This window comes from Shewanella japonica, from assembly GCF_002075795.1.
Lineage (GTDB): Bacteria > Pseudomonadota > Gammaproteobacteria > Enterobacterales > Shewanellaceae > Shewanella > Shewanella japonica.
On record NZ_CP020472.1, the window covers coordinates 4,077,843 to 4,308,528 of the forward strand.

Annotated in this window: 201 protein-coding genes, 4 tRNA genes and 3 pseudogenes (2 of these 208 only partly in view); 81 read left to right on the top strand and 127 right to left on the bottom strand. The window is 41.1% G+C overall.

The window, feature by feature from the left end:
- Together SJ2017_RS17470 and SJ2017_RS17475 are read right to left on the bottom strand one after the other, a co-directional pair.
- On the bottom strand, window positions 1–147 hold the 5' end (the start) of the coding sequence (locus SJ2017_RS17470) for a helix-turn-helix transcriptional regulator (protein ID WP_080916651.1). 861 nt of this gene lie to the left of the window's left edge; 147 of the gene's 1,008 nt are visible here — the first part of the coding sequence; it begins with the start codon at window positions 145–147; the stop codon falls past the left edge of the window.
- 143 nt (window positions 148–290) lie between these two features.
- Window positions 291–1,421, bottom strand: a complete 1,131-nt coding sequence (locus tag SJ2017_RS17475; RefSeq protein WP_156003338.1) for an endonuclease/exonuclease/phosphatase family protein — start codon at window positions 1,419–1,421, stop codon at window positions 291–293.
- Between the two features lie 278 nt (window positions 1,422–1,699).
- Between SJ2017_RS17475 and SJ2017_RS17480 the strand changes: the two genes are divergently transcribed.
- The 5 genes from SJ2017_RS17480 (at window position 1,700) to SJ2017_RS17495 (ending at window position 5,742) form a co-directional block, all read left to right on the top strand.
- Window positions 1,700–3,079 (top strand): DUF4397 domain-containing protein, encoded by a 1,380-nt coding sequence (locus tag SJ2017_RS17480; RefSeq protein WP_080916652.1) that lies wholly within the window; start codon window positions 1,700–1,702, stop codon window positions 3,077–3,079.
- 151 nt (window positions 3,080–3,230) lie between these two features.
- Window positions 3,231–3,881, top strand: coding sequence for a CIA30 family protein (locus SJ2017_RS17485; protein WP_080916654.1), 651 nt, complete (start codon window positions 3,231–3,233; stop codon window positions 3,879–3,881).
- A 99-nt stretch (window positions 3,882–3,980) separates the two neighbouring features.
- The gene (locus SJ2017_RS17490; RefSeq protein WP_080916655.1) at window positions 3,981–4,589 is read left to right on the top strand and encodes an HAD family hydrolase; all 609 of its coding nucleotides are present in this window, start codon (window positions 3,981–3,983) and stop codon (window positions 4,587–4,589) included.
- A gap of 408 nt (window positions 4,590–4,997) precedes the next feature.
- Entirely contained in the window at window positions 4,998–5,138 is a 141-nt protein-coding gene (locus SJ2017_RS21520; protein WP_156003341.1) for a hypothetical protein, read from the top strand.
- Window positions 5,139–5,526: 388 nt separating this feature from the next.
- On the top strand, window positions 5,527–5,742 hold the full coding sequence (locus SJ2017_RS17495) for a TIGR02450 family Trp-rich protein (protein WP_055025103.1): 216 nt from the start codon (window positions 5,527–5,529) through the stop codon (window positions 5,740–5,742).
- Window positions 5,743–5,790: 48 nt separating this feature from the next.
- Here the strand turns inward: SJ2017_RS17495 and SJ2017_RS17500 are convergent, their stop codons facing one another.
- The 5 genes from SJ2017_RS17500 to SJ2017_RS17520 all read right to left on the bottom strand — a co-directional run bounded on the left by SJ2017_RS17500 (window position 5,791) and on the right by SJ2017_RS17520 (window position 9,132).
- Window positions 5,791–6,696 (bottom strand): J domain-containing protein, encoded by a 906-nt coding sequence (locus SJ2017_RS17500; RefSeq protein WP_080916656.1) that lies wholly within the window; start codon window positions 6,694–6,696, stop codon window positions 5,791–5,793.
- A 624-nt stretch (window positions 6,697–7,320) separates the two neighbouring features.
- Window positions 7,321–7,626 (bottom strand): DUF1330 domain-containing protein, encoded by a 306-nt coding sequence (locus SJ2017_RS17505; protein WP_080916657.1) that lies wholly within the window; start codon window positions 7,624–7,626, stop codon window positions 7,321–7,323.
- A gap of 78 nt (window positions 7,627–7,704) precedes the next feature.
- Window positions 7,705–8,379: a nitroreductase family protein gene (locus tag SJ2017_RS17510; protein WP_055025100.1), complete on the bottom strand. Its 675-nt coding sequence runs from the start codon at window positions 8,377–8,379 to the stop codon at window positions 7,705–7,707.
- Between the two features lie 88 nt (window positions 8,380–8,467).
- Window positions 8,468–8,632 (bottom strand): YbaM family protein, encoded by a 165-nt coding sequence (locus tag SJ2017_RS17515; RefSeq protein ID WP_080916659.1) that lies wholly within the window; start codon window positions 8,630–8,632, stop codon window positions 8,468–8,470.
- 125 nt (window positions 8,633–8,757) lie between these two features.
- The gene (locus SJ2017_RS17520) at window positions 8,758–9,132 is read right to left on the bottom strand and encodes a PH domain-containing protein (protein WP_080916660.1); all 375 of its coding nucleotides are present in this window, start codon (window positions 9,130–9,132) and stop codon (window positions 8,758–8,760) included.
- A 201-nt stretch (window positions 9,133–9,333) separates the two neighbouring features.
- On the opposite strand from SJ2017_RS17520, the gene SJ2017_RS17525 reads away from it, so the two are divergent.
- The gene (locus SJ2017_RS17525) at window positions 9,334–10,044 is read left to right on the top strand and encodes an NAD-dependent epimerase/dehydratase family protein (protein ID WP_080916662.1); all 711 of its coding nucleotides are present in this window, start codon (window positions 9,334–9,336) and stop codon (window positions 10,042–10,044) included.
- Between the two features lie 664 nt (window positions 10,045–10,708).
- On the opposite strand, the gene cydC is transcribed toward SJ2017_RS17525, so the two are convergent.
- A complete protein-coding gene (cydC, locus tag SJ2017_RS17530) occupies window positions 10,709–12,487 on the bottom strand; it encodes a heme ABC transporter ATP-binding protein/permease CydC (RefSeq protein ID WP_080916664.1) in 1,779 nt (592 codons plus the stop codon).
- On the bottom strand, window positions 12,487–14,322 hold the full coding sequence (gene cydD, locus SJ2017_RS17535) for a heme ABC transporter permease/ATP-binding protein CydD (RefSeq protein WP_080916666.1): 1,836 nt from the start codon (window positions 14,320–14,322) through the stop codon (window positions 12,487–12,489). Before cydD ends, cydC begins: the two co-directional genes overlap by 1 nt.
- 336 nt (window positions 14,323–14,658) lie before the next feature.
- Here cydD and SJ2017_RS17540 point away from each other — a divergent pair, with 336 nt between their 5' ends.
- Window positions 14,659–15,540: a GGDEF domain-containing protein gene (locus SJ2017_RS17540; protein ID WP_080916668.1), complete on the top strand. Its 882-nt coding sequence runs from the start codon at window positions 14,659–14,661 to the stop codon at window positions 15,538–15,540.
- Between the two features lie 56 nt (window positions 15,541–15,596).
- Here SJ2017_RS17540 and SJ2017_RS17545 read toward each other — a convergent pair whose 3' ends face one another.
- Window positions 15,597–16,664, bottom strand: coding sequence for a DUF3626 domain-containing protein (locus tag SJ2017_RS17545; RefSeq protein ID WP_080916670.1), 1,068 nt, complete (start codon window positions 16,662–16,664; stop codon window positions 15,597–15,599).
- 295 nt (window positions 16,665–16,959) lie between these two features.
- Here SJ2017_RS17545 and SJ2017_RS17550 point away from each other — a divergent pair, with 295 nt between their 5' ends.
- The 3 genes from SJ2017_RS17550 (at window position 16,960) to SJ2017_RS17560 (ending at window position 20,478) form a co-directional block, all read left to right on the top strand.
- Window positions 16,960–18,396 (top strand): DEAD/DEAH box helicase, encoded by a 1,437-nt coding sequence (locus SJ2017_RS17550; protein WP_080916672.1) that lies wholly within the window; start codon window positions 16,960–16,962, stop codon window positions 18,394–18,396.
- 207 nt (window positions 18,397–18,603) lie between these two features.
- The gene (locus tag SJ2017_RS17555; protein ID WP_080916673.1) at window positions 18,604–19,383 is read left to right on the top strand and encodes a hypothetical protein; all 780 of its coding nucleotides are present in this window, start codon (window positions 18,604–18,606) and stop codon (window positions 19,381–19,383) included.
- A gap of 393 nt (window positions 19,384–19,776) precedes the next feature.
- Entirely contained in the window at window positions 19,777–20,478 is a 702-nt protein-coding gene (locus SJ2017_RS17560; RefSeq protein WP_080916675.1) for a DUF6445 family protein, read from the top strand.
- 153 nt (window positions 20,479–20,631) lie between these two features.
- On the opposite strand, the gene SJ2017_RS21525 is transcribed toward SJ2017_RS17560, so the two are convergent.
- The 9 genes and pseudogenes from SJ2017_RS21525 to mpl all read right to left on the bottom strand — a co-directional run bounded on the left by SJ2017_RS21525 (window position 20,632) and on the right by mpl (window position 29,163).
- Window positions 20,632–20,895: a hypothetical protein gene (locus tag SJ2017_RS21525; protein WP_144430186.1), complete on the bottom strand. Its 264-nt coding sequence runs from the start codon at window positions 20,893–20,895 to the stop codon at window positions 20,632–20,634.
- Window positions 20,896–21,202: 307 nt separating this feature from the next.
- Window positions 21,203–22,606, bottom strand: coding sequence for an ATP-dependent RNA helicase DbpA (gene dbpA / locus SJ2017_RS17570; protein WP_080916677.1), 1,404 nt, complete (start codon window positions 22,604–22,606; stop codon window positions 21,203–21,205).
- 149 nt (window positions 22,607–22,755) lie between these two features.
- Window positions 22,756–23,631 (bottom strand): annotated as a pseudogene (locus SJ2017_RS17575) (pirin family protein).
- A 200-nt stretch (window positions 23,632–23,831) separates the two neighbouring features.
- A complete protein-coding gene (locus SJ2017_RS17580) occupies window positions 23,832–24,431 on the bottom strand; it encodes a class I SAM-dependent methyltransferase (RefSeq protein WP_055024874.1) in 600 nt (199 codons plus the stop codon).
- A 165-nt stretch (window positions 24,432–24,596) separates the two neighbouring features.
- Window positions 24,597–25,367, bottom strand: coding sequence for an ABC transporter permease (locus tag SJ2017_RS17585; RefSeq protein ID WP_080916679.1), 771 nt, complete (start codon window positions 25,365–25,367; stop codon window positions 24,597–24,599).
- Window positions 25,367–26,302, bottom strand: coding sequence for an ABC transporter ATP-binding protein (locus tag SJ2017_RS17590; RefSeq protein ID WP_080916681.1), 936 nt, complete (start codon window positions 26,300–26,302; stop codon window positions 25,367–25,369). Before SJ2017_RS17590 ends, SJ2017_RS17585 begins: the two co-directional genes overlap by 1 nt.
- Window positions 26,303–26,452: 150 nt before the next feature.
- The gene (hpt, locus tag SJ2017_RS17595) at window positions 26,453–26,983 is read right to left on the bottom strand and encodes a hypoxanthine phosphoribosyltransferase (RefSeq protein WP_080916683.1); all 531 of its coding nucleotides are present in this window, start codon (window positions 26,981–26,983) and stop codon (window positions 26,453–26,455) included.
- 29 nt (window positions 26,984–27,012) lie between these two features.
- Window positions 27,013–27,684: a flavin prenyltransferase UbiX gene (locus SJ2017_RS17600; protein ID WP_080916684.1), complete on the bottom strand. Its 672-nt coding sequence runs from the start codon at window positions 27,682–27,684 to the stop codon at window positions 27,013–27,015.
- 78 nt (window positions 27,685–27,762) lie between these two features.
- The gene (gene mpl / locus SJ2017_RS17605) at window positions 27,763–29,163 is read right to left on the bottom strand and encodes a UDP-N-acetylmuramate:L-alanyl-gamma-D-glutamyl-meso-diaminopimelate ligase (RefSeq protein ID WP_080916686.1); all 1,401 of its coding nucleotides are present in this window, start codon (window positions 29,161–29,163) and stop codon (window positions 27,763–27,765) included.
- A gap of 216 nt (window positions 29,164–29,379) precedes the next feature.
- Between mpl and SJ2017_RS17610 the strand changes: the two genes are divergently transcribed.
- Entirely contained in the window at window positions 29,380–31,158 is a 1,779-nt protein-coding gene (locus SJ2017_RS17610) for a glycoside hydrolase family 9 protein (RefSeq protein ID WP_080916688.1), read from the top strand.
- 84 nt (window positions 31,159–31,242) lie between these two features.
- On the opposite strand, the gene SJ2017_RS17615 is transcribed toward SJ2017_RS17610, so the two are convergent.
- Window positions 31,243–31,701 carry a TetR/AcrR family transcriptional regulator gene (locus SJ2017_RS17615; RefSeq protein ID WP_156003344.1) on the bottom strand — a complete coding sequence of 153 codons (459 nt, stop codon included), beginning with the start codon at window positions 31,699–31,701 and terminating at the stop codon, window positions 31,243–31,245.
- Window positions 31,702–31,850: 149 nt separating this feature from the next.
- Between SJ2017_RS17615 and SJ2017_RS17620 the strand changes: the two genes are divergently transcribed.
- A complete protein-coding gene (locus SJ2017_RS17620) occupies window positions 31,851–33,152 on the top strand; it encodes a hypothetical protein (protein ID WP_080916691.1) in 1,302 nt (433 codons plus the stop codon).
- Window positions 33,153–33,224: 72 nt separating this feature from the next.
- Here the strand turns inward: SJ2017_RS17620 and SJ2017_RS17625 are convergent, their stop codons facing one another.
- From SJ2017_RS17625 to SJ2017_RS17660, 8 genes are all read right to left on the bottom strand, one after another.
- A complete protein-coding gene (locus tag SJ2017_RS17625; protein ID WP_080916693.1) occupies window positions 33,225–34,079 on the bottom strand; it encodes an ion transporter in 855 nt (284 codons plus the stop codon).
- Window positions 34,080–34,362: 283 nt separating this feature from the next.
- Window positions 34,363–35,043 (bottom strand): Fe2+-dependent dioxygenase, encoded by a 681-nt coding sequence (locus SJ2017_RS17630; RefSeq protein WP_080916695.1) that lies wholly within the window; start codon window positions 35,041–35,043, stop codon window positions 34,363–34,365.
- 20 nt (window positions 35,044–35,063) lie between these two features.
- Window positions 35,064–37,391: a TonB-dependent receptor gene (locus SJ2017_RS17635; RefSeq protein WP_055024885.1), complete on the bottom strand. Its 2,328-nt coding sequence runs from the start codon at window positions 37,389–37,391 to the stop codon at window positions 35,064–35,066.
- Window positions 37,392–37,748: 357 nt separating this feature from the next.
- A complete protein-coding gene (gene gloA2, locus SJ2017_RS17640; protein WP_055024886.1) occupies window positions 37,749–38,144 on the bottom strand; it encodes an SMU1112c/YaeR family gloxylase I-like metalloprotein in 396 nt (131 codons plus the stop codon).
- Window positions 38,145–38,271: 127 nt separating this feature from the next.
- The gene (locus tag SJ2017_RS17645) at window positions 38,272–40,338 is read right to left on the bottom strand and encodes a PhoX family protein (protein ID WP_080916697.1); all 2,067 of its coding nucleotides are present in this window, start codon (window positions 40,336–40,338) and stop codon (window positions 38,272–38,274) included.
- A gap of 228 nt (window positions 40,339–40,566) precedes the next feature.
- Complete coding sequence (locus SJ2017_RS17650) at window positions 40,567–41,835, bottom strand: DEAD/DEAH box helicase (RefSeq protein ID WP_080916699.1); 1,269 nt, start codon at window positions 41,833–41,835, stop codon at window positions 40,567–40,569.
- A 148-nt stretch (window positions 41,836–41,983) separates the two neighbouring features.
- Entirely contained in the window at window positions 41,984–42,418 is a 435-nt protein-coding gene (locus SJ2017_RS17655) for a hypothetical protein (protein WP_080916701.1), read from the bottom strand.
- Between the two features lie 168 nt (window positions 42,419–42,586).
- Window positions 42,587–43,042 (bottom strand): GNAT family N-acetyltransferase, encoded by a 456-nt coding sequence (locus SJ2017_RS17660; protein WP_080916702.1) that lies wholly within the window; start codon window positions 43,040–43,042, stop codon window positions 42,587–42,589.
- Between the two features lie 162 nt (window positions 43,043–43,204).
- On the opposite strand from SJ2017_RS17660, the gene rluF reads away from it, so the two are divergent.
- Window positions 43,205–44,155 carry a 23S rRNA pseudouridine(2604) synthase RluF gene (gene rluF, locus SJ2017_RS17665; RefSeq protein ID WP_055024891.1) on the top strand — a complete coding sequence of 317 codons (951 nt, stop codon included), beginning with the start codon at window positions 43,205–43,207 and terminating at the stop codon, window positions 44,153–44,155.
- 128 nt (window positions 44,156–44,283) lie between these two features.
- Here rluF and SJ2017_RS17670 read toward each other — a convergent pair whose 3' ends face one another.
- The 6 genes from SJ2017_RS17670 to SJ2017_RS17695 all read right to left on the bottom strand — a co-directional run bounded on the left by SJ2017_RS17670 (window position 44,284) and on the right by SJ2017_RS17695 (window position 50,207).
- Window positions 44,284–45,456: a lipase family protein gene (locus SJ2017_RS17670; RefSeq protein ID WP_080916704.1), complete on the bottom strand. Its 1,173-nt coding sequence runs from the start codon at window positions 45,454–45,456 to the stop codon at window positions 44,284–44,286.
- A 42-nt stretch (window positions 45,457–45,498) separates the two neighbouring features.
- The gene (locus tag SJ2017_RS17675) at window positions 45,499–46,089 is read right to left on the bottom strand and encodes a DUF6795 domain-containing protein (RefSeq protein ID WP_080916706.1); all 591 of its coding nucleotides are present in this window, start codon (window positions 46,087–46,089) and stop codon (window positions 45,499–45,501) included.
- A gap of 330 nt (window positions 46,090–46,419) precedes the next feature.
- Entirely contained in the window at window positions 46,420–47,445 is a 1,026-nt protein-coding gene (locus SJ2017_RS17680) for an alpha/beta hydrolase (RefSeq protein WP_080916708.1), read from the bottom strand.
- 528 nt (window positions 47,446–47,973) lie between these two features.
- Window positions 47,974–49,005: a hypothetical protein gene (locus tag SJ2017_RS17685; RefSeq protein ID WP_080916710.1), complete on the bottom strand. Its 1,032-nt coding sequence runs from the start codon at window positions 49,003–49,005 to the stop codon at window positions 47,974–47,976.
- Window positions 49,006–49,111: 106 nt separating this feature from the next.
- Window positions 49,112–49,651, bottom strand: a complete 540-nt coding sequence (locus SJ2017_RS17690; RefSeq protein WP_156003347.1) for a hypothetical protein — start codon at window positions 49,649–49,651, stop codon at window positions 49,112–49,114.
- Complete coding sequence (locus SJ2017_RS17695; protein ID WP_080916714.1) at window positions 49,617–50,207, bottom strand: hypothetical protein; 591 nt, start codon at window positions 50,205–50,207, stop codon at window positions 49,617–49,619. The genes SJ2017_RS17690 and SJ2017_RS17695 overlap by 35 nt, the downstream gene beginning before the upstream one ends.
- 390 nt (window positions 50,208–50,597) lie before the next feature.
- Here SJ2017_RS17695 and SJ2017_RS17700 point away from each other — a divergent pair, with 390 nt between their 5' ends.
- Both SJ2017_RS17700 and SJ2017_RS17705 read left to right on the top strand, forming a co-directional pair.
- Entirely contained in the window at window positions 50,598–52,460 is a 1,863-nt protein-coding gene (locus SJ2017_RS17700; protein WP_080916716.1) for a hypothetical protein, read from the top strand.
- Window positions 52,461–52,515: 55 nt separating this feature from the next.
- A complete protein-coding gene (locus SJ2017_RS17705; protein WP_080916717.1) occupies window positions 52,516–53,973 on the top strand; it encodes an OmpA family protein in 1,458 nt (485 codons plus the stop codon).
- A gap of 106 nt (window positions 53,974–54,079) precedes the next feature.
- On the opposite strand, the gene SJ2017_RS17710 is transcribed toward SJ2017_RS17705, so the two are convergent.
- Window positions 54,080–54,535, bottom strand: a complete 456-nt coding sequence (locus tag SJ2017_RS17710; RefSeq protein WP_080916719.1) for a hypothetical protein — start codon at window positions 54,533–54,535, stop codon at window positions 54,080–54,082.
- Window positions 54,536–55,293: 758 nt separating this feature from the next.
- Window positions 55,294–56,331, bottom strand: coding sequence for a dihydroorotase (gene pyrC / locus SJ2017_RS17715; RefSeq protein ID WP_080916721.1), 1,038 nt, complete (start codon window positions 56,329–56,331; stop codon window positions 55,294–55,296).
- Window positions 56,332–56,680: 349 nt separating this feature from the next.
- On the opposite strand from pyrC, the gene SJ2017_RS17720 reads away from it, so the two are divergent.
- Window positions 56,681–57,736: a PQQ-dependent sugar dehydrogenase gene (locus SJ2017_RS17720; protein WP_244899814.1), complete on the top strand. Its 1,056-nt coding sequence runs from the start codon at window positions 56,681–56,683 to the stop codon at window positions 57,734–57,736.
- A gap of 64 nt (window positions 57,737–57,800) precedes the next feature.
- Window positions 57,801–58,979 (top strand): BamA/TamA family outer membrane protein, encoded by a 1,179-nt coding sequence (locus tag SJ2017_RS17725; protein WP_080916725.1) that lies wholly within the window; start codon window positions 57,801–57,803, stop codon window positions 58,977–58,979.
- Window positions 58,980–59,014: 35 nt separating this feature from the next.
- Here SJ2017_RS17725 and SJ2017_RS17730 read toward each other — a convergent pair whose 3' ends face one another.
- Complete coding sequence (locus tag SJ2017_RS17730) at window positions 59,015–61,051, bottom strand: hypothetical protein (RefSeq protein ID WP_080916726.1); 2,037 nt, start codon at window positions 61,049–61,051, stop codon at window positions 59,015–59,017.
- Between the two features lie 189 nt (window positions 61,052–61,240).
- Between SJ2017_RS17730 and SJ2017_RS17735 the strand changes: the two genes are divergently transcribed.
- The 7 genes from SJ2017_RS17735 to SJ2017_RS17765 all read left to right on the top strand — a co-directional run bounded on the left by SJ2017_RS17735 (window position 61,241) and on the right by SJ2017_RS17765 (window position 66,839).
- The gene (locus SJ2017_RS17735) at window positions 61,241–62,359 is read left to right on the top strand and encodes an acyltransferase family protein (RefSeq protein ID WP_244899721.1); all 1,119 of its coding nucleotides are present in this window, start codon (window positions 61,241–61,243) and stop codon (window positions 62,357–62,359) included.
- Window positions 62,360–62,483: 124 nt separating this feature from the next.
- Window positions 62,484–63,434 carry a DMT family transporter gene (locus SJ2017_RS17740; protein ID WP_055024900.1) on the top strand — a complete coding sequence of 317 codons (951 nt, stop codon included), beginning with the start codon at window positions 62,484–62,486 and terminating at the stop codon, window positions 63,432–63,434.
- Window positions 63,435–63,770 carry a 5-carboxymethyl-2-hydroxymuconate Delta-isomerase gene (locus tag SJ2017_RS17745; protein WP_055024901.1) on the top strand — a complete coding sequence of 112 codons (336 nt, stop codon included), beginning with the start codon at window positions 63,435–63,437 and terminating at the stop codon, window positions 63,768–63,770.
- Window positions 63,771–63,805: 35 nt separating this feature from the next.
- Window positions 63,806–64,153, top strand: a complete 348-nt coding sequence (locus SJ2017_RS17750; RefSeq protein WP_080916731.1) for a tautomerase family protein — start codon at window positions 63,806–63,808, stop codon at window positions 64,151–64,153.
- 355 nt (window positions 64,154–64,508) lie between these two features.
- Complete coding sequence (locus tag SJ2017_RS17755; protein WP_080916733.1) at window positions 64,509–65,585, top strand: hypothetical protein; 1,077 nt, start codon at window positions 64,509–64,511, stop codon at window positions 65,583–65,585.
- 108 nt (window positions 65,586–65,693) lie between these two features.
- On the top strand, window positions 65,694–66,272 hold the full coding sequence (locus SJ2017_RS17760; RefSeq protein ID WP_080916736.1) for a hypothetical protein: 579 nt from the start codon (window positions 65,694–65,696) through the stop codon (window positions 66,270–66,272).
- 225 nt (window positions 66,273–66,497) lie between these two features.
- Window positions 66,498–66,839 (top strand): tautomerase family protein, encoded by a 342-nt coding sequence (locus SJ2017_RS17765; protein ID WP_080916738.1) that lies wholly within the window; start codon window positions 66,498–66,500, stop codon window positions 66,837–66,839.
- A 727-nt stretch (window positions 66,840–67,566) separates the two neighbouring features.
- Here the strand turns inward: SJ2017_RS17765 and SJ2017_RS17770 are convergent.
- The gene (locus SJ2017_RS17770) at window positions 67,567–68,097 is read right to left on the bottom strand and encodes a hypothetical protein (RefSeq protein ID WP_080916740.1); all 531 of its coding nucleotides are present in this window, start codon (window positions 68,095–68,097) and stop codon (window positions 67,567–67,569) included.
- A 10-nt stretch (window positions 68,098–68,107) separates the two neighbouring features.
- Window positions 68,108–69,328 carry a S1 family peptidase gene (locus SJ2017_RS17775; protein ID WP_080916742.1) on the bottom strand — a complete coding sequence of 407 codons (1,221 nt, stop codon included), beginning with the start codon at window positions 69,326–69,328 and terminating at the stop codon, window positions 68,108–68,110.
- Window positions 69,329–71,370: 2,042 nt separating this feature from the next.
- Here SJ2017_RS17775 and SJ2017_RS17780 point away from each other — a divergent pair.
- Complete coding sequence (locus SJ2017_RS17780; protein ID WP_080916744.1) at window positions 71,371–72,252, top strand: hypothetical protein; 882 nt, start codon at window positions 71,371–71,373, stop codon at window positions 72,250–72,252.
- Window positions 72,253–72,410: 158 nt separating this feature from the next.
- Here SJ2017_RS17780 and lysS read toward each other — a convergent pair whose 3' ends face one another.
- The 3 genes from lysS to SJ2017_RS17795 form a co-directional block, all read right to left on the bottom strand.
- The gene (gene lysS, locus SJ2017_RS17785; protein WP_080916746.1) at window positions 72,411–73,913 is read right to left on the bottom strand and encodes a lysine--tRNA ligase; all 1,503 of its coding nucleotides are present in this window, start codon (window positions 73,911–73,913) and stop codon (window positions 72,411–72,413) included.
- 12 nt (window positions 73,914–73,925) lie between these two features.
- Window positions 73,926–75,024 (bottom strand): peptide chain release factor 2 gene (prfB, locus tag SJ2017_RS17790; protein WP_162491212.1). Its coding sequence is split into 2 segments (ribosomal slippage): window positions 73,926–74,948 and window positions 74,950–75,024, totalling 1,098 coding nucleotides; the frame shifts between segments, so codons are not numbered across the junction.
- Between the two features lie 279 nt (window positions 75,025–75,303).
- Complete coding sequence (locus SJ2017_RS17795; RefSeq protein WP_080917518.1) at window positions 75,304–76,968, bottom strand: methyl-accepting chemotaxis protein; 1,665 nt, start codon at window positions 76,966–76,968, stop codon at window positions 75,304–75,306.
- Window positions 76,969–77,414: 446 nt separating this feature from the next.
- Here SJ2017_RS17795 and fdhF point away from each other — a divergent pair, with 446 nt between their 5' ends.
- Window positions 77,415–81,695, top strand: coding sequence for a formate dehydrogenase subunit alpha (fdhF, locus tag SJ2017_RS17800; RefSeq protein ID WP_080916748.1), 4,281 nt, complete (start codon window positions 77,415–77,417; stop codon window positions 81,693–81,695).
- A gap of 65 nt (window positions 81,696–81,760) precedes the next feature.
- Here the strand turns inward: fdhF and chrA are convergent, their stop codons facing one another.
- On the bottom strand, window positions 81,761–82,915 hold the full coding sequence (gene chrA / locus SJ2017_RS17805) for a chromate efflux transporter (RefSeq protein WP_080916750.1): 1,155 nt from the start codon (window positions 82,913–82,915) through the stop codon (window positions 81,761–81,763).
- Between the two features lie 200 nt (window positions 82,916–83,115).
- Window positions 83,116–83,568, bottom strand: coding sequence for a transcriptional regulator OhrR (gene ohrR, locus SJ2017_RS17810; protein WP_080916752.1), 453 nt, complete (start codon window positions 83,566–83,568; stop codon window positions 83,116–83,118).
- Window positions 83,569–83,803: 235 nt separating this feature from the next.
- Between ohrR and SJ2017_RS17815 the strand changes: the two genes are divergently transcribed.
- Complete coding sequence (locus SJ2017_RS17815) at window positions 83,804–84,004, top strand: hypothetical protein (RefSeq protein ID WP_055024913.1); 201 nt, start codon at window positions 83,804–83,806, stop codon at window positions 84,002–84,004.
- 107 nt (window positions 84,005–84,111) lie between these two features.
- The gene (locus SJ2017_RS17820; protein WP_167692941.1) at window positions 84,112–84,744 is read left to right on the top strand and encodes an MliC family protein; all 633 of its coding nucleotides are present in this window, start codon (window positions 84,112–84,114) and stop codon (window positions 84,742–84,744) included.
- A 598-nt stretch (window positions 84,745–85,342) separates the two neighbouring features.
- Here the strand turns inward: SJ2017_RS17820 and SJ2017_RS17825 are convergent.
- From SJ2017_RS17825 to SJ2017_RS17865, 9 genes are all read right to left on the bottom strand, one after another.
- Window positions 85,343–85,729, bottom strand: a complete 387-nt coding sequence (locus SJ2017_RS17825) for a glycine zipper family protein (RefSeq protein ID WP_055024915.1) — start codon at window positions 85,727–85,729, stop codon at window positions 85,343–85,345.
- A gap of 242 nt (window positions 85,730–85,971) precedes the next feature.
- Window positions 85,972–86,670: a DUF3581 domain-containing protein gene (locus SJ2017_RS17830; protein ID WP_055024916.1), complete on the bottom strand. Its 699-nt coding sequence runs from the start codon at window positions 86,668–86,670 to the stop codon at window positions 85,972–85,974.
- A gap of 139 nt (window positions 86,671–86,809) precedes the next feature.
- Window positions 86,810–87,790 (bottom strand): sterol desaturase family protein, encoded by a 981-nt coding sequence (locus tag SJ2017_RS17835; protein ID WP_080916756.1) that lies wholly within the window; start codon window positions 87,788–87,790, stop codon window positions 86,810–86,812.
- A gap of 97 nt (window positions 87,791–87,887) precedes the next feature.
- Window positions 87,888–90,113 (bottom strand): TonB-dependent receptor family protein, encoded by a 2,226-nt coding sequence (locus SJ2017_RS17840; protein WP_244899722.1) that lies wholly within the window; start codon window positions 90,111–90,113, stop codon window positions 87,888–87,890.
- Window positions 90,113–91,351 (bottom strand): imelysin family protein, encoded by a 1,239-nt coding sequence (locus SJ2017_RS17845; RefSeq protein ID WP_055024918.1) that lies wholly within the window; start codon window positions 91,349–91,351, stop codon window positions 90,113–90,115. The genes SJ2017_RS17840 and SJ2017_RS17845 overlap by 1 nt, the downstream gene beginning before the upstream one ends.
- An 87-nt stretch (window positions 91,352–91,438) precedes the next feature.
- Window positions 91,439–93,190 (bottom strand): DUF4856 domain-containing protein, encoded by a 1,752-nt coding sequence (locus SJ2017_RS17850; RefSeq protein ID WP_174567612.1) that lies wholly within the window; start codon window positions 93,188–93,190, stop codon window positions 91,439–91,441.
- 307 nt (window positions 93,191–93,497) lie between these two features.
- Window positions 93,498–95,879, bottom strand: coding sequence for a penicillin-binding protein 1B (mrcB, locus tag SJ2017_RS17855; protein ID WP_080916758.1), 2,382 nt, complete (start codon window positions 95,877–95,879; stop codon window positions 93,498–93,500).
- A gap of 31 nt (window positions 95,880–95,910) precedes the next feature.
- Window positions 95,911–98,499 carry an ATP-dependent helicase HrpB gene (hrpB, locus tag SJ2017_RS17860; protein WP_080916760.1) on the bottom strand — a complete coding sequence of 863 codons (2,589 nt, stop codon included), beginning with the start codon at window positions 98,497–98,499 and terminating at the stop codon, window positions 95,911–95,913.
- A 147-nt stretch (window positions 98,500–98,646) separates the two neighbouring features.
- A complete protein-coding gene (locus tag SJ2017_RS17865) occupies window positions 98,647–100,890 on the bottom strand; it encodes a putative bifunctional diguanylate cyclase/phosphodiesterase (protein WP_080916762.1) in 2,244 nt (747 codons plus the stop codon).
- A 220-nt stretch (window positions 100,891–101,110) separates the two neighbouring features.
- On the opposite strand from SJ2017_RS17865, the gene thpR reads away from it, so the two are divergent.
- Window positions 101,111–101,662, top strand: coding sequence for an RNA 2',3'-cyclic phosphodiesterase (gene thpR, locus SJ2017_RS17870; RefSeq protein WP_080916764.1), 552 nt, complete (start codon window positions 101,111–101,113; stop codon window positions 101,660–101,662).
- Between the two features lie 104 nt (window positions 101,663–101,766).
- On the opposite strand, the gene pepB is transcribed toward thpR, so the two are convergent.
- Window positions 101,767–103,041 carry an aminopeptidase PepB gene (gene pepB / locus SJ2017_RS17875; RefSeq protein ID WP_080916766.1) on the bottom strand — a complete coding sequence of 425 codons (1,275 nt, stop codon included), beginning with the start codon at window positions 103,039–103,041 and terminating at the stop codon, window positions 101,767–101,769.
- 381 nt (window positions 103,042–103,422) lie between these two features.
- On the opposite strand from pepB, the gene sfsA reads away from it, so the two are divergent.
- The 8 genes from sfsA to SJ2017_RS17915 all read left to right on the top strand — a co-directional run bounded on the left by sfsA (window position 103,423) and on the right by SJ2017_RS17915 (window position 110,379).
- Window positions 103,423–104,127 (top strand): DNA/RNA nuclease SfsA, encoded by a 705-nt coding sequence (sfsA, locus tag SJ2017_RS17880; protein ID WP_055024923.1) that lies wholly within the window; start codon window positions 103,423–103,425, stop codon window positions 104,125–104,127.
- Between the two features lie 118 nt (window positions 104,128–104,245).
- On the top strand, window positions 104,246–104,689 hold the full coding sequence (gene dksA / locus SJ2017_RS17885) for an RNA polymerase-binding protein DksA (protein WP_055024924.1): 444 nt from the start codon (window positions 104,246–104,248) through the stop codon (window positions 104,687–104,689).
- A gap of 239 nt (window positions 104,690–104,928) precedes the next feature.
- A complete protein-coding gene (gene gluQRS, locus SJ2017_RS17890) occupies window positions 104,929–105,801 on the top strand; it encodes a tRNA glutamyl-Q(34) synthetase GluQRS (protein ID WP_080916768.1) in 873 nt (290 codons plus the stop codon).
- 186 nt (window positions 105,802–105,987) lie between these two features.
- Window positions 105,988–107,331 (top strand): polynucleotide adenylyltransferase PcnB, encoded by a 1,344-nt coding sequence (gene pcnB / locus SJ2017_RS17895; protein ID WP_225442104.1) that lies wholly within the window; start codon window positions 105,988–105,990, stop codon window positions 107,329–107,331.
- Between the two features lie 2 nt (window positions 107,332–107,333).
- Entirely contained in the window at window positions 107,334–107,813 is a 480-nt protein-coding gene (folK, locus tag SJ2017_RS17900) for a 2-amino-4-hydroxy-6-hydroxymethyldihydropteridine diphosphokinase (protein WP_055024925.1), read from the top strand.
- 65 nt (window positions 107,814–107,878) lie between these two features.
- On the top strand, window positions 107,879–108,673 hold the full coding sequence (gene panB / locus SJ2017_RS17905; protein ID WP_055024926.1) for a 3-methyl-2-oxobutanoate hydroxymethyltransferase: 795 nt from the start codon (window positions 107,879–107,881) through the stop codon (window positions 108,671–108,673).
- Window positions 108,674–108,708: 35 nt separating this feature from the next.
- A complete protein-coding gene (gene panC / locus SJ2017_RS17910; protein ID WP_080916773.1) occupies window positions 108,709–109,554 on the top strand; it encodes a pantoate--beta-alanine ligase in 846 nt (281 codons plus the stop codon).
- Window positions 109,555–109,842: 288 nt separating this feature from the next.
- Complete coding sequence (locus tag SJ2017_RS17915) at window positions 109,843–110,379, top strand: hypothetical protein (protein WP_055024928.1); 537 nt, start codon at window positions 109,843–109,845, stop codon at window positions 110,377–110,379.
- Between the two features lie 60 nt (window positions 110,380–110,439).
- Here SJ2017_RS17915 and SJ2017_RS17920 read toward each other — a convergent pair whose 3' ends face one another.
- Entirely contained in the window at window positions 110,440–110,637 is a 198-nt protein-coding gene (locus SJ2017_RS17920) for a YheV family putative zinc ribbon protein (RefSeq protein WP_055024929.1), read from the bottom strand.
- A 151-nt stretch (window positions 110,638–110,788) separates the two neighbouring features.
- Between SJ2017_RS17920 and SJ2017_RS17925 the strand changes: the two genes are divergently transcribed.
- Complete coding sequence (locus tag SJ2017_RS17925; RefSeq protein ID WP_080916775.1) at window positions 110,789–112,696, top strand: ABC transporter ATP-binding protein; 1,908 nt, start codon at window positions 110,789–110,791, stop codon at window positions 112,694–112,696.
- Between the two features lie 154 nt (window positions 112,697–112,850).
- Window positions 112,851–113,309, top strand: coding sequence for a DUF2390 domain-containing protein (locus tag SJ2017_RS17930; protein ID WP_055024931.1), 459 nt, complete (start codon window positions 112,851–112,853; stop codon window positions 113,307–113,309).
- Window positions 113,310–113,399: 90 nt separating this feature from the next.
- Here the strand turns inward: SJ2017_RS17930 and arsJ are convergent, their stop codons facing one another.
- From arsJ to SJ2017_RS17955, 5 genes are all read right to left on the bottom strand, one after another.
- Complete coding sequence (arsJ, locus tag SJ2017_RS17935) at window positions 113,400–114,629, bottom strand: organoarsenical effux MFS transporter ArsJ (RefSeq protein ID WP_420876308.1); 1,230 nt, start codon at window positions 114,627–114,629, stop codon at window positions 113,400–113,402.
- A gap of 47 nt (window positions 114,630–114,676) precedes the next feature.
- Window positions 114,677–115,693 carry an ArsJ-associated glyceraldehyde-3-phosphate dehydrogenase gene (locus SJ2017_RS17940; RefSeq protein ID WP_080916779.1) on the bottom strand — a complete coding sequence of 339 codons (1,017 nt, stop codon included), beginning with the start codon at window positions 115,691–115,693 and terminating at the stop codon, window positions 114,677–114,679.
- A gap of 92 nt (window positions 115,694–115,785) precedes the next feature.
- Window positions 115,786–116,124 (bottom strand): metalloregulator ArsR/SmtB family transcription factor, encoded by a 339-nt coding sequence (locus tag SJ2017_RS17945; RefSeq protein WP_080916781.1) that lies wholly within the window; start codon window positions 116,122–116,124, stop codon window positions 115,786–115,788.
- 242 nt (window positions 116,125–116,366) lie between these two features.
- A complete protein-coding gene (locus SJ2017_RS17950) occupies window positions 116,367–117,956 on the bottom strand; it encodes a GMC family oxidoreductase (RefSeq protein WP_080916783.1) in 1,590 nt (529 codons plus the stop codon).
- 45 nt (window positions 117,957–118,001) lie between these two features.
- Window positions 118,002–118,502, bottom strand: a complete 501-nt coding sequence (locus tag SJ2017_RS17955; protein WP_055024936.1) for a hypothetical protein — start codon at window positions 118,500–118,502, stop codon at window positions 118,002–118,004.
- A gap of 180 nt (window positions 118,503–118,682) precedes the next feature.
- Between SJ2017_RS17955 and SJ2017_RS17960 the strand changes: the two genes are divergently transcribed.
- From SJ2017_RS17960 to SJ2017_RS17970, 3 genes are all read left to right on the top strand, one after another.
- Window positions 118,683–119,645 (top strand): hydrolase, encoded by a 963-nt coding sequence (locus SJ2017_RS17960; protein ID WP_080916786.1) that lies wholly within the window; start codon window positions 118,683–118,685, stop codon window positions 119,643–119,645.
- Window positions 119,646–119,649: 4 nt separating this feature from the next.
- Entirely contained in the window at window positions 119,650–119,904 is a 255-nt protein-coding gene (locus SJ2017_RS17965; RefSeq protein WP_080916788.1) for a YheU family protein, read from the top strand.
- A gap of 256 nt (window positions 119,905–120,160) precedes the next feature.
- The gene (locus SJ2017_RS17970; RefSeq protein ID WP_080916790.1) at window positions 120,161–121,033 is read left to right on the top strand and encodes a phosphoribulokinase; all 873 of its coding nucleotides are present in this window, start codon (window positions 120,161–120,163) and stop codon (window positions 121,031–121,033) included.
- Between the two features lie 231 nt (window positions 121,034–121,264).
- Here SJ2017_RS17970 and SJ2017_RS17975 read toward each other — a convergent pair whose 3' ends face one another.
- Together SJ2017_RS17975 and SJ2017_RS17980 are read right to left on the bottom strand one after the other, a co-directional pair.
- Entirely contained in the window at window positions 121,265–121,684 is a 420-nt protein-coding gene (locus SJ2017_RS17975) for a hypothetical protein (protein ID WP_055024940.1), read from the bottom strand.
- 255 nt (window positions 121,685–121,939) lie between these two features.
- Window positions 121,940–122,731 (bottom strand): tetratricopeptide repeat protein, encoded by a 792-nt coding sequence (locus tag SJ2017_RS17980; protein ID WP_080916792.1) that lies wholly within the window; start codon window positions 122,729–122,731, stop codon window positions 121,940–121,942.
- 378 nt (window positions 122,732–123,109) lie between these two features.
- On the opposite strand from SJ2017_RS17980, the gene crp reads away from it, so the two are divergent.
- The 4 genes from crp to SJ2017_RS18000 all read left to right on the top strand — a co-directional run bounded on the left by crp (window position 123,110) and on the right by SJ2017_RS18000 (window position 126,183).
- Complete coding sequence (gene crp / locus SJ2017_RS17985; protein WP_055024942.1) at window positions 123,110–123,745, top strand: cAMP-activated global transcriptional regulator CRP; 636 nt, start codon at window positions 123,110–123,112, stop codon at window positions 123,743–123,745.
- 86 nt (window positions 123,746–123,831) lie between these two features.
- A complete protein-coding gene (locus SJ2017_RS17990) occupies window positions 123,832–124,179 on the top strand; it encodes a PepSY domain-containing protein (protein WP_055024943.1) in 348 nt (115 codons plus the stop codon).
- Entirely contained in the window at window positions 124,160–124,834 is a 675-nt protein-coding gene (locus SJ2017_RS17995) for a response regulator (protein WP_055024944.1), read from the top strand. The genes SJ2017_RS17990 and SJ2017_RS17995 overlap by 20 nt, the downstream gene beginning before the upstream one ends.
- Window positions 124,831–126,183 carry an ATP-binding protein gene (locus tag SJ2017_RS18000; RefSeq protein WP_055024945.1) on the top strand — a complete coding sequence of 451 codons (1,353 nt, stop codon included), beginning with the start codon at window positions 124,831–124,833 and terminating at the stop codon, window positions 126,181–126,183. Before SJ2017_RS17995 ends, SJ2017_RS18000 begins: the two co-directional genes overlap by 4 nt.
- Before the next feature lie 118 nt (window positions 126,184–126,301).
- Here SJ2017_RS18000 and SJ2017_RS18005 read toward each other — a convergent pair whose 3' ends face one another.
- From SJ2017_RS18005 to SJ2017_RS18035, 7 genes are all read right to left on the bottom strand, one after another.
- Window positions 126,302–127,102 carry a DUF1338 domain-containing protein gene (locus SJ2017_RS18005; RefSeq protein ID WP_080916794.1) on the bottom strand — a complete coding sequence of 267 codons (801 nt, stop codon included), beginning with the start codon at window positions 127,100–127,102 and terminating at the stop codon, window positions 126,302–126,304.
- A 65-nt stretch (window positions 127,103–127,167) separates the two neighbouring features.
- Window positions 127,168–128,628, bottom strand: coding sequence for a succinylglutamate-semialdehyde dehydrogenase (astD, locus tag SJ2017_RS18010; protein ID WP_080916796.1), 1,461 nt, complete (start codon window positions 128,626–128,628; stop codon window positions 127,168–127,170).
- 11 nt (window positions 128,629–128,639) lie between these two features.
- A complete protein-coding gene (gene astA / locus SJ2017_RS18015) occupies window positions 128,640–129,659 on the bottom strand; it encodes an arginine N-succinyltransferase (RefSeq protein WP_080916798.1) in 1,020 nt (339 codons plus the stop codon).
- A gap of 109 nt (window positions 129,660–129,768) precedes the next feature.
- Entirely contained in the window at window positions 129,769–130,986 is a 1,218-nt protein-coding gene (locus SJ2017_RS18020) for an aspartate aminotransferase family protein (RefSeq protein WP_055024949.1), read from the bottom strand.
- Between the two features lie 337 nt (window positions 130,987–131,323).
- The gene (locus SJ2017_RS18025) at window positions 131,324–132,466 is read right to left on the bottom strand and encodes an HDOD domain-containing protein (protein WP_055024950.1); all 1,143 of its coding nucleotides are present in this window, start codon (window positions 132,464–132,466) and stop codon (window positions 131,324–131,326) included.
- A 143-nt stretch (window positions 132,467–132,609) separates the two neighbouring features.
- Entirely contained in the window at window positions 132,610–135,093 is a 2,484-nt protein-coding gene (locus SJ2017_RS18030; protein ID WP_080916799.1) for a S9 family peptidase, read from the bottom strand.
- A gap of 142 nt (window positions 135,094–135,235) precedes the next feature.
- Window positions 135,236–135,808, bottom strand: coding sequence for an anthranilate synthase component II (locus tag SJ2017_RS18035; RefSeq protein ID WP_080916800.1), 573 nt, complete (start codon window positions 135,806–135,808; stop codon window positions 135,236–135,238).
- A gap of 181 nt (window positions 135,809–135,989) precedes the next feature.
- On the opposite strand from SJ2017_RS18035, the gene SJ2017_RS18040 reads away from it, so the two are divergent.
- Window positions 135,990–137,252, top strand: coding sequence for a metallophosphoesterase family protein (locus SJ2017_RS18040; RefSeq protein ID WP_080916802.1), 1,263 nt, complete (start codon window positions 135,990–135,992; stop codon window positions 137,250–137,252).
- A gap of 136 nt (window positions 137,253–137,388) precedes the next feature.
- On the opposite strand, the gene SJ2017_RS18045 is transcribed toward SJ2017_RS18040, so the two are convergent.
- The 19 genes from SJ2017_RS18045 to orn form a co-directional block, all read right to left on the bottom strand.
- Complete coding sequence (locus SJ2017_RS18045; RefSeq protein ID WP_055024954.1) at window positions 137,389–137,862, bottom strand: ClpXP protease specificity-enhancing factor; 474 nt, start codon at window positions 137,860–137,862, stop codon at window positions 137,389–137,391.
- Window positions 137,862–138,491 (bottom strand): stringent starvation protein SspA, encoded by a 630-nt coding sequence (sspA, locus tag SJ2017_RS18050; RefSeq protein ID WP_055024955.1) that lies wholly within the window; start codon window positions 138,489–138,491, stop codon window positions 137,862–137,864. The genes SJ2017_RS18045 and sspA overlap by 1 nt, the downstream gene beginning before the upstream one ends.
- Window positions 138,492–138,586: 95 nt before the next feature.
- Entirely contained in the window at window positions 138,587–139,330 is a 744-nt protein-coding gene (locus SJ2017_RS18055; protein ID WP_080916803.1) for a cytochrome c1, read from the bottom strand.
- Window positions 139,330–140,544: a cytochrome b gene (locus tag SJ2017_RS18060; RefSeq protein ID WP_080916804.1), complete on the bottom strand. Its 1,215-nt coding sequence runs from the start codon at window positions 140,542–140,544 to the stop codon at window positions 139,330–139,332. Before SJ2017_RS18060 ends, SJ2017_RS18055 begins: the two co-directional genes overlap by 1 nt.
- Window positions 140,544–141,134, bottom strand: coding sequence for a ubiquinol-cytochrome c reductase iron-sulfur subunit (petA, locus tag SJ2017_RS18065; protein WP_055024958.1), 591 nt, complete (start codon window positions 141,132–141,134; stop codon window positions 140,544–140,546). The genes SJ2017_RS18060 and petA overlap by 1 nt, the downstream gene beginning before the upstream one ends.
- 396 nt (window positions 141,135–141,530) lie before the next feature.
- Entirely contained in the window at window positions 141,531–142,421 is an 891-nt protein-coding gene (hflC, locus tag SJ2017_RS18070; RefSeq protein ID WP_055024959.1) for a protease modulator HflC, read from the bottom strand.
- 3 nt (window positions 142,422–142,424) lie between these two features.
- Window positions 142,425–143,582: an FtsH protease activity modulator HflK gene (gene hflK, locus SJ2017_RS18075; protein ID WP_055024960.1), complete on the bottom strand. Its 1,158-nt coding sequence runs from the start codon at window positions 143,580–143,582 to the stop codon at window positions 142,425–142,427.
- A gap of 33 nt (window positions 143,583–143,615) precedes the next feature.
- Window positions 143,616–144,935, bottom strand: a complete 1,320-nt coding sequence (hflX, locus tag SJ2017_RS18080) for a ribosome rescue GTPase HflX (protein ID WP_080916805.1) — start codon at window positions 144,933–144,935, stop codon at window positions 143,616–143,618.
- 19 nt (window positions 144,936–144,954) lie between these two features.
- The gene (hfq, locus tag SJ2017_RS18085) at window positions 144,955–145,224 is read right to left on the bottom strand and encodes an RNA chaperone Hfq (protein WP_055024962.1); all 270 of its coding nucleotides are present in this window, start codon (window positions 145,222–145,224) and stop codon (window positions 144,955–144,957) included.
- Between the two features lie 88 nt (window positions 145,225–145,312).
- Window positions 145,313–146,239: a tRNA (adenosine(37)-N6)-dimethylallyltransferase MiaA gene (gene miaA, locus SJ2017_RS18090; protein WP_080916807.1), complete on the bottom strand. Its 927-nt coding sequence runs from the start codon at window positions 146,237–146,239 to the stop codon at window positions 145,313–145,315.
- On the bottom strand, window positions 146,226–148,169 hold the full coding sequence (gene mutL / locus SJ2017_RS18095) for a DNA mismatch repair endonuclease MutL (RefSeq protein ID WP_080916808.1): 1,944 nt from the start codon (window positions 148,167–148,169) through the stop codon (window positions 146,226–146,228). Before mutL ends, miaA begins: the two co-directional genes overlap by 14 nt.
- A 1-nt stretch (window position 148,170) precedes the next feature.
- Window positions 148,171–149,478: an N-acetylmuramoyl-L-alanine amidase gene (locus SJ2017_RS18100; protein WP_055024964.1), complete on the bottom strand. Its 1,308-nt coding sequence runs from the start codon at window positions 149,476–149,478 to the stop codon at window positions 148,171–148,173.
- Window positions 149,479–149,494: 16 nt separating this feature from the next.
- Window positions 149,495–149,953 (bottom strand): tRNA (adenosine(37)-N6)-threonylcarbamoyltransferase complex ATPase subunit type 1 TsaE, encoded by a 459-nt coding sequence (gene tsaE, locus SJ2017_RS18105; protein ID WP_080916810.1) that lies wholly within the window; start codon window positions 149,951–149,953, stop codon window positions 149,495–149,497.
- A 171-nt stretch (window positions 149,954–150,124) separates the two neighbouring features.
- A complete protein-coding gene (locus SJ2017_RS18110) occupies window positions 150,125–150,580 on the bottom strand; it encodes a ferritin family protein (protein ID WP_055024974.1) in 456 nt (151 codons plus the stop codon).
- A gap of 1,214 nt (window positions 150,581–151,794) precedes the next feature.
- Window positions 151,795–151,870 (bottom strand) — tRNA-Gly (locus SJ2017_RS18115).
- A gap of 23 nt (window positions 151,871–151,893) precedes the next feature.
- Window positions 151,894–151,969, bottom strand: a tRNA-Gly gene (locus SJ2017_RS18120).
- A gap of 92 nt (window positions 151,970–152,061) precedes the next feature.
- Window positions 152,062–152,137, bottom strand: a tRNA-Gly gene (locus tag SJ2017_RS18125).
- Window positions 152,138–152,228: 91 nt separating this feature from the next.
- Window positions 152,229–152,304, bottom strand: a tRNA-Gly gene (locus SJ2017_RS18130).
- 127 nt (window positions 152,305–152,431) lie between these two features.
- Window positions 152,432–152,977, bottom strand: a complete 546-nt coding sequence (gene orn, locus SJ2017_RS18135) for an oligoribonuclease (RefSeq protein ID WP_055023421.1) — start codon at window positions 152,975–152,977, stop codon at window positions 152,432–152,434.
- Window positions 152,978–153,090: 113 nt separating this feature from the next.
- Between orn and rsgA the strand changes: the two genes are divergently transcribed.
- The 5 genes from rsgA (at window position 153,091) to SJ2017_RS18160 (ending at window position 159,979) form a co-directional block, all read left to right on the top strand.
- On the top strand, window positions 153,091–154,146 hold the full coding sequence (gene rsgA, locus SJ2017_RS18140) for a small ribosomal subunit biogenesis GTPase RsgA (protein ID WP_080916812.1): 1,056 nt from the start codon (window positions 153,091–153,093) through the stop codon (window positions 154,144–154,146).
- Window positions 154,147–154,208: 62 nt separating this feature from the next.
- Entirely contained in the window at window positions 154,209–155,069 is an 861-nt protein-coding gene (asd, locus tag SJ2017_RS18145; protein WP_080916814.1) for an archaetidylserine decarboxylase, read from the top strand.
- Window positions 155,070–155,105: 36 nt separating this feature from the next.
- On the top strand, window positions 155,106–155,993 hold the full coding sequence (locus SJ2017_RS18150; RefSeq protein ID WP_240433753.1) for a DMT family transporter: 888 nt from the start codon (window positions 155,106–155,108) through the stop codon (window positions 155,991–155,993).
- Between the two features lie 52 nt (window positions 155,994–156,045).
- A complete protein-coding gene (locus SJ2017_RS18155; RefSeq protein ID WP_055023424.1) occupies window positions 156,046–159,249 on the top strand; it encodes a mechanosensitive ion channel domain-containing protein in 3,204 nt (1,067 codons plus the stop codon).
- Between the two features lie 4 nt (window positions 159,250–159,253).
- Window positions 159,254–159,979, top strand: coding sequence for a glycerophosphodiester phosphodiesterase (locus SJ2017_RS18160; protein WP_080916815.1), 726 nt, complete (start codon window positions 159,254–159,256; stop codon window positions 159,977–159,979).
- Between the two features lie 68 nt (window positions 159,980–160,047).
- On the opposite strand, the gene SJ2017_RS18165 is transcribed toward SJ2017_RS18160, so the two are convergent.
- Window positions 160,048–160,380, bottom strand: coding sequence for a DUF3392 domain-containing protein (locus SJ2017_RS18165; protein ID WP_080916817.1), 333 nt, complete (start codon window positions 160,378–160,380; stop codon window positions 160,048–160,050).
- A 45-nt stretch (window positions 160,381–160,425) separates the two neighbouring features.
- On the opposite strand from SJ2017_RS18165, the gene SJ2017_RS18170 reads away from it, so the two are divergent.
- Complete coding sequence (locus SJ2017_RS18170; RefSeq protein ID WP_080916819.1) at window positions 160,426–161,352, top strand: D-2-hydroxyacid dehydrogenase; 927 nt, start codon at window positions 160,426–160,428, stop codon at window positions 161,350–161,352.
- A gap of 352 nt (window positions 161,353–161,704) precedes the next feature.
- Entirely contained in the window at window positions 161,705–161,899 is a 195-nt protein-coding gene (locus SJ2017_RS18175) for a bacterioferritin-associated ferredoxin (protein WP_055023428.1), read from the top strand.
- A 127-nt stretch (window positions 161,900–162,026) separates the two neighbouring features.
- Here the strand turns inward: SJ2017_RS18175 and parC are convergent, their stop codons facing one another.
- The 7 genes from parC to nudF form a co-directional block, all read right to left on the bottom strand.
- A complete protein-coding gene (gene parC, locus SJ2017_RS18180) occupies window positions 162,027–164,318 on the bottom strand; it encodes a DNA topoisomerase IV subunit A (RefSeq protein WP_080916821.1) in 2,292 nt (763 codons plus the stop codon).
- Window positions 164,318–165,418 (bottom strand): PQQ-dependent sugar dehydrogenase, encoded by a 1,101-nt coding sequence (locus SJ2017_RS18185; RefSeq protein ID WP_055023611.1) that lies wholly within the window; start codon window positions 165,416–165,418, stop codon window positions 164,318–164,320. Before SJ2017_RS18185 ends, parC begins: the two co-directional genes overlap by 1 nt.
- A gap of 116 nt (window positions 165,419–165,534) precedes the next feature.
- Window positions 165,535–167,421: a DNA topoisomerase IV subunit B gene (parE, locus tag SJ2017_RS18190; protein WP_080916824.1), complete on the bottom strand. Its 1,887-nt coding sequence runs from the start codon at window positions 167,419–167,421 to the stop codon at window positions 165,535–165,537.
- Between the two features lie 56 nt (window positions 167,422–167,477).
- The gene (locus SJ2017_RS18195) at window positions 167,478–168,053 is read right to left on the bottom strand and encodes a YqiA/YcfP family alpha/beta fold hydrolase (protein WP_055023431.1); all 576 of its coding nucleotides are present in this window, start codon (window positions 168,051–168,053) and stop codon (window positions 167,478–167,480) included.
- A 78-nt stretch (window positions 168,054–168,131) separates the two neighbouring features.
- Entirely contained in the window at window positions 168,132–168,971 is an 840-nt protein-coding gene (gene cpdA / locus SJ2017_RS18200) for a 3',5'-cyclic-AMP phosphodiesterase (RefSeq protein WP_080916826.1), read from the bottom strand.
- 32 nt (window positions 168,972–169,003) lie between these two features.
- Entirely contained in the window at window positions 169,004–169,444 is a 441-nt protein-coding gene (locus tag SJ2017_RS18205) for a DUF1249 domain-containing protein (RefSeq protein WP_055023433.1), read from the bottom strand.
- A 74-nt stretch (window positions 169,445–169,518) separates the two neighbouring features.
- Window positions 169,519–170,133 carry an ADP-ribose diphosphatase gene (gene nudF / locus SJ2017_RS18210; RefSeq protein ID WP_080916828.1) on the bottom strand — a complete coding sequence of 205 codons (615 nt, stop codon included), beginning with the start codon at window positions 170,131–170,133 and terminating at the stop codon, window positions 169,519–169,521.
- A 396-nt stretch (window positions 170,134–170,529) separates the two neighbouring features.
- Between nudF and tolC the strand changes: the two genes are divergently transcribed.
- Window positions 170,530–171,837, top strand: coding sequence for an outer membrane channel protein TolC (gene tolC, locus SJ2017_RS18215; protein WP_055023435.1), 1,308 nt, complete (start codon window positions 170,530–170,532; stop codon window positions 171,835–171,837).
- A gap of 87 nt (window positions 171,838–171,924) precedes the next feature.
- Here the strand turns inward: tolC and SJ2017_RS18220 are convergent, their stop codons facing one another.
- The 3 genes from SJ2017_RS18220 to SJ2017_RS18230 are packed head-to-tail and all read right to left on the bottom strand — an operon-like array spanning window position 171,925 to window position 174,134.
- A complete protein-coding gene (locus SJ2017_RS18220; RefSeq protein WP_080916829.1) occupies window positions 171,925–172,662 on the bottom strand; it encodes a TIGR04219 family outer membrane beta-barrel protein in 738 nt (245 codons plus the stop codon).
- A gap of 2 nt (window positions 172,663–172,664) precedes the next feature.
- Window positions 172,665–173,636 carry a DUF2333 family protein gene (locus SJ2017_RS18225; RefSeq protein ID WP_055023437.1) on the bottom strand — a complete coding sequence of 324 codons (972 nt, stop codon included), beginning with the start codon at window positions 173,634–173,636 and terminating at the stop codon, window positions 172,665–172,667.
- Window positions 173,637–173,648: 12 nt separating this feature from the next.
- Window positions 173,649–174,134, bottom strand: a complete 486-nt coding sequence (locus tag SJ2017_RS18230; RefSeq protein WP_055023438.1) for a copper chaperone PCu(A)C — start codon at window positions 174,132–174,134, stop codon at window positions 173,649–173,651.
- A 35-nt stretch (window positions 174,135–174,169) separates the two neighbouring features.
- On the opposite strand from SJ2017_RS18230, the gene SJ2017_RS18235 reads away from it, so the two are divergent.
- A complete protein-coding gene (locus tag SJ2017_RS18235; RefSeq protein WP_055023439.1) occupies window positions 174,170–174,907 on the top strand; it encodes an enoyl-CoA hydratase in 738 nt (245 codons plus the stop codon).
- Between the two features lie 104 nt (window positions 174,908–175,011).
- On the opposite strand, the gene SJ2017_RS18240 is transcribed toward SJ2017_RS18235, so the two are convergent.
- The 4 genes from SJ2017_RS18240 to dusA form a co-directional block, all read right to left on the bottom strand.
- A complete protein-coding gene (locus SJ2017_RS18240) occupies window positions 175,012–175,218 on the bottom strand; it encodes a PspC domain-containing protein (protein ID WP_080916831.1) in 207 nt (68 codons plus the stop codon).
- Complete coding sequence (locus SJ2017_RS18245) at window positions 175,215–175,394, bottom strand: hypothetical protein (RefSeq protein ID WP_055023441.1); 180 nt, start codon at window positions 175,392–175,394, stop codon at window positions 175,215–175,217. The genes SJ2017_RS18240 and SJ2017_RS18245 overlap by 4 nt, the downstream gene beginning before the upstream one ends.
- A 3-nt stretch (window positions 175,395–175,397) precedes the next feature.
- Window positions 175,398–175,745 (bottom strand): hypothetical protein, encoded by a 348-nt coding sequence (locus SJ2017_RS18250; RefSeq protein WP_080916833.1) that lies wholly within the window; start codon window positions 175,743–175,745, stop codon window positions 175,398–175,400.
- A gap of 323 nt (window positions 175,746–176,068) precedes the next feature.
- Entirely contained in the window at window positions 176,069–177,088 is a 1,020-nt protein-coding gene (gene dusA / locus SJ2017_RS18255; RefSeq protein WP_156003350.1) for a tRNA dihydrouridine(20/20a) synthase DusA, read from the bottom strand.
- Between the two features lie 687 nt (window positions 177,089–177,775).
- Here dusA and SJ2017_RS18260 point away from each other — a divergent pair.
- The 5 genes from SJ2017_RS18260 (at window position 177,776) to SJ2017_RS18280 (ending at window position 187,560) form a co-directional block, all read left to right on the top strand.
- Window positions 177,776–180,592 carry a cadherin-like domain-containing protein gene (locus SJ2017_RS18260; RefSeq protein WP_080916835.1) on the top strand — a complete coding sequence of 939 codons (2,817 nt, stop codon included), beginning with the start codon at window positions 177,776–177,778 and terminating at the stop codon, window positions 180,590–180,592.
- 11 nt (window positions 180,593–180,603) lie between these two features.
- A complete protein-coding gene (locus SJ2017_RS18265) occupies window positions 180,604–183,366 on the top strand; it encodes a TonB-dependent receptor plug domain-containing protein (RefSeq protein ID WP_080916836.1) in 2,763 nt (920 codons plus the stop codon).
- Window positions 183,367–183,611: 245 nt separating this feature from the next.
- A complete protein-coding gene (locus tag SJ2017_RS18270; protein ID WP_080916838.1) occupies window positions 183,612–186,440 on the top strand; it encodes a M16 family metallopeptidase in 2,829 nt (942 codons plus the stop codon).
- Window positions 186,441–186,521: 81 nt separating this feature from the next.
- The gene (locus SJ2017_RS18275; RefSeq protein ID WP_055023447.1) at window positions 186,522–186,989 is read left to right on the top strand and encodes a DUF4920 domain-containing protein; all 468 of its coding nucleotides are present in this window, start codon (window positions 186,522–186,524) and stop codon (window positions 186,987–186,989) included.
- On the top strand, window positions 186,982–187,560 hold the full coding sequence (locus SJ2017_RS18280) for a PepSY-associated TM helix domain-containing protein (protein ID WP_225442106.1): 579 nt from the start codon (window positions 186,982–186,984) through the stop codon (window positions 187,558–187,560). The genes SJ2017_RS18275 and SJ2017_RS18280 overlap by 8 nt, the downstream gene beginning before the upstream one ends.
- A gap of 188 nt (window positions 187,561–187,748) precedes the next feature.
- Here SJ2017_RS18280 and SJ2017_RS18285 read toward each other — a convergent pair whose 3' ends face one another.
- From SJ2017_RS18285 to dnaB, 3 genes are all read right to left on the bottom strand, one after another.
- The gene (locus SJ2017_RS18285; protein ID WP_080916840.1) at window positions 187,749–189,128 is read right to left on the bottom strand and encodes a BamA/TamA family outer membrane protein; all 1,380 of its coding nucleotides are present in this window, start codon (window positions 189,126–189,128) and stop codon (window positions 187,749–187,751) included.
- An 83-nt stretch (window positions 189,129–189,211) separates the two neighbouring features.
- The gene (gene alr, locus SJ2017_RS18290) at window positions 189,212–190,291 is read right to left on the bottom strand and encodes an alanine racemase (RefSeq protein WP_055023449.1); all 1,080 of its coding nucleotides are present in this window, start codon (window positions 190,289–190,291) and stop codon (window positions 189,212–189,214) included.
- Between the two features lie 135 nt (window positions 190,292–190,426).
- Window positions 190,427–191,836 (bottom strand): replicative DNA helicase, encoded by a 1,410-nt coding sequence (gene dnaB, locus SJ2017_RS18295; RefSeq protein ID WP_080916841.1) that lies wholly within the window; start codon window positions 191,834–191,836, stop codon window positions 190,427–190,429.
- 131 nt (window positions 191,837–191,967) lie between these two features.
- On the opposite strand from dnaB, the gene SJ2017_RS18300 reads away from it, so the two are divergent.
- Together SJ2017_RS18300 and SJ2017_RS18305 are read left to right on the top strand one after the other, a co-directional pair.
- Window positions 191,968–194,166, top strand: a complete 2,199-nt coding sequence (locus SJ2017_RS18300) for a S46 family peptidase (protein ID WP_055023451.1) — start codon at window positions 191,968–191,970, stop codon at window positions 194,164–194,166.
- Window positions 194,167–194,421: 255 nt separating this feature from the next.
- Window positions 194,422–197,385, top strand: coding sequence for a TonB-dependent receptor (locus tag SJ2017_RS18305; RefSeq protein WP_167692942.1), 2,964 nt, complete (start codon window positions 194,422–194,424; stop codon window positions 197,383–197,385).
- Window positions 197,386–197,506: 121 nt separating this feature from the next.
- Here SJ2017_RS18305 and rplI read toward each other — a convergent pair whose 3' ends face one another.
- The 4 genes from rplI to rpsF are packed head-to-tail and all read right to left on the bottom strand — an operon-like array spanning window position 197,507 to window position 198,943.
- Window positions 197,507–197,959, bottom strand: coding sequence for a 50S ribosomal protein L9 (gene rplI / locus SJ2017_RS18310; protein WP_055023453.1), 453 nt, complete (start codon window positions 197,957–197,959; stop codon window positions 197,507–197,509).
- 29 nt (window positions 197,960–197,988) lie between these two features.
- Window positions 197,989–198,216 carry a 30S ribosomal protein S18 gene (gene rpsR, locus SJ2017_RS18315; protein ID WP_055023454.1) on the bottom strand — a complete coding sequence of 76 codons (228 nt, stop codon included), beginning with the start codon at window positions 198,214–198,216 and terminating at the stop codon, window positions 197,989–197,991.
- Window positions 198,217–198,228: 12 nt separating this feature from the next.
- Window positions 198,229–198,531: a primosomal replication protein N gene (gene priB, locus SJ2017_RS18320; protein WP_055023455.1), complete on the bottom strand. Its 303-nt coding sequence runs from the start codon at window positions 198,529–198,531 to the stop codon at window positions 198,229–198,231.
- Between the two features lie 7 nt (window positions 198,532–198,538).
- Window positions 198,539–198,943 (bottom strand): 30S ribosomal protein S6, encoded by a 405-nt coding sequence (gene rpsF / locus SJ2017_RS18325; RefSeq protein WP_055023456.1) that lies wholly within the window; start codon window positions 198,941–198,943, stop codon window positions 198,539–198,541.
- A gap of 394 nt (window positions 198,944–199,337) precedes the next feature.
- Here rpsF and SJ2017_RS18330 point away from each other — a divergent pair, with 394 nt between their 5' ends.
- Window positions 199,338–200,081, top strand: coding sequence for a DUF481 domain-containing protein (locus SJ2017_RS18330; RefSeq protein WP_080916845.1), 744 nt, complete (start codon window positions 199,338–199,340; stop codon window positions 200,079–200,081).
- Between the two features lie 76 nt (window positions 200,082–200,157).
- On the opposite strand, the gene rlmB is transcribed toward SJ2017_RS18330, so the two are convergent.
- From rlmB to zapE, 8 genes are all read right to left on the bottom strand, one after another.
- Window positions 200,158–200,898, bottom strand: a complete 741-nt coding sequence (rlmB, locus tag SJ2017_RS18335; RefSeq protein ID WP_055023458.1) for a 23S rRNA (guanosine(2251)-2'-O)-methyltransferase RlmB — start codon at window positions 200,896–200,898, stop codon at window positions 200,158–200,160.
- A 4-nt stretch (window positions 200,899–200,902) separates the two neighbouring features.
- Window positions 200,903–203,347, bottom strand: coding sequence for a ribonuclease R (rnr, locus tag SJ2017_RS18340; protein WP_080916847.1), 2,445 nt, complete (start codon window positions 203,345–203,347; stop codon window positions 200,903–200,905).
- A 42-nt stretch (window positions 203,348–203,389) separates the two neighbouring features.
- Complete coding sequence (locus tag SJ2017_RS18345; protein WP_174567613.1) at window positions 203,390–204,037, bottom strand: tetratricopeptide repeat protein; 648 nt, start codon at window positions 204,035–204,037, stop codon at window positions 203,390–203,392.
- A 204-nt stretch (window positions 204,038–204,241) separates the two neighbouring features.
- Window positions 204,242–205,537 (bottom strand): adenylosuccinate synthase, encoded by a 1,296-nt coding sequence (locus SJ2017_RS18350; protein WP_055023461.1) that lies wholly within the window; start codon window positions 205,535–205,537, stop codon window positions 204,242–204,244.
- A gap of 67 nt (window positions 205,538–205,604) precedes the next feature.
- Complete coding sequence (locus SJ2017_RS18355) at window positions 205,605–205,793, bottom strand: DUF2065 domain-containing protein (RefSeq protein ID WP_055023462.1); 189 nt, start codon at window positions 205,791–205,793, stop codon at window positions 205,605–205,607.
- A 157-nt stretch (window positions 205,794–205,950) separates the two neighbouring features.
- Window positions 205,951–206,343, bottom strand: a complete 393-nt coding sequence (rpsI, locus tag SJ2017_RS18360; protein WP_055023463.1) for a 30S ribosomal protein S9 — start codon at window positions 206,341–206,343, stop codon at window positions 205,951–205,953.
- Between the two features lie 15 nt (window positions 206,344–206,358).
- Window positions 206,359–206,790, bottom strand: coding sequence for a 50S ribosomal protein L13 (gene rplM / locus SJ2017_RS18365; protein WP_055023464.1), 432 nt, complete (start codon window positions 206,788–206,790; stop codon window positions 206,359–206,361).
- A gap of 300 nt (window positions 206,791–207,090) precedes the next feature.
- Entirely contained in the window at window positions 207,091–208,203 is a 1,113-nt protein-coding gene (gene zapE / locus SJ2017_RS18370; protein ID WP_080916851.1) for a cell division protein ZapE, read from the bottom strand.
- A gap of 236 nt (window positions 208,204–208,439) precedes the next feature.
- Here zapE and SJ2017_RS18375 point away from each other — a divergent pair, with 236 nt between their 5' ends.
- Both SJ2017_RS18375 and degS read left to right on the top strand, forming a co-directional pair.
- Window positions 208,440–209,792, top strand: coding sequence for a DegQ family serine endoprotease (locus SJ2017_RS18375; protein WP_080916853.1), 1,353 nt, complete (start codon window positions 208,440–208,442; stop codon window positions 209,790–209,792).
- 235 nt (window positions 209,793–210,027) lie between these two features.
- Window positions 210,028–211,104: pseudogene (gene degS, locus SJ2017_RS18380) on the top strand (outer membrane-stress sensor serine endopeptidase DegS).
- Between the two features lie 96 nt (window positions 211,105–211,200).
- Here degS and murA read toward each other — a convergent pair.
- The 7 genes from murA to SJ2017_RS18415 are packed head-to-tail and all read right to left on the bottom strand — an operon-like array spanning window position 211,201 to window position 215,798.
- Window positions 211,201–212,463: a UDP-N-acetylglucosamine 1-carboxyvinyltransferase gene (gene murA, locus SJ2017_RS18385; protein WP_055023468.1), complete on the bottom strand. Its 1,263-nt coding sequence runs from the start codon at window positions 212,461–212,463 to the stop codon at window positions 211,201–211,203.
- A 13-nt stretch (window positions 212,464–212,476) separates the two neighbouring features.
- Complete coding sequence (locus SJ2017_RS18390) at window positions 212,477–212,728, bottom strand: BolA family protein (RefSeq protein WP_055023469.1); 252 nt, start codon at window positions 212,726–212,728, stop codon at window positions 212,477–212,479.
- Between the two features lie 25 nt (window positions 212,729–212,753).
- Entirely contained in the window at window positions 212,754–213,050 is a 297-nt protein-coding gene (locus SJ2017_RS18395; RefSeq protein ID WP_080916855.1) for an STAS domain-containing protein, read from the bottom strand.
- Window positions 213,047–213,706, bottom strand: a complete 660-nt coding sequence (locus tag SJ2017_RS18400) for an MlaC/ttg2D family ABC transporter substrate-binding protein (RefSeq protein WP_080916857.1) — start codon at window positions 213,704–213,706, stop codon at window positions 213,047–213,049. Before SJ2017_RS18400 ends, SJ2017_RS18395 begins: the two co-directional genes overlap by 4 nt.
- Window positions 213,707–213,718: 12 nt before the next feature.
- On the bottom strand, window positions 213,719–214,189 hold the full coding sequence (mlaD, locus tag SJ2017_RS18405) for an outer membrane lipid asymmetry maintenance protein MlaD (RefSeq protein WP_065109384.1): 471 nt from the start codon (window positions 214,187–214,189) through the stop codon (window positions 213,719–213,721).
- A 39-nt stretch (window positions 214,190–214,228) separates the two neighbouring features.
- Window positions 214,229–215,014: a lipid asymmetry maintenance ABC transporter permease subunit MlaE gene (mlaE, locus tag SJ2017_RS18410; RefSeq protein ID WP_055023472.1), complete on the bottom strand. Its 786-nt coding sequence runs from the start codon at window positions 215,012–215,014 to the stop codon at window positions 214,229–214,231.
- Window positions 215,001–215,798, bottom strand: coding sequence for an ATP-binding cassette domain-containing protein (locus SJ2017_RS18415; protein ID WP_080916859.1), 798 nt, complete (start codon window positions 215,796–215,798; stop codon window positions 215,001–215,003). The genes mlaE and SJ2017_RS18415 overlap by 14 nt, the downstream gene beginning before the upstream one ends.
- A gap of 207 nt (window positions 215,799–216,005) precedes the next feature.
- On the opposite strand from SJ2017_RS18415, the gene SJ2017_RS18420 reads away from it, so the two are divergent.
- From SJ2017_RS18420 to SJ2017_RS18480, 13 genes and pseudogenes are all read left to right on the top strand, one after another.
- Complete coding sequence (locus SJ2017_RS18420; protein WP_080916861.1) at window positions 216,006–216,968, top strand: calcium/sodium antiporter; 963 nt, start codon at window positions 216,006–216,008, stop codon at window positions 216,966–216,968.
- Window positions 216,969–217,036: 68 nt separating this feature from the next.
- Window positions 217,037–218,014, top strand: coding sequence for a KpsF/GutQ family sugar-phosphate isomerase (locus SJ2017_RS18425; protein WP_080916863.1), 978 nt, complete (start codon window positions 217,037–217,039; stop codon window positions 218,012–218,014).
- A 1-nt stretch (window position 218,015) separates the two neighbouring features.
- Window positions 218,016–218,579, top strand: coding sequence for a 3-deoxy-manno-octulosonate-8-phosphatase KdsC (kdsC, locus tag SJ2017_RS18430; protein ID WP_055023476.1), 564 nt, complete (start codon window positions 218,016–218,018; stop codon window positions 218,577–218,579).
- On the top strand, window positions 218,576–219,136 hold the full coding sequence (gene lptC / locus SJ2017_RS18435) for an LPS export ABC transporter periplasmic protein LptC (RefSeq protein WP_055023477.1): 561 nt from the start codon (window positions 218,576–218,578) through the stop codon (window positions 219,134–219,136). Before kdsC ends, lptC begins: the two co-directional genes overlap by 4 nt.
- Before the next feature lie 64 nt (window positions 219,137–219,200).
- Window positions 219,201–219,746, top strand: a pseudogene (lptA, locus tag SJ2017_RS21760) (lipopolysaccharide transport periplasmic protein LptA); the annotation flags it as partial.
- 194 nt (window positions 219,747–219,940) lie between these two features.
- On the top strand, window positions 219,941–220,672 hold the full coding sequence (gene lptB, locus SJ2017_RS18445; protein ID WP_055023478.1) for an LPS export ABC transporter ATP-binding protein: 732 nt from the start codon (window positions 219,941–219,943) through the stop codon (window positions 220,670–220,672).
- Window positions 220,673–220,876: 204 nt separating this feature from the next.
- Window positions 220,877–222,361, top strand: coding sequence for an RNA polymerase factor sigma-54 (locus tag SJ2017_RS18450; RefSeq protein WP_065109381.1), 1,485 nt, complete (start codon window positions 220,877–220,879; stop codon window positions 222,359–222,361).
- A gap of 24 nt (window positions 222,362–222,385) precedes the next feature.
- Complete coding sequence (gene hpf, locus SJ2017_RS18455) at window positions 222,386–222,673, top strand: ribosome hibernation promoting factor (protein WP_055023480.1); 288 nt, start codon at window positions 222,386–222,388, stop codon at window positions 222,671–222,673.
- Between the two features lie 2 nt (window positions 222,674–222,675).
- Window positions 222,676–223,119: a PTS IIA-like nitrogen regulatory protein PtsN gene (gene ptsN, locus SJ2017_RS18460; RefSeq protein WP_055023481.1), complete on the top strand. Its 444-nt coding sequence runs from the start codon at window positions 222,676–222,678 to the stop codon at window positions 223,117–223,119.
- On the top strand, window positions 223,116–223,961 hold the full coding sequence (gene rapZ, locus SJ2017_RS18465; protein WP_055023482.1) for an RNase adapter RapZ: 846 nt from the start codon (window positions 223,116–223,118) through the stop codon (window positions 223,959–223,961). Before ptsN ends, rapZ begins: the two co-directional genes overlap by 4 nt.
- A 2-nt stretch (window positions 223,962–223,963) precedes the next feature.
- On the top strand, window positions 223,964–224,236 hold the full coding sequence (locus tag SJ2017_RS18470) for an HPr family phosphocarrier protein (protein ID WP_055023483.1): 273 nt from the start codon (window positions 223,964–223,966) through the stop codon (window positions 224,234–224,236).
- 344 nt (window positions 224,237–224,580) lie between these two features.
- Window positions 224,581–225,942: a magnesium transporter gene (gene mgtE / locus SJ2017_RS18475; protein WP_055023484.1), complete on the top strand. Its 1,362-nt coding sequence runs from the start codon at window positions 224,581–224,583 to the stop codon at window positions 225,940–225,942.
- Between the two features lie 558 nt (window positions 225,943–226,500).
- Entirely contained in the window at window positions 226,501–226,773 is a 273-nt protein-coding gene (locus SJ2017_RS18480) for a transposase (RefSeq protein ID WP_065109380.1), read from the top strand.
- 504 nt (window positions 226,774–227,277) lie between these two features.
- On the opposite strand, the gene SJ2017_RS18485 is transcribed toward SJ2017_RS18480, so the two are convergent.
- A complete protein-coding gene (locus tag SJ2017_RS18485; RefSeq protein WP_156003353.1) occupies window positions 227,278–227,868 on the bottom strand; it encodes a hypothetical protein in 591 nt (196 codons plus the stop codon).
- A 148-nt stretch (window positions 227,869–228,016) separates the two neighbouring features.
- Here SJ2017_RS18485 and ubiD point away from each other — a divergent pair, with 148 nt between their 5' ends.
- Together ubiD and fre are read left to right on the top strand one after the other, a co-directional pair.
- On the top strand, window positions 228,017–229,498 hold the full coding sequence (gene ubiD, locus SJ2017_RS18490) for a 4-hydroxy-3-polyprenylbenzoate decarboxylase (RefSeq protein WP_080916865.1): 1,482 nt from the start codon (window positions 228,017–228,019) through the stop codon (window positions 229,496–229,498).
- Window positions 229,499–229,585: 87 nt separating this feature from the next.
- A complete protein-coding gene (fre, locus tag SJ2017_RS18495; RefSeq protein ID WP_055023488.1) occupies window positions 229,586–230,284 on the top strand; it encodes an NAD(P)H-flavin reductase in 699 nt (232 codons plus the stop codon).
- A 126-nt stretch (window positions 230,285–230,410) separates the two neighbouring features.
- Here the strand turns inward: fre and SJ2017_RS18500 are convergent, their stop codons facing one another.
- On the bottom strand, window positions 230,411–230,686 hold the 3' end of the coding sequence (locus tag SJ2017_RS18500) for a winged helix-turn-helix domain-containing protein (protein WP_080916867.1). 1,002 nt of this gene lie beyond the right edge of the window; the window shows 276 of its 1,278 coding nt (coding positions 1,003–1,278); the start codon falls outside the window, past its right edge; the stop codon is at window positions 230,411–230,413.

A 230,686-nucleotide genomic window follows, 5' to 3' on the forward strand; every position in this document is an offset into this window, starting at 1 on the left:
TGCTTTCAGTTCGCGCTGCACAGTTCTTAAACCGACATCAAAATCTCGGCTATTGAGCCTGTCTGTCAACTCATTCGCCGTTATACGCCTAGGGTGATTAGGTATTTGTTCGAGCATGGCAAGTTGCCGCTGAATATTGGTCTGCATAAAGCATCATCTCCATTTCTAGAGTATTTAGCTTAATACTAACCTGCGACAAAATCTGTCGCAGCAAAATATTTTTATTTAAAAATAAATAAGTTACTTATAGAAATAGATGAGAATAAACAGGTTGTATTGGACAAGCTGAGTTAGCTTCGCAATGTGAAAGTCATCATAATAGGCGCATGATCTGTGCTGTCACTGTCCCGCTCGTATTCAGGTCTCACAAGGTGACGATCATGGGTTTGATAATCACTGACTTCGGCAAGGTTTTTAGGATGGCTAGCATCGAATTCACATGAAGCCAAAATATAATCTAATACTGAACCAGTATTCCCAAAATAGTGAGTTGCTTGGCGTGCATATTTAAGAGGGTCTACAGGTGGTAAAACATCTTCTGCAATATCGGAATCTTCATCATGCAAACCTGACTCATACTCATCCTGCGCTAAAGTAGCATTCAATTTTTTTCTGGTCTGAAACAGCTCATATGTATCGAACAAACTAAACTCAGCAAAAGCGTCAGCTAACATTTTATCGTTCAATAATCTCAAGCTAGGATCGATAATATCATTACGAAATACCCGCTTACCGTTCGCTCTAAAAGCCTCTAATGCTGTGCTTTGCAACGTGTCATTAAAGTCACCCATTAATATTACTGGCAGCTGAGTTTCAGTGCGCTGCTTGGTGATTTCATTAAACAATAAAGCCGCTTCACTCCCACGTTGCATATTAGACGCCCAACTACCAAGTGCTTGGCGAGCCATTAAATCGGCGCCACCTTGCATACCTGACTCGGCCAGAGTATCGACTCCCATGCCACTGCGTTTAGATTTTAAATGCACCACATAACACTCGCACTCACCAAACTCAGCTAATGCAATTTTTGCCCGTAAAGGTTTACGACTAAAGCTAAAGTCATTAGCAATCCCCATAAGCGGAAACAAGGTTGCATCAGGTGTCACTAATGCGGATTCAATAATGGGATATTTGGATGCAATCGCCACCACAGGGCTTTGATAAACATAATCACTGATTAAACTAGGCTCATCTAAAGCGGTAAAATATTGATACCCTAATGGTGCCAATAACGCTTTTAATGCATCCGGACTAAACACTTCCTGAAAACCAATAATGTCGGGTTGATGCGCAGCTAAATAATCGCAAATCCAACCGCATTTTTTCTGCCATTGTTGATGAGAATAGATATTTTCAAAGTCATAATACGCTGATGGCGGTTCAATAAAATTAAATAAATTAAACGAAACCACTTTAAACATTGGTGATTTTTTTGCTCATTGTTACTGCTTTTTTGAGTCACGAAAAATGCCTTAAGAACCCTATTCTACTTACAGATTAAAACTAAAAAGATCGAGTGTCGATGATAATTATGCTTCCATGCAGCATGGTCTTACTTATCTCAACTGAACAATTTCAGCAGAAAAAAATGATCCTAAATTAGCAATTGCCGTATTACCCCTCGAAATCAGCGCCTGAATTCAGCAATCAAACAGAAATTAAATAGCTCGTTTAAGAAACACATTTTGAGGAAAGAACGATGAAAAGGATCTACTCTCTTGCACTATGCTTTTCACTGATTGGTTTAACTGCTTGTTCAGATGATGACGATGATACGATCACAGCAGCTGATTCCGAAGCTCCAGTTGTTACCTATGCAGACATTCGTGTAATCCACGCTGGCAGTGATGCGCCAATGGTCAATGTCACCGCAGACGGCGCGACGTTACTCAGTGACGTAGACTATGCAATGTCTAGCGGCTTGTTAGAAGTCGCCACCAACACCTATGCAATCGCAGTTGACGCACAACTTGCTGACGGCACAACGCTTACAGTACTTGAAGCAGAACTTGCAGTGGCTGAAGATATGGAATATACCGCCGTTGCTCTGGGTAAGGTAAGTGACGAAACCTTAATGCTCAAACTCATTGCAAATGAAGAGTCTGACATCACTGCTGATAACGCTCGGGTACAAGTGTTACATGCAACACCAAGCGTAGGACTTGTTGATATATATGTGACAGAACCAATGGCCGATATCACCATGATGGATCCTACCCTGTCAGCCAACTACATGGACAACAGCGATCAATTAGAAGTCCCCACAAGCGACTACCAAATTAGAATTACTCCAGCAGGAGACAAAACGGTTGTTTTCGACTCAGGAACGGTCAATTTAGCTGCTGGAATGGATTACTTTATCTCTGCTATTCCAAATGAATGGTCAGGAGACTCACCAGTCGCCCTACTTGTTGCACTACCAGAAGGGCAAGTCCTTCTGAATGACGTTAATAGTGGTAGCGATATTCGTGTCGTACATGCAGTAGCTGATGCCCCCGCTGTAGATGTTTTCTTAGACGGCAGCACAACACCAGCTATTGATATGCTGTCATTTGGTAATTTCGCAGGCTACGTCAATATTCCAGAAGGCATGCACACTGTGACGGTAGCAGCAGATGCTGACAATTCGGTCGAAGTGATTAAAGATGCAGCTGTCGATCTGATGCAAGGCGCCAGCTATTCAGTCCTCGCTGTTGGCTCTCTTGCTGACAATGATATTAGCCCATGGGCTTTTGCAGAGCACACTCGACGTATTGCCACTGAAGCAAGACTAAATGTTATTCACGCATCTTATTCTGCTGGTAATGTTGATGTCTACCTAACACCAACAGCCGATATCAGTGATGCTGATCCAGCGCTAACAGATGTGCCATTTAAAGCAGCATCAGGCAGTTTAAGTGTTGCACCAGGTGATTACACCGTAAGTGTAACAGTAACAGGAACCAAAACCGTCGCCATAGGCCCACTTGCCGTATCATTAGCAGGAAATGGGTTATACAGCGTAGCTGCCGTTGATGCAGAAAATGACACTTCAATGTTCTCTGTCATTTTAATGGACGACTTTGTTACCGAAGAATAGGCACCCAACACTGAAATGACTTTTCATTACTAATCTCCGTCCGACCCTTTTGCGGCTTATCTTTCACCCGAGATAAGTCGCTCTTTTATCCTGTTTTTACGTGTTGCTTTACACTCATCAATGTTGTCCGATTAAGCAAAAGGAGCCAGATATGATAGGCTTGTCCATAAAATCAAACCAACATTTTACCTCGTCAGGTGGCTTATTTGCACTTGTTGTTAAATGCTTGTTTGCTATAGCCGTTTACGGTTTTTTACTCTCCAGCTTTGGGAGCCGTGCCATGGAAATACAGTTTGCCTCTTCAGATAAATTAACCCCCGCAAGGATAAGCAATGACTCTGTCATGGGCGGCATATCCTCTAGCCAAATTGAAATTAACCATAGTGCCACGACAAAAGCCGATATTAACTCCTCAGGCCATGTGCACTTTAGCGGTCAAGTGTCTTTAGAAAACAATGGCGGCTTTGCCTCAATGGAGTATCAAATCACTTCATCCATTCCCGCAACAAAACAAGTCAAATTAACGGTACTGGGCGACGGGAAGCAGTATCAGCTAAGATTTAAAACCTCGGAGCTTTCATTTGGCGAAGCCTATGTAGCCAACTTTGAAACCACAAAGGGCCAAGTCACCGAGCATTTATTTAGCCAGACCGATTTTGCTGCCCAATTTCGTGGAAGAAGTATAAACGCACCAACAATCGAATTTAATAACGTTAATCGAGTGGGATTTTTGATTGCGAATAAACAAGCTGGTGCATTCTCATTACAGCTAGACAGTATTGAATTTGAAGAGCATGATTAATAGGTGCTTCTATGCTGTGCGAGTTAGCACCAATATGTGCTAAAAAATCAGCTGAGGTCACTTTATAAAGTGAATGTAAAGTAGGAATAAGGACCACTAATGAGCCCATTAACAGGTATTCAGGGTGTTATATTTGATTTAGATGGCACATTAGTAGAGTCGGAGCTTAACTTTACCCATATAAAACAAGAGTTAGCATGCCCGCTTAATATCGATATCTTAGATTTTATTGATGCATTACCAACTCATATTGAAAGACAACGAGCACACGATATCATCATTCAACATGAAACCAATGATGCTCTAAATGCTAAAGCCTTACCCAATATGCACCCATTACTCAACACCCTTAAAGCCTTGTCATTGCCTTGTGCCATAGTCACTCGAAACAGCAAAGCAGCCACAGCCACTAAACTTACCCAAAATAATATTGATATTGATTTAGTCTTAACCCGAGAATGTTATCCTGCAAAACCCGCTCCCGATGCGCTACTGGCGATAGCTAAACAATGGCAATTACCCGCTAAGACGATCATTTATGTAGGTGATTATCTCTATGATATTCAAGCGGCTAAAAATGCTGGCATGACATCTGTTTTTATCAATCATCATAAGCAACCCGATTATCAAACACAGGCTGATGTCATCGTCAATAATCTCGCCCAATTACAACAGGCAATACAAGCTTCGAACCCTTCATCAACCTAAAAAAGCGAATGAGACCATTATTTTCGATAAATGCATTTCAACGAAAGGAATATTTTAACGAAGAGGCCTTGCCTAACTTAGTGTACATACCCATTTAAACTAACCACTCAAATGACAATTCAAATCAAAAACAACCAAAAATAAAGCCCACCATACGCAGTAACATTGCCAACCAATGCGTTAAAAAACACCAGACTCTTAACAAAACTGATTCGAGATTGTTAAGTTTTACCTCGTAAACGCCAAAATTAGAGTAATAACTTTAAGTTTTGATGGTTTATTAATCTGTTCTTGCTAATATTCGCGCCCCTTAATCAGCTAGCCACTGAAAATTAATTTTTCGTTAGTTGATATCAAGTGACCTATAGATGTCACTTAATCCCATTGTAATGACTAAGAGGTAAACAAATGAGCGAAGTAGAAGTGTTTCTTGACATGTTGTGGAGCGAGAGTGGAGCGATGGTGTTAGGAATGATTGGTTTTTATGCACTTTGCTTATCAATCGTTTGCCTAGTATGCGATAACATGAAACAGCCTACTGCTGAATAAACCAACGCTTTATTTAACAAGCGAAATTAAACACGTAGCTAGCCTTTTGCTAAGCTACGTGTTGTTATTTTCCCCATGAATCATGACTTAACTGCAGTCAAAGTAGGTAAGATCCTAAAGCCCTCAACACTCACCATCTGGCTTGGTTGCTAGTGACGCATTTATCCATTTCAACAAAATGCCCAATATCATTTCCCTTTGCACTGAGTTCAGCATTCACGAATAAGAAATATTGAACCTCATAAGTGGTTTTCAGCATTCTTAACTAAAGCGTTAACTAAAGAGTTAATCGCAGCCATTGGGCAATGAACTTTATTAGAAATGTCTACGTATGAAGTTAATATGCCTAGCAAATTACTGTCCTTAGCATTAACTATTAAGGAAAATGATGAACCCTTTACACCCTAAAAAGCTATTACACAGCAAGTGGACTAAAGTAAATGTCACCCAAAAACTTAAACACTTTTCGGTGATTAAGGTGAGTAAGGATGAAGATCAGAATGTCACAGAGTGCATTATTCGCGCTGAAATGAATGCACAAGAGTTTTCTATTAATTGGCGAGATTTAAAGGACAATCGTCAATGGCTCCAAGGTTGGAAGTAAGCGCTGAAAATAAGCCCTGTAAATAAGCCTAACCAGTGTTTATGCACCTTAAAAAGCAACAATGGAAACACTCACAAGCAAGCATAGACTCACCACGATGACGGCAACGCCTTTACATACTCTTCTTTTTGTTACGCTCAAAAGGGGCTCATTTAGCTTTGTTGCACTTTTTGCCCTTGGTGTTACCTGAGACAAGCGATGTTCGCCTTCAATCTGTGTAGATATGTCTTCTGTTGACGCTTGGGAAGAGATCGGCGAAGTCCCCCCCTCTTTTTGAGTCGTTTTTCTGCGTCGATGATGACTCGAATCGAAGTCATTTTGATTATGCTTAAAAATAGATTCAGTTAAATCAATGACTTCATTTTCAATGTTGACCTCTATCCCTTGTAGCTTAAATAACTCATCGACAGTCACTTTTTCTGACACACTCGTTGCACTAAGTAAGCCTTCAGCCAACGGTTTGATATTTTGCTCCTCATCAAAGAAGCGTCGTATATATTGGGCACACATGATGTATGCCAAGCGTTCCGCCTCTTCAAAACGCTGACTTTCAATTAAGTAAGCCTTAAAAGAAATTGCTAATACCATAGACAAACCAGAGAGATTATCAAAAAGCTCTTGTAATTGAGGGTATTGCTCAACCCGTTCAGTCCATTGAGCCATGTGGTCGCCATCAACTTCAAACTCATAGTCCATATCAGGCACATCGACTAACAGATCAGAAGATTTATTCTGCTGATAGTGTTGCCATAATTCATCGTAGGCACGGCGTTTGGTAACGGACTTTAGGATGTCATAGGACACTGCAATGTTGGCAAGTTTGACATCGGTATCAGCATATTCACTTTGATAATCGTCAGAATGATAAAATAAATATAAGCTTTCGTAGGCTGCTGATATTTCCTCAGCATCTGCATCTTGGCTTATTCCCAACGTCAAATATAAGTTTTCCATGAGCCCTAGGCAATGTGATATTCTTCTGCGCCATACTAATCAGCACAGTAAAGTCATTTACAGTTAATCGATATAGGGTTTACTCGCTAATTTATCGTGAACGACATTAAGAAGCTGCGCTAAAAACCCATCACCCAAAACTATAGCGACCACCACTATAAATAACCGTTGCCCAGCTCTAAAAAACCATCAAAAATCAAATAAATAATTGTAAAAACAATTCATTAACTCATATACCACTTTATTTATCGCCATCAAATTATTGAATAGAATGACGTATAAAAAATGGGTTTTGTTAACCAAAAACGTTAGAAGTCGCGGCTTATAGAAATTATTGAATACAAGCTATTCCAAAGATAACAAAAACAAAGGAAGGACAAATACACAGTCATAAGACTTGGTATTAACGCATAGATATCAGCACATTGAAGTGAGCGCCTGAAGTGAGTCGAAAGTGATTAGTGACTGATGCTAGATAACTTATGTAAGAATTAAAATGTGTAAGATGTAAAAGGTGCAAGGTTTAAAATGGTAAGTCGACATCATTAGCAAGAAATAAAACACGTCATTATCACCTGCATAATGCCATAGCAGATCATTTATCCTATCAATACGTAATCTTCATCATAGCGTCGTTTCGTGTAAACCAATCACAGTAGCATGAGACACTGAATACATAAAGTGACGCTGTTTTACAACTAAGTACTCAGGATCATTAAAAAATGTGTCCATTACCGTCTGCGAGGGAAACTCGATGGTAAATACCCTATTAATATGATGTTCCGTTTTACTTTTTAGCACTTTTGAGACTTCAAAATCGTAACCGAAACTGCCACCATAACGCGTCAAAATCGGCATCATAGCTTCTCGATAACGCTGATACTCAGCGGTATCACTCACATGCAACCCCATTATTCGCTGAAACCCCATGTTTGCTCTCCTGTAAACGTTAATATTTGATGCTTATGATCGCCTTTAATGGGCCTGTGAACAGGCCCATTAAGTGAATTAATCAATAAAATCACTTATCTCAGGCAAACTTTTCTTATCAAGAGCATGTTGTGGCACCGTGGCATTTTCATCAGGATAGCCAGCAACAATCAACATATATGGTCGTTCATTATCGTTATCTCGACCGCACACTTTACTTAAAAATGACATAGGTTTAGGAGTATGCGTTAAAGTACCAAGGCCTGCATTGTGCAACGCTTGCAGTAAAAAACCAGTCGCAATACCAACCGATTCATGCACATAGTAATTTTGCTTCTGCTCGCCATTATCCTCGCTACGTTTTTTAGTAAAAACGGCAATCAACCAAGGAGCTGTTTCAAGGTAAGGCTTGCTGGCATTGGTACCTAATGGCTTTAAATTATCTAGCCATTCCTCGCCACCTCGCCCTGCATAAAATGCTTGTTCGATGGCTTCTGCTTGCTCACGAATTTGTGCTTTCACTTCAGGGTTACTGATAGCGACAAAATGCCAAGGTTGATGATTCGCACCATTTGGCGCTGTCCCTGCAGCTAAAATACATTGTTCGATAATCGCTTGTGGCACAGGTCTATCAGAAAATTTTCGAATAGAATGACGACGTTTCACATTTTGATAATTGGACTTAGCCCGCTCAAGCATTTCATCTTGAGGGTATTCGATAAAGTCTGTTAATGGCAGGTGCGCTTCAGTCATAAATGTTCCTTATTATTTTAGTTCGATCTTGCTTAATCACACTTGGCTTATTGCTACTCACATACTCCTAAGCCATACGACACACAAACTATTGCTTCTCTAACTTCTTTTTAAAATCATCTAACGTAATTTGTAATGCTTCAATTGCGGTCACTGTATCTATATTGTTTTCTTCAAGTAATTGAATCAAATCGACTGCAAGTTGAATCGATTTAGGTGCGTCATTTAATGATGCGTGCTGTTTGTCGGTCATTATTTACAAAGCCATCCGATATTAATGCAGTGTCATGTCACTGCGTTTCCTAGCAAGCAATTGTTGAAACGCCCAAACTAGGTAAGCGACATAACTGTCATTTTACTAAAAGTAGTGAACAGGCATTACAATGAAAAGTTGGCAATTGCCTTTTGAATTCCCACAACATCCGTTCCTTTTTTAAGCTCTTTTACTATCGGGTGTTCAGTACCAGAGATATAAATTTTTAACTCAGCATCCATGTCGAATGTACCAGCAGTTTCAACAATAAAATGAGTCATATATTTATATGGAACAGAGTGATAACTGACTTTTTTGCCAGTCATGCCTTGCTTATCAATTAAAATCAAACGCTTGTCGGTAAATACAAACATGTCACGGATTAATTTGTAGCCCATATGAACAGATTCATTATCAGCTAAAATCGGTGACAGCTCTTGCTGAAGTGTTGTTAAATCCATTTCAGATGAATTACCTAAAATCGCATCAAAAAGTCCCATTATGTTCTCCTTGGGGGTAGCTGAAACCAGCAACTAAAATAGTGCGGTATCTGAGATTAATACACAAGTTAAACGCGCCTTTTGACTAATTCAAGTTAGATATCACCAATATTCAAACAACATCTAGTTTATCAATGGAAGCTATTAAAAATTAAAACCTGTTAAAATAAGTCTTACGCGATTACATGATCTGGGAATAAAATGAACGCTGTCATCATTGGCGCAACAGGATTAATTGGTCAGCAGCTATTACAAGAGCTACTGGCTAATGATGCTTATAAGCAAGTGGTTGTGATTGGCCGTCGTCGGCCCACTATCAACACCACTCAACAAGGCGCTGCTAAGTTGTGCTTTATGCAAGCCCAGTTAGATCAAATACCTACACTTAGTTTACCCGTAAAAATTGACCATGCTTTTTGCTGTTTAGGTACCACGATGAAGCAAGCTGGTAGTCAGGCTAACTTCATAAAAGTTGATTACCAAGCTGTACTCGATTTTGGCAGATTGGTTGTGGCCCATCAAAGTGATAATGGCACAGCGTTATTCGTTGTTACCGCACTGAATGCTAATCCCAATTCAAAGGTATTTTATAATCGTATTAAAGGTGAAATACAGCGTGATTTAGCGCTACTACCTATAACCAGCATTCACTATTTTCAGCCAAGTTTGTTAATAGGGAGTCGTGCAGACAAGCGTACTTTAGAAGATATTGGCCAGAAGTTTTTTGCTATTGCATCAGGGGTATTTATTGGCCCCTTAGCCAAGTACAAACCCATTACAGGGAAACTTGTGGCAGACAACATGTTGGCTGTTGCTGTTAAATCAAATACTGAGTTAGTAAGTGAGCCATCGTTAGAGACTAAAGCTGTAAGGATTATTGATAATAAGCAGATGCATCAAATGGTGAACTGAATCCGTCATTCTCAATAAACTGGCTTCCACCAAGGTTTATTTTACTATTTTTAAAATAAAATCTACGTCGTGGCGCTTCGCCCACACCCGAGCAAGAAGGGTGAAACTGCTCACCCCTCTTGCATCTCCCCCGCAGCCCCGGCGAAATTTTCTGGAAAGCGAAAGATTTCCAACGGGGGATTATTCAGCTTTGAACTTCGTTTTTAGCCTTCTTCGGCAAGCTAAAAAATAACTTCCTAAGGATTAGAAGAAACCAATTAACCTGCAGGCTCAATATTCCCCATTGAAATTGCTGAAATGCGTTGAAGACTCTTTATTTAAAGTAATAGCGAAAGCCTGACAGGACGTCAGGCTAGCTTTAGTTGGCCATGGATGGCCTATCTAAAGTGTTAGCTATTTTCGAATAAGCATGAGGCTTGCTCGCTTTTAAGAGCAATTTCGTAGGGGCGGCAAGGGATGTCGAGAAGGGAAATGCTGTTGTTTCCCTTTCGTCGGGTGTGGGCGAAGCGCCACGACGTTGAACTTTATCCAACCTAACTTGAGCTGAAGCTAAAAAACGCTAACCGCTTGGTTGTTACCCAAATCGATTAGCGTTTTTTATTGCCATTAACCTTTCAAAAAGTGCTTTCCAACAGCTTCTTAAACGATAACAAGAACAGTCCTATTACGCTTCTTTGCCTAAATGCTGATACAAGCGCTGATAATCAGTATTATCTGACATTAACTGTTGATGACTGCCACTGGCTTTGATTTTGCCGTTTTCCATCATATGAATACAATCCATTTCAGCCATGGCAGTTAAACGGTGACTGATCATCAACATGGTTTTACCTTTAGCTAAGGCAAATAACAGTCGTAATATTTCGCGTTCGGTGCGCTTATCAAGTCCTTCTGTTGGCTCATCAAGTAGCAAGATTGGCGCGTCACGTAATAAGGCTCTAGCGACCCCAATACGGCGCTGCTCTCCGCCTGATAACTGTCTGCCGCCTTCACCAATCCAGCTATCTAGGCCAATCTCTTCACCTCGATCGGTAACCGTTTTAGAGGTTAATAAGGTTTCAAGTCCAACCTGCTTCAGTACCTCAGTTAAACGTTCATCATTCGCACGCCTTTTTTGACCTGGGACATGGGGTAAGGCAATCGAGAGGTTATCTCTCACTGTGCCCGCAAATAAATGAATGCGTTGACTGACGACAGTCATAGATGCTCGCAGTGTGGCCTCATCATATTCAGCAATATCTAGACCGCCTAAGGAAATTTGCCCTTGCTGCGGCTGCCACTCACGTGTGATCAAGCTTAATAAACTCGACTTGCCACAGCCTGTTGCGCCCAATAACGCGACTTTACTCCCTTGAGGTATGTGCAGGTTGAGTGCCGACAATACTGGGCTGTTTGCTTGATAACCAAACTGAATATCGTTAAGAATAAGCTCACTTTGTGGTAACTGGCCAACATCTCCGAACCTAATATCTGCAGTTTGCTCAGTCACTTCAGAGATCCGTTTTGCCGCTAATACACAACCAGATAAGTGTTGAAATGCGCCAGCAATCGGCATCATCATTTCAATGGTCGCCATGGTGGCAAACACCATCATAGCCATTAATGGGCCTGGCGGTACGCTTTCACCCACACCTTGACCAGCAAGATACATCATCATCACCACAGCTGCGCCATTGACCATAATCAATAAGGCTTGGCTCAAACCAGTAATATGCGCCATTGCAGCTTGGCTATTGAAGAGCGCTAGCTCTGCTTGATGTAGCTTTTCACGGTAGCGAGCATTGGCCGAAAACAGCGTCAACTCTGCCTGACCTTGAATCACATCAAGCACCAGCACCCGAAAACGGCGCTTATTATCAACAACCGCTTCACCGGGTTTTCTACCCAAACGATAGAACACTAACGGTAAAATTAACCATGCAGCCAATAACCAAACCGTTAAACTGATAGCGAGTGTGGCATCAAACCAAGCGATAAAGGCATATAGTGCACCGACCGTCAACAATGATGCAGACATTGGTACTAATAATCGCAAGTATAAATGATCCAAAGTATCGATATCGGCCACTAACCGATTAAGCATATCCCCTTGCCTCAAACCTTGTAGGTTGCTAGCACTTAATGGGAATAGCTTTTTCCAAGACCATACACGTAACTCGGTGAGTAATTTAAAGGTCGCTTCATGTGTTGCTAATCGTTCACCATATCGGCTTGCTGTGCGGGCGATAGATAAAAAACGTACACCACCAGCGGGGGTAAAAAAGTTAAACGCTAACGCCGTGGCCGCCGTTAAGCCCGCTATCGCAGTCGCCGATAAAAACCAGCCCGATAATGACAAGAGGCCGATGCCTGCAATAATCGTAGTGCAAGTGAGAAAAAGGCCAATCAGCATCATGAACCACTGACGCTTAAACAGCTTAATGAAAGGCAATAATGACTTCATTACGCGCCCTCCTTTTCATTATCAGCAGGCTCTGAAAGACTGAGCAAAACATCATTATCATCTTGCTGTTGCATACTGCTGAATAACCCACTGTGTTGGCTAAGTTCTGCATAATGCCCCTGCTGAACCAGCGAGCCATTATCAATCACTAAAATATTGTCCATATGTTGTAATTGCTCTAAGCGGTGCGTCACCATAATACAAGTTTGCGATGTCATCGCATCGCTCAGGGCACTTGATACTAACTGCTCGCTATGGCTATCTAAGCTTGCTGTTGGCTCATCAAGCAAGAATAAGCTTGCGGGTTGAGCTAAGGCTCTAGCCAGTGCAATACGTTGCGCTTGCCCAACTGAAACCCCTGATGCTTGATCGCTAATGATGGTATCGAGCCCTTGTTGCTGACTGGAGACAAACTCTGCAATATTGGCTTTTTCCAACAACCCCATCACTTGATTGTCGTTCAACTCTGGATTTGCTAGGCACACATTGTCACGGATTGAACCATGAAATAGCTGAGGATCTTGCCCAAGCCAAGCAAGATGCGTTCGCCATTGCTGCTTATCTATCACACTCAATTCAACGCCATTAACATTGAGTGAGCCTTTGTAAGGTAAAAAACCGAGCAACGCATTCAATAAACTGGTTTTTCCAGCTCCGCTTGGGCCAACAACAGCAACTTTTTGACCCGATTGGATCTCAAATGAAATTGGGCCGAGTAGCCGCTCTCCCGACAAGGTAAGCACCTCAAAGTCTGTGGCTGTGATAGCGGTTTTTGATAACGACACTTGATGGTGCTGTGCGGTTTGCTCACTAAACTTACCATCAACTTGCTTCAACGGGTTGGGGTGTTCAAGCAATTCAACTAACGCCTCTGCCGCCCCAATAGCCTGAGCTTTGGCATGATAATGAGTCCCTAAATCACGTAATGGTTGAAAAAACTCTGGGGCTAATATCAAAATAAACAAGCCGGTGAACAGGCTAATTCCTGCGCCGTAATGACCGAAGTTAAGATGATCTAAATAACTAAAGCCAAAATACACAGCTAATACTGCAATAGATAATGCCGCAAAAAACTCCAACACCGCCGAACTTAAAAAAGCCATTCGCAGTACAGACATGGTTCGTTGTCTAAAGTCCTCTGACGCGGCTTCAATTTTATTCACTTCCGTATCGCCACGGTGGAACAATTTAAGGGTACTTAACCCTTTTAACCGATCCATAAAATGGCCACTTAAACGAGATAGCGCGCTGAAATTTTTACGGTTAGCATCAGCAGCGCCCATTCCCACCAAAATCATAAACATAGGAATTAATGGCGCTGTTGCAAATAAAATAACCCCAGCAGCCCAGTTCATCGGAAATACTGACACCAAGATAATCAGTGGAATAAAACCTGCGAGCATCATTTGCGGTAAGTAGCGGGCGTAAAAGTCATGTAAGTCTTCTACCTGCTCTAGCACAATACTGGCCCAAGCCCCAGCAGGTTTCCCTTTGATAAATGCTGGGCCTAAATCTGTGAGCTTGTTTAAAACCGCCTCACGAATATCTCGACGTAATCGCTTACCAGCCTCAAAACTCAATCGCTCACGAGCATATGCAAGTCCAGCTCGCACTAAAATGAGTACAACCAGTGCGATAAATTGATTAGTGAATTGACTCATTGGCGCTTCAAGCATGATCACACCGTGTAAAACATGAGCCAACAAATAGGCTTGTATTACTATTGCGACACCGTTTAGTGCCCCAGTAAAAATGCTGAGTTTCAAGAATATGCCACAAGATGACTTTTGCTTTTTAAGCCATTGGCCGAGAGATTTTTCTAGATTTTTATCCATTTTATTCCTGAAAATGACAGCACTAATGAGGAAAATTGCCGCAGTATCGCAAGCTAACGGCCGAGATAACAGCCGTTTACAGAGAAGTGTTAACTGATTCACACATTGCTAATAAACACTGTGTTAATGATGAACTATAATTCTAAGCCATAGTCGTTATTAGCACAGTAAAAATAAGCTAAATATTTGTTCATCTTTGCCGTTAATATTAGTGCGATTTGAACCCTAATTGGAGAGGAAAAGTATATCCCCCTTCAATTATTGCCATGATGAAAACGATATAACCTATGTTGCCAGTCCACTTTCTTCTAATAGGGATAAAGAAGGTACATTAATATGGATGTTGATCTTTTAGTACGCAGAGCGCACGCCTTTAATCACTTATTTGACGCCGTCATAATTACAGATGCCGCTGGATTCATTATCGATTGGAATGATGGCGCACAGGATTTGTATGGTTACGCTAAAAAAGACATTATTGAGAAACCCATTGCCCAACTGCTTCTGCAAGAAGATAGCACCACGATGACAGAGTTGGTCAATAATGCGTTAGAGCAACATGGCAAATGGTCCGGTGAATTGCGGTTTTTACATCAAGACGGCTCAATTGGCTGGCAAGCGTCAACTTGTGTGCCTTTATTTGATGACAACCAGATGTTTATTGGCGCATTGATCGTCAATCGTGACATCACTCAACGCGTCAATCAGTCGCAGCAGCAACTGAACCAAGCCTGCTATGATCAACTCACTTCGCTACCTAACCGCTATTTATTAATGGATCGAGTGCAGCAATCTATCGAGCGTTGCAAACGCACACGAACTCGATTCAGCCTGTTATACATTGACTTAGATGAATTTAAAAAAGTGAATGATGCTGTTGGCCACCTGCAAGCTGACAAAGTGTTAGTAGAGATCACTTCAAGGTTACAACTGGTCATTAGAGAATCAGATACGTTAGCCAGAATTGGGGCTGATGAATTCTTATTATTACTTGAAGATGTTACTGACAATAACGATATTTCTCAGATGGCAGAGGTATTAATTGCAACGCTTGACACCCCATTTATCCTGAATGACCAATCATTATTTCTCAACTGCAGTGTCGGCATCGCCACCTATCCAGATTCAGGTGAAGATTTTGATAAACTTATCAAAGCAGCTGATTTCGCTATGTATAAATCTAAACGTCAAGGAGGAGCAACATACCGCTTTGGCTAACACTCTGACTCTGATAATAGCCGAAACTCAATCATAGAAATGGGCTTAATTACCCATTATATTTTAGGTGGTTTAGCACCAAATTTAACCAATACATGCCACATCAATTTTAGCTGTTGTAGCCGCTGTGCCTGCTTACCACGTTCACTCCATGCAACTGGGGTTTCGGTTAATACTTGCGCAGCACGGCCAATCACTTCTGCATTAATCTTATTATCACGGGCTATTACCTTAGCCAATTCAGGCATAGTCGCTCCACGAAAATCAATGGGTACTTGCGCCACCTCAAGTTGGTAACCTGGGTGCCAAAGCAGCTCAATATCATATTCATCGCAAAGCAATTGCATTACATCGCCAGTATCTGTTGCTTTAAAGCTTGGATCCGCCACCAAATAAGCAATATCGTCATCTAAAGAAACATCACCATGAATCTGCGCTTCGATGTAATGATCCAAATTAGCCGATGCGGGTCTTAAAAAGCGCCTCTGAATCCCGAGTGGTAATTGCTGCTTAACATGATCCACAATATCTGCAGGCTTAATGTTATTAACACCTAACGCATATTGACGCTCAAAACATTCACTCAATAACGCAGCCAACACCACTTCAAAATTCGCTAATGTGCCTTTTTCCTTAGGTAAGCGATATGAATCCATATAACTAAAAGTGCAGCGAGACAGTAATTGCGCATGTGTAAGAAAATAGCAACTACCAAATCGAGGCGCTGGTCCCATAGGGCACAAACCAATATCTAACGCACCATATTTGGGTCGCTGTTTCACGCCTGAGTAACACTGGCCAAAAAGCTGATTCTCCCAATGATCACGCGGTCCACCTAGTTCAGGCGATAACTGACCATTGGATATATGCGTTTCAAATTGGCTTTTATACACCCCACCTTTAAGCAGTCCTGCAGCGACGGATATACCTCGGCTATCAAGACGATCTGGGTGAAAGTGAAGTGCTACTCGGCCATGCTGATGTAACGAGTGCATAGCCTGTTGCACATCGAATGTAGGAATATTCGACATTAACAACACATTTTTAATCACTGAGCTCGAATGCTCACGAAGGCTGGCAATGGTGCTTTCGATATGGGATTGTGCTGCTGATTTTCGATTCATACCTGCACCTCCCTTGCATTTGATGTCGTTGACAATGATGAGAAACAACCTGCTAAGTTATTGTATTTCATTGTATGTAAAATAATCTGCTTTAGCACTTAAGATTAAAACTAATTCATTAAAAAATAGGCTGAAAACCCCATAATCGAATATTTACCTATAAGCGACAATAAAAGAAGAATATTTAATCGATTTAATGGCGCTCTAGCAGTGTTTCAGGTAAGCTTCACGGCCGCCATTTAGTGGCACCCCATTTAGTCAAAGCAACATCAGTGTTGCCCAAAGAGATCATTCTATGAGTTTTGCCTCACTAGGCTTAAGTACAGCAATTTTAAAAGCTGTTGAAAAACAAGGTTACGACACTCCATCTGCAATTCAAGAGCAAGCTATTCCAGCCGTATTAGAAGGCAAAGATGTCATGGCTGCTGCGCAAACGGGGACAGGTAAAACCGCTGGATTTACCTTACCTTTGTTAGAATTACTCTCTAAAGGCCAACGAGCAAAGCGCGGCCAAGTTCGTGCTTTAGTGCTTACTCCAACACGCGAACTGGCAGCCCAAGTTGCTGAAAGCGTCTCAACATATGGCACTAACTTACCGCTAAAATCGGCCGTGGTGTTTGGTGGCGTATCCATTAACCCTCAAATCTCAACACTAAGAAACGGTGTTGATATTTTAGTAGCCACCCCAGGTCGTTTATTGGATTTATGCCAACAAAAAGCGTTGAGCTTTAGCCAACTTGAAGTACTGATTTTAGATGAAGCTGACCGCATGCTAGACATGGGCTTTATCCGAGACATTAAAAAAGTATTGGCCATGTTGCCAAAGCAACGTCAAAACTTAATGTTCTCAGCAACCTTTTCTGATGAAATTCGTGAACTTGCTAAAGGCTTAGTTAACAACCCAGTTGAAATCTCAGTGACCCCACGCAACGCCACAGCCAACACGGTTGAACAATGTGTTTACGCAGTCGATAAAAGCCGTAAAGCTCGTATTCTAACTAAGCTAATTAAAGAAAATGATTGGCATCAAGTGTTAGTGTTTTCACGTACGAAACACGGCGCTAACCGTTTAGCTAAAAACCTCGATGCCGAAGGTATTAATGCCGTTGCTATTCACGGTAACAAAAGCCAAGGCGCGAGAACAAAAGCCCTAGCCGATTTTAAAGCAGGCAAAGCACAAGTCATGGTTGCAACTGATATTGCAGCACGTGGTATCGATATCGATCAATTGCCATTTGTGGTGAACTTTGATTTGCCGAATGTACCAGAGGATTACGTTCATCGTATCGGTCGTACAGGTCGTGCGGGTGCAACAGGCTTAGCTGTATCACTTGTGAGTGACGAAGAGGTGAAGTTACTCCATGACATTGAAAGGCTCATCAAGCGTACTGTTGAACGTAAGCTCATTGAAGGTTACGAAGCTTGTCACGATTTACCTGAAGCAAGTTTAAAAGGCGGACATCGCACAGCGAATCATAAGAAGCCAAACCCAAATCGCCGTAAGCATGCCAACCAAGCTGACAAACCAAAGCAAGGGCAAAAACAAGGACAACGTCCTGCGCCAAAAGGCAATACAGATAAGCCAAGTCAGCGCCAACGCGCCCGTGCTCGAGCTGAAGCTGAAACAGCTCAAGCTGAAGGCACTAAAAAGCCACAAAGAAGACGCCAAGGTCGTAATGACCAAACGGCAACTCAAGGCAAAGTCGACCCTTACGCGAATGCTAGGCGCTAGATGTTAGTGCATTAGACGTTAAACATTTAACTTAATCAGTCACTAACACCTTGTCTTAAAGGCATGAAAATAACCCTTTCATGCCTTTTTTATTTGCCTGTTCCAGCGTTTGATTCATAAGCTTCCCCCTCAATAAAGTTGCCAGATTAACGCTCTTCGTCCATCATAATTAATGATAAATTAAACAATTTCATTCATGGAAGATTTATGAAACATACAGGTTTATTCATTGTGGTATTGCTTTTAGCAATAGGCAGCCTATTTGTTGGCTTACAAATGGGTAAAAGTCAGCTGAATCAAGTTCAAACAAAGCCACCTACCGCGCATAATAGCGATGAAGACGCTGAGCAAAATAATTCAGCTTCGGTAGCAAAAGTGATTGATTCTAGCTCAATTGATTTGGTTACGGAGCTAAAACAAGAAATCGAGCACCTGAAACAACAACTCGATGAAAAAAATACGCTTATTGATTCAATGAATGCCTCACTTGGCTTATTAGAGCAGCAAGTTGAACTTGCCTATAATGAGATCGATGAAGCAGGACAAGCGACATCTCCTTTTCACCAAGAACCTGACGCCATCACTGCCGAGCAAGCCAGTGTATGGGTACCTGCAGCCTATGCCGATATCGTCTCCTCGCAACAAGGGGAAATGGTTTCCTTATTTAAACGCCATCATCAAGCAGAAATCGATCCCAATTGGGCGAGTGAAAGAGAGCAAGCCTTGTTAGATTCTTTTGCTTTAAGTGAATATGCCGATATGGTGAACATCAGTGCAGTAAATTGTAAAACCACCACTTGCGAAATAAGAGGTATTGAACTGAAACCCAATGGTTGGATGCTCGCAAGTCAACAACTGCAAGGAAGTGAACTCGGCAATAATGTGAGTTCTTGGTCTTACCTTGCCAGTGCTAATGACGGTGAAACTCTGATTTATATGCTCTCAGAAGCTAAAGAAGCAGGCAGCGAAGGCGAGCAATCACAATAAAATATACCCACGTTGAATTAAACAAGCCTAGTCTCTTGAACAATAAGGGCTTAGCTCGTTGAAATCAGACTAAAGCCCAATATAAAAAACCAATTAAAACCAATAACCTCCACTCAACTTGATTTGAAACCTTATGGTCAAAACCACTCTCATGGCGCTGATGACTAACTCACTCAACGTTGCTTCAATCATGATCCAATAAAACGTCATTGACGTACAAACAAGTGAATTGAGCAATGCTCAACAGATGACAGCAAAGCTGTGAGTGATTTTGATGCCGTTTTACTACTAAGTTAAATACCCAATTCAAGTAAAATTAACCATACCGCCATCTTAGTACGTCAATATTCATGCGTTAGCGGGACGTCAACAATGTGAAGGAACACACTGACCATGCATCAGATCAATACAGACTTACAAATACAAGTAAACCCGATTCCACATTCAAACCATCTTGTATGGGTTATCGATAACTTTATCGCTGATTTTGATGCCCTAGTCCGTTACAGCAAAGAAAAAGCCTATTTTAATCCAGTAGGTGCTGACGGTACTTTGTTTCCAGGGGTGCGTGATGAAATGCCCAAACCCTATTATCAAAGCTTATCATTGCTCATAGACAAGCTCTCACAGCAACCTAATGGCGAACAATTTAAGCAACATAAAATAGCCAAATGCTGGCTTTCAAAAGTCACTCTTAGTCCTTTGCAGCTAAATGCTACTCAAACAATGCCGCACTTTGATTCATTATCAGCACATGACATGGCCGCAGTTCACTACCTAAACGATCAGCAATTAGGTGGCACTAACTTTTACCGCTACAAAGGTGCTGACACACTGCATTTATCTCAAGATGACAAAGATATAATTTTAAAAATGGTCGATGAAGTGAAGCAAGCAGCTGTGACACGTAATGGATATATTAATGACTCAGATGAGCTATTTGAGAAGGTATTCAGCATTGAAGCCAAACCCAATAGATTAGTGATTTATTCGGGTAATATTTTACACAGCGCCAATATCACCAACAAAGTTGAATTTGATAAAAAGGCGCCAAATAATCGCACCTCAATCAACTCATTTTTTAGTGTTGCCTAAGCAGTGACTACCTATGATCAAGCTCTAATGACCTTATGTGTTCGTAATTCGTCTTTACTAGGACAATCTCATATCGATGATGAAATTAAACTTACTTCATAATAGCTAGTTCGATGACTAACATCCTAATAAGATTATATAAATGATTAGAAATTAATTGGTTGAAAGGATGTCACCAAGATGAACATTACTCGCTTCGATACACAGTCGCATCAGCTTAATGCTAGCGTTATTAATGTGAGTTACGATCGATGGACAGGTCGTTTTACTCTCACAACTGATCTTATTCAAACCAATGCCAATCATCATGATGAGATCTGCAACTCGCCTACTTCCACAAAAAACCGCCCACTCGCTCCAGTCAACATTAAACGGGTACTGAGTACCAAGAATATCTTTTTTAATCCGTTTTCCCACATGGCGTTTCGACTTAATGGGATAGATTATCTCGTTAGTGTGAGCTGGTTTATGATTTGGCGATCAAGCCTTTTTCAAACAAATTCACTCGTTGATGCTAATCAATCAACCGTGAGCATTTCAGAGCTACTCCCACGTCGACATAGGCGCAGCATTATCCTATGCAGCTATGTGGCTGTCATCACCAGTATTAAGCTCGGGTTGATGCTATTTTTGGCATGAAACTGATAAGCTGATACATAAAAAAAGCGAGGATGATATTACTCATTCTCGCTTGTTGTTAGTCACAATTAATCGTGACCATTAATTATAAAAACCAAGCACGGTAAGTCTTACCTTTTAATCGTCCTTTGGTTATTTTATTCAACGCTTTTTTCGATGCATCACGCTTCACAGCAACAAATGAGCGGATATCAGTCACTTTAATCTTGCCAATATCAGCACCATTAATACCGTTCTCACCCGTTAAGCCACCCACAATATCGCCAGGGCGAATTTTATGCTTTTTACCTGCATCGATTTGAATGGTGATCATTTCCGCTTCAAGCGGGTGCTTGTTAAGCACGTTCATTGAAGGCAGTGTTTCACCATCAATTTCTTTGCCGATAAGCTCTTCAATTTCAACCATTCTATGGCCATCAGAATGACTAAAGAAAGTGTATGCTGCGCCTTTACTACCAGCACGGCCTGTACGGCCAATACGGTGAATGTGCACTTCAGTGTCGTAAGCAATGTGATAATTAAACACCGCTTCTAAATCTTCGATATCTAACCCACGCGATGCCACATCAGTCGCCACTAAAATACGCGCACTACGGTTAGCAAAACGCAGTAGCATTTGATCGCGATCGCGCTGTTCTAAATCGCCATGCAAGGCTAAAACACTGAAACCTTGCTCAGCTAATGTGTCGGCCACTTTTTGCGTTTCACGTTTGGTATTACAAAAAACCACTGCACTTTCAGGCTGTTTCTCTAATAACAATAAACGTAACGCTTCTAAACGGGCTTGGTTGTCTTCTGTGTGATAGAAATGCTGTTCAATCGTATGATTATCATGAGTAGCCTCGACTTTAACCATCAGTGGCTTATACATGATTTGCTCAACAATTTGCTGAATTTGCTCAGGGAAGGTTGCACTGAAAAGCAGTGTTTGTCTTTCATGCGGCGTTTCAGCAATAATTTGATCAATATGATCTTGAAAGCCCATTTCTAACATGCGATCGGCTTCGTCTAATACCAACATATTCACATTGCTAAGATCTAAACGATTGCGATCTAAATGATCAACAATACGCCCTGGCGTACCAACAATAATATGTGCGCCATGTTCAAGCGAGCCGATTTGAGGTCCCATAGGCACGCCACCGCATAACGTCAGTACTTTCACGTTATGTATGCCACGAGCTAGCGTACGAATATCCTTGGCAACTTGATCTGCCAACTCACGAGTTGGGCATAACACCATAGTTTGGATACGAAAACGTTTCACATTCAACTTATTGAGTAAGCCCAAACCAAACGCAGCAGTTTTACCTGAGCCGGTCTTTCCTTGGCCAATTACGTCATCACCAGCAATAATCGCGGGTAAGCTTTCTGCTTGAATTTGAGTCATAGACTCATAGCCCATGGTTTTTAGGTTATCAAGCAAATCTGGTTTCAGATTAAGTGATGCGAAAGCCGTATTAGCGGCCTGTTCAGTAGACTGACTCAAGGTGAATATCCTCTGATATCAAAGCAAAATTGGGATAATAGAAACAACTCGGCCAAGGAAAAATACCTTGGCCAAATGTTAGAATAGCTATTGTAGCAATTTTATCCGCTAATCGCTGACATTTATTTGAATATTACTTCATGAACCACTCAAAAAGATGACGCTATCTCACCAAATCGCCCTTGCTGATAATCATCAATGGCTTGATTGATTTCTGCTTGAGTGTTCATCACAAATGGTCCCATGTGCACAATTTCTTCATTGATTGGACAACCAGCCAATAATAATAAGCCACTATCTAGGTTTCCCGCCTGTAAATGAGTATTTCTCTCCGGCTCAATGACCACTAACTGACCTTGTTTAGCCAGTGCTTGTTCGCCCTTGGTATCAATATAGGTAAGTTCACCTTGATAGATATAAGCACTGACACTGTGGTGTGCGGACAAATCAATATTGGCTTGGCCATTTCTCGATAACGTCACATCAGCAATAGCACCTTGACCCGCTAAACCTTGAATACTGGCCTCTATTGTTTCCTTCGAGTCTGTAAATTGCCAGTTTCCAGCGAGCGCTTTGAGTGAAGCGCCATGTCTGTTGCTCACCGTAGGATTAGGGTTACCTGTCGTGTCTTGATATATTGCTGGGCGCATCTTGTCTTTAGCTGGCATATTGAGCCAAATTTAAAAACCATGCAGCCCTTCATTGGCATCAGCGAGTGGCATTTCAGAATGAATAACGCCGCTGCCGGTACTCATCCACTGCACGTCACCACTGCGAATCGCTTTAACATTCCCTAGCTGATCACGATGCTCAAAGCCGCCTTTTATTAAGTAGGTAAACGTTTCAATACCACGATGAGGGTGAGGTGGAAATCCACCAATAAAATCCTGCTTGTCGTTTGACTTAATCTCATCGATCATTAAATATGGATCAAAGCGAGTATTCATAAAGTCAGCCACTCGCTTAATGTTCACGCCATCACCATCCATTGCTGGTCTTGCAGTAAATTTGCTTTTTACTTTCATCTTAAGTGTCTCTATTAAAAACGTTAAAGCCACTTTAGCAACTAAAATTTAGAATAAAAATTGCAATAAAACACACCTATTAGTCGATTAAATCGAACTATATCTCTCTATGTAGAAATAAAAGTCACTCTAGACACTAAAAAATGCCATGAATCGTCGCAGTTAAGATGAATATAGCGTAATAAGCCTTACTGAGTGATTTAAGGCTTTTCAATTATAAGATAGGTATGAATTTCAGGATATTGATCGAATTCAAGATGCCTGACTACACAACCTAAAGACTGAAATAATGATAAAAAACCATTGGTACCTAATGATGAATAATACACCTCAGGCCCCATCACCGAATTGGTATGCGAGCCAGCTTCTGTTGTCCCACCAAACGAGAATATCAACACACCGCCAGAACATAATCCATTGACAATGTTGGTCAATACTTGTGTTTGCTCAGTCAACGGAATATGCCAAATACTGTCCCAAGCAGTGATGAACATGTATTGTTCATCCAATGGATACTGGCAAATATCAGCATGAATAAAACGAACATCAGGCTGACGGGCTTTCGCAATATTAATCATTTCAGCCGACACATCTAAACCTTCAGGAGCAAACCCCTCTGCTTTTAATAGTTCGATAAAACGCCCTGTGCAGCCACAACCAATATCAAGTGCTTTACCCTTGTGCTTAACAAAGTTCAGCGCTTTTTTATGCTGCGCTATGCCATTTTCAAGATTAAATGTATCGCTTGTCCAGCGATGCGTTATTTGATCATAAGCCTTACCAATATCTATTGGTTTCATCCGTGTGTTATATCCTTTTGTCTTTACCATGACATCAAAACCTTGGCATCACATTAAAATCATCGCCATGGAAATGGTTAACTATCAAACCACTGTAATGCATTCGTCATAAAAAAAGGACTCATAATGAGCCCTTTTAGCATAATATTTGATGGTTAACTTAGCTTAACTACGCAAGCCAATACCACGAGATATTAAGTAGTAAGCCACAAACCAAAGCGATGCACAAAAGCCTACCATGATGCCAATTGATAATGGCACACTAATATCTGCAAAGCCTAAAAAGCCGTAACGGAATACGTTAATCATATACACAACCGGATTTAATGCCGACACGCCTTGCCAAAAATCGGGTAATAAAGAGAGTGAGTAAAACACCCCGCCCAAATAGGTCAGCGGCGTTAAGATAAACGTGGGAATAATGCTGATATCATCAAAACTTTTTGCAAATACTGCATTAATTAACCCGCCTAATGCAAATAGCACAGAAGTTAAAAATACCGTCATTATCACAAGACCAACATGATGCAGGCTCAGGTTAACAAAGAACATAGCCACTAATGTCACAATCAAACCAACACTTAAACCACGAGCAACTCCGCCTCCCACGTAGCCAGCAATCATCACGTAATGAGGCACAGGAGCAACCATTAGCTCTTCGATACTGCCATGCATTTTGGCACTAAAAAATGAAGACGCAACATTAGAGTATGAGTTGGTTATCACCGACATCATAATGAGGCCTGGCGCGATGAATTCCATATAAGATGCGCCGCCCATTTCACCAATGCGGTTACCAATTAAGTTGCCAAAAATCAGAAAATATAATGTCATGGTAATCGCTGGCGGCACTAATGTTTGTACCCAAATACGAGTAAAACGATTAATTTCTTTCGTTAATATACTTTTAAAGGCAATCCAATATAGGTGCTTCATTATTTTGCCTCCTTGGCTTTTTCAACAAGCTCTACGAATAACTCTTCAAGACGGTTGGCCTTATTTCGCATCGATGAGACCTCGATGTTTGCCTCTGAGAGTTTGGCAAATAAATCATTAAGGTTGTGTGCCTTTGCCACATCCACTTCTAACGTGTGCCCGTCAACAAAGCGGCAGTTCATATTGGGGATTTGCGGCGCGGCTTCAATATCATTACGTAAATCTAAAATGAAGGTTTCAACATCCAATTTACTTAGCAAGCTTTTCATACTGGTGTTTTCCACCAGCAAACCTTTGTCAATAATACCAATATTGCGGCATAACATTTCAGCTTCTTCAAGATAGTGCGTGGTTAAAATAATCGTCACACCTTGGTTGTTAATATCTTTTAAAAACTGCCACATAGAGCGGCGTAGCTCGATATCAACTCCAGCTGTAGGTTCATCTAAAATCAGTAACTTCGGCTCATGCATTAATGCTCTGGCAATCATTAAGCGGCGCTTCATGCCACCAGATAAGGCTCTAGCTTGACTGTCACGCTTTTCCCACAAATCCAGTTGTGAAAGGTATTTCTCGGCGCGCTGTAACGCGACGGCACGGGTAACGCCATAGTAACCCGCTTGATTCACCACAATTTGCAGCACTGTTTCGAACTGATTAAAATTAAACTCTTGCGGTACAAGGCCAATACACATTTTGGCTTGTTCAAGTGTTTTATCGATATCAAACCCAAACACCTTGACGCTGCCAGCGGTTTTTTGCACTAACGAGCTAATCACCCCGATGGTGGTCGACTTACCGGCACCATTGGGCCCTAACAAAGCAAAAAAATCACCTTGTTCAACGGTTAAACTAATTCCTTTAACGGCTTGGACACCGCTTTTATAAGTTTTTTGCAGGTTTTCGATCACCAAAGCATTGGTGCTGTTACTCATTACTATACCTCTAAGCTGTTTGTTAAGACGAGTGATTACACTGGCATTGTATTATCTATGACGTAATGTAACTGAAAAAGGTGCAAATATTTTCTAACGCCCAAAATAAAACTCCCGCCTAAAGCGGGAGTTTGCACACAAAGGGTTACATTAATCTAATGGAACCACTTTTGCGATATAAGGCAGGTTACGATACTGCTCAGCATAATCGATACCATAGCCAACAATAAACTCATCAGGAATGGAAAAACCGATAAAGTCGACAGGAACATCCACTTCACGACGTTCAGGTTTATCCAATAATGTACATAGTGCTAGGCTTTTAGGCTCACGCAATAATAACATGTCACGTACTTTATTTAGGGTGTTACCTGAATCAATCAAATCTTCAACAATCAATACATCGCGATCAGCAATCTCAGAAGAAACATCTTTTAAGATTTTAACGTCACGTGAGCTTGTCATTGCGTTGCCATAACTTGAAACTGACATAAAGTCGATTTCAACATGGCCTTTAATACGGCGACATAAGTCAGCCATAAAAACCACAGACCCTTTCAATAAGCCGACCATTAACAAACGCTCGCTGTCTGCGTAATGGGCATTAATCCTTTCAGCTAATATATCCAGTTTTTCGTTGATTTCTTCTGCAGAAATCATCACTTCGGTTGTGTGTTTCATATTACTCTCAATTGTCGTGACTTTCGGACTTAATCATTGGCTTCGTCGCGAGACTTTTGTGTGGCATAACCCCAACGATTTGTCAGCCCATGTTCAATACCCAAATGATCTAGAATTCGGGAAACCATGAAGTTTACCAGATCTTCTATCGATTGGGGATGGTGATAAAAACCTGGCGCAGCAGGCATGATAGTCGCGCCATGACGTGTAAGGCTTAACATATGCTCTAAGTGTATGGCACTAAAAGGAGTTTCCCGTGGCACAAGGATTAATTGACCACGCTCTTTCATGACCACATCAGCTGCTCTTTCTAATAAATTATTGCTCATTCCGGTAGCGACAGCTGCTAGGGTGCCAGTAGAACAAGGACAAATCACCATTTGTTTAGGTGCCGCGCTGCCCGATGCAGGTGGTGAAAACCACTCATCTTTACCTAACACCACCAGCTCACCAATCACAGAATCTGTCATTTTAAAATGCGCTAATAACTGCTCACGTGCTTTTTCAGGGTTGGCACTTAATTGCAGCGCTTCTTCAGTAGCAAGTACCACTCGTGCTGCGCTTGAAATCATCAAAAATACTTGATAATCGGCCTCAAGCAAGCATTGCAATAGCTTTAAACCATATGGCGCACCTGAGGCTCCAGTCCATGCAAGGCTAATGGCTTTGGGTCTTTTGTTGTACTGCGTTGTATTACTCATAAACTCTCTAAATATAGCTAAGTGTATCTCGCTATTTATACGTTCAGTGTACGCTTATGGATGCCTTAAAATGGTTATTTAAGCTAAAGCGCTAATTAATTTCTGATGAATACCATTAAAGCCGCCATTACTCATAATAACAATGGTGTCACCCGATTGAGCCAGTGACGAGACTGCGTTAATAATATCTGTAATCTCAGTCATCACAGTGACAGGAATACTGGCATGATTCATATTGGCACTCATGTCCCAACCAATATTGTGAGCTTGGTACAAAAACGCACAATCTGCCAGTGCCATTGAAGCGGCTAAGGTGTCTTTATGTACCCCGCTTTTCATGGTATTTGAGCGAGGTTCTAAAACCACAATCAATTTACCACTGGCGTTATCCGCTTCACCCACTTTAGCTCGCAACCCTTGCAACGTGGTAGCAATGGCTGTGGGATGATGAGCAAAGTCATCATAAACAGCAATACCACTCACCGTATCCAGTAGCTCCAGACGGCGTTTAGGCGGCGCAAATTGAGCTAACGCTTCAATAGCTTGTGCTGGTAACACACCAACATGACGCGCTGCAGCAATTGCCATCACGGCATTTTCAATATTATGCTGTCCCAGTAAGTCCCAATTCAAAATACCTTGAGATTCACCATCAAACATCACTTCAAACTCGTGACCATCTGCTGCAATGGTATTTGCATACCAACCTTTACCTGCTTGTTTACCCGTTGTACTAGTCACATAAAATAGCTCTTGCTCACTCCAGCAGCCTAACTCAATGACGTCTTTTACAGCCTCAACTTCAGCTGGCCAAATGACTTTGCCTTCACCAGGTACTGTGCGAATAACGTGATTAAACTGGCGCTGAATCGCCCCTAAGTCGGCAAAAATATCTGCATGGTCAAATTCAAGGTTATTAATCACCAATGTGCGAGGTCGGTAGTGGACAAACTTAGAGCGTTTATCAAAAAAAGCACTGTCATATTCATCTGCTTCAACCACGAAAAAAGGGGAATGACCTAGCCTTGCTGACACACCAAAGTTTTGCGGTACGCCACCAATTAAAAAGCCCGGTTCGTAACCACAATATTCAAGCACCCATGCAAGCATACTTGAGGTTGATGTTTTACCGTGCGTGCCAGATACCGCCAGCACCCAGCGGTCAGGTAAAATATATTCAGATAAGAATTGCGGCCCAGAAGTATAGTTAATACCTCGATTCAATACCGCTTCGACACACGGGTTACCGCGGCTCATAGCATTACCAATCACAACAACATCGGGCTGGTTTTCACCCTCTTTGCCCAATTGCACTGGATCAAAACCTTGGATAAGTTCAATTCCTTGCTCTTCAAGTTGGGTACTCATTGGCGGATAAACATTGGCATCACTGCCTGTCACTTTGTGCCCCATAGCACGGGCTAATAACGCAAGGCCGCCCATAAAAGTGCCACAGATCCCAAGAATATGTACGTGCATGTTGTTGCTCTTGTGAAAAAATTAATGGCTTATTCTAAAGCATTGTGACTGTAATTGTCAGGTGACAATAACAAGCTTTAATCTTGCATCCCATTCAACTGGGCAGAACGGTCCATTGTTGATATTTTTGCATAGTCATTTCGACTCATTCGGGTTTCTTTCTTGCTAAAAAAGCCGTAATAATGAACAGGCTAATTACGTTAACAAGGATTGATAATGATTAAGCTTGTCGCCCAAATATGCCCCCTGATTGTTACTGCTATATTACTCAACATTAGCATTAGCCATGCAGCCCCCAATAAAAATTACGCCATTCAGTTTAATCAATTAGGTTTTGGCGTTAATGGTACAAAAACAGCTGTGGTACCAGAAACTGATGCGGATAATTTTAGCGTGATTGAGCGGCAAACTGGTAAAACGGTTTTTCAAGGAAAGTTATCTGAAGCCAAAACATGGGAAGCATCTGGTGACAAGGTAATGCTTGCGCATTTTGACGAAGTGACTCAACAAGGTGAATACTTCATAAAAGTTGACTCAATACCGCAATCACTGCCATTTACTATTTCAGATGAGCGTTATAACAAACCATTAGCTTCGGCCATTAAAGCCTATTTTTATAATCGCAGCGGCGCTGTGATTCAAAAAGAATTTGCAGGCCAATATGCGAGACCTGCTGCTCATCCAGACACTATTGTATATGTGCACGAATCAGCGGCATCTAAAGCGCGCCCTGTTGGCACCGTCATTTCATCTCCTAAAGGTTGGTACGATGCTGGCGATTACAATAAGTACATAGTGAACTCAAATATCACAGTGTATACCTTACTTGCAGTGGTATCAGAACAGTCCAATGCCATCATTAACCTTAACTTGAATATTCCTGAATCAGGTAATGCATTACCAGACATCATTGACGAAGTAATGTGGAATATTGACTGGATGCTGACCATGCAAGATCCCAATGATGGTGGCTTGTACCATAAGCTCACGACTAAGCGGTTTACTGGCGACACAGAAATGCCCCATAAGATGGACCAACCTCGTTACCTTGTTGCCAAATCCACAGCAGCCAGCTTAGGGTTCGCTGCAACAATGGCAAAAGCCAGCCAGATCCTTGCCCTGTATGATCAACACTTATCAATTAACCCTGCAAATGGTCATAGCTATAGCCAGCAACTATTAATGGCAGCAAAGCAAGCATGGCAATGGTCATTGAAAAATCCAGCCATCCATTATCAACAGCCGAGTGATATCCACACTGGGACATATGCCACAGCTGGGGATGACTTAAAAGATGAGTGGTTATGGGCAGCTGCCGAGCTTTTTGCTGCAACAGGCGATAGTGAATACCTCAGTAAAGTTGAAATACCGAAAAAGCCGCGTAACCCTGAGTGGGATAAAGTCGAAACGTTAGCCTTAATCACACTAGCATCACACTCTGATACGCCTAACACCATCGCAAAAGAAGCTAAAAAGCAACTCACGGCATTAACAGAGCGTTGGATTGAAGTGGGGCAAAATTCAGCTTACGGCCTTGCGATTAGTCCAAATGATTTTGTATGGGGCAGTAACTCAAACATGCTCAATAAAGCGGTGACGTTATTGCGTGTAAACCAAATCATAAACAATAAAGATAAGCCGAACAGTTTGTATGAGGAGCACGCTATAGCTATCGTCGATTACATTTTTGGTCGTAATCCAATGGGTATCTCTTATGTCACAGGGATCGGCCAACAGACTCCGATGCATATTCACCACCGTGCTTCTATGGCTGATGGTATTAAAGCGCCTATTCCTGGTTTTTTAGCTGGCGGGCCACAACCAGGGCAACAGGACGCCAAAGATTGTAAAAAACAAGGCGGCATTTACCCATCAAAACAAGCTGCAAAGTCTTACCTCGATCATGATTGCAGTTATGCCAGCAACGAAATCGCCATTAACTGGAATGCCCCTTTGGTGTATATGTTAGCGGCGCTGGTTAATCAGGAAAATTAACCCAAACATATTTATTTAGAAATACCAGCCGCTTTCATTTTCTCACCATTGAGTTATTAAGCTGAATGACGATCAATTATCCGGTTACACATCCAGTAACGTCAAAATCGTTTTACCGAGTAAACCTTCAACCACTTCCCTACCTTCGCCAGGAAAATGCCCATCAACCATTTTGATCAGGTTAGACATACCATTAACGGTCATGTCAGAGGGCTCAGGTAAAGTTGAATTAGCAATAAGCATATTCAAAATATAACGGAAGCGCTTAACCGATAGCGCTTTATGCCAGCTCTCAGTTAATGCCTCTTTCGAACTAAAATCTAATTGCTCAGCAAAAATCGGAAATACTTTGCCTCTTAATGCATGAGCAAACTCTTTATTCGATTCGTAATAGCCTTGTAAGGTACTCTTTCGCACCCCAGCAACTTTGGCAATGTTGTCATAAGTCACACAATGCCAGCCGCTTTCAAAAAAGATATCCAAAATAATTTGGTTATACTTCTGAAAGTTAGCTTCTTTCTCTTCTTTAGAAATCTTCGCCATTACTTTTAACTCTTTAATTAAGTGCCCTTTCAACTGCTGATCATTGTGCACGAATCTCACATAAAATCAATATTAGGTATTAAATACGAATAACCTACAACCAATTCGTACCAAGTACCGTTATAGTTTTGTCATTGAGAGAGAGAAACATGAAAAAATCAGTATTAGCATTATCAGTCATTTCTGCATTATTTCTTGCAGGTTGTAGTTCAGATGATGATAGTAGTTCGCCAGAGCCTGTTGAGTCAGCTCGTAATGTAACCGTAGATGTTAGGTCAATCTACGGCGAGCTAAGCACTACGCCAATGAGCATAAACTCTGAAGAAGATATTGGCCCAATTGCAGCTTGTAACCTAGCTATTTCAAAAACAAGCCCTTCAGACGAAAGTGGCGCAGTTCCATTCGACTTACAGTACTGTAATGATGGCTATACTTTAACTATCGTGCATGAAGGCGGAACCATAATAAAAGAGGACGTAACTCTGGACCAAACCCATGTTGTTGGTAACGTTACTGGAGAGGTGACATTTACTGTAACTCACCCGGAACTGGATGGAGTAACAGATGCTCATTATTACACTCTATCGGGTACGGCAACGATTGATGCCTCTGAAATTAAGGTTGATTTAATTACGAAAAACGAAGATTGGTCTTTAGTAACAGTCTCTGATAACTCAGATATTTCAGCTACTCGACTGAATAATTTAAATATGATTTCACACGACTCTATTCTAATCAACAAAGTTACTCGCAGTGACTACGTTATGTACACTAAAGAATTAGAATCATTTCTAGAAGTTGAATCAAACAAACACTCGAATTTTGGTTCAACTTATATAGAAACCTTAACTGATACACATTCCCATCTTACTCTAACCATCAACGAGGAAGGATCTGTTATAGTAGATCCTGGATTTGAAGCAGATCCAATCAATGTTATCCCTTCTGAACCAGTTATAAACCTCGATAGAGTACACAAAGCCGAAGTAAAACAAGTTGACATGATCAGTGGTGCTGTAACTTTAAAGCCTATGGATTCTGAAGGTAATAAAAACAACGAAGCCAAAGTTAACAATGGCGGACACAATGGTGTAGCTTTAGAGAATATGAATATGGAATTTTCATGGTCTGCTGAAATCGAAGATGCATATCATAATCCTTATGTATCTGTATATGTGTCAGGAAAATACCCTGATAATGATGAAGGTAAAGCAGTCAAAAACATCAGTATTTACGGCAATAATAAAGAAACTGTAACCATCCACTTCGAGGATGAGACGCAACTTTCTAATGTAAACATTTCAGAATTAGGTCACTTAGTTACATCAACTTTTGCTGACTGGGCTCATATAGGTAACTACTACATCAGACTTAACGATGATAACTATAATAATGGAGTAGCGATTACTGTCACTGAGTACAACTTTTCAGAAATCGTTCCTGCTTTATAACGTTTAATGATAGATTGAACTATATGAACAAAGGATTCCATCAGGAAGCCTTTGTTCATTTGTAATTTTTTATTAACTCTTTCTCGCCAACAACTCTGTCAGTCGATCAACTTTAGCATTAAGGGCTTTAATATCCTCTGCGGTTGCAACCTGACTATGCGCAATTTCATGTTGCTCCTCGTTAACATCCGCTTTATGTTCACTACCTTCCCCCTGCTCTTCTCGCATGATTTTAGTTTCTTCACCCATGACATCAAGCACGGCGCCTACCATCATATTGAGGAAAACAAAGGTGGTTAAGAAGATAAAGCTTAAATAATACAGCCAGCTTAATGGGTATACTTCCATGGTTTCATACATGATCGATGTCCATGATTCGAACGTCGAAATTCGGAACAAGGTCAGCATCGCAATCGATACATCGCCCCATAAAAAGTCATTCACATTGGCAAAAAACATGCTGCCAATAGCGCCATAGATATAGAAAATCACGAACATTAGCAGTGCGATATAACCCATTCTTGGGATCGCTTTTAATAGTGCATTAATCAGCATTCTTAACTCTGGCACCATAGATACTAATCTCAGTACCCTAAATATGCGTAGCAATCTTGCCAATAAAATAGTCGAGCCACCGAGTGGTACTAAGCTGCCAATAACGATAATGGTATCGAAAATATTCCAGCCTTTGGAAAAGAAAGACTTAATACCATCACTCGCCATAAATCGGATGATCAACTCAAATAAGAAAAAGCCAGTGATCGCAATATCCAATACCCATAAGCTTTGCTCAAGCCAAGGCGGTAAATGGTAAGTGTGGGCACCAATAGATAATGCAGAAACAATAATCACAAAGATAACAAAACCTTGGAAGGTTTTACTTTGATCAACTTTTTTAAGGGTATTAAGGATACCAGTAGCTTGCATGGTGGGTTGTTCTCTCCAAAAATAAACCCCTCGGTTTTGAGGACACGAGAGCCTACTTAACCAAGATTAAAATAGAATTAAATGCAACGATCAACACAGTAAAGTGCATATCGCTATCCGTTAAAGGCCGCTAATATACAAGCTGATGGTTTCTTTCACTAATTAACTTATGTTAAAAAACAAAAAACCTAAGAAAACGTTCGCTTTCTTAGGTTTGTTTATTGCTCAGATTTGTCAGTATTAACTGCTCATACTGAGCATCGTTAACTGTGATTCATGCTAATTATAAATGAGCAAATTGGCGTATCAAATTGTGGTAAACATTATGCAGTCTATCCAATTCTGCTCGCGGCGTATTGCCCGCTGCAATAAGCGATTGAATTGACTGATCAAGTTGATATAAATTTTCTCTTAAAACCGATTCTGACACCATACTTTGCATCCAAGTGATTGCTGCAACTCGCTCACCACGTGTCACCGCTGTCACTTTATGCAAACTACTGGACGGGTAAACAACCGCATAACCCGCAGGCAGTTTAATGGATTGCTCGCCAAATTCAGTGGCGATAATCAACTCACCGCCATCATACTCATCGGGTTCAGAGAGAAATACTGTCATCGATACATCACTACGCAGCACAACCTGAGTATTGGGTACCCGCATCACTGCTGCATCAACATGAAAGCCATATTCTTCAGACTCTGCATAACGGTTAAAACACGGCGGAAATATCTGATGCGGTAATGCAGCAGAAACCACTTTGGGTGTTTCACCAATTTTATTCAACAACTGGTTTGCCAACTTTTGAACCTTGGCGTCACTGGCTAGTGCTTGGCTGTTTTGCTTGACTGCCGCAGCCATTCCCATTGCCGTATTTTTACCGTCATCCCAAGGGACTGACTGCAAAGTTTGTCGATATGCTTTTACGTCTTCTTTAGACAGTATTTGCTCAATTACAATCATTAGTTAACTCAACTCAATCCTTAGAATTCATAGGTCGCTGACAATTTAGCATTTCTAGCATCGCCAAGGTACATAAATGCGCCCGAGCGATAAGCGGCTGTAAAATACTCTTCATCTAACACGTTACCCACATTCAAGCGGAAAGTTAATGACTCAGTAGCGTTGTAGTTAGCAAATAAATCAACCACTTGATAGTCTGGAACCACAATGCTGTATCGGCCGTTTTCATCATCATAGCCCGCAGCAGTATCAGGTTGCCCGCCGTACATTTCGCTTTGATAGGTATAACCTGCGCCAACTACAAACGCTTCATTAATTTGATAACGTAATTGTAGATATGCACTTTCATCAGCAAAGTTACTCAACGCAAGGCCTACGCTTTCTTCATTGAATGATTCAAGCACCTCTGAATCCATAATCGCTGCTGAAAATTGCACGCTTAATGCTTCAGTGATATTACCCACCATACCAAACTCGACACCTTGGACTCGGTTTTTACCTGTATTTAATGTGCCAAGTGTTGAGTAGCTGTCGCCCACACTTTCCATTACGTCACTCTTGGTGATTTGGAAAACTGACGCCGAAAACATCACACTGTCATCAAATAGCATCCATTTAGTACCAAGTTCAATGTTTTCAACTAATTCAGGATCGGCTGCACGCGCTTGTTCAGCAGTACCACATACCCCACCATAACCACAGCTTGCGCCTAAGTCTGACTCACCACCATTGATATTGGTTGCAGTACTGTAATTAGCATATATATTCCCTTCATCAGTGATGCTATACACTAACCCAAGGTGTCCGTTAAACATGCTGTCATCATATTCGTACAACACATCTCCATTTCGACTGCTCGATGTATCATTCTGATAATCAAAGCTATCTTGTCTAACACCAAAGAACAGCTCTAGATCGTCTGTAAGCGCTACCGTATCCATAAAGTAAGCTGAAATGGTCTCTATTTGATACTCAGCATCATTGATGCCTTTAGTGTAAGTTCGGCCCATAAGTTTATCGATATTGTCGACAGGGTTACCGTCACCATCTAACATACAGTAAGCACCAGAGTCACCACGTCTCCCTGCTGTTATACAGTTAGTTTCGTTGGCAAATTCAATATCATAAACACCGTTATCAACTTGCTGATCGGTATACTCTAGGCCAAAAACAAACTTGTTCTCCATGCCTAAAATTTGTGTATTCCAAAACAAATTAAATTGGGTGCTGATGTAATCAACTTCTTGGTTACCTTGATGAGTACTTAAAGTCAGAGTATCAACACCTGGTGCGACAGGATCTGATTCGCTGCGTGTCGTTCCACGAGCACCTGTGGTGATATAACCGTTTTCGGTTTTACCAATACGAGTCGCATTATAAAAGGTCAGATTATCGTTAATGTCATATTGAGTGCGCAGGGTAAAAGTCAGCACTTCTGAATTTAGAAAATCTGATTCTTGTGCATATACAGGGATATCAGAAATGGGCTCACGGGTAGATTGATCAAAGTAGCTACCTAAATCAGCCACATCTTTTGCATCTAAATAATACCCATCAGCAATGAAAGACAAATCGTTTGTTGGCTCAAATACTGCTGAAAGTTGCACACCATTGCGCTCACGGCTAATGCCTTCCCTGCCAGGCTTATCTTCATCAGCAAGTAAACCATTGACACGTAAACCGACAGTATCTGACACGGCATAGTTATAATCTAAAGTTAAGCGGCGATGATCGTCAGTACCTAATGCCAAATCAACACGGCCCAAGTTGTACGATGTTGACGCTTTTTTAGTCACACTGTTAATCGCACCACCTGAAGAGCCACGACCTGCAAATGTCGAACTCGGACCTTTAGTGATTTCAACAACTTCTGTGGCAAAACTTTCACGGGTTGTCATACCTGGATCGCGCAGACCATCAACAAAAACATCACTACGCGCTTCATGACCACGAATAATGTAGCGATCGCCAAAGGCGTTACCGTTTTCACCAGTACCTAAAGTAATACCTGCTTGTGCTGACAAGATATCCTTTAAATCTGTTTTACCTGATTCTTGTATTTGATCTTGGGTTAATACAGTGATGACTTGTGGTGTATCAACAAGATCTGCAACACGGCGCAAATCGCCAGAGGCTTCAGATAAGTAAACGGCGTTCTTTACACCGTGAACTTTAATACGCTCAATGGCTTCAGCAGTTTGGTTTTTATCGCACTCAATTCCGCTAACTTCCGGGTTACAGGTCTCTTTAACTTCTTGATCTGCAGAGACTATAGGAGAAGAGAAAACGAGAGCGGCTGCTACGGCTTGTGCGCCTAGTGATAAATGTTTTTGGTTAGCTTGTTTCATGTTACACACTGTCCTTTGTTAATAGATTCCTAATATTCGCGCGGATGGTAACAAATCAACAACAGCAATGTAAATCGTTATCATTTAGATTTACATTAAAATAATTCAGTATAGAAAACGAATAAAAAACGTCCTGCAATCGCTAAAGGTATTTAAAGAGGAATAGAATAAACGAGAAAAGTGTTTATAAACCTAGCTTGAAGCTTGTAGTGAGTAGGGAATCGCGAGTAGTCACATAAGACCTACATGCTGCATCTGAGCCAATGAACTCAATCAAAACAGGATTTATCTAGCCATTAAATCAAAGAATGAATTGTTTACATACAGCAGTCAAAAGGCCCATCTACTAAAAATTGATTAATCTTGTTCGCCAATGGCATAGATCTCTAACGGTAGATCGTCAGGATCGCTAAAAAAGGTAAATGACTTGCCTGTATATTCGTCGACTCTAATCGGTTCAACATCAATATTGTGTTGCTGTAAATGTGCAACAACCTGATGGATATCATCCACTTTAAAAGCTAAATGACGTAAGCCTTGCGCCTCAGGATAACTAAGTCTTTTCGGCGAATGAGGAAGAGAAAAAAGCTCAATTTGCGTGCCGTCCTTCAGCTGTAAATCCAGCTTATACGAGTCACGTTCTTGACGATAATTTTCAGCAAGTACTGTAAAGCCTAATACTTGAGTGTAGAAATACTTCGAGCGTACATAGTCACTTGCGATAATCGCTACATGATGAATACCATTAAACATAACGCCCCTTTCAATCTATGATAAAAATAAAACCCTGATAGAGAGTCTATCAGGGTTTTAATCATGACACTGAATGATAATTAATCAGAATCATTAATCAGGAGCATTAATCAATTATCGTAAGCCTTTAAACGCCGACTTCACCGCCATCATTTTTACGAATAACCACAGTTGCATCACGAGGGCGTAATGTCATACCTGCAGGAGTTTCCTCTGCTGCATTGCTTGAATAAGGCCAATTGCTTGGATGCTGAATATTGGCAAATACCGTGCTGTAATCAGATGTAATCGCAAAACCAGTCACCTCACAACCATTTGGCCCAACAAAGAAGCGTTTTAGCTCACTTTGATTGTCCGCAGAAACCACTTGCTGATTGTCGTCGTCATCAACCAAAGTTGATGGCACAATCGCTAGCATTTGATCATTGGTGTACTCTTCGACTTCATCTGCACCATTATCAGTTTGAACCCACATAATGCCGCGCTGATCGAAAGCCAAGCCATCAGGACTTGCAAACTGATTTAAGTCATTCAGGCCAGAGATGTTAGTCTCTTCGTCTGCATCAGTAGGTGCACCAAAGACAAAAATATCCCAGTTAAACTCCGTTGCTTGTTCACCTTCATCCCAACGGATAATATGACCAAAGCTATTATTCAAACGTGGATTAGCTGGATTGGTATCATCTGTGCGTTTTGTGTTGTTGGTCAAAGTCAGATATACACTGCCAGTAAATGGGTCAACCGCAGCCCACTCAGGACGATCCATTGGTGTTGCCCCTACTAAGTCAGCAGCACCTGCCGTATTTAAGATAATCGCAGCCACCGAATCGAAGCTATCGGCTAATGTGTTGCCATCAATTGTCGTGCTATCAAGTGTTAATGGTAACCAAGCACCCACGCCATCTTCACTGAATTTAGCCACATATAACGTACCTGAATTCATGTACTTATCGCCCATTACTAAACGATTAGTCGCATTGGCATCCGCTTCATCCCAAACGGCATCTGAAACAAATTTATATAAGTACTCAAAACGTGAATCATGGCCAGAATAAAATGTAATTGGCTTACCAGCCTCTAGCTTACCAAAAGTACAGCCTTCGTGACGAAAACGCCCTAAAGCAGTACGTTTAACAGCACGAGAGTTAGGGTTATATGGATCGATTTCTACAATATAACCGTGGCCATTAGCTTCATTGCGGTAATCATTAGCAGCACTTGAACCTGTCGGTGTAATATCAAAACGAGCAAATTCATCTAAACGCTCTTCATCATTCCCTGCTAAGTGGTTCCAGCCGTAGCGAGTATCTGAAGTTGAAATACCAATACGGCTTTGATCTTCAGTTAAGGTGCCATGATTGACGAAATAACCAGGCCAGTTTTCTTCACAAGTCAGGTATGTTCCCCAAGGCGTGTAGCCATTACCGCAGTTATTCAATGTACCACGAGCTTGGCTGCCATCTGGCGAATAACGAGTTTCTAAATAAGATGTATAAGCTAATGGGCCGGCAACATCCATGACTGTTGCACCAGTAAAACGGCGATTATGTGAGTCGTTTTCAACCACTTGCCACATGTTGTCTTTTAACTGAATACGCACAACAGAAATACCATGGGCATTAATCTCTTTACGCACTTCATCAATGACAGTTCGCTTACCATTAGCATCAAGCGTCGGCCCCATTGGGTGTAAGGCATTTTGATTAATATATTCATGGTTAATACAAAGCAAACCATCATCTGCTGCGTCATTTAACGGAAAGAAATGCATCCCATCATGATGCATTCCTACAGCGTTTTCTTGATCTACAGCAGTATTTGAGCCGTCTTCTTTCCACGCATTTGCTTTACTGTTGAGAGGCGTACCCCATGGAGCAAGTACATAAGCAGAATATCCTGCAGGTACTGCAACTGCATCAAGTTTTGAGCCAGCAATAGAGTCAAAACCTAGTACCGCAGAGCTTTTAGTCGGCGGAGTTTCTGCTGGTGGTGGCGTGGTGGTTGGCGGCGGTGTGCTTGAATCGTTATCAGAACTACATGCTGCTAATCCTGTTCCAGCAAACGCTGTCATAGCACTTAACCCTAAGCCACGTTTTACAAAGTCACGACGTGATAAATGGTTTTCCATCACGGTGGCAAATGGCACATTATTGCTTTTGTTATATTTGGTTGGGTCGAATGTCGCCTTGCTCATAATCTATCCTTAAGTTTGCTCACATCATTAATTGGGGGCTAAATTAGTGAACATAAGATAAGCAGGCTTTGTGACAAATTCACGCCATCTTGATGACAGCAAGATGACGCTTTTATAGCAAAATAATGAACAGAGAATAAAGTGTGATGGTGACCACAATAGATGTAGTAACATTAAAAATAGTTAAAGAAAAACACGTAACACTTTGAAAAGGTTAATACATATTTGCTACTTTCGTTTCGATTTTGCAAGCGCTTTTTGTCGAGCTTGTTGCTTTAGCGAGCCTTTCTTCGTTTTACGCGTCACAGGAGCAACCTGGGTTAAATCAGGCTCAAACCCTGGTAACCATTGCTGTGGTAGTCGCCTATCTAAAAAAGCTTCTAGCTTGATCAGTTGTGGCTCGTCATCAACACTTAATAATGTAATTGCTTGGCCTGTGTTACCTGCACGGCCTGTTCGGCCAATACGATGAATATAGTCTTCATTCTGGAAAGGAAGCTCAATATTAACCACATAATTTAGTTCGTTAATATCTAATCCTCTGGCGGCAACATCTGTCGCAACTAACGCGTTAATTTCACCTGATTTAAATTGAGTTAACACACTCTCACGCACTGCTTGTGAAAGATCCGCATGAAAGGCTGCAGCATTAACGCCAGCTTGCTGTAATTGCGCAGCGACTTTATCTGCGCCCTGTTTAGTGCGGCTAAAAATTAACGCTTGTTGCCAATCTTCTTTTTTAATGAGATGACTTAATAGTGACAATTTTCTCTTGCTATCAACGTTATATACTCGCTCAACAATACTCGCTGCAGTGCTGTTTCGTTGATGAGTTTCAATCACTTGAGGTGAATCTAATAAGCGTTTACTGAATTTAAAAATGCGTTCATCCAAGGTGGCTGAAAACAGGAGTGTTTGACGTTCTTTTGGTACACGTTTCAACACTTCGATGATTTCATCTCTAAAGCCCATATCCAGCATGCGATCGGCTTCATCAAATACTAAATGTTTAAGCTTGGATAATGACATCACTCGATTACGTAAATGATCGAGTAAGCGCCCTGGTGTGGCAACAATAATATCAGCGCCTGCTTGGATCGCATTAGCTTGAGCTTTGATACTGACTCCGCCATAAACAATGACAGAGCGAATATCGGTGCCAGATGCATATTTTTCAACATGTTGATGCACTTGCTGAGCAAGCTCTCGGGTAGGCACCAAAATTAACGTTTGGGTGTAATTCGCTAACGCACCTTGCTTGTCATCAACACTGTCATTGACTTGAGGTGCCATTGCTTTTGATTGCAACAACATTTGAATGATTGGTAATGTAAAAGCGGCTGTTTTTCCTGTGCCCGTTTGCGCGCCAGCTAATACATCTTTACCAGACAATACCACTGGTATCGCCTGCTGTTGAATAGGCGTAGGCTGCTCGTAGCCTAACCGAGTTAACTGCTTAACTAACAAAGGCAATAACTGCAACGACGAAAAAGACATAACCACTCCCAATTATTAAGCCGCAAAGTTTATCACGCCTAACAATGAAAGCCAGCCACACAGCAGTTATCGGCAACTATTTAATCACCTTTGTAGACAGCTAAATATTACCCAATTCATTATTTTTTAGCACCTTAGCTGATATTTATTATTTGCCAGCAGTCATCGCGCCATACCCACCCCATTTAGTGGCGGCTAAACCAATAATAAAGCCTGCGAATAGGCCATCAGCCACAAACCAAAATGGTGATTGAAACACCCCATTAAAGCCAAATATAGCCACCATCATCGCTTGTATTTGATCGTATGCTAACAATGTTAAGACCAGATTTAACCAGCCGCCCATCACAATAGCGGTAAGCCACCAAGGTAAAGAAATCTTTAAAATGGGATGATAATCAAACACACCAACAAGTCCGATAATCGCACCAAAGGTGATATACCATAACAGTATGCCCCACAAAAATTGTGTGCTTGTATCGGGCGAAAACAAAGGAATTATCCAAAAGCACAGTAGACCAATCACTAAACCAATCAGCTTGCCTATGGCTGTACGAGTAATAAGAGAAGGGTTATTGAACATAGCACCTCCAAGTCAAAACGTTATGTATTAAGCGCAACATTAAATAATGGCCAAGGCGATAGTGAGTACTAACAACCTTATCGATTAAGTAATTTAATATTAGCCCTCACAGGGGTTTATTGTTGTGATCATCAATCAATTTACCGAACCTAAAAAGCGCTTTCTACCCTAGTTTTTTAGTACAAAAGCCAGCAATGGTTTATCGCAGTCAGCTTCTTCTACAACACCAATTGGCGTAAAACCATTTTTATTCAAGACAGCTATTGAACCTACATTATGTTGAGCCACTTCAGCAAAAATAGGCCGAGTTGAGTGCGCTGATAAAAATAGCCGTAATGCATTAGTCGCATAGCCTTTTCCCCAATACTCACGACCAACCCAATAACCCAAAAGCCATTGGTTCTCACTTTGCCACAGCACAATGCTACCAATTACGACATCGTCAACAATGATCGCTTGTGCAGCGATTGCAGGATTACTCAAAATATTCTGATACCAATGTTCAAAAAATGCATTACGATCTCGAGCAGGAAAATCAGCCATATCATTGGCCTCGGGCTCACATTGAAATTGAAATAAGTGCTCTAAATCTTCAGATTTAACACCTCTAAGTTGTAAGTGCATTAAACATCCTTTAATTGATTTCTATCCATAATCTTGGCTTTACTGGTTGCCAATCCCAATTAGTCAGTCAGTAAGCTTAGGCAAAATTGCCAAAAATTGATAAACTCTGCCTGTTAAACTTAACCTTTTTACAGCGTAATCTCTATTCACAGGAAAACCACAGTGACAGACTCAGCCATCCGCCTAAATAAATACATCAGTGAAAGTGGCATATGCTCAAGACGCGATGCCGATCGATTTATTGAGCAAGGTAATGTTTTTATCAATGGCAAACGAGCACAAGTGGGTGATCAAGTTTCATTTGGCGATAAGGTCAAAGTGAATGGCCAAGATATTGAGCCACGAGATGCTGAAGACTTAGTCTTTATCGCCCTTAATAAACCCGTTGGTATCGTCAGCACAACCGAAGGCACTGAACGCGATAACATCGTCGATTTTGTTAACCATTCAACCCGAATTTTCCCTATTGGACGTTTAGATAAAGACTCCCAAGGGTTAATTTTCCTGACTAACAACGGTGATTTAGTCAATAAAATTCTTCGTGCGGGTAATAATCACGATAAAGAATATGTCGTGACCGTGAATAAACCGATTACTGATGACTTTATTAAAGGAATGGGTGCAGGAGTGCCTATTCTTGGCGTTGTGACTAAAAAGTGTAAGGTCGAACAAGTCTCAACTTATGCCTTTAAGATAGTCCTAGTTCAAGGGTTAAACCGCCAGATCCGCCGTATGTGTGAATACTTTGGCTTTGAAGTAACTAAACTTGAGCGTCAACAAATTATGAACGTTAGCCTTAAAGGTTTACCGATTGGCGAATGGCGTGACTTAGATAAACAAGAATTAGATGTGCTATTTGATATGATCAAAGACTCATCATCAGAAGATAAAAAATCAGCCCCAAAAAAGAAGCCTAAGCCTAAACCCAAAACGCAATCACTGCGTGATAAAATCGAAGGCCCTGAACACTTTATGCAGCACAACCGCAGCAGCAAACATAAAGGCCAAGCAAAGGGCGGTGGTAAAGGACAAACTAAGGGACAAGCCAAAGGGAAAGGTAATGCTAAAGGTGGTAAAGGCAAACCAGGTGCAAGTCGTAAGCCTAAACGCTAAGTAGTTTGCCATCATAAGAAACAAAAAAGCTTAGCACTTAATAGCATTTTTCTACTAAAAATCAAAAAACACCGTTTAACATAAACATTAAACGGTGTTTTATTTCTTATTTCTTAGTTAATAGAAAGTTACTTATATACCAACTTAATGGCCTGCCTCACACCTTCATACAAACGCTTAAGCATCTTATCGAAAATCATTCGAATAGTTGCATAAGTTAGATCGGTAACCACGGTAACCACAGAACCGGCAAAGGCGAGCATATGCCCTAACAGACCCCTGACTTCCTCAGCTGCAGCACTAGCTGCTGATGCAATTTTTTCTAAGGTTTTTGCCACCAAATCATAGAAAGTTAGCCCTGCAGAAATTGTCGCTTGAGCTGCAACTGCAGCGTAATAACCCGTTTCTTTTAAAATAGTAATTAACGCAGCACTTAACCTATCACTCCAGTAGTCACTGTAACTTGCTTGGTTACGGTTTTCATATTTCAGCTTTACAGGCTGTAAGTATTCATTAGCTTTAGTGCTCAAATGAGCCCAGCTTTCAGTATCTGCAGAGACAAGATACCCAGGCACTGCACCTTCATCCGGATCCATACCATGCGCACTAATTTTCAGGCCTTGGCTGTTATCAAGTCGATATTCAAAACCTTTGTAAGGTGCATGAATAAATGGCCAAAGCGGTACCTTAGGAACCAAGTCTGCACCATGGGTACAACGGTGGATTTTATTTAATCGATTAGTGTTTTTGTTGGCAAAGCTTTGCTGACCCACTCTCGGCGCACCAAAAGTGTATAAGTTAACGTTCGATGAATAGTTGCTTAAAGCTGCCCAATCCGCCGTTAACGATGCTAAGGCACCACCTAAACTGTGCCCGACACAATGAACAGCTTTTCCAGGATTTGCCGTACGCCATTGGTCTAAAAAGGTTTTGAATTGAGGACGTAAAGAGTTAAATGCATTATTAAATCCTGCATGGACAATTTGCCCACCTTCACTCGATGTTAAGCCTATTTGAGCATTGGTAGACCAATCAGCAATAGAGTTAAACTGAGTACCTCGTATTGCAATAACAGCATCTCCTTGATACTGACCTTTACCCACTCCCATAGCAGCAAAACCGGAATGGCGATTCATTACAAATCCTCCCGTTTTACCAATACCTTTAGCTTGAAAGTCATAATGATTATTAATGTAGGCATTTCCGAATTTAGTTCTACCGCCAAATTCAGATTGCATATCAATGAGTGAGTACGTCGCTTGCGATAATTCTGCCGCAAGTTTTGGAGATAAAATAGGCATTTAACAATCCTTGTAAATGTTTAATTTAACTAATTTAAGGGTTTAATACTTACCATGAATTTTACGTTTTTCTACTTCAATTTTTTCTAGTTCAGGCCAGCGACAAATGCTGTCAATTTCATATCTAACGACGCCTTGCTCGTAGCTGTCGTTAATAACATGATGAACCATTTCTTCCTCTGTAAGCTCACAATTCAGCGAAGCCAGACGTTCTTGAAAATAGGGACTGTGTTTTATCCCTCTGGATTTTGTAGCCCATATATAAGGATCTTGATATTCCTCATAGCGATCGTCTTCAACACGAATAATTTGAGAGATAATATTGGTAGAAAATAAACCATTTGGATGCGTTGACTGAATGACAATCTCAGGAAAGCTAAACTCACCATTGCTGCCAGTCGTAGTGTAATCATAAACACCATCTTCCATGACATTGATATAGAGGTAGCCTCGACGTAATTTAAGACCTTCTACAGGCTTACCGTTAAGTGTTATTTTTCCTGATACCGCTGGGAAAACTTCAACATCGACTGCTTTTTTGAATATACCCAACACAGTTCCCTCCGAGTGACTGCTGACAACCAGCATCAGTAAACAGCTGACTAATGCCGCAAATACAGTGAATTTTTTCATGTATTTAATGTCCCTTGCAATGGCGTCATATTCTGATTCAAGGCGCTAATTATAAAGAATTTAAAATGTGGATTGTATTATCACAATTAACTATATAGGTATGAATTTACATATTAAAGGCAAGAGGCTTACCCTAATGAGTATTACAAATAGATGAATAAATAGGCTAGTTATATAAGGCAGGTTAACAGCTTAAAATAAATAATATCCCCCCATGACCATTTTCCAAAAAGCCAAGGTGAAACGGTACTTAAAACAGTAAAGCGAAAGCATCAATGATAAAACTTGTATTTGCACTCTCGCCAACAGCGGCTCAACTTACAAACTGACTCATTTATTCAATAAAAACGTCATTGGAATTGCTAGTCGCTCAGCCCAGTCATCCTCAGTATGAGCCTTACCTTTAAAAAAGTGGCTTTGCCATAGCTCTTTATCATACTCAGCAGCCTCAAACAGTTTATCCACATCAGCTTGAAGTGGCGGATACATAGCATCAAGGGTTTGATCGCCATAATCAAAATACAATTTCACTTGAGGTTTAGTGGCAATTTGCTTAGCTAAATACTGATTAAACACCTGTGGTATCGGGTTATTTTCTGTAGCAAAAGAGCCTGGCCAATGAGTCGATAAACAAGCGGCACCGCCAAATATATTCGGGTACTCTAACGCCGTATACCAAGAGATTAACCCTCCCATACTTGAGCCCATAATAAAGGTATTTTGCTTATCTGTTGCGACCTTGAAGTGAGTATCGATATAGGGTTTTAGCTCAGTAACGATAAACTCAGCATACTTATCAGAATACACCGCCTGCGCTAATAGCTTTTCAGTTTCATTGCGCTGGGTTTGATACAAACTTGTTTGGGTATCTTCACTTAACGACTCAAACGGCTTTTGCGGAAAATATTCGCTATGGCGAGACTGCTCTGCATTATGAATACCCACCACGATAAAAGGCTTAATATCTTTATTTTTATTAAGGTTTGCAGCGGTTTCATCCACTTCCCACGCTGTACCATTCCACGACTGAGTGGCATCAAATAGCACCTTGCCGTCATGCATATACACCACGGCATAAGGAGCCTTAGCAGGGTAATCTTCAGGTAACCACACATCAATAGGGCGTGGTTTTATAAGGGTAAATTCAATGTGTTTTTCATCAAAACGTTGTAATGTCCCTTGGCTGACAGCAGGTAATGACTTTTGTGAAAATTCAGGAGCTGCACCAGTCTTAGATTCAATATTGACTGCCGCTGCGCTGTATGACAAAAAAGATAACACTACAGTCACTAACAGAGGCGTCGTCACCTTAATAAAAGACGTAGAACCATTATTCTTGTTTAGCTTAAAAGCCATATTGTTTTCCCTTACAACACGATTGATTACCTATAACAAACATAGAAATACATTAATTCAATTAAAAAAATAACACTAGCTAAATTAGCCATGCTTTAAGCTAGTTAGTAATGTCGTCCTAGTTTGAAGTGTCGTGTTACGGCCACAGCCTAAGCCGAACATAGCAGCGATGATACATCTCACTCCATAAAGCCATAATGCGGTCGTATAATTACCTAATAACGAAAATGCATCCCCCACCAACGTAGGGTCAATGACCAAAACAATATGCAGTGAGTAAACCTACATTAGCGGGTTTGGTAAAAAAGGAAGTGGGGATTAGCGATAGAATGTGGTGCAAAAATTTACTTATAAATTGTCGCACTGAAGGCATTTCCTCAACACCAAATCAGTGCAACATATATCAGAAAAGCTCGGTTACGAATCAGTGAGTGCTTTTATCACCATGTTCAAAAAGCACTGTCAAAATCATCCAAGCGATATATGAAAGAGCTAGCACAATAATGATATTGCCGACTTTTCAGTTTGCTACTTGTTTAAAAATGACAATAACCAACTATGAATCGCATAACTGTATTTAGTCGGTATTTTATAAGCGAGTCTCTCTGAGCCTTTGCGTGTTATCAAATAAGTTATTTTAGCCACATTAACCACGCCAATCACTTCAGATAATGGGTATTTCCTCGCACCAAATAGGCTTGTTTTGACAATCAAATTACCATGGTCAATTTTTAAGTGATTTGGTACATAATTTTTAATGATAAGAAAGCTAATACCGAATGAAAAGTTGAAAGCTAATAAGTACTGCAATGCAACTGGGATATATGTAAAGCCTTCTAACGCAGATAAATATAATAAAAAACCGCTAGTCATAATGGCCCACATACTAAGGCTAACAGGCACAGCCCACTGCCTAATTATTCCACCTCGTGTAGAGGCAACTCTTATTTCTTGAAAGCCAACTTCTTTAACGGTTGAGTCATTAGGTAATGGCGTTATTTGATGATTTTTCAATAGCCCTTTGGCAGTAAACTTATGCCTTTTATGCTGCACGACCATCGCCAAATCAGTATCAAAATATCGCCCAATAAATAGCGCAACGTCCAGCATGGATGAAAAGCTTCTCATCGAAAGATTCCATTCTGGGTAGCTGTAGAATTTAAGACTGTAATGATACTGAGCCCGCTCATTACTATCAAAAAACGCCTCTACCTCACCGCTGGTGAAACCTGACATTTCCAGTAAAGATAAACTGCGGTTAGTTATAACTTCTTTATTGGTGGTTATACCAAACCACGACTTAGTTTTTACGACCTCTTTATTCACAGCATCAATGACTAACCGATTAACTTTAAATACGGGGAAGAAAAAACAACAACCGACAAGGGCGATAATAAGTGGCATGAGTAGCTCGCCAGTATCTTGATAGCCAAACCAACCTAAATAAATAAGCCCTGAACCCAACGCCGCCAATACATTACCAAAAATGAAATCGATAAAGCCACCAGTATCTTGTAGCACAATACGGTCGTCAGTCTGCTTACAAATTTTATAACTCATAAATTCCTTTAATTCCTTTAATTCCTTTAATTCCTTTAATTCCTTTAATTCCTTTTGGAAATTTAAAATAAAGCCCTATTAATGAATAGGGCTTTGTTTTACTTAATTAAGGTTTTTGAGCAAGGTACCAGCGATTATCTTCAAACAGCTCAAAACCACACGAACTTCTTCTTACCTTTTCCATTTTCCCAGCTTTATATCTTATTTTTATGCGCTTTATATTATTACCTTTGTACATTTTTTCTGTAATTTTTTCATCCATCTCAAATACGTCGTATTCATATAATGGCTCGCTACCAAACCGTTTTAAATGCCCTTCATACCACTTTTTCTCTAACTTTTCTTCTCTACTACTTAATGACTTAGGCAGCAGGTGAAAAAATAATTCTGGGTCATTCTTTAAAAAACTATTCACCATATAATCTTGGCAAACTGCTTTTAAATTTTCGTCAGAGCCATCTTCAATTCCTGCAAAGCGCTCTAGGGCACTTGCTGAAAAACTCAAGCCTAGGCTTAACATCAAGCTCAAAAGCACACATCTTATTTTCATTACTATTCCTTTAGTTTTATCTTTAAAAATCCAATTATTTATATCGAGAAACTGAGGTTTATTAGTTGTTTTTCTGCGCCCTTCTGCGCTCCACATCTGCTTTAGTCATCCCCATAGCATCTGTCATGTAGCACATTTTAACCATCTGAAACATTTGCACTAACGAGCTGATTCGCCCCGCATGCATTTGCACGTTTAACATCGCCATAGTCGCGCCCATTTCATCATTATCGCCAACGGATGCAGCAACAGTACTCAAGGCTGAATTTGCCTCGGTAATCTCCGCTATCATGCGTTGATATTCGGTGACATTTTCAGGTACATAACAGGTGGATGTTTCGGGTAATTGACTTAAAAAAATCTGATATTCATCAACAAACTTATTGGCCTCAACCAAAGTTTGCTCACCGAGTTGTTGTAACTCTTGCACTTTACCGCTTTTAAACATATCAATGGCACTGGTCTGCGCCTCTGTCATTCGATTAAACTCTTCCATAAGCGCCAGCTGTTTATCGGTTATAACTTGGCTACGTTCCGTTATCGGTAATGTTTTAGCATCAAATGAGGCTATGGCGGCTTGGTTCCCTGCTAGGGATGCAAAACTTGTTGCTGTTAATGCAGCCAACAATAAAGTGCGTTTTATATATTTCATTCTAAAATCCATTTTAGTTTTCGGTTTTTGATAGATTAATCTTATGTTTGCAACACTATAAACAACCGATAAAGGCCATAGCACAACATGATTGATAACCCTAAAGCCAAGTAGTGCGGCATTACATTAATGGCTTACGCTCTTAGATTCCAATGCACACCTTCTAAACGAGCAAATAGCATACAAAGGCAACGCCCATAAGTATTACCTCCAACTGAAAAACATCCTTTGTAATAATTGCTATCATTATTGATTTAGCCCAGAATCCTGTCTTTACATATTAAGGTTATATAGCAACCTGTTGGTTTAAATTAATAAATTAACTGTCGAATAGATAGTAAATAAATTGCCGCTAGCAAGGTGGCAAACATACGGATATGGAGTTTTAAAATGGATTTTAGTCAACAATGGCGGCCGTCATTAATTGCTGCTGCGCTTTCTATCGTGCTAATGGGTTGTGGCAGTTCAGATTCAGATAATCCAGAAGTAGAAATACCTGAAATTACCCCGCCTGATACATCAACCCCAACCACACCTGACACTGGAACTCCTGCAACAGACTTTGATCACCAAATTGCTGGTGTTGCGGCCTATCAAGGTGCATTAGTTGGCGCAACCATTTGTGCTGACCTAAACATGAACCAAGCTTGTGAAACTGATGAGCCTTCAGCAATGACTGATAGCGAAGGCGCATATCAAATTGATTGGCAGAGTGAAGTTGAAACGCCTGAATATTACCTTTTAGCCAATTGGGCAGCAGCATCATCAACGAGTAATAAAAAACCTCAAGTAATGCAGCTTCGATTTAAAGGCGCAACTCAACCAAAACAATTAAATACTATAATCAATGCAGCAGGATTTGGTTCTTTAGTCGCCTCAAGCGAGTATGGTGGTGCGATTAACCTACTGACCAATATCAAGTTTAACCGAAAAGTTGAAATTCAAAAAAGTGAATTAGAAGAATCGCAGAAAACCGCACTACTCACTGAAGTTGATACACTACTAGCACGTTTATTTGCACTGCAACCTTCAAATTTATATCAGGTGACTCCAGCTAATTCAGTGTCAGATGATTTCATCATTACTGAAGCATTATATAATTATGTTGAACAAGTTCTCGCTGGACAAATACCTGCACTATTGGCATTAGAAAACGTACTTGATGTTAGTTTTGACGATTTAAAAGCTTTACTCGAAGACAGTGAATTTAGCCTAGAAGAGTTTATTGACTCAGATCCATTGGCTGCAAGAATTTTAATCAGTAATGCCGCTATTTCACTTGGTTACACTGAATCTCACATAGATCATCGTATTATGGGAGAGCACGATTGGGATATATTATTAGGTAATATCATTAGTGAAACAGGCTTTAAAAACACCTTCACTCTAAGCTCAAATGTTGGCATGTCTTCGTTCAGTTTGCATAACAGTGCTGACACCAAACAGCTTTTTGGCTTTTTAGTTGATGATGTCGTCACTGCTTTTGAAATGAACATAACCAGCAACGATTATGAGTGGCCAACTCAATGCTGGAACACAACGTCAGAAAGTTGGATGACAGAAGACCAAACATCGCCTGATTTCACTAAGCCGACGCCGTACTTTGATGGTAATACTTATGTTACTTATTACGACAACACTCCGGTAGAAATTCATTTTATTAGTCATAAATTATTAAAAACTGATGAAGAGTGGGATGCCATTATCAACTCTACACCTCAAGCACTAGCTTTAAATGACATCAGTTGGCCTGAAGTTAGCTATCGCATGGAAATGCAATTAACTGAAAATGTCATGTGTCGAGAAGTGGATAATTATGACATCATCAATTTACCTGAATACTCACAATTAGAGCAGATAAACACCGCTGATATTGTAGACTTATTCTTCGATTTTGATGACTCGCAATTAGTGATCACCAATGACGTTAATAACACTATTTCTGTTGAGGATGGTTTAGGTACCCCTTTAGAAGTTTATCATTGGGAGTTGTTAGATAGCCCAAATGGAATGCCGATGATTGAAATTACTACAGTGCCACTAGAACAGGCTAATGCAGGATTGATAGACCATCGCAACTACCTCATTGAAGATTTCCTAGATGGTAAAATTGCCACTCAATTCGATTTGTACAAAGCTACCATCGATGAATCAACCCAGCTGCCACTCATGCTCACCTACGATGAAGATACCTATGAATTTACAGATGTCTTATATCAACATTTATTGGGGTTAATAAGCACACAACCTTAAGCCTTTAAACCAAATGCCCGCTTCTTGCGGGCATTATTATCAATGGACGAACAACATGTATTTACCCTCATTAATAAAAATTTGTATTATCAGTTTCTACACGGTCATGTTTTCGTTCTCATCCCACATATTGGCCAACACAAAAGCACCTTTATTTACCCCACCAGCAGAGATAAAAAAGACCTCTACATTGGTGCGAAACTACAGCCCATATTCGTTGATTAATCAAACTGAAAAATCAATAAAATCGATACCTATTGAAGGTCGATTGACTCGAATTAATTATCGCTTAGATCCCAAGTTCACATCACACAATTTAATCAATAATTATCTTAATCAAATAAACTCATTAGGCGGAGAAATCATTTTCAACTGCCGTGATAATGAGTGTGGCAAAAGCTCAAATCTAAAAAATTTCTTAAAGCCTATTGATAACAACGGAAACGACAACCCAGTCCTTGTTACTGCAAAAATCACTCTTGATAACCGTGAATTATTCACCTCGATTTATATTTCCAGCTGGAAAAAAGCGACCAATATTCAACTCGATACGATTGAAGTGATTGAGGAACCACTAGATATTATTGCTATTGATAAAGACTATCTACAAGCTGAAGTCAGTGAGATTACCGTAAAAGATAATAGTAACAAGGATAAAAGAGGCGCTAGTGACCATCCTATGTTAACGCGCATTCCTGGCGCTTATATTCAAGACTATAAGACCTTTCAATTTGGCCAATCCACTGTTGTATCAAGCAAAACGGGTAAAAAATTCACCACAGAAGTCATTGAAGGAAAAATTACCGATATTGCTTATAAGTTACCCCGCAGCTATTCAGAATACGAAGTCGACGCAAACTACCAAGCTGCATTAAAAAAACTAGGGTTTATCGAGACTTTTAGCTGTATAGCAAAAGCATGCGGAACCCACACCAAATTCCAGAGAAACTTTAATGCTCTGGCCACAAATGGCACCACAGAAAGCCAGTTTTATCGTGTCTATTCACTCGAAAAGCCGACAGGCAATGTGTATGCAATGACATACGTGCTTGGTTATATTAATGGCCTTTCGAGCGAATTAAGGATCATTGAAGAAAACACCTTAAACACTGACCGCTTAACTATTGATTTAGATGGATTGACTGACAAAATTGCCCAAACTGGCCATGTCGCGCTTGACGGTTTATTGTTTGAATTCGACAGCGATAAACTGATGCCTGAGGCAATGGATGTAGTAAAAGTAGTTGCTGAGTATCTTAAAAGCCATCCAAAACAACAATTCTATGTTGTAGGGCATACAGACGATCAAGGTGGGCAAAGTTATAATAAGGTGCTGTCAGAAAAACGCGCCAAAGCGGTTAGAAGTGCATTAATAAATGACTTTAATATTAAGCCAACTCAAGTTGAATCAACTGGTCTTGGAGAATATGCGCCAGTTGCTAGCAACATGAATGATGCTGGTAAAACACAAAATCGTCGCGTCGAGCTGGTATTGCGGTCGGACAGTAAATAATCGTTAATTCATAACATTGAAATACAGCCACAAAAAAGCCAGCATTAAGCTGGCTTTTCAAATTCAATGACTAAGCTCTGACAATCGCTACTTAGCCCACACTAAGTTAAAGATCTGCAAAATGTTGTGAGTCTTGAGCAATACACCAATCCCAAGCGGCTTGAGTAACAACAGAATCATCACTGCTTTTGTCACCGTCTGCTACATCAGCCATTTCAAAAGCCAAATCCATTATTTTCTGATTAATCACATCAGAAAAACTATCATTATCAACAGGATAAAAATCAATGATACTATCACGCATAAAATCAGGATCATCAGGATTATCTTGCACTCCTAAAGCCATTCGATCTGTAGCTAGCGCCATAGTCGAACATTTATCCCACTGTATATCCTTATTCAGCAGCATGTCATCGTCACTGTTTTCTAATAGTTCACGATAAATATTGCTGTCAAAATGCCATGGCTTTGACGATATTTCATTGGCAACATTGTGGGTACATAAAAACATTGACGTAAATGCTATCGTTGATTTGAGTATGAATAACAGCTTATTTGACATAAAAGGCTCTTAACAGAAATTAGATACAAATGAGTGCGGAATAATCCGCACTCTAATTAGCAATATGATTACTTCTTAATTGATGAACCAGCAGTTTAATTACGAACTACATCACCAAACATTGTAAATGCACCAATAGCAGCAATCGCGATCAATGCAACAAAATAATATATTCCGTCATACCCTGACCTTTTTGTTTTACTTTAAACATTTAAAACCTCCATTTAATAAATAGTTAAAAATTAACTGCGACGATTATTTCATACATTAAATACTATACCATAATCATTTAGAATGTATTTTCTTAAATATACATACCTTATAACTAGTCGATTAAATAAAAACATTGTTCAACAGAGGATATTTACATATTCTTTATGGTTTAAATTTTTATATCAAAATATTTATTTTAAAATTAATTAAGTATTCTTCTCCTGACAATTTGTATCAGCACCTTTTAGGATTGATGACCACACAACCTTAATCTTCTAAGAACCAAATGCCCGCTTCACGCGGGCATTATTATCAATGGACGATAAACATGTATTCAACTTCATTTTTAATCAACTGGTCTTGGAGAATATGCGCCAGTTGCTAGCAACATGAATGATGCTGGTAAAACACAAAATCGTCGCGTCGAGCTGGTATTGCGGTCGGACAGTAAATAATCGTTAATTCATGACATTGAAATACAGCCACAAAAAAACCAGCATCTCTGCTGGCTTTTTTCTTACTTAAATAAAAACAACCGAGACTTATTAAGCCGTTTTCACTTTCCAGTTAACCGTTTCGCCCGCAAAGAATGGCACGATTGGGTTATCGTTCGGCAAGATGATTTGCTCTGGCACAGTCCAACTTTCTTTCACTAGTGTCACTGTACCAGTGTTACGTGGTAGGCCGTAAAAGTCGGCACCATGGAAGCTGGCAAAACCTTCTAATTTATCCAGCGCGCCTAAGTCATCAAATACTTGTGCATATAGCTCTAGTGCACTCCATGCGCTGTAACAACCTGCACAACCACACGCTGATTCTTTGCGGTGCTTTTCATGTGGCGCAGAATCTGTACCTAGGAAAAACTTGCTTGAGCCTGTTGCCACTGCAGCTTGCAATGCTTGCTGGTGAATATTGCGCTTAAGCACTGGTAAGCAGAAGTTATGTGGGCGCACGCCGCCTACCAATAGGTCGTTACGGTTTAACAATAAATGCTGTGGTGTAATCGTCGCAGCAATGTTGCTTGGTGCATCAGCCACAAACTCAGCCGCATCTTTAGTGGTGATGTGCTCGAATACCACTTTAAGGTTTGGCATCGCCGCAACAATGCGCGCCATGTAGCGATCGATAAATACCTTTTCGCGATCGAAAATATCAATGTGCGACTCAGTCACTTCACCATGAACCAGCAATAACATGCCTTGTTCAGCCATAACTTCAAAAATTGGAAATAACGCATCTAATGCTTTCACTGCTGCATCAGAGTTAGTCGTAGCACCAGCAGGATAAAGCTTTGCTGCAACCACACCTGCCGCTTTAGCATCGATGATGTCTTGAGCTGTGGTGTTATTGGTTAAAAATAACGTCATGAGAGGTTCAAATGAACTACCTTGTGGACGCGCCGCTAAAATGCGCTCACGGTAAGCAGAAACCATTGTCGCATCGGTTACTGGTGGCACTAGATTTGGCATCACAATCGCACGTTTAAATAAGCGAGCAGTCGCCGGAACCGTTTCTTCTAACATGTCTCCATCACGGAAATGTAAGTGCCAATCGTCAGGCGTAGTAATAGTGATTTGCGTCATTTAGGGTTCCTAAAAAGTCGATTGCGGATAATTGGGCGCTATTGTGCCTGAAAAGCGGTTTTCTTAATAGATGCAATCCTTAAACGCTGAGTTTTACAGAGACAAAAAAGCCCCCCTTATTTCACTTCCTTATCTAACGAGATCCGCTAATATGGAGTTTGTTTTTCAATCATTTTATAACAATAGTCTTGATAATAACGCCACTATGATTGAATTGAATAGTTTGGCTTAAATAGCTTGGATTGGATTGAATAGATTGAGTTGGCTTTTCAGTACAGGGATGAATAACATGAACAATATATCCGTTTTGGTTAAATCACTAATATGCGGCTTAGGGCTTAACCTGGGCATGTCAGTTACAGCCTACGCCCTACCGTTAGAAAAAATTCAATTGCCTGATGGCTTTAGCATTGAACTCTATGCCGATAATGTTAAAAACGCCCGCCAAATGGCTTTAGGCGACAATGGCACCTTATTTGTCGGCAGTCGCCGCGCTGGTAATGTTTATGCGCTAATTGATAGCAATAAAGATAACCAAGCTGATCAGCAAATTATCCTTGCTAAAGACTTATTCTTACCATCAGGACTAACCTTCCATGATGGTGACTTATATGTCGCCGAAGTCGATAAAATTTGGCGCTATAACGATATCGAAAACAGTTTACCCACTATCCCAAAGCCAGAACTTGTTTACGATAAATTGCCAAATAAAGCCCATCACGGCTGGAAGAACATCAAATTCGGCCCCGACGGTAAGCTTTATATCCCTATCGGCGCACCTTGTAATGTGTGTGATGATCCCCTGCCATACTCATCAATTTTAGCCCTCGATATAGAAACCAAACAAACCACTACAATTGCCCAAGGCGTGCGTAACAGTGTCGGGTTTGATTTTCACCCCAAGACGGGGGAGCTATGGTTTACTGATAATGGCCGCGACATGATGGGTGATGACTTACCTGACGACGAGTTAAACCGAGTTAGCCAAGAAGGTCAGCATTTTGGTTTCCCTTACGTTCATAACGCTGACATTAAAGACCCTGAATTTTATGATGCAGAAAAAGCCAAACTCAATACACCGCCTGAACTCAACCTTGGCGCTCATGTGGCCGCATTAGGGATGGAGTTTTATCTTGGAAAGCAGTTCCCTGCTGAGTATCAAGGCAGTATTTTTATTGCCCAGCACGGCTCTTGGAACCGCAGCAGTAAAGTAGGTTACCGTGTAATGCAGGTGGTGCTTGATGGTAACAAAATTAAAGATTACCTGCCGTTTGCCACCGGCTGGCTGCAAGGCGAACAAAGTTGGGGGCGACCTGTTGCCGTGCTTACAATGCCTGATGGTGCATTATTAGTATCAGATGATGCGGCCGATGCCATTTATCGTATCAGCTATCAACCAGACTAATTATCCAAATACTTGAACCATAACACTGTTATGACTATCGTTGCGCTATAGGGAAATCACTACGATGAAATCGACGTATCGCCTTGCTATTGCAAGCTCGCTGTTACTTGGACATACCGCATTGGCCAGCACCAGTTTTATTGACCCCATTGACGGCTATTTTGATGCTGGCGAATACCTTGCTGAAAATGCTTATGGTTTTCTTCCTGTACCTAGCATCATTACTGAACCCTCAGTTGGCACAGGGCTCTTACTTATGGGCATTTTCCTGCATGAAAGTCCTGAGCAAACTGCCAAACGTCAGCAAGTAGCCAAAGACTCGGTTGACGGCGGCGCCCAATTGCTAACCCCTGGTATTTCAGCAGCAGGCATTGGCGCGACTGATAATGGCTCAAAGTTCGGCTTTTTAGGCCATAGAGAAACATGGCAACAAGATCATATTCGCTACCTTATCGGTGGCGGCTACGGTGATGTGAATATGAACTTTTACAGCCAATCAGACTTTGCTCAAGACATAGCCTTAGACTTGAATATGCAAGGCTATGGTCTCATGCAAAAACTGCAGTTTAGATTATTCGACAGCCCATTATTTTTAGGTGTCACCCAAAAATACGCCAAGGTGGATTTAGCAAGCAACAAAGAGCTATCACTACTGCCGCCTGAGTTAGTTGACAGGCTCACCGACATACTTGACCCATCGCCCGCAGTTTCATCCCTTGGCGCCGTGTTGCAATACGACAGTCTTAATAACTTTTTTATGCCCACCAAAGGCTATGACTACACCATCGAATACGACTGGTTTAATACCGCAATAGGCAGCGACTATGATTACCAAACGATTAAAGCCACCGGCATTAATTACTGGCCAATGACACAATCCGTCACCCTTGGGGTCAAACTTAATTATCAAACCATCAGCAGCGATACTCGCCTGCCCGTCTTTACCTATCCCTACATTGAAATGCGAGGCATCCCGCGAAACCGCTATCAAGGTGAAGCTGTCTCAACAGGTGAAGTTGAGCTAATGTGGCGAATAACTCCACGCTGGATGGTACTGTCGTTTGTGGGTAGCGGCCTTGCTGGCGACAGTAATAGTGATATGTGGGACAGCGACGAGCAAACCGCCTATGGCGCTGGTTTTCGTTACACCATCGCCCGTCGATATGGGCTGCATATGGGAATTGATGTAGCAAAAGGCCCTGAAGATACCGCATGGTATATCAATGTCGGTACGGGGTTTTAAAAAGTCGCCTTTTGCACATCGAAACCTAATGATGATTAACGGTATTTATTCATTTCAGTACCCTCTGCTGGAATCAAACGTTTATCGATTTCAATCAGCGTTTGATACTCCTGGGGATAAAACCGTTTAAGTCTTTCAATTCTCGCAAAGTGACTAGGCTCAATGACTTCAACCATTTGGGCAACTTCGTTAATGTAACTGAACAACTTCCCTTCTTTGTAACTTTTATCCAGCACCCTATCAAACAAGTCTCGGCCTAACCGAGTAAAATCTTCAGTAACCTCTAGACCTATTAACATTTTAAATACTTCTTCAGATTTTAACGATACAGCCAATAAGCTGCTTCCTTCATGGTCTTTTAAATTAAAATCGAAACCTCTGTCATAAAGGCCTTTCGCCTGCTCTATCGTCACCGAGTTAAAATAATAAAAATTATTCGGAGGAGTTGAATCCGTTCTAGCATTCCATATATCAATATAAACGTCTGTTTCTTGTAGAGCGTGTAAAAACAGATAGTTAGTTTCATCTTGAGATAAACTATTGGCACTCACGTAATCTGATGCCTCGGAATATTGTTTATTTCTTAATAGATTGATTAATTCGATTTTCTTTCCATTTTCTCGTACACGATTTTGATGATTCCACTTTTGATAAAGCAAAGGATCTATTTGATGTAATTCTTCAGCAATGTGCTTTGAGTTGTTTTTAATTTCAGAAATTAAGTCATGCATTTTTTTAGCAGGTTCGAACCCTTCTTTATTTTTTTCTTTCCTCGTTATGTCTGCACATTGTTCAGACTGCTGGCTAATGACTTGCTTCAATTCACCGTATTCAGCAAACGCCTTACTCAGTTCAATAGGTACATTCATTTCATCTTCAATCGAATCAACTTCTTGAAAATTTAATTTCGACATTAGTGTTTTATCTAGATCAGTAAAATCAATATAAAATCGATTAACCCCTGAAGAATAAAACGCCTTACCGTCATCGGAATAATGCCCTTTCAACTTTTGTCCTGATTGGTGTAGATACTCAATCATTTCACTCTGCTTTGGCGTTATTTGCGAATTAGGATCGTCAGGCAAACGACTAAAAGCAAGATTTAAACCTGATGTATTTGCACTATCGTTTGGCGTTACACCTCTAGCAGCAAGTAACTTCAATACTTCAGTATTAAACTGAGCGACTGCAATGTCGGCTATATTTTCATAATGAGCAAAATCACTTTGCTCAAAGGCTGGATAACCACCAATGTTGTCCGACTGTTCGATGATGAGCTTGATATATTCAATTGGAAGTTGACCATTGATAGCCACTGCAAGTTCATGAGCGGTGAAACGATGTTCAGCGATTAAGCCTTGATATTCTTCAGTGGTAAATAACTGAGCATGAGTAACGGAGAGAATTGAAGGTGAAACAACGGAACGGTCATCAAACCTAAGCGGCGACGCTACATAGGTATTAAAGCTCTTATCATTTTCATGTAAACTGATTAAAGCCTCGCGGCTAACACCCTTAATATCTTTGGTATTGATGGGCATATATATACTAGTTGTGTCACCAACTGGCTCTAATGAATTGGCTAATACTGTAAGCTCAGTTTTATTCATTCCCAAATAGCTATCAAACCCTTTCCACTCTGCTACATGCCCGACTTTATTGGTATATTCTATGCTCTCTTTGGCGATTTTTACCTTCGCAAGATGTATCAAGTCCTCATAAGATTTATAAGATGTGGTATACATATACGAATATTGCATTAAATCATCACTGGTTGCTCCGCCTCGTAATTCAATAGCTAAAGCATCAATGAGTATGCGATGAGAATCTCTGATATGTGCACTGAAGTTCCCATAAAACTGTTTACATTGCCTAGGAGTAAGCTCTTTTTCTGTCTCGGTTAGCTTTATATTTACCGCAACATCAACAACTTCAGAACTTGGCGAACTAGCAGGATTTTCGGAGCTTTGATTTAGCAATGGCTCAGGAGTAACTCCGTTTTCATGAGAGCGATAAAAATAGTAAGAAGAAACACTTAGAATTATAAATAATACGAGGAACCACTTTTTCATTTAACTTCATCCTTGAAAATAAGCCACTGCAAAGTATCAATAAAAACTGTTTAGTGACAGTTTTAAATAGAAAAATGACTAAATACTTTATGAATCAACTTCCTTTATTCTTAATCTTTGCCATTTAGTACAAGCTAATATAGGTTACTTATAAACCTACTAATTAGCTCAATTTAAGGACAAATTGATTTGAATTACGACAGTAGATATTCTGAACTAGATTGGCTTAGAGTCATTTTGATTTTTGCAGTTTTTTTACACCATGTTTTGATGCCATTTAACGGTGATGACTGGCATATTATGAATACCGAATCGAGTAAGTTACTCGATGATATTATGGTGTATTTTGAACAATTCAGATTGCCCACTTTATTTTTCATCTCCGGTGCAGGCTGCGTTATTCTATTATCCAAAATTTCCGTTAAACAATTTTTCAAAGATAAATTCACTCGGTTATTCATCCCGTTGTTAGCGGGTTCGGTTTTAATCATTCCTCCCCAAACCTATATTGAAAATATCAACGAACTTGCTTCTTTCTGGCAGGCATATCCTGCATTAGCTTTGAAATTGGAACTCAATCACCTATGGTTTATTGAATACCTTATTGTCTTTTCAGTCATCTCAATTCCAATCAACGCCATGTTTCAAAGTCGATTAGGGCAAGGCGTTGTATCGATAGTAGCTAAAATCAGTCAACTTAAAATCGGGCTACTTTGTTTGGTTGTTATACTTATTTTTATCAAGATATTTTTCTCAATTTACTTCCCAAGTGATGGCCACAAAATCGAAAATTTATCTTCTTCCAGCTATTACTTTTTCTTCTTTGTTACTGGCATGCTATTTATTCGCAGCACCACTATTTGGCAAGCAATACGCGATCAAAGAAGGATTAACTTATTCGCTTTAGTCGTGTTTAGTGCCTTATTTTATGCTTACTATTATTCTCCTGATTTAAGTGAGTATTTGTCATTAAATGTGCGTTGGGGGATATGGTGGCTAGTGTGCTGTTTAGTCGCATGGTCTGCTCTATTGTCCATGCTCGGTTATGCACAACATTATTTAACCGTTACTCCTAATTGGCTCAAAGAGAGTAATCAATTAATCTATCCGTTTTACATTCTCCACCAAACTGTCATTGTCGTGATTGGATATTTTGTTATTTCACTTGAAGCCTCTATCTCAATTAAAATAATCCTACTGTTTACAGCCTCATTCACCTTGACCAGTGCCATCTGTGCTTGGCTGATAAGACCCTTTAATGTCTTCAGAGCCATGTTCGGGTTAAAGTTAATAAAATCGGCAACTTAACACTTATGCTTCAGCAGTAAGTTAACTTAGGCAAAGCTAATTTACTGCTGATAAAGCTAGCCTTATGTAGCTTAACAATGACATAGTTAACTTTCGTAAATTACACCTTGTTGAGTCTACGCCTATGAATGCGACGATTAATACCTCAATGTCAGCTAAAGGCTGGGCAATGCTATTGTTACTATCAATCCTTTGGGGCGGTTCATTCTTCTTAATCGGGGTTGTTGTGAGCGATTTACCTCCTCTAACAATTGTGACTCTTCGAGTTGCAATAGCGGCAATCACGCTGTGGATTTTTGCCTTAGCCATTGGCTTAAAGCCGCCTAAAGATCTCAAGGTTTGGTTAGTGTTTTTAGGAATGGGACTGCTCAATAACGTTATCCCTTTTGCCCTTATCGTGTGGGGACAAACTCAAATAGCCTCGGGGCTTGCATCAATCTTAAATGCTGCCACTCCCATATTTGCTGTAATCGTTGCAGGAGCATTACTGCCAGATGAACGGATCACATCGCTCAAACTTACAGGTGTCACAGTGGGCTTTATTGGTGTGGTAATAATGATAGGCCTACCTGCTTTTAGTGGCGAAGTCAGTTTATTTGCTCAATTAGCCATTATCGCTGCGGCACTGTCTTATGCATTTGCAGGCGTTTATGGCCGCCGTTTTAACGCGTTAAAAATCAACCCTATTATTACCGCTGCAGGTCAAGTGACTGCATCAACATTAGTGTTAATTCCTATCACTTTATTCGTTGAAGGTCCTTTGGATATCAATACTGTCGCCTTTAGTACGTGGGCTGCAATGAGTGCCTTAGCAATACTGTGTACCGCTATCGCTTACATCTTGTATTTTAAAATTTTAGCCACAGCAGGCGCCACTAATGTGTTATTGGTAACCTTATTAGTGCCAGTATCAGCTATTTTACTCGGGTCAGTGTTTTTAAACGAAACCTTAGCCCCAGTTCACTTTATTGGAATGACATTAATTGCAGTAGGGCTATCGGCCATTGACGGTCGACTCTGGCGTAAGCTGCTGACTAACGAAGACAGTAAAACCAACTCAACACAGGAGGGATAAATGCCCCATTGTATCGTCGAATATTCAGCTAATCTTAACGGCCAAGCTTTGGTCGATTTGGTACATCAAGGTGCACTGGCATCTGAGTTATTTCAAGCACAAGGCAGTGACATAAAAGTCAGAGCAATACCCTACTCAGAGTTTAAAACCGGTAGTGTTGATATCAGTTTTATCCATGTAACGATGAGGATTTTATCGGGCAGAAATGATGAGCAAAAAACCATGTTAACTCAGCGAGTGTTAATGCAATTACAAACCTTGATTAAAGTGGATTGCTCTTTGTCAGTAGAAGTGGTCGATATTGACCGAGAAACGTATTCAAAAGTGGTTGTTTAACTCCATTTTTGTCAGTGTCTCTAAGGAGTTGGTAAATGCCTCATGTAGAAATTAAGTATTCAGATAACCTCACTTTCAACACACAAGATATCTTTGATGATATAGAAGGTATCATTAATCAAAAAGACGCCAGTGCTGGCGTTTGTAAATCAAGAGCTTACCCTTGTTCTGAATATAAGCATCCCCATATTCTAGTTACCGTATCCTTGCTTACTAAACCGCACCGAGATGAACAATTTACCTTCGAATTGAGTGCTGAGATTGAGTCAGCGATTAAAAGTCATCTGCAACAGAGCCTGTATTTTTCTTTAAATATTGAATACAGCAATGCGTATTACACGACGAATGTTCATCAAGTTGATGGTATTGCCTTAGATTGCTAAGTAAACTTAATGACCAAACTTGGTTTTGAGTAACGTCATGACTTATTCCAGAGTCCTACTTACTTTAGGCTCTAGCCCTTTTTTAAGAATACAACTGTATTCACAGTTACTAACACCATTGACTAACGCAACTAATAAATATTTTAGCTAATAAAATCAAACATTAATTAATTCGCATTTATGTTTTTTACTACCTATAAATTCATTGTTCACATATTGTATTACTTCCTTTTAAAACGAAAAACGCAGAAAGACATTTCGAATATCATCGCTTAGCTGTTAACATAATGGCATCAATCAAGAAAAGGGAATTATCTAAGGCTTCGCTCAGTGAGGTCTTTTAAATGGATTTAAAATGAAAAAACTACTCACTTTATTGTTAGTGTTATTGCCGTTTGCTATTCAAGCTGACTTTGATACTAAAGACACCATCTACGTTGACTTACTCACCAGCAAAAACCTACAAGAAGTAAAATTAGGTGCAAAAGCTTTGCACCACAGCTTGCCTGAAAATGTTCAGCTATGGGATTTAGCAGCCTTTACACTTTGGTCAATGAACCAAAATGGCGATAAAGAAGATGATGAGTTTGACGACACAATATCATGGTTAGCAAAAGCTATTGGTGAAAGCCAAAACGCAAGGTATCGGACATTGTTAACCGAACAAAATAGCAATGAAGCGTCACGAAAGGTGAAAAAGTATTTCAAAAGTGCAATTAGAAACCTAACCAAAGAAGACCTTCCGCAGTTTAGAGCTCAAGAATTTAATCTTGAAGCAATTAACGTTATTAACGCCACCACGACCCCAACCTTAAAAAAGTTTGATCAAATTGCACAAGGAGACAGCTTAGATTCTGTAATAGAGAAACTAGGTAAACCGGATGGTGTAGGGCAGTATATTCGCAGCTACAGAAGGCCCTTCATTGGTCGCCAAACCTTTCAAAACTTACGTTTATCATACATCAACCTTGGCTCTATGGAGTTAAAGTACGAAAAAACCCATTGGATCGTTGATTTAAAGTCTAAACAAACTAGCGTTGATATTTCAGACATTGCGCCAGAATACCGAGACTTGTTATCTCGCCTTGTAAGCAACGATGTCACCCAAATTCGCACCGCTGCACGAGAGGCAATTAAGCTTCCATTAACGGATACAGCAACGTTGGATCATGTTGCCCAATACATATGGGATAACCAGCAAACAGAGGATTCAGATTTTGCTGACTCACTCGCTTGGCTTTGTAAAGTATTAAGCAAGAGTCAAAATGGTCGCTACAAAGAAATGCTTAGTACACTGGCTCAAAAACCTTTGCACAGTAAAATTACTCGCTACGCTGCAAACACTGCGAAAGTATTAAATGGTACGCAACCTTTTTTTACGCCAAAGGTAACGATAAAAGAGTCTAAAAGCAGCTCGACAACTAACCTATAGGTAGTCGCTTACTCTTCACTTTAAACAGAAATGGGTGAGCCATGCTGTCAGCTAGCAATGCTGGCTTTACCCGGTTTGAATATGCAGTTTTAATCAGAAATCATATAAATGGTCAATAAAAATCAACAGGACACACTTGCTTTTACCTCTATTGCTGAAGCCACTCGTTACTTTACAAATCAGCAAAATGCCTTGAAACTGGAAGAGATAATTAACTCTAACAATCTAAACTTAAGTGATTTTCGCCTTGATGCTCAAAAGAGATTAGACAAGCTGGAACAGCTATTAGCGCAATACAAACACTATTACGCTCAAGTTATCACAGGTTCTAGCAAAGAAATGTTAAGCATCATTTCTGAGCTAGATAAAGTCAGTTTTCAAACAGCGTTAGACTCAAGCGCTACCACTCTGAATCAAAAAATATTTGAACAAGGGTTATTCTTTAAAGCCAGAGAGTCTTGGATTTACAATACAAGAACAATGCTGAATATCCTTAAAAATAATCAGCAACACTTCACCTATGACGGTGACACTTTCGAATGCGATAACGATGAGTTACTAACCCAATTTAATACCTGTGTCGCAGCAATGGATAAAGCGGCCGATTTTGAAGCTGAATTTTTAAAAAATAAAAGAAACAGTGTATTAAATGGTCTTAAAAAAGTCTGGGCACTGATTAAGGCTTAAAAAGCCTCACTCTATCCTGCCTCGCAAAGACATAGTTAGAATTCGTTTAAAATATGCAGGTTAATGTCCGTAACAGCAAAAACTTTACTTCAGTGTTTAAATCGAATTCGAAACCATAGCCTCAATGTATTTTATTGGTATGGCATAAATGACATTAGGGCCTCGAGTATTGACTACAAAGTAGGTATAAACGACTGACTAGCAAACTCAACACAGGAGGGATAAATGCCCCACGTAGAAATTAAGTATTCAGATAACCTCACTATCAACACACAAGATATTTTTGATGATATAGAAGGCATCATTAATCAAAAAGATGCCAGTGCTGGCGTATGTAAATCAAGAGCTTACCCTTGTTCTGAATATAAACATACACACATTCTTGTGACGGTATCGCTTTTAACTAAGCCCCATCGAGATGAACAATTTACCTTTGAATTAAGCGCAGAGCTTGAACATGCAATTAAGCGCCATCTAAAACAAAGTTTGTATTTTTCGTTAAATATCGAATATAGCGGAGCGTATTACACCACGAATGTTCATCAAGTTGATGGTTTAGTTTGTTAACACTTATAAGGTGCGCTCAAACGGCTAGCTAAAACCAGCTTTCAGCCGGCTTTAGTTTAAAGCACTAATTCATTAGCTTTTTTATAAGATCTAATCTAGATTTAGGTTGGATTTTATTTTCCCGCTAGATAATAAGTAGTAGTACATATATTCAAATATTAATGGGAATATTAATAGGATAAACGGCACTAAAGCGATGATAACAATGCTAACAACATCCACCGACGCTCCTAACATCGTCAGTAATACTGGTAGTGCGATCAGACATAAAAAAAAGACTAAGTAGACACAAATAATCCCAGCAAGCGTGCCGTAACTCGATCTAATTCTTTCGGAGCAGTTACTGCATTTTACGTTCGCAGGGTTAAAGCTTTTCAACATATCTAAAAACCTAAACTTGGTTTTACAGCTTTTACAACTAGACATTTTTTCTCGATATTATCGGTAAGGCTACAGATAGAAAAATTATGAAGTACGAATTTATAAGGCCTCAGAATACTTCCAAGTCAATTTAACGAGTACACTTTCCATAAAATTCCCTAAACGAAACAAGACAAGTTAATGAGTAATCACCAATATTCCATGCTGCTATTTACTTACCAGAACAGTTTTATTCCACTAAAAATGGAACAAGATACTAAACACATTGAGACTTCCACTCGAACTCTCTTGATGAAATAAAGGGCGTGAATAAACGCACCCTTTATTTAACAGCTGAATTTAAAGGTTATTCAGCAAAGTAATAATCATACTCTTCAACCAAAGCTCTAAGCTCAGCATTGTTTTCCATATCACTGAGAAAGGTATCAGTGGTTGAAATGGCCCAAGTTAATGCTTCACCATCTAAACCATAAAAACCTTTATCGGAATGAATATTAATAGCCTCTGTAAAATTTTCGCGATACTCGGCAGATGCAATCACTTCATTTTGTACTTTGATTTCATAATTCAATACAAAGTCGTTATTGGTCACAACAGGTAAAATACCTAAAGAACCACCAGCTAAAATAGCCGATGTAAATCCTGCAGCAGAACCACCGGCAGCGTTTTCCATTCGGTAAGTGACAAGTAAGCGGATAGGAGTACCAATATTATCTTTATCTAATTCAGCCAGTAATGAGCTGTTTTTTAACTTGTCATAAAATTCTTCAGAATCAACCAAACTTACATACTGCAAAGCGGGTAACTTGATTTCTTCAGCTTGAAGTTGCGATATAGATCCAAGCAAAGTAAAAACAACAACAATAACCTTCTTCATGATGAATCCCCTATTGATAACAGCTAAGTTGCACAACTGAGCTCAATGCGGCCTCATTTGCAATGGAAATATGTCCATTTTCATTTGGCTCAACTAAAACATGCGGCACATTGTGTTTATCTAAAAATCTAGCCGCATATTTGGCTTCTAAAGCAAAATTCACATTCTGAGGTAATACTCCAGATTCTATCAATTTAGCTGAATTAAGTGTGCTCACTGTTATTCCTAATAACTCGCCACCATCAGATACTACAGGGCCGCCACCTGAACCTGGCTGGATAGGCGCCGAAAACTGAAACAGTCCAACCGACCCTTTTAATGCACTTCGAGAGCTAATGTTGCCACGCGTTAAATTTGGCGACGCAGCAAGTAAACCTTGAAGGGGATAGCCCACGTTGGTAACCGACTCACCTAAATACATATTTTTATCCTGTCTAAAAGGTAAAAACTTATCGATTGGTTTATCAGTATTTATCACCGCCAAATCTAATAACGTCGATTTAGCTTCTGGCGTTACATCAATGAATTCATCTCCCACTTTAGCTTGAACCACTAAACAATTATTAAGAACATGAGCAGCAGTTAATAGCTGACCATTTCCATTTATGTAAAAGCCTGTGCCACTACTGAAAGGCTTCTCAAGATTTACCAATTGTTTGACATTGGCATCTTGCATTTTCAATGTTGAAGCGTATTTTTCTTGTGTTGGTTTTAGCTTGTTCAGTACATCAACCAGCATCAGCTGAGTGGCACGTAAACTAGCATTGTAAAAACCTGTACCATCTGACACATTTCCTAGGTAAGCCTTGTATTCTTTTTCACCCTTACGGATTTCCTTTTGCTCGCCATCAAACACACGATAGTTAATTGTCATTAAGGCTTTTCCATTGCTGAAAGTCCATTTAGGATCAATATCAATTAACAACCCAATTTGCTGATCACTGGTTAAATCTAGCGGTTCAGCACTAGGGAAATAAGCTTGAATAGCATTTTGAACACCATCTTTTACTCCTTGGCCAGGATCTACCCAAACATTCCACTGCTCAAGATAAAAACGATGTTCAGTCGCTGATTTAGGTAGGTAAAAAGCCACCTGTGTTTGATTTGGAATCTCGACAGATTTGTTAACCGCGACGCCTTTAGGTAATTTGTTAGCTTTGATCTTGGTGCTCTGACAGCCCGCAGCTACGACACAAACCGTCAGTAGCATTAGGAGAGAAGATAACTTCATGTTGTTCCCTTAACATTAATAATAAGAGTCTGCGCTCTTTTAAAGCGTTCACCGTAAATTTAGCTGTTACTGAACCAGTTAAAGCTAAAAAACACTTTCTAACGCTTGCTTTATAAGGCTCATTCATTTGTTAATAAAATAAAATCACCCAAATCATTAACTTAAATTTATCATCAGACACAAAAAATTTACAGATAAATTTACTCTATCCAGCTATACAAGACATTAAGAAGATAAAAAATAGCCTATCCATGCTATTAATCAGCTTAATGCCGTGTTTCTGATAAATCCCATTGGTCTCATTAAAAAGCATTTGCAAAATTTACCGTTAATTCCAAACTTCGTTTGAATTAACACCGTGGTTTTTCCTTTTCCAAGCTTCGCTTGGATTAACGTCGTGGCGCTTCGCCCACACCAGACTAAAAAGGAGTGAACTGCGATTCGCTCGTTTCATTTCTTTAAGTGGTTTACCGTTTATTTCCAAACTTCGTTTGAATTAACACTGTGGGTTTTCCTTTTCCAAAGTCCGCTTGGATTAACGTCGTGGCTCTTCGCCCACACCAGACTAAAAGGGAGTGAACTTCGACTCCCTCTTACTTTTTGCTAAGAGCTATACCCCGCAGCTCCGGCGAAATTTAAACAGCAAAATTTCCAATGGAGAATTATCCAGCTTTAGCCTACATTTTGAGCCTACTTCGGTAAGCTGCAACTTTGGTTAAATGAAGCTCTAACACTTACGATGGGGCGTCCCTTCCCCTCGAAAGCTAGCCAGAATCTTAAGTACAGGGTGTTCTAAATGCCTTAGTGCAAGAAAGGCCTTGGCCAGACTCACGCAATTTTCTTGCTTTCCTCAATTCAATTGCAGCTTTCATAGAAAATAAAAATCAGTTTAAAGCTATAAAAAATGGGTTATGTAACAACAAAAGAATTTGCGGGCACAATAGACTCCGTTGGAAGTGTCCGAATGCGTTGAGCTAATTTGCGTGATGAGGCAGGTTATTCTCGTGCATCCATGCACTACATGACATTCAGGCTTCCTGCCTATCGATGCCGACATAGCCTCAGTTGAACATGGTCACTCCTTGACATCCCTGCCATCGTGACATCAGTAAATCCATTTACAAGCGATGGCGAATCTGAGGCGATAGCTAATTCGCTCTGTAGCATGAGGAACAACACTTCGTCGGAGCGGCAAGGGATGTCGAGAAGGGAAATGCTGTTGTTTCCCTTTCGTCGGGCGTGGGCGAAGCGTCACGACTTTATTTCTTATTTCCATACTTACAAATTTCCAAACTTTGTTTGGATTAACATCGTGGGTTTTCCACCCACACCCGACCAAAAGGGAGTGAACGGCAACTCCCTCTTGGAACACCCACCCGCTCCAACGAAATAATTTGAAAAGCGATTATTTCCAATGGAGTATTCTATAGCTTTAACCTTCATTTGTAGCCAGCTTCGGTAATCTACAAAAATCACTAACGCATTCGATGGGGCGTCCCTTCCCCTCGAAAGCTAGCTGGCCATCCATGGCCAGACTCACGCAATTTTCTTGCTCACCTCAATTCAAATTGAACATTCAAATCTATACAAGATTTTAAGTTTACCTAGCTAAGAGTAATAAACCTGCGGGCACAAAGAACCCCATTGAAATTGCTGAAATGCGTTGAAGAAAATAGCGTAAGCCTGACAGGACGTCAGGCTAGCTTTAGTAGGCCATGGATGGCCTGTCTAAAGCGTTAGCTATTTTCGAATAAGCATGAGGCTTACTCGCTTTGAAAGAGTAATTTCGTTGGGGCGGCAAGGGATATCGAAAAGGGAAATGCTGTTGTTTCCCTTTCGTCTGGTGTGGGCGAAGCACCACGACTTTGGCAACCGTAGGTTGTATCAATTTGAAGAGTCCACAATTTAAAAGCTCTAAGTAGCACACTAAACAAAAAGGCTGTAAGTTAATAAATAAATCTTACCTTGATCTCTATAATGTCCGGTAAACATTACTGAGTATTCCGTGTATCGAGCTGCTTTCTCTATAAGGATATTTTCATATGCACGGCACTTGTAAGTTATGTAAAAAAGATACGAAATTAGAATTGAGCCATTTCATTCCGAAATTCATAGGGAAGTGGCTCAAAAAAACATCCATAACTGGCTACTTCAGAGAAGGGAATCAAATAAATAAGCGACAACAAGATATTGCAAAAGACTATTGGTTATGTGGGGAGTGTGAAGACTTATTTTCTAACTGGGAACGGGAGTTTTCAATTAAGATTTTCCATCCATATATGAATGATTCAAATTTAGTTACTACATATGGCGCGTGGTTATCTAAATTTACAGCTTCTTTGTCATGGCGAACACTTACGTATATTCGTGGAAAAAATATTAATGAACCTAAGCCAAAAGACTACTTAGATACTATTTCAAAAGCTGAGCATGGACTAGCAAAGTTTTTGCTTGGTGAGTCGTCCAATTTATATGAGTATGAGCAGCATCTATATCCACTTGATGTAATTGGATCTACTTCAATTCAAGACCTTCCGACCAACATTAATAGGTATTTTCTTCGAACCATAGCAATGGATATCGTTGGCAACTCAAATGGTATTTATATTTATACTAAATTGCCTTCGTTCATTATTATTGGTGTAATCAAATCAAAGCAATCGAAAGAAATGCGAGCAAGTCGAATTAGTATTAGTGGTGGAAAAATATCACCAAGGACGTTCACTTTTCCTGAAGGTTTTGATGGTTATATAATTGATTCAGCAAATAAAGTATCTGACACCTATAATCAAATCCCGAAAGAACAACTAGCTAAAATTGATAAGTATGTAATCGATAATTCAGAGAAAGTAACTGAATCCAAGCTTTTCGAAGCTATCGTACACGACTACCAAAGATTTGGGCAAAAATCATTCAGAAAATAAACAATTTAAGAATAGTTCCTTCAATCATATCCCTGTTCTTAACCAAGGTTTTCTATATAGTCTGAACCTAAAAACTCCACTCATAAAAAAAACCAGCCACTTTTCCAAGTAGGCTGGTTTTTTTATGGTGATTATTAAGCCAACGGCTTAATCAACAATTACCCTTGTGGGCGCATTGCTGGGAACAAAATCACGTCACGGATAGTGTGAGTGTTAGTAAACAACATCACTAAACGATCGATACCAATGCCTTGACCAGCAGTTGGTGGTAAACCGTGCTCTAGTGCTGTGATGTAATCAGCATCGTAGAACATTGCTTCGTCATCACCTGCATCTTTAGCATCAACTTGCGCTTTAAAGCGGTTGTCTTGATCTTCTGCATCGTTAAGCTCAGAGAAACCATTCGCGACTTCACGGCCGCCGATGAAGAACTCGAAACGGTCGGTAATGAAGTGGTTTTCGTCATTGCGACGTGCAAGTGGTGAGATGTCAGCTGGGTAACCCGTAATGAACGTAGGTTGCATTAACTGTGGCTCTGCCGTTTCACCGAAGATTTCTTCAAGTAGTTGACCACAAGTCCAGAATTTCTCGATGCTCATACCAATGCTTTTCGCAAGGTTACGCATAAACTCAACGTCTTTAACTTCTTCATAAGTCATAGACTGAATCGTTTCGTTGTCTGGGTTGTACTTCTTAATCGCATCTAACATGCTCATACGTGCGTATGGACCGCCAAAATCAACGGTGTGCTCGCCGTATGGCAGTTGTGGTGAACCACAAAGCTCAGTTGCGATTGAACTTAGCATTTCTTCTGTTAAGTCCATTAGGTCATTGAAATCAGCGTATGCCATATAGAATTCCATCATAGTGAATTCTGGGTTATGACGTGGCGATAAACCTTCATTACGGAAGTTACGGTTAACTTCAAACACACGCTCAAAACCACCAACAACAAGACGTTTTAGGTAAAGCTCTGGCGCAATACGTAAGTACATTTCGATGTCTAACGCATTGTGATGTGTAATAAATGGACGAGCTGAAGCGCCACCTGGGATGCTGTGCATCATTGGGGTTTCAACTTCCATGAACTCTTTTTTCACCATGAAGTTACGAATAGCAGTAACGACTTTAGAGCGCATGATGAAGGCTTCACGTGAGTCTTCGTTAACGATTAAATCAACGTAGCGCTGACGGTAGCGCGTTTCTTGATCTGATAGACCGTGGAATTTTTCTGGTAGTGGACGCAATGCTTTTGTTAGCAATTGGTACTCTTCCATGTTCACGTATAAATCGCCTTTACCTGAAAGGTGAAGTTGACCGGTTACGCCGACGATGTCACCAATGTCTAAACCTTGGTAAGTCGCTTTTAAATCTTTTTGAACATCTTTACCTGCATAAGCTTGAATGCGGCCAGACACATCTTGAATAACCAAGAATGGACCACGTTTAGCCATAACACGACCCGCAATAGAACGTTGAACGCCCATTTCTTCTAGCTCAGGCTTAGTGTAGTGGCCGTATTCTTTTTGAATATCAGCAGCCTTATGTTTTCGATCGAAGTTGTTCGGGTGACCATTAGCAGGGCAGTTTTCGCGGATGTGATCTAGTTTCGCGCGACGTTCTGCAATTAACTTGTTTTCGTCTTGGGTTTGTTCAGTCATCTTCTTCTCTCGTTAAAGGCCAGATTTCAGGCTAGCTTCAATAAACTTGTCCAAGTCGCCATCTAAGACGCTTTGGGTATTTCGGTTTTCAACACCTGTACGTAAATCTTTAATACGGGCATCATCAAGCACGTACGAACGGATTTGACTGCCCCAACCAATATCTGATTTGGCGTCTTCCGCGGCTTGCTTATCAGCATTTTGTTTGAGCATTTCTAACTCATACAGTTTTGCTTTTAACTGTTTCATTGCAGCGTCGCGGTTCTTATGTTGCGAACGGTCATTTTGACACTGCACGACCGTGTTGGTCGGTAAATGGGTAATACGAATTGCAGATTCTGTTTTGTTAACGTGCTGCCCACCCGCACCAGATGCGCGGTAGGTATCGACACGTAAATCTGCTGGATTGATATCAATCTCAATCGAGTCATCAATTTCTGGGTAAACGAATACCGAACAGAAAGAAGTATGACGCTTACCAGACGAATCAAACGGTGACTTACGCACTAAACGGTGAACACCGGTTTCTGTACGTAGTGAACCAAAAGCATACTCGCCAGTAAACTTGATGGTTGCGCCTTTAATACCTGCAACATCACCGTCGGTGACTTCCATTAATTCTGGTTTGTAATCGTGGGCTTCACCCCAACGCAAGTACATACGCAACACCATGTTTGCCCAATCTTGCGCTTCGGTACCGCCTGAACCTGATTGAATATCTAAATAGCAATCTGATGCATCATGTGGGCCTGAGAACATACGACGGAACTCAAGTTCCTCTAAACGTTTCTCAAGATCTTCTAGCTCAGAACTCGCATCGTTAAAGGTTTCTTCGTCGTCTTCTTCAACGGCAAGCTCAACCAGTCCTTCAATATCTTCAAGGCCACTGTCCATATCATCAATGGTTTTGACCACTGCCTCTAAAGATGAACGCTCTTTACCCAGTGCTTGGGCATTATCAGGATCGTTCCATACTTCGGCACTTTCTAACTCTCGGGTAACTTCTTCTAAACGCTCTTGCTTAGCAGCGTAGTCAAAGATACCCCCGAAGAAGTTCGGTGCGGTCAGCGAGTTCCTTGATCTTGAATTTAACTGGATTTACTTCAAACATGATGATTTCTACTTTATGGAAATTTAGATTGCTGCAAACCGAGTATTCTAACCTATCGCTAGCGCTAAACCTAGGTCGTTTTAATGACTTTTTGTCACTTTAGTTGGCCATGATTACAATCAAGTAAGTTGAATAAGTTTGATGAACACATTAACTAACCATTTATGAGTTAATTAGACATAAAAAAAGAGCCAAGCAACAAACGTTGCAATGGCTCTTTTATCTCAGTAAATACAATGAAATTAACTCACTGTTGGGCTTTATAATTCAATAATGGATTTACACCTTAAATTGACTCACCAATGTCGATAAGTAATCGCCAGAGCTTGCAACAGAAGTACTGACCTCAGCCGCTTGCTGGCTAGATGACAGCAGCTCATTAACGATTTCTTGCACCGAGGTAATATTGCGATTAATTTCCTCTGTTACTGAGCTTTGCTCTGTCGCAGCTGTCGCAATCTGGGTACTCATGTCATTAATGCTAGTCATAGACGATGTCACCGCACCTAAACTTTCTGAAATCGCTTTGGATGAATCCACTGAGCGCACACCACTTTTTTGGCTTTGCTCCATTGCATCAACGGCTTGCCCCACTAACTTATGTAGTTCAGATAGCATTTCATTAATCTCGACAGTGCTGGCCTGAGTACGACTTGCCAAGCTACGTACCTCATCAGCAACCACTGCAAAACCACGACCTTGCTCTCCTGCCCTTGCTGCTTCAATAGCCGCGTTCAATGCCAATAAGTTTGTTTGCTCCGCAATACCGCCAATCACAGATAATACTGAATTAATCTTTTTAGACTGCTCACTAAGTGAAGAAATATTATCAGCGGCGCTGTCGATTTGATTCATTAATTGCGACACTTCATTTAATGAAATATCCACACACTCTTGTGCCTTTAACACATAGTCTGAAGCATCATCGGTTGCTTCGGCCACACTATTGGTATTTTGCGCAACATCATTAGCAGTCGCCGACATTTCGGTAATCGCGGTAACGATTTGATCGACTTCGCTGTTGTGGCTATATAGCTGATTTGAAATGGTTACCGTTTGATCGTTTATGGTTTTTGCTGCGCCTTTAACCTCATCAGTTGCGCCTGAAACCTCGGTAATGATCGCCTGCAATTTTTCAACAAACAGGTTAAAAGCAAGGCCAAGTTGTGCAATCTCATCTTTACCGCTCACCGTTAACCGTTTAGTTAAGTCACCTTCACCTTTTGCAATGTCGTTTAAAGACTCTGCCATGTTCTGGATTGGTGATACCATTTTGTGTGAGGCGAATACGACAATCATGCCTGTGACTAATGCTAATATGATGGCAAGAAGTAGAAACATCCCTACTTGTTCGTTCATCTTCTCTTGTGTGTACTGACGATATTCAGTGATGGATGCTTCAATATCATCAATGTATGCACCAGTACCCAGCATCCAGTTGGAGTTAGGGAGCATCACAGCATAACCGAGCTTTTCAACTAACTCGTTGCTTCCTGGTTTGCGATAAAAGTAAGTAAAACTGCCCTTACCTGATTTAGCCGCATCTAATAACCCCACAACAATTTTGGTGCCATTAGGGTCTGCCATATCAATTTTATTTTGCCCTTCCAACGAATCGTTAACGCCATGAAAAATACTCAAACCGCTATCGTCATAAATGTAGAAGTAGCCAGCACTGCCAAATCTCAGTGTACGAAGTGCTGCTTTAAAGTTTCCGTTATCACCTAGGCTACGCTGATATTCATAAACTGCTGTGGCAATTTCTAACTGCTCTTTCATTTGATTATTGCGTTCTGCTATCAATTCAGAGCGAAAATGTTGAATGTCTTCTTCTAGTGCGCTCTTCTCAGTAAAATAATAAATGCTCAGCATCACTGCTAAAATGAAAGTAAGGGGAATTAATGCTAAACCTAATAATTTATTACGCAGGGACAAGTTTGACATCATGTTGTAACTCTCTCTCGATTCTTGTTATGGCATAATTATAGTTACAAAAAAGCATTCATTCTGATACATATGTAACTTTTTAGTAAACAACTCGTGAGCTAGATCAAATAAAGCTTAATTAGCACCATACACATGCACATTCATCTGAATAGTAACTACTTTCCATTAAAAGGCTGATTAATTGGTTAGTTAGCGTCAGGCACCATTAAGCCGCCTTGCTCCCATCTGAGATCAAGATCAAACAACCCCTTTTTTTGCGAAGCACAAGCAAGCCTTTCAGTTTAAATATTAGCAAGCGCACATAAATACAGCGTGATGTGAGCAACACAACAAAACCTAGCCCCATATTCCTCAGTTAATGTAGATCTAATAAAAATCGGTATATTTTGTAGAACTAATAAAAGGCATGTAAAGCCAACAAAGAATCAAACAAGGCCTACAAGATGATTACACTCAACATAGACGGCAAATCATTGTCGGTTAATAGTGGAAGGAATCTTCTCCAAGCTGCACAGGAAGCAGGCATCCTTATTCCGAGTTTGTGTGACTCAACCTCGCCACAGTCAGCGCACAAACAAGACTGCAATTTGTGTGTAGTCGATATCAATAATAATGACGGTAGTTGCCGCAAAGCTAAGGCTTGTAAGACCCAAGTTACCGACAATATGCACGTCACCACCCAGAGCGCAGAATTAAGTGAACTTCGCCGTGATGCATTAACCCATATTTTGTCTGATCATTTTGCTGACTGTGAAGCGCCCTGCCAGAAAGCTTGCCCAGCAGGTGTGGATATTCAAAGTTACTTATTTCATATCGCCCAAGGTAATCACACTGAAGCGGTAAAAATAATTAAACAAACCTTACCACTGCCGTTATCTATTGGCCGAGTTTGCCCAGCATTTTGTGAGGCTGAGTGCCGCCGTGGTTTAGTTGATGAGCCTGTAGCAATTCGCCAATTAAAGCGCCACGCGGCAGATTTAGATTTAGCTGATGAGCACAGTTACCAAATTGAACGTCAACCAGATACCGGTAAGAAAGTCGCCATCATTGGCAGTGGCCCTGCTGGATTAAGCGCAGGCTATTTTTTAGCAAATCAAGGTCATGAAGTCCGCATTATTGAATCAATGCCGCAAGCTGGCGGTTGGCTGCGTTACGGTATTCCTGAATACCGCTTACCTAAAGCAATCCTTGATAAAGAAATCGCCTTATTAACCGCTAATGGGTTAACGATTTCAACCAATACCCGACTGGGTGAAGATGTTCATTTAAAGCAATTAACTGATGATTATGATGCAGTTTGTTTAGCCATCGGGGCACAAAAAGCCGTGCCAATGAATTATCCCGGTAGCGACTTAACAGGCTGTTACTTAGGCGTTGATTACCTACGTGATTACTGCACAGATAAAAGCTATAACATCGGTAAAAAAGTCGCTGTCATTGGTGGTGGTAATACGGCCATTGACTGTGCTCGCACCGCAGTACGCGCTGGCCATGATGTCACTATTATCTATCGCCGTACTCGTGATGCCATGCCAGCTGAGCCTTATGAAATCCACGAGGCGGAAGTTGAAGGAGTTAAGTTTCACTTTCTGACTAATCCAGTTGAAAACATTAGCGATGAAAATGGTCAAGTCACAGCAATTAATTTAGCTAAAATGGCATTAGGTGAACCAGACTCATCAGGCAGGCGTTCACCTAAAGCAACTGGCGAAACCTTTATCGAAGCCTTTGATACTGTGATTGCCGCCGTATCACAAACCCCAGATATGAGCTTTTTAGAACACCCTGACAGTTACTTAACCAGTGGTGAAATTGCCTTGAGTCGCTGGAATACCTTTATAGGCTGCGAGCACACCATGTCTGCAGGGGTTGATAAATTGTTTGTGATTGGTGATTCTCGCACAGGTCCTGCCACCGCTGTTGCTGCGATTGGTGATGGCCGCAAGGCAGCTGTTGCAATCGATAAACTACTCAATCAAGGTTTGAGCTGTGAGCTAACGCCACAACAGTTTAATGCCACTAAAGCCCCAAAAACAGCGTCACTAAGTACAGGACTTGGTGCAGACCTTTACCCGAGTACCAAGCCTGAGGCTCGTTATAAAATGGCTGAACTCACAGCCATTGAACGCCAACTTAACTTTAATGAAGTGGAACAAGGTTTTGAACATAGTGAGGCGATGAAAGAAGCGGCTCGCTGTTTAGAGTGTGCTTGTCAGGCTAACACTGATTGTAAACTGCGAGACTACGCCACTGAATATCATGTGGATGCTAAAGCGTTCGATACCACACAAATGCAGCAGTTTGCCGTCGATAAGACCAGCCCGTTTATTCAGTTTGATGCCAACCGCTGCATCAGTTGTGGCAAGTGTGTCGATATTTGTGGTCAGCAAAGTGGCCATAATGCGATTAGCTTTGAAAAAGACAGCTTTCAAGCGCTGCCCACTGATGTCATCGCTGAAACAGAGCGCACTCGTCAAGCCCCTCGAGTGGGCTTTAAAGCAACGATGGCAGACAGTGATTGCGTTCAATGTGGTAACTGCGTGCAAGTTTGCCCAACGGGTGCATTGGTTGATGCACGTGATAAGCGTCAAGGCAGTAATGAACAACTTAACACCACATCAACCATATGTACTTACTGCGGTGTGGGCTGTCGAATTAACGTCAGCGTATCACCATCGACTGGTAGAATATGCCATGTAGAAGGCAGCAATGATTCCGACGTAAACGAAGGTATGTTGTGCGTTAAAGGTCGTTTTGGTTATGACTTTATTCAAAGTGAGCAACGTCTTACCACGCCGCTTATTCGTAAAAATGGCGAACTAATTCCTTGCGGCTGGGATGAAGCCATAGACACAATCGCACAAAAGCTTTCCGCAATTAAAGCCCAAAAAGGCGGTGATGCGATTGCCACCTTAGCTTCTGCTAAAGCCACCAACGAAGATAACTATTTGCTGCAAAAGTTCGTTCGTAGTGTGCTCGGTACCAACAATATTGATCACTGCGCCCGCCTATGTCATGCCAGTACCGTATCAGCGCTGCAGCAAAGTTTAGGTAGCGGCGCGATGACAGGCGATATTCCGGGAATTAAAGATTCGGATTTGATCTTTATTTTAGGCTCAGATACTTGCAATGCTCACCCAATCATTGCATCTAAGATCAAACAAGCAATCCGTCATAACGGTGCACGCTTGATGGTCGCCGATCCTAAACACATATCTATTGCAGACGAAGCCGAACTCTATGTGGCGCAAAAGCCTGGAACCGATGTTGCCTTAATCAATGCCATTATGGCCGAAATCATCCGCAATGATTGGCATGATAAAGATTATATTGCCGAGCATACCGATGGCTTTGACGCAGTTATCGATACGGTAATGCAACCTAAATACTCGTTAGAAAATGCCGCTAAAGTCTGTGGTATTAATGCAGAAAAAATTGCCCAGATGGCAAGGTTGATCGGCACTGCTAAAAAGACTGCGATTTACTATGCAATGGGCATTACGCAACATACTTCTGGCCATGACAATGTCACTGCCATTTCCAATCTGCAAATGCTATGCGGTAACTTAGGTCAATCTGGCGCGGGGATTAACCCACTTCGTGGCCAAAGTAATGTGCAAGGTGCTTGCGATATGGGCGCACTCCCTCAGTACTACACTGGCTATCAAAAGGTCGATAATCCAGACGCTCAAGCGAAATTTGAGCAGTATTGGGATACTTCTTTATCGCCAAATGTAGGACTCACAGCGACAGAGGTGATGCATGCAATCACTGAAAATAAAGTCGATGCGCTTTACGTGATGGGTGAAAACCCTGTACTTAGCGATCCCGATCAAGCTCATGTGTTAGCTGCACTAGAGAAAATACCGCTTCTTGTTGTGCAAGATATCTTTTTGACAGAAACAGCTAAAATGGCCGATATCGTGTTACCAGCTGCATCGTTTGCTGAAAAGCTCGGCCACTTCACCAATACTGAGCGCCGTGTGCAGCGGTTGCAACCCGTGCTCCCACCACCCGGTCTTGCTAAGCAAGACTGGAAAATAGTTCACGCTATTGCCAACAAAATGGGGGCTAATTGGGATTATGCTAATGAGCAAGCCATTACAAATGAGATAAACCTAGTGACGCCGCAATATCAAGGCATCACTTGGGACAGGCTCAACAATGATGCACAAGGCAAACCTAGCAAAGGTATTCAATGGCCATGTGTCAATGAGCAAGACTCGGGCACCGCGGTATTACATCAACATGGACCAATAAAAGGCAAAGGCTTATTTACTGCGGTTGAACACCGAAGTCCTGCTGAGCCAGTTGATGATGAATACCCATTAGTGTTATCTACAGGTCGCTTGTTGGAACAATTCCATACGGGCACTTTGAGCCGTAAAACCCAAGGCTTGGATAAGCTGGGCTCACCAAGAGTCATGATATCGGTGTTTGATGCAGAACAATTGGGCGTTAAAAATGGTGATACCTTGAAACTATCAACTCGCCGAGGTGAAATTGAAATCAACGCCTTTGTAACCAAACGAGCTCAAGCTGGCGTGTTATTTTTGCCGTTCCATTTTGCTGAATCTGCGGCAAATAAACTCACCATCAACGCCATTGACCCTGTGGCAAAAATCCCTGAGTTCAAGGTGTGCGCGGTAAAAGCCGAGCGTGTTTCCAAACCTGTTCTCAGCCAGAAAGTGAGCAGCAATCATGCTGAACCCGCATTAGCTTAACCCTCGATATCACTTCAGATAAACAAAAAGGCAGCGTAATCGCTGCCTTTTGTATGCTTAACGGTTTAATTTACCAGACTGATTAAAGCACCTGTCGCGGCAAAGCCCATTACCAATAATACGATGTTAGGCTTGGCAATTTTAAGCACCGCAAAACCGATTAACACAAGTGCCATATCAATCGGCTCAATAACCGCTGAAGTAAACACGGGACTATACAATGCAGCGAGTAACAGTCCGACTACCGCAGCGTTAACGCCAGCAATCGCACCTGATATAGCAGGGCGTTCACTGATAGCATGCCAGCTTTTTAATCCCACCAGCATTAATAAAAAGCCCGGAATAAAAATCGCAAGCGTTGCGACAATCGCCCCTAAAATCGGTTGCTCCAGCCACAAATCAGCCCCTAAAAATGTGGCAAGGGTAAACATTGGACCAGGTACAGCTTGCGCTAACGCATAACCCGTTAAGAATCGATCTGAATCTACCAACTCACCAACATTAGCTTCAAGCAGTGGCAGTACCACATGACCGCCACCAAAAACTAAACTACCCACTTGATAGAACTGAGCAAAAACTTGACCTAAGGTGCCGGTTTGATTAATCAAATAAAAACTACTGAGCAAACCTAGGATAAATACCGCAAGCCAGCCATAATTCAAGGTTATTGGCGTATTTTCTGGGGTAATATTTTCCCCTTTTGTCAGTACGACAAAGCCAACAATTGCAGCAAGTAACAAAACAACTATTTGGGTCAGTAAAGATGGAAACAACATTATACTTGCTGCGGTTGCAACCATTAATACCCGTGCGGTTTTACGTTGACAAAATTGGCCAAACATCGCCAATGTAGCATCAGCAACGACGACAACAGCGAGCAGCTTTAATCCATGTATAGCGCCCGATACCGCTGTGGTTTCAAGCCAGTGAGCACTGGTCACTGCTAATAAGAACAGCAAGAAAAATGAAGGTAAGGTAAAACCAACAAACGCAGCAATTGCGCCCATTAAACCGCCACGATGATACCCAATGGCAAAGCCAACTTGACTAGAGCCTGGGCCAGGCATGAATTGGCTTAATGCAACCAAACTGCCATAACGTTTATCATCAAGCCAGTTTAGTTCGTTCACAAAGGTTTGTCTGAAATAACCAATGTGCGCTGCAGGCCCACCAAAACTAATAAAGCCTAATGCCAAAAAGCGAGTAAAAATTTGCCACATAATCAAACGACTTCCAATTCCATTTATATAAGGATTGTACTTAAATCGATTTTACTCAAACCGATTGCACTCAAATCGATTGACTCAACCAATAGTGCTCACATCAATAGTGCTCAACCCAATGTTGAAATTGATGGGGATGTTAACTTTTGAGTATATGACAGTTTAATTTAACTTTTATGACAAGCTGTGAAATTAGTTTATCCCTGTAAATGCGTTAAAGCCTTTTCACTCAAGCGCTTTAATTCACGTAACTCTTCACTATCACCGCCGACCTTACAACGCATTAATTCTGGTATTTTTTTGGCCTTTTGCTGCAAAGCTTTGCCGTCCCCAGTAAGGTGCAACACTCTAACTCGCTCATCATCTTTATTACGATCACGGATAACCAACCCCTTGGTTTCAAGTCGTTTTAATAACGGGGTTAATGTGCCTGAATCTAAATGTAGCTTTTCGCCTAGAATTTTTACGCTAATGCCAGACTCTTTCCAAAGCACCATCATCACAAGGTATTGCGGGTAGGTCAGTGAAAGTTCATCAAGTAGCGGTCTATAAGCACGAATTAACGCATTGGTGGCACTATACATTGCAAAACAGACTTGGTTTTCTAGTGCTAATGGGTCTAGGGTTTCGGTTGCAGGTAATTTACTCATGGCAAATGCTCCATGTTTTTTGGCAATATAACACTATGATTAACTATAATTTGGCCCATCTTACCACACTTTAATTGCGCACAAGTTAATCGCTTCATAGGCCGTTTAGTTTGAAGAACTTTTATATCAAATAATTAAAGTTTGCTAATGAGAAGCCGATAATGACATATCACCGATACCGAGCAAGGGTATCAACGTCGTATTTTAAGCCGTAACGTCAATAAAGTGAGAAACTATGTCTTTATCTATTAATTCACCATCAGCAATGCCTACTAATATTGATTCTGGTACCAGTTTAAAAGTCGCCGTAATGGCAAAAGATCAGCAAAAAGTTGAAGGCCAAATGGCTTTACAGCTAATTGAAGCTGCATTACCACAGCAATCAGCACCACAGCCAGTAGGTAATAGCGGTCATATTATTAGCACAAAAGCTTAATTCGATAGTTCAGCCAACGTTGAACAACGGCTAAAAACGCTTCATATTTAAACTGAATACGCTATGATTTGATTTATACGACCTTATAAAACAGGATGTTTATCATTATGCGTATTCAGATTTCAGCTTCTATCATTTGCCTCTTATTATTACTCCCATATCAGTCAGCTCTAGCTGAAGAGCCTGTCATGCCATCATTTGATTGCCAACAAGCTCAAGGCCAAGTTGAAGAACTCATCTGCCAAGATAGTCTCTTAGCCAGTTTAGATGTTGAAATTAACGAGATGTTTACCAAACTTAAATCTCAAACCAGTAATGATGAATTATCTCAGTTAAAAGCCTTTCAGCGAGGTTGGATTAAAGGCCGTAACGATTGTTGGAAAGCAGAGAATATAAAGTCATGCGTGCAAGATTCTTATGAGTCTCGACTCACAGAGCTACAAATTGCTGCTGGCGAGTTTGAAATACCTGAGCCAATTCAATATCTATGTGGCGAAACAGCCAATGGCAACCTTACCAAAATTACCGCTTATTTTTATAATGACACCACAATACCAGCAGCGATGCTGACGGTTTCCCCCAAGAGCCAATACCTTAAAACGACCAATTTTGCTTTGTTAACTCGCACCGCATCAGGTGCCAAATACCAAGGACAAAATTTTAGTTTTTGGACTCACCAAGGGGAAGCCATTTTCAGTCAGTTTGAGCAAGCTGATCTCAACTGTATCACTCACGAGTAGTGTCGTTACCAGTCTCTGACATCTCATATTTTCAATGACATTAGCACATAAAAAATGTCATTAGACATGGTTTCAATTCAGGTTAACTGAGCGCTATAAAACCTGTATCGCTCACGACTCATCTCATCATCAACCTCTGACGTCGCATGTTTTCAATGACATTAGCACATAAAAAATGTCATTAGACATGGTTTCAATTCAGATTAACTGAGCTTTATTAAGCCAGTATCACTCACGACTCATCTCATCATCAGCCTCTGACGTCGCATGTTTTCAATGACATTAGCACATAAAAAATGTCATTAGACATGGTTTCAATTCAGATTAACTGAGCTTTATTAAGCCAGTATCACTCACGGCTCATCTCATCATCAGCCTCTGACGTCGCATGTTTTCAATGACATTAGCATATAAAAAACCATGTCATTAGACATGGTTTCAATTCAGATTAACTGAGCGCTATTAAACCAGTATCACTCACGGCTCATCTCATCATCAGCCTATGACGTCGCATGTTTTCAATGACATTCGCACATAAAAAAACCATGTCATTAGACATGGTTTCAATTCAGGTTAACTGAGCGCTATTGAACCTGTATTAGTTCAGTATTGTATATCCACGATTAGCCATACAGTTACGAACGACTGTTTCTTTTTCAGCTTCGTAGTTTGCTTCGTTTGCACGTCTATCACGTGAGCCGCCGAGTAAACCTGATGCGACACCGATACCTGCACCAATTTTAGCGCCGTCAGAACCACTACCACCAGCGATAGCAGTACCTGCAGCGCCCACAGCAGCACCTTTAGCAGCACTACTTATTACGCCTCTTGAGCTATCATTTTTCTGTACTTGCTGAGACATTTCAATGCATTGATGTTCGTCATAAATAAAATCTTTATCATCTACGCCAGTTTTATCATAGATAATGTTTGCACTTGCTGAAAAAGCAAAAAAACTGAGTGAAAGTAATAATAGTTTTCTCATTGGGATGCCTCAAAAATTGAAAGGGTCAATCTGCATTGCAATAACAACAAGGCTGCGCAATACAAGTAATAATAACTATCCTAGCTAAATATTAGTGTAAAAACGGAATATCGTGTTTCACGAATGGAATAATACTGTTTAATCGACTTATTGGTTTTATTGATATTGGCGTTAATTATTATGGATCTCACACAAAAAAAGCAGCGATGATCGCTGCTTTTTATTTTCTGAATCATGCTGACTTAATTCAGTTTACTGCTTTCATAGGTATGGCACATTTGCTTAGCTTGCTCTTCGTCATATTCGCGCAGGCCGCTCAAAACAAGGGTTTTAATACCCGAACCAATAACCTTGCCTTCGCTCTTTAGTGCAAACTGCAACGTCACATCTCCACGTTTGCCGGTGATTTCCATATGCTGCTCTACCAGCTCTAAGCTCATTTCACTAAATTCAAAGGTGTCTAATTGAAAAGACATGCTTTCATAAATCACTAATGGTCTATTTGGATTTATCATCATGCCATATTCTTTCATCATAGGCACTAATACATGGATGAAGTTGAGACCAGAAAAAGCCACATAGCTTTTAATAAACGCAGCAGTTTGCGTATCACACTGACAAACGTCACCCTGACGTTCAATGTGAAGGTATTCTTTACCTTTAGTATCGCAAATACTAAATTGCTCCCCAGCTTGCTTATCTAGTGTGAGTTCAACACCATCACCGACCATACCTGCAAATTTAAATTGCATATTTTGACTTAAGCCAAATTCAGTTAATACCAAGGCAAACAACAAATCGCCTGGCACACAAAAGCGTTTTGCACCGACGTTGTGGATAGGATTAAAATCTTCAGCTACCAGCTTCGCGAAGTCACTGGCTTGTTGCGCTGAAATAAAAACACTTTGGTCTTGCTTGGCATAATAAGGTGACAAAAACATATACATCCATTCATTATTATTATGTGAAAGAAATCCCTCTCTCGGTGAGTTGGGCTTTTTGTGGCATAGAGTGTACTAGAAAAACACCAAAACACTCAGCCGATGACTATAACAAGCATAAGCTGCTGAAAAAATTAATTTATTTTAACTTGGGCGAGTTTTTAAAGGAAAAATACTTACTAAAGTGTCGAAATGAATACTTAAATGGGTTCAGATATATTCCCATTAACGTGTCGTGCCCAGGATTTCCTGTTACGCCAATTTTTAGCTCACTAACGCTTGATGCCTTAATCAAACTACCATAAGCCCGATCCCATATTGCTAATGCTGAACCTAAATTAGTGTCTCTATGCTCTTTGGCAATACTGTGATGCACTTGATGTTGTGCAGGGCTGATAAACCAATTCTCAAGCTTATCTCCCCATGATAGCCAAATATGGCTATGACGAAGGTTTGAGCCAAATACATTGAATAAAAATACAAACACATTAGCACCTAACACATCAAACATTTTCAAATTTGGACCAAACAGATAATAACCGATCCCAACCGCGATCCCTTGCGTGAGTGCCATACGACAAGCATACAAGTAGCTTTCCACTGGGTGACTTCGATAAATAGTGAATGGTGTCATGACAGATGCTGAGTGATGAACTTTATGAAACTCCCATAAAAACGGTACTTTATGTAACACCAGATGCAAAATAAACCGAGTAAGATCATCAAGAATAAATAACAATACAGTAAATACTGCAATCACGATGGTGAGGTTTTCGGTAAGAGGTTGGATTGAGCCAAATAGCTTCTCTAAGATATCACTGAGTCCAAGCGCTACAGGCACCATAGTAAATAACAATGGCGCAAACAACACCGCTTTTAACAGCTTGTTGCATACTAACAAGAGGTAGTCGTGTTTTGCGGAGCGGGATAAGTAAATTTCAGCGGGTAGTAAAAATTTGCCAAAGCTTTTTAACGATTTATCAGTATGCAAGCGCCAATATACTGGTAGCGCGAGTAGTATCGCTCCCACTATATAAAGCCCAAAGATACGTTTATTTGCATCTAAAGGATATGACAACAATTCACCAATATTACTCGAAAAAAACTCTACTACAGGCATGCTAACCTCTATTTGCCAGCCTTTATTGCTCACTGCAATGAGGGTTATAAAGCCTCATCCACATCATCACAGTGAGCAATGCGTTATCGCATCTTAATTAAAAACGATACTGGTAACCAATTTGAAATTGTTGTGGCTTGCTCGGTCTTGCGCCATAAGGTCTGCGACTGACAATTTCTTGTGTATCAAAAACATTATCAGCTTTAACGTAGACTAAGCCATACTCATTAAAATTATAACTCGCTGACATATCTACCACAGTTAATGCTTCCGTTTTACTGCCTGATAGCACCACACCGTCACCCGATGCTTCAAGCATTTCACCAATGTAACGTACTATCATATTTACGTCCCATTGGTTACTTACTAAACCTAAGTTAACTGATATTTGGTTTTCAGGTAAATAAGGAAGCTCATCACCCGCTTCAATGTCGCCCCACATATCAAAACCCGATTCAAAACTCGTTTTAAACTCTGACTCTGTATAGGTGTATGACACTGATACAGGAAAATCTAAGTTATCAGTTAACGTAAAGTCATAACCCGAGGTTAGCTCAAGACCTATCACATCAACTTCGCCACCATTGAACTCAGTATCATCATCGCTGCCACAGCTTGAGAACTGACAACCTTCTTTAAGGTTACTAATGTCGTTGAAAAAGCCAATAAGCTCTAGGTTAAAGTTTCCATCATTATAGCGACCGCCTAGCTCATAGTTGACGCTACTTTCCGTTTCAATAGAAGGGTCTTGCTTAGGGCTTGTTGGTAAGAAACCTTCATGCACTCCAAACAATAAACCGGCTTCATCAGATAAAGCGTAGAATAAACTTAAACTTGGCAGCCAGATGCTGGTTTCTTTTTTCAAATAATCTTGCTCGGCACCAGGTGCACGATTTTGATATTCAGCATCAATAAACTCTCCGCGAACACCGGCAGTAATATCGAGTGCATTGATACTGATGGTGTCTTGTAGATATATCGAAATAGCATCTGTGCTTTCGCGATCGGTTGTAGACGCTTTAGTCGCCACACCATCTGAAACCAACTGCGCATTTTGCATAAAATAATCATCAGTGGTGTGATCGCGCTCAATTTGATCTTGATGGAAACGTGCACCAACTTCAAAATGATTGTTATAACCGAGTAAATCCATATTCCAATTTAAATCAGACTGGATACCTTGGGTAAAGTAGGTTCTATCATTGTTACCCAAGGTCATTTTCTCATATTCAGCGACACTGTCTTGTTGCCCTGTTAATATTTGATAAAAGCGTTGGTTCGTCTCATCTTTATCTGGGTCGGCTAAGATCTCTTGCAAGCTTCGATTAACTAGGCCACCTTTAAATCCATTGACCTTATACCATGCACGCTCAAAATCATTTCGATACACACGAGTGGTTAATTCAAAGTGATCATTCGTAACATAGTGGTTGAATTGAAATTGGGTGTGAGTCCAATCCATATTATCGAGTTGGCTAGCCACATAACGACGATTAGGGTTAGCCGCAAAATCGTCATCACTTAAGCCTAAGTAGGTTTCATCTGAGGTTTCATTTGCATAGGCAAGTTTTAATTCAAAGACTTGATTTACTGTTTCACCATCAAGGTCATAGCGCAGCTTTGCCATCAGGTCATTTTTTTCAAAGCCGGTATCGCCGCCACCATCAAGCTCTTTAAAACCATCAGCCTGCATGTGCACGCCTTCAATTAAAAAACCAAAATTATCAATGGTGTCACCATAGTAAGCATGAGCTTTTGCTAAGCCATCACTCCCCACAGAGACATCAACTAAGCCTTCAGAGCTTTGCGGTACAGCACGGGTTACCATGTTTAACGAACCCGCTACGGTATTAGGGCCATATTTAATGGCTGCGGGGCCTTTAAACACTTCAATAGAAGTCATCTTAGAGGTCATTGGGAAGTAATATGCCGATGCAGCAGAATACGGCGCTGGGCCAATAAGTACCCCATCTTCCATGATATTAATCTTTTTACTACGTTCAGGTGTTGCACCACGAAAACCGATGTTTGGTCGTAAACCATAACCGTCTTCTTCACGAATATTCACACCGGGTACGCTGTATAACACGCGGTTAATATCATCAAACTTAAATTGTTCAAGTGCCAGCTCATCAATCAATGTCGCAGAGCCCGTCGCTTTATTTAAACTCTGATCACGACCGATGATTTGCATCTGCTCCATGTAGCTATCATTGCTTTTTGCTGTTTCATCATCTTCGGCAGCTATGGCACTGTAACTTAGCAAAGAAGATTGAATGGCTAACACTAACGCTAATTTTTTAGTCATCAATAAACGATTCATTAGTCATTGTCTCCTGCTGATGTTTGCGGTAATTCTAAAGCTAAGGTGTTAATAAAATCAGATTTCAACGTATCTGTAACTGCTTTGACATCTGCATGAGTTTCAACGACTTGTTGTTCATTATCCGTTAACGTTGCCGCTAAGCTTTGCTCATAGGCTTGCGCACTGGCAATGGCCGCATCAATACTTTGGGTAATCAATGCTGCTGTTGCTGCATCATTTTCATCAACGAGGTAATCATCGAAGCCAATACCTTGATCGCCTTCATACAAGGCTTTTAAAGCAATTAAGTTACTGGCGATATTATCAATTGAGTGAGCAGCTAGAGGAGATTCAACATCTTCAGGACAAACACTGGTACCACAGGTATTAGCAAAATACCCTAGCGGAGTGGCAAGCTTGCCATCTTTAGTGACACTGTCGATATAAAACAATGCATCACTGAGTTTGTTAACCGCTTCATGTACGGTAGCAAAACTACTTCCAGCCTCTCCCGCTGATTTTAATGTTGCAGCATAACCATTTTCACCAGACCACTCGGTAACAAGTTGATTGGCATTGTTGTTAATATCTTTTGCAACTTCGGCGGCAAACTCACAACGAGCAAGACGACGTGACTCATCGGTACGATTATCCCATCCTTCTGGAGTCACACTACCTGTGCAGCTATGCTCAAGGCTTGGATTAAATAATAAATACTCTAATGCCACCATGCCCTTACGTGCTGGAGTACGTGTTGTGATGTCGTATGGCGTACCGTTGATATCGTTGTTCTCAAACGAAACAACATCTAAATCAACCCCACAGCGACTCATTACAGGCCAAGAATAGATCTTGTTTCTTAATGCGCCATCATCATTTAATAATGGGCCAATTTGCATCATTTCAACACGCTGCCATTGATTCATGGTCGTGCGCCAGCTTTGTGCAGCTGTTTCTGTTGCTGAAGTGAGTGCAGCATTGTCAACGCTACCTTGCTGTAAACCAGCTTCTGCTTGACATAATGCAGCGATATCATTGGCTTGAGTTAAACTTTTAGCTGCAAACTGCTGGAAGGTCGGCGTAATAACACCATCGACAATATTGCTAATTAATGCGGCTTGGTCAAAATCTGAAGAGGTATCTCCGTTATTACCGTAATCAGCGCCAGCTTCACTGCTGGTACTCTCGTTACAACCCACTAAAAAAGTGGCACTCATTGCGAGAAATAACATGGATAATGAATGCGGTTGTTTCATAAAATTCCCTTACTCTAAAAACGACAAAAGCTCGGTGTTTTTCAACACCAAGCTTTTTACTAATGTGAGGTCATATCACAATAGGATTTACCAGTTAGCAACGTTATCTGCATCAAGCTCATAGCTAGCTTGTAAAATATCACGCGCTTCGGTTAAGTCTTCGATATATCCATCAACATCACCCGTTAATTCTGGCTGTGTTGCGAATAATTCATGAACAGTTTCGAAGTCTTCATCACTGATGACAGCGTATTCACTGAACTGTAAACCTAATGCAAAACCTTTCATTTCTGAGTAATGCTTCGCTAGGTTTTCGTAGTTGAAATCAGCACTGTCACCGCCAGTTGCTAGTGGTGCCAAATCAGCAGACACATCATTGATGTAATGAATAACTGTCGCAACGATTGCATTTTCCCATGCTTTCACACCCGCCATTGCATAGGTTTCAAGCTCAGTCATTTGAGCCTCAGTTAAAGCACTGCCCACGTTATCATTGATGATTTTACGACCAGCAATAAATGCTTCCATTGCTTGCATGGTGTAATCCGTTGGCATTGCATTATCGGCAGTACCTAAATCACGCTTTGCTGCATTAACAGATTGGCCAAAGTTGTACTCTGAACGTAAATCAATTTTGCCGTCACCGTCGGTATCATGTGAGCCATTCCAGTCCGCACGACCTTCATCTTCTGTTACCCTACCGGCAATTTCTACATCGCTGTATTCAAGGTAGTTACGCGCTGCACCAAAGTAGCCAAAACCTTCATCGAATTGATGCTCAAGGTTAGTGTAAGCAGCACCATCTTTAGCTGGGTTAATGTTGTCAGTCGTTAAGCCCTTACCTTCAGTATCAACACCAAAGTAATCATCTGCTGATTGAGAGTAAGTAATAGACATTAATAAGAATTTTTGAATTAATTGTGCTAAATCAACACCGTTTTCATCAATATATACTTTCGAGATGTCATTACCACGAACATCTTGACGTACTTCGCCGTTAATTTTAGCAACAGCATTATCAGCTAAACGATCAAATAACATATCGATAAGTGCTGAAGGTGTTGTAGAACCTTTCGCACCCCAACCAGCAAATGCACCGTTATTCCAGTCTTCATGTTGACCAGTAGCATCATTACCAGCCACTTTATCAGTAAGGTTTTTGTATCCTGTTAACTCAGAGATAAGCCCATCTTTTGAGTTATCAATAAAGGTAATCGCAATATCAGGGTACTGAGTATCTTCATCAGGGTTGTAGAAGTAATTCAGCTTAGCCAGTACTTCATCTTTCGTTGTTAATTCGTTGCTGTCGATTTCAGCTTCTAATGTCGAAGAGATGTATTGATTTAATTCAGCAATTAAAATGTGACGAGCATTTTGGCCAGTATAGGTCACACTTGACTCGCCATCATTTAACTTACTGTCAAATACGTAGCGATCCATGATGTCATTAACCGTTACAGTCACATCTTTGGTAAACGTTGCACCATCGCCATCCGTTGCAGTGATGGCTAAAGTAAATTCTGTTGATTCTGCAGCATCGGCATCTAACACAACACCGTCAGCTAATTTTAGTGTTGTGCCATCAATAACAAACTGGTCACTGGTCAATGAGAAAGTATGAGAATCACCAGCATCACTATCAGTTGCAGACAAAGTACCTACTGTCGCGCCAGCAGTGTTTTCATCAACAGTTGAATCAGAAAGAGAGATATCAGTTGGTGCAGAATTAGTGGGTTCTGTAGTCGCTGGACTATCAGAAGAGTCTGAACCACCACAAGCTGTAAGTAAGCCTAATGAAAGTGCGATAGTCGTCGCTAATACTGTTCTATTAAGTTGCATAAATTTCCCTTGATACAAAAACTGTAATTGTGAAACCAAAATGTTAATAACTTATCAACTGAATGATACATAAATGCAAATGATAATTCATCTTATTCGCAATATTTTTTTAATCATTGCTAATTTACGCTTGTCTAAACTTTATCCACACACCACAAAACCCAAACTAAACCATTGAAAATAAATTATAAAAAAACCACCCTATAAATTAAAACCAAACAAAAAGGGCTACTCAAAGTGAGTAGCCCTTTTTGTTAAATCGATGTAGCACTATCTATATAGGCTATTTAATGTACTGAAATTGTTATTAATTAATAATCTTTTGCCACCAAGAACGTTCATCACCGCAATTATCTACTGGGTTATAACTATCAACTCTCGCTGGTAGTGCTACCACATTATCGCAGTCAGCTTGCTTAGCGACACCTGTACTTCTATCAAAGTAACCTTGTGTAACGCCATTAACGGGCGTCATACGTAAGCCTAAAGGTGGGCGCTGCTTTAAGAATGCTTGATAGACGGCCATGGCACCACTTGAGCCATATAAACCCGTTTTTGAATTATCATCTTGCCCCACCCAAATGGCAGCGACATTTCGTTCATCAAAGCCTGCAAACCAAGAATCTCGACTATCGTTACTGGTACCCGTTTTGCCCGCTAAATCCACATTAGGAAACGCTTGGCCTAATCGTTTTGCGGTACCATTTTTTACCACCTGATTCATGGCATATTGGACTAAAAAGTCAGTCGCGGGTTCTAGTCCTTGTGTTGCGCTTTCACGGCTCACTTTTAACGGCTGGTTATTCGTATCTAACACAGCAGTAATCGAGCTTAATGGACGATAACGACCGTTATTGGCAATGGTTTGATAAACTTGGGCAACCATATATGGAGAGCCATTAATAGCCCCTAGTAGCATTGAAGGATAACGAGGGATCGTCTCACTCCAGCCTGCACTAGTCATGGTTTTAGCTACGTTATCCACGCCAATTTCAATCCCGACGTTCACCGTCGGGACATTCATCGAGTTTTTAAAGGCTGTTAGTAATGGCACTTCGTCTCTGAACACTTTGTCGACATTTTGTGGTGACCACGTCTTACCCTGACCGTTTTGTAAGGTAATCGGTTTATCTGCCACTGGAGATGCCAAGTTATATTTGTGACCTTGTTGTAATGCTGTGGCATACACAAAGGGTTTAACTAACGAGCCAATGGGCCTGCGGATTTCAACAGCACGATTAAAGCCATCAAAGCTAGGTACTCTGTCACCTACCATAGCGGCAATCCCATTCGTGTACTTATCTGTTACGACCATGCCCACTTGCACATTTTTCGCTCTTTCATCCAGCGTTTTCATGGTAGAAACCACGGCTTTTTCAGCTGCATCTTGTGCCATAGGATCTAACGTGGTGTAGACCTTCACACCTGACTGTTGTAATAAACTATCGCCATATCGACTGCGTAGTTCATTTTTAACCACGGCAAAAAAGGCTGGTAACTTTTGATGTACCGATTTATTAAAGTCACGCAAGCCTAGAGGTGATTCAACTGCGGCTTTGTATTGTTCAACATTTAACTTGTCGTCTTCCATCAGTAGACGAAGTACCAAGTCACGTCGATTTTGCGCACGCTCTGGTGAGCGCCATGGGTTGTAATATGAAGGACCTTTAATTGCTGCGATCAAAAATGCTTGCTGTGAAACAGTGAGCTCTGCAATCGGGCGACCAAAATAAAACTGCGAAGCTAAACCCATACCATGCACGCCACGAGATTTATCCTGCCCCATATAAACTTCATTTAAATAAGCTTCGAGGATTTCATCTTTGCTGTATCGAAAATCAATAATGATCGCCATTAACGCTTCACGGATCTTACGTACAATCGAGCGCTCACTGGTTAAGAAGAAGTTTTTCGCCAATTGCTGGGTTAGCGTTGAGCCACCTTGAACGGTGCGCCCCGCGGTAATATTAACGATAGCAGCACGAGCTATGGCAAATGGGTTAACACCATGATGTTCATAAAAACTGCGATCTTCTACTAGGATCAGTGCATCTACAATGGCTTGCGGCATCTCTTCTGTTGGCACAAATAATCTATCTTCACCACCTGAAGCTAAAATTCTATCTAACAATACAGGCTCTAAATGAAATACGGCCATTTGGCGTTTGTCTGACATACGCTGCACCGATGACACACCTTGGCTATCAAATGAAATCATCACTCGCTGAGCAACTTGATCGCCTTCGGGATGTAAAAACGGTCGACGCCATAATTCTATTTTGCTGCTTGATGCAGAAAACTCACCGACTTGCCTTGGGTTAGCGACTTTACGATATCCCAGTAATTTAAGCTCTGACAATAATTGCGGATGGCTAATGGCAGCGCCTGGATAAATCGCCATTGAGCGGCTAAATACTTGGGCTGGTAAATGCCATTTCTGACCTTCAAACTTTCGGGCAATGATTTGATCGAGATAAATACCGTAAGAGCTAACGATAACTAAACCGATTAAACCCAGTTTCCACGTAAATGACCAAAGCGTTTTCCATTTCGAGCGACTATTTTTTTTGGGATTAACTCGTTTTACACCAGGTTTCTTGGGCGATGATTTTTTAGCAGGTGCCTTTTTAGCTGGAGCCTTTTTAGACGAGTCTTTTCTTGCCGTTGGCTTTTTTATTCTGTCAGTCATAATTTGCGTAATTCTATTTCGTCCTTGGCTATTACTTTAAGCCTGGCGTTTTCTTTTTAGTAAATTTGGTTGCTGTCGTGTTGGCTGGGTCATCTGGCCATAAATGACGAGGGTATCGGCCTCGCATTTCTTTCTTTACTTCAACATAAGGCCCTTGCCAAAAACTGGCTAAATCTGCAGTCAACGCTATTGGACGCTGCGCAGGTGATAATAACTCCATGGTAACCACCAGCTTACCATGAAGCAGTAATGGACTTTGTGATAAACCTAATGCCTCTTGCAACCTTACCCGTAATAAAGCACGGCCACGAACCGAATGACTTGCTAATACTTCATCTGACGCTTGATCGATATCTTCGCAGCCTTTATCACTCGCTTCGTCAATTTGATAATGAATAGGCGCTGATGTCCCAGTCGCCATTTTCCAATGAGTCGGCAGTAATTCATTTAAGGTTTGCTGCTGAGACCAAGTTAATAAGTTTTTAACTTGGCTCAATATATCCAGTTTTTGTAATTTAGCAATCGAATTAACATCGACTAAATACGGTGCTAACCATTCAGATAATGTCGCTAATAAATCAGCACTTTCTAACGATGGCCAGTCATACTCTGGTGCATATAACTGCGCAAGTTTTACTCGGCATTGTAACTGATAAAACCTCTCATCAAGGTTAAGAATACTTAACCCTTTAGATTGAATGTGGTTGATTAGCGCTTGGACAATTAAATCTGAATCAACGTTAGACTCAAGCGAGCGACTCACAATAAGTTCACCAATTTTCTGCTGCTTTTCAGCAAAAAACCGTCCTTTTGCTTCGTCCCATTCACAAACTTTATGTTCGGATATAAGCAAACCTAAGTCATGTTTAAGGTGCTCGGGGTTTATCGCAGCAGCTAAATATACCCGCCCAGCATTGCGCCCTTGAGATTCTTGAAAGTCGGCCACAACAAGCCATTCATGGGTCGACATATTATCTTCAATATCAATCGTTACCCCAGTACCGTTACTAAGCCTAAATCCTTGCTTACCACGAGCTTGAGCAATTCTATCTGGGTATGCCAAAGCTAGTAATGTGCTGATATCACGACTTGCAGCATCACGAGCAAGTTGTTTAATGTCTGAGGAAACTGATAATGACGCTTGCCATTTGTTAACTTGTGCCGCCATCAAACCTTGCGTAGCTAGTGATAGATACTGGCTAATATCGACGCCTTTTTTCGGTAGCCCGCGAGCTTCTAACACCGCAGCTAATAAACACGCCAGCGACACTAATTCCGGTTGCTTTTGCGTCTTAGCCAATACAGTCGATTGCAATAGCATATGTGCTAACCGAGGATGGCAGCCTAACTCATAAGCCGCTTTGCCATGTGGCGAAATTTTATGATTAGCATCCACAAGCTCAAGTTGCGTTAATAACTGCCACGCTTTTTGTTGATGAATTGCGGGCGGCGCAGTAAGCAGTGGTAAGTTTTCAATATTGCTTTCCCCCCAATAAGCACATTCTAATGCCATGGTGGTTAATTCACTGACACTGATTTCAGGCGCTTCTGCTTTAGATAAACGGCTTTGTTCTTCTTGTGCCCATAAACGCACACAACAACCTGGAGCAAGTCGTCCAGCACGACCTGCACGTTGGATAGCAGAAGCTTGGCTAATACGTTTAAGAGATAATCGGCTCACACCAGTACGAGGATTAAAGCTTGCTTCTCGCTTATAGCCACTATCGACAACAATGGTTATTCCATCAATAGTTAAACTGGATTCGGCCACGTTGGTTGCCAGCACAATTTTACGTTTGCCTTTCGGCGCACCAGCAATTGCGTTATCTTGCTCAGCTGGTGTCAGATCACCGTAAAGAGGGCATAGAAGAAATACCTGTGTATCAACCTTTTGACTTAATAAACGCTGCAGTTTATTGATCTCCCCCTTACCGGGTAAAAAGGCGAGGATAGAGCCCATTTGATATTGCTGCGGCACATGTGGTGAGTCGGTTTTTACAGATTCTGCAATCACATTGGCCATGTGTTCTAGCCATGGTTGTTGCCGAGTCACTGGTCGATAAACCTGTTCAACATCAAAGCTGCGCCCTTCACTGACCAATAATGTCGCCTCAGGCATAAGCTGCTGAAGCGGCAAGCCAGCTAACGTCGCCGACATTGCGATAAGGGTTAAGTCATCCCTTAAGGAATCTTGCACTTCTAGGGTAAGTGCTAAACCAAGGTCAGTAGGTAAGTGGCGTTCGTGAATTTCGTCGAATATGATCACATCAATTCCATTGAGCTCTGGATCTTGCTGGATCATACGAGTGAGTATACCTTCGGTGACTATTTCTAAGCGCGTATGACGACTAACCTTAGTGTCACCTCGAACACGATAACCAACGCTATCACCTACTTTCTCGCCTAATGATTGAGCAATAAAATGTGCCACACTCCGAGCGGCGACTCGCCTTGGTTCAAGCATCAATATTTTGCCGTTAATACTTGGCCAACTGAGCATAGCCAAGGGCAATGCCGTTGACTTACCCGCTCCAGTAGGGGCTTCAAGAATAATTTGACGATGTGTTGAGAGCGCTTGTTGCAGTGGCTCGAACAAGGCTTGAATAGGTAATTGGCTCAAAAAAATAACTTACACAAGAAAATACTGAAGTCAGTTTACTCACAATCGCTTGTTGATGCTATCTCAACAAGGATTGTGTTATGTCTGCGCCATGTGACAAAGAAAGGGTTGATATGATAAGTTTTCGCAGCTTCGCTTGGCCTATATTCAGTCGATCAGCCAAGGTTGTCTTAGCCCAGAATCTAGTTCCATTAATCGTGTCGGCTTACCAATCGCGTAACCTTGAGCATAATCTACACCTAATTCACGCAATAAAAGCCCGATGTTTTTATTTTCAACAAACTCGCCAATCACTTCAAAATCCATGTCTTTACCTAGCTGGCAAATAGCAGACACAATGGCTTTGTCACTGCGATCATCACATACATTCACAACAAACTGACCATCAATTTTGACGTAATCTACATCAAGGCACTTCAAATAAGCAAAGCTTGAGAAACCTGAACCAAAATCATCCAACGCAAGTTTACAACCAAGCGGTTTTAACAAATCAATCAAGGCTGTGGCTTGTTCAAGTTGGCTAACTGCGGCGGTTTCAGTGATTTCAAAACATAACTTATCAACTAATTCAGGTTCAACCATTAAGCGCATTTCAAGCCAGCTCATGAATTTACTATCTGATAAAGACACTGCAGATAAATTCAGTGAAACCATCTTAAGGTCGTCCCAGATCTCCATATGCCTTGAGCCCCACTTCAACAAATTGTCGATAACCCAACGATCGATACGAGATGCGAGGTTATAGCGCTCAGCTGCAGGTAAAAATACTCCAGGAGAAACATAGCGGCCATCTTCTTGAACCATCCTCAGTAAAATTTCCATATGAATGCCAGTATCTTTAGAAGACAGCGGCTCTATCAATTGGAAAAATAACTCAAACTGGTTAAGCGCTAATGCCGAGATAATATCCACAGACGCTAGCATTTGATTATAAAGCTGGTGCATTTGCGGATCATTTTTACTGTAAAAGTGCCAGCGATTTCGGCCATCTTCTTTTGCAATCCGACAAGCGGCATCAGCTTGACTCATGACGCTATAAATGTCTTCTGAGCGGGAGTTAAGCTCGGACATGCCCATACTCATACTGACGTTATGAGTGATTTCCCCCCATGTGAATTCATGCTCTGAGAGTTGCTGACAAATCCGGCTAGCCACTTGCTCTGCTGAGGCTTTATCGGCGTGATACATTAAAATACCAAACTCATCGCCGCCTAAACGGGCCACAATATCCCCAGTACGAAGCAGAAGACTCAAGCGCTTGGATACCTGACAAAGCAATTCATCACCCGCTTGATGTCCACTGACATCGTTAATGACTTGGAATTGGTCCAGATCTAAAAACGCAACACAGGCAGGTAACCTATCTTTCTCATTTATGGTTTCTTCGAGCATCGCCTCAAACTGCACCCGATTAGGTAAGCCTGTTAGGGGGTCATAATTTGATTGAAATGACAGTTCATCTGCTAAACGATATCGCTCAGAAATATCTTCAACCATCATGAGTAGTCGATGCTCAATATCAAGAGCACGACAAAAACTCATTTTATACCAGTGCTTAACACCTGAAACGATCAAGGGCAGTTCACACCAAGATTGGTGTAGTGCGCCTTCTCTAACGATGTGTAAACAATCCTCAAGCAATAAATGATCATCTGAATTAATCACAGAAAATAGACTTTTGCCTATGGTAAAAGGCAGGCTTTGACTGGCGACATGATTTTGATTACTAACATTATTGTCAGTACCAATCAGCGCACACGCTACAGGTAATTGTTGGAATAACTCAAGGTATTGTATTTCTTTGTTTTGCAGTAATTCTGATACTCGAGTAAGCTCTGCATGTGAGCAAAGCTTTAGCGCAAATTCATTAGTGAGATAAAACTGGCAATCATCCCCACCAGTAGCATGTACCGACCAATTAGCTTGGTGTTGATAAGGGATGAGACACAGCCGAGTATGACCGATTTGCGCCACATGATTAATCAATAGTCTTATCGGCTTAGCTAAAGAGTGACAAAATTGATTTAGTCCATCCACTAACGGCGCTGAAAAATGTAAATCATCATGTTCAGCTTGGTCACAATGAGGAAATAACCCACTATGGTTATTCAATAAGAGTTGCTCACATAAGTCAGGATAAGAAGCGAGTGATAAACCGAGTAACTCTGCTGTTTGCGCATCAGAGTCATACACTTTTAAAGCATTGGCTTGCACAACACAGTCACTGGTGATGTGTTCTGATATTTGAGACAGTACGATCACTACGCCGTCACAGTCTAGTTTCTGCGTTAATAGCTCAACTTCTGCTGTGACTTTCTCTGATGATAAAAAGCGACTTAATTCAGATGACTGTTCACTGACCCATACCGATTTAAATTCGCTATCAACCATTATGCGACTCATTAATATTTGGCAATGTAGCTCTCATTATTGCTAAGATTTATCCAACCTCATGTTCGATAAATTCAATGGATTTTGTGCTGCTTGCATTAATCTTAGATTAAAAACGACAACTTTTTACATTAAATTAATTGTATTTAGTAACTAAATTACCCCATTAGTGACCCGCAAGCGATACAATTTGATTCAAGATATTTATAAGGATGGACTAATGTCTAAAAGTGTTAACAAACGCACTTTTGTCGGTTTTTCGGTTGGTGATTCAATCGCCAATGAGTTAAAGGCACAGCAAACCTTCATAAAGCCGTTAGTCGCTAAGAAAGCTAAAACCGTAGCAAAAGAGAACTTTCATATCACTGCCGCTTTTTTAGGAAATACAAGCTTGGCTGATAGGGTTGCACTTGGCCGCTTAATTGAAGTAGAAACCTTTCATGCTTTTACCGTATCAATGCCCCATATTGCTCATTGGCCACAAGCTAAGCTGATTTGTGCAGAGGGGATGGCTGTTGATAAGCTATCTTACATAGCTAACCAATTACAGAATATGGCAAAAGAATTAGGCCTTATGCAAAGTCAACACGACTACCGACCCCATGTAAGCTTATTTAGACATTGCACCTTACCAAGTGAGCAAACAAGTTTTCCATTCTTATTAAAGGCACCGATTACCGTCACAGCAACACAACTGACGTTATTTGAATCCCTCAATTTGCCTGGTGGGGTTAAGTATCTACCTATTCAGCACTGGCCTCTTACGCCATAAGTTCAATTACTGTTCCAGTGGTTCACTTTTGATGAAAGCCCAATAAAAAAGCCGCAATATTGCGGCTTTTTTATCTTATTAGCGTCAATACGACACTATCGAATTTACTCTTCTAGTAAAGCGGCAATAGTAAGTACACCATGCCCTGTCGCGCCAGCGCTCCATAACGCTGAATCAGAAGATGAGTAAGCCGCGGCTAAATCCATGTGTAACCAATTCATTCCCGGCGTGACAAAACGCCACAAGAAACCTGCGGCATTAGATGCACCACCTGCTCCACCACCTTTCATAGCACGACTATTAGCTGTGTCAGCAAAAGGAGAAGGACACATATCTTTGTGCCATTCATTTAACGGTAATGGCCAAACATTTTCAGAAACGTCAGCAGCTTTTTGTTGCACACGTTGTAAGGTTTCAGTTTGTGGCGAGAATATCGCATTATAATTATCACCCACTGCCATCACCGCGGCGCCAGTTAGCGTAGCAGCATCAATGATCAATTCAGCCCCAGTGTCTGATGCAGCTTGCAAACCATCCGCTAAAACAAGACGACCTTCTGCATCAGTATTAACGACTTCTACAGTGACGCCATTTTTGTAAGTCAGAATATCGCCCAATTTATATGCATGGCCACTAATTAGGTTTTCCGCACAACATAAGAACAACTTAACGCGTTTATTTAAACCGGCTTTCATTGCCAAGCCCAGTGCCGCAGTAACAGTTGCAGCACCGCCCATGTCACACTTCATGTCTAACATGCCGACAGAAGGCTTAATACTGTAGCCACCAGAATCAAACGTAATGCCTTTTCCGACTAACGCTGTCGAAACAGGTGCATCATCACCAAGCGGATTAAAATCTAACACTAACATTGCAGGTGGACGCTCACTACCGCGCCCGACAGCGTGCAAACCAATCCACTGCTTTTCAAGTAGTTCTTGGCCTTCAACAATTTCGTAGCTGACATTGTCGCCACCAATCGCTTTTAACCAATTTGCAGCATGGTTGGCGAGTACCACTGGTGACAGCTCTTCTGGTGTCTCATTGACTAACATACGCGCAAAGCTAGCCGCTTCGAAACGATGGGTTAATGTGGTTTGAGTCGCTTCATCGCCACACCAACGTACTTCAAACTCGCCTCTTGCCGTTGTAAAGCCTTGAGAGAAAGCCCACTGTGAGTCGATATTCCATAATTCACCTTCAAGCTGGACACTTGTAACACCTTGAGCGCGAATTTTTCGAGCCGCCATTTGTACTTGGCGAAGTACATCCGAATCAGTTAAATGAATTAACGCTTGATTACCTTGATAAGTCACACTTGCTTTGCCCCAAAGGCTTTGTGGCGCATCTTGTGTTAGGGCAACGGTCATTATTTGCATTATTTTGTCCTTATTATTCTGCTTGTGCTGTTCTTGTTTAGTGCTGTTTAGTTTTTTAATCGTTGTTGTGCTGTTCTTACATTGTAACGTTTGTTTCCAATGGGCTAAGTGTACTGTAAATCGGTAATGAAACGAGACTAAAACCAGCACAAAAATTAATATTAATTGTTAATAAGAATGTACTGATAAAAATAGCCACTCACAGTAAAATCAACCTAGCATTCGCTCTTACTTATGCGCCCTTGAATAGTAGTTGAAGTCACACAAGCCCATGATATAACCTTTGCCTAAATAAAGTGAAAGTGATGATGCCAGTATGCATTCACTCCAAATCACTCAGCACTCCCAATCAGCCCTTTATTGCCTGGAGCACACTTTCTTATGGACTTTACCCCACCTTTACAAAAAGGAACGTTACTCAAACGCTATAAACGCTTTTTAGCTGATGTAAAACTAGAAGATGGTAGTGAGATTACCATTCATTGCCCAAATACTGGCTCAATGAAAAACTGTTTATTCCCAGGTGAAACCGTTTGGTTTTCTACATCTGACAACCCTAAGCGTAAGTACCCACATACTTGGGAAATCAGCGCTACGCCAGAGCAGCACTTAATCGGTATTAACACAGGACGTGCTAATGCCTTAGCCGAAGAGGCGATTAAATCAGGTGTAATCACTGAGCTTTCGGGTTACGCCAATATTAAACGAGAAGTAAAATACGGTGACGAAAATAGCCGAATTGATATTTTACTGAGTGATGACACACAGCCGCTGTGCTATGTAGAAGTGAAAAGTTGTACATTATTAGAGCAAACAGTAGGGTATTTTCCTGATTCTGTCACAGCTAGGGGGCAAAAGCATTTGCGTGAGCTAATGCATATGGTTAGTCTAGGTCATAGAGCAGTGTTATTGTTTGTCGTACAGCATTCAGGCATTAATCTCGTTCAAGCGGCAGAGCATATCGATCCACAATATGCATTATTACTTAAACAAGCGGTCAATAGCGGCGTTGAAGTTTTAGCTTATCAAACTGAAATCTCAGCAACCTCAAGTATCATTACCCGTTCATGCAAAGTTATTGTTTAGTTCAAAAATGAAAAAAATACTAATCAAATAGTTTGCCACGCTATAGAGTTTCTGCTATAGATAGCGGCCATAAATTTTACGACGCACATAAATCGCTAATTATTACAGGAGATGCGTTATGCCTGAAGGCACCAAAAAACTCGGCGTACTCGCTATCGCAGGTGTAGAACCTTACCAGGAAAAAGCTGGTGAGGAGTATATGGGTGAAGAGCAACGTGGTCATTTTAAAATGATTTTAGAAGCTTGGCGTAACCAGTTACGTGAAGAAGTTGATCGCACGTTGAACCATATGCAAGACGAAGCTGCAAACTTCCCAGATCCAGTTGATCGCGCAGCCCAAGAAGAAGAGTTTAGTTTAGAATTACGTGCTCGTGACAGAGAACGTAAACTGATTAAGAAAATTGAAAAAACACTGCAAAAAATTGAAGAAGATGATTTCGGCTTCTGCGATTCTTGTGGCGTTGAAATCGGTATTCGCCGTCTTGAAGCTCGTCCAACTGCTGATCAATGTATCGACTGTAAAACTCTTGCAGAGATCAAAGAAAAGCAAATGGCTGGCTAATACACCAACCACTGAGAACTGTATATTCAGCTTATCAGATCGTAGGGCGAGATTATTCTCGCCCTTTGTTTTGGTATTTTTTATCGACTTCCACGCCAAAATCAGTTTGTACTTAACGCCCTTCTAAACATATATAGCAATAATAATGGGCAACAATAAGAAAGGCTCAATACCCTTTCTGATAATGATTTTGCTAACTTAATGTGTTCAACATTTCGATTTCAATTAAGGGTTTTGTCGTGAACTCACCAGATTACATTGGCCGCTTTGCCCCTTCCCCTTCTGGCCCTTTACATTTTGGCTCACTTATCGCTGCACTAGGCAGTTTTTTAAGAGCAAAACATCAGCAGGGCCAATGGTTAGTCAGAATCGAAGACATTGATCCCCCAAGAGAAGTTGCCGGTGCGAGTGATGACATACTCAGAACACTTGAAGCTTATGGCTTACACTGGGATCAAACAGCGTTATTTCAACGTGATCGTAGCGAAGTTTATCAACGGCATATTAATGAATTGCTTAGCAATGACCAAGCATACTATTGCCAATGTACTCGTAAACAAATTGGGTTAATGGGTGGCACTTATGACAGTCGTTGTGGCTCACTATCACCTAGGTTAACCCAAGGTGCGATTCGTATTCGCAATCATGCAAAAGTGAGTCAATTTCACGATGTTGTGATGGGAGACGTTAGCGTAGGTGATGATTTTGCTGGTGAAGACTTCATTATTAAGCGCAGCGATGGCTTATTTGCCTATCAACTTGCTGTAGTCATCGATGATGCTTTTCAAGGGATCACTGAAATTGTTCGTGGTTCTGATTTGCTAGAAACCAGTTGCAGACAATTGAGTATGAATAATATTCTTGGTTTTACTTCACCAAGCTGGTTGCATTTACCCCTTGCTTGTACCAAGCCTGGCTTTAAATTATCAAAACAGAATTATGCGAATGCTATCGATGTAAAACACCCTCAGGCCAGCATTAACGCCGCCTTGAGGTTTTTAGGTCAAGCAGAGGTTGATACCGATAATGTCGATATCATGCTAAAACAAGCTATCGAACAATTTAAGATAGCCGATATTCCTCAAGTATCTGAGATTCTGATAGCGCAGTGATATACTCATTAGCTTACAATTGGTATATCATAGCCGCCAGATTTTTAACCATTTAATTCTAACCATTAATCGTATCGTTCGAGGTGTATTATTTTTCGCCGTATTAGTCAGTTCTGCAGACAACTGTTTGAAGACAATAAATCCACTCCTGTCAATGAACCAGAAGTTCAAGATGACGGTCTTCGCTTGGACATTGTCACCAGAGATGCCCATACAATCTCTCGACGTCAAATCAGTGAAAATGCACTTAAAGTACTTTATCGACTCAGCAAGTCTGGCTATAAAGCTTACTTAGTTGGCGGTGGTGTTCGCGATATTTTATTAGGTATGGAACCAAAAGATTTCGATGTCGTGACTAATGCGACCCCTGAAGAGATCAAAAAATTATTCCGTAATAGCCGACTCGTTGGTCGTCGATTTAGATTAGCGCATATTGTGTTTGGTCGTGACGTCATTGAAGTGGCAACGTTTCGTGGTCATCACGGTGAAACTGATGATAAGATTTCGAAATCGAATGCTGAAGGCCGTTTATTGCGTGATAACGTCTATGGCGAAATTGATGAAGACGCAGAGCGTCGTGACTTTACCATCAATGCACTTTATTACGACATCAGCGATTACTCTATTCACAGCTATGGCGGCGGTATTCGCGATCTTGATGACCGTACCATACGTTTGATAGGCGATCCTGAAACCCGTTATCGTGAAGACCCTGTTAGAATGCTACGCGCGGTTCGTTTTGCGACAAAACTCGATATGAGTATCGAATCCAAAACGGCTGAGCCCATTAACGCATTAGCGCCATTATTAAAAGATATCCCAGCCGCAAGAATGTACGAAGAAGTACTCAAGTTATTCTTTGCCGGTAAAGCAAAAGCTAACTACGACATGATGCGTGATTTCGGTTTATTTCAGCCATTATTCCCGCAAATTTCAGCACTGATAAAAGAGCAGCCAAACGGCAATACAGCCAAAATGCTTAATGCTGTAATGACGAATACCGATTTACGTGTTAGCCAAGACAAACCTGTTACTCCAGCGTTTTTCTATGCAGCGTTATTATGGTACCCACTAAAACAACGTGCTGATGATATTGCCCTAGAAAGTGGTTTAAGCCATTACGATGCGCACGTCGCCGCAATGGGTGATGTGATGGAGCAGCAATGCCGCACTATCAGTATCCCACGTCGATTTAGCACTCCCGCTAAAGATATTTGGCAATTACAACTGCGTCTTGAGCGAAGCCAAGGCACTCGTGCCTTTAAACTGCTTGAGCACCCTAAGTTCCGCGCTGCATATGACTTACTGCTGTTACGTGGTGAAGCTGAAGGTGGCAATATCGGGAAAATTGCGACTTGGTGGAAATCATTTGTTGAAGCAGATGAAACAGAGCGCTCTGACATTGCTAAAAGCAGCAATAAAAAAGGCCCTAGCCGCAACAGAAACGCCCATCAGCGCAAACGTCGTCGCCCAAAGCCTAAATCAGATAACTCAGGTTCATCTGAAGTAAAACCGACTAACAAAGGTTAATCATGAGCACCACAGTCTATGTGGCGTTAGGCGCAAACCTTAATGACCCAGTACAACAACTTGAAGATGCGGTACTGGCGTTAAGAACCATTGCAGAAAATAATGCGGTGACCATCTCGCCGCTATATCGCTCTGTGCCTATGGGTGATGTAGAACAGCCAGATTATGTCAATGGGGTAGCAAGCTTTAACACGAACTTGACTCCCATGGCCTTACTTGAGGCCTTACAACATATTGAAAATACCCAGGGCAGAGTCAGAGAAGTCCGCTGGGGGCCTCGTACATTGGATCTTGACTTGTTGCTTTATGGGCAAGAGTGCATTGACACACCAAGGCTCACCGTCCCCCACTACGGCATGAAACAGCGCAGTTTTGTACTCATTCCATTGGCAGACATTAATCCGCAATTAATACTGCCTTGTAATACTGAATTAACACACTTAATTACCAGTGAAATGCGGGCTGAATTAGTCCAACTTTAATCAGCACTTAGCAATACGCACCGCAAATCGATAACTTGAATATGAATAACTTTTAAGAGTTTATTATGTCAAAAGTCACTAGCTCAACCCTTATCAAATTCAAACAAGAAGGTAAGAAATTTACCGCACTCACCGCATACGATGCGAGCTTTGCCGGCGCATTTGATAATGAAGGCATCGACGTTTTGTTGGTTGGCGACTCATTAGGGATGGTACTTCAAGGTCACAACGACACTCTACCTGTTACAGTCAATGATATTGCGTATCACACAGCCAGTGTTAATCGAGGTTGCAAGCGAGCGTTACTGATCGCTGATATGCCGTTTATGAGTTATGCCACGCCAGAACAAACCATGACCAATGCCAGCACCCTAATGCAAGCAGGGGCAACCATGGTCAAACTTGAAGGCGGTGAATGGCTACTAGAAAGTGTGAAAATGCTGACTGAGCGCGGTATTCCAGTCTGTGCACACTTAGGCTTAACGCCTCAATCAGTACACGTATTTGGTGGCTTTAAGATTCAAGGCCGTGAAGAAGACAAAGCCCAACAAATGGTCGATGATGCATTAGCACTTCAAGCTGCTGGCGCTCAGTTATTGGTTGTTGAATGCATCCCTAGTGCGCTAGCAAAACGTATCACTGATGCGCTAACGATTCCTGTCATTGGGATTGGAGCAGGACGTGATACTGATGGTCAGATCCTTGTTATGCATGATGTACTTGGGATCTCTAGCGGTTACATCCCTAAGTTCTCTAAAAATTACTTACAACAAACTGGTGAAATTCGAGCAGCAGTAAGAGCCTACATTGAAGAAGTGGCTAATGGTACATTCCCAGCTGACGAACATGCGTTTAATTAATAACGCACTCTTTAATCGTTTATAGGTCAATATCAATGATTACCACAGCGAACATTGCTGAAATTAGAGCGCAAGTAAAACAGTGGCACATGCAAGGCGATACCATTGCCTTTGTGCCAACGATGGGCAACCTTCATAAAGGTCACATTACCTTAGTAACTGAAGCACTAAAACGTGCGGATCATGTTGTCGTATCAATCTTTGTTAATCCTATGCAATTTGGTCAAAACGAAGATCTAGATGCCTATCCAAGAACGTTACAAGCAGATAGTGAAGCATTGGTAGCCGCTGGCGCGGAACTCTTGTTCACCCCCACACCAGACATTATTTACCCTAAAGGGTTAGCGCAACAAACCTTCGTAGAAGTCCCTCATATTGGTGATGAGTTTTGCGGTGCAAGTCGACCAGGTCACTTCCGTGGTGTCGCTACTATCGTTTGTAAGTTATTTAATATTGTTCAAGCTGATATCGCCGTTTTTGGCCGTAAAGATTACCAACAGTTAATGGTCATCACTGCTATGGCTGAAGATTTATCATTACCGATTGAAATTGTAGGCATTGACACAATACGTGAAGCCTCAGGTTTAGCGATGAGCTCGCGAAATGGCTATCTAACGACAGAGCAAAAACATCAAGCTGCCACTATTAAACGGACCATGGATGCAGCTGCGCAACATGTTATGGATGGTAAAACAATCACTGAAAGCGAGGCAGTAGCCGCTGACATGTTGACCCAAGCAGGCTTTAAAATAGATTACTTTTCAATAAGAAACGCTGCCAATTTAGCCATTGCGACTGCAGATGATAAACACCTTGTTATCTTAGCTGCCGCCTACCTTGGCAACACACGATTAATCGATAACCTCACTTTCCAACGTTAATCTATTCACCACTTGCCCTGTAAGACTTAGCTGATTTTTCACTAAGTCTTACATATTTAAAGCAAAGTTCTTCAGTGCCAATAAAAAATCTACTGTCAAAAAACTGGTTTTCTCGTTAAAATTAGGCCATAGTAAAAAAGTATACCTACATTATTGTTACAACCGACTATAATGATTTACAAACTTCTAGAGCCAATGGATATTGGCCAACTAGCGGTAAGCAACGGATATATTTTTTAACAAAAGGTGTTAAAAGGATATTTGTTTATCAAAAGGATATGTGGCCGCATGCCAATTAGACTACTACTAACATTGATGATTGTATTATTTATGGGGCCGACGTTTGCCTCTGCAAATACAATATATAAGTGTATGAAGGACAACAAAATTGCCTTCAGCCAAACGGTCTGTCCGAAAGAATTTCGTCAGCATAAAATTGAATATGAATTAGGTATCACAACCGAAGTCGATTCTGACAAAATCGTATTAAAAGAAGATCCGTTAAAAGCACTATTGAAAAAAGAAACCATCTCTAAAGAGAAACTGATCCAGTTGCTCGATAGTGAGGTGTATCGTCTTAAACAAGAAAATAGCTATTTTGAAATTTTACGTGCAAGCGAAATACAAAAGCTAGATAGAAATCGTTACTGGCATAAAAAAGAAAAAGATGATCCAGACTATGTGGAAGATTTAGGTGAAATTAATCATCGCTTTGATGAGTTAATGAAAAATAACCGTCATGTCATCATCGTGCTCATCGAACACAAAAACAAAATTCTTGCTGAAAGCGCCAATGATGGCGCTCTAGCCAAAGAAGAAGGCTAACGAACTCTTAGACCGTTAGCCTTTACTTTTCTCACATTTAAGCATTTTCATTTTGAAAACTTAATCAGGTTTAAAGACCCCTATCACATCACCTGTGGCCTTTTTGGCAACTTTCGCCTCAGTTTGTTGCTCACGATAATCACAATCTGTGCATTCTACAGTTTCAATCCCATTTTCTTTAAATAACTGAATGCTATCTTGCGCATGACATTTAGGGCATTTAGCCCCAGCTACAAAGCGTTTCTTAATTTTTGTCATAATTTTATTATTTTTCTTCTACACATTTATCAATTCAATATCATTATTTTGCCATAGTTGTACTAATCCAGTCTCGCTCTGGTATTAAAAAACTATCAATTACGCTATTATCCCTGCACTTTTTGTCTTATCACCAATCAAGTTGCTATTCATGATTAACATCAGTCAAGCCCAGCTCATCCGTGGAACAAAAACCTTACTCGATGACGCCGATCTCACCGTATACCCTGGTCATAAAGTTGGCCTAGTAGGCGCAAACGGAACCGGTAAGTCTTCATTGTTGGCCTTGATTTTAGGTAACTTACAACTCGATAAAGGTGATTTTAACCTTCCAGCAGGCTGGCAAATTGCGACTGTAGCGCAAGAAACGCCTGCATTAGAAGTCTCAGCATTAGAATACGTGCTTGATGGTGACGTTGAGTTTAGACAACTTGAGGCTCAACTCAATCAAGCACAAGAAGATAATGATGGTCATAACATTGCGCTGATACATGGCAAAATCGACGCCATTGGTGGCTATGCAATCCGATCACGAGCGGGTGCATTATTAGCGGGCTTAGGTTTTAGTGAAACAGAACAAAGTAGCCCAGTAAAAAGTTTCTCAGGTGGCTGGCGTATGCGCCTTAACTTAGCACAGGCTTTATTATGTCGCTCTGATCTTTTACTTCTCGATGAACCTACCAACCACTTAGATTTAGATACCATGTATTGGCTTGAAGGTTGGATTAAAGCATATCAAGGCACACTGATCCTTATCAGTCATGACCGTGACTTTATTGATGGTATTGTGGATGAAATTGTTCACGTCGAGCATGCCAAGCTTAACTATTACAAAGGTAATTACAGTGCCTTTGAACGTATTCGTGCTGAACGCTTATCACAGCAACAAGCCGCATTTGAACGTCAACAAAAAGAACGTGCCCACATGCAATCTTTTGTTGATCGTTTCAGGTATAAAGCTAGCAAAGCCAAACAAGCTCAAAGCCGCTTAAAAGCCTTAGAAAAAATGGCTAACCTGTTGCCTTCTCAAGTTGACAGCCAATTTCATATGGCGTTTCGTGAGCCAGATGCCCTACCAAATCCGCTAGTGACCATGGAAAATGTTTCTATTGGTTACGGTGATAAAACAATTCTAAGTGAAGTAAAGCTCAACCTTGTGCCAGGTGCTCGAATCGGCCTACTTGGGCGCAATGGTGCAGGTAAGTCGACTCTTATCAAATTACTTACTGGCGAATTAGCGCCGAAAACAGGTAAATACCAACCTAATCCAGGGCTAAATATTGGTTACTTTGCTCAGCATCAAATCGAATTTTTAAGTTTGGATGATAGCCCATTGCAACATATGGTGCGATTAGCGCCAAATGCCAAAGAGCTTGAATTACGTAACTTCTTAGGTGGGTTTGGCTTTAATGGTGATATGGCTTTGTCTGCTGTCGGGCCATTTTCTGGTGGTGAAAAAGCCCGCCTAGTATTAGCCCTATTAGTTTGGCAAAAACCAAACGTTTTGCTATTAGATGAACCCACCAACCACCTTGATTTAGAAATGCGCCATGCGCTGACAATGGCCTTGCAAACTTTTGAAGGTGCCATGGTCATCGTGTCACATGATCGACATCTTTTACGGTTAAGCTGTAGCGATTATTACCTTGTAGACCAAGGCGCTGTTAAACCATTCCAAGGCGACTTAGACGACTATCATCAATGGCTACTTGATGCAGCAAAAGCTGCACAACCGGTTTCAGATGATAATAATGTAAAGCCAGCAGTCGATAAAAAGCTGCAAAAACGGTTAGAAGCAGAGTTGAGACAAAAGGTATCGCCTTTACGTAAGCAACAAATCAAACTTGAAACTCAACAGCAAAAAATAACCAGTCGTTTAAGTGAGCTTGAAACAGAATTGGCAGATGGTTCACTGTATGAAGCTGAAAATAAAGCTAAAATGACGAAAGTGCTCAATGAACGAACAGAACTGACTCAAGCAATGGATGAAAGTGAAATGACTTGGCTAGAGCTACAAGAGCAAATCGAAGTTATTGAACAAGAATTTACGCTTAGCTAATTAAGTTATCAGCATTATTGTGGGGTTAACACTGTCAGCCCCCGCTTGAATCACATAACGTCATTCAAGCAATGGAGTACCAATTTACAACAGGGCTAGAGTAAACAGGCACAAGCCCTATTGATGGACGCTAGTATTTAAGGAGAAATAGCCAGTGCAACAGTTTAATTCGTTACTTTGGCGTGATTGTGATAACCGTTACGCCACTCATCGTTTAAGCTATATTAGCGTGCAAGACGATTATCAGGTCAATATTAATCTCCTTTTACTCGCTCAATATCTCGACCAACAGCAGCACCCTTTAGCGCTCGCTCAATGGGAAAGCTTAGCTGCAACTATTGAAGATTGGGATACCAAAGTGGTTTCGCCTTATCGTAAATTACGCCGCCTAGCAAAAACCTATTTGCAACCGGGGGAGTATCAACAGATGTTAGATATCGAGCTCATGATGGAGCGAAAAACCCAGCAAATGTTACTTAAAAAGCTGAATCAGTTTGAAGCAGAAGGTGTTAGCGTGGTTGTTAACAATGACAATGACACCTATAACACGGACAATTATTTGTGTTTATTTGGTATTGATGCGGACTACTTTACCGGTCTGCAATCTGCTTAACATCATTTTGCTGGTTATCGCTTCTCAATAACCAGCAAAATGTTTATTAAAGATATCTAGCCTAAATTCTTAGCTTTACCTTCTTAACGATTAGGTTTTTTGTGTCATAGGTTGATGTTGTGGTAGCTTCAATGAAATCACTGCTGCCAACGCAATAAATCCACTTGAAATCCACAGACACGCTTCTAAACCGTATTGCTGAAACACCCAACCAGACAACAATGTGCCTATCAGTCTACCCATGGCATTTGCCATGTAATAAAAACCAACATCGAGTGACACACCGTCTTGATCTGCATAGCTGACAATTAAATAGCTATGCATCGACGAATTAACCGCAAACAAGCCGCAAAAAATCAATAAACCACCGATCAATACTGCTTGGCTATGCCAGTCTGACACCAAAGCCAAAGCAATCAATCCAGGAATAATAGCTAATATCCCAGCCCAAACAAATGCGCTTTTACCATCCGGCACCTTGCCTTGCTTTTTACCAGTAAAGTAAGGAGCAAAAGATTGCACAGCGCCATAACCGATAACCCATGTCGCTAAAAAACCTCCGACATACCAATGATCCCAATTAAACTGACTGGCTAAATACACTGGCAAGGCTACGACAAACCAAACATCTCTAGCAGAGAACAAGAATAATCTTGCGGCAGAAAGGTAGTTTATCGTGCTACTTTTAGAAAAAATCTCAGTAAATTTCGGCTTAGCTGTGGCCTTACCCATTTCACTTTTTAAACTAACAACACTGAAGATCCATACCAACAACAATGCCAGCGCCATAATCAAAATAGCAACTTGGAAACCAAATAGACTCAATAATGCACCACCTAAAAAGAATCCGACTCCTTTTAAGGCATTTTTAGAACCAGTTAAAATGGCGACCCACTGATAAAGCTTACTTTCCGCTCCAGCTGGTACGAGTGTTTTAATGGCACTTTTAGCACTCATTTTATTCAGGTCTTTTGCAATACCAGATAGAGCTTGCGCTGCCATCACCCAGACGACAGTTAACCATTCATTAGGAACGAGTAGCATTGATAATGCAATCACTTGCATACCAAGGCCGATATTCATGGTGCGATTTAATCCTACCCTCGCACCTAACCAGCCACCCACTAGGTTAGTCACAACACCAAAAATTTCATAAAACAAAAACAACATCGCAATTTCAATCGGGCTATACCCTAGCCCATGAAAGTGCAGCACCACCAGCATCCGCAAGGCACCATCAGTTAATGTAAACGCCCAATAGTTGCCGGTCACAATTAAGTATTGTTTTATTTCACTAGGCAAATTTGCCAATTTAGTCATAAAAGACATCGCAATAACCCTGTTTACTCTATCCGCTCCCAAATTGACTAGGAGTTAGCTTTATCTTGTAAACCCACTAAACGCATTAACTCTGCGGTGCGGTTTGCATAGCCCCATTCATTGTCGTACCACACGTATAATTTTACTTGAGTACCATTTACCACCATGGTCGATGGAGCATCAATAACTGCTGAACGAGGATCAGTTTTATAATCAATAGACACAAGTGGTCTTGTTTCATAACCCAGCACCCCCGCTAGAGGGCCTGCAGCAGCCTCACTCAATAATGCGTTAACTTCCGCTTCCGTGGTATTTCGGCTCACCTCAAACACACAATCTGTAATTGAAGCATTGGCTAATGGCACACGAATAGCGTGACCATTTAAGCGCCCTTTTAATTCAGGGAAAATATGAGTGATTGCCGTAGCCGATCCCGTTGTTGTTGGAATAAGGCTCATGCCACACGCTCTTGCACGACGTAAATCTTTATGGGGTGCATCAAGGATTGTTTGGGTGTTTGTAATGTCATGAATCGTTGTCATTGAACCATGCACAATCCCAAGTGATTCATGAATCACTTTAACCACTGGTGCTAAACAGTTTGTAGTACATGATGCAGCGGTAACAATCGGATGGATAGCTTGATCGTAATCTTGATGGTTTACGCCCATAACGACATTTAACACACCGTCTTCTTTTACTGGAGCAGTAACCACAACACGTTTTACACCTTGATCTAAATAAGCTTGTAATTTTGCTTTGGTCTTCATCACACCTGATGCTTCAATCACCACATCACAATTAGACCAATCGGTATCTGCAATCGCTTTATTCGCTGTACAAGTGATTTTATGACCATTAACCTCAATGACATTATCATTGGCGATAGCTTCATGTTCCCAGCGACCATGGACAGAATCAAAGTTAACCAGATGCGCTAACGTCGCAGCATTACCAGCAGGATCGTTAATCTGGATAAACTCAACATCTTCCCAATCAAACGCAGCACGAAAAGATAAACGTCCCATACGGCCAAAACCGTTAATTCCTACTTTAATTGTCATAAGTCACCTTCTTAATTCATTCATCGTAATTTGTCGTGTTGGTTTTACAGCCCAGTGTATTTGTCATTGCGCTGCATGTGCGTTAAGCAAGGTTAGCAGCACATTTCTTTAGGTCGATTAGGCATCTCGGCCAATCGTTTTACATCATTGGCAATAAATTCACTATTAGACTCAGCAGTTTGAGCAATCATAGTTTGTATCCATTGCGGTAGTTGAGGATTTACTCGGTAATAAACCCATTTACCTTGGCGTCTATCAACAAGCAGTTCTTCTTTTCGTAGCTGAGCGAGATGGCGAGAAATCTTCGGCTGACTGTCATTTAACGCGGCCATTAACTCACACACACACAGTTCATGATTAACTGAAATAAGGAGTAAACTGCGTAGGCGAGTTTCATCAGCTAGGCATTTAAAAAAGACATTGGGTTGCATAAGCACTCTCTCACCACTTGGCTCATATCCTAGAAATGGATGATAAAAGCCGCACAGTTAAATCAAATAATATGCCGACAATATATATGGATAAATACATATATGCAATTCCGTATACGTTTTTTTTAGCTAGATAAAAATGGTTTGATAATCTAAGTTAAAAAGCATCAAATTAACTCATTGTTTTGATATAAAAAAACCGACGCAATGGCATCGGTTTTTATTCACATGAAATAGCTCATTTATACACTAGGCGTTGTCGGCTTCAATCGTTCGGCCAATAAAGTAGCATTTCTTGCAACAATGCCATAAATCGATAGCTGAGGGTTTGCGCCTAAGCTAGTTGGGAACATTGAGCCGTCCATAACTGATAAGTTTTCGAAATAATGAGACTGCCCTTCACTGTTAATCATTGAGATGCTTTTATCTTCTCCCATTGCGCAGCCTCCCATGACATGAGCGGATGCCACAATGGTTTTTAATAAACCTATGTCCATAGTCGCAATGGTCTCTTTAGCTTGTTTCCAGCTTAATTGCATCCCTACGCCATCATTTATTGGCAACACTTTTTGTGCGCCCGCAGCAAACTGTAATTCAGCCATAGTCGCAAAAGCACGTCTTGCGGTGTCCCAAAATGGTTTTTCAAGCGGGTAATCTAATGCAAAGCCTGAATCTGTTAACCTAACTTGTCCACCAACACTATCTGCAGAATAGCCATCTCTTACAAGCGCTATCATTACCTGTAAATTATTAAAGTGGGTCATTAACTCTGCATGACTTCGCCCGTAGCCGATGGTTTTAGATGCGATTAACACAGGATGAATCGGCGGCACTTCCAATTTATAGCCCATTTCGCCTGCTGCACCGTCGCGCCATACAAATTCATCAGAATAAATAGACTGAGGCGCACCACTGTGGCCATCAATTTGTTTGTCAAAAATACTTCCCGATAATAAGGTCGGGTGTAGAAAGGTTTTACCCAGTAATTGATGAGGATCTGGAGTCTTTGCCCGCATCAAAATTGTCGGCGTATGTATCGCGCCAGCACTTAAAATATAATGTCTTGCACTAAAGGTGAGCTTACTGCCACGATTTGAAGAGTGGGCAGTGAGACTAACAACTTTATCCGCTTTATGTGCTAAATCAACAACCTTAGCATTTGAAATCAAGGTTGCACCATGAGCTAGCGCACTGGGAATGGTTGTTACCAACATCGACTGCTTTGCATTGACTGGACACCCCATGCCGCAATAACCTGTATTCCAGCAACCTTTAACATTCCGTTTAATGACAGTGTATTCCCATCCAAGCTTTTCACAGCCCTCTTTTAATGCTGCGTTATTCAAGTTGGGATGGAATTGCCATTCACTGATATTCAGCCTTGCTTCCATCTTTTCAAACCAAGGCAATAAACTTTGGGATGAAAGCCCTTTGACAGATTTTTCTTGCTCCCAAAAAGCCAATGCATTTTCAGGAGTTCGAATTGAAGTCGTCCAGTTAACCGTGGTTGACCCGCCAACACTGCGTCCCTGAAAAATACCAATGCCTTTATCAGAGGTTTTCATCGCTGCTGCTTGTTGATATAAGTTGGGGTAAGCAGTGCGCTCTTCCATATCAAAATCTTGTGAAGATTTAAGCGGCCCCGCTTCAATCATGATCACCTTTAAACCGGCTTCGGTAAGAATTTCAGCCGCGGTTCCGCCACCTGCACCAGTACCAACAATCACAACATCAGCTTCAAAATGTTGGTCTTCTGTCAGTAAGTTGGCATCAATATGCTGCCAGCCTTCATTTAGTCCAGTGATGATTGGATCGACAATATTTGCTGCCATTTGATACTCCAGGATCTGTTGTTATTGTTGTTGCGATCAAATAGGTTATGCATCAAGAAAGGTGGGTTTTGCATAATGTAATCGCCCCCAGTGTTCGGGACAGGCGTAGTAGCTCGATACAATCAATTCGCGCAGCCCTATGTAAGCTGTCTGCATCATATCTAAAAAGTGGTGGCGCCACTGTTCTAACATATCGTTTAACTCAGCCGGGGTTCTTAACATTAGCGGCGTGATGCTACTGGTTAAAATCAGCAAGCCAAAGCGAGACTCAAGCATTGATAATAACTGAGATAATTCTTGTTGTTGCTCAGTGGGTAGCACGCTAATCGTTTGGTTAATCGCATTAATGGTTCGATTTAAAAATGCCTCTCGATAGTTAGCCACTTCTGGTAATGCTCCGTCCATAAATACAGGGATAAGCACACTAAATAGCAAACGGTGTGTGTCGTCAGGGCTATCACTCACTTCTGGTGTATACAAGCTCACGCCTAATGCCAGTGCCGCGGTACCAGTAAATGCTCCAGTTAAAAAGGTTCTTCTTTTCATTATCATCCCTTTATTGACATTGCCTACCTACTGAGTTGTGCACTCGCATTTTCAAAAGCTCTTGGCTTGATTGAAACGCGCCAAATCTGTTGCCTTAAAAGCAACTATGCTAAAGTGAACTCAATCAACATTTAAACACACGTTTGAATATTAACAAACCACTGTATATAAAATAACCCTATGAAAAAGCGTTTCATGCCACCTTGGTGGGCCGTAAGCTCGCATATTCAAACGATTTTACCTGTATTCACCAAAGTGGACAAACCAGAGTTAAAACGTCAAAGACAAGAGTTACCTGATGGCGATTTTATTGATTTAGACTGGTTAGCGACACCGGTTAATGGCAAGCCGATTTTAGTTATTTTGCATGGTTTAGAAGGCAGTAGTGACTCACATTATGTCCGCAGAATGTTGCAAACGGCCAATGATCATCAATTGTGTGCTGTTGTGCATCACCATCGCAGCTGCTCAGGTACCCCAAACCGTTTAGCTCGGAGCTATCACAGCGGTGATACTCAAGATATTCACTTCACGCTATCCCAATTAAAACGTTACTACCCTGATTCACCATTATTAGCAGTAGGATACAGTTTGGGTGGAAATGTATTAGCTAAATATCAAGGTGAGCATGGTCATCAAAGCCAATTAGACAAAACAGTTATTGTTTCTGCGCCTTTATGTTTAGCAGCTTGTGCTAAAAAACTAGAAAGTGGATTTTCAACAGTTTACCAGCAACATTTAATCAAGCAGTTACAACAAAAAATGCAGGACAAACTCACTCAACAACACTTAACGAGTTCCATGCCAGTGACTGCTAATGAAATTGATAAATTAACCACATTTCATTTATTTGATGACAAAGTCACTGCGCCTCTGCATGGCTTTAATGATGTATTTGATTATTATCAACGTGCTAGCGGTAAGCCATTTTTGCAGCATGTTCAAAAGCCCACATTGATTATTCACGCTAAAGACGACCCCTTTATGACTGATGCAGTGATCCCTTCTGAGGACGAATTATCAAAGCATGTAGAATACGAGCTTCATCATCACGGTGGTCACGTCGGTTTTATTTGTGGCGGCACACCGTGGAAACCTAAGTACTATTTAGAATCCAGAATCATCTCTTTTATGACGAGTTAACCCTATGCTAATCCCTTTCGAAGCCTTACAACAGTTGCCACAAGATACGCTCAACAACCTTATAAAAGAGTATTTATTCACTCAGGTAGAGGATGGTTCATTCGGTCAATTAGATGATGACCAAATTCAGTTGGCCATTGAAAAATGCAAACAGTCACTGAAACAAGGTGAATTAAAAGTCGAATACAGCGAGGATGATGAGTCAATCGCTATAAGACATAAAGATCAGATTATTTACCCTACGGCGGACTTTGATTAAACTTCGCCATGCTCAGTATGCCTTTGCAATTTAAACCTTAGATAAATCATAACAGTGGCTCAAAATCTATACATTAGCGACTGCTTAGATATTCATTTTGATTGGTATAATATTGACCTAAAAGGTTTCAGCCCGTATAAATAGAGTCTGTTTTTCTTCGAGTTTAATCATGAAAGTGTTAACGATGAGCAGATCGACAACACGTAAACTGTCTCAGAACTTTAACTAATTTTCACGTTTGATCTAGGTAGGATAAATGTCCACAAAACATCCCATTATTGCTGTTACAGGCTCTTCAGGCGCTGGCACAACCACGACCACGACTGCATTTACCCACATCTTTCGTCAATTGGGCATTAATGCTGCTTTTATTGAAGGTGATAGCTTTCATAATTTCACCCGTGCAGAAATGGAAGTATTGATCCGCAAGTCTCAAGCTGAAAATCGTAATATCAGTTACTTTGGGCCAGAAGCCAATAATTTCGTCAAACTTGAAGAGTGCTTTCAAAGTTATGCTGAAACAGGTCAAGGACAAACACGTAGTTACCTTCACACGTTTGATGAAGCAGTCCCATTCAATCAAATGCCTGGTACATTTACCCAATGGCATCCGTTACCAGAAAACACCGACATGCTTTATTACGAAGGACTACATGGTGGTGTTGTCACAGAGGATGCTGATGTTGCCAAACATGTGGACTTATTGATTGGCATGGTGCCTATCGTCAATCTCGAGTGGATTCAAAAGATCATTCGAGACACCTCTGATCGAGGTCATAGTCGTGAAAAAGTCATGGGGTCTATTGTCCGCAGTATGGACGATTACATTAAACATATGACGCCGCAGTTTTCTCGTACGCATATTAACTTTCAACGCGTACCCACGGTAGACACCTCTAATCCGTTCAGCGCAAAAGATATCCCAAGCTTAGACGAAAGCTTTGTCGTTATTCGTTTTCGCGATATAAATAATGTCGACTTCCCGTATTACCTAAGCATGATTGAAGGGGCATTTATGTCACGAGTGAATACTTTAGTCGTGCCAGGTGGCAAAATGTCATTAGCTATGGAGCTGATTTTAACCCCGTTAATTAAAGACTTAATGAACAAGAAAACAGCCGAGAATTAATAGTACTCTCTGTTTCAATGGTAAAGTCTAATATTGAAATGAGTAAATAAGTTGTTGCTGTTAAGCTTGATTTAAGCCATAGCCCTTATCATTCTGGCTATCGGGATTTCAGGCGAAAGAACGATAGTTGATGTGCTCATGGGTGTTAATTCCCCCATCTTTATCTGTTAGCGCACTTGGGCATATCAGCAAACCCTCTTCACGCTCGACTATACTAAATTTACACGAAACCTAATCTAATGACGCTAATAAGCGTTTAATTTCTTCACGGACATTATCTACCTGCTCTACAATTTGACTGGCAGCTTGTTCATCATCGTGCATTGAATGCCACTGAGTTGACCAAACTTGAGTTAATTCGACAGACTCCTTCGCAACAGCTTGATTGGTTAGGCTACTTAAATCAGCAATAAGTCCAACCTTAACCCAGCCTACACGTGGATTTCCTTGTTCTAGGTTATTGTCATAATGTGCTGCATATACTAACTGTTGAACTTCAGCAAGTTCTAATAGCATCTCAAAACAAGCCGTTCTGACATTACTATTATTCTCTGTTATTTCCATCCGCCATACATTGTAAGAAAACCCCATAAGCGAAAACAGCACACTGAAAATAACGGTGAGTTGATAAAGCTTCATATTACTTGGCATTCCAACTCCTTAACGATTTCGTGCAGGACAATCAAAACCAGTTTAGTTAAAACAAGTGCAGCCTTAATCATAGATAATAATGATTCAAAGCAGAGGAAAATCGCTAATTACACATTCGGAGTGGCACCTAATTAGCACCAGATACAAAAAAACGACCCTTAGGTCGTTTAATTCATCATATTCTGAAAGAGAGTTGGAGTGTTGTGCCTATGCCCTCACTGATAATCAATCGCTTTCGAACTCGTGCTGCTTAATTTAATTCATCAGTGGGATAATTTCACGATAGGCTTGTTTTTGACGATATTGCTCTAAACGCATAATAAATTCATCACTTTGGGCCACCGTTGGATTTTTCTCTAATGCTTCAATGGCTTTTTGCTGTGTATCCACAGCAAGTTCGAATTCGCCTAACTCAGCATATGCCGCAGCGAGATTATCTAAGTTAGTGGGATCATCAGAGTTATTTTCAAGTAATTGTAACGACAGCTCCACAGCACGTGAACCGTCTCGGTATTGCTCTTCAGGGCACGTTGCTAAAATCCAAGCCACATTTCCCAGTGCTACAGCATCGCCTACTTGGGTAAATTGCTCTAATGCTCTGCCGCAATTACGCTCAACACCATCGCCACCAGCAGAGTAAATAAAGCCTAGACGAAAATGTGCTCGCGAATCACCTTGCTCTGCAAGGACTTGGTACCACTTTTCAGCAACAGCCAAGTCACGGGGTAATAAGTTTCCTTCAAAGGATAAATCTGCAATCGTCTGTTGTGCTTTAATATGATCTTGTAATGCAGCTTGCTCAACCCAATACAGGCCTTGGCTGGTATCTTGATCAACAAATCGCCCAGCCAAGCTCATCAGGCCCAGTAAGAACTGCGCATCTGCATTTCCGTCTGCAGCACGTAATTGAATATGTACCAACTTGCTAGCAGCTTGTGATTCAAGCGAAGCAGGTATAGAAAAAGCATGGGCAGGTAATACAGCAGCGCCACTGAACAATAACGAACATGCTAAACCTAGATTGACTAGCTTCTGAGAATATTTCACTTCAACCTCTACGACATCGATTTCACTTTGATAATCGAATTAACAATAACTATCAATTGCGGTTTTTACAACAATGGAAAGTGAATTCTAAGTGCAAAATATTGTAAATGACTCAAACATAGGAACAAAAAACAGGATAACTTTATCAATAAAACAGCTTAGATGACTTGATAAATAATTTAAGCCGCACTAAATTAGATGAACATCGTTAGCTAATGTAGCAAAAATAAATTTTAAATTTAATAAGTTAAATAGTGTACTGGCAGCATTTTTCATAATGTTAAACTCGATCTTCATCAAAGTTTTGTAAACATAAGTCAAGTACAATTACTTTATTAGCTAGTCCTTACTTTCATTTTATCAATCGAGGAAATACACATGGCTCTGATTGGCAAGCCTAAACCTGATCCAACTTTGGAGTGGTTTCTTTCACACTGTCACATCCATAAATACCCAGCGAAAAGCACCTTGATTCACGCAGGTGAAGAATCTGATACGCTTTACTACATCGTGAAAGGTTCAGTCGCAGTATTGATTAAAGATGAAGAAGGAAAAGAAATGATCCTTTCTTACCTTAATCAAGGTGACTTCATTGGTGAATTAGGTTTATTCGAAGAGCAAGCAGAACGTACTGCTTGGGTTCGTGCAAAACAACCTTGTGAAATTGCTGAAATTTCTTACAAGAAATTCAAGCAGTTAATTCAGGTTAACCCTGAAATTCTAATGAAGTTGACCGCTCAAATGGCTTACCGCTTACAAAGCACTAGCCAAAAAGTGGGTGACTTAGCCTTCTTAGACGTTGCAGGACGCATTGCACAGACTTTATTACATCTTGCTAAACAGCCAGATGCAATGACTCACCCAGACGGCATGCAAATCAAGATCACTCGTCAAGAGATTGGTCAGATTGTTGGTTGTTCACGTGAAACTGTTGGCCGTATCTTAAAAATGCTTGAAGAACAAAACCTTATTCAGGCTCACGGTAAAACTATAGTGGTTTACGGAACACGTTAAGTTAAGCTTCAGCTTGATTTAAGGGTGATTAATTAAAGTGATAATTAGTAAATCTAATTATCACTTTTTTTATGGGAGTCTTTCCGATGAGGCAGCTATCTGTGCTACTTATCAGCGTTATTGTAACTACTCTCAGTTCCCTACCCGCTCACGCAATTAAAAATGAGCTTCAACATGACGAAGTTCAGCGCTTGGTCACATCAGGTAGCATTCAATCACTTGATTATTCCCTTACTTTACTTGCACAATATTGTGATGGTGAATTAATTGATGCCAGCCTCTATCAAGAGGATGATAAATGGCGTTATGATTTGCAATTAAAGTTAAAAAAAGGGCATGTCATCCATTTATTTCTCGATGCAACAAATGGGATGCCAGAGTCAATGGACCAACTACCAAGTGAATGCCAAATAAATGAAACTGCTACTCGTTGAAGATAATACCCTTTTAGTTGCTGAGCTTGAAAAACAACTAAAACAAGCTGGCTATGTCACCGATGTTACCGACAAAGCTGTTGAAGCTGATTACCTAATAAAAGAAACACAATACGACTGTGTCATTTTAGACATTGGCTTACCCGATGGTAATGGCCTAACGCTAGTGGAATCTTGGCGAGAAAAAGGCATCGACACACCAGTAATAATGCTGACAGCACGTAGTCAGTGGCATGAGAAAGTAGAAGGCTTCAATGCAGGTGCTGACGATTACCTCGCAAAACCTTTCCATGCGCAAGAGTTATTAGCACGTGTGCAAGCACTTATCCATCGTGCCCATGGCCGACTCAATACCGCGTCAAAACAATTAAGCTATGGCGGCATTACACTTGATGAAGCAGAGCAAAGAGTTCACATCGGTGAAAATCATTATGAGCTAACAGCAATGGAATTTAGATTATTAAAAATATTCCTGATGTCGCCTAAAAAGCTGTTGTCCAAAGCCCAACTGACCGACAAACTTTACCAGTTTGATGATGAAAAAGAGTCTAATGTGGTCGAAGTTTACGTGACTCATTTACGCAAAAAACTCGGTAAAACAGCTATTGAAACTCGTCGTGGCCAAGGATATATCTTTCACGGCATCGTAGAATGATTTCAATCCGCAGTAAGCTAAGTCTCTGGCTTAGCGGACTCATTATTATTGCAACAGTTATTGGGCTCATTTTGTTTGAGTCCATGCTGCGACAAGCTTTTCACGACTCCATCATCAATCGTCTTGAAGAAGATTTAGAGCACATCATTCTAGCCAGCCACATCAACTCTGGCGAAATCATCATTGATCAGAATGAATTATCCAGCTTTTACAAACCCGCATACTCAGGTCGCTACTTTCAATTCAACTCTGACAACCAAGTGATCCGCTCACGCTCTTTGTGGGATGTTCAGCTTGATATTGAACTGTTAGCCCAAAATCAAACCCGAGTGTGGCAAGCCAAAGGCCCCAAAAATAATGACATGCAGTTATTATCTATAGGCATTGGCTCAACTAGCGGTGATAAAGTGGCCACGTTAACTGTGGCACAAGATTTAAGTATTGGTAGACGGGTCTTCAGTGAAGTATTTGGCACTAAATTGGCCATCAATATCGCTATGTTATTAGCGATGATTTTTGGTATTTTTATTATCTTACGCCAATCATTTAAGCCGGTTAAATATATCCAAGATTCCTTAGCTAAATTACGCCAAGGTGAAATTAATGCACTTGAGCTTAATCAAATACCCGTTGAAATTAAGCCGCTTGCTGAAACATACAATGAACTGCTTGATTACACTGCCAATCAAATTGAACGTAGCCGAAATAACCTCGGTAATTTGAGTCATGGATTAAAAACCCCATTAGCCGTGATGCAACAACAGGTAGAAGTGCTTGGTCTGTCTAACCCTGAAGCAGCCGAAGCGATGCAGCAGCAGTTAGACCAAATCCGCAATATGATTGAGCGAAAGCTCACTGCAGCCAGAATTACTGGTGATATGTTGCCAGCAGCTCAGATGGTCATTCCGCGAGACTTTGAAGCGTTAACTTCAACGTTAGATAAGGTTCATCATCAAAAGAGTATCACCTGCGACATTCAGGTTGAAGCAGATATAGCTCGACTGCCTATCCATCGAGAAGATGGAATGGAATTATTTGGTAACTTACTCGATAACGCCTATAAATGGGCAGAATCAAATATTAGTTTAACTATAAAATCGATTAATCAAGTGCTCACGCTATACATCGAAGATGATGGTCCGGGTGTCAATGATAGCCAATTAACCCAGCTAACTAACAGAGGGAAACGGTTAGATGAGGGCGTAATGGGTCATGGGCTGGGCCTGTCTATCGTAAAAGAGATTATAGAGCAGTATGGTTACTCTTTATCATTTAGTCGCTCAGAGCGCTTTGGCGGCCTTTGTGTCACGATTGTGTTTGATAACCCCAAAGTCAAAACGCTAAGTTAACCTTATTGCATTAGCCGAATCGCTTTTCTAGCCCTTTCAATACAAAGTTAAATTACAAAAAAGCCCTGATAGTGCACTACCAGGGCTTTTATATTACACGTGTTGGTATGTCGATGACTTACCCAGCAGCGTTAGTGCTTTCAAATATCTTATCTGCAGATGCCGCCACAAAGCCTGTATATAAGTTGCCATCAGCCATTGGGTAACGGCGTGCAAACTCATAAAAACAGGTTGGAATTTCAAGTTCACCATCAGCAAAGTCAACCACCATGCGGTCAGCCATTGTTGAAGATTGCTCAAGTAATACTTCTGGCGAGCCTTTCACTTCGCCACCCGATGTATTTAATGTAAAGCCAGCACCTTTAAGCGCTTCATTAACGGCTTCAATTTTTTCAAACTCAGGTAATGCGTTAATCGACACAGTGAAATGGTTTGCACGGTAGCCAATCGCAGCCACCCAAGCAGCATACTCACTTTCTGCTAGTAAGGTGTTATAGCTGGCCAAATCGACTTGCCAATGACGACCTGAATATAAGAAGTTATCCGCTTTAGTATCTGCAACATCAACTTGATCAATTAAGCCATGAATAATGGTTTGTGCAGCTTGGCTAAACTCTTCAACTAACAGTTCAGAGATAAACACTTTTGGCTGATTAGGATCTGGATGTTCAAAATGCTTAGCAACTAATTTTTTCTGCTCAAAATTATAGTCACCACAAGCAACATAACCAATTGACTCAAAATGTGCAGCCAATACAGACAAATTAACTTTAGCAATGTTAAACGTGCGCAGCGCAATATGATCATTAATGATCGGCTCACCCTTGCTTAGCAATTGGTGAATGTTGTCTGCTGATGGGGTCATGTTAATGTAATCTTGCCAAAGAGCAGCAAATAATGCATTTACGTCAGTGTGCATAAAAAATCCTTCTTTAAAAAAGGCAATGACCGAAAGTCATTGCCTTAAGTCAGCGTTACCCAATACTAGATTGATAGTCCTGGGCTTAAATTAGCAGGTAAACTCACACTGTCAGCTTCAACAGAAGCAACAGGATAAGCACAATAGTCAGCAGCATAAAATGCGCTTGCTCTATGGTTACCAGAAGCACCTACACCACCGAATGGAGCTGATCCTGATGCACCTGTAATTTGCTTGTTCCAGTTAACAATACCGGCACGAATACGTGCTAAGAAGTAGTCATAATCTTCACGGCTGTCAGCCAAAATACCTGCAGACAGGCCATAACGTGTGTTATTCGCCATATCAATCGCTTGGTCAAAATCTTGGTATCTTACAAGCTGTAACAGCGGGCCAAAATATTCTTCATCAGGCAGTTCGGCAATGGCAGTAACATCAATCAGGCCAGGTGTAACAAGACCAGTACCTGATTCAACATGTGTTAATTCAATTAAAGACTGACCACCTAAAGCTTGTAGTTCCGCTTGGGCTGCAACCATACCTTTTGCTGCGCCTTCTGAAATCATTGAGCCCATAAATGGTTGTGGTTGAGCATTCCAGCTACCCACTTTAATTTGCTTAATGGCGCTAATTAGCTGCTCAATCAATGCATCACCCGCTGCACCTTCTTGCACGTATAAACGACGGGCACAGGTACAACGCTGACCTGATGAGATATAAGCTGATTGAATAATATCGTGCACTGCTGCTTTAGTGTCATTCACATCCTTGATAATGAGTGGGTTATTCCCCCCCATTTCAAGAGCAAGAATTTTACCTGGATGACCTGCATATTGCTGATGCAATAAATGACCAGTACGAGAACTACCTGTAAAGAATAAACCATCAATTTGAGGGTGCGATGCTAATGCTTTACCTGTTTCAAGCTCACCTTGAACAAGATTAATCACACCTTGTGGTAAACCTGCTTTTTCCCATAATTTAAGCATTTCTTCAGCCACTTTTGGCGTTAACTCTGAAGGCTTAAATACCACGGTATTACCTGCAAGCAATGCAGGAACGATATGACCATTAGGTAAATGGCCTGGGAAGTTATAAGGACCAAATACAGCAACAACTCCATGTGGCTTATGACGAAGAACAGCACGCCCTGCCGGAATATCATTGGTTTCTGTACCTGTACGCTTATCATGGGCTGCAGCAGACAAACCAATTTTACCAATCATTGCACCGACTTCAGTTGCTGTTTCCCACTGCGGCTTACCTGTCTCTTGAGCAATAACTTCAGCCAATTCAGCTTTGTGCGCTTCAAGTTCACTTCGATACGCTTCAACAATCGCTAAGCGAGCATCGTAACCTAACATGAACCAATCAAACTGTGCGGCTCTTGCCGCATCGATTGCTGTATTAACTTGGGCCGCTGTCGCTGTTTTACCGCTCCAAATCACCTCGCCATTTGCAGGGTTTACAGAAGTCACATCATGGCCTTCACCATGAGACCATTGGCCTTTAATAAATTGTGTCATTTGTTTGTGTCCTAAAGTTCTAGTACGCGAATATTATCGCCTGCTGCCACTTTTAATGCTTCTGCCAATTCAGGGCTAAGCGTGACATTGTCATGTTTATCAGAGACTAAGACTCGTGCAGAAGTCGCACGATAATCCGCTAATAATGTATTAGCGACGATGTATTGATGATCTGCATGTGGCATTTTGCCAATTTTGACGGTCAGCTCACGGCTTTGTTGAACAGAGCGGATATCAGATAAAGCACATTCAACTGTCGGGCCGCCATCAAAAATATCGACGTAATTTCTAAATTTAAACCCTTCAGCCTGCAGTAGTTTGAGTGCGGGCTTAGTATTACGATGAACTTCACCAATCACTTTTTGCGCTTTTTTAGGTAATAAGCACACATGAATTGGGCTTCTTGGCATCATTTCAGCCATAAAGGCTTTTTTGCCCAAACCTGATAAATAATCAGCTTCAACAAAGTCGATACCTAAGAAATGGTCTTGCAACCACTCATAAAAAGGTGAGTCGCCTTTCTCATCACTTACACCACGCATCTCAGCAATCACTGTGCTACCAAAACGTTGCTCATGTTGAGTAAGGAATAAAAAGCGCGAACGAGATAGCATACGACCGTTATAACCACGACGGTAAGCTTTATTGAGAAATAACGTACATAACTCTGCAGCGCCTGTGTAGTCATGGCATAAGGTGAGTGTTTCAACTTCATTACGCACTGATATTTGCTTTGAATGGTACACTTCAGTACCTAAGCGGTAATGATAAAACGCATCTTCCATTCCAACGGCAGCTTCAATACCACAGGTACCGACAACTTCATTGGTTTTAAGATCTTCAAGCACCATCAAATAGCCTTCATCAAAAGGCTTTTCAACTTGCTTGGCAAAAGAGGCTTCTGCACGAGCGATTTTCGATCTTAATAGCTCTTCGTTCACAGGTAGGGAGGTAAACCCGTGGCCTGATTCAACAGCTACTTTGTATAGAGCATCGTAATCACTGGCGCGAATTGGTCGAATGATTAGCATCAAACTCTCCTTGAAATAACCAAATAAAAAATGACATGAGCAACACTCACTTCATTTCATTGGCAATCCAAACTAAAAAGCGCAGCTTAACGCTGCGCCAATAGATAGATTAACCTGCTACTACTTTAGCTACTGCACGTTCAAAACGCGCTAAGCCTTCAGCAATATCAGCTTCAGGGATAACAAGAGACGGCGCAAAACGCACTACGTTAGCACCTGCAATCAGGCTCATTAGACCTTCAGCAACAGACGCAACAAGGAAATCACGACTGCGACCAGCATACTCTTCGTTTAACACGGCTCCAAGTAACATACCTTGGCCACGAACTTCAGAGAATACGTTATATTTAGCGTTAATTGCTGCTAAACCGTCACGGAACAATTGCTCACGGTGCTTAACACCATTTAATACTTCAGGTGTGTTAACCACGTCCATGACAGCATTACCGATAGCACACGCTAAAGGGTTACCGCCATATGTTGAACCATGAGTACCAATTTTAAGATGTGCTGCAATTTTTGCAGTGGTTAGCATTGCTGCAATTGGGAAACCACCACCTAATGCTTTAGCACTGGTTAAAATGTCGGGTACGATATCAGTCCCCATGTAAGCAAATAACTCACCTGTACGACCTACACCAGTTTGTACTTCATCGAAAATAACTAAAGCATCATGCTTATCAGCTAGAGCACGAACTGCTTTTAAGAATTCTGGGTCACCATTGATGATCCCGCCCTCGCCTTGCAATGGCTCAAGCATAATGGCACATGTGTTATCAGAGATAACCGCTTCTAATGCGGCGATGTCATTAAATGGTACGTGCGTAACGCTTTGTGGCTTAGGGCCAAAGCCATCAGAGTAAGCAGCTTGCCCACCCACGGTCACAGTGAAGAAAGTACGGCCATGGAAAGCTTTATCAAATGCAATGATTTGATCTTTTTGTGGACCGTGATTTTCAAGTGCGTAACGACGAGCCAATTTTAGGGCTGCTTCGTTTGCTTCTGCACCAGAGTTAGCAAAATAAACACGTTCTGCGAATGTTGCATTGACAAGCTTAGTCGCTAGTTCAAGTGCAGGCTCATTCGTCATTACGTTAGATAGGTGCCACAGTTTTTCACCTTGTTCTTTGAGGGCGCCAACCAATGCTGGGTGACAATGACCTAAACAGTTCACTGCAATACCACCAGCAAAATCAATAAACTCATTACCTTCTTGGTCCCAAACTCGGCTACCTTCACCGCGAACTGGGATTACAGCTGCAGGCGCATAATTAGGCACCATAACTTGATCAAATTGGGCACGTGTTAAGTTCATTTCAACGCTCATTGCTTTTCGTTCCTTTAGGTTTATAAGTGACTAAACATCACTCTAGTCCGCTATCTATATTGGTTTTGGTTTAGTGTTGTAGCGATTGCTTGTATTACTTGAAGGACATTATTAGCTAAAATGTGATCAAAATACCAGTTTTTAGCTGTTAACTATTCATTACCGAAATGATTAATGCATAAAGAATGACAAAAAGGCGCATACAAAGTGTTTATACTGCTTAATTTGAGCATAAATAGTCATAAAAAAAGTTATTTGAATGAAAATTACTTAGCTATTCACCATAAATGAATAAATACACAGGCGAATAGCAAGTCTTTATACGAAATAAGGCCGATTAAACAAGATCCAGTTTGCGGTAGTTTTGCGCTTTCAGTCTGATGAGTTCTTGCTCGGTAAACTCATAATAGTCGAACATGATACGCTTTTCTTGAGGATCAATTAGGCGAGACTCCTCCAATAAAAGCACTTTGGCATAACAGCTGGCCTTTGCAACAATTGCGCTCTCTGCCGAGAACTCACTAAAGTGGTAATTAAAATCGAGCTCTTTAAGTAGTTTTGTTAATTTACTATTTTCAAATTCTAATAAATCTAGTATTTGCCAATTAAGCTGCTCACCATATGACATCACTTTCTCAAATACATCCATTGACGGGAATTCAGAGGCCATTACAGCATCATAAAGCGTCTTATCGCCTTTAGCACTGGTTTCCCTAAGCCAAGTTCCCCATGTCGTCTCAAATTGCCTCGCGGCGGAGTTAAGGATCGTCGCACTACCGAGCTGCTTCATCAAAGAAGCACTGTAAACCAATGCTACATTTTTTCCATGTAGCACAGCTAAAGCCTTAGCAGCAATCGCACTCATCATGCTGTAGCGCCATAATTTCCGCGTGATCCAAATAAGATTAGCATTGCCACTTGGTAACCAATTGCGCAGGCAAAAGTATGGGATCACAGCTTGTAGGTTTTCAATGCCAATGTAGTTCAATACCAATTTTATATCAGTGACTTTTACTTCAGAGCGTTGTGGTCGTCTGTGGCTTGAGGCTGGACTATTAATTAAGTTAACTAAGTCAGTATATAGCCAAGATATATTCTCCACGAGTGGACGTATGCGGCGTAAATCAGGGTCTTTATTCAGCAATAAGTCCAATAACAACACTTGAGACTCTTCAATGCCTGATTGTTCAAGCATTTGTTGTGGTGAGTTAATCTGATGCTCAAGCGAATTATTGACAGTTTTAGACAATTGTTGGGAAATCCGTGCCAGTATCTGCTGAGCTTTAGCTTGTTCTTCCATGCGGGCTTTAATGGCTTGGCGCTCAACTTCCAACTTATTAGCATCATCTTCTAATTGTTTATCACGATCATCAAACTGCTGGGTTAGTTTTTCTTTCCCAACGATCAGTTGTTTATATAATCGACGTTCCACTTCAATTACTTTACCGGGCCTTACTCCGCCCGCTACCGACACTGCCACTGTGCTTAAACCTTCTGATTTTTCGAATTATGAGTGATGATAAATGATATCGGCCTCATTTTGTAACAATTGAGCGATTAAAGCTGCCTTACTAATAAAAAGGCTCCCATTAGGGAGCCTTGCTAATCAATTAAGTTGGACAATTATTTAAGCTCTTGCTCGAACAATTTGTATATACGGCGATATTCATCCAACCAACTTGATGGCTGTCTAAACCCATGTGGTTCTACAGGGTAAATAGCCGTTTCAAACATCGGCTTTTCCAGCTCAATTAAACGCTGTACTAAACGTACACTGTCTTGGAAGAAGACATTATCATCCAACACACCACTCATAATTAATAATGGCTTCTCTAATCCTTGAGCGTGCTCTATCGGTGAGCTTCGTTCGTAAGCAATCGGATCCACATCAGGTGTATTTAAAATATTAGAAGTATAAGGAGCATTATAATGAGCCCAATCAGTTACAGGGCGTAAAGCGGCGCCCGCTTGGAATAACTCAGGTTCATTAAACAACGCCATAAAGGTCAAGAAGCCACCGTACGATCCGCCATATGTGCCAACTTTAGCAGCGTCAACATTGGCATTTTTAGCCATCCAGTTCACACCATCTTTTAAGTCTTCGACTTCTGGGTGTCCCATATTACGATAAACTGCTGTACGCCAATCTCTACCGTAGCCTTTTGAACCACGATAATCCATATCCATCACGACATAGCCTTGCTGAGTCAGCAAGTTATGGAACATGAACTCACGGAAGTAACCAGAAAATCCATTGTGGGCATTTTGTAAATAGCCAGCACCATGGTTAAAAATAACGGCAGGATATTTCGATGCATTATTAGCATCGTAACCTTGCGGCACATATACTCGCGCATAAATGTCTTTAACACCGTGACTCGATGGTACTTTAACCACTTTTGGCGCTTGCCATGCATAATGACTAAATGCGTTGCTGGTGTAATTAGTCAACTGCTTTGCTTCACCACCGATTGGTTGGATAAACAATTCGTTGGGCTTAATCGCTGTTGACGCAGTTAATAATAGTGATTGACCATTAGGGCTCAACTCATAGTCTAATGTACCTGTATGCTGTGTTAACTGCTCAGTATTTCCTGAAGCTAACTCAACTCGGTACACATTATATGTTCCTGGATGTTCTTTATTTGCACGGTAATATAAGTGCGTCGCATCAGGAGACAATGTGACTTGATCAACCACATAATCACCTTGCGTTAAGCGTATGGTTTTGCCCTCAGACTTAACATAAAGCTGAGAGTATCCCGTTTCTTCAGATAAGTAATAGAAACTATTTGTACCTGTTACCCAACCAAACTGGTTGAAGGTATAGTTTATCCATGCATCATCATGTAAACGATGCTCTGTGGTTAACTTGCCATTACTTAAATCAACACTGGCGATCCAACGATCTTTGTTATCAACCGCTTCCATCATGACGAGCAGTTTATTGTCAGTATCGTGCCATTGAATTGCAGTTTGATCCCAACCCCAATCTTGCATTAACTGAACAGTTCGAGGCGCAGGCTTACTTTTATACGTCTCACCCTTTGCCTTTGCGTTTTCTGATTTTACCGATGCCAATACATCTTCATCAAAACCAGTTAAGCCTTCGATTGTGACATCTTTTTTAGCATGCTCAACAAGGTCTAGAATAACTAAACGCTCACCAGGGTAACTATCTTCAGCAACACGTGCTCGCGCAGGTACGGCATCTACATAACCATCTTTGCCAAGATAGTTAGGCATAATGTCATGATCAGCACGCCAGCTATAATTTTTATCTGATAATGACACCACTAGGTAGCGACCATCTGCAGACAAACTCATCTGATTAACTTTTTCGTTGTCACCTAAGTACCAAGTCTTAGCAGCAAAAGTGGGATCTATTGCAGCAAGTTCTTCAGCATACTCCGCACGGGTTTTATTTTTTGAATGCTGTAAAGCCACATACTCAATTAATCTATGTTGCTGCTTTGCAATATAAGTATCAGGATCAACCACACCTTTTGGTGCTTTAGCCATTTGAATATCAGCTAATTGTTCAGTCATACCGGAATTAAGGTGTAATTTAAACACGCTATTGCCTTGCATATATGCAAGTGCACCATCTGTTAAAAACTGAACTGAGTTAATGGCGTTGTTCTGACGAGTTAATTGTTTCACTTCGCCATTAGCGAGTGATTTTACAAAAATGTTGCCTTGATAAAGGTAGGCTTTTTTTGATTTATCAGCGTTAAGCACACCGTGCTTTTGATCAGCAAGATGCAATTGATTTAAGCCAAGTAACTGAGCCTGCTCATCATTAACACCCTGTTGATATACATCAGCAATAGGTGATTGGTGCTGCTGACGATTGAAGTATACTGATTGACTATCGTCTGCCCAATAAGCGTTTTTAGCCAATAAACCCATCCAATCAGGATTGGCCATAATTTGATTTAATGTGAGTGGCTTGTCAGCTTGTGGTGGCATCGCTAATGGAACTGAAGCACTGGCTGATTGATTTGTTACTGTAGAAGAGTCACTGTTGTTTGCTGTAGCACTGCAACCTGAAATAATTGCAATTGATAATGCACTCAGCGCCGCATTACGCAGAAGCCTGGTCATATTAAATCCCTTGTCATCAAAGATGGCTGAAATATTCTCACCTAAACGTTAAATCATTTGGTAAGTACTTTTATTATTCGCCTTTTATATCACAAATAATGACAATATTTGTGGGGATTTTTCAGTAAAGTTGTAACAGAAGTTAGCTTAGCGTAAGAAAGTTATCCAGCAGTTCATGACCTTGCTCAGTCAGAATCGCTTCAGGATGAAATTGAACTCCGTAAATCGGCAGCGTTTTATGACTCATACCCATAATTTCTCGACCATGGACCGGATCATCATACCAAGCATCTAATTCAAAGCTTTCCGGTAACGATTCAACGAGCAAAGAGTGATATCGAGTTACTGTTAAGGGTTGATTTAGTTTAGTAAATAAACCTGTTTCACTATGCGTAATAGCACTTGTTTTACCATGCATTACTCTGGCCGCTTTGATGACTTTAGCTCCAAATACCTGAGCTATAGCTTGATGACCTAAGCACACACCCAATATCGGCAGCTTTCCTGCGAAATATTCAATTGCAGCGAGCGAAATACCTGATTCATTGGGAGAACACGGGCCTGGTGAAATGATTAAATGGCTCGGGTTAATTACCTCAATGTCACTAATCGTAACTTCATCATTTCTTTTCACGATGATGTCATAACCTAACTGCTGGAAATATTGCACCAGATTAAAGGTAAATGAGTCATAGTTATCAATCATCAACAGCATCGAGAGTCCCGGCAATTAAGCGCCATATAAAACATGAGTCGTTTAAGAATTGGCGGATAATAGCATAGCTTTTTTCTCCACTTAAGCTTTTAGCCTCAACTAAGAATTTAATGGCTGTAACGATGAGTAGCTAGGTTATAATCTTTTTAATAAATGCGTTACCTGTTTGGACTAAAATTACATGCAAACCCACATACAAGAAATCGGCAATGTCAGCTTATACTTTATTGGCGATGTCTATGGGCGTCTAGATAAATTAACTGAGTTACTCACTGAGATAGATTTCGATATTGACGATCCCGAGTCCAGTATACAATTTGTGAAGTTAGTATTTTGTGGGAATTTATTAGCAAAGCACACTCACAACGCAAACTCGGATCATTGTGATTCGGCGACAACAGACTCTCAGCCTGAGATTGAACATTTAGCACTGTTAAAAATGGTCAAATTATTGGTCGATAAAGGCCATGCTTATTGTTTACTTGGGCAACACGAATATGAAGTTATAGGTTGGAGTAAACATCACCCAATTACTGATAATCCCTACCTTGAAGCCTCTAGTGCGCCATTATTCAATCAAGAATTACAACACTCGCAAGCGCTGTTATTTGAATGGGTAGATTGGTTTATGGCATTACCAATATACATGGACTTTGGGCACATACGCGCAATCCATGCCTGTTGGGATGATAAAGTGATTACAAGCCTGAATGCCTACCTCACTGATGTAGCATCAAATGATGCTCAGCCAAACAGTTTATCGCAACAGTTTTGGCCTGCCGCCTTTGACTCTCAGCATCCATTAAATAAGCTCATTGCAACCTGTCTTGATTACCCAACCATGACACTAACCGAGCTGCACCCTCACTCAGCACTCAAGGTCCCTGTTGTCATTGGTCATTATCCCCAAGACACCTACCCCGATATTATCAATGAGCAACTGGTTTGTATTAATTACAACCCCGCAAAACAAGACTATCCTCTAGTGAGTTTTGCTTGGCACCAAGGTCGTAAAAAATCCCTTGATGTTGAATCTGCACAGGACGCTCAAATGAGTCTTGGAGAGTTTTGTTTTATCGACCAACCGAGTGCGGAAGAATGCATAGCAGAGGGCACAGAAAACTTGCTAGACGCAATTGTTTCTACGTTAGATACGCCACAATTAGATGAAGCAGCACTAATTCGTTTACATGAAAAGGTAGCGATTAGCCTTTGTACTGAATGGGATCCACTTGGTATTAAGCAAACCATGCATGCTAGGCATCCTTATCAGCCCTTAGTCAAACCTGTTACCCAGTTAGCGCTCGACCAAGATACAGACAAGTTAACGGCTTACTTAGCCATTGTTAGCCGCTTTCAGCTTGAGACAGATAATGATAACTTGGAAAATATCAGCTTGAAAACGGCCTATAAGCTCACAAGGTTGGCCAATAATTACTTGTAGATTAAGCACAAATAATCAAAACGATTAAGTCTAATAAAAATGATTAAGTCCAATAACAAAAAAACCAGTCTCTAGGGACTGGTTTTTTTATGAACTCATGGGCAATAAATAGCAAACACTGATATGTTAGATGCTATTACTTAACAACAGTTAAGTGAGCTCGCCCTTTTGGTTTTTCAGCTGTAACAGCAGGTTTTTCTTCTGTTGTTTCAGTTTTTTCTGTTGTTTCAACTGCAGAGAAAGAACGTGGCGGAGGCGTTGAATCTAAAGATTCATCTTCTGCCATGTAAGCATCTTCCATATCAAATACAGTGCCTGCGCCATTTTCTCGAGCATAAATAGCAACGATAGACGCCATAGGTAAAACAACTTGCTGAGGTACACCACCAAAACGTGCATTAAATTCCACGAATTCATTGGTCATTTGTAGGTTTCCTACTGCACCACCTGCGATATTAAGAACAATTTGACCGTCCTTAACAAACTCTTGTGGTACCTGAGTCCCCGGTACAAATGCATCCACAACAACATGTGGGGTAAAGTGGTTGTCCATCAACCACTCATAATAAGCCCGCAACAAATATGGACGGTTAGGCGTAATCGCTTTCATTACATACCCATGCGCATTTCGCGCTCAACCTCAGTTAACGATGCTTTAAATGACTCACGCTCAAATATACGCGTCATATAAGCATGGATATCCTTAGATGTGCGAACATCTAAATTGATACCTAACTCAGGTAAACGCCATAATAGCGGGCCTAAGTAACAGTCAGCTAAACCAAACTCTTCACTCATGAAGTATGGCATTTCAGCAAATACTGGTGCTAATGCGACTAAGCTATCAGTTAACTCTTTACGCGCAGCATCAGCTTTATCACCTTTACGGATACGATCAACTAGTACATACCAGTCTGTATCAATTCGGTGCATCATTAAGCGACTTTGACCACGTGCAACAGGGTAAACAGGCATTAATGGTGGATGAGGGAAACGCTCATCTAAATATTCCATAATAATGCGAGATTCATACAAAACTAATTCACGATCAACTAGAGTTGGTACTGAGTTGTATGGATTAACATCAAGTAACTCTTGAGGCTTCTCACTCGGTTCTACCTGCAAAACATCAACAGTTACACCTTTTTCAGCCAAGACGATACGTACTTGGTGGCTATATAAATCATCGGCACCCGAAAACAGTGTCATGATAGAGCGTTTGTTGGCAGCTACAGCCATTGTTACCCTCCAGAAAACGGAAAAAACAAAACAAACGAGGGGCTAAGCCCCTCGTTTAAAGTATGCGAATAATGTATTTTACCCGTTATTCGTGTCTAGTGCACATCTTTCCAGTATTCTTTCTTCAACAAGTAAGCAATGATGAAGAAAATAAACAAGAATCCGAGTACCCACCAACCTAAAGCTTCACGTTCAAGCTTCACTGGATCTGCAGAATATACAAGGAAACCAGTAATATCACGCACAGCTTGATCATACTCTTCGGCATTTAATTTACCGCCAGTTGCAGGTTCAAGACCAACTAGCTTTTGTACTTCAACACCATTTTCTTCTACTGTTTTGTAGATAGGTGTTGAAATACCTTGTAAATCTTCCAATACATGCGGCATACCCACAAGTGGGAATACGGTATTGTTTACGCCAAATGGACGGCTTTCATCTTTATAAAAACCTTTTAGGTATGAGTAAACCCAATCCTGTCCACGTACACGAGCAACCAGTGTTAAATCAGGAGCGGCAGCACCGAACCACTTTGCAGCATCTTCAGGTGGAATTGCATTTTCCATCAACTCACCAATTTTAGCATCCGTAAACATATACTTTTCACGCATATCATCTACAGAAATACCTAGATCTTCAGCGACTCGTCCATAACGTTGATATTGAGTACTGTGACAGCCACTACAATATTGCTGGAACAAATTAAGACCACGTTCTAGCGACTCATTGTCATGAAGGTTGATTGCCTGCTCTGGACTCTTAACAAATTCATTGTTGCCACCTGCCGCTATTGCTAGCGTTGGTAACAATGCAACTAATGCAATTAATAACTTTTTCATTAGTGTGTCACCCTCGTAGGAACCGGTTTTGTTTTCTCATTTTTACTGTAAACCCACAGTGCCACGAAGAAACCAAAATAAGTAAGTGTAAAGATACGAGCTGCAATTGTTAACGTTGGTGTTGCTGGTACAGCACCTAAGTAACCCAGGATTAAGAAAGACACGGTAAACTGTGCGATATTAATCTTGTGTATTAAGCCACGGTAACGGATAGATTTAACTTTACAGCGATCTAACCAAGGAAGTACAAACAGTACCGCAATCGCAAGACCCATACCGACAACGCCTAATGGCTTGTCTGGAATCGCACGTAAAATTGCGTAAAACGGTGTGAAGTACCAAACCGGAGCAATATGTTCAGGGGTCTTCATTGGGTTAGCCGCTTCAAAGTTTGGCTTTTCAAGGAAGTAACCGCCACCTTCAGGCATAAAGAACAACACATAGCAGAACACGATTAAGAAACCGGCCACACCCATGATGTCTTTAACTGTGTAATAAGGGTGGAAAGGAATAGCATCAACTGGCCATCCGTTTTCATCTTTATTCTTCTTAACTTCAACACCATCTGGGTTGTTTGAACCCACTTCATGTAAAGCAATTAAGTGAAGGAAAACTAATACAACTAACACTAAAGGCAGTGCAATAACATGCAATGCAAAGAAACGGTTTAGTGTTGCACCTGAAACGACATAATCACCACGGATCCACAATGTCAGGTCATCACCAATAAATGGAATAGCACCAAACAATGAGATAATTACCTGCGCGCCCCAGTAAGACATTTGTCCCTGAGGTAGCAAGTAACCCATAAAGGCTTCAGCCATTAACACGAGGAAAATCAACATACCGAATAACCAAAGTAGCTCTCTTGGCTTTTGGTAAGAACCGTAGATTAAGCCACGGAACATATGAAGATAAACCACCACAAAGAAAGCAGAAGCTCCTGTGGAGTGCATGTAACGTAATAACCAGCCGTACTCAACATCACGCATGATGTATTCAACAGAAGCAAACGCACCTTCTGCAGTTGGTACATAATTCATTGTTAACCAAATACCAGTAAGCAACTGGTTAACTAAAACAAGCAATGCTAATGAACCAAAGAAATACCAAAAGTTGAAGTTCTTTGGTGTTGGATATTGACCAACGTGACGGTTATACGTCGCCGTCATTGGGATGCGAGCATCAATCCAATCAACAATATTCTTAACCATTACGCAGCTCCCGTATCTACACCGATAAGTACCGTGCCATCATCAACATATTGATGCGGAGGAACGACAAGGTTTAATGGTGCTGGAACACCCTGGAATACTCGGCCAGCCATATCAAACTTAGAACCATGACATGGACAGAAGAAACCAGCCGTAACACCTTCGACTTGCTCGCCAAAAGAATCAGGCAAGTAAGTTGGCGAACAACCTAAGTGAGTACAGATACCTACAGCAATGAAGAACTCAGGCTTAATTGAACGTGCAGGGTTTGCTGCATATTCAGGCTGTTGTAATTCTTCAGAAGCAGGATCACGTAATTGCCCATCTAATTTAGGCAATTCACTTAAAATGGCATCAGTACGACGCACAACCCAAACAGGTTTACCACGCCATTCAACACGAATTAACTGGCCTGGCTCTACTTTACTAATATTTACTTCAACCGGTGCACCTGCAGCTTTCGCTTTAGCGCTCGGATTCCATGACTTGATAAAAGGCACCGCTACAGCGACGGCACCAGCTCCGCCTACTACGGCGGTTGCGGCTGTCAGGAATCTGCGGCGTCCGGTATCGACTGGCGCATTGCTCATCCACTTATCTCCCAGAGGGTGTTGGAATTCTTATATTTTAATAACTTAGCAACATTAGAATCACTAATCGCTAAATCTATACTTTGAGGCGGGGCTCATTATAGCGAAAAATTAGAACCAGATCATAGTAAAACACACAACTAAGTTACGGGAATTGTATGTTTTTTTTATGGTGTACAAAAAACACACAGCCTTTTTAACTCATTTTTGACATTAAATGCAGGAGTGTTTTTTATAAGTTATTGTTAATGAATAATTTTTAATGAAATACTTTCAATCTAAATTAGTTATAACTGATCAAGCTAACTAAAGCAGAGAAAATCAATTTTTTTCAATGAAAAACGCTAGATATAAAAAAACCCGGCACAAACCGGGTTTTTTATCAGATTTCAGTATTTATTTACCGTCAATCGATTTCATATATTTGAAGAAATCGCTATCAGGTTCTAATACCATTACGTCACTGTTACCTGCGAAACTTTCTTTGTAAGCTTCAAGACTACGTAAAAAACCATAAAATTCAGGATCTTTATTGAATGCATCTGCATAAATTTTAGCAGAAAGTGCATCACCTTCACCTCGAATGGTTAACGCTTTACGTTCAGCTTCTGCAACTTTAACAGTTACATCAGCATCAATTGTGGCGCGAATAATTTCAGATTGCTCTTTACCTTGTGCACGATGCTCTTTAGCAACAGCTTGTCGCTCGGCACGCATACGCTGGAAGATACTGCTACTGACGTTTGCTGGTAAGTTAATTTGCTTAACTCGCACATCAACTACTTCAATACCTAGATCACGAGAGCTTTCTGATGCATTCTCTAATGCATCATTTTGCAATTCATCACGCTTACCAGAAACAATCTCTTTAATGGTACGACGACCAAATTCAGTACGTAAATCGTTATTGATTTTACGTTGAAGTAGATCTTCTGCAGTCACTTTATTACCGCCACCAGTAGATAGGTAGAAAGTTTCAAAGTCACTAATACGCCATTTAACGTATGAATCAACCATCAGATCTTTCTTTTCAGAAGTCACAAAACGGTCTGCAGCGCCATCTAAGGTTTGGATACGCGCATCAAGATACTTAACTTTATCAATCGCAGGGATTTTAAAGTGAAGTCCTGGCTTAAGTACACGAGTTACCGAATTACCGTCGACATTATCTTTTAGAATTTCACCAAATCGAGAAACAATGGCACGTTCGCCTTCGTTCACAATCATCACAGATGAAAAACCAATACCAAGAATAATAACGAGTATTATAAGTCCTAATCTACCCATGAGTTAGTCCCTCCCTTGGCGAGAACGAGCTTCGCGAGTTGGACGGCCATCAAGCGGCATCGATGAATTAAACGAGTTATTTGACGGTGTGTTAACGTGTGTTTCAACAACAGGCTCAACCGCAGTACGTTTAGTTTGGTTATCCATCATTTTATCTAACGGTAAATACATCAAGTTACCATTGTTCTTGGTATCAATAAGTACCTTGTTGGTGTCAGCCATGACTTCTTGCATTGCATCTAGATATAGACGCTTACGAGTCACTTCTGGAGCCATTTGATATTCAGGTAGCAACTGTTCAAATCGAGCTACTTTACCTTCAGCTTCTAGGACTTCACGTTGTTTGTAAGCACTTGCTTGCTGTGCCATACGCTCAACTTGACCACGAGCTTTAGGCTCAATTTCACGTGCATAAGCTTCTGCTTCACGAATGAAACGTTGTTCATCCTCTTGCGCAGAAATAGCATCATCAAATGCGTCTTTCACTTCTTCAGGTGGACGTGCAGGTAAGAAGTTGACATCTTGAATCGATAAACCAAGTTGGTACGGCTCAAGAATACGCTCAAGTTCAGCCCAAGTATCACGACGAATTGCATCACGACCCGTTGTCAAGATGTCATCCATAGTGTTATGACCGATGACATAACGCAATGCACTGTCCGTAGCTTCACTTAAACTTGCATTAGCGTCTACAGCACTGAATAGATACAAGTATGCATCGTCAACACGATACTGTACGTCTAGTTCAACTTTTACTAAGTTTTCATCAGACGTTAACATGCTGCCAGAAGCAGGGATCGAACGAACAGCTTTAATATTTACAGGGAAAACTTCGTCAATAAACGTGGCTTTCCAATGTAAACCTGGCCCAACTTCGCCAGAATGCTGACCGAAACGTAAGGTGACCCCACGTTCAGCTTCTTTAATGGTGTAAAAACCTGAAGCGCCCCACACTAATAAACCAATAACTAAAACAACAATAATGCTGGTTGAGTTAAATGAAGGACTTGACGATCCACCTGAACCACCTTTCCCACCGCCAAAGCGTTTAGAAAGATTACGAAATACTTCGTCTAGATCTGGTGGGCCTTTGTCGTTACCGTTTTTGTTTCCCCAAGGGTCTTTATCTTTTCCCTTGTTACCGGGCTCATTCCAAGCCATTTAGCACTCCATAAGTGGATGAAATAAATGTTATTAGCAAGTAACGCTTACATCAGAGTCTTCTTGTGAAGTCTCAAATATAAACGTTTCTAATTCGCCTTGACTCTGTTTTGTTAATCGACGCCAATTGGCATCCGATAAACGAACAGACAAAATACAGTTCCCCAGATCGTCGTACTCTTTCTGCTGTATCGCGTCCAGTCGATAAAACTGACCAAGATAATGCCCAGCCGTAGCTGGTATTTTCAATGTATGCTCTACAATGACTTCACCGATATGCTCGTTGACAGCCTGCAGCAGCAATTCAAATCCAATTTGTTTTTGGGCAGATACCCAAACTCGTTCAGGCATCCCCTCATCGTCATAGTCGATGCGAGGCACGAAGTCTTCCAGTAAGTCGATTTTATTACAAACCACCAACTGTGGAATAGTATCTGCTTCAATTTCTTCAAGTACATTTTGAACTTGATCAAAATTTTCCGTCATATTCTCATCAGCACAATCAACAACATGCAATAACAAGTCAGCTTGTCGAGTTTCTTGCAGTGTGGCTTTAAAAGCTGCGACTAAGTCATGAGGTAAATGACGAATAAACCCAACAGTATCCGCTAAGATAACGGCACCGTCAGGCAGGTCGAGTTTACGCAGAGTCGGATCAAGTGTTGCGAACAATTGATCTGCTGCATAAACTTCAGAAGTTGTCAGCGCATTAAACAAAGTCGATTTCCCAGCATTGGTATACCCTACCAATGACACAGTGGATAAATCACTGCGTTTACGGGAACGACGGCTTTGTTCACGCTGTTTGTCTACTTTTTCAAGGCGACGGTTGATACTCTTGATGCGTCCACGAAGTAAACGTCTATCAGTTTCGAGCTGGGTTTCACCCGGCCCCCTCATACCAATACCACCTTTTTGTCTCTCTAAGTGAGTCCAACCACGAATAAGGCGTGTCGACATGTGGCGCAATTGCGCTAGCTCCACTTGCAACTTACCTTCGTGTGTTCTCGCTCGTTGAGCAAAAATATCTAAAATCAGTGCTGTCCGGTCTAATACGCGGCATTCACATATTTGTTCTAAATTTCTTTCTTGTGCAGGGCTTAAAGCATGATTAAAAATCACTACATTCGCTTCAGTAGCAGCTACCATGGCAGCTAGCTCTTCAACTTTACCTGTACCAACAAAAAACTTTCGATCCGGTGAACGTCGACTTCCGGTAATAACACCAACAGAGCGTGCACCTGCTGATTCGACTAATAATTGTAACTCGGTTATGTCTTCTCTGCGGTCGTCATCAGAAAAGTCAATGTGAACAAGCACCGCGGTTTCACCCGCTTCATAGCGATCAAACAAGTAGCAAACTCCTTAAATATTATTCTGATGCAGGCGCTTCATCGTGCTGAGTATAACCAGCTTGAGTACCTTGAGTCGCCACATTGAATGGACGAGCTGGTACAACAGTTGAAATAGCGTGCTTGTAAACCATTTGGCTCACTGTATTTTTTAGCAAAATAACGAATTGGTCGAATGACTCAACTTGTCCTTGCAACTTAATACCATTCACTAAGTAGATTGAGACTGGTACACGTTCACGACGCAAAGCGTTCAAAAATGGGTCTTGTAAAGATTGCCCCTTAGCCATTTCAATTTCCTTTTTTTATTTTCAAAACAAATTTTTTGAATAATGTTTTATTGTTTAGTTTGAGTATTATACAGCAGCAGCGATTAATCTAGCCTGAATGTTGTATAAGTGTAACTAAATTTCCTTTGGCACCACTTTCGAGCCAATGTAAATCTGGCCAGCTTCTCAACCATGTTAATTGACGTTTCGCCAATTGCCTAGTGGCAGCAGTGGCTTTTTCTACCAAAGTATCACGATCAAATTCACCATCTAAATATTGCCAGCATTGTCGATATCCGACACAGCGCATGGATGGCATGTCTAAATGTAAATCGCCTCGCTCTTTTAATCGCTGAACTTCTTCAATAAACCCTTGTTGCATCATTAGTTTAAATCGTTTTGCGATTAATTCATGTAATACTTTTCTATCAAGTGGTGCAATAGCGAATTGCACTACATCATAAGGTAAAGCCGGTGACTTAGTTGCACTCAACTCAGTCATGGTTTTACCTGTTATTCTGTAAACCTCTAAAGCACGAGATAATCGTTGTGGATCATTAGGGTGAATACGCTCACCAGCCGCAGGGTCAATATCACATAACTGTTGATGTAATAAATCCCAACCGTGGGTTTCGGCCTCGGCTAAGATTTGTGCTCTAATCGCTTCATCAGCAGCAGGTAAAGGCGATAAACCTTCAAGTAGTGCTTTAAAGTACATCATTGTTCCGCCCACCAATAATGGGGTTTTACCACGGGCAATGATCTGTTCAATCTCGTGCAGTGCATCACGTCTAAAGTCGGCAGCCGAATAGGACTCACTCGGGTCTAAAATGTCGATAAGACGATGTGGTGCTAATGCAAGTTCATCGGCATCAGGTTTTGCAGAACCAATATCCATCTGCCGATAAATCAACGCAGAATCAACTGAGATAATTTCACAGTTATGGTGCTGCGCCATCTCTATGGCTAAAGCGGTTTTGCCTGAGGCTGTTGGCCCCATTAAAAACAATACTTTGGGTTGTTTAGCTTGGTTCACTTTTATTCTCTTCTAGCCAAGTTTGCCACGGTAAAGATTGTGCTGTTGATAATAACGCAGCTTGTTGTTCATCACTTAACTGACAATACTGTTGCCATAATTGCGATGCAGAAAGAAAAGCTGACTTTTGATGCTGAGCAATCCATAACGCTAACGCTTCGTCGGTAGGCGTATCAGCTTTAATCCATTGAAGTAATTCTGGGATTAATACGGCTAACTGGCTATCTCTTAGATATGGGGGCACATTCTTAATTATCAACTGTTGGTAGCGAATTGAAAGGGTTAAACCCAGTTTTCTTAGTAAGATATCTCGCTCAACAAGTAACTCTTTCCAATCTACATCAGCTTGAATTGACACAGGCATGAGTAAAGGTTGCCCTACCAACCCGGTTTTCAACTTTTTGAATATTTCATTTTTAGCAACAATAACAGAAACTTGGACTATATCGATTAATAATAATTGCTGTTCTTTTACCATGACCCAATAACGGCCATCAAGTAGCTGAGGCATGGTAGAAACCGCTGAAATATTAACTTCATTAATTTGTGTTAATGAGCTATTTTCATGTTCTGTTTGCAGTAATTGACCATAGTTAGCAATTGCTGTTGGGGTTATCTCCGCTGAATCGACTGCTTTTGAGCCACCACCGCCATATTGCCCGCCACTATTTTGATAGCCTTGAGCTGGTACTGAGACACTGCCATATTGACTTCGACTTTGCTCTCGAGGTTGATGCTGAACAGCTAATTGTTGCTGCTCTATTTCAGACAAATACGAACTTGCCTGAGAACCTGTGTGTTGCTGAACAGGCTTTGATGACAATTCTTGATTGACCGGTGATGAATGAGTACCATCAACATGAGTATAAGCGGTGTCGCTACTATGATTGCGATTATCGTTATTTCGATCATTGCTTTCAGGTGACAATTGTAATTCTGTAATTTGCTGCAGCACAGATTGTAAAGCTTGCAAGATAAAGTCATGAACCAACCGACTTTGATGAAATCTCACCTCATGTTTTGCAGGATGCACATTCACATCGACTTGATGAGGATCAATCTCAAGCATCAATACATAACCAGGTTGATGCTGAATATCAAAACGTCCAAAAGCTTGTTTGACTGCATGATTTACTAAGCGATCACGTACCAATCGGCCATTCACATAAAAATAAAAGCTATCGGTCACCTGTGTATCACTTGGCGCTTGTAAATATCCGCTTAAGCTCAAACCGTCATGTTCACAAGCCAAGTGCAAGGCATGCTCAGCAAAACTGCGACCACAAATTTGTCCTAACCGTTGTTTATACTGTATTTCAGTATTCGCAGGGCGATATTGACGTATTAGTTTACCATTATGAGTTAAGGTAAAATGTACATCGGTTCTCGCAATGGCAATCCGCTTCAGCCATTCATCGATATGAGTAAACTCAGTTTTATCACTCTTTAAAAAACGCCGTCTGGCTGGCGTATTAAAAAATAAATCGACGACATCAATTGTTGTACCAATTGGATGAGCTGCAGGAGTAATTTTGACATCCATTTGCGAGCCAGCCGCATTGGCTTGCCAAGCTTCGGTTTGATCTGCAGGCTTAGATGTTAGGCTGAGTCTAGCAACAGAGCTAATACTGGCTAATGCCTCACCACGAAACCCAAAACTTAAAATAGCTTCTAGATCATCAAGAGAATGTACTTTTGAGGTAGCGTGGCGAGAAAGCGCCAACGCAAGCTCCGCCTTGGCAATACCTTTACCATTATCGCGAATTCGAATGAGTTTACTGCCACCTTTATCGATTTCGATATCAACACGGGTTGCACCTGCATCTAAGCTGTTTTCTACCAACTCTTTAACAACTGATGCAGGTCTTTCAACCACTTCACCTGCTGCAATTTGGTTGGCAAGTTGTGGAGGAAGAATTTGAATAGCCATTTTACGCCCTCGGAATAACCAGCTTTTGGCCAATTCTTAATACATCGGACTTTAAGTTATTACTTTTTTTGATACTCGCCACACTGACTTTATAACGCTGGGCAATCACTGAAAGTGACTCGCCACTTCTGACGGTATGTTTAACATTGCTTTGCTTAGCAAACATGGTGCCTGAAGGGGGATTAGCCTCAAAATAGTTAACCACACCTTTGTGAATAGCGTTGGCTAATTTTTGTTGATGGTTTCCATCAAGCAATAAACGCTCTTCTTTAGGGTTTGAAATAAAGCCTGTTTCAATCAAAATTGAAGGAATATCTGTCGACTTTAATACTGCGAAACTGGCCGACTCAGGCTTATTTTTATGCAGCTTTGTGACCTTACCTAACCCAGCAAGAATATCGGTCGCAATACTGTGACTTTCAGCCATAGAATGATCCATGGACATATCAATCAAGGTCATAACCAAATACTGCTCACTGTCAGTGTTTTGAATAATATCGCCTACACCGCCTAATAATTCTGAATGTTTTTCTTTATCCTCAAATACCCGACCGATTTCAGTATTGGCTCGTCGCTTAGACAGAACCCACACAGAGGCGCCCTTAGGTTGAGGTGAAGTGAATGCATCTGCATGAATAGATAGTAATAAGTCTGCACGGCTATTTCGCGCAAGTTCTGAGCGCTGATTTAAATTAACAAAGTAATCGCCACTGCGAGTCATCACCGCTTTCATGCCCGGTGTTTCATTAATTTTGCGTGCAAGCCGTTTAGAAATGGCTAAAACGACCTTTTTCTCATAAGTCCCTTTAGGGCCTATTGAGCCAGGGTCTTCACCACCGTGACCCGCATCAATTGCGACAATCACATCTTTTGAACGCTTACTGGTTTGAACTACCTGTTTTTTAGCAGCGGGTTTATTGGCTGAGTTATCGAGATCAACAACCAAGCGATTTCCATATGGCGCAGTTGGCGTCAGCGAAAACAAATTAGCTTTAACAGGAGATGCCAATTCGAGGACTAAGCGTAATGTACCAGCTTTAGGAGGCTTACTTAAACGGACTTTATTAATCAATTTGCTGTTTTTAGCAATATCATCAAACTTAACCTTGGTAGAGGCTTGCTTTAAATCAATTACTAAGCGCTGAGGATTAGACAATGAAAAATAACTGTAATCAGGTGCTTGGGATAAATCCAATACCACTCGAGTAGAGTCTGGTGCATCCCACACTCTAATACTATCTAATTTATTCGCTGCTTCTACAATTAACGAGAAGCCAAATAGCAATACAAAACTAAAAAATCGCGTCATTTTTCTCAAATCATTATTATTTTAATTTAGCGACAACTTGCTGCCCAGCAGGTGTCAACCCGTTTAACTCAACCTGTCTCTGTTCACCTTGATAACCCAAATGAATACTAATATCTGCATCAGGTAACAAACCATGGCCTCTATCTGGCCACTCAATAAGACTCAGGCTTTTTTCTGTAAAGTAATCTCGAATCCCCATGAACTCTAATTCTTCAGGGTCAAGCAATCGATACAAGTCAAAATGAAAAATATCCATCCCTTTTAACTCATACGGTTCAACAAGTGTATAAGTAGGGCTTTTAACATTGCCCTTGTGCCCCAAGCTTTGAATCAAACCACGGCTTAAGGTCGTTTTACCCGCGCCTAAATCTCCAGTTAAATAGATAACCAGTGGTGCACTCACCCACAGTGATAACTCATAACCTAGTTCAATTGTTGCTTGTTCATCTGGGAGATTTTTTTTTATCGAAGTCATGTTAACTTACCAGCACTTGGGGGATTAATCATATAAAAATGTCATCTTAATCAGAATAATGCACTCCGTGATTAATTGACGCAATGTAAACCGCTGAAAATAGTAAAGCCAGCTTGCTAGCTGGCTCTATTTAAAAATATTAACATAAAATCGAAATGGGAAAAATAACTGTTAGATATCATCCATTCGCAAAGCACTATGCACTAATCTTTTTTGCTGAGTTTGCTCAACTCTAACCAAATCAAGTAAAGCTTCTTTAATTTCGGTTACGGCAGTGCTATTTGCCGTTTTTTCCAATAATGCGATTAGACGGTTTTCAAGATCTAAATGAAGCTCCAACACATCATCTTCAGTCATATTTGCTGGTAGTAATGATTCGTTACAACGTTTTTTGAAGTCTTCGAATGTAATATCTTTATACCATGTATCTAACATGCGGCTTGGCGCTTCATCGATATAATTTTCAATACTGTCATGAACATGCTGTTGATGCTGCTGAAGATATTCCAACATCATTTTCACTCGAGTCGAGTCTGCATTACGATGCAATTGGCCATAAAGTTGTTTCATGTCTAAGCGTGATTTAGCTATAAAATCAAGCAACTCACTTAGTTGTTGGATACGCATAATAAACACTCCACTCATAACTGCTCTGTCAGCAGTTTTTAGAATTAATTTGTAAAAGCTTGTATTTATTATGGTTGAAAATAAAAAAGGAATACTTGAGCAAGCTCATATTTTACATATAAAAGACAGGTAAATTAGACAATACAAATAAACAAAGTGTCTCTGCTAAATATGAGGCACTATCAAACAGGTGACCAAACAGGTGGCATAAATGCGCTATTTACGTCTAAAAAAGGCTTGATGTTGCATCAATCAAATAGCGATCACTTTACAGGTTAAAGCATTAATTCATTTTTGTTTGGAGATAAGCACTGGAATTTTTACGAAGGGAAGTTTTAGTGCGACCTAATATGTTCAAAAAGAGTCGTTCGAACTGATGACTTATACCTTGGCAACAAGAAGGTATCACTATGCTAAAAGCGCAACTGAGCTATTTTTATTTGGACATTTTACTTGGAAACTTTACCTAGAATAGATAGCTTGGAATAGATAGCTTGAAATACACATCTGGGGGAAGTTTGGAGCGACTTAATGTTTTCAAAAAGAGTGGTTCGAACTGATGACCTATACCTTGGCAACAAGAAGGTATCACCACGCTAAAAGCGCAACTGAGCTATTTTTATTTGGACATTGTGCTTGGAAACTTTACCTAGAATAGATTGCTTGGAATATACAGATGGGGAAAGTTTGGAGCGACCTAATGTTTTCAAAAAGAGTGGTTCGAACTGATGACCTATACCTTGGCAACAAAAAAGGTATCTCTATGCTAAAAGCACAACAGAACTATTTTCTATTTGGACATTTTACTTGGAAACTTTACCTGAAATAGATTGCTTGGAATAGATAGCTTGAAATACACAGATGGGGGGAAGTTTGGAGCGACTTAATGTTTTCAAAAAGAGTGGTTCGAACTGATGACCTATACCTTGGCAACAAGAAGGTATCACCACGCTAAAAGCACAACAGAACTATTTTCTATTTGGACATTTTACTTGGAAACTTTACCTGAAATAGATTGCTTGGAATAAACAGATGGGGGAAGTTTGAAGCGACCTAATATGTTCAAAAAGAGTGGTTCGAACTGATGACCTATACCTTGGCAACAAAAAAGGTATCACCACGCTAAAAGCGCAACTGAGCTATTTTTATTTGGACATTGTGCTTGGAAACTTTACTTGGAATAAATTGCTGGAAATACACAGATGGGGGAAGTTTGGAGCGACATATCAGGTTCGAACTGATGACCTATACCTTGGCAAGGTATCGCTCTACCAACTGAGCTAATGTCGCCTTACAAAACTTGCTATTGAAATTGGAGCGACATATCAGGTTCGAACTGATGACCTATACCTTGGCAAGGTATCGCTCTACCAACTGAGCTAATGTCGCATCTTGTTACGTTATCAACACATTTGGTAAGGTATCGTTTGAACCAGAGCCAACTGAGCTAATATCGCATCTATATTTCAATTTTTAAAATTTGGAGCGACATATCAGGTTCGAACTGATGACCTATACCTTGGCAAGGTATCGCTCTACCAACTGAGCTAATGTCGCATCTTGTTGCGTCATCAACACATTTGGCAAGGTATCGTTTAAACCAAAGCCAACTGAGCTTATGTCGCATTTCAAATTTTATATTGAAAATTGGAGCGACATATCAGGTTCGAACTGATGACCTATACCTTGGCAAGGTATCGCTCTACCAACTGAGCTAATGTCGCATCTTGGTGCTGCAATTTTCAATCTTCAACTTCATTCAGCAATGAATCTTGCTGTAAAAAGTTGAGGCCGCATTATATGTAATATTCACTACACTGCAACCCCTAATTTAAAAAAAAGTTCGTTTGCTTAAATTTTAAATACTTCTTGGCGATAAAACTGCAATTCAGCAATGGATTCCTTGATATCTTCCAATGCTTGATGGGTATTCTTCTTACTAAAGCCTTTCATTACTTCAGGCTTCCAACGATTAGTCAGCTCTTTAATTGTGCTCACATCGATATTGCGATAATGGAAGAAATCCTCTAATTCAGGCATGTATTTATTTAAGAAACGGCGATCTTGACCAATGCTGTTACCACACATAGGCGACGCGCCTTTCGGAACATATTGCTCTAAAAACTCAATCGTGGCTTTAATTACATCTTCTTCAGAATATTGACTGTTTTTAACACGTTCAATCAATCCGGATTCACCATGATGCTTTTGATTCCAATCATCCATGCCATTAAGCACGTCATCAGATTGATGAACTGCCATCACTGGGCCTTGGGCAATTATATTCAATTCTTGATCTGTCACTATCGTCGCAATTTCAATAATTCGATCGACACTGGGCTCTAAACCCGTCATTTCTAAATCAACCCAAATCAGATTACTCGAGTTTACAGCCATAATATCTGCCTTATTCTGTCAAAAGCCCTAAATTCAGGCTTTTTTATTAAAGAGGGTGTATCATACTGTTTTTTTATACGACAAAAAAACACCTAATTAATGAAGATTCGCCTGTGAGTAAAAAGAAACCGCTAAGCCAAAGTCAAAAGCGCCGAATGCGCGACAATCAAAGTAAACGCCTTAAGCGTAAAGACAAACCTGATACGGCTAATGATTTACAGGATAGTCCACTTGGGCCAGAACAGCAGGGAATCGTAATTTCCCGTTTTGGTCAACATGCAGATATTGAAACTGAAGATGGCATCGTCGCCCGTTGTAACCTTCGCCGAAACATCACCAGTCTAGTGACAGGTGACAAGGTACTGGTGCGTCTTGCGACAGAAACCGATCGTGGTATTGGTGGCATTGTTGAAGCGGTTCATCCGCGCACATCTTCATTAACTCGCCCGGATTTATATGACGGCGTAAAAATCATCGCGGCCAACATTGATCAAATACTGATTGTTTCTTCAATATTGCCGAGTTTTACGACTCAAATTATCGACCGCTATTTAGTTGCCGCAGAAGACACTGAAATTCCACCTGTCATCATTCTTAATAAAATGGATTTATTAAATGATGATAACCGAGAAGAAGTCGAACTGGCTCTTGAGCGATATCGGCAAATTGGTTATCCAGTCTACATGGTGAGCAGTCATACAGGTGAAGGGGTCGAGCAAATTAAATCCCTTCTGTCTGATAAAATCAGTGTGTTTGCAGGTCAATCAGGCGTAGGGAAATCATCCCTTATTAATGCCTTGATGCCAGATGCTGATCTACAAGTAGGTGATGTTTCAGACAATTCCGGCCTTGGTCAACACACTACTACTACCGCAAAATTATTACATTTTGAAAGTGGTGGAGACTTAATCGACTCACCCGGTGTACGTGAATTTGCCTTGTGGCATTTGCCTGCTCCACGTGTTGGCTGGTGCTTTGTTGAATTCAGAGATTTTATCGGTACTTGCAAGTTTCGCGATTGTAAACACGGTAATGATCCCGGCTGCGCCTTGCAAGCCGCCTTAGCAGATGGGAAAATAACCGAAGATAGATTTAATAACTATCATCGAATCATTGCTAGCCTTGACGAGCAACGTCACGCCAGACACTTTAGAGCTGACGATCTTTAATTCAGTATTGCTGAAAATGACTATTTACACTCAAGATAAAACTAACTAATAAGGGTATTCAATTGGATTCTGTTAAAATTGCTTTGCAATATATCTTACCTAAACATTTACTATCACGTTTAGTGGGTAAACTTGCAGCCGCTGAAGCGGGAGCAATTACCACCGCTGGTATCAAATGGTTTATCAAACAATATAAGATTGATATGTCAGAAGCTGCAGAAAGTGAGCCTGAAGCATACAAAACTTTCAATGCCTTTTTCACTCGCGCATTAAAACCTGGTTTACGCCCAATCGTTGCAGATGACAAAATCATCGCGCACCCTGTTGACGGTGCCGTAAGTCAATGTGGTCCAATTGAAGCTGGAAAAATTGTCCAAGCTAAAAACCATGATTACACCACACTTGCTCTATTAGGTGGTCAGCAAAAAGATGCTGAACGTTTTACTGGTGGTGACTTTGCGACGATTTACCTTGCACCAAAGGATTACCACCGAATCCATATGCCAATGACTGGCACTTTATCTAAAATGACTTACATTCCTGGTGAGTTGTTTTCAGTAAACCCATTAACAGCGCAAAATGTACCTGGGCTGTTTGCTCGCAACGAACGTGTCGTCGCTATTTTTGAAACTGAAGTAGGTCCATTAGCAATGGTGCTAGTTGGCGCAACAATTGTGGCCAGTATTGAAACCATTTGGGCAGGTACTGTTACCCCACCATGCGGCAAGCAAGTATTTACATGGGATTACCCAACTGAAGGACCTGAATCATTAATACTTGAAAAAGGTGCTGAAATGGGTCGCTTCAAATTAGGTTCAACTGTGGTCATGTTGTTTGGTCAAGATGCCATTGATACCTTTGCTGAAGGTGTTGAGCCAACCGAAACAACCCGTATGGGACAAGCTTTCGCACACCTCAAGTAAGCGAATCAGCACTTAGTGACTGTAAAAGGCCCCGAAATGAGTGGAACATCAATGACCGCTCATTCAACTCAAAGCGGACTCATGCAGTTGCATATAGCCGTGTTACTTTTTGGTGGCACGGCGTTATTTTCTAAAATCATTCCTTTAAGTGCCCTCGATATTACCGTGCTTCGCTGCGCCATCGCTTTTTTTGTATTGGCTGCGATTGTAAAAGTTAACCAACAACGTTTGTTGCTTTCGCATGTTCAGGATTATTTTATTGCCTTAGGGCTTGGCGTATTAGTTAGCCTACACTGGGTCACTTATTTTGCCTCAATGCAGCTAGCTTCCGTCTCAATCGGGATGATTGCTTTTTTCACCTATCCGGTGATGACAGTCCTTGTCGAGCCAATTTTTAGTCAAAGTAGATTACGTAAGGTTGATGTTCTCTCTGGCATCGCTGTTTTAACTGGCGTAATCATGCTTATACCAGAGCCCAATTTAGAAAACGATGTTACCTTCGGTATTGCTTTAGGGATTATCTCTGCTGCCTTGTTTACAGCTCGTAATATTTGCCATAAACAATATTTCTCTCGCTATAGCGGCCCCCAAGCCATGTTTTATCAAACCTTGATTGCCGTCATTATACTTGCACCATGGTTAGAAACCGATATCACATCAATTAGTGCAGATATTTGGTTATCTATTGTCGTCCTAGGGGTGTTTTTTACTGCTGCCCCACACGCATTATTTGCATCATCACTGCGAAGTCTAAGTGCTAAAACTGCTGGGCTAGTCTCATGCCTACAGCCCTTTTATGGCACCTTGTTAGCCATCATATTGCTCAATGAAAAAGTGAATATCAATACAGTGATTGGCGGAATGATTATCTTGCTCACAGCAATCTTCGAAACTCTGCAAAATAACAAAAAAAATAAAGCGTAAACTCAGGTTTTTGTTACCATTGTATTAGTCTCTCACAAGCAATCTCTTTTCTATGTTTCGTATTGCGGTTTTTCTACTTTGCTTTTGTACTTTCTTTGCTTCTGCAAATTCTCCGTTGCAGCTTGATAAACGCTTGGGCTTTTCCCAAGGTAATAATTCTAATCAAGTCATCGACATTCCAACTCAAATCGATAATGTTAAAGCCAGCATCGAAAAACTGAATGATGAAGAACAAAGCTATCTTGAACTTGAACAAAATAGTGAGACAACCCTTGAGCAATTAACTGCTCAAATCAATCAACCAGCGCCCGAAGTATTCGTTGATAGTAAAATTGACATTAGCCAGCAAGCATCGATGGCTTATTATCATTTGTCTGAGCAAAAACAATCCGAAAATGAACTCAGTAAACAATTACTCAGCTTAAGTAAAAGACAGCAACAATTACCTAGCTTAATTCGTCAGGCTAAAGATGCGCTTAATCAGTTCAAGCGCACTCAATTAGCACCAGTTGATACCCCATTAGGTCAATTACATGTGTTGCAAGGTCAATTATTAGAACAACACATAGCAACTTTATCAGCCGAGCATGCAAGCAGCCCTAAACAAAAGCAAATCGCGCAATTGCAGCTGCAATTACTGCGCATTGAGCATGCTCAGCAAGAAAAACTGATTGAAGCGCTCAATAAACAAAATAGTCGTCACCGCCAACAACAAGCAGCAAATACCATTGCGAATAACATCATCGATGAGCAGCAGCTTGCCGATGTTGTTTCGCAAGAAATCAGTAATAAAAACCAGCAATATGCTCAGGAGCTTATCCGTATCACAGATAGCATAAGCGCCGTTATTAGCTTGCAAGAAAAAACCGAAAGACAATACCAAACCCATGCATTACAGCTCGCAAATGTCGAAGAGCAAATTACGTGGGTTGAAACGAATTCCGCCTTTGGTGACCGCTTTTTGCAGATGTTGCAATCACTCCCAAAACCTCCGAGTCAAGATGCCTTGCTGGCCGAAGTCGCCGACTCTAGACTAAAGCGTTATCAAGCTGAGCAGCAAAAAGCCTTAAACAAACAGCAGCTCAGTAATCAAGATTTTTTAAATAACACCCAAATTAAGCTATTGGAATCACAGCAAAGTTTAATAGAAGAACTGGTACAAAATTATGATGTTTACCTAAATGAACAAGCTAAACTGCGAAATAGTTATGAGCAGCTCAACCAAATATATTTAGAGCTTAAAAACACCCTAAATGAACATTTATTTTGGGTACCTAATGCGGCAGGTATTAGTGGTTTATGGCTGATTGATTTAAAAAATGCCACGGTGTGGATGACACAAGCACAACAAAGAGAAAAGTTAAAACAGGCTTGGCAATCGCAAAATATTTACTGGGCGTGGTGGGTCATCATCTTGATCTTATGTCTAATGGCTCAAGATTTACTAACCCCCAAGTTTAACCAAACAATGGAACGCTATGGACAATATGTTGGTAATGTAACTCAAGATAAGTTTATCTATACCGCTAAAACATTAGTTTTATCTTTAGTTTATTCATTATTAAAGCCGCTGCCTTTATTGCTTGCAGGCCTTATTTTATTCTCATCAGAGTTAAACTTTGTCCACGCCATTGGTGTGGGTGTACTGTCTATCGGTTGTAGTTACTGGGTCTATCGTTTCTTCGCCCTATTGTCATTAGATAACGGGATTATGATCAGTCACTTTAGACGACCACAACCCCTTGTCAGGCGTATGCAAGAAAAAGTCTTACGCTTTATTCTTATCAGCTGGCCACTTATCGGCATTATGGGCTTTACTGAGGCCATAGATACTTCGTTAATCCGCAATAGCATTGGTCGCGGCGCCTTTTTACTCTTTACCATTACGTTATTGGTGCTCTACCGAGACTTGTACGCATTTATCACTGACTATCGTGAAAGCGCAAATGACGGTAAAAACATGAAGCTGCTAAATAAGCTCATGTGGGCATTTTTAATTATCGTGCCTTGCGGATGTGTGGTGCTAGCTACCGTTGGTTATTACTTCAGTGCGTTCCAAGTGTTACTGCAAGTGCAGTTGTCATTGCTGTTAGGGCTTGGATTTTTACTGCTTTATCAATTAATCAAACGCTGGATGTTAATTGAGCGTCGATTAATTGCTTTTGACCGTGCTAAAGCTCGCCGTGCTGAGCGTCTCGCCCAACGAGAACGTGGTGAACTCAATCATGCAGCAGACGCTAATGAAAATTACGAAGAGCCAATTGTTGATTTAGAAACCATTGCAAGCCAATCCTTAGGCTTGGTTCGTTCATTATTAATTTTGGCATTTTTTGGCAGCCTATTAGGCTTAATTTCACAAACTCATACTGCATTATTTTCATTCTTAGATGGGATAACCCTGTGGAATACTCATTCCGTAGTCAATGGCATTGAACAACAAGTCCCCATTACACTGAAGTCGATATTCTTCTCGTTCATTATTGTTGGTTTTTCGGCCATGATAGCCAAAAACCTGCCCGGCTTATTAGAGCTAACGATTCTGCAGCGTTTAGAGTTAACACCAGGCACTGGCTTTGCAATCACCACTGTCAGCAGCTACCTTGTGGTGTTTATTGGCCTTCTGGTTGGTTTTTCTACCATCGGTGTTGAATGGTCAAAACTACAGTGGCTTGTCGCGGCATTATCGGTTGGTTTAGGCTTCGGATTACAAGAGATTTTTGCCAACTTTATTTCTGGCTTAATTATTTTATTTGAAAAACCAATCCGAATTGGCGATACCGTTACGATTCGTGACTTAACGGGTACCGTCAGTAAAATTGAAATACGTGCTACCACTATTGTTGACTGGGATAGAAAAGAAATTATTGTGCCCAATAAGGCATTTATCACAGAGCAATTAGTCAATTGGTCACTTTCAGATCCTATAACCCGTGTAATCGTCAGTGTGTCAGTACAGCGAGACGCTGATCCATCAAAGGTTGAAGCGTTATTACATCAAGCGGTACGTGAGTCAGAATTGTCCCTTAGCTTCCCTGAGCCTGAAGTCTGGTTTGCGGGATTCGGCCAACACACCCAAGATTATGAAGTCAGATCTTATGCTAAGGACATGAATGATCGCTGGCCTCTTCGACACAGTCTGCATAAACGCATTTGTAAGAAGCTAAAAGAAAACCAAGTAGAGTTGGCGTATCCACAGATGGAAATCCATATCAATAATGGCCAACCTCGTGATATTAATCAGATAATTAAAGGTTAACTCAATGCTAATTTTTGCCCACCGCGGCGCTAGCGGTTATGAAGTAGAAAACACCTTAGCAGCAATGGAAAAAGCATTACAACTAAATGTGCAAGCCATTGAATTAGACGTATATAACGTTGAAGGTGAGCTTTATGTTTTTCATGATAGACGCCTTGAAAACAAAACTTCCGGCAAAGGTTTAGTTCATCTAAGTCGCAAAGAGACCATCAATAAAGCCAAGATAAAGCAACATTCAATTCCGACATTTTGGCAAGTGATGAGCCTGATAAATGGTCGATGTATCGTCAATATCGAGCTTAAAGGCTATCACACCGCTATGCCAGTAATTGAAATGTACCCTTCACTTATTAGCCAGTTAAACTTTACTCAAGCGCAATTACTCATTTCATCGTTCAATCAACCGTACTTAGCGCAAGTAAAACAACATCTTCCAGAGGCAAGAGTCGCCCCAATTCTCTCTGGTGTCCCGCTCAATTATGCGGAATCCGTTACACAGTTAGGCGCCTACTCCATTCATGTGGATATTCATTTTGTTACTCATGAAATGGTGAAAGATGCACATCAACGAGGGGCTAAAATATACGTATACACGGTTGATGTCCCTGAAGACATCCAGGCATTAAAAGCCTTAGGCGTTGATGGTATTTTCAGCAACTTCCCCGATAAAGCCGCTGATGCACTTTTGAGTCAAAATGCTAATGAAGATCATCAACATTGGTTTGGATAAGTTAGCGTATGGGTTATGAGTGCTTATTTAATATTTAGGGTTTAGGGATTAGTATTTAGAGTTAAGGCTCACACTTGCCTATTTCGCTGCGCCCAAGCACCAATAGCGAAAAAGATACCTATGACCAGTAACAGCATCCATTGCGAAGGCATGCTACGGAGTTGGCCTGCGAGCCAAGGACTAATACTAACAATAACCAAACCGTAGCCAAAAGCATTGATCATAACAAATGCACTCGTGCGAACAAAAAAGCCACTGCCGACTAACGATTTTCGTAATATACGATTGATGTCGGTCGCAAAGATAACAATCGCACACGCCACAAGTGCAGTGGCAATTTCACTCATCCAAGGGTGAAGCATTGCACCAATTTTAGCTAGAAATGCTATGATTTGATTCATTAAACAACCTCAATTTATGTCAATAAAAACGTACTGGGAAACCATATGGCACACAAACTTCTACTGCTAACTCAAGACAATGATAAATACCGTCAACTGCTGTCGCATTGCCAATTACCTGAGTTAACCATTCTAGGAGATGATCCAAGCAGTATTTGTGAAGCCGATATCTGGTTTGCTGAGCCTCAACTGGCAGCCCCACTGCTCAATTTAGGTTCTGAACTCAAGTGGATGCAATCGACTTTTGCTGGAGTTGATAAACTCACTGGCTCAAGGCAACGCCGCGATTATGCTCTCACGAACATTAAAGGTATTTTCGGACCGCTAATGAGCGAGTATTTATTTGGCTACCTATTAGCTCATCAGCGTGAACATGCAAAATATAAACAACAACAGCAACAACAACAATGGGCTCCAGGTAATTTCCGAACCTTACAGGGTCAACATTTACTGTTATTAGGCACTGGCTCCATTGCGCAGCATATTGCACAAACAGCCAAACATTTTGGAATGACAGTAACAGGCCTAAGTAAAAGTGCCGTCAGTAAACCCTATTTTGATCATATTGATACTATCGAGCAGCTTGCAACTTATTTACCCAAGGCACAAGCTATAGCGAGCATCTTACCTAGCACGCTAGATACAGAGAATTTATTAAATGCCGACATGCTAGCCCTGCTACCTCCAGAATCTGTGCTCTTTAACTTAGGAAGGGGTAATGTGCTTGACCTTGATGCTCTTGCAAAACAGCTCAAACAACAACCCAAACAACATGCGGTACTTGATGTCTTTAATCAAGAACCATTAAGCAGTGAGCACCCCATTTGGCAATGTCCTAATGCCATAATCACCCCACATATCGCTGCGCCAAGTTTCCCTGAGCAAGTGGTCGAGGTCTTCGCTGATAACTATCGTTTGTGGCGACAACAGCACCCGCTAAAACATCAAGTCGACTTTATAAAAGGTTATTAGTTAATGCTGATACTTTCAGCTTCAAAGCCTTGTTTGTGACCACATAATGAGACCGAATATTCACCTAAAGTGCTAAACCTACTTTTTGTAAGTTCCCACTTTGAGTTGCTTAACGGTTTACTACAGTTTGCATACGGCACCTTAAACTATTTCACAACTCGCGTTATCACTGAGTTTGTGAGCTATTTAACAGTTTGTAATAACCATTACTTTTACTCCTCAAACTTATTTAGTTAAAAAAGTTATTAGCAATGAGAACTGTTTTCATTTACAATTGCGTTATAGTTAATTAAGCGAAAAACCTTTTGCAATAAAGCAAAAGACACGCAATCAGAATAAATGAAGAGGCTTTATGTACGTTTGTCTTTGTCACGGCATTACTGATACCCAAATTAGAGAAGCAGTCAGCAAGCATGGCGACAGCTCTTTAGCTGACGTTAAAAAGCGCTTAGGTGTGGCTGATCAATGTGGTAAATGTTCGCGTATGGCAACTAACATCATTAAAGCTCAAGTGGATGTTGAACCAAACTTCTACGAAGTTGCATAAGGTCTAACCCTACCTTATTCCAGCAGATTTCATATCAATCAAATTCATAAAAAAATGCAGCCTAATGGCTGCATTTTTTTATCTCGAGAAAGTCGCTCAATGATTCTCTATCATTGAGCTTATAGTCTTACTCAGTCGTTTCAACTTCTGTTTCAGTTGCTTGGTTACCTAACTCGATTTGCACACTATCAACGCGTTGAAGACCTCTAGGTAATTTAGCGCCTCGACGGCCTCCTTCACCGCGGTAATGCTCAAGATCAGATGGTTTCAAGGTCAACTTACGTTTACCAGCCCACAAGGTCACTGAGGCATCTTCAGGGATAATATCTAAATGGATGAGTAACTCTTCACGGCTCTTCGCACGATCCGTCGGAATACCTATAATTTTATTACCTTTACCTTTCGATAATTGCGGTAAAGCATCCACATCAAATATCAGCATTCTGCCTTCATTGGTAATTGCAATAATAGACTGTGTTACGCCTTTATTAACAAGTTTAGGCATTAACGATTGCGCATTTGCTGGGAGACTTAACAAAGCTTTACCGGCTTTATTTCGGCTTACCATGTCTGCATACGAACCAATAAAGCCATAACCGGCATCACTAGCTAATAAATAACATTGCGAGTCAGTACCAAGTAGTACATGACGCATAACTGCACCTGGCGATAAATTAAATCGAGTGGTAATTGGCTCACCCTGACTTCTCGCAGAAGGTAAAGTATGAGTATCTGTAGCAAAAGCCCGCCCAGTCGAATCAATGAATACGCTCGGTTGGTTACTCTTACCGCTCGCACTGCATAAGAATGCATCACCTGATTTGTAATTGAGTGCTTCACCGTCGACATCGTGACCTTTAGCGCAACGCACCCAGCCTTTTTCAGATAACACAACAGTCACAGACTCAGCAGGCGTCAATTCTTGCTCTGTTAATGCTTTAGATTCTATACGCTCAATGATAGGTGAACGTCTATCATCACCAAACGTTTCACCGTCTTGAATCAGTTCTTTTTTAACTAATGTTTTTAAACGTCGCTCAGATCCTAAAATTAACTCTAGTTTGTCACGCTCAGCAGCCAACTCTTCTTGTTCAGCTTTAATTTTAAATTCTTCAAGCTTAGCTAGATGGCGAAGTTTTAAATCTAAAATGGCTTCAGCTTGCTTTTCTGATAACGCAAAGCGAGACATTAACTCCGCTTTGGGTTCATCATGAAAACGAATAATCTCGATGACTTCATCGATATTCAAAAACGCAATCATTAATGCATCAAGAATATGTAGTCGAGCGAGTACTTTATCGAGCCTGAATTGCAAGCGACGAGTGACTGTCGAAATACGATAGGTTAACCACTCAGTTAATAGCTCTTTTAAGCCTTTCACTTTTGGACGGCCATCAAGACCCAGTACATTCAAGTTAACTCGGAAGCTTTTCTCAAGATCGGTAGTAGCAAATAAATGCGCCATCAACTGATCACAATCAACTCGATTTGAGCGAGGAACAATCACTAACCTTACCGGGTTTTCATGATCTGATTCATCTCGTAAATCCGCAACCATAGGCAGCTTTTTAGCCTGCATTTGATTCGCAATTTGTTCTAGAATCTTACCACTGCCAGCTTGATGAGGTAGTGCACTGATAACGATTTCACCGTTATCATTATCGTATACTGCGCGCATTTTAATAGAGCCACGACCGGTTTCATAGATTTTGGCAATATCTTTACTTGGTGTGATGATTTCTGCATAGGTTGGGTAATCAGGTCCCGGAACAAACTCCATTAAGCGCGCTAAATCAGCCTTAGGATTTTCCAGTAACTCCACACAAGCCGAAACTAACTCTCTGGCATTATGTGGCGGAATATCGGTTGCCATACCTACTGCAATACCCGTGATACCGTTTAATAAGATATGAGGTAAACGAGCGGGTAGTGACTTAGGCTCTTTCATTGTGCCATCAAAGTTAACACCCCAATCAACCGTACCTTGACCTAACTCTGATAATAGCACTTCCGAAAACTTTGACAGTTTTGCTTCGGTATAACGCATTGCAGCAAATGATTTAGGATCGTCCGGTGCACCCCAGTTTCCTTGACCGTCAACTAACGGATAGCGATAGGAGAATGGTTGTGCCATTAACACCATTGCTTCATAACATGCACTATCACCATGTGGGTGATATTTACCTAACACATCGCCGACTGTACGGGCTGATTTCTTATGTTTAGATTGAGCGGATAATCCTAACTCGCTCATGGCATAGATAATACGACGTTGAACCGGTTTTAAACCATCGCCAATATGCGGCAAAGCGCGATCCATGATCACGTACATTGAATAGTTTAAATAAGCCTCTTCAGTAAAGCGGCGCAGAGGCATTTGCTCTACACCATCGAGGCTTAATTCAATCGCATCACTCATTATTTCGTATCCTGTGATTGTTCTGTCGCTTTATAAAATAAGCGATAAATATTGCCCTTTAAGTCATCAGAGATGAACATTGCACCATCAGGCGCATTAATCAGGTCATAAGGTCTAGCGACGGGAAATTCTCCGTCTAAAAAGCTTACCACTCTTTCACGCTTAATAACTTGGTCGTCATCAAGAGTTAGCATCACAACCTGATAGCCAATCTTACTTGAGCGATTCCAAGAGCCATTTTCGGCAACAAAAAGTTGGTTATGGTAACGCTCAGGAAATAACTTGCCTGAATAAAAAAGTAAGCTGGTTGGCTTAACATGTGCTGGGAGTTCAAACTCTGGCGTTGTTACGTTTAAGTTATCAGGCTTTTTAAAGGCAGGTTCAGCGACATCGGTTCCATGTACATAAGGAAAGCCAAAGTGGCTACCTTTAACATCGATGCGGTTAATCTCATCGGCCGGCATATTGTCGCCCATCCAATTTCGGCCTTGATCAGCAAACCATAATTGTTTGGTACTCGGTGCCCAATCAAAACCGATAACTCGACGTAAGCCAGAAGCAACTTGTTCTGTATCGCCAGAATCAAGGTCGATGGCAAGCATACTGCCAAAAGGAGCTGGCGCTTCACAGACGTTACACGGAGAGCCGATTGAGATGTAAAGGCGACCGTCAGGACCAAATTTCATACCACGAGCATGTTTACGCTCTACACTCGGTAGACCCGAGTACACTTCCTTAGGGCGTCCAGGTCGGCGCAATCGATTCTCAATATCTGGGTATCGAAGGATGCGATCTTCATCGGCAACATACAAATCGCCCTGATGAAAAGCAATGGCTTCAGGATACTCTAACCCTTTACCGATTAAATATCGCTTATTCACCTGACCGTCATTATCTGAATCGACCAAGGCATAGATAGTGCCACTCTTTTTAGAGCCAACAAATAACGTGCCTTGGCTGCCAATTGCCATCTGTTTAGCGTCTCCTAAATCAGAAGCATATAAAGTGAGTCCAAATCCTTTGGTAACAGTAATCATCATAGGATCGGCAGCAAAAGCTTTTGCTGCAGCAAATTGAGCCAATGCGAACACTGATATCATTTTCAGCGCATTTGACACCAACTTTGTATCCATTTTAATTATTATTTTCGACATTATATTTATTCTTTTGCCCTATTTTAGCGCCGCATCAATTAGCTAACATAATCCTTGTTGGCTTATAGCTCTGCTAAGTCACCCTTCGACTCTAACCAAACTTTACGGTCTGGCGAACGTTTCTTAGCAAGTAACATATCCATTAATGCCATGGTGTCTTCACTATCATCAATTGTGAGTTGCACAAGACGGCGAGTATTCGGATCCATTGTTGTTTCTCTTAATTGCAACGGATTCATTTCACCCAGACCTTTAAAGCGAGTCACTTGGACTTTGCCTTTTTTCTTTTCTGCAACAATTCTGTCTAATATACCGTTTTTTTCGTCTTCATCTAAGGCATAAAAGACTTCTTTGCCTAAATCGATACGGAATAATGGCGGCATAGCAATATAAACATGACCTTTCTCAACAAGAACTCGGTAATGCTTCATAAATAACGCACACAACAAAGTCGCAATGTGAAGTCCATCAGAATCCGCATCCGCAAGAATACAAATCTTACCGTAACGTAACTCAGAAATATCCTCACTGTCAGGATCACAGCCAATTGCAACTGATATATCATGTACTTCTTGTGACGCTAATACTTGCGAAGCATCTACTTCCCAGGTATTTAAGATCTTACCTCGTAGCGGCATGATAGCTTGAAACTCTCTGTCTCGAGCCTGTTTTGCACTACCGCCTGCCGAATCACCCTCCACTAGGAATAACTCACCACGCATTGGGTCTTGGCCACTACAGTCGGTCAACTTACCCGGCAACGCTGGGCCTGAAGTGACTTTTTTACGAGCGACTTTTTTGGCTGCTTTTAAGCGGCGCTGGGCATTGCTAATACACAACTCAGCGAGTAACTCAGCTTGCTCAGTATTCGAGTTCAACCATAATGCAAACGCATCACGAACAATCCCAGAAACAAATGCCGAGCTTTGACGGCTCGATAGTTTCTCTTTTGTTTGCCCTGAAAATTGTGGGTCTTGCATCTTTATCGATAAAATAAAAGACGCTTTATCCCAAATGTCTTCAGGAGATAATTTAAGCCCACGCGGGACAAGGTTCCTGAATTCACAGAATTCACGCATTGATTCTAATAAACCTTGTCTAAAGCCATTTACATGGGTACCACCTAAAGGTGTAGGAATAAGGTTAACATAGCTTTCATAAATGCTATCTCCGCCTTCTGGTAACCAAGTAATGGCCCATTCAGCAGCTTCAATTTTGCCTGTGAAGCTGCCAATAAATGGCTCTTGCGGTAAAAGAACCGAATCTTTAACCGCTTCTTTCAAATAATCGGTTAATCCACTCTCATAAAACCACTCATTCACTTCACCATTTTGCTTGTTAGTGAATTTAATTCTTAAGCCTGGGCAAAGTACTGCCTTTGCACGTAATTGATATAAGAGTTTGGTAATAGAGAAATTGCCAGAGTCAAAATAGCTAGCATCTGGCCAGAAATGAACACGGGTCCCCGTATTACGGCGACCACAAGTGCCTGTGACAGTGAGGTCTTCAACTTTTTCTCCGTTCTCAAATGCCATTTCATAAACTTGAGCATCACGTCTAACACTGATTTCAACTCGGGTTGATAAGGCGTTGACAACAGAAATACCAACACCATGCAAACCACCCGAAAATTGATAGTTTTTATTAGAAAACTTACCACCGGCATGAAGCTTCGTTAGAATCAACTCGACACCTGGGATCCCTTCTTCTGGGTGAATATCGACAGGCATACCACGACCATCATCGGTCACCTCTAATGAGTTGTCAGTATGCAAAATCACATCAATTTTAGAAGCATGACCCGCTAAAGCCTCGTCGACACTGTTATCAATGACCTCTTGGCCTAAATGGTTTGGTCGGGTGGTATCAGTGTACATACCTGGACGGCGTTTTACTGGGTCGAGTCCATTAAGAACCTCGATTGCATCAGAAGTGTATTGATTGGTCATAGTCCACACATTTGGTCAATTATCAGCCCAACATATGGGGCTAATATAAAAACTGTTTAAGAAATTTTTAAAAAGTCACAAATCTTATCTAGCTGATTTTTATAGCCAATAAAACTGTGGTCACCGCCTGGCTCTAAATGAAGCTCGCAACAGTGATATTTCGTTAATGCTTGACGATAATCTAACACTTCATCGCCAGTTTGCAAAAATACTAGAAAACGGTCGGGATGTTTAATGACTTCGGTATTGAATTCAGCCACATCATTTTTATGCTCAGGCAGCACTTGATAGTGCTCATCAGTATAAGGGTTATATTGCGGTCCAAGAAACTCATCGAATAACTCAAATGGAGTGACAGCAGGATTAATCAGCACTGCTTTACCACCATATTTTTCAGCTAAATAACTCGCAAAATAGCCGCCCAATGAGGACCCAATAAAACACAAAGACTCTCCTTCGTTTATTGCTTGTTCAACAATACCACATAACAAGGCCATCGCGGCTTTTGGCGATGAAGGAAGTTGAGGTTGAATAAATGATAAATCTGGAAAACAGCGCTGTATATAGTGTGCCGTCTCGATTGCTTTGTCAGACTGAGGAGAACTATTAAATCCATGTATATAGAGAAGCATATTTCCTCTCGCTGTGATTAACCTGAAAATGCAATAGCATTCGCTTATACATCAGGTTACAACATGAATCGTTAACGTTTAATAACCGCTAGCATCATTGTCTGGTGAGAATTTTTCGCCCGCTACCCGATGTACTTGAGTCTGAATGCTACCATTGCTAGCAAGCTCCAGCAAACGATAGCCAGGTTGAAGGCCATCTAAAGCGAAGTAAGAGGATTTCGGTTTAAATTGTATACAGGTTGAGGGGGTGACCATTAATTGCATTGGGCCAAATTCGCCTTGATACTCTGTATCAATAGACTGGTGTACGTGTCCCCATAGGAGCCCTTTAACTTGGGGGTACTTGGCCATTCTTTCCAAAAACTGCTCACCGTTCGCCATACAGTGTTGATCAAGCCAACTGCAATTAACCAAAATGGGATTATGATGCATCACAAGTAATACATGCTTATTAGGCTCTGCTTTTATAGCAGCATCAATGAGTTCAAATTCTTGTTCAGCAAGATAACCACCAGGCTTACCACGCACAGTAGAGTCCAACATTAATATTTGCCAGTTTCCAGCCAACACTCGTTGCTGGCCAAATAAATGCGGCCCTTGCATATGCAAGCTCATTAAGCGTGGATCATCATGATTGCCGGGTAAATAATGGCAAGGGATATTGAGCGCAGCGATGTCTCTAGAAAAGTGTTGGTAAGACTGTGGAGAGTAATCTTGGCTAATATCGCCAGTGGCTAACACTAAATCAGCAGAATATTGAGAGGCCAAATATGTGTCTAGTACTGCTTGGAAACTGGCAGCCGTACTCACCCCTAACAACTTTGCTTCAGGATCTGCAAATAAGTGCGGGTCAGTAACTTGAATAAGTCGCACGACATCCGTTTCTGCAATTGAATAAGACACTGGCTGTTTAAGCACTAATTAATCCCAACATAAATTAATTCAATGTATTAGAGTACTGATAGACTGATATCTTTAGGACGACACCCAATCTTCAATAACTCCTCCAGAAATGCATTAACTTGATACTTCTCATCCGTTTGATGCATATGTACATTTGGATAATCATACACTGCTTTCAGTCGATAAATCTGTTGACTAGTTAACACTTCTGCTAATTGAGCATCATGATAGACTCGCACACAAGCTTTAGGTGTGGTAAGGAAATCACTGTTGGGCAAATGGCGTGAAATTTCAATTAATTGAGTATACTTAGTGTTTTCAAGTAATGTGACGTGGAGTTGTCCAAACTGCCCAGCAATAATCCAAGGAGTATTTAAAGCGGCATCTTCAGGAAGCCACTTTAGAATTAAGGCATAGTTGCGCCCGCACAGTGCCAAAAACGCACTGACATTAGGCTGATACTTCTCTTTTTCACTCACTTGGCTCACTGGGTTCTCTCTTTCAATATCAATAGCTATTTCGCAATAGTTAAGGTAAATCTGTTTTGCAGGACCTTAGGCAGTTAAATTTTATCTATATTGAGTGCTAACCACTGCAAACCAATCACAGTAGACGCATTATCAATTCGACCTGAGTTAACCATTTCCATAGCGACATCAACATCAACAACATGTACTTTTATGTCTTCATGTTCATAGTCTAAACCATGAATGCCTTTAGCTTTAGAAGCATCAACTTTAGCCCAATAAAAATGAAAACGCTCAGATGAACCACCCGGAGTCGCTAAGTAACTGTTTACAAGATTGACTTCGGAAGCTGTTAAACCGGTTTCTTCTAATAACTCACGCTCAGCCACTTCACTTGGTACTTCACCGGCAGCAATCATACCTGCCACGAGTTCAAGAAGCCAAACAGAATTAGTTGTTGCTAATGCAGGAAGGCGTATTTGTTCAATTAATACGACTTGTCGTCTCATAGGATCATACGGTAACACGACAACGGCATGCCCACGCTCAAAAACCTCTCGGGTGACCTCTTCACTCCAACCACCAGCAAATAACTTATGCTTAAATCGATACTCATCCAGTTGAAAGAAACCTTTATATAAGGTCTTTGTTGAAATTATTTCAACATCAGTAGATGCGTTAAACTGTTCTATTATCTCAGTATCTTTCATATTTTTTCTTACAGTTTGTAAGCCCTTTGAAATATTTTATCGAGTATATTAGCCAATGTTGATTTTTGATATTTGCTAAAGTCATTATTGGTATTGCGATGGTAGTTTCCTATACTATAAGCAGCAGGAAATAGATAAAATTCACCATAAAAAATACCAATAGCTGAGTATTGTATTTAACCATGTAAGGTGAAAAAAGTCTGTTACAACTTGAAAGTTGATATTTAGCTTAAAGATGATAGTCTTTTTATCATATACACTAGATACATAGCGGGATTGCACAAAGTTTTAAGTGGATCACAAACACACAAAGCGATCTTGCTCACATAGTCAATCTGTGCACAACAAAGTTAATATTTCCTCCAGGTTAGGAGGCCATGTCTAAAAGGGCAGCAAATGAAATTTAAAATACGTTCTTTATACGCAGCGCTAACATTAGCGGTTGCTGCACCTGCAGCTAATGCCGATGATTTGCTCCAAATTTATCAGCAAGCGCTAACAAGCGATACAATTGTATTGCAAGCACAATCTCAACGTGATGCATTATACGAAACGATTGAAGAAAACCGTGCTCCTTTATTACCTACCATCAGTGCTAACGTAGGTTACTCTAAAGCATGGAATGATTCAGAAGGTTCGCCTACCGAAAAGCCTGAAGGTTTTACTGGTGGTTTAAGCCTTAACCAAGTCATTTACGATCACAGTGCATGGGTTGGCTTAGACCTTGCTGAAATGGCTGCATCGCAAGCTGATTCAGCTTACGCATCGGCATTACAATCATTAATTATTCGTGTAACGACTGCTTATTTTGATGTATTAACCGCAAAAGATAACTATGAATTCCAAGGCGCAGAAAAACGCGCGATTGAGCGTCAGCTTGAGCAAACTAAACAACGTTTTGCTGTAGGCCTTACCGCAATTACTGATGTGCATGAAGCGCAAGCTCAATACGATTTAGCTTCAGCAACTGAAATTCTTGCAGAAAACACATTAGCCAACAGCTATGAAGCATTACGTGAAATCACAGGTATTGATCATAAATCGATTAATACCCTTGATACCAACCGATTCTCTGCTGGTGCACCAAGCCCAACCACCTCTTCAGAGTGGTTAACCATGGCTGAAACCAATAGTATTGATTTGATGACTCAACGTATTGGCCGTGATATCGCGAGCAAAACTATCGAGCTATATAAAGCAGGCCATATGCCATCGCTTAATTTAGGTGCGGGTTACACTAAAGGTTTTGAGCAAAGCCCTGGTGCCGATTACGATAATGCCAACATTGCAGTGACATTAAGTGTACCGATTTTTGAAGGCTTTAAAGTATCTTCACAAGTTAAACAAGCGCAGTACCAATACGTTGAAGCTAGTGAGAAGCTAGAGCAAGTTCATCGTGGTGTTGTAAAAGATGTGCGCAATAACTTTAACAACGTTGGTGCATCAATCAGTTCAATCCGTGCTTACGAGCAATCAGTGATTTCTTCTGAAAGTGCATTAAAAGCAACTCAAGCTGGTTTTGAAGTAGGTACACGTACCATTGTTGACGTACTCAACCGTACACGTGATTTATATGATTCAAAACGTCAGTTATCTGATGCGCGATACGGTTACATCAATTCAATCTTAGCACTTAAACAAGCAGCTGGTACCTTGAGTGAAGATGACATCATTGCTATCAATAATGGCTTAATCGCACAATAATCTATGTTGTGATGATTAAATGCTAAGCATAAAAAAACCGCCAATCGGCGGTTTTTTTTGCTTGTTTCAACCTACATTGAAGGCTGATTAGAATGCCAATTCAACACCGGCAAAAGCACCTTTAAATGACATGTTTTGAGTTGTGCTAGAGAAGTCATCAACGTCAAAGTTAAATTCGCGGTAACCCACACGAACAGCTGTATCAAGTGCAACACCATCAAACTTCCAACCAAGACCTGCGTTGTAGTCGTATACACTCGTTTCATCAACACCTAACATCACGTCAGCAAATGCATATAAACCGAGTCCTGGTACACCGACTTCAGCGCTGGCATAAACCATAACGATGCCGCTATCGACATCAACTTCTTCTGGATGACCAGGATCTTGAACACGTAAAGAGCCGTGCATTTGTTTGTAAGCAGCACCTAAGTCTAAAGCAACTAAATCGTTATCTAAGATTTCGTAATAAAGCACAAAATCAGTGTTACTTAAGTCATTGAAAACTGTCGTATCAGAATCAAACTGGTGACCATTAAACATGAAGTTTGAATCGATTTGGCTTCCTTTACCTTCTAGGCGGTTTTCACGAATTTTGACATTCGGCACTAAAGGAATTGGATGCTCAAAGGCAACCCATAAACTACCTTGAGACTTAGACTCGTAGTTATACGTTTGTGCTACACCATCATCGCTGTTGAATGAACCACTGGTATCAGCATCCCAGTAATCACCACCAACTTTAAAACCAACAACAGTAGCTGCATGAGCAGAAGAAACGCTCAACATACCTAATAAGGCAGTGGCAAGAAGTGTCTTTTTCATCATTATCCCTGAGAGAGTAAGTTAGTTAAATCAATCACCGCGGCATTTGCACGCGATATATAGTTGGCCATCACTAGAGAGTGGTTAGCCACCAATCCAAATCCATCACCGTTTAAAACCATTGGGCTCCATACGGTTTGCTGAGTTGCTTCGAGTTCACGAATTATCTGACGTAAGCTCACCTCAGCATTTTTCTTTTCCAGCACATCGGCAAAATCAACTTCGATGGCTTTCATAAAGTTTAATAACGCCCAAGCAGAACCACGGCTTTCATACAACACATCATCAATTTTCCACCAGCTTGTTTTTATTTCTAAGCTCGCCATTGATGACGTTGATTGTCTTGCTGCGGTATCACCAGCTAAATCGGTATTCAATCTATCTTGACCAACACTGGCAGATAAACGTTGTGACATACTGCCTAAACGCTTTTGCACTTCTTTAAGCCACTCGTTTAAATTATCTGCACGGGCATAAAACTGGGCATTACTGTTTTCAGTATCACTGATTTTAGCGCGATAAAGTTTCAATAGTTTTATGGCTTCACGATATTCACTTTCAGCACTCGGCACTAACCAGCTAGTATGCTCAATATTCAGTTTTGAATGAGCGGCAAGTAAGTCTGCATCTGCCGTTGATTGTGATTGCGAACGACTGAACTCCTTACGCATAATTAAGGCCAAATCACGAGATTGCTCTAATGCGCCAAACTCGAATGCTGGCATATTATCCATCATCACAGAAGGTGGCATAATATCATTGGATAACCAGCCACCTGGTTTGTCCAATAAGGTTTCCATGGTTGAAATTAATGACGATGTGGTCGCATAACCAACAACATCTTCACCGCGCTCATTTTGCAGTACTTCTGGCTCAAGAATATCAGGCTCGATACTCCACCAAACCGAGATAACGTATCCGATTAAAAAGATAAACCCGACTACGCCAATGACTTTATTCCTTGTTACTTGCATCAATACAACTCCTTAATGATGATGGTGATGATGGCTTTCTTGGGATTCATTACTCGCCTTTTTCTCAACCGTCAGTTCAACTTGTAGTAGTTCGCCATTTTTAAAAACCAATTCTAAAGGGACTGTATCCCCTACTTTCAAAGGCTCTGTAAGTGATAACAGCATGATATGATCACCAGAGGCCTGTAATGACAAGGTGCCATGAGACGGGATCTCGAACCCTTCTACCTGACGCATTTTTACCATGCCATTTTCTTCAATTAACGTATGAAGCTGAGCTTCTTTTGCCACTGGTGTATTCACAGCGACTAATGTGATTGCTTTGTCAGTATGGTTCATTAATGTCATGTATGCTGCGGTATTTGGCACACTTGCAGGCATGGCTCTTACATGACCATCACTTAACATTATTCCAGCAAAAGCCGAAAAAGAAAACGTGGTTAAAACTAAAAAACTAAACAGTTGTTTGAATATTGCTTTCAATGTCTTAAACTCCATTTACACCCTACTCGCGTCCATAAGGAAAACAACGAATGAGCCAGATTCAGGTTAAGGATGATCAAGGCGTACGTATTATCAGTTTTAATCGTCCAGAAAAACGTAATGCCTTTAATCTTAAAATGTACCAACAGCTTACAGAATACCTGATCCAAGGTGAGAGCGACAATGACATTCGTGCCTTTATGTTGCGTGGTGAAGACAAATGTTTCACATCAGGTAATGATATTGCCGATTTCCTTGCCAGCGGCGAGCTAAACGACAGTCATCCTACGGTACAATTCTTACATTGCTTGCTCACGCTCAAAAAACCAATTGTTGCTGCTGTATCTGGAGCAGCTGTTGGGATTGGCACAACCATGCTGCTACATTGTGATCTCGTTTACGCTGATAACAGTGCTAAATTTCAGTTACCGTTTGTGAATTTAGCGTTAGTCCCAGAAGCGGCCTCGAGTTTACTTTTACCTTTGATTGTTGGCCAGCAAAAAGCGGCAGAATTGCTCTTATTAGGCGAAAGTTTTACCGCAGAGACAGCATATGAGCTCAATATCATTAATCGTGTGGTTGAACAATCGGATTTAGATAACTTTGTGTTAAGCCAAGCTAAAAAATTAGCGGCTAAGCCACCATTGGCCATGCAAGCATCTAAAAAGTTACTACGATACAATCAAGCAGAAGTGAAACAGCAAATGCTTACTGAGCTTGAGTTATTTAGTGAAAGGTTAAAAAGTGATGAAGCGAAAGCCTGCTTCCAAGCATTTTTATCTCGCTAATCAATGTGGTCATTAAGTCGGCTCATCTAAAACCAGCTTGGTAATCAACTGACGATGCAAGTAATTTCAGCTAGGGGCGGTGATGACCATCACTGTCCCTTACATTAATAGCGAGACTGTTGCTGACTTACGATAATGGCAGCGATAAAGTAACCTATTAGACCAACAGTTGGACTTAAAAAGATAACGATAAACGTTAATACACGCGTCCACATGACAGACCAACCGAATTGTTTTGCTACCGAAAGGCATGCGCCGCACACTAATCGTTTTTTAGCTTTCAAATAGTTCTCTACATCTGACATGTTCATTCTTTTTCTCCTACTAAACCAGCTTGGTTAAATTCTGCTGAGATAGCATCTACATGGCTAAATTGGTACCGCTGCAACCCGCAAATCAAAAGTGAACACACAATAAAACTGATTACGGGAAGCAGAAGAAGTGAAATCAACGGATCTGCTAAATGAAATATCATCATTAAATCCATGAATTAGTCCTCGTTACTGGCTAATACTGATTCCGCATTTTCTTCCTGTGCTGACTCAGCTAATTCTAGTGAGCTATTTAAAGCAAATACTTGCTCAGCGATTTGACTATGCAGTGACAATACAATTTCTTGTTTCGCTGTTTGCAGCATTTCTGTTGCAGTTTCACTGATTCGAGTTTCTAACACATGAATCACATCGGCACTGTTCAAATCGTTTGCTTGTGCTCCCATACTTGCTGTTGCAAGCAGTGCAACCAAAGCTGTTTTTTTCATGACACTTTTTGCTGATGAAGTTGCATTAGTGTTTGCCGATAATAATGAACCAGTTGTATTTGTAGTTGAGTTAAACATGATGTCTTCCTTTTCATTTGTTGGGTACACCATGGTTATTACAAGCTGCGTGCCAAGTTTTAAAATATTTTTTAACACCTGATTTATAAGATTTTTTATTAAAAAACTTTCTAATCGACTAAAAAGCGCATTGAGCGTTTTTTAAACTATTAGTATTTTTAACCACTAAAATAGTGAAATTAGCTAAAACTTAATTAGCCAAATAACAGTCAAAAAAAAGCGCCCTATAAAGACGCTTTTAAAAGTTAATTTAGCTCGACAGCCGCATCATGTTAGCGATACTAATAGCCTAGATGCCAATGCAAGATAATCATTCACAACTATCAAAGGTTGTTGTTAGGATAAAAGGTCACATCAGCAGGTGGGCGGCTTAGCTCCATTCTTGCCACTGCGTCCCAAATAACCGAGACACCAGCACCAGCTTTATGAGCATTCTCACTTAAATGTCTGCGCCATCCTCTTGAGCCAGGTAAACCTTGAAATAAACCAATCATATGACGAGTGATATGATTTAACCGTCCGCCCTGCGCTAAATGTTGCTCAATATAAGGCATCATTTGTTCAATAACCTGCTCACGGGTAATGACGGGTTTATCATCACCATAGATAATCTGGTCAACCTTAGCGAGTAAATAAGGGTTCTGATATGCCTCACGGCCTATCATCACACCATCTAATTGCTCTAGGTGCGTTAACGAGTCTTCTAAGGTTTTTACACCGCCGTTAATACTGATATTCAAATCGGCATAATCACGCTTTAACTGGTACACACGCTCATAATTAAGTTCCGGTATTTCCCGGTTCTCTTTTGGGCTTAATCCTTGTAACCACGCTTTTCGAGCATGCACAATAAAGGTATCGCAGCCAACCGCTTTTACCGAATCAACAAAATCAGTGAGAAATTGATAACTGTCTTGCTCATCGATACCGATTCGAGTTTTAACCGTTACAGGGATATCAGCAACTTGCTTCATCGCATCAACACACTCAGCCACAAGTTGTGGCTCGCCCATTAAGCAGGCACCAAAACGGCCATTCTGGACTCGATCAGAAGGACAACCCACATTGAGGTTAATCTCATCATAGCCGCGCTCAAACGCTAACTTGGCGCACGTAGCTAAGTCTTTTGGATTTGAACCGCCCAATTGAAGCGCGACAGGATGCTCTTCTTCGTTATACGCCAAGTAATCGCCTTGACCATGAATAATTGCACCTGTGGTGACCATCTCGGTATACAGCACGGTATTCGCTGACATCAACCGAGCAAAATAGCGATAATGTCTATCAGTCCAATCCAGCATGGGCGCAATAGAGAGTGCTCTGTTTAACTTCTTGTTTGTCACAACTAACTCAACCTTTTACAAATCAATTGGTTAAACCAAAAACTATCGATTACAACCAGCTTAAATAAAATGCCTTTCAGGCCTATTCTTACTTTTCAGTCCGTTTGGGGAACCTGATCCACCTCTTCTAAAGTGGTTTATTATAAACAACGGAGCATACAAAAAGACGAATTATACCATTAATAAGCGTACAAGAAAGAATGCAACCGCTTATTACACGACAGTCAGAATGACAGGTAAACTTAATCCAGCTATAACCTCTACTTTTGTCCCCAACTTTCCTCATTCTGAGGTGCCAATTTGAACTCTTTTACTAACCAGTTGGAGTTATTGAAATGTAAATGTTGGTAAATTTGCCCCCTTAACCAAATTGAACAGCCCCCCTAGGAATTAACAACACCCTTACAACCGATAATTTCCACAAAGACAAAATAAAAGCTTAAACCGATTACCATAATATTAATAATAGATATAAATCAATAGCATAACCTTTATCCTAAATAGGAAAAAATCTATTTTTAACGCTTTCAATTAATTTACATTGTCAAACTAAAATTTACAAATAGTTGCGATCGTGATCGTAAAACTAAAAACATGTATCAAGTCGTGATGAGAATGATTTGCATTTGTAACAATGCGGTATCAAAATGCCCGCGAATATAAATTGATAATAAATAGGACTTTCTGATGGCGAAGCATACATTCCCGATCGCACCTTTAGCTATTGCTGTAGTTTCCGCATTACTAACAGCATGTGGTGGAGGCTCTTCAGACTCAAACTCTGCACCAGTATTTGACACAACTTCACTGGCTGTAACTGTGCAAGAAGACACTAGTTTTGATGGTAATTTAATCGCCACTGATGAAAATAGCGATCAAATCACCTTTTCTATTACTCAGACACCTGAAAATGGGTCACTTTCATTGAGTGCTGATGGAAGCTACAGTTATACGCCAGCAGTTGATTTTTTTGGTACAGACACCGCAATAGTACAAGCAAGTGATGGAACGGTTGCCACCTCAGCAAATCTGGTATTCACTGTCACCAATGTGAATGACATCCCCGTAATTGTAAGTAGCAGCATCGCTGTGAATGCAAATGGTGTGACTGAAGGACAAATTGTGGCGACGGATGCTGACGATGACGATCTAAGCTACAGCATTGAAGCTGCCCCAGAATCAGGAACATTAACACTTGATGCAATAACGGGCTCATTCACTTACACCGCAGACCCATTATCATTTGCCAAATCTTTTACAGTAGGTGTCACCGATGGGCATTCTGACATGCTCACAGCCGTTATTGAGCTTAAGCCTAGCTACGAAACTAATCAGCAAAAGCAAGACTATTACTACGCTTCCGAATTATCACATCTTAAGCAGTCTCAGGCATTAATTGATAGCCTTGAACAAGACAATCTAGCTGACCCAGCCTACCTTGCGTTAGCCCGCGGTTATGCCAATGCAGGCTTTACTGACGAAAGTAGCCGTATTGTCAATGAAGATATTATTAATCAAGACAACAAAGCCAGAGCATTAAAAGATATTGCATCTGACTATAATGACAATGGTTTATTTGACCAAGGTGACACACTTCGTGATGAGGCATTAAAAGTCTACAATATCTACGTCGCAGACAAAGGCTTTAGTAGCTTCAATACCTCAGATGGTGGATTTTACCTTTCTCTATTAGGCGATTATCAAGACAGCGGCAATGAACTAGGCGCCGAAAATGTATTAGCAACGCTTGAGCTGATTAAAGAAGCACTAAAATCTGATGAATATACGACAAGTTATGGCTATTTACTGACTAGCAACCGTAATTATGTCGAGGCATTGCAAGCACAATACTTGGCGGATAAAACAGAGGCGAATCGACTTAAATTTGTTGCTTCCGTTGATCATTTTGTCGAGTACATTGAAGATATCGGTTATGAGTATTTACCCTCTTCAAAAACCAATGCCGGAAGCCCTGATTATTATAGACGAGCATTTTATTACGGCTGGGCGCTTGAATACTATGTTCGTGCAGGCGAAGAGCTTAAAAGTAAGGAGCTCATCGCGCGGATAATTTCTCTACACGGTGAGGTAACTTACGATGAAGAATATAATCGTCCAGCGAATGAGTATGCGGAATATACCAAAGAGAACGGCGTCGCTTATGCATTACAACTCGCGGCCGGTCCGCTAGAACTGTTTTACCCTAACATAACACCGAACCCAGCTTTAGCGATTGTAGCAGGTTCCGAATTCTTAGATCGGTATGAATCAACGGTTCAGGAAGAGATTGACGATTATCATGGGTTATCAATCATACTTGAGGGTGGCAGTGTTGAAACCGCAACAGACTATTTAATTGCTCTATCACCAGATGCTTACCGAACACAGTTCAGAGCCGTTGCAGAGCAAACAATTACCAGCCCAGGATTAACCACACACCTTATTAATTATGGTATGTATGATGAAGCCAAACAGGCTATTGAAGTTGCCAAAGGCATTCTTACCAGTGAAGAAATGATTAATGAAAGGCTGACGTCTCCAGCCTACATTGTTGGCGACTGGGGCTGTGGTAAATTGATCGAATTACTCCAACGGATGGATGCTCAAGATGATGCCAAAGCATTATTCCCAACCTGCCATCAACTATTAACTGATAACTACCCGATCAACGCAGAAGGCCTTACAACCTCTAACCTGTTAGATGCACGACAGAAGTTGATGAGCATTGCTGGTAAAGTCGATGAGTCAGAAGTCGCAGCAGCCACGACCATTGAAGCACTATCGTTGATCGACATAGTCAGTGATTTTGAAGACCGTATTGAATGGCGTTACGAATTTTCCCAAAGCGCTGCACTTAACGGCTTGTTAATGAGTGCTGCTGAGCAAACAACAACATTAGTAAACGAATATATAGCCGGATATGAGGCATTTGTTGCTGCAGAAGATGGCGATGAAGAAGCAGGATTAGACTTAGGTATTGATATACTTGAGCAACTTGCTAGCCCTGATGATTTTAATACCTCTACTGATGCGTACTCTGTGGTAACACAAATGCGTTATCACGCAGCATCGGATGAATATGCGACAAGTTTAGCCAGCGTACAAGCTGATATTGCAAAGCTAATTAGTTTCATTGATACCAAGGTGCAAACACAAACCGCAACCATTCAAGCTAATATTTACGAGGATTCGGTCGCCCTACTTGCTGGAGCGCGTAACTACGATTTAGCAAAAGAGATCATTGCTCGAGATGCCAATGCAGAAGCTGCTCAATTAGAGCTTACCTCTGTATTAGCTGAAGAAATCGCCCTACAAGAAGATTTCCCTGCAACTGTTGCTGCTAACGTCGATACAGATCAAGACGGTAAGCCTAACTTCTTCATCAGCACAGCAACTGAAGAACAAATCACCGCTTCTGGCTTGACCGCTGATGATGATACTGACGGTGACGGTATTCTTGACAGCGAAGATGTTAATCCACTATTGCCTGATAACGCGCAGTAACGGTTAACACTATGAAGTTAACACTTAATCCTGTATACGTCAGCATGATGCTGGCGTTAAACCTAACGGTAACCTTTTCCGCTTTTGCGGAAGAGGTTGACTCTTTTGAACAGCAACAACAAACAATCCTGGCAAGCACTAAAAAGACTGCTGAATTATGGCAGAGCTGTGCTCAGCACTTACGTTTTCCCGAAGCGAAGTTACTGAGCGACGAGCAAGCTAAATTAATGAAAGGCTGCCTTAACAATGACGGAACACCTGTTGAGGTGATAGAAGTCACAGGTCGTTACTTTGGCCCAGAAGTACTTGAAGCCCAAGGTAGAATATTCCTATCTCAGGATTTCATTGAAAATGCCCCTATTGGCAATGGTGACATTACTGAGCTATTAAAAGGTCTTCCGGGTATTCAAACCAGTGAAGCTGACAATAGCTTATCGAGTCTAACGGACATTCGTTCGCGTGAGGTATCTATTTCTGGCGGTAAAGCCTACCAAAATGGATTTTTTATAGACGGAATGAACGTCAATAGCCGTATCGACCCTGGTAGCTCTTCATTAGCCACAAGTAGCCAAAACTCAGTAGCGGGTCATACAAACGAGTTCTTCTTAAACAAAGACTTAGTAGAAAGCATTACCGTCTATGACTCTAATATTCCCGTCGAATATGGCGAGTTTGTGGGTGGTGTTGTGGAATCTCAAAGTAAAGATGCCTGGGATTTACCCGCGGTAAGACTGGGGTACCGAGGCACTAGTTCTGATTGGGTGGAGTTCCATGATATCTATGGCGACAATGCCGATCCTTCTGAATCTACTTTTGACAAGCCGGTATATGACAAACACCAATACAAACTTCAACTTGCTAAGAAGCTGGAAGATGGCCGAGGTATTGGTCTAAATGTTAATCACACCACATCGACACAGAGTATCGAGTCCCTTGGCGTATTAGAAGATACCGAAAGTACAAACTCGAACGTGATGTTGAAGTACGACTCTGAACTAGATTGGTTTGATCACCTTAGTGTATCAGCGCTTTATGCCCCTTTTGAAAATCACGATATTCTCACTGACACCTTAAATAGTGAGTACACAACCAAAGGGGGTGGCTATGCACTAAACGCGGTGGGTTATCGAAACCTTGGTTGGGCCGACTGGAAAATTACTGCTAACAGTCGTTACAGTGAAAATAGCCGCACAGCACCTCAAGATTACTTCTCTTGGGCGAATGTTCCAGGAAAAGATTGGGCTGATCCTTGGGCGACCGTATCTAAAGAAGGTGCTTATGGTGATCTCGATACCCAACAAATCACCTATTCGTTAAATAACAAGTTTGATTTTGACGCCAATTTTTGGGACTTAGACCATCAATTTAGTATGGGTCTACAATTAGAAAGTCAGCAAATATTGCGTGATCGAGAGCAGCAAGCTGTGACCTATTCTAACGCTAGAATAAACAGCCAAGTTGACTGTAATGGCAACAATTACGATTGTATTGAACAGTCAAATAACACCTCTATTGAAGAGCTGGAAGCCATATTAGGTGAGCCATTTGATCCAACCAACCCTGAACACCTCGCGCTTTATGAAAAGTCAGTCGGTACAACGGGACAGTTTTTTCAACGGCGAGTTATTTATCAAGAGGAACATATTGATGTCACTGTGCGTAAAGCATCAATGTACATTCAAGATGTGATCGAGTGGGACAACCTAAAACTAAATTTAGGTTTGCGTTATGACACTGAAGATTTCTTTGGTAATCATAATATCGCGCCACGTATTTCCGGTGGTTATGACCTTTTTGGCGACAACCAAACCTTAATCACTTTTGGTGCTAGCCGCTATTACGATGCGAATTTAACAACCTATGCAATTCGCGAGCAGCAGTTACCTTATATCACCCAATACCGTGACTCATACAATAATGTTGTCGGTGATTGGATTGATGACAGCGAGCAAGACTTAACGCGGTATCGATACGACGGCGTAAAAACCCCCTATTCTGATGAATTAACCTTGGGCTGGAAACAAGAAGTGCTTGGTGGTTTCTTGTCCTTGCGTGGCGTTTGGCGCCAAAACAAGGATGAAATTGGTCAGGGTGACTCTGTTAGAGAAGGAGGCTATACCTATCTTTATCAAGTTAACAAAGGTGAGAGCGAGCAAAAGCGTATTTCCCTGTCTTGGAATGGCCAATGGCGCAATCATAGTTTCTGGGCGAATACTTCTTGGTCTGAAACTTATACGAGTCAGGAAAGCTATGATGACAATATCGACGATACACCAGCTGAAGATATTGTTGCTTATGAAACCACTATCATTAATGAAGATGGCACAGAAGAAACAATTTATACCGCTGTTTCTCTAGACGACCTTGACCGACTTGCATCAAATTATGCACGCCCTTGGATAGTTAATATGGGCTGGACCGCCAAGTGGACTGATGATTTACAAACGACGTTAACCGCAACATACACCCAAGGCTACACGTCTGTATCAGCAACTTCAGAAGTACATGAATTTGAAGATATTATTGAGACAACCCCTTCAGGTGAATTGTTACCCCTCGAAGCGACTATTTATAGGGAGTTTGAATACGATGATGCCATTTTATTTAATGCATCATTACGCTACCGATTACCTGATTTCAATAAGCACGGCCTAGCCTTGAGCTTTGATATAAGTAACTTATTAGACAGCAGAACATATTCGGTATTACCAGGTGAGTCTGGGGTTGAGGTTGGCCGGAGTTTCTGGCTAGGCATAAATTATACCTATGACTAAAGACACAGCATAAGTTGCAACAAAGCTAGACCTGCGTGTTGGTAAGCTATTTAGTTTACCAATACGCTGAGCACCCTAAACCTAACTTACGGTTATTAAATTAAATAGCCTAATTAATATTATGTATTCCAGATTTAATTGATAACAATCACGCATAAACACGATGTAAATATTATCAACGATATGTCTGGATCTTTTTTAACTAGTTCGTGATGCGAACATAACTTTCTCCTAATGTGCACTCAATGAATGAATACAGAAAAATGCTGACGAGCTGTGCTCGTCTTATCGCTTGTATTGTTGTCTTCATAAGCGTTACTTGTTCAGCCCAATACCAATGGGATCCCGCTTTGACTACGGGCAAGTTAGACAATGGACTCCAGTACGTTATCTACAACAGTGATAAAAAAACTGATCCTTTTAATATACGCTTGATTGTTAACGCAGGCTCCGTAGACGAAAAACAACGCGCAGGTGTTGCGCATATGCTTGAGCATATGGTCTTTCATAAAACTCAGAACCACCCAGAAGGGATCCACAACTATCTCGAAAAACTGGGGTGGAAAACAGGTTTGCAAGTTAACGCAATGACTCGTCAAACTGAAACTCAATACATGATTCGAACTCGGCCAAATGATGCATTAGATATGCAAGGATCACTTGCATTAATGTCACAACTTGCAGGCCACGCCACCTTAGATGCAGCTGATTGGCAGCGAGAACGAGGAGTAATTGTTGAAGAGTGGCGTCAGGGAAATGGGCTAGCTGATGAAGTTAACCAGCTAAAAAAAGCGGTTGTAAGAAATAACTCCCGTTATGTTGATCGCCCTACTATTGGTACTTATGAATCAATTAAACAAGCCGATATCAGTGAGCTAAGAGATTTCTACAACACATTTTATGTCGCGAGTAATATGAAATTAGTCATCTCTGGTTATCTCGATGTCGCAAAAACTGAGCACGCTATTCAGCATTCGTTTGGCCTTTTACCATCAAAACCACAGCCTAAACGCGACTATGTGGCTTTGCCTTTATCGCCTAAGCTATATATAGATAAAGTGCAGCATCCTAAAGGTAGCACTTCCATGGTGGTTTATGGATTGCGTATGCCAATGCCTGACCGTACAACAGAGCAAGGTCAGTACACGTATTTACAAAATTACTTCTTACGTAAAATGATGAGAAATCAAATACGACGAAATAAATCATTAGTTGATTCTGATGATATTGAAAGCCTTAGCCTTACTGTCAAAGAGCCAACAAATAACCGTCTGATTGTTGCTATTGCCTCTCGCACTCATAATCATGAATTAGGCCTCAAAGTTGTAGCAACTGAATTGGCTCGGCTATACCGAGATGGTTTAGATAAGCAAGAATTTATCCAAATACGAGACAAAGCAAAAGAGATTAATAGCCGCAATATTAAAGCCGCAAAGCATCGTGATTTTGCCGCTTGGGAAGATAAAATTACTGAAGCGTTTGTACAAGGCAGCTTGTTAGAGTCGCCAGTTGCACGTAGCGAGCGCACTCATCAATGGCTGAATAAGATGACCTTTGAAGAGCTTAACGCACGCATGCGTGAAATGCTTGATACTGAAGACAACTTTTTATACTTCCAAGCTGGTGGCGATCAACAAATCACACTACCAACAACTGCAGAAGTTCGTCAATTGCAGGCTGATATCCAAGCAAATATCAATACTCTTGAAAAAAGTGTGTTGCTAGCCGATGTCAAACCCAAAGCAGCCCAAGCCATCAATACAGCCTCGGTCTCAGAAGTAACGACACCTAATCTGCCAAAAGTGACCTCAAAACCTGGTAGTTGGTCTCCACTTGAATCTGAGCAGTGGCAATATCAACAGCAAACATTAACCTTAAGAAAATACCAGCTAAGCAATGGTGACCAACTGTTGTGGCTTAACAAACCTACCTCTGATAATAAACTGTATATCAAAGCGTTAACTCAAGTAGGTTTTCAAAACAACGCGATACCAGCGTGGCTTGCTCAAACCAGTATACAGTTGTGGCAACAGAGTGGTTTAGCGCAATGGAGTGAAACTGAGTGGCAACAATGGCAAGTGGATAATCCACATTGGCAATGGGAATTTAAAGCCAATGAGCTGGATTTAGCTGCTGTTATAGCACCCGATCAATTAGCAACCTTAATGCAGTTATATCATTTACGAATGAGTACAGGTATTGATAAAGGTGCCTGGGAGTCAGTTAAAAATGACGTTGTTGAACAGGCAAACCGAATTCAACCAAAATCGCAATTTGTCAATCAACAACGTTTCGGTGAATCAACGTTTGATGACATTAACCAAGTTGACGTTGATGCCTTAAACCAAGCAAAAATTGAAGAGCACGCCAAAACTATCTTATCGCAACCAGTCACCTTCTATATCATTGGGGAATTATCGCAAACTGATTTAGAACAGCAAATGAGTCACTCATTGGCGAATATTAGCCGCAAAGCGAGTTTGGATAACAGCAGCAGCATGCAACTTCCAGCTAACCGTGTTGAGTATATTCAAAGCCATGACCAGCAAAAAGCCGAGATTAGTCAGTACGGGTATTTACCGATGCAGTGGACCCCCGAAAATGCATTCTTAGTATCAACGCTGACACCTATTGCGAAAAAAATGCTTAAGAAGAAACTCAGGCAAGAACTCGGCGGCATTTATTCTATCAAATTTGAAATGCGCTTAGATCCTCAGCAGAACAGAGTGGAAACTGAAGTGCATTACACTTGCGCACCAGAGCGTGCTGATGAATTACTTACTGCGACGAATGAAGTGCTTAACAACCTGTCTTCCGCTATTGCTGAACAAGATTTACAACGTATTGTGGAAGATATCTATTTTGCAGAAAAAAGCCGTAATAACAATGCTAACACTTGGCTGAGAAGACTTATTTTATCTGACAAACGTTATAAAAATGCTAGCTATATCAAGCGGTCTGGACAATTACACGACCAGGTAACCCTTGAAGGCTTAGAAGTACTAGCAAAACAAATCTTCCCATTACCACATCGATTAACCTTCATCGATATGCCCGGAGGAAAAAAATTATAGATGATACGTCGGCCACTCAATATAACAGTGGCCGAGTTATTGATTTTAATAAACGACCAAGACATAACAGTAGGGCAAAACATGAAAGCAAAAAAAATGATTGCCGCAGCAATTTTCTTCAGCACCTTAGTCGGCACTGCGCAGGCGGCAACAGACTTTGGTGAAGGTGTGAATAGAGACTACCTAGTACCAGTATCGACCTTGATGGACTCGCCAGAGGATTACCTTGAAAACACGGTTACTATTGAAGGAACCATTGTCGGAGTATGTGAGCACCGTGGTTGTTGGATGACCATTGCCTCTGACAAGCGATTTCAAACATTGCGAATAAAAGTGAAAGACGGCGAAATGGTATTTCCATTAACTGCTCGTGGTAAAAAAGCGTTAGCGACTGGAAAACTACAGGCGCTTCGATACGATCTTGAGCAAACTCGTGAGATTAAAGCGCATTACGCTAAAGAAGCTGGCGAAGCATTCGATCCTGCATCAGTGACCGAGCCAATGACTATGTATCAACTGGTACCGACAGGAGTCAGTATCCTTGATTAAATGGTTTAAAGGTATTAATTGGTATCGTCTTAATCGAAACTTACATCGTGATATAGGGTATTTTTGCATTGGTTTTTCAATCATCTTTGCTGTATCAGGGATTGCGGTTAATCATATTGCCGATTGGAACCCTAATTATGCTGTAGAGAAGCAGACTAAGCAGGTTGATGACAGTGACTGGTTAGCACTTGATGATCAACAAATTATTCAGCGAATGCAGAACAGTTTTGGATTAACACAAACGGTAAAGTCCAGCTTTTGGCAGAATAAGAATCAGTTTGAAGTTTTTCTCGATGATGGCGATACACTGTTTTGGGATAGGCGACATCATCAGGTGAGCTATCAAGATATTGAGCCTAGAGTGATCCTTCAGGCATTGAACAAGTTGCACTTGAATGAAACACGCAATGCATGGGTGTATTTCTCTGACTTGTTTGCTGGCATGTTGATATTTTTGGCGCTGTCAGCCTTGTTTATGGTCAAAGGGAAGCACGGTCCAGCCAAGCCAAAATCCATTTTATTGATGAGTTTAGGCGTGTTCATTCCCGCCTTTTTCTTATTTTTATCCTGACACAGGTATTATAAACAATGCTTATTGAGTCCTTAAATAAAGAACTCAATAAGCATTTAAATTAGAAACTAATTGAGTGTAAATCGTATACCTTTCCCGCAATATCTATAACTTAAATCATAACTAATCAAAGCGTTAATGACATAAGCTAAAGCAAGATCGTATTAGTAATAAAATTAGTAGTTGAATTAAAAGGGCTGATTAACCATGACCCAAAACTGGCTTTCATCGCCACCTGTGACAAAGTCGGTACGAATAACGATACTTTCAACTTCAAATCGAATACTCGCACCATAAGCCGTTTTCATCTCTTCATGGAGAGAATCGAAGCTGAACTCATCACTGACATTACCCGCTTCTAACAATAACGCCCATTGCCACCAAGGTACGTTATACAGATTAAACACAGGTAGATTCTGCAGGGGCTGCCAGCGAGGAGTGATGCGATATTCTAAAGCATAATTAACTGCACTACGGCCAGTAAATTGCTTTGAGTCGTACCCTCTAAGTCGATCAAAACCACCCAAGGAGACGCCAGCAAAACTCGGCGGACGCTTAAATTCTTGTGTACTATTGTCAATATCATTCCAAGTTGGCGTATCGGCAATATAAACATTGGTAGCTAATACTTGATCTTCAAACCAAGCATTGCTCCCAAGTGACAAAAATGCACTTTGCTCAAATTCCCACATCAACCAATTTGGGTCATCATTTATATCGCTACCACGGGTAATGGTTAAATTACTCTCACCACCTTGGCTACTATTATTAGCTGAATCACGGTTATCCCAGTTAAGCGACAACTCAAAGCCTCTGGCTTCATCAGGTAAGTAATCCAAGGCCTCTAACTCACGATATTTGTTAAAGGGAGTTAAACTAATGCTTGTGACACCAGATTCTAATGGATTCCAGCTCACTGCATTTTTCTTTCTCGCTAACGAGGCTGCTGCGCCATTTTTGCCACCAGCAATAGGCAGGACATATTTAATATGTAGTTTTGAAAAACCTTCATCACCAACACTGACTATTCGCTCACTATCATTAGCCTGTGGTGCTTGTGGTGCTTGTGGTGCTTGTGGTAAGTAGTAAATTCCTTGTTCATAGTGACCACGAAATACCTCAGCACTAAACAGCCATTGATCAAGTTTAGGTAATTGATAATTATAAAATCCAGCATAAGTTAACCAGCTGTCATTTGCAGAGTATAGGCCAATGCCTAAAGCGACTGCTTGCGCTTGGCCAGCATGCTTTACTAATCCTGCAGCGCCAAATGTGGTGCTAAGGGTTTCTGTTGAAAAAACAATAGGAACAGCGACAAACTCAGGATCATATTGATGATTTGATTGTGGTTCAGACTGTTTTTGAGCCGTTTGATTAGCGTCTTCAGTATCTCTAGCCGCTTCATCATGAGGCAACTCTACCGATACAGTGGCCCCTTCTGACGCCAATGTTTGTATATTGGGCGTTTCAATATCGCTACTCTGTGAGATCACAGAGCTTGCTTGAGCCACACTATTTACGCTTAATAAAAGGCAATAAATCAATACTACAGATTTATACAACTGCACCTAATTTTCCTTCTAATACAGGCTAACTATTGACTTAATTAACCTGCAACATCTAGTTTCACAACGAAAATTACTGACAAATGTTATTGCTGTAAATCTACTACAACCCTGGGAGTCAGTTTAGTCACAAGCTCATAAGCAATGGTGCCTATGTGCTCCGCAACTTCTTCAACGGCAAGCGCCTTGCCCCATAACTGAACAAGATCGCCAACCTTATCTGTAGCATCTTTACCTAAATCCACTGTCAGCATATCCATAGATACACGACCAACGATCGGTACTCTACGACCATTTAACCAAACAGGGGTGCCTTCTGGAGCATTGCGTGGATATCCATCACCATAACCAATGGCAACAACGCCAAGCCGAGTATCATTATCAGCGGTCCAATGGGCGCCATAACCAACACTTTCTCCGGCTTTATGTTCCCTGACAGCAATCAGGTTAGACACTAATTCCATGGCAGGTGTAAGTCCATGATGGGTGCCTTTGTCACCGAAAACAGGTGAAACACCATATAATGCAATGCCAGGTCTAATCCAGTCGCACTGGCTGTGCGGCCAGAACAATGTAGCAGCAGAATTCGCCAAAGTTACATCACCAGGTAAGCCTTTAATCAGCTGCTCAAACGCATCAATTTGACGTTGTGTTAATGCATTATCGGGTTCATCAGCGCAGGCAAAATGTGTCATTAAGTGAATTGGCTTAGCCACATTAGGACAAGTAAGCAGACGTTGATATATCTCGTTAAATTGCTCTAAATCAAAGCCTAAACGGTGCATACCTGTGTCCACTTTCATCCACACAGTAATCGGCTTAGATAAGGACGACTGTTCTAACATTTCTAACTGAGACTCGTGATGCACAACCGTATCAATTTGATGCTCTACCAGCAAAGGAAGATCTGATTGGCGAAAACACCCCTCTAACAGTAATAATTTCGCACTCACGCCGCCAGCGCGAAGTTGTAGCGCCTCTTCCAGCCTTGCTAAGCCAAACCCATCAGCATTATCAACACATTGGGCGACATTTAATAAACCATGTCCATAACCATTGGCTTTAACAACAGCCATGACCTTACTATTCGGCGCAATTTCTCGCAGCCGAGTGAGGTTATTCTGTAGCGCTTGACGACTGATTTCTGCGCGTGGAAAAGGTTTCAAATACTTAGCCTTATTTTGCTGTAGTTATATGTTACTCATTACCTAACAGCATTCAAAAAATTAGCCTCTGTTAATTATAACAGAGGCTTGAATATCACGGGTTATTTGGCGGTCATTAAGCTGACTTAGGCAGCTTTAATCTTCATCAAATATCTGAGTGCCAGAATAATTATCAAAGCGTGAAAACTGGCCTTGGAAGGTCAAAGGCACACGACCAATTGGGCCGTTACGCTGTTTACCGATAATAATTTCTGCGACACCTTTTTGTTCAGAATCATCGTTATACACTTCATCACGATAAATAAACATGATCAAATCCGCATCTTGCTCAATCGATCCTGATTCACGTAAATCTGAGTTAACAGGTCGCTTATCGGCACGTTGCTCCAACGAGCGGTTAAGCTGCGATAATGCAATCACTGGGATCTCTAATTCTTTGGCTAACGATTTCAGCGACCGGGAAATTTCGGCAATCTCTAAGGTACGGTTATCTTTTAATGACGGCACCTGCATTAACTGCAAGTAATCGATCATGATCATAGATAAACCACCATACTCACGAGCAATTCGGCGTGCACGACTGCGAACCTCTGTAGGAGTAAGACCAGAGCCATCATCGATATACATTTTACCTTGCTCAAGCATTATGCCCATGGTCGATGATACACGTGCCCAATCTTCATCATCCAATTGTCCGGTACGGATTTTCGTTTGATCGACTCGACCTAATGACGCCAACATACGCATCATGATTTGTTCTGACGGCATTTCTAAGCTGAAAATCAGTACAGGTTTATCTTCGTTCATCGCCGCTTGTTCACACAAGTTCATCGCAAAGGTCGTTTTACCCATCGATGGACGCGCAGCGACAATCACCAAATCACCAGATTGAAAACCCGCTGTCATTTTATCTAGGTCACTAAAGCCACTCGAAACTCCTGTCACACCGTTTTGAGGGTTGTTATATAACTGCTCAATTTTATCAACGGTTTTCTCAAGTATTGATTTAATTCCTTCAGGGCCTTCATTAGCATTAGCGCGAGACTCAGCAATTTTAAATACTTTGGTTTCTGCTAAATCCAATAAGTCACTTGAATTGCGGCCTTCGGGGTTATAGCCTGCATCAGCAATTTCGTGTGCAACGCCAATCATGTCCCTGACAACAGCACGTTCACGAACGATATCAGCGTAAGATAAAATATTACCTGCACTTGGCGTGTTTTTGGCAATTTCACCTAAGTAAGCAAAACCACCAGCATCTTCAAGTTGATCTTCAACTTCTAATCGCTCAGATACAGTAATTAAATCGATCGGTTGGCCGGTTTCAACCAAACGGCTCATTGCCGCATAAATCATGCGGTGAGAGCGGGAGTAAAAATCTTCAGCCACAATCACTTCAGCAACACGATCCCAAGCATCGGCATCCAGCATTAAGCCACCTAAAACTGATTGCTCAGCTTCAATGGAATGCGGCGGCAATTTAAGCGCATCGACTTGAGCGTCTTTTAACCTTTCTTTTGCCTTAAAAACACCTTTTTGTGACATTAAAACTCCCAATTCCCAACCTGTTTGTAAAATATGGTATAACACCGAGGTCATGCAAACATGTCGCATATATCAATACATGAGACATCAACCGCTGATGCGGATAAACAATAATAATATAAGGAAAGAACATGCGTATTGCACTCGTTGCAGCCCTTGTGCTGTCTTCTGGGTTAGCTCAAGCCGATGAAGGCCAATGGCAACCCTATCAAATGCCTTCTATTGCAGATAAATTAGCACAACGCGGCATCGAAATTCCTGCAAAACAGCTTGCAGACTTAACACAATATCCAATGAATGCTGTCGTCGGTCTAGGCTATTGTACCGCCAGTTTCGTCTCTCCCCAAGGGCTAGTTGTTACCAATCATCATTGTGCTTATAGAGCAATACAATATAACAGTAAAACTGAGCACAACTACCTTGAAGAAGGTTTTCTTGCTAACACTAAAGCAGAAGAACCTTCAGCTGGCCCCAACGAGCGATTATACATTACCGAAGCCGTTACGGATGTAACTAAAAGCGTAAATGCCAATTTAAGTGCAGATCCATTAACTCGCTATCAAGATATTCAGTCAAACCGTAAAGCATTAATTAAAGAGTGTGAAACCGATGAAAACTATCGCTGTTCGGTAAGTAGTTTCCACAATGGTTTAGAATACTATTTGATTAAACAACTTATCATCCGCGATGTGCGCCTTGTGTATGCACCACCAGAAAGTGTTGGGGCGTTTGGTGGCGATATTGATAACTACGAATACCCACGCCATTCTGGCGATTTTACCTTTTTGCGTGCTTACGTCGGTAAAGATGGAAAACCAGCCGTATATTCAGAAGACAATGTTCCTTTTGAGCCAAAAAGCTACCTTAAGATTAATGCTGACGGCGTAAAAGCAGGTGATGGTGTGTTTGCAGCAGGTTACCCTGGTGCAACAAGTCGTTATCGCCTAACAAGTGAGCTTGAATTTGCTAGTGATTGGATGTACCCAACCTATGCAAAACGTTATCAGTTACAGATTGATACCATTAACAGCATGGCTGCGACAGATAACGCTATCGCCATCAAATATGCGGGCAATTTAGCATCAATGGCAAACCGAATGAAAAAGCTTAACGGTTTACTTGATGGCTTTAAAGCAACCGATATTGTTGGTATTAAACAAACTCGTGAAGATGACTTTTTAGCTTGGCTAAAAAAGGATACTCAAGCTAATCAAAATCTCATCACTGAATTAGAATCTTTATTAGCCGAGCAGCAAACGCAAGTTCAAACTGATTATTATTTTAATAATGCACAATCTAGTGCGTTATTGTCTGCCGCTAAGAAGTTATACCGACTCGCTAAAGAAAAGCAGCTTCCTGATGCCGAACGTGAACAAGGTTTCCAAGAACGTGACATGAAAATGTTTGCTGCGAACTTAAAGCGTCTTGAGCGCAGCTTTGATGTGTCGGTTGATAAAACACTTTGGCTCCAAGATTTAAATGCATATATGGGGCAAAACCAACGCGTCGAAATTTTGGATAATGCATTAAACCAAATCTCTGATGCACAGGAGTTATCAGATAAACTTGATGGTTATTACGCTTTAACTGGTCTCACCGATAAAGAAAAGCGCTTAGCGTGGATGGAAAAGGATGCCGAAGCATTTGAAACCAGTGCCGACCCATTTATCCGCTTAGCCGTCGCCCTTCATGACACCAATATGGCGCAGGAAAAAGCCGAAAAGACATTAAAAGGAAAACTGTCTACCGCTCGTCCTGAGTATATGAAAGCTGTGATTGCTTATTACAAGGCAAATGACTGGCCAGTATACCCAGATGCGAACAGAACATTGCGTATCACCTACGGTATGGTCGATGGTTATCAATCTCGTGATGCACTTTACAAACAACCATTCACACGCCTTGAAGGGATTGTAGGTAAGCATACGGGTGAAGAGCCATTTAATGCACCGAAAAAATTATTGGATGCCATTGCAACAAATGATTACGGTAAACACACTGTGGCTTCAGTTTATCAAGACCCTCGCTCTTGGATATGCAGCTTGTTCTCTTGTTTAGATAAGCCGGAAGAATTTAACTCAGTGCCTGTTAACTTCTTATCAAGTGTTGATACTACTGGCGGTAATTCAGGCTCACCGGTATTTAACGGTAAAGGCGAACTGGTTGGTCTTAACTTTGATTCAACCTACGAAGCAATCACCAAAGATTGGTTCTTCAATCCAACCATTACCCGTGCTGTGCATGTTGATTTCCGCTACATCCTCTGGATGATGGATAAAGTGGATAATGCGCAAAACTTAATAAATGAGCTAGAACTAGTAAGAAATTAATAAAATCAACAAATTAAAAAATGGTGCATTTACTGCGCCATTTTTTATGCCTCAAACCCAAGCTGGCGCTACAAAAAAACGCTTTTGAAGATAAACCATTAATTTATTTATACAAGCTAACCCCAGAACACACTTATAACAATTTGTTTACTTTTTGTAACATTTAATATAAAAAATAAAAGACCACCTATTCGGTGGCTTTTTAACCAAGGATTAAAAGTAATTTAATCATTATAAGGAAAAGTCAGGATGACAATGAAAAACAAGACATTTAAGCGCTCGCTTATCGCAATGTCTATTTCCACCTTATTTACAATCAGTACGCCAGTTCTAGCAGCAAGTAATACCGATGGTTCTATTCAAGGTTCTGTTACATCAGAAACCAGTCAAGCGGTATCTGGCGCTAGTATCATAATTAAAAACCAAGATACAGGCTTAACAAGAACCATCCAGTCTGATTCAAATGGTAAATATCGGATCCCACGCCTCCCAATTGGTGCATACACGATCACAATTTCTGCTGATGGGTATGCAGATGAAGTGATTGAGAATGTCAATGTAGCAATCGGTAGTAACTCCAATGTTGAAGCTTCCCTTGATCCTGAAGGAATGGAGCGCCTAAAAGTAACAGGCTCAAGCCGTATCGCATCAATAGATACAACGTCGTCCGAAGCGACTATGGTTATCGGACAAGTTGAAATTGAACGCCTACCATTACCTAAAGATATTACCAGTGTCGCGCTTCTTGCACCTGGTACAACACGGGGTGACGGCCGATTTGGTAACTTTGCCTCTTTCGGTGGCGCATCTGTAGCTGAAAACGCATTTTTTATTAATGGTTTAAATGTCACAAACTTCCGTAATGGACTCGGCTTCTCAAATGTACCGTTTGATTTTTACGAGCAATTTGAAGTCAAGACTGGTGGTTATGGAGCAGAGTTCGGTCGCTCAACCGGTGGTGTTGTTAACGCAGTAACAAAGCGCGGTTCAAATAACTGGGAGTTTGGCGGCAATATTCGATACCGCCCTGATGCACTTAGATCTGACTCTCCGAACAGCTACGACATGAACGGTGACATCTACAACTATAATGCTGAAGACTACTATGACAATGTTGAAGGTAATGTATATGCATCCGGCCCAATTATTCAAGATAAGCTGTTTTTCTATGCGATGTACCAACCTCGTTCAGAGAAAGAAGAATACGTAGCAGACAGAGGAACAACCTTTTCTTCAGTTAAATCAGATAACCCATTCTGGGGGCTAAAACTTGATTGGAATATTGCCGAAAACCACACGCTTGAATTTACAGGTTTCTCGGATGAGTCTGACGATGAATCAAGTAACCATTTATATGACTACGAAAACAAAAAAGTCGGCGATCAGACGTCTGTTAGCATCGACAAATCTGGTGGTGATAACTATGTATTTGCTTATACAGGGCAATTAACCGACTCGTTTAGTGCGAGATTACTTTATGGTGTCAATGAATATAACCTAACATCTTCAAGCAACATCGCCGAAGACTGTAACCTTATTTATGACCGCAGGGCATCTGCCCCTAAAGTATCACGTGGCTGTGCTTCTGCCGCCGACTATTTCCAAGAAGAAGGCAGTGACAAGCGTGAAGAGTTCCGTGCAGATTTTGAATGGTTTGTTTCGGACAATCACGTCATTAACTTCGGTTACGATCAAGAAATCAATACCTCAAACAGTAATCAATACTACTCAGGACCAGATGGAGTGTATTGGTTCTATTACGACACGGCACCAGGAACAGAACTTCCAAACGGCGGCATAGTACCTGATGGCGTAACCGAATATGCTCGTTCAAGGGAGCGAACTGTCGGTGGTGACTTCGAAGTAAATTCATCAGCACTATATATTGAAGATACTTGGACAGTTACCGATGATATTACCCTCTCACTCGGTCTTCGCTGGGATTCATTCAACAATAAAAACTCTGAAGGTGAGAGTTTTGTGAAAATTGATGACATGTTTGCGCCACGCTTAGGCGCTTCTTGGGATATCAACGGTGATGGTGAATCAAAATTATTTGCTAACGTCGGTCGCTACTTCTTACCCGTAGCCAGTAATACTAACGTTCGTTTAGCGGGTAACGAATATGATGTTCGTAAATATTACGTGCTAGAAGGCACCACTGACCAAGAAATAAATGGTATTCAAGTCCCTACTCCGAATTTAGGAGCACAAATCGGTGATGACGAATACTTAGCTGACGGCACCGTTCCTGATACAGCGGGTATTGTTGATCAAGATCTAGACCCTATGTATCAAGATGAAATTATTATTGGCTATCAAGCCATGCTAAACGAAGACTGGTCATGGGGCATAAAAGGGACGCAACGTAAGCTAAATGGTGCTATCGATGATATGACTATCAGTCATTGGACAGAAGCTAAATACGGTTGTTCACACCCAGGTGGGGGCGGATATGTATTAGGCAACCCTGGCGAAGATATGACTGTTGCAGTTGATTCTGATTGTGATGCTGAGCACACCCTAGACAAAACGGTCACAATACCTGGTTCCGAGCTAGGCTATCCTGAGGCAGAAAGAACTTACAACGCTGTCGACTTGACCTTAAATCGTGCGTGGACTGACGATTGGAGTATGAGTGCGACTTATACTTGGTCACAAAGTTATGGCAATACTGAAGGCTTAGTTAAATCAGATAATGCGCAGGATGATGCGGGTTTAACACAAGACTTCGACTTTCCTGAGCTAATGGATGGGGCTGATGGTTACTTGCCAAATGACCGTCGTCATATGTTTAAAATATATGGTGCATATGCCATTACCGACGACTTTACCGTGGGCGCAAACTTTACTGTTGAGTCTGGTCGTCCATTGAATAAGTTTGGTGTTGGGCATCCAAACGGACAACCAACATATGGTGATACTTACTACACGTTAAACTCTGATGGTACTTCGTATGACTTTAATCCTAGAGGAAGCGATGGTCGTACCGACTGGGTTTACCGTTTAGACTTATCGGCGTCATATATGATTCAAGTGTCTGAGTTAGACGTTTTGCTAAAAGCGAATATTTATAACGTATTCGACTCGTCGGCAACAACTCGTCAAGTGGAAACCTATGAGCTAAATAGTCCAGGTACCATAGATACTGATTTTGGCACAATTACTGGTTATCAAACACCACGTTATGTTGAGTTCAGTGCAAGTGTGAAGTTCTAACCTTTAAAAATACACTTTCTTATTAAACTGCACGAGGAACTCCCCCTCGTGCTTTTTTATGCCTTTTTTGACATAAAAAAACACCGCCAATTGGCGGTGTTTTCTTTAAAGCAAATTGTTATTAGTCTTCTGAAACAACAGAAACTTTAACAACAGCTTTAACTTCAGTGTGAAGTTGAACTTCAACTTCGAAGTCACCTAAAGTGCGTAAAGCACCTAAAGGTAGACGTACTTCAGCTTTAGCAAGCTCAACACCAGCAGCAGTTACTGCATCAGCGATGTCACGAGTACCAACTGAACCGAATAGTTTACCTTCGTCACCAGCTTTAGAAGCGATAACAACAGCTTCTAATGCAGCAAGCTTTTCAGCGCGCGCAGCACAAACACCTAATTCAGCAGCTAATTTAGCTTCTAATTCAGCGCGACGTGCTTCGAAAACTTTAACGTTTTCGTCGTTTGCGATCACAGCTTTGCCTTGTGGCAAAAGGAAGTTACGTGCGTAACCAGCTTTAACTGAAACTTGGTCACCTAGGTTTCCAAGGTTAGCGATTTTATCAAGCAGAATAACGTTCATTATCTAATTCCTCTGATTTAATACTGCGATTACTGATGTAAATCAGTGTATGGCAGTAGAGAAAGATAACGAGCACGCTTAATCGCGCGAGCTAGTTGGCGTTGATATTTAGCACTAGTACCAGTGATACGGCTAGGAACAATCTTACCGCTTTCTGTTACGTAGTTTTTTAAAGTAACGATATCTTTGTAATCAATTTCTGCAACACCTTCAGAGGTGAAACGACAGAACTTGCGACGACGGAAATAACGTGCCATGTTGACAGTCTCCTAAGTTTTCAATTCGACATTTTCGGCATGCATAACCAATTTATTTTGGCCATTTCGTCCTTGCTGCATAGAGATAAACCCTTCAACTTGGACCTGCACGCCTGCTTTTAATTCTTCTGTAACGCTATTAAAGCGTTGGCCACTTAATATGACTTGGATGAGACAATAAACGTTACGTAACATTTGGTCTTCATACCGCTGTGTTTTGTGCTCTAACGTGATGACCTTATGAGGTATCCCGCTTGGACTTTCAAAACGCTTAGAACGAGTTATCGTTCCGGCCAATACTAAGTGATTAATCACAGACTAATTATTCAGCAGATTCTTCAGCGCTTGCTTCTACTTCTTTTTCAGCAGCTGGTGCAGCAGTAGGAGCACGACGTGAATCACGCTCATCTTTTGCTTTAGCCATTGGAGAAGCTTCAGTAACAGCAGTTTTAGTGCGCATTACCATGTTACGCAGAACAGCGTCATTGAAACGGAAAGCTGTTTCTAACTCTTCGATAGACTCTGCAGTTGCTTCTACGTTCATAAGAACATAGTGAGCTTTATGTAGGTCTTGAATTGGGTAAGCCAATTGACGACGACCCCAATCTTCTAGACGGCTGATAGTACCGTTAGCATCAGTGATTACACTGCTGTAACGCTCGATCATACCTGGGACTTGTTCACTTTGATCTGGGTGAACCATAAATACGATTTCATAATGACGCATTTATTGCTCCTTACGGTTAATTAGCCTCACGTGTGGCTCAGTCAGACCAAGTTGGAGGCAAGGAACGAAATTAAATGACTGATTTGAGCGCGACATAGTACAGAAACACAACAGCAAACTCAAGTAATATTTCTAGTGGTTCAAGCTAGATTTGTGATTCACTTCGTTTAGGGGAAACCCTGCTGCTATCAATGCTCAATAGTTATCTTCCCTTCCTTGTAAACACCTCGTTTTTTTACTTTGCAATCAGATTGATAACTAAGCACTGCCCCATATTATAAAACCTTAAGGGAAATTGGCATGTCTGAGCGCTTTGCAGCTAACTCGATTACAGGTATTATGTCGCTTCATCCGTATTTCAGGCGTTCACAATCATAATTCATAGAAAAGCGTAATGAAAAAAGTCGTCATGTTAACTTCCACCCTGCTCGCCTCAACGCCAGTCTGGGCATTAGTACCGCCAGATTACAAAGAGCCACCAAGCGACTTTAATGCTGAAATTGAAGCTGGAATGCAATTAAATACCGGTAACAATAAATCGCAGAATTTTAATGGCCGTACTTACTTAAATTACGACACAGAAAAAGCTAGGCAAGAGTTTACTTTCAAAGTCTATTACGCAGCTGATGATGAGTCGACGACAGCTGAAAAGTACGACGTTTATGCCCAATCAAGTTATAAATTAGACAGTGGTTATATTTTTGGACGAGGTGAATTCACCTGGGACGATTTTGGTAGTTATACCAAACTAATGACCATTTCATCTGGTTACGGTTTTGATATTATCTCCAACTATCAAACAAAGCTCAGTTTAGAGGTGGGTCCAGGTTTTCGTTATGATTTACCTAAAGCCACAGATTCAGACTTAAACCCTGATGCTAACCAAGATATTATTTTACGTACCGCAGCCAAGTATTCAGTGAAGCTGCAAGAGTACACCAGCTTAAATGCAGACTTAACCTCTGAAGTCGGTGAAGATAACAATACCCTGACGCTAGACTTGAGCTACAAAAATACTTTCTTGCAGGATTGGGCATTCAAAATTGGTGTGAACGTCAGATACACTGCAGTGGTTCTAGAAGACAGTGTCAAAACCGATACGATTACCACGTTCAATCTTCTCTATACTTTCCAGTAAATCCATTTACGATTTTTATCGCATAAAAAAAACGGGCATTAAGCCCGTTTTCGTCGTGTCGCATTTTCAGTTCATTTTATGCTTTGCGTTGACGCACTGCTTCAAATAAACAAATACCGGTTGCTACTGATACATTCAAGCTTGAAACACTTCCAGCCATTGGAATCGAGACTATCGAATCACAACTTTCACGAGTTAAACGACGTAGTCCTTTATCTTCTGCGCCCATTGCAATCGCTAATGACCCTTTTAAGTCTGCTTGATACAGTTCGCAATCCGCTTCACCTGCCGCACCAATAATCCAAACACCTTTTTGCTGAATATGACGCATGGTACGAGCAAGGTTAGTCACTTGAAATAACGGGATGGTTTCAGCAGCACCACAAGCAACCTTACTTACGGTTGCAGTTAACCCAACTGAATTATCTTTCGGCACAATAATGCCCTGTACGCCTGCGGCATCCGCGTTACGAAGACAAGCACCTAAATTATGTGGGTCCGTTACGCCATCTAATATTAATAAAAAGGCTTGATCAGTTTTTTCAAGTAATACATCTAAATCATTTTCAGTTAAGATTTTTGCAGGCTTAACCCGTGCAACAATTCCTTGATGTTGACTACTGGCAGATTTGTCATCAAGTACTTTGCGACTTGAACGTTGCACCGACACACCAAACTGTGTCGCCGAATTAATTAACGGCAATACACGTTCATCTTCACGGCCTTGTAAAGCCCATAGCTCAATAATGCGCTCTGGTGCGTTGCGTAGCAAAGCTTCAACTGCATGGATGCCAAAAATGATATCTTGTTTTTTCATTTACTTATTTTCTCTTACGCTTTGCTTTTGATGGTTTCTTTGCAGCGGTGGCGGAAGTGCCTTTAGCTGGTTTACTCGTACTTTTTCGTTTTGCCGCAGTATTAGAACGTGTTTTTTTGCTACTAGAACCACGCTTCTTTTTGCCTTTTTCGGTCGTAGCTTCGCTGTCACGACTCGATTTACCCGCTCCAACTTTAGCCCCTTCAAGGTTTGCACGCTCACGAGCAGTTAATGGCTTGCGGTTAGCTTTTTTACGACTCTTTCCATGATCGCCAAGCATAATCAAATCAATTTGTCGGTCATCTAGATTAACCGCAGCAACTTTAACACTCACTTCATCACCGACTTGATATACATTCTTGGTGTTTTCACCAATCAAACGCTGACGCATAGGATCAAACTGATAGTAATCACTCACTAAACTTGAAATATGAACTAAGCCATCAATATAAAGATCCTTTAATCGGACAAATAAGCCGAAACTCGTAACAGAGGCAATAACGGCCTCAAAGTCATCACCCACATGATCTTGCATGTACTCGCACTTAAGCCAATCGCTGACATCACGTGTCGCTTCATCAGCACGGCGTTCAGTGGTTGAACACTCTTCACCTAACTTATCTAGCTCATCAAGATCGTAATGATAGCCACCTTCAGGGGTCCATTTGTCCTTAACATTGCCCTCTTGGGCAGCTAATAAATAGCGTATCACGCGGTGCAAGACTAAATCAGGATATCGACGAATAGGCGATGTAAAATGCGAATACTCGGTTAATGCTAGACCAAAGTGACCATCGTCATCAGGGCTATATACTGCTTGGCGCATAGAGCGCAGCAACATAATTTGAATTAACTCTGCATCTGGCCTATCAGCAATTTTCAGCATCACATCTTGATAATCTGATGGTGTAGGCTCATCACCACCATTCATCGACAGGCCACGTTCGGCTAAAAACTCTTTGAAATTAGCTAGTTTAGTCTCTGATGGCGCTTCATGAACTCGATATAACACTTCACCTTTATGCTTTTTAACAAATTTAGCAGAAGCTACGTTAGCAAGGATCATGCACTCTTCAATAATCTTGTGCGCTTGGTTTCGACTTCTCGGCACAATAGCTTCGATTTTACGTTGCTCATTAAAGATAAACTGTGTCTCAACAGTTTCGAATGCTATCGCACCACGCTCAACTCGACGTTCATTCAATGTTAAATACAGTGATTGTAAACATTGAAGATGTGGGAATAAGCTTTCGTGCTCAGGCGCAATCTCACCGCCTTCAAGCATGGCTGCAACTTGGGTATAAGTGAACCGAGCATGAGAATGCATGACCGCAGGATAAAACTTGTAACCCGATAGTTTACCAGCAGCAGAAATCGTCATTTCCGCAACCATACATAAGCGGTCGACATGCGGGTTTAGCGAACATAAGCCGTTCGAAATTTTCTCAGGCAACATTGGAATAACTTGCGATGGGAAATACACAGAGTTACCACGCGCTCTCGCTTCTTCATCTAATGCTGAATCAGTGCGCACATAGTGGCTCACATCGGCAATCGCTACCCATAAACGCCAGCCACCACTTGGTTTTGTTTCTGCATACACTGCATCATCAAAATCTCGAGCATCTTCACCATCAATAGTCACTAACGGTAAATGGCGTAAATCAACACGGCCTTTTTTATCAGACTCTGGGACTTCATCAGGAATACGTTTGAGTTTTTTCTCAATAACTGACGACCATTTATGCGGTAAATCGTAATTGCGCAGTGCAATTTCAATTTCCATACCCGGCGCCATGGTCTTACCCAAAACTTCCGTCACTTTCGCAGCAGCTTTTACAAAGCGGCCAGGTCGACGAGTGAGCTCAACCACGACAACGTCACCCGCACGAGCGCCGTTGGCATCTTCTTTTGCTATTAATATTTCTTGAGTAATACGTCTATCATCGGCAATGACAAATGCCATACCTGCATCAACATGATAGCGACCAACTAAGGGCGCAGTCCGTTCTTGTACTAATCTGACGATGCGTGCTTCACGACGACCACGTCTGTCTGAACCTGCTTTTTGTGCCAGTACTTTGTCACCGTGGAAATACATTTGCATGTCACGATTATTGATAAATAAATCGTCACCGCCTTCATCAGATTTAAAAAATCCAAAGCCATCACGGTGACCAATAATGGTGCCCGAAATTAAATCCATTCTTTCAGGTAATCCGTAGCTATGCCCACGGGTATAAACAAGTTGTCCGTCTCGCTCCATTGCACGTAAACGTCTTCTTAACGCTTCAAGATGATCTTCATCGACCATGTTAAGTGCTTTAGCAATGTGCTCACGGGTCACTGGGGATTTCTGTGCGCGTAAATACTCTAAGATGTATTCACGGCTAGGGATTGGGTTTTCGTACTTGTCTTGCTCTCTCTCAAAATGAGGATCGTTGATCATTCAATTTCCAAATAATTTACTCCACCTTTGGAGTATTCGCGTTTAATGCAGCTGTGGCTGCTGAGCTCGCTCTACTATACTGGCGGGCATCTTAGCGGCTAAATCCTGCAATAATGAAGCCGCTTGTTTTTGCGTTGCTTCATCATTAAATACGCTGTTATATAACCAATGGTAACCTAACTTATAGTCTACAGGGCTACCATAACCTTCGCTAAATAAGCGAACTAACATAAGTCGTGCTGGAACATCACCATTGGCAGCTGCAGGCATCACATACTGCACAGCACGATTCTTATCTTTAACTACCATTTTGCCGTGATAGTAATATTCGGCCAGTTTTAGCATCGCCTCTGCGCTACCTTGCTCTGCAGCAATTTGTAATTGTTTCATACCACGAGAGGCATGCTTAGGTACGCACACACCATGGTTAAGCATTTCGCCCCATAAAAACTGATACATGGGCTGCTTTAAAATTTCAGCTCTTGCTTCAATATCTTGCACTAACTGACAATCATCGGTTTGCACTTGCTCTAAATATCGATCAGTACGAATTAATGTCAATAACTGTTCATCACTATAGATATCTACTGAAGCAAGTTCAGCAACAGCAAGATAAGGAATAAAACAGAAGATGACCAAACTTAATCGCAGCATAACAATTCTCAATGACACTATAGTTACTCTATGCATCGGCATTATAGCTCAATTCTTGAGTATTAACTGCACAAACTAAGGTTATTAGCGGATAAAAATGATAAAGAAAATCAATATTAGATTGGAAAAGTAACGAAGATAACTGGAGGATGACAGCGATATTTCGATTATAAATTTCAGTTAGGCTAATCAGGTTAACAACACAATAAAAAGGCCGCTAAGTTAGCGGCCTTCAATGTGTTAGTTAAATGGATTAACTAATACGATTGTTTCATTTCTATCAGGACCCGTTGAAATAACATCAACAGGTGCTTCTAGCAACTCTTCAATGCGCTTGATGTAATTAAGTGCTGCTTGTGGCAGTTGCTCAATTGACGTCGCACCGAAAGTTGTTTCACTCCAGCCAGGCATAGTTTCAAAAACAGGTGTCACCTGCTCGTAACCTTCGGCTGCTAGTGGAGTAACAGTTTCAACAGTACCATCTGGGTACTTGTAACCAACACAAATCTTAACTTCTTCTAGGCCATCTAGAACATCAAGCTTTGTTAGGCAGAAGCCGCTTACACTGTTGATTTGAACTGCACGGCGCATTGCCACTGCATCCAACCAACCTGGACGACGTTTACGACCAGTGGTAGCACCAAACTCTTGGCCTTTATGACCTAAGTAGTCACCAATCTCATTCTCAAGTTCAGTTGGGAATGGACCAGCACCTACGCGAGTGGTGTAAGCTTTCATGATACCTAAAACATAATCTAAGTGACGAGGACCAAAACCAGAACCAGTAGCTACGCCACCTGCTGTAGTATTTGATGAAGTCACATATGGGTATGTACCATGGTCGATATCAAGTAATGTCCCTTGAGCACCTTCAAACAAGATTGGCTCACCCGCTTTACGGGCAGTATCAAGTAATTCAGTAACATCAGTACACATGCTCTTAAGATAATCAGCAATCGCTAATGCATCTTCAAGCGTTTTTTGATAATCAACTGCTTCACAATCATAGTATTCTGTCAGCATAAAGTTGTGATATTTCATCACTTCTTTTAGCTTCTCAGCGAAAAGTTCAGCATTGAACAAATCACCGACGCGAAGACCACGACGAGAAATTTTATCTTCATAAGCAGGACCAATACCACGACCCGTTGTACCGATAGCTTGATTGCCGCGCGCTTTTTCACGAGCTACATCAAGAGCACAATGGAAAGGTAGAATTAGTGGACATGCTTCTGAAATAAGAAGACGCTCTTCGACAGGAACACCACGCTCTTTAAGCATGTTGATCTCTTTCATCAAAGCATCGGGAGCGAGCACTACACCATTACCGATAATGCATTTCACATTGTCGCGTAAGATCCCTGATGGAATCAAATGAAGTACTGTTTTATCGCCGTCGATAACAAGAGTATGACCAGCATTGTGGCCGCCTTGGTAACGAACTACATATTTTGCCTGTTCTGTTAGAAGGTCGACAATCTTACCTTTTCCTTCGTCACCCCATTGAGTGCCGAGTACTACTACGTTTTTGCCCATCGTCTGCTGCAAGGTTGCGGTATAAAGGCGAATTTTAACAGATTTTTGGGGGTATATTGCAAGTATTTTATGCGAAAATTATTAATAGTACGACGCCAGCAGAGACTAAAGATCCACCTAACCTCCTGAGAACATTCTTATTTTGCAGTGAAATCTCGGCTAAATATTTTTTCCACTGTTCAGGAAATAATAGTGGCCCTACGCCCTCTATAACTAAAACCGTGCCAATTACTAACATTAGCATTTGATAATCCATTATTCACTCCATCATTTTTGTTGCGCCAATAACATCAAGACCACTAAAACACAAAATCAGTAACACACTTATCATTTCGCATCGTCAGGGTAAATAGTAAAAAATAGGCAATAAAAAACCCAGCATATAGCTGGGCTTTTTGAATTCCAAAAACGAATTAACGTTTTGAGAATTGTGGCTTACGACGTGCTTTACGTAGACCAACTTTCTTACGCTCAACTTTACGAGCATCACGGGTAACGAAACCAGCGCCGCGTAAAGAAGGACGTAAAGCTTCGTCTAATTGAAGCAATGCACGAGTAATACCGTGACGAATTGCACCTGCTTGGCCAGTGATACCACCGCCCTTAACAGTTACATAGATGTCAAGTTTGTCAGTCATTTCAACAAGCTCTAGAGGTTGACGAACAACCATACGAGCAGTTTCACGACCAAAATATACATCTAGTGGACGTTGGTTAACAACGATTTGACCACTACCTGCTTTAGCGAATACGCGAGCAGTTGATGTTTTACGACGGCCAGTGCCGTAGTACTGAGTTGCAGACATTAGCTTACTCCCGTATTAGATATCAAGAACTTGAGGTTGTTGTGCAGCATGGTTATGTTCAGTGCCAGCGTAAACTTTAAGCTTACGGAACATAGCACGGCCCAATGGACCTTTTGGTAACATACCCTTAACTGCTTTCTCGATAATCATTTCAGGCTTATGATCTTGCAGCTTTTCAAAAGTAATCTGCTTAATGCCACCGATGAAACCTGAATGTGAGTAGTAAACTTTGCCTTTAGCTTTGTTACCAGTCACAGCAACTTTCTCAGCGTTAATAACGATGATGTAGTCGCCAGTATCAACATGAGGAGTATACTCTGGCTTATGCTTACCGCGTAAACGAGTAGCAATTTCAGTAGCGATACGACCTAAAGTTTTACCTTCAGCATCAACGACGAACCAGTCACGAGTGACTGTTTCTGGTGTAGCAGTAAATGTAGTCTTCATTTTACAAAAACCCAATGTTTAAAATTCTGTCTCAATATTGACTGCTCATGCAATCAACACAATGACCATTTCAAAGCCCCTTCGAGCTGAAATTGGTTTAAATCGTCCACCCAAATTCGGTGGAGTAACGAGGGCAGGTGGCGGATTATAGACAAACCTGAGTTAAAAATCACCTAATTTTTTAACTTTTATAAAAAAATCACCGCGATGGGTGATTTCTTGATTGATGTACATTATATATGCGATTTTTTAAGCGAAATTACATATCAATAGACGGCTTAATATATAAACGCGCCACTATTAAGGTAGATGCTCTAAAGTCAGGTAATCATGAGATTGCATTTCGATTAAACGCGAACGACAACGCCTGAACTCAAAAGCCAATAAACCGTCTGTATAAATAGCTTCCAGCGCCACTTCTGCAGAGATAATCAGCTTAACATTACGCTCATAAAACTCATCCACCATCGCCAGAAAACGTCTGGCAATATCATCACCTGTCGTAGACGAGCCCATCTGCTCTAAACCACTTAATAAAACCGTGTGATAGAGTCTGGCCACTTCCATATAATCACGTTGCGATCTTGGCCCATCACACAAGTCTCTAAAATTAGCTAATAGCACGCCTTGAGATTGCTGACGAATATCAATTAAACGCCCTTCTATCTCGATAGCGTCTGTCAGCACCTCAAATTCAGGGGCAAGCTGGCCAAAATAAGTTAGTAAGTTTGTATCAGCTTGTTCATCTAATGGGAAATGGTATATCTCAGCTTGCTCAAGTGTACGTAAACGGTAATCGATACCTGAATCCACGTTTAAAATTTCACAATGCTGATTAATTAATGCAACCGCAGGTAAAAAGCGCGCACGTTGAAGGCCGTTTTTGTATAAATCATCAGGAATAATGTTAGATGTTGCCACTAAAGCAACGCCTTCTTTAAACAAGTATTGAAACAAGGTTCCCAATAACATCGCATCAGTAATGTCAGAAACAAAAAACTCATCAAAACAAATAATCTTATATTGTTGAGCCATTTTCTTCGCAATGCTGATTAACGGGTCTTGCACCCCTTCCAGTTCACCTAAATCATGATGTAACTGATGCATAAACCGATGAAAATGAGCACGCAGTTTTTTATCTGTCGGTAAAGCATCAAAGAAGGTATCCATAAGGTAGGTTTTACCACGGCCTACACCGCCCCAAAGGTATAACCCCTGCACTGAAGGTGCAGATTTTTTAATACCAATAGCGCTCAATAGTTTAGTCATGCCAGAGGTTTGAGTATCAGCAGCTATAAGCTCTTCATACACTCTTTGTAATGACTTAACTGCTTGCTCTTGTGCTAAGTCATGAGAAAAACCTTCACGGGTTAAATCTTGTTGATAATGCTGCCATGGGCTTAACTGAGACACGAATACGACTCTCTATACTGCTGAAAATTCTCAGCAATCATAGCATGCAGCCTCAATTGAGGTAACGCTTAGAACAACAAAAAATTAACCTTTGTTAATAAAGCCTGAACTTATTGGATTTTGCACCACTCCGAGGTTATATATTCAATACGTGTTAACGGGAATCATTTATTACGCATAAGCGAAAAGCCATTTTCGTGTATGACACAGATTTCATTTTCAAGGAGTTACAATCAATGAAGCCAAAATTAACTTTACTTTCTGCAGCGTTATTAACTGCCTCTTTATCGTTAATGCCAGCTATATCACAGGCAGCGATGCCTCATGCAGTTGATGGTCAAACATTGCCAAGCCTAGCGCCAATGTTAGAACAAGCAACCCCAGCTGTGGTTTCAGTTGCGGTTAGTGGTACTCAAACTTCAAAACAGCAAATTCCTGATGTGTTTAAATATTTCTTTGGCCCCAACGCACCTCAAGAACAAGTACGTGAACGACCATTTAGAGGTCTAGGTTCTGGTGTCATTATTGATGCAAAAGAAGGTTACATTGTGACTAATAACCATGTAATTAATGGCGCCGATGAAATTAAAATCGGTTTACATGATGGCCGCGAAATTGATGCTAAATTAATAGGCTCAGATCCCGAGTCCGATATCGCCTTATTGCAAATTAAAGCCAAAAACCTGACAGCGATTAAACAAACCAATTCAGATGACATTCGTGTTGGCGACTTTGCTATTGCAATTGGTAATCCGTTTGGCTTAGGTCAAACTGTCACATCCGGTATTGTCAGTGCATTGGGTCGCAGCGGGCTTGGCATCGAAATGCTTGAAAACTTTATCCAAACCGATGCTGCTATTAATAGTGGTAACTCTGGTGGTGCACTCGTCAACCTGAACGGTGAACTGATTGGTATTAACACGGCCATTGTCGCTCCAGGTGGCGGTAACGTCGGTATTGGTTTCGCTATTCCTGCCAATATGGTCAATAACCTCATTAATCAAATTATCGAGCATGGTGAAGTCAAGCGTGGGGTGCTAGGTGTAACAGGCCGAGATTTAGATAATGAACTCGCTAAAGCATTTGGTCTTGAAACCCAACATGGTGGCTTTATTAGTGAAGTGATGCCAGATAGTGCAGCCGATGAAGCAGGCATTGAAGCTGGCGATATTATCGTCAGCGTAAACGGGAAAAAAATCAAAAACTTCCAAGAACTTCGAGCCAAAGTGGCCACTATGGGCGCTGGTGCTAAAGTTAACATCGGCATCATTCGAGACGGGGATAAAGAAACCGTTAACGTAATATTAGGAGAATCAACAAGCAGTACCGGCTCAGCTGCTGATGCTTTACATCCTATGCTTGAAGGGGCTGAACTTACTAATAGTAATAAAGGTATTGAAATAACCGATATTGCACAGGGGTCGCCGGCCGCTCGTAACGGCCTAGAAAAAGGCGATCTGATAGTGGGCTTAAACCGCAGCAAGGTGAAAAACTTAAACTCACTTAAAGAAGAGCTGAAAAACCAACAAGGCGCAGTGGCACTAAAAATATTACGTGATAATAAGCTAATGTACCTTGTATTAAGATAGCCTGAATGACAGCGAGCTTTATAAAGGTATATCAAACTTTAATAACAAGGCATTAAGGTAATAACCGCTATGATATTACCTAGCAATGGTGTCGTTTGACATGTGTATACCTTCATTAACGCTGCACTAAAAGCTGAGATTTATAGTGCTAATTAAGCATCGTGGCCTAGTCACGATGCTTAATTTTTTTAAGCGTGGTAATATCCTTGATTAATTTAACTAATTTAGTTGGCCAATGAATCTTAAAGACAACATCTTATACTTAACAAAAGCCGTGGTTTTTGGCCTCGTCATGGCTGCTGTGTTTTTAGTAGTGACTCGTTTTACTGATAACAACAGCTTTAACAATGGCTTGTCTGTTACTCATCAAAATAACGAATTGTCTTTTGCGAGCGCGGTTCGCCGAGCAGCCCCTGCCGTTGTCAATATTTATAGCCTCAGTTTAGATCAAAATAGCCCACTGAATTCCAGTTCACTTCAAGGTCTCGGCTCAGGCGTTATCATGAGTAAAGAAGGTTATATTTTAACCAACTACCATGTTATTAAAAAAGCTGATGAGATCGTCATTGCCTTACAAGATGGGCGAAAATTTACTTCAGAAGTCGTGGGCTCAGATCAAATCACTGATATCGCCGTGCTTAAAATCGAAGGGGATAACCTGCCAATCGTTCCGATTAATCTTAATAACCCAGCCCAAGTAGGTGATGTTGTGCTTGCCATTGGTAATCCTTACAACTTAGGGTAAACCATTACTCAAGGTATTATTAGTGCCACAGGTCGAAATGGGCTCAGTTCAGGTTATTTAGACTTTTTACAAACAGATGCTGCGATTAATGCCGGTAACTCAGGTGGGGCATTAATTGACACAGGTGGGGAATTAATTGGTATTAATACTGCCGCATTTCAGATTGGCGCTGAAGGCGGTGGACACGGAATTAACTTTGCTATTCCTATCAAGCTTGCCCATAGCATTATGGGTAAACTGATTAAAAATGGCCGTGTGATCCGCGGTGCTTTAGGGATCTCTGGCGAGCCGCTCAGCCAAGTGATGGCGCAAATTTTAAACTTACCCGATCTTAAAGGTGTACTAGTAACAGGGGTTGATCCTAATGGCCCTGCAGCTAAAGCGACTTTAAAACCACGCGACGTCATTATTCAATACGCAGAAGAAAGCGTTCCTGGTGTTGAAATGCTGATGGATAGAATCGCGGAAACACCACCAGGCAATAAGGTTAACATTACCATTATCCGTGAAGGCAAGCCGATTGAACTGCCTGTGATTATTGGCGAGAAGTTACCAGAAAATAGCTAATAAAAAGACACTTAATTCAATTAAATAAAAAACCGCTCAATGAGCGGTTTTTTATTGGTATAGCCTTTAGCTTATTAAAAGCCTAATCACGTCAGTCTATTCAGACACACGTACGACTTCGCCGCCTAGCCCTTTGAACTTTTCTTCAATATGTTCATAACCACGGTCAAGGTGGTAAATACGATCAACTGTAGTAATCCCATCAGCCATTAAACCTGCAATCACTAAGCTGGCAGATGCACGTAAATCAGTCGCCATCACTTGAGCACCATTCATGCGCTCAATACCTTTAATGATACAAGTATTACCTTCAAGTTCCATTTCTGCGCCCATACGGCTCAGTTCAGGTACATGCATAAAACGATTTTCAAAAATCGTTTCAGTCACATGACTCGTTCCTTCAGCTAAAGCATTTAACACACAAAACTGAGCTTGCATATCGGTTGGGAATGCAGGATAAGGAGCCGTTTTTATATTAACGGCCTTTGGACGTTTGCCTTTCATATCCAGCTCAATCCAATCTTCACCTGTAGTGATTTCTGCCCCCGCATCTTCTAACTTAGCAAGTACAGCTTCAAGCGAAGATGGATCGGCACTGACACAACGCACGCTACCACGAGTCACTGCAGCAGCAACAAGGAATGAACCTGTCTCAATTCGATCAGGCATGACACGGTGCTCACACCCTGAAAGACGCTCAACACCTTCAATTTTTAATGTAGCAGTACCGACACCCGAAATTTTAGCTCCCATCGCTATCAAACAATGTGCTAAATCATTAATTTCAGGCTCTCGCGCAGCATTTTCAATAATGGTTTCACCATCAGCTAATGCAGCAGCCATCAATAAGTTTTCGGTTGCCCCAACGCTCACCATATCCATAAAGATATGCGCACCTTTTAAGCGACCATCGACACGAGCTTTAATGTAGCCTTCTTTTACTTCAATCTTAGCGCCCATTTGCTCTAAGCCTTGTAAATGAAGGTTCACTGGACGAGCACCAATAGCACAGCCGCCAGGCAGTGACACATCTGCAGTACCAAAACGTGCCAGCAACGGCCCTAAAATTAGGATCGAAGCGCGCATGGTTTTGACTAAATCGTAAGGTGCACAAAACTCATTAAGCTTTGCAGCTGAGATGCAGTATTTACTGTTACCTAAATCTGTGACTTCTGCGCCCAAGCATCGTAGTAATTTAAACGTGGTATTTACATCGCGTAAACTTGGTACGTTAGAGACGATAAAGTCAGTTTCAGCAAGCACGCCAGCAAATAGAATCGGCAATGCCGCATTTTTAGCACCAGAAATAGTGACATCTCCAGAAAGTGGCTTACTGGCTTTAATTGTTAATTTATCCACACTGACTCTCTAATTACATATTAAATAATTTTTCACGCTTCCACTGTGTCGGCGTAAATGTTTTGATGGTCAGCGCATGTAATTCACCACTAGCAATATGGTCATTTAATGGTGCATAAATCGTTTGCTGCTGCTTTACTTTGCTCATGCCATCAAAACATTCGCCAACGGCAACAACTTTATAATGACTTCCATCTGAAGTGACATGCACTTCATCAATCGTTAGTGCTTCTGTTAAAATCTGCTCGATTACTTTGCAATCCATGAAATTGGTTACCTTAAATTCAATGCTAGTTTTCTAGAAAAAAGGATTCTAAATCATATAACTCAATGAGTCTTTTTAGATGTTTACTCGGATGTGCCAATCTCCTTGGCTGAGTGGTGTTTTTACTGCTTTTACCTAAACTAACCAGCTCAAGTAAAAAAGCGACGCCTGCGCTGTCGGCATACTCTAAAGCAGACAAGTCTAACACCTGAGTCGAATCAGTAAACAACTCTTGTCGTTTTGACCATAAATCGATGACCTCTATTTGCCTTAGTTGCCCTTTAATTTCACAAATGTCACCTTGCTGTAAAAACTCAATCACGCAGCATTTTCCTTATCCTGTTTGTAATTGATTTCTTGCTGGGTCTTCTCTTTAAGCATCTCAATCACTGAATCAACCCCTTTTTGGCGAATAAGGTTGGTGATTTCTGACTGTTTAGATGCCAGCAAACTGACCCCTTCAGCGACTAAATCGAACGCTTTCCAACTGTCATCTTTTAGGCGTCTAGCCTTAAACATCACCTTAATTGGCGGACGACCGTCTTCAATAATTTGCACATTTACATCAACAAACTTTTCATTTTCGAATTCACTAGCTGGAGAAAATTGCACTTTTTGTCCAGTATATTCGGTGAACGCTTGCGCATAAGTCGCAACCAAATACCCTTCAAATGCATCAACAAAACGCTCTCGTTGCTCTGGTGTGGTGTCGCGTAAATACTGCCCCATGACTTTATAAGCTGCATACTTATAATCCACATAAGGCATTAACTCTTCGCGCACAATGACTTTCAAATGACTCAAATCAGCATCAATGAGTGCCTTATCAGCATCAAAACGTTCAAAGGTTTTACTGGATACTTGCTGGACTAATTTAAAAGGGTCATGGGTGTCGATCACTTCGCTAGCCTGTACTGGCAAAATGATGACCGCGAATAAGACACAAACACGCCATAAACGTATGAAACATTGGCTCATGATACTCTCCTATTAATCCTTCGAAGAAACGCTATACAAAAGTTGCCCAATTAAATCTTCTAATATTAATGCTGAACGAGTGTCATGGACTCTATCGCCATCCGCTAGCATCTCTATATCATCATCCATAAAACCTGGGGTTAAGCCTAAAAATTGTTCCCCAAGTAAACCCGAGGTTAAAATCGATAAGCTACTGGTTTCAGGGAATTGATCATATTGCTTGTCCATCGTTAACGTTACCACGGGCACAAGTTTTTTAGTGTCTAAGGTTATATTTGTCACGCGGCCAACGACAACTCCGCCTACTTTAACTGGCGAGCGTACTTTTAACCCGCCAATATTGTTGAACTCTGCCTTTAGAGTATAGGTAGCTTGATTGGGTTTTAGTTCTACGTTGGCAACATTGAATACCAAAATACAAAATGCCAGCAGCCCAGCGAGCAAAAATACGCCTACGAATAATTCTACTTTCCTTGTCAACATACGCTTCAACCACTTAATTTATGAACGTTAAAAATATGACTACTGACCAAACATGATTGCAGTCAGCAAGAAATCTAATGCGAGTACGACCAAACTTGCTTGCACCACGGTCGAGGTAGTGGCTTTGCTTATCCCTTCAGGGTTTGGCGTGACTTCATACCCGCGATATAAAGAAATCCATGTCACAACCACACCGAAGAAGGTACTTTTAATCAAGCAATTTACAATATCCTGACGCCACTCAACCGACGCTTGAAGAATTGACCAAAAAGACCCGCTATCAATGCCTTTCCATTCTACCCCCACCAAATGACCACCCAATATTCCAACAAGGCAAAACATCATGGTTAATAATGGCACTGAAATCACTCCAGCCCAAAAGCGAGGTGCGATAACTTGCTTCAACGGATCGACGGCCATCATTTCAAGACTAGACAATTGCTCGGTAGATTTCATTAATCCGATTTCAGCTGTCAATGCTGAACCCGCTCGACCAGCAAATAAAAGAGCTGTAACCACTGGGCCAAGTTCACGCAATAAACTCAAGGCAACCATAGGCCCTAGGCTTTCAACAGTACCAAAATCAGCAAGTACGGTATAACCTTGAAGCGCTAACACCATACCTATGAATAGACCTGATACGACGATAATCACCATTGAGCGCACACCAAGCACATAAATTTGCTTGAGCAGTAAAGGAAGCCCTTTTTGCAATCTAGGTAAATGGGCAATTGCCCCCCACAGCATAAGCCCAGCTCGCCCTAAACCAGCGATAAAATCTAATGCGTAGCGACCGATGTTTTCAATGCGGTTAATCACTCCCATTGAGCATCTCCTGTTGGTAATCTTCGGCAGGAAAATGAAATGGCACAGGGCCGTCAGGATTACCTTTGATAAATTGCTCAATTTGACGATTATCAGAAGCACGTAATTCTTCAGGAGTTCCTGAAGCAATAACTTTTTTCTCCGCGATGACGTAAACATAATCGGCAATACTCAGCACGGCGTCCACATCATGAGAGACCACCACTGAAGTTAAATTTAAGGTATCTGATAATTCGCTTATCAATTTCACCAGCATACCCATGGAAATAGGATCTTGGCCTGCAAATGGCTCATCATACAAAATCATTTCAGGTTCTAATGCAATTGCCCGCGCCAATGCTGCCCTTCTCTGCATTCCACCAGAAAGTTCATTAGGGTGCATCAGTGCTGCGCCTCGAAGCCCAACCGCTTGTAGCTTCATTAACACAATTTTACGAATAAGCTCTTCAGGTAAGCCTGAATGCTCTCGCAGGGCAAATGCGACGTTATCGAATACATTCATATCGGTAAATAACGCACCACTTTGAAAAAGCATGCTCATTCTTTTACGTAATTCGAATAATTGCGGACGTGTTAATTGATGAACATTTTCACCACTAAAAAGTACCTCACCACTGTTAGGCGTTAATTGACCACCAATCAATTTGAGTAAGGTTGTTTTTCCGATGCCACTCGGGCCCATAATCGCTGTCACCTTCCCTTTGGGAATGCTCAAGCAAATATCATCAAAAATAACACGTGATCCACGATTGAACCCCATGTGGCGAACTTCGACCAATGGCATTGCTGAATCTAATAATTTGGAATCGGATATTGAAGAAATAATAGCCTTCCTGGCGCATGTGGTGTAGAGCTGAATTGTACGAAATTGTGTAAGAACCTACAACAAATCAATCACCATGAGTTACAATCCACAACAATTATCGCATCAGCTCATATTTTTGTTAAAATCCTGCACAAATATCGCTATTAACACACGTTTTGGAACCACATGCTTTTTAATATTTTAATGCTAATCGCTGGATTAGGCGTATTAGTTTGGAGCGCAGATCGCTTCGTATATGGCGCAGCCGCTTTCGCTAGAAACCTTGGCCTACCTCCAATGCTGATTGGATTAACCATTGTGGCCATGGGAAGTTCTGCTCCTGAAATGTTTGTGGCTGCAACAGCGTCGATGGAAGGGATGAGTAATACTGCCGTTGGAAATGTCCTAGGTTCAAATGTTGCTAACATCACCTTAATTCTTGGTATTACAGCACTATTAGGTGCTATATCAGTTAGCTCACAAACCCTTAAACGTGAAATTCCGTTAATGTTAGCGGCAACTGTGTTAGCCGGATACCTCATTAATGACGGTATGCTAACCCGATTTGAAGGCACAGTGCTTTTGGTCGCTTTCTTCTCATTAATGGGTTATTTCATCTGGCAAGCACTGAGAAATAAACAAATAGATCCACTATCTGACGAATCTGATGCAGAGATCCCTAAAAATGTACCTACATTACATGCTATTATCTGGATTATTGTTGGCATGGTTTTGCTACCGCTTTCTGCTGACTGGATGGTAACCGGCGCTGTAGGCATTGCAAAGACATTTGGGTTATCAGATTTAGTCATTGGTTTAACCATTATTGCAGTGGGAACAAGCTTGCCTGAATTAGCAGCATGCGTAGCTGGCGTATTAAAAAAAGAAGATGATCTCGCAATTGGTAACATTGTGGGTTCGAATCTGTTTAATATCCTAGCGGTACTTGCTATACCAGGATTGATTGCCCCAGGGGAAATAGATGCCAATGCTGCTGGCCGTGATTTTTACATGACACTTGGTACCAGTGCAGCCCTTGCTGTGCTCGTATTATCAAGTGGAGCGAAGAAACAATTAACTCGCTGGCATGGCGCCATATTATTAGTCGTCTTTATTGCGTACCAGATTGTCTTATTTCAATCTCAATAACGGGGCATAAAGATGGGTCACTCACCATTGTTAAAGACTCATTAGCATTGGAAAAAAACGAGAAACATATGATAAATCAAACACAGTTGCGTCAATGGGGTCGTCAAGTCATTGATATTGAAAAAACAGCGTTAGATAACTTATATCAGTACGTTGATTCAGATGCCTTTGGCCAAGCTTGTGAACTAATTTTGCAGTGCAAAGGTAAAGTGATTGTCATGGGCATGGGTAAATCAGGCCACATTGGCAATAAGATTTCAGCTACATTGGCCAGCACAGGAACGCCTGCATTTTTTGTTCACCCAGGCGAAGCAAGCCATGGTGACCTAGGTGCACTGGCTAAAAATGATATTATCTTAGCAATTTCTAACTCTGGTGAGTCGAGTGAAATTTTAACCTTGCTACCCGTTATTCAGCGCATGGGTGTTCCAGTGATTGCGATCACGGGTAAGCCTGAATCTAACATGGCGCGGTTATCTAAACTGCATCTTTGCATTGAAGTACCAGAAGAAGCTTGTCCATTAGGATTAGCGCCTACTTCAAGCACTACCGCAACCTTGGTAATGGGAGATGCCCTAGCCGTCGCATTATTGCAAGCCAGAGGCTTTACTCGTGATGATTTTGCATTATCACACCCAGGTGGATCATTAGGACGTAAACTCTTACTTAAAGTATCAGACGTCATGCATCATGGAAGCGATGTTCCGCAAGTTAATAGCCAGGTTTGCATCACAGAGTCACTATACGAAATATCCAATAAAGGACTAGGCATGACTGCCGTTATTGATGACAACCAACAGTTAGTCGGTATCTTCACCGATGGTGATTTACGCCGAGTGATTGATGCCGAAGTCAATTTACGCACCACGCCAATCTCACAAGTGATGACCCCTAATTGCATTACCATCAGAGCTGATATTTTAGCAGCACAGGCCTTACAAGTGATGGATGAAAAAAGTATCAACGGCTTAATTGTTGTTGATGAAAATCAACGCCCAATTGGCGCACTTAATATGCTTGATATGGTAAAAGCAGGAGTCATTTAATATGTCGAATAGTCAAGTTCATCAAGGATTATATGGCCCTGTATCAGACGATATTTGGCAACGCGCTAAAAAAATCAAACTCCTGATCTGTGATGTTGATGGGGTCTTTTCTGACGGGCGTATATATTTAAGTAACGCAGGCGAAGAGCTGAAAGCTTTCCATACCCGTGATGGTTACGGTATTCGATCGATTTTAACTAGCGGTATCAGTGTTGCCGTTATCACAGGCCGAAAGTCTGCCATTGTCGAAAATCGAATGACGGCGCTAGGTGTTAGCCATATCTATCAAGGGGTAGACGATAAGCTCACACCATTTAAAGAGTTACTCAGTATTTATAATGTAACGCCAGATGAAGTTGCCTATATCGGTGATGACATGGTTGATTTACCCGTTATGAAAGAAGTGGGCTTAGCTGTTTGCGTAGCAGATGGTCACCCATACGTAAAACAACATTGCCAAATGATCACTCGCATTAATGGCGGTAACGGTGCTTTACGTGAGTTAACTGATTTACTGCTTGTTAGCCAAGACAAGTTCGAAACCGCCCACGGAATGAGCATATGAGCCGTACCACCCTCGCTATTCTCGGCTTCTTTGGTGCAGCATTAGTTTTATACTGGCAAGTGCAAGTGAAGCGTAGTCAAATGGAAGCCAATAAGCTTCCCGATCCCGCGCGTCCAGAATTCATCGCTAATGACTTGCGAAGCACAGAATTTAACGAGCAAGGATTAGTACAAAGCCGGGTGTCAGCAAAACACATGGAACACTTTCAGCAAACCAATGAAACCCTATTCACTGAGCCTGTATACCTTATCTATCCAGAAAACGGCGAAGCTGAGTGGCAATTAACCGCTGAATTAGGCAAGCTTAATAAAGAAACCGGTAAAGTGGTGCTAGAAAAAAATGTTATTATTGATGCAATAAACATCAATGAACCAGTACAATCGCTAACCACAAGTATGCTTGCGTTAGATTTAAATACCATGATCATGACGTCTGATCGACAGATTAATGTCTCAGGACAAGATTTTAAAATACAAGGCTTAGGCCTTTATGCTGATTTAAATGCCGAAGAGTTAGAGCTTTTAAGTCAGGTAGAAGGAACATATGAAGCAAAGTAAAACACTGACATTTTCACTCAATAAGCTTATGAAAACAGACTTTATTAGAAAAAGTATTCTTGGTATGAGCCTAATGGGATTGAGCTTAGTGACAGTCACCGGCGTTCATGCCAAAGAAGGTGATTTACAACAAGAGCTTAAAGTTGCTGCCGTCAGCCAAAAAGCAGATATTAAAAATAACCAAGTGATTTTCTTCGGCCCAGTGAATGTGACGCAAGGCACCATTAATATTAATGCCGATCAATTACGTGCATTCAGTGAAGAGTCGGGTGGCAAAAAAACCATGATTGCGACAGGTAATCCAGCCACATTCTCACAAGAACTCGATGATGGCCGTATCGGTACCGCAAGTGCAAACGAAATAAAATATGAGCTTTCGACCAGTATTTTAACCTTAAAAGGCAATGCAAAACTTGACCAGGCAGGCAGTCAGGTTACTGGTAATCTCATTAGCTATAATATTGATAAACAGCAACTGATCGCTGAAAGCACAGGTGAAGGAAAAGACAGAGTTATCACTATTTTTCAACCAGAAAATTACCCTGACTTGAATAAAGAAAACGAAGAACTTGATAACTCAGACGAAGCGCCGTTAGAAAATAATGATTCGCTTGATAACCCAGATGCTGATACGACTGACAATGTACCTAGCAATGTAACTGAGAATCAAACAGTGACTCCTGAGGCAAATGCTGTTGAAACTAACACTGACGCCCTCCTTGAATCAGTCACCCCTCAAGAATCTGATATTCAAAACTCAACCAATGCAGACATAACGACCCCTGCGGCAGAGCAAAAGCAATAATGACACAAATTACCTTAACAGCTGAGAACTTAGCAAAAAGCTATAAAAGCCGCCAAGTTGTCAAAAACGTTAGCCTAACCGTTAAAACGGGTCAGATTGTTGGTCTTTTAGGGCCAAATGGTGCAGGTAAAACCACAACCTTTTATATGGTTGTTGGCTTAGTCAAAAGCGATAAAGGTCGTATTTTGATTGATTCTGACGACTTGACTGCAGACCCAATGCATTTACGTGCTCGTAAAGGTATTGGTTACTTACCTCAAGAAGCCAGTATTTTTAGAAAACTCACTGTGCACGATAACATCATGGCGGTGCTGCAAACCCGTAAAACCTTATCGAGTGAGCAACGAATCGAAGAGTTAGAGCACTTATTAGAAGAGTTCAATATTACCCATATTCGTGACAGCCAAGGTATGGCTCTATCAGGTGGTGAACGTCGACGTGTAGAAATAGCACGCGCTTTAGCCGCCAATCCTAAGTTTATTTTATTAGATGAACCATTTGCGGGTGTTGATCCTATCTCAGTGATAGATATTAAGAAAATTATTCAACAACTAAAAAATCGTGGTCTTGGAGTATTGATTACTGACCATAATGTCCGTGAAACACTTGATGTATGTGAGCGTGCGTATATTGTCAGCCACGGAGATTTAATTGCTGAAGGTACGCCTGCTGAGATCTTAGACAATCAGCAAGTCAGGTCAGTATACTTAGGTGAGCAATTCAAGCTATAGTTAGCATTCTTTAGTGTACAAGCATGGCATTTTCGCGGCCAACCAGTCCCACTTTTTAGCGTTATACACTAGACTCAAAACTTAACGCTAATTTTTGGCAAAGTAGAACCCAAGTTCGGTTAAAGTCTAGCTAACACTTACAAAGGTGCTAGACCCATAACATTGTAGTCGCGATGATGAAATTCAATTAGGGATAAGCGGTAAATGAAAGCCTCACTCCAACTTAAAATGGGTCAACACCTGACAATGACCCCGCAGTTGCAACAAGCCATTCGCTTATTGCAACTTTCCTCTTTGGAGCTACAGCAAGAAATTCAGCAAGCACTTGACTCAAATCCTCTTCTTGAGCTTGAGGATGAGTTTGCCAAAGCAAAAGAACCAGTCAAAGACAATGCTCAGCAAACTGACACCGATTTTAGCGATAACAGCCAAGTCAGCGTAGAAAAAGACACCTCATCAGTCGATACAACAGAGTCACTTACGAAAGAGTCCATGCCTGAAGACTTACCAATGGATACCACTTGGGATGAAGTCTACACCGCCTCTCCTAACTCAGGTTCTGGCGCTGTAAGCCGTGATGACGATATGCCATTTCAAGGTGAAACGACTGAAGGTTTATACGAACATTTAGAATGGCAAAAAAACTTAACCCCATTTTCTGAAAATGACCTCGCCATTGCGACAGCCATCATCGACGCAATTGATGATAGAGGTTACTTAACCCAATCAACAGAAGATATTCTCGATGCACTCGGTCTTGAGGATATTGAACTTGATGAGGTTGAAGCCGTATTAAAGCGTGTACAACATTTTGATCCAGTGGGCGTCGCTGCAAGAAATTTAAGCGAATGTTTGATGATTCAATTGGGACAATACCCAAGCGAAATCCCTTGCATAGAAAATGTAAAATTACTGATATCTGAACACCTAGATTTAATAGCAGGTCGTGATTTCAGATTACTAATGCGTAAAACCAAGCTTAAAGAAGATGATTTACGCGAAGCGATTCAATTTATCCAAACACTGAACCCTCGCCCAGGGTTACAAATTACTCCAATCAAAGATGAGTACGTCATCCCAGATGTCACAGTGTTTAAAAAGAATGGCCGTTGGGTCGTAGAATTAAACCCAGATAATATGCCTAAAATAGGCGTAAATCAGCAATATGCCGCCATGGCAAAAGGCTCAGCCAATCAAGCTGACAGCCAATTCATTCGCGGTCACTTACAAGAAGCCAAATGGTTTATTAAAAGTATTGAAAGCCGCAATGAAACCCTGTTAAAAGTGGCAAATTGTATTGTTCAATTCCAGCAAGGTTTCTTTGAGTTCGGCGAAGAAGCCATGAAGCCTATGGTTTTAAATGATATTGCCGAAGCGGTAGAGATGCATGAATCGACCATCTCACGGGTTACAACTCAAAAATATATGCACACCCCTCGCGGCCTTTTTGAACTAAAATACTTCTTCTCTAGCCACGTAAGTACCGATGATGGCGGAGAGTGTTCATCTACAGCAATCAGAGCCTTTATCAAAAAGCTGGTCGCTGCAGAAAACCAGAAAAAGCCACTTAGCGATAGTAAAATGGCGACGCTACTGGCTGAACAAGGGATCAATGTTGCTCGGCGTACGATCGCCAAATATCGTGAAGCAATGCTCATCCCTCCCTCAAACCAACGCAAAAGCTTATAAGCCTTTGTTATTGGAGGATGATCTATGCAAATTAACCTGACTGGACACCATATCGAAATTACTCAATCTTTACGTGAGTATGTGCAAACTAAGTTTTCAAAGCTTGAACGTCACTTCGAACAGATCAATAATGTTCACGTTGTGCTCAATGTACAAAAGTTACAACAGATTGCCGAAGCTAAATTGCACCTCAAAGGAGGTGAAGTTTTTGCCGTATCTCAAAACGCAGATATGTATGTCGCAATTGACGCCCTGATAGACAAATTAGACCGTCAGGTAATTAAACACAAAGAGAAGTTAATTAAACACTAACGATGGAACTTCGCACCATCCTGCAGCCGGCGTGCACTACCTGTGCCACTCCGGGCAGTAAGAAAAAGGTACTGGAACTTATCAGCAATTTAATGGCTGACCAGTACCCTACTCTATCTTCACAAGCTATTTTCGAAAGTTTAATAGCACGTGAAAAAATGGGTAGCACAGGTATCGGCAATGGCATTGCGATTCCACATGGGCGTTTAGACGACATTGAATCGCCGATCGCTATTTTGATCAAATGTGAAGAAGCTATCGACTTTGATGCTATTGATAAGAAGCCAGTAGACATTTTATTTGCCTTATTGGTTCCTTCTGAGCAATGTCAGCAACACTTAAGCACGTTATCAAGTATGGCTGAGAAATTAAGCGATAAACTCATCCTTAAAAGACTTCGAAAGAGTCATGACGCTACAGAACTGTATCAGGTTATTACTGCATGAAACTTGTCATCGTATCAGGACGATCGGGCTCAGGTAAGTCAGTTGCTTTAAGAGTGTTAGAGGATTTAGGTTATTACTGTGTTGATAATCTGCCTCTCCCACTGATTGGCAGCCTACTAGAGCAGCTAAAAGGAAATAATGAACTTGTCGCCATCAGTGTTGATGTGCGTAATATCGAAGAGCAAGGCAAAGTATTAGAGCAGCAAATTGCTTTGTTGTCCGACGATACCACGATCATTAGTTTATTTTTAAATGCCAATGATCAAGTACTGCTTAAACGATACAGTGAAACACGTCGATTACACCCGCTGTCAAAAAATCAAATCTCATTACAAGAAGCGATTCAACTTGAAGGTCGATTGCTCGAACCAATCGCCAAAATGGTTGATCACTACATCGACACATCTCAGCTGAATATTTACGATTTGAGCGATCAAGTCCGACAAATTCTTATGGGCAGTGTTGATAAAGAATTAGTCATTCACTTTGAATCATTTGGATTCAAGCACGGTATGCCTACTGAAGCCGACTTTATGTTTGATGTCCGCTTTTTGCCAAACCCACATTGGGAGCCTGAGTTAAGACCATTAACGGGTCTTGATCAACCAGTACAAGAATTCTTAGGCAGACAACCCCTAGTCAATAAGTTCATCTGGCAGATTGAGAATTTATTTGATACTTGGATGCCGCACCTTGAGCGCAATAATCGCAGTTACCTTACCATCGCGATTGGCTGCACAGGTGGACAGCATCGCTCAGTTTATATTGCAGATCAACTCACACAGCGCTTCAGTAACAGTAAACACCAAGTTAGCGCTCGCCACCGAGAGCTCAACCTGTGACGATGAATATCTCCAGAGAAATCACCATCAGTAATAAACTTGGGCTTCATGCTCGAGCGGCAACAAAATTAGCTATATTGGCTACGGAATTTAAAGCCAGCATTACCTTGATTCAAGGTGACAAACAAGCCAGCGCAGCGAGTGTGTTAGGTTTATTAATGCTAGAAAGTGGTATAGGAAAAGTGATTACTGTTCAGGCTGAAGGCCCTGATGCACAGCAAGCACTAGATGCGGTTTGCCAACTGATTAACGACAAATTTGACGAAGAAAGCTAATCCTTTTATATGGTTTAACGCTTTCAGGCTAACTCGTTGCTAGTTATCACTTACTAGCAAAACATTGAAATTTACGACCCCAAACCGCTATCAGCCATGCTTTATTAACCTCCTATTCTACTCGGGAATACGCTTAAACTAAGCTTTTGCGCTGCGCAAAGCGCATTAAAACAGTCAACGGCAAATTATCAACAACAAACAGTTATAGTTAACTATAATAATGTCATGACCCACACCATAACCTGCTTATTTTTTATACGGCAATCAACACCATATTAGAAACTGCTTCTCCCTTTACACACTGTTAAGTTAATATTAGCAATCGAATTTTTGAGGAGTGGCGAATGAGTATCGAAGTGATAGATAGCGAACTTACAGAACAGCGCCTAAATCAGCTCACCCAAGCACTTGGTAGTGGTATGTTTGTGCATGTGCGCAATATGCTGCATGATATGGCCGCTTCTGATGTCGCCCTCATTCTTGAGTCATCTCCCCCTAAAACACGCCAAGTGTTGTGGCAACTTATCGACCAAGAACAAGCCGGTGAAATTCTTGAAGAACTCGGTGAAGAGTTAAAAGATTCGCTTATCAGTGGCATGACACCTGAAAAAGTTGCGCAAGCCACTTCAGGAATGGACACCGATGACCTGGCTTATATTTTACGTAGCTTGCCAGATGCAGTGTATAAGAAAGTACTGCAATCGATGAGTAGCCAAGACCGTCACCGAGTTGAACAAGCGTTATCCTACCCTGAAGATACTGCCGGCAGTATCATGAATACCGATACCGTGACTTTACGTCCTGACGTGAATATTGATGTGGTACTGCGTTACTTACGCCAACGAGGCAATTTACCCGATACGACAGATACACTCTATGTGGTCGACAAAAACGACCATGTACTTGGCGGTGTCCGTTTAGCCGATCTATTAACCTGTAACCCTAGCGAAACGATCCGCAGCATCATGGATCCGGAGCTTGAAAGTATCCCTGTTGATATGCCAGATAATGAAGTGGCACAGTTATTCGAACGTCATGACTGGATTTCAGCCCCTGTCGTTGATGAACAGCAGAAGTTATTAGGCCGTATTACCATTGATGACGTCGTCGATGTTATCCGTGAAGATGCCGAGCACTCCATGATGGGGATGGCGGGGATGGATGATGACGAGGACACATTCGGTCCCGTAATGAAAAGTACCTTCCGACGCTCTTTGTGGTTAACAATCAATTTATTTGCTGCTTTACTTGCTGCCTCTGTCAGTAACATGTTTGAAGGCACCCTTGAGCAGTTTGCCACTATTGCCATTTTAATGACCATTGTTCCGAGCATGGGCGGCGTTGCAGGTAACCAGACATTAGCTTTGGTCATTCGTGGTATTGCTCTTGGGCATATTGGTCAAAGTAACTCTCGCTGGTTAATAGGCAAAGAGTTAGCCATTGGTTTCCTTAACGGCATTATGTGGTCAGTGTTGGTATTTTTTGCCGTTTGGCTGTGGAAAGACGATATGGCCTTAGGTGGTTTGATTGGTGGCGCCATGCTCATTAATATGACTGTTGCAGGTCTTGCAGGCGCCAGTATTCCACTCTTACTGAAAAAGTTGAACATCGATCCTGCTTTAGCAGGTGGTATGGTGCTTACCACAGTAACCGACGTCATCGGCCTATTTGCCTTTTTAGGTTTAGCTACGATCTTCTTAATGTAGTCAATATCCGACCTTCGCATCTCACTAAATCCATGCCAAACGGCATGGATTTTTTAATCCTTCTAAATCATAAACGACTCACTGTAACACTCCTCATTCATACTGATTAAGTGATAATGGTTTACCGTTAATCTCACTAGAAATGACGCCCAAAAAGTCTGGTAAATTAAATTTACCAATAAATCACCACCTTGCACCAAAATGGATAATTTGCACCAATGTAACACAACGCATTTTTTTAGAGTTAACACACTAAAAAACTAACTAACTGTTAATTAACGATAAAATATTTATTTCAAAATTGGCACGACTATTCCATATAGATATATACCACCTTAGAGGTAGATGCATTTTTGACCAATTTATGACTCGATTAGAGATGTAATACAGGGAGTTAAGTATGAATTATCTAAGAATGTTCATTGAAAACTGTCAATATCAGTGGCACTTCTTCCATCACCTTGGATTGAGCAGCTGGGATATTGATAACAATCATTAATCTAAAAACCTCTTAATTTTATGAAGGTTCGTGGTTAACAAAATTGAGTAGTAGGAACAATGATGACGACACTAAATCGAATATATCCAGATGAATTACAGCAACAAGTAATCAAGGAAGTAAAAGACAATAATCGATTAATTTCAGATGTTGCCAAGCAATATAATGTGTCAGCAAAAACCATTTACCAATGGGTGAAGAAAAGAAAACAACCTCTAAAATCAGTGAGCAAACAACAAGATTTAGCCACTGAAATTGCAACTGAAATAGCAAATTTGCAGAAAAGGCTATTTCAACTGAATCAAGAATTAGTGTCAGTAAAAGGACATTAAATTCAACGTTTCGGAAAGAAAAATGACTTTAGCATTCGTCCCCATCGGAAGCTAAACAATCGCAGTGATTTTTCTTTCCAATTTTATTTTCAAACATTGAGCGCTAACAACTCATCGTTTGAAGGCAGTTCCGACAAGAAAGGATGCGTTATTTTCGTCCCCCAGCGAAAATCTCTCTCCCCCACCTCTCTTGTCAATTTTATACCGTGGCTTAGCCTAACGCTTAGCGTTACAAGAGTAAGGTTGAGAATAGGCAGCCACAGCCTGCAAGTCAGGTAAAAGTTTCAAGATAATGATTGCTGTTTAACTCCCCGTAGACAGCAATGGCTATTTTGAAGTACGTTACAGGGTCTAATAACAATAATATGTAACGATAAAATGTCGAAAGACAATGCAAACAAAAGCCCTAATGAAATGGATTCATTAGGGCTTTTACCTTTCTAGGCACAGTATACAGCGCTACTGCTAACGAATGAGCGACGGGCTTTAAAAAACAATGGTTAATTATTGCTTACCTTTTTCAAGTTCAAAATAACGTTCAGTCGACCAGTCAAAATAATACTCATGACCATCCCATTCATAGTAGGTATGACCATCACGTTGTATCACTCGTGCATTGTCTGGCAACTTGCTAATCCCTTTTGCATACTCAATGCTAGTGGTTGTTCGTTTTGGCGCTTCAACTGCTGTGACTGGTTCAACATAGTTATTACGGGATTGGTTGTTCATATAACGATCACGGTAATAACGGTCGTAATAATCGTATCGATAAGGATAACGCCAACCATTGCCCCATCTTCCTCCCCAACCATTATAGCCCCAACGGTTATTCCAACCACTGCTCCATCCTACGCCAATACTGGGTCCCCAATAATTGTTGTAACCTACTCCCCAGCGTACTGACGAACCTGAATAACGATCATAACGATGACTGCCAGCTGAATGGCGATGTTTAGCACCATTTTCTGTAGCAACAGCGCTCATTGAAGAAGTACGAAAAGATTCAGCCATAACATGTGAAGGCAGAATAGCCAGAGTCAGGCTTATTGATACGAATAACATCGACAATCGGTGAGGTTGACTGAATATTGCCATTTGATCGCTCCTAGGCTGAAAGATCACAAAGCCAATTAATATCAGTTTACCCTAAAAAGCCACTGAACCAATAATCTTGGCTTAACCCAATATTATATAAATGCTATAGTGCGCCCCAAAGAGCGATTATAAAAAGAGTGAATTAGCCATGAGTTTTAAGGATTTACGTAGCTTCATCGATCACCTCGAAGCCAATGGTGAATTAAAGCGTATTAGTTATCCTGTTGATCCTAATCTAGAAATGACGGAAATTGCCGATCGTGTACTTCGATCTGGCGGTCCTGCATTGCTTTTTGAAAATCCAACAGACAAATCTATGCCTGTTTTAGTGAACTTATTTGGCACTCCAAAACGGGTTGCCATGGCACTCGGTAAAGAGGATCCTCTCGCCCTACGTGAAGTCGGTGAGTTATTAGCATTCTTAAAAGAGCCAGAGCCGCCTAGTGGTTTTAAAGATGCGATCGCGAAAATCCCAAAATTCAAGCAAGCACTCAATATGCCGCCTAAAACGGTCCGTAATCCACCATGCCAAGAAATCGTCATCACTGGCGATGAAGTGGATCTAACAAACTTACCTGTTCAACATTGTTGGCCTGGTGATGTGGCACCTTTGGTGACTTGGGGTTTAACCATCACTAAAGGCCCGCGCCAAAAACGCCAAAACTTAGGTATTTACCGTCAGCAGTTACTGGGTAAAAACAAATTAATAATGCGCTGGCTCGATCATCGTGGCGGCGCATTAGACTTTAAAGATTTCAAAGAAAAGCACCCAGGTGAGCGCTACCCTGTGGTCGTTGCTTTAGGCTCAGATCCTGTCACCATCTTAGGTGCGGTGACACCTGTACCTGACTCAATGAGTGAATATGCCTTTGCAGGCTTACTGCGTGGTGAACGCACTGAGGTCTGTAAAGCGATTAGCTGTGACTTAGAAGTTCCAGCCACCAGCGAGATCATTTTAGAAGGCTATATCGACCCTGAAGAAATGGCAGAAGAAGGACCCTATGGCGACCATACTGGTTACTATAACGAGACAGACAAGTTCCCAGTTTTCACCGTCACTCACATGACACAGCGTAAAGACGCCATATATCACAGCACATACACTGGCCGTCCACCTGATGAGCCGGCAATGTTAGGCGTGGCATTAAACGAAGTCTTTGTGCCTATTTTACGCAAGCAATATCCTGAAATTATTGACTTCTACCTGCCGCCAGAAGGCTGCTCGTACCGTATGGCAGTCATTTCAATTCGTAAGCAATATGCAGGCCATGCCAAACGCGTCATGATGGGAGCTTGGTCTTTCTTACGTCAGTTCATGTATACCAAGTTCATTATTATTGTTGATGAAGACGTGAATTGTCGTGATTGGCAGGATGTCATCTGGGCTATTACCACCCGGATGGATCCAACTCGCGATACCGTCATGGTCGACAATACGCCGATTGATTATTTAGATTTCGCTTCTCCTGTGGCGGGTTTAGGCTCAAAAATGGGACTGGATGCCACCAATAAATGGCCAGGCGAAACCGACAGAGAATGGGGAACGCCGATAGTGATGGATCCCAAAGTGAAAGAAAAGATTGATGATATTTGGGAAGAATTAGGTATTGATGATGCACCAACGCTATAATGGTGATCTATATCACACTAGCGCAACCTAGACCCTACATATATAAAAGAAAATAACCCTTCATAGAAAGGGCTAAAAGGATGTTAGATGAACACCATTCGCTGTAAAGTTGTTAGCGTCACCCCATTTAACGACGCCGTGTTTCAGGTCACCTTACAACCTGAAGCGGCGTTTGATTTTAAAGCAGGTCAATACTTATCTATTGTCATGGGCGAAAAAGACAAACGGCCATTCTCAATTGCTTCAGCGCCAGGTGCTGAACTAATTGAGCTACATATTGGTGCAGCTGTCTCAGAAAGCTACCCAATGCAAGTCGTTGAGCGCCTTAAAACCAATGACTACATAGATATTGAAGCTCCAGCAGGAAATGCATTTTTACGTCAAGAAAGTAACCGTCCACGTATTATGGTTGCTGGCGGTACAGGGTTTTCTTACATCAAAAGCATCATCGAGCAACAAATTGCGACAGGCCAAACCGTCGCGACTCAGTTTTATTGGGGTTGCCGCACAGAAGAAGCCATGTACTACCAAGCTATCGCACGTCAATGGCATGAAGAGCATAACTGGTTAGAGTTTATCCCAGTGGTTGAAGAAGCCCCTGCTAATTGGAATGGTAAGCAAGCCAATTTATTAGCACAAATTAAGCAAGACTATGTCAGCTTAGTTGGCTATGACATCTACATTGCTGGCCGCTTTGATATGGTCGGTGCAGCCCGTGAAGTATTTCGTGAAATGGGTGTCGATGAAGCTCATCTCTACGGAGATGCATTCGCCTTTATTAAGTAATTAAAGGCGAATTGATAGCAAGCTATTCAACCTTCTCAAAATTGAATCCTTGCTGCCCAACAAAAAGCCGACTATCTCAGTCGGCTTTTTTGTTATTTGCGCTCGTTTACAGCATCAACTTAAGGGCTAGAATTGCACCTTCTCGTACTTAGACCAAGCGACTAAACCATCCATAAACGGTAAAATCCACACCGCAGTATCTTTGGTCTTGTGTACCCTGAAAAGCGTCATATTCGTAACTTGGATATCATCACGTCTAATTTCTCGATAAAAACGCATTGCAGATGGGGTAACGAAATCAGGTTTGATAAACTCTTTATGTTCGATATTGGTATAAAAAACATCAACATCATAGTCGCCAATCTTTTGCTGATATTGATTAAACGTCCCTCGTGTTTTCCA

What these genes read in the sequence shown, in the direction of transcription:
- SJ2017_RS17955 (WP_055024936.1), bottom strand. Translation starts at nt 118,502, where the DNA reads ATGAAAAGAAGAACCTTTTTAACTGGAGCATTTACTGGTACCGCGGCA.
- SJ2017_RS18260 (WP_080916835.1), top strand. Translation starts at nt 177,776, where the DNA reads ATGGCGAAGCATACATTCCCGATCGCACCTTTAGCTATTGCTGTAGTT.
- SJ2017_RS18355 (WP_055023462.1), bottom strand. Translation starts at nt 205,793, where the DNA reads ATGGATTATCAAATGCTAATGTTAGTAATTGGCACGGTTTTAGTTATA.
- SJ2017_RS17775 (WP_080916742.1), bottom strand. Translation starts at nt 69,328, where the DNA reads ATGAAGTTATCTTCTCTCCTAATGCTACTGACGGTTTGTGTCGTAGCT.
- SJ2017_RS17760 (WP_080916736.1), top strand. Translation starts at nt 65,694, where the DNA reads ATGGTCAATAAAAATCAACAGGACACACTTGCTTTTACCTCTATTGCT.
- SJ2017_RS18300 (WP_055023451.1), top strand. Translation starts at nt 191,968, where the DNA reads ATGCGTATTGCACTCGTTGCAGCCCTTGTGCTGTCTTCTGGGTTAGCT.
- SJ2017_RS17965 (WP_080916788.1), top strand. Translation starts at nt 119,650, where the DNA reads ATGCTAATCCCTTTCGAAGCCTTACAACAGTTGCCACAAGATACGCTC.
- SJ2017_RS18420 (WP_080916861.1), top strand. Translation starts at nt 216,006, where the DNA reads ATGCTTTTTAATATTTTAATGCTAATCGCTGGATTAGGCGTATTAGTT.
- SJ2017_RS17990 (WP_055024943.1), top strand. Translation starts at nt 123,832, where the DNA reads ATGAGGCAGCTATCTGTGCTACTTATCAGCGTTATTGTAACTACTCTC.
- SJ2017_RS17495 (WP_055025103.1), top strand. Translation starts at nt 5,527, where the DNA reads ATGAACCCTTTACACCCTAAAAAGCTATTACACAGCAAGTGGACTAAA.
- SJ2017_RS18415 (WP_080916859.1), bottom strand. Translation starts at nt 215,798, where the DNA reads ATGCCATTGGTCGAAGTTCGCCACATGGGGTTCAATCGTGGATCACGT.
- lysS (WP_080916746.1), bottom strand. Translation starts at nt 73,913, where the DNA reads ATGACTGAACAAACCCAAGACGAAAACAAGTTAATTGCAGAACGTCGC.
- SJ2017_RS17490 (WP_080916655.1), top strand. Translation starts at nt 3,981, where the DNA reads ATGAGCCCATTAACAGGTATTCAGGGTGTTATATTTGATTTAGATGGC.
- SJ2017_RS18155 (WP_055023424.1), top strand. Translation starts at nt 156,046, where the DNA reads ATGTTTCGTATTGCGGTTTTTCTACTTTGCTTTTGTACTTTCTTTGCT.
- SJ2017_RS18060 (WP_080916804.1), bottom strand. Translation starts at nt 140,544, where the DNA reads ATGGTTAAGAATATTGTTGATTGGATTGATGCTCGCATCCCAATGACG.
- rapZ (WP_055023482.1), top strand. Translation starts at nt 223,116, where the DNA reads ATGAAACTTGTCATCGTATCAGGACGATCGGGCTCAGGTAAGTCAGTT.
- SJ2017_RS18425 (WP_080916863.1), top strand. Translation starts at nt 217,037, where the DNA reads ATGATAAATCAAACACAGTTGCGTCAATGGGGTCGTCAAGTCATTGAT.
- panB (WP_055024926.1), top strand. Translation starts at nt 107,879, where the DNA reads ATGTCAAAAGTCACTAGCTCAACCCTTATCAAATTCAAACAAGAAGGT.
- SJ2017_RS18185 (WP_055023611.1), bottom strand. Translation starts at nt 165,418, where the DNA reads ATGATATCAGTGTTCGCATTGGCTCAATTTGCTGCAGCAAAAGCTTTT.
- SJ2017_RS17730 (WP_080916726.1), bottom strand. Translation starts at nt 61,051, where the DNA reads ATGAAAAAGTGGTTCCTCGTATTATTTATAATTCTAAGTGTTTCTTCT.
- mlaE (WP_055023472.1), bottom strand. Translation starts at nt 215,014, where the DNA reads ATGGGAGTGATTAACCGCATTGAAAACATCGGTCGCTACGCATTAGAT.
- SJ2017_RS17770 (WP_080916740.1), bottom strand. Translation starts at nt 68,097, where the DNA reads ATGAAGAAGGTTATTGTTGTTGTTTTTACTTTGCTTGGATCTATATCG.
- SJ2017_RS18240 (WP_080916831.1), bottom strand. Translation starts at nt 175,218, where the DNA reads ATGAACATGTCAGATGTAGAGAACTATTTGAAAGCTAAAAAACGATTA.
- nudF (WP_080916828.1), bottom strand. Translation starts at nt 170,133, where the DNA reads ATGAAAGATACTGAGATAATAGAACAGTTTAACGCATCTACTGATGTT.
- SJ2017_RS18175 (WP_055023428.1), top strand. Translation starts at nt 161,705, where the DNA reads ATGTACGTTTGTCTTTGTCACGGCATTACTGATACCCAAATTAGAGAA.
- SJ2017_RS17585 (WP_080916679.1), bottom strand. Translation starts at nt 25,367, where the DNA reads ATGAAGCACCTATATTGGATTGCCTTTAAAAGTATATTAACGAAAGAA.
- dnaB (WP_080916841.1), bottom strand. Translation starts at nt 191,836, where the DNA reads ATGTCACAAAAAGGTGTTTTTAAGGCAAAAGAAAGGTTAAAAGACGCT.
- SJ2017_RS17615 (WP_156003344.1), bottom strand. Translation starts at nt 31,701, where the DNA reads ATGGCGAAGATTTCTAAAGAAGAGAAAGAAGCTAACTTTCAGAAGTAT.
- SJ2017_RS17480 (WP_080916652.1), top strand. Translation starts at nt 1,700, where the DNA reads ATGAAAAGGATCTACTCTCTTGCACTATGCTTTTCACTGATTGGTTTA.
- SJ2017_RS17995 (WP_055024944.1), top strand. Translation starts at nt 124,160, where the DNA reads ATGAAACTGCTACTCGTTGAAGATAATACCCTTTTAGTTGCTGAGCTT.
- hpf (WP_055023480.1), top strand. Translation starts at nt 222,386, where the DNA reads ATGCAAATTAACCTGACTGGACACCATATCGAAATTACTCAATCTTTA.
- chrA (WP_080916750.1), bottom strand. Translation starts at nt 82,915, where the DNA reads ATGTGGCAAATTTTTACTCGCTTTTTGGCATTAGGCTTTATTAGTTTT.
- gloA2 (WP_055024886.1), bottom strand. Translation starts at nt 38,144, where the DNA reads ATGTTTAATGGTATTCATCATGTAGCGATTATCGCAAGTGACTATGTA.
- SJ2017_RS17555 (WP_080916673.1), top strand. Translation starts at nt 18,604, where the DNA reads ATGAAACATACAGGTTTATTCATTGTGGTATTGCTTTTAGCAATAGGC.
- SJ2017_RS17485 (WP_080916654.1), top strand. Translation starts at nt 3,231, where the DNA reads ATGATAGGCTTGTCCATAAAATCAAACCAACATTTTACCTCGTCAGGT.
- parE (WP_080916824.1), bottom strand. Translation starts at nt 167,421, where the DNA reads ATGACCAATCAATACACTTCTGATGCAATCGAGGTTCTTAATGGACTC.
- SJ2017_RS17725 (WP_080916725.1), top strand. Translation starts at nt 57,801, where the DNA reads ATGAAATCGACGTATCGCCTTGCTATTGCAAGCTCGCTGTTACTTGGA.
- kdsC (WP_055023476.1), top strand. Translation starts at nt 218,016, where the DNA reads ATGTCGAATAGTCAAGTTCATCAAGGATTATATGGCCCTGTATCAGAC.
- SJ2017_RS17660 (WP_080916702.1), bottom strand. Translation starts at nt 43,042, where the DNA reads ATGCACTTACAACTTAGAGGTGTTAAATCTGAAGATTTAGAGCACTTA.
- SJ2017_RS18045 (WP_055024954.1), bottom strand. Translation starts at nt 137,862, where the DNA reads ATGAAAGCGATTACGCCTAACCGTCCATATTTGTTGCGGGCTTATTAT.
- SJ2017_RS17865 (WP_080916762.1), bottom strand. Translation starts at nt 100,890, where the DNA reads ATGGTTGATAGCGAATTTAAATCGGTATGGGTCAGTGAACAGTCATCT.
- SJ2017_RS17710 (WP_080916719.1), bottom strand. Translation starts at nt 54,535, where the DNA reads ATGTCAAATAAGCTGTTATTCATACTCAAATCAACGATAGCATTTACG.
- SJ2017_RS17705 (WP_080916717.1), top strand. Translation starts at nt 52,516, where the DNA reads ATGTATTTACCCTCATTAATAAAAATTTGTATTATCAGTTTCTACACG.
- SJ2017_RS17655 (WP_080916701.1), bottom strand. Translation starts at nt 42,418, where the DNA reads ATGTTCAATAACCCTTCTCTTATTACTCGTACAGCCATAGGCAAGCTG.
- ptsN (WP_055023481.1), top strand. Translation starts at nt 222,676, where the DNA reads ATGGAACTTCGCACCATCCTGCAGCCGGCGTGCACTACCTGTGCCACT.
- SJ2017_RS17780 (WP_080916744.1), top strand. Translation starts at nt 71,371, where the DNA reads ATGCACGGCACTTGTAAGTTATGTAAAAAAGATACGAAATTAGAATTG.
- SJ2017_RS18055 (WP_080916803.1), bottom strand. Translation starts at nt 139,330, where the DNA reads ATGAAAAAGTTATTAATTGCATTAGTTGCATTGTTACCAACGCTAGCA.
- SJ2017_RS18110 (WP_055024974.1), bottom strand. Translation starts at nt 150,580, where the DNA reads ATGCGTATCCAACAACTAAGTGAGTTGCTTGATTTTATAGCTAAATCA.
- SJ2017_RS17540 (WP_080916668.1), top strand. Translation starts at nt 14,659, where the DNA reads ATGGATGTTGATCTTTTAGTACGCAGAGCGCACGCCTTTAATCACTTA.
- SJ2017_RS17795 (WP_080917518.1), bottom strand. Translation starts at nt 76,968, where the DNA reads ATGTCAAACTTGTCCCTGCGTAATAAATTATTAGGTTTAGCATTAATT.
- SJ2017_RS17580 (WP_055024874.1), bottom strand. Translation starts at nt 24,431, where the DNA reads ATGAAACCAATAGATATTGGTAAGGCTTATGATCAAATAACGCATCGC.
- SJ2017_RS17635 (WP_055024885.1), bottom strand. Translation starts at nt 37,391, where the DNA reads ATGAAACAAGCTAACCAAAAACATTTATCACTAGGCGCACAAGCCGTA.
- SJ2017_RS17750 (WP_080916731.1), top strand. Translation starts at nt 63,806, where the DNA reads ATGCCTCATGTAGAAATTAAGTATTCAGATAACCTCACTTTCAACACA.
- rplM (WP_055023464.1), bottom strand. Translation starts at nt 206,790, where the DNA reads ATGAAGACTACATTTACTGCTACACCAGAAACAGTCACTCGTGACTGG.
- SJ2017_RS17690 (WP_156003347.1), bottom strand. Translation starts at nt 49,651, where the DNA reads ATGTGGAGCGCAGAAGGGCGCAGAAAAACAACTAATAAACCTCAGTTT.
- SJ2017_RS17960 (WP_080916786.1), top strand. Translation starts at nt 118,683, where the DNA reads ATGAAAAAGCGTTTCATGCCACCTTGGTGGGCCGTAAGCTCGCATATT.
- SJ2017_RS18005 (WP_080916794.1), bottom strand. Translation starts at nt 127,102, where the DNA reads ATGCACACTGACGTAAATGCATTATTTGCTGCTCTTTGGCAAGATTAC.
- SJ2017_RS17940 (WP_080916779.1), bottom strand. Translation starts at nt 115,693, where the DNA reads ATGACAATTAAAGTAGGAATTAACGGTTTTGGCCGTATGGGACGTTTA.
- SJ2017_RS18485 (WP_156003353.1), bottom strand. Translation starts at nt 227,868, where the DNA reads ATGGCAATATTCAGTCAACCTCACCGATTGTCGATGTTATTCGTATCA.
- crp (WP_055024942.1), top strand. Translation starts at nt 123,110, where the DNA reads ATGGCTCTGATTGGCAAGCCTAAACCTGATCCAACTTTGGAGTGGTTT.
- SJ2017_RS18030 (WP_080916799.1), bottom strand. Translation starts at nt 135,093, where the DNA reads ATGACCAGGCTTCTGCGTAATGCGGCGCTGAGTGCATTATCAATTGCA.
- orn (WP_055023421.1), bottom strand. Translation starts at nt 152,977, where the DNA reads ATGGCTGTAAACTCGAGTAATCTGATTTGGGTTGATTTAGAAATGACG.
- folK (WP_055024925.1), top strand. Translation starts at nt 107,334, where the DNA reads ATGAGCACCACAGTCTATGTGGCGTTAGGCGCAAACCTTAATGACCCA.
- SJ2017_RS17515 (WP_080916659.1), bottom strand. Translation starts at nt 8,632, where the DNA reads ATGACCGACAAACAGCACGCATCATTAAATGACGCACCTAAATCGATT.
- SJ2017_RS18000 (WP_055024945.1), top strand. Translation starts at nt 124,831, where the DNA reads ATGATTTCAATCCGCAGTAAGCTAAGTCTCTGGCTTAGCGGACTCATT.
- SJ2017_RS17680 (WP_080916708.1), bottom strand. Translation starts at nt 47,445, where the DNA reads ATGGCTTTTAAGCTAAACAAGAATAATGGTTCTACGTCTTTTATTAAG.
- SJ2017_RS17630 (WP_080916695.1), bottom strand. Translation starts at nt 35,043, where the DNA reads ATGATTGTAATTGAGCAAATACTGTCTAAAGAAGACGTAAAAGCATAT.
- SJ2017_RS18265 (WP_080916836.1), top strand. Translation starts at nt 180,604, where the DNA reads ATGAAGTTAACACTTAATCCTGTATACGTCAGCATGATGCTGGCGTTA.
- SJ2017_RS17550 (WP_080916672.1), top strand. Translation starts at nt 16,960, where the DNA reads ATGAGTTTTGCCTCACTAGGCTTAAGTACAGCAATTTTAAAAGCTGTT.
- petA (WP_055024958.1), bottom strand. Translation starts at nt 141,134, where the DNA reads ATGAGCAATGCGCCAGTCGATACCGGACGCCGCAGATTCCTGACAGCC.
- SJ2017_RS18330 (WP_080916845.1), top strand. Translation starts at nt 199,338, where the DNA reads ATGAAAAAAGTCGTCATGTTAACTTCCACCCTGCTCGCCTCAACGCCA.
- hfq (WP_055024962.1), bottom strand. Translation starts at nt 145,224, where the DNA reads ATGGCTAAGGGGCAATCTTTACAAGACCCATTTTTGAACGCTTTGCGT.
- panC (WP_080916773.1), top strand. Translation starts at nt 108,709, where the DNA reads ATGATTACCACAGCGAACATTGCTGAAATTAGAGCGCAAGTAAAACAG.
- rpsI (WP_055023463.1), bottom strand. Translation starts at nt 206,343, where the DNA reads ATGTCTGCAACTCAGTACTACGGCACTGGCCGTCGTAAAACATCAACT.
- SJ2017_RS17685 (WP_080916710.1), bottom strand. Translation starts at nt 49,005, where the DNA reads ATGAGTTATAAAATTTGTAAGCAGACTGACGACCGTATTGTGCTACAA.
- mpl (WP_080916686.1), bottom strand. Translation starts at nt 29,163, where the DNA reads ATGCACGTACATATTCTTGGGATCTGTGGCACTTTTATGGGCGGCCTT.
- rlmB (WP_055023458.1), bottom strand. Translation starts at nt 200,898, where the DNA reads ATGAAAAAACAAGATATCATTTTTGGCATCCATGCAGTTGAAGCTTTG.
- SJ2017_RS17845 (WP_055024918.1), bottom strand. Translation starts at nt 91,351, where the DNA reads ATGAAACAACCGCATTCATTATCCATGTTATTTCTCGCAATGAGTGCC.
- astA (WP_080916798.1), bottom strand. Translation starts at nt 129,659, where the DNA reads ATGCTAATCATTCGACCAATTCGCGCCAGTGATTACGATGCTCTATAC.
- fre (WP_055023488.1), top strand. Translation starts at nt 229,586, where the DNA reads ATGAACACCATTCGCTGTAAAGTTGTTAGCGTCACCCCATTTAACGAC.
- SJ2017_RS17755 (WP_080916733.1), top strand. Translation starts at nt 64,509, where the DNA reads ATGAAAAAACTACTCACTTTATTGTTAGTGTTATTGCCGTTTGCTATT.
- SJ2017_RS18020 (WP_055024949.1), bottom strand. Translation starts at nt 130,986, where the DNA reads ATGAGCGTTGAAATGAACTTAACACGTGCCCAATTTGATCAAGTTATG.
- ohrR (WP_080916752.1), bottom strand. Translation starts at nt 83,568, where the DNA reads ATGAGTAAATTACCTGCAACCGAAACCCTAGACCCATTAGCACTAGAA.
- SJ2017_RS17920 (WP_055024929.1), bottom strand. Translation starts at nt 110,637, where the DNA reads ATGACAAAAATTAAGAAACGCTTTGTAGCTGGGGCTAAATGCCCTAAA.
- cydD (WP_080916666.1), bottom strand. Translation starts at nt 14,322, where the DNA reads ATGGATAAAAATCTAGAAAAATCTCTCGGCCAATGGCTTAAAAAGCAA.
- pepB (WP_080916766.1), bottom strand. Translation starts at nt 103,041, where the DNA reads ATGCAAATAATGACCGTTGCCCTAACACAAGATGCGCCACAAAGCCTT.
- SJ2017_RS17740 (WP_055024900.1), top strand. Translation starts at nt 62,484, where the DNA reads ATGAATGCGACGATTAATACCTCAATGTCAGCTAAAGGCTGGGCAATG.
- hflC (WP_055024959.1), bottom strand. Translation starts at nt 142,421, where the DNA reads ATGGGTAGATTAGGACTTATAATACTCGTTATTATTCTTGGTATTGGT.
- tsaE (WP_080916810.1), bottom strand. Translation starts at nt 149,953, where the DNA reads ATGACTTCGATAAAAAAAAATCTCCCAGATGAACAAGCAACAATTGAA.
- SJ2017_RS17840 (WP_244899722.1), bottom strand. Translation starts at nt 90,113, where the DNA reads ATGAATCGTTTATTGATGACTAAAAAATTAGCGTTAGTGTTAGCCATT.
- SJ2017_RS18035 (WP_080916800.1), bottom strand. Translation starts at nt 135,808, where the DNA reads ATGCTGTTGATGATTGATAACTATGACTCATTTACCTTTAATCTGGTG.
- SJ2017_RS18275 (WP_055023447.1), top strand. Translation starts at nt 186,522, where the DNA reads ATGAAAGCAAAAAAAATGATTGCCGCAGCAATTTTCTTCAGCACCTTA.
- SJ2017_RS18400 (WP_080916857.1), bottom strand. Translation starts at nt 213,706, where the DNA reads ATGAGCCAATGTTTCATACGTTTATGGCGTGTTTGTGTCTTATTCGCG.
- SJ2017_RS17975 (WP_055024940.1), bottom strand. Translation starts at nt 121,684, where the DNA reads ATGCCAAGTAATATGAAGCTTTATCAACTCACCGTTATTTTCAGTGTG.
- SJ2017_RS18270 (WP_080916838.1), top strand. Translation starts at nt 183,612, where the DNA reads ATGAATGAATACAGAAAAATGCTGACGAGCTGTGCTCGTCTTATCGCT.
- SJ2017_RS18040 (WP_080916802.1), top strand. Translation starts at nt 135,990, where the DNA reads ATGCAAACCCACATACAAGAAATCGGCAATGTCAGCTTATACTTTATT.
- hflK (WP_055024960.1), bottom strand. Translation starts at nt 143,582, where the DNA reads ATGGCTTGGAATGAGCCCGGTAACAAGGGAAAAGATAAAGACCCTTGG.
- SJ2017_RS17620 (WP_080916691.1), top strand. Translation starts at nt 31,851, where the DNA reads ATGAAAAAATCAGTATTAGCATTATCAGTCATTTCTGCATTATTTCTT.
- SJ2017_RS17820 (WP_167692941.1), top strand. Translation starts at nt 84,112, where the DNA reads ATGCGTATTCAGATTTCAGCTTCTATCATTTGCCTCTTATTATTACTC.
- tolC (WP_055023435.1), top strand. Translation starts at nt 170,530, where the DNA reads ATGAAATTTAAAATACGTTCTTTATACGCAGCGCTAACATTAGCGGTT.
- SJ2017_RS18160 (WP_080916815.1), top strand. Translation starts at nt 159,254, where the DNA reads ATGCTAATTTTTGCCCACCGCGGCGCTAGCGGTTATGAAGTAGAAAAC.
- SJ2017_RS17670 (WP_080916704.1), bottom strand. Translation starts at nt 45,456, where the DNA reads ATGCCTATTTTATCTCCAAAACTTGCGGCAGAATTATCGCAAGCGACG.
- SJ2017_RS17825 (WP_055024915.1), bottom strand. Translation starts at nt 85,729, where the DNA reads ATGAGAAAACTATTATTACTTTCACTCAGTTTTTTTGCTTTTTCAGCA.
- SJ2017_RS17945 (WP_080916781.1), bottom strand. Translation starts at nt 116,124, where the DNA reads ATGCAACCCAATGTCTTTTTTAAATGCCTAGCTGATGAAACTCGCCTA.
- mlaD (WP_065109384.1), bottom strand. Translation starts at nt 214,189, where the DNA reads ATGTTGACAAGGAAAGTAGAATTATTCGTAGGCGTATTTTTGCTCGCT.
- SJ2017_RS18220 (WP_080916829.1), bottom strand. Translation starts at nt 172,662, where the DNA reads ATGAAAAAGACACTTCTTGCCACTGCCTTATTAGGTATGTTGAGCGTT.
- fdhF (WP_080916748.1), top strand. Translation starts at nt 77,415, where the DNA reads ATGATTACACTCAACATAGACGGCAAATCATTGTCGGTTAATAGTGGA.
- SJ2017_RS18230 (WP_055023438.1), bottom strand. Translation starts at nt 174,134, where the DNA reads ATGGAGTTTAAGACATTGAAAGCAATATTCAAACAACTGTTTAGTTTT.
- SJ2017_RS17695 (WP_080916714.1), bottom strand. Translation starts at nt 50,207, where the DNA reads ATGAAATATATAAAACGCACTTTATTGTTGGCTGCATTAACAGCAACA.
- SJ2017_RS17475 (WP_156003338.1), bottom strand. Translation starts at nt 1,421, where the DNA reads ATGTTTAAAGTGGTTTCGTTTAATTTATTTAATTTTATTGAACCGCCA.
- SJ2017_RS17745 (WP_055024901.1), top strand. Translation starts at nt 63,435, where the DNA reads ATGCCCCATTGTATCGTCGAATATTCAGCTAATCTTAACGGCCAAGCT.
- SJ2017_RS17950 (WP_080916783.1), bottom strand. Translation starts at nt 117,956, where the DNA reads ATGGCAGCAAATATTGTCGATCCAATCATCACTGGACTAAATGAAGGC.
- SJ2017_RS18235 (WP_055023439.1), top strand. Translation starts at nt 174,170, where the DNA reads ATGAGCCAGATTCAGGTTAAGGATGATCAAGGCGTACGTATTATCAGT.
- SJ2017_RS17645 (WP_080916697.1), bottom strand. Translation starts at nt 40,338, where the DNA reads ATGAGCAAGGCGACATTCGACCCAACCAAATATAACAAAAGCAATAAT.
- mutL (WP_080916808.1), bottom strand. Translation starts at nt 148,169, where the DNA reads ATGGCTATTCAAATTCTTCCTCCACAACTTGCCAACCAAATTGCAGCA.
- SJ2017_RS18250 (WP_080916833.1), bottom strand. Translation starts at nt 175,745, where the DNA reads ATGTTTAACTCAACTACAAATACAACTGGTTCATTATTATCGGCAAAC.
- SJ2017_RS17915 (WP_055024928.1), top strand. Translation starts at nt 109,843, where the DNA reads ATGCCAATTAGACTACTACTAACATTGATGATTGTATTATTTATGGGG.
- SJ2017_RS18345 (WP_174567613.1), bottom strand. Translation starts at nt 204,037, where the DNA reads ATGCATAGAGTAACTATAGTGTCATTGAGAATTGTTATGCTGCGATTA.
- SJ2017_RS18100 (WP_055024964.1), bottom strand. Translation starts at nt 149,478, where the DNA reads ATGACGCGATTTTTTAGTTTTGTATTGCTATTTGGCTTCTCGTTAATT.
- arsJ (WP_420876308.1), bottom strand. Translation starts at nt 114,629, where the DNA reads ATGACTAAATTGGCAAATTTGCCTAGTGAAATAAAACAATACTTAATT.
- thpR (WP_080916764.1), top strand. Translation starts at nt 101,111, where the DNA reads ATGTCTAAAAGTGTTAACAAACGCACTTTTGTCGGTTTTTCGGTTGGT.
- mrcB (WP_080916758.1), bottom strand. Translation starts at nt 95,879, where the DNA reads ATGACTGACAGAATAAAAAAGCCAACGGCAAGAAAAGACTCGTCTAAA.
- SJ2017_RS17500 (WP_080916656.1), bottom strand. Translation starts at nt 6,696, where the DNA reads ATGGAAAACTTATATTTGACGTTGGGAATAAGCCAAGATGCAGATGCT.
- rpsF (WP_055023456.1), bottom strand. Translation starts at nt 198,943, where the DNA reads ATGCGTCATTATGAAATCGTATTTATGGTTCACCCAGATCAAAGTGAA.
- cydC (WP_080916664.1), bottom strand. Translation starts at nt 12,487, where the DNA reads ATGAAGTCATTATTGCCTTTCATTAAGCTGTTTAAGCGTCAGTGGTTC.
- SJ2017_RS18450 (WP_065109381.1), top strand. Translation starts at nt 220,877, where the DNA reads ATGAAAGCCTCACTCCAACTTAAAATGGGTCAACACCTGACAATGACC.
- SJ2017_RS17610 (WP_080916688.1), top strand. Translation starts at nt 29,380, where the DNA reads ATGATTAAGCTTGTCGCCCAAATATGCCCCCTGATTGTTACTGCTATA.
- SJ2017_RS17700 (WP_080916716.1), top strand. Translation starts at nt 50,598, where the DNA reads ATGGATTTTAGTCAACAATGGCGGCCGTCATTAATTGCTGCTGCGCTT.
- pyrC (WP_080916721.1), bottom strand. Translation starts at nt 56,331, where the DNA reads ATGACGCAAATCACTATTACTACGCCTGACGATTGGCACTTACATTTC.
- SJ2017_RS18375 (WP_080916853.1), top strand. Translation starts at nt 208,440, where the DNA reads ATGAAGCCAAAATTAACTTTACTTTCTGCAGCGTTATTAACTGCCTCT.
- SJ2017_RS21520 (WP_156003341.1), top strand. Translation starts at nt 4,998, where the DNA reads ATGAGCGAAGTAGAAGTGTTTCTTGACATGTTGTGGAGCGAGAGTGGA.
- SJ2017_RS17510 (WP_055025100.1), bottom strand. Translation starts at nt 8,379, where the DNA reads ATGACTGAAGCGCACCTGCCATTAACAGACTTTATCGAATACCCTCAA.
- sfsA (WP_055024923.1), top strand. Translation starts at nt 103,423, where the DNA reads ATGGACTTTACCCCACCTTTACAAAAAGGAACGTTACTCAAACGCTAT.
- SJ2017_RS17835 (WP_080916756.1), bottom strand. Translation starts at nt 87,790, where the DNA reads ATGCCTGTAGTAGAGTTTTTTTCGAGTAATATTGGTGAATTGTTGTCA.
- astD (WP_080916796.1), bottom strand. Translation starts at nt 128,628, where the DNA reads ATGACACAATTTATTAAAGGCCAATGGTCTCATGGTGAAGGCCATGAT.
- SJ2017_RS18390 (WP_055023469.1), bottom strand. Translation starts at nt 212,728, where the DNA reads ATGGATTGCAAAGTAATCGAGCAGATTTTAACAGAAGCACTAACGATT.
- SJ2017_RS18350 (WP_055023461.1), bottom strand. Translation starts at nt 205,537, where the DNA reads ATGGGCAAAAACGTAGTAGTACTCGGCACTCAATGGGGTGACGAAGGA.
- mgtE (WP_055023484.1), top strand. Translation starts at nt 224,581, where the DNA reads ATGAGTATCGAAGTGATAGATAGCGAACTTACAGAACAGCGCCTAAAT.
- SJ2017_RS17970 (WP_080916790.1), top strand. Translation starts at nt 120,161, where the DNA reads ATGTCCACAAAACATCCCATTATTGCTGTTACAGGCTCTTCAGGCGCT.
- rnr (WP_080916847.1), bottom strand. Translation starts at nt 203,347, where the DNA reads ATGATCAACGATCCTCATTTTGAGAGAGAGCAAGACAAGTACGAAAAC.
- SJ2017_RS17830 (WP_055024916.1), bottom strand. Translation starts at nt 86,670, where the DNA reads ATGTTTTTGTCACCTTATTATGCCAAGCAAGACCAAAGTGTTTTTATT.
- SJ2017_RS17720 (WP_244899814.1), top strand. Translation starts at nt 56,681, where the DNA reads ATGTCAGTTACAGCCTACGCCCTACCGTTAGAAAAAATTCAATTGCCT.
- SJ2017_RS17590 (WP_080916681.1), bottom strand. Translation starts at nt 26,302, where the DNA reads ATGAGTAACAGCACCAATGCTTTGGTGATCGAAAACCTGCAAAAAACT.
- SJ2017_RS18480 (WP_065109380.1), top strand. Translation starts at nt 226,501, where the DNA reads ATGATGACGACACTAAATCGAATATATCCAGATGAATTACAGCAACAA.
- SJ2017_RS17675 (WP_080916706.1), bottom strand. Translation starts at nt 46,089, where the DNA reads ATGAAAAAATTCACTGTATTTGCGGCATTAGTCAGCTGTTTACTGATG.
- SJ2017_RS18305 (WP_167692942.1), top strand. Translation starts at nt 194,422, where the DNA reads ATGAAAAACAAGACATTTAAGCGCTCGCTTATCGCAATGTCTATTTCC.
- parC (WP_080916821.1), bottom strand. Translation starts at nt 164,318, where the DNA reads ATGAGTGATGCGATTGAATTAAGCCTCGATGGTGTAGAGCAAATGCCT.
- sspA (WP_055024955.1), bottom strand. Translation starts at nt 138,491, where the DNA reads ATGGCTGTAGCTGCCAACAAACGCTCTATCATGACACTGTTTTCGGGT.
- SJ2017_RS17815 (WP_055024913.1), top strand. Translation starts at nt 83,804, where the DNA reads ATGTCTTTATCTATTAATTCACCATCAGCAATGCCTACTAATATTGAT.
- SJ2017_RS17545 (WP_080916670.1), bottom strand. Translation starts at nt 16,664, where the DNA reads ATGAATCGAAAATCAGCAGCACAATCCCATATCGAAAGCACCATTGCC.
- SJ2017_RS18150 (WP_240433753.1), top strand. Translation starts at nt 155,106, where the DNA reads ATGAGTGGAACATCAATGACCGCTCATTCAACTCAAAGCGGACTCATG.
- SJ2017_RS17765 (WP_080916738.1), top strand. Translation starts at nt 66,498, where the DNA reads ATGCCCCACGTAGAAATTAAGTATTCAGATAACCTCACTATCAACACA.
- SJ2017_RS17600 (WP_080916684.1), bottom strand. Translation starts at nt 27,684, where the DNA reads ATGAGTAATACAACGCAGTACAACAAAAGACCCAAAGCCATTAGCCTT.
- SJ2017_RS18195 (WP_055023431.1), bottom strand. Translation starts at nt 168,053, where the DNA reads ATGCTTCTCTATATACATGGATTTAATAGTTCTCCTCAGTCTGACAAA.
- rplI (WP_055023453.1), bottom strand. Translation starts at nt 197,959, where the DNA reads ATGAACGTTATTCTGCTTGATAAAATCGCTAACCTTGGAAACCTAGGT.
- lptB (WP_055023478.1), top strand. Translation starts at nt 219,941, where the DNA reads ATGACACAAATTACCTTAACAGCTGAGAACTTAGCAAAAAGCTATAAA.
- SJ2017_RS18170 (WP_080916819.1), top strand. Translation starts at nt 160,426, where the DNA reads ATGGCACACAAACTTCTACTGCTAACTCAAGACAATGATAAATACCGT.
- rpsR (WP_055023454.1), bottom strand. Translation starts at nt 198,216, where the DNA reads ATGGCACGTTATTTCCGTCGTCGCAAGTTCTGTCGTTTCACCTCTGAA.
- SJ2017_RS17925 (WP_080916775.1), top strand. Translation starts at nt 110,789, where the DNA reads ATGATTAACATCAGTCAAGCCCAGCTCATCCGTGGAACAAAAACCTTA.
- SJ2017_RS18225 (WP_055023437.1), bottom strand. Translation starts at nt 173,636, where the DNA reads ATGCAAGTAACAAGGAATAAAGTCATTGGCGTAGTCGGGTTTATCTTT.
- SJ2017_RS17850 (WP_174567612.1), bottom strand. Translation starts at nt 93,190, where the DNA reads ATGCAACTTAATAGAACAGTATTAGCGACGACTATCGCACTTTCATTA.
- SJ2017_RS17560 (WP_080916675.1), top strand. Translation starts at nt 19,777, where the DNA reads ATGCATCAGATCAATACAGACTTACAAATACAAGTAAACCCGATTCCA.
- SJ2017_RS18470 (WP_055023483.1), top strand. Translation starts at nt 223,964, where the DNA reads ATGAATATCTCCAGAGAAATCACCATCAGTAATAAACTTGGGCTTCAT.
- ubiD (WP_080916865.1), top strand. Translation starts at nt 228,017, where the DNA reads ATGAGTTTTAAGGATTTACGTAGCTTCATCGATCACCTCGAAGCCAAT.
- SJ2017_RS17625 (WP_080916693.1), bottom strand. Translation starts at nt 34,079, where the DNA reads ATGCAAGCTACTGGTATCCTTAATACCCTTAAAAAAGTTGATCAAAGT.
- SJ2017_RS17650 (WP_080916699.1), bottom strand. Translation starts at nt 41,835, where the DNA reads ATGTCTTTTTCGTCGTTGCAGTTATTGCCTTTGTTAGTTAAGCAGTTA.
- dksA (WP_055024924.1), top strand. Translation starts at nt 104,246, where the DNA reads ATGCCTGAAGGCACCAAAAAACTCGGCGTACTCGCTATCGCAGGTGTA.
- SJ2017_RS17505 (WP_080916657.1), bottom strand. Translation starts at nt 7,626, where the DNA reads ATGGGGTTTCAGCGAATAATGGGGTTGCATGTGAGTGATACCGCTGAG.
- SJ2017_RS17520 (WP_080916660.1), bottom strand. Translation starts at nt 9,132, where the DNA reads ATGGGACTTTTTGATGCGATTTTAGGTAATTCATCTGAAATGGATTTA.
- SJ2017_RS18165 (WP_080916817.1), bottom strand. Translation starts at nt 160,380, where the DNA reads ATGAATCAAATCATAGCATTTCTAGCTAAAATTGGTGCAATGCTTCAC.
- SJ2017_RS17525 (WP_080916662.1), top strand. Translation starts at nt 9,334, where the DNA reads ATGAACGCTGTCATCATTGGCGCAACAGGATTAATTGGTCAGCAGCTA.
- lptC (WP_055023477.1), top strand. Translation starts at nt 218,576, where the DNA reads ATGAGCCGTACCACCCTCGCTATTCTCGGCTTCTTTGGTGCAGCATTA.
- SJ2017_RS18245 (WP_055023441.1), bottom strand. Translation starts at nt 175,394, where the DNA reads ATGGATTTAATGATGATATTTCATTTAGCAGATCCGTTGATTTCACTT.
- hpt (WP_080916683.1), bottom strand. Translation starts at nt 26,983, where the DNA reads ATGAAACACACAACCGAAGTGATGATTTCTGCAGAAGAAATCAACGAA.